This is a genomic window from Candidatus Megaera polyxenophila, from assembly GCF_029982035.1.
In the GTDB taxonomy this organism is placed as follows: domain Bacteria; phylum Pseudomonadota; class Alphaproteobacteria; order Rickettsiales; family Rickettsiaceae; genus Megaera; species Megaera polyxenophila.
Window position 1 is genome coordinate 1 of sequence record NZ_CP104166.1, and the last position, 230,686, is coordinate 230,686.

The following is a 230,686-nucleotide window of genomic DNA, read 5'->3' on the forward strand; positions in this document are numbered from 1 at the left end:
TAGTCCAAATAGGATGGATATATTTTAGCTACAAGCATCAGCGAGAAAGAATTTCTAGTACGTCGTAGGAAACTAATGACACGTCACCAAATACCGGTGTGGCTATATCGATTTTTCTTTGGAATAATAATACCTATGCATGACTACTAGGACAAGCCAGTTGGCAGCCATCGCTGGAACTATGTTATCTATAACTGTAATGTCAAGATAACTCCACAAAAGCACTACTGCTAGCCCTGCCCCCATTCCGTATAATACAGCTTTCTCGTAAGGTGTGCGGTAACTAAATATAGCCATGATAAAAGGCACTGTAACTATTGGCATGTAAAAACCAATAGTAAATATAATAAGTTTAAAGACTGTTGTATCTTTTAAGGATAATAACAGAGCAATAGTGCCAATAATAAGGGAAGTTATACGAGCTGCTAATAATTCATTTTTTACTTTAATATTAAGACTTCTTAAAAAATCATGACTAAATAAAATAGATGAAGAATTTATATAACTATCCGCAGTAGACATTGTCATAGCTATAACCCCTACTAACATCAACCCTTTATAGACTGGTATTAATTGGTCAAATATTAGAACTTTTATTATATCATCAGCAGATATATTAGGGGTTTTGGCTTCTATTACTAACACCAACCAAATTACAATTAAAAAAATAACAAAACATACTTGAGCACTTATAACAAAAGATCTTTTTGCTTGATCTACGTTCTTAGCCATGGATATTCTTTGAAAGACGGCACTATTAAAACCTGGAATTAAACAAATAAAGAATAAGGATAAGTTATTCCAGAAGCTTACTTTACTGGTATCAAAAATATTACCAAGATTATATTTTAGCTGGTTACTTAGAGCATTAACAACACTATTATAACTATCTGGTAAATTATTAAAGAAGTAATAAGTCATTATAGGGATAATAGACCCAAACGTTAAGAATTGAATCATATCTGTAAAAGTTACCGACTTAATACCACCCATAGTTGAATATAATATCACAACTGCTCCTATTAAAAAAATTCCCTGGAATTTAGATATGTTCAATAAATATTCAAATACCAGTCCAGCAACTTTGAATTGTATAGCTATAATGCCGCAAACACCTATAATTCCAGATATTGCAGTAATTAATCTTACTTTATTACCATAGAGTTCCCCCATCGCCTCAGCTATGGAAAGTTTACCTAAAAACTGACCCATACGGGGAATAAAAAAATACCCTATAACAAGAAAACAACTAATATAATCTGCTAATGATATAAAAATAAAAGAAAGGCCGTTAGTGTAAGTTTCTGTAATGACAGAAGAAAAAAAACCTCCCCCTATCCATGTAGAAACAATAGTAGCTACTATCGCTCCTGTACTAAAATTTCTATCTCCTATGGCATATTGGGTTATTGAGGTGATACCTTTACTTGATTTTAAGCCAAGGATTATATTAAGAATTAAAAAGGCAAAAAATATTATATGATCTACATTCCACACCATAAAATAGAAAAGAAATTATGTTATTTTATAGTATAGGAAATTCAAAATTTGCAACCAGAAAAATCATCAATCAGCTTTTTAAAAATTCGTTTAATAAATATGTAGTTACCAGCCACAATATTAGAAATTATCAACACTTTTACAAAAATCTCTGCCAGAATCTATCTAAAAATAGGTTCAGTTTTACAAATTATGTGGCCAAGACGTGAAAGAAGTGTTCGCCATAATGATGTTATCTAGGCGTTGATAATAATTCATTGGTTCTTATTAATAACAATGGCGGAGATAAACCGTAATAAACTTGCCGCAGATTCATACATTTATTGCAATTATAGCAAAACAGAGGATCTATTTTAAAATTCAACCAAATCATTAATCTCCAACTAATGAGCTTAGTTTTCTTATGAACGATTTGATTAATTGCCTTATATACGATAGGTAATTGTACGCCCCTAGTTCTATTAGATAAAAAACCGTAATACCTAATCATTCGAAAATAACGATCTGGTATATGCATAATCAGACTAGCTATGAACTGCATCACGGGCATAGTTATGCGATCAATTGTATTATTATAGTGATCAAGAAATTTAAACGTTACCTGCTTTCCGTCGTAATTTTCTATTCTTGTCTCGGAAATAGGGGGCGTTTTATATACCGCCCTAAATATTCTATGTTGCGTTTATGATCATCCGATGGTTTTTGTAAATAAACATACCAACTGATTTCGTATAAACTACTCATCCAGTTATTAAAATTCTCAGCATTTTGATATGCGGACGGCAACTTCAAATTACTTGAGATATATTGAAAGCGAAATAACTCAAGGACTCTATGTCTCCACATTTTTTTAATAGGTTCGGCAGGAAAAAATAATTTTTGCCACTTGCCTTTGCTATTTATACCGCCGCAAGTAACCGATAAATGGATATGAACATTGCGTTTTAAATCTCTACCGAAAGTGTGTAAGGCAGTAAATATACCAACCACAAGATTTTTCTTTGTAGCTATCTCCTTAATAATTCCTGCTGCAATACCGGAAATCAATCCAAACAGATCACGATTGAGCCAAAATATCGGCCATAAAGAGTCCGGCATTGTAAATGTAATGTGCTGCCATCGTGTTTTTGGTAGAACATTGCTAGCCTTACTCACCCATTGATCCGTTTGTTTCTTACCACAACGAGAACAAAACCTACCTTTACAGCTGAATGCTACCGATTTATTGCGGTTACAATCACGGCAGCTATAACGTTTAAATCCTAAATATTTCGTTCCACACGATATAACTTTAGTGACGTTGAAAATAATGCCGTATCTTAGCTTGCCGTATTTTTTAGCGAAATCGAGACCAATTACCACGGTCTAGAAAAATATGTTTTATAGATATTCCTTTACCGACTATTTCCATAAATTACTTATAGTTAATGTTTTCTTACCAAGGAATCTTTCTTCCTTTGCGTTCTAAATCAAATTCTTTACAATCAGGGCAATAGTAAACAGAATTATACTTATGATTGGGAGATATTTTTCGCAACATTATCCAGAAAGCCTTGGCTATTTCCTTATCTCCTTCGGAAAAAATCTTTTTGATCCTGCTGTAAGGAATTGCTTGCTCTTTAGAAATGGCCTTAAGAGTTTTTACCGCTAATTCATTGACCAAATGCTGCTCAGAGTGCAAGTTACTCATAACTCAATTATATATTATCTTATGTATGTCTAACATTCAGTCTTTATAACTCAAGTTAAAACAAATCAAATACCAGTATTATAATCCTCCATAAATATTTATCGGTCAAGGGTATCTTCTTTTAAGCTGCCACCGATAGGTGGCTTATCTTGTTACTCTACCTATGGTAGCGATTTTTGTAGGTTCTGCAACCTATATTTGTTATAAGGTTGCAATTTTTGGGAATGAATTATTTAGCTATAAAGCCAAGGTTTCATCAAGCCAATCAAAAACCCTTTGGTTATATAATGAGTGTGCGAGCATTTCGCAATGACCACCACTACCCTCCTCTTCAGAAAAATGAACTAGTTTTTTATTACTAACATTAAGGGCTTTATAAAGCGCAAGTGCTCCACTTGCTATAGGATCTCCTTCTGGCAAAGTGATTAAAGTAGGACAGCGAATATTTTGTACTATATGAGAAAGTTTAAAATTTGACATCGATTTAAAGAAATCTTCTAAACAATTTACATTAAGTGTCCAGAATCCTCTTCGTACTATCCGCCAATGAAGCATTTCATCTATATTTAGTAGACTAGAAATTTTATTAATCATTGCCGTATTTAAGGAATCCGCAGCATCCCATTGTCCTGGATCTGCTATTAAAGCAGCTATTCTGTGTTCATACGCAGCTGCTCGGGGAGCAAGGAATCCTCCAAAACTCCATCCAGCAAGAATTATTTTTTTCTGATCTATTTCTTTTCTAGTTAAAGCATAATCTATTACGGGTGTTACTACATTTTCCCAATCAGGCCTCAAATAGCTATTACCTCGAATAAGATTACGACCTTGGCCAGGACCATCGAATAACAAGCAATTGTACCCTCTTTTTAAAGCTGCGTCCGCATGTGCAAAATACATTTCTTGTATATTCGAATCATAACCATTCGTGTAAACAATTGTAGGACGAGCATTGCCCGAATCATCAACCTTAAGAAAATACGCAGGAAGAGTTGCTGATTCAAAAGGAATTTCGATTATTTCTATGGGGGTTTTAAAAAGCAACGCTGCTTTTTGGAATACTTGAACTTCTTTATTAAAAGCGCTAATCAATCTACTATCAACAGGATATCCAAATAATGGGAAATAAGCTGTATGATAATAATTTGAAGCCCGAAGATACGCCTCGTGCGCACTAATTCTATGGCCATTTTTGAGGCTTTTATCTCCTATCTTCTCAGCTCTGCTTGCGGTAGCTATCCATTCCTGATACCACTCATCAACATTACCATCAGCTATTTTTTTTATTGTAACTAAACATTCTCCAAAATCCGCTCCTCCGGTTGCTATATAGCACATAGCCCTTTGAGTAAAAGCTTGATAAAGTGCATTGTTACTGAGTTTTAACTCTAGCATAAATTTACTCGGTAACCTTAAACCACATACAATATAATGCCGGTAAGAATACTAAGGTAAGTACCGTTGCTACTGCAAGACCCCCCATTATTGCATAAGCCATTGGACCCCAAAATACTGTAGGAGCAATCGGGATCATTCCAAGAATTGCTGCCGCAGCAGTTAAAATTACTGGTCGAAAACGGTGAGTTGTAGCAGTTATCACAGCATCCCACCGAGACAGGCCATGAGCAATTTCAGTTTCTATTTGATCTATAACGATCACAGAGTTACGGGCAATCATCCCAACAAGAGCGATTATTCCTAAAATAGCCACAAACCCTAGAGGTTTATCAGCTATTAATAATATGGCAACTATCCCTATTAAGCCTAGAGGTACTACACTTAATACTAAAATAACACGTTGAATACTTTGTAATTGAATCATTAAAATGGTTATAACAATTGCTAGCATTAAAGGAACTACAGCTGCAACTGATGCCTGAGATTTAGCGCTTTCTTCAGTTGTTCCCCCTGTTTTAATTTGGTATCCGGCTGGTAATTTGCTGTTAAGCTCTAAAATTTTTGGACGGAGTTTTTCTACTACTGTCGCAGGTAAAGTATCCCCAGAAGTATCAGCTTGGACAGTAATAGTAGGTATACGATCCCTTCTCCAAATCAAAGGATATTCTTGTTCATATTCCATGGTAGCGACTTGCATTAACGGTACTTTATTACCGCTTGGAGTAGAAATCTGTAATGTGCTTAAACTATCTAAAGAAACTCTTTGTTCTGTTTCCGCCCGAATCAATACATCTATAAGTAAATACTATCACGTATCTGGGTAATTTTCATTCCTGAGACTACCGCATTTAATGCTCCCGCTAAATCTTCCGAGCTTAACCCAAGAAGTCTTGCTTCATCCTGATTAACTTTAATTCTTAATACTCGAGACGGCTCAATCCAGTCAAAATTAATATCCTGAACTTGTGATTCTGTTCCTAGTATTTCGGCAACTTGATAAGCTATTTTTCTTACTTGTTCTAGATCATGACCGCTTACCCTATATTGCAAAGGCCATCCTACTGGAGGTCCCATTTCAAGTGGCATGATTCTGCTATTTATATTTGAAAAATTTTCTTTAAATTCTTTTTGCAAGTAACTGCGTACCCGTTCTCGTGCCTCGATATTTTTTGTTACAATTACAGTTTGAGAATAAGACGGATTTGGTTGCGCTCCGTCTAGTGGCAAATAAAAACGAACCGCACCACGCCCTACATAAGAACTCCACCGCACAATGTCGGAGTTATTTTCTAATAATTTTTCTAGATTTGCCACGGCATTAGAAGTAGCAAAAATAGAAGAATTTTGTGGGAGTTGCATGTTTACTAGCAATTCTGGCCGATCAGAAGACGGGAAGAACTGATGAGAAACAAATTTCATACCTATAATTGATGAAATGAATAATGCTATTGTTATGAAAATAGTTTTCCTAGGAGAGCGCATAGCAGCTAACAAAACAACACGAAAAGGCTTTAGTAATCTACTTTCTTTTTGTTGATGATGCTCTAGTTTATCAGGAAGAATTATTAAGCCGATTAAGGGTGTAAATACTACTGCTACAAACCATGAGGCAATCAGGGCAATAGCAATTACTGCAAATAAAGAAAATACATATTCGCCAGCCGAGCTTTTAGCAAAACCGACTGGAATAAAAGCTACTACAGTAACCAAAGTGCCTGTAAGCATAGGAAAAGCAGTAGAGGTATAGGCAAAGGTAGCAGCACGTACCTTATCTAACCCTTCTTCAAGTTTTGTTACCATCATTTCAACAGTAATCATTGCATCGTCTACTAGTAACCCAAGCGCAATTATTAAGGCTCCTAGAGAAATTCTTTGAAGATCAATATGGCAAAATTCCATTACTATAAAGACTATAGTTAGTACCAATGGAATGGAACACGCAACTACTGCACCTGCACGTAAGCCAAGGCTTAAGAAACTTACGAAAAGAACAATTATGAATGCTTCTTCTAATGATTTTGTAAATTCCGCAATATTTTCTTCTACTACCATAGGCTGATTAGCAACCAAATGATATTCTATACCGATTGGTAAATCAGCACTAATTTTTTCCATTGCTGTCTTTACATTTTTTCCTAACGCTAGAATATCCCCGCCCGGGGTCATAGAAACGGCAAGACCTATAGCTTGTTTTCCATTAAATTTAAAGAAAGATTGAGGAGGGTCAATATAATCTCTTTTAATAGTAGCAATATCACTGAGCGGAAATAATTTACCGTTTATATTAATATTTATATTGCGTAAATCATCCTCTGATTGGAAACTTCCTGATACTCTTATTAATACGGTTTCATTTTCGGTCCGTACTGTACCAGCCGGTCTTACGGCATTTGTTGACTGTAACATCTTAATAAATTCTTGTGGCCTGATGCCAAGTCCGGCAAGCCTTCTGATGGAAAATTCGATGTAAATTTTTTCTTCTTGATTCCCTATAATATCTATTTTGGATATGTCAGGTATTTGCAATAGCTTAGACCTTACCTCCTCAATATAATCCATTAGTTCCCGCTCAGAAAAACCGTCTCGGGTAAAAGCATAAATAATCCCATAGGTATCACCAAATTCGTCATTAAAAAACGGTCCGACCACTCCTTGGGGTAAAGTAAGTGAAATGTCACCGATTTTTTTTCGAACCTGATACCAACTGTTTGGTACTTCCGAAGGAGGAGTAGAACCTTTTAAATTAATAAAAATAGTAGAAGAACCTGGAGTAGTAAAGCTACGGATATAATCGATGTTAGGTGTTTCCTGTAATTTTTTTTCTATCCGCTCGGTAACTTGATTCATAGTTTCATCAATAGTTGCACCGGGCCATTTTGTTTGAACCAACATGGTTTTTATTGCAAAAATAGGATCTTCATTCCGGCCAAGACGAGTATACGATAAGCTACCAACTATTATTAAAATACCCATTAGATACCATACGAGCTCACGATGGTTAATTGCCCATAGTGAGAGATTAAAGCGCTCTTTCATTACTTAAATCCTCTATTTCTCTAATATTTTAACCTGTTGTCCAGGATATAATGAATGCACCCCTGCAGTTACCACAAGTTCATCATTTTCTAGACCTTCAGCAATAATTACTGAATTTTGATTATAACCAATTATCTTGACGTCTCTTAAACTTACGGTATTATCACCAGGATTTACAACCCATACAGCCGGGCTGGAGTTAGATTTGTTTAGGGACATTACCGGCAATTCAATAGCTGACCCCTTATTTAAAGTAACACTACCGGTAACGGTTGAACCAAGTTTTAATGCTTCAGGCGGGTTTTTTAAACCTACCTTCACAGTAAATGTACGGCTTACCGAATCTGCTTGAGGAGATACTTCTCGAACGATGCCAGTTGTTTTTATACTTGGATCGTGGCTTAAAGATACCTCCACTGTTAGTTGATCATTAGAAGGTTTGCTTTGAAACAATTGTTCCGGTACATTAAATACTGCATCCTTTCCTTCGTTAGTTGCTATGCGCATAACAGCTTGACCAGCTCTTACTATTTCTCCTGCTTCTGCTTTAACGGCTGTGACTATACCGGCAGTATCTACCTTTAAATTAGTATATTCAACACGATTCTGAGCCTGACTTAAATTAGCCTCAGCACCTTCTACTTTAGCTTGGGCAGATTGTAATTGAGAAAGAGCATCTTCATATTTTGCATTGGTCACCACTCCTTTGCTGAGTAAGATTTTTTGCCTGCCTTCATTGCTGGTGGCCTGGTCTAAAGCTGCCTGCGCTGCATTAAGATTTGATTTGGCTGCAATAAGGTTATCTTTTACATCTTGTGGATCAAGACGAGCAACGATTTGGCCAGTAGTTACAAGATCCCCTACTGAAACCAGACGTTCTATTAATTTACCATCTATCCTAAAACTTAAGTCAATTTCATTTTTTGCGAGAATCTCTCCAGTTAAAGATAAGGACTGGCCGGCAATTTTATGCGCAACTTTAACCACTTGCACAGGACGTATTAGCTTTTCTTCTTCTTTTTTAGAAGTACCCCCTACAGATTTAATTACAATAACTACAATTACAAAAATAAGGGCAATACTTAAGGTATACTTATTGATTAGGCGCAAGCCAGGTTGAATTATTGGCATCTAAGTAATAAATTTTAATGATATAATAAACAAAGATAACACTGCGCAGTTGAATTTCATTTTATTTTTTTCATTAATTGCGATAATCAGCGATCATGTAAGAGGAAGCTGTAGCAGAATTATTACATTTGATATTAGGTAAAAGAATTTATGATCAAGTCTTTTATGTGCAGTTGTAGCATTTGTTTATTTTGCCAGTTATTTTCTTTTAGAATGCCAATTACTGATAAATTATAAGGTTTTCTTGATAAAATTACCTCTGCCAGCACCGTGTTAACAGAATTAAAAGCAATAGCACTTATTGATGTTAAAGAGGAAGAATCTCTGGTTGGAGCGAGCAAAACTTTAATGTGATTACCTCCTACAATATCAGCCTTTAGCACAAACAGATTGCTAAATTTAAAAACAGGTGATGGGTTACCATTGCCAAATGGCTCTAACTTATTGATTTCCTCAATTAAACTATTATTTATAGAGTTAGCAGTTAATTCTAAATCATAAAATTCTTCCAGGTGAGAAGTAGAATTTTTTAATATAGTTTTAAACCTGTCTTCTAAAAATTCCTGTAATATAGATAATTTATTTTCCTCAATACTAAAACCGGCAGCCATAGCATGTCCACCGCCCGCTATTAGCATCCCTTTTAGTTTTGCTTCCATTAAAGCTGAACCAAAATCGCATCCCTTAACAGACCTACATGAAGCCTTTCCTATTGAATCATTAACTGCCACCACGGCTACTGGCCTATTATATGTTTCTTTTAATCTACCGGCTACAATACCTATAACTCCCGGATGCCAACCATGGCCACTTACAAAAATCACTGTATTATTAGCCTGTAATTTTGCCAATTTATGAGCTTCTTCTAAAATCGTTAATTCTATTATTTTCCGGTTATTATTATGTATAGTTAGCTCTTCTGATATCTCCCTAGCCTTCTGAGGATTATTCGTGGAAAGAAGAGTTGCCCCTAAAGAGGAATTACCTACCCTACCTCCTGCATTAATCCTTGGGCCTAGTACAAACCCAAGGTGGTAACAATTAATCGCTTCATCTAATGCTGCGGTATCACATAAAGCAGCATACCCTATGTTTACTCTACTTCTTGCTATCTTTAAACCTTGTTTAACAAAAGCTCTATTTAATCCGGTCAGTGTCATAACGTCGCAAACCGTACCGAGGGCAACAATATCTAGTTGTTTGATTAAATCCGGATGTTTAATAGAATTATCCTCAAAAAATCCTTCCTTCCTAAGCGCCGAGCAAAATGCCACTGTAAATAAAAACGAAACCCCTACAGCTGCGAGGTTCTTATAATTACTTACCTCATCAATTCGGTTAGGGTTGATTACTGCTACCGCTTTAGGTAATTTATCTAAACTAATATGATGATCAATGACTATAACATCAAGACCTATCTCAGAAGCATAAAGCAAAGCTTCAAAAGCTACTGAACCACAATCAACGGTAATAAGTAACCTGTTACCGTTATCTTTGAGCTTTTGTATTGCAGACGAAGTGGGGCCATACCCTTCTTCTATCCTATCGGGTACATAAATTTCCACTTCTACCCCCAGTTCCCGAAAAACGTTTTTCAGTAAGGCGGAAGAAGTAGCCCCATCAACATCATAATCTGCAAATATACAAATTTTTTCGTTCTTCTTTATTGCTTGTATCACCCTTTCTACGCCCTTTTGCATATCGAGCAAATGAAAAGGATTCGGCAATAGTTTTTTTATTTTAGGGTCAAGAAAATCAAAAGCTTCTTCTGCTGAAGATACTCTGCTTGAGACTAGTTTTGCAAGAAAATCTCCGATTTGAAGCTCTCTGGAAATTCTGGTAACTAGATCTTCCTGAATCTTTACTGGTTGCCAGAATTTTCCCAAAACGGATTTTTGCATAAATTTAACAAATAGGTTATTCTGTAATGAGCAAGGTTAAATTTTGATGCGATATTTCAGCCGTAATAACTGCCATTATCCTACCAAGGATTATTATTACTGTCGAGAGAAATAAGTTATTGGTATAAAGAAAAACAAATTAACAACTAGCTAAGTACGGAACAAAATCTATTCCATCTATATTTAATTTAGCAAGAGCATTAGGCCATTTAGTAGTAGGATCATTACCAAAAATGAGATCATAATCCGGTTCTGATATTAGCCATAGGTTATTTTGAATTTCAAATTCTAGTTGACCTACTCCCCAACCGGTATAACCAATTGCAAACATGCTATGTTTAGGACCACTGCCGCTTGTTATGTCTTTCAGGATTTCAATATTTGAACTAACAGCTAATTCTGAATTTTCTAATTTAAATAAAAGGTTTTTGTTGTATTCTGCAGAGTGCAAAAAGAAACCTCTTTCAAGTTCGAGCGGCCCGCCAATATGAATCTTTAAATTTAATAGGTTCAGGTCGAGTTTAAATTCAGCTTTTTTAAATAAATTATTTACCGGAGGATTTTTAACTAGACGATTTACAAGAAAACCAACAGCTCCTTGATCCCCATGGTGTACCACATAAACAATGGATTGGTGAAATATATTATCCTCCATAGTATATGGGCTTGCTATGAGAATTTTGCCAGTTAAATTAGAAAAATCTTGGCTGATCATATAAATATTTGCAGATTATTACTTAATAAACATATAGTAATTATCCTAAGATATTTCAATAGTAATTTGAATGATTTGTAAACGATTAATATTAATATTAGCATGCTTTTTCTGCCAGATAAGCTGGGGGGCAGAGCAAGACAAAGAAACGAATTTTATCATAAATAAGGATTCTAACAAACTAACATTAGAGCTTGAAATACCTAAAAAACATATTATTTACTCAATTCACCCCGGGCCTACAGGATTGCCTACTAAAGTTGAACTCAAACGATCCTCTAATTTAAATAATTATAAGCTAATTTGGCCAGATCCTTTACTGGCAACCTCAGCAGCCGGAGAAAAAACATATTTTTATGAAAATCATCTTAAAGTACCGCTGTTAGTTGAAGCCCGTAATCCTAGAGAGGACATAGAGCTAGAATTTGATATAGAATATGTATTATGCAGTAACCAATGCGAGCTTAAGCAAGAACATCTTTCTACTGTAATCAGTCCAGAAGATTTAAAGGATAATTCTCAACTTGCGAGCATTTTTAATGTTTTTTGGATTATGTCAATTGCAGTTCTTGGCGGTTTCATTTTAAATTTTATGCCTTGTGTGTTACCGGTATTATCCCTAAAGGTTATAAATTTTATAAGGCATCCCAATTTAAATAGGAAAAAAGCTTCATTATTTACCATATTCGGTATATTAAGCAGTTTTTGGGGACTAGCTTTTATAGCAATCATTTTTAAAAGCACCGGTAAATATTTTAGCCTCGGATTAAACTTTCAAGAGCCCACTTTTGTCATTGCTTTAACTATAATTATAACCTTTTTTATTAGTGTATCATTAGATCGGGTAGTATTTAAATTTCCTGAACCTGTCAATAATTTTTTGTTAAGCATTAAACTTCAAGGCCAATATATTGAACATTATTTTAGTGGAGTAATTGCAACTATTTTATCTACACCTTGTACCGCCCCTTTTCTTGGCACTGCTTTGTTTTTTAGTTTTCAGCAAAGTAATTTATTTATATTTTTTACATTTACTTTTATAGGTTTAGGTTTTTCTACGCCCTATATATTGATGCTTATCTTCCCTAAAGCTTTAAAATTTCTTCCCACATCTGGTAAATGGATGAATAATTTAAAATTAATATTAGCTACTTCGTTAATAGGAACGATAATTTGGTTACTTTATATCCTAGAAGCGCAAATAAATTTAAGGGCGGTAGTAATTTTATTTCTGTTGCTACTGTTAATTAAGTTTACCTTGGAAAATAATATATATTTTTTGAAATATCCTCTAATAAAGTTAATTATCCTCTTTATATTAGTGATTTTCAGTTTTTTATTGCCTAAATATAGTTATCTTGAGGATAAAAATTATCAAGAAAAAGTTAATAGTTTATGGCAAAAATTTGAACCTGAAAAAATTGATTCTTTAGTTAAAAGTGGAAAAATAGTTTTTGTTGATATTACGGCTGATTGGTGTATCACCTGTAAATACAATAAATATCTCGTGTTTTCTAGGGACAAAACCATTAAAACACTTTCTGATACTCAAATAATAGCAATGCGTGGGGATTTTACTAATTATGATCTTCAAATACATGATTTTTTATCAAAAAGAAAAATACCTGGTATACCTTATAATGTAATATTTAGCCAAAAATTTCCGGATGGTTTGGAACTTCCGGTTCTTCTTTCCATTAAGGAAATTGAAGATGGCGTAAAACAAGCGAGGTAAGTTTTCTAAACTAAATTGCCTCAAACAAAAAAAATCTATCTTTTAAAAAATTTTTCTTTATACTTCGGGCAAACAGGTTTTTGAAATATATTTAGTCCAGACTTATGAGTAAAATGACCTTTCAAAATCAACAGATTCTTGACGAAAAAAGAAGTCAAGCTCGTTTTGGCGGTGGAGCTGAGCGTATTCTGCAACAACATCAAAAAGGCAAATTAACGGCAAGAGAACGGATAGAAGTATTATTAGATCCTGATAGTTTTCAAGAAACAGGAATGTTTGTTGAACACCGTTGCGATAATTTTGGGATGAAAGATAAAAAATTTGCTGGTGATGGGGTTGTTACTGGCCATGGTACTATCAACGGACGCCTAATATTTGTATATAGCCAGGATTTTACTGTTTTTGGCGGTTCACTTGGTGAATACCATGCTAAAAAAATATGTAATTTAATTGATGCAGCATTAGAAGTCGGCGCTCCGGTCATCGGTATTAATGATTCCGGCGGAGCTAGAATACAGGAAGGAGTTGATTCACTTGGTGGATATGGTGAGTTATTTCATCGAAATACTCTTGCTTCCGGTGTTATTCCACAAATTACCCTTGTAATGGGACCGTGTGCAGGCGGGGCTGTTTATTCCCCTGCCCTAACTGATTTTGTGTTTATGGTAAGGGGATCTTCTTACATGTTTGTAACAGGTCCTGATGTTATAAAAACTGTAACAGGAGAAGAAGTAACGCAGGAAAAATTGGGTGGAGCTAGAATGCACACAACCCAATCCGGCGTTGCTGATCTTGGATTTAAAAACGATGTTGAACTTCTTTTGGAAACAAGGAGATTTATAAATTTCCTACCACTGTCAAATCGGTCTGCTCTCCCTTTAAGACCTACTAGTGACCCTGCAGATAGGGTAGATATGTCGCTCAATACATTAGTGCCTGATAATGCTAATAAGTCTTATGACATGAAAGAGCTTATCCAAAGAATAGTGGATGAAGGCGATTTTTTTGAATTACAACCCGATTATGCTAAAAATATTATAATTGGTTTTGGGTATATGGAAGGTAGCCCTGTAGGGTTTGTCGCAAACCAGCCTCTTCATCTGGCGGGGTGTTTAGATATAAATGCCTCTAGAAAAGCTGCTCGTTTTGTTAGGTTCTGTGATGCTTTTAGCATACCGATAGTGACATTAGTAGATGTTCCTGGTTTCCTTCCAGGAGTCGAGCAAGAAACAAGTGGTATAATCAAACACGGAGCAAAACTGCTTTATGCATACGCAGAGGCTACTGTCCCTAAAATTACCGTTATTACTCGAAAAGCTTATGGGGGGGCCTATATTGTTATGAATTCAAAACACCTACGTGGTGATAATAATTATGCCTGGATTAACTCAGAAATTGCAGTTATGGGAGCTGAAGGTGCAGCAGAGGTTATTTTTAGGCAAGAATGCAAAGATCCTGATAGAAAGAAGGAAATAATAGCCAACTATAAAGAAACTATTACATCGCCTTTTGTCGCTGCTTCAAGAGGTTATCTTGATGATATTATCAAGCCTCAAAATACTAGATGGAGGATATGCAAATCTTTAAAATATTTACGCACTAAGTCGGTAAACAAGCCATGGAAGAAACACGATAATTTACCATTGTAAATATTTGTTAAGAATTTTAAACAGCCTTTAAATATAGATAAAGACTTGAAAATTAGTTTATGACCGAAAAACCATTATTTGAAAAAGTCCTTGTTGCCAATCGCGGTGAAATTGCCCTCAGGATCATGAAAACTCTCCAGAAAATGGGAATAAAATCTGTAGCAGTTTACTCGGAAGCAGACACCAATGCTCAACATGTACAATATGCAGATGAAGCTTATTACATAGGTAATTCACCGGCAACAGAAAGTTACTTATCAATAAAAAACATTATTACGGCAATTAGAGAAAGTGGTGCTGATGCTGTTCACCCGGGATATGGGTTTCTAGCTGAAAATGCAAATTTTGCCAATGTTTTAAAAAGAGAAGGTGTTACTTTAATAGGGCCAAGTGCCAAAGTAATCAAGATTATGGGCGATAAAATTGAGGCTAAAAAAATTGCCGTCGCTTCTGGTGTTAGTACAGTCCCAGGTTATATGGGTACTATTAATGACGTAGAACAAGCTATAAAAATTGCTGAGCAAATAGGATTTCCCGTAATAATAAAAGCAGCTGCAGGCGGCGGCGGTCGTGGTATGCGGGTAGTAAAAAACTCCCAAGAAATGGCAAAGGCTTACCAGTCTGCGAAGTTTGAAGCCCAAAATAGCTTTAGCGATGCTAGGGTTTTTATTGAAAAATTAATTGTTGCTCCTCGCCATATTGAAATACAGCTTTTAGCGGATCAATATGGAAATGCCGTTTGCCTTGGAGAAAGGGAATGTTCAATTCAGCGTTATCACCAAAAAGTCATAGAAGAAGCTCCTAGTTCTTTTGTTGACGAAGTAACAAGACAGAAAATGTATGCTGAAGTGATCGCTTTGGCTAAGAAAGTGGGCTACTATTCAGCTGGTACGGTTGAATTTATGATGGATAAAGAGAAGAACTATTATTTTCTTGAAATGAATACCCGTCTGCAGGTAGAGCATCCGGTTACTGAACTAATTACTGGCTACGATATAGTAGAACAAATGATTAGAATAGCAGCAGGGGAAAAGCTTTCTTTTGAGCAAAAAGATGTAAAAATGACCGGTTGGGCTATTGAGTCAAGAATTTGCGCCGAAGACCCATCACGTGGGTTTTTACCCTCTAGTGGTAGGATATTAGACTATAAGCTTCCACCTAAAAACCCCAATATTAGAATTGATAGCGGTATTGGTTCAGGAGGTAAAGTTAGTATGTTTTATGATGCAATGATAGCAAAATTATGCACTTATGGTGAAACACGGCAAGCAGCAATAGAGCTTATGAGCGAGTCACTAAGCTCATTTGTCATTCAGGGTATATCGCACAATATTAGTTTCTTAGAAGCGCTAATTAATCATCCCAAATTTATATCAGGAGATATTCATACCGGATTTATTGATGAAGAGTATCCAGGGGGTTTTTCAGGTGCGACTCTTACGCCAGGTATAAGTGAAGTATTTTTGGCAACAGCGATTTACATATCTCTAACAGAACAAAGGAGAGCTTCTTCTATTGGAGGTCAAATTACAGATCAAGCCCATAAAATAGGGACTAGATGGATTGTTTCTATTGATAAAGATCAATATCCTATAATGATCAAACAGGTAACAGACGGCTATAATATCAGATATGGAACAAGCAGGATTACTATTCGCAGTAATTGGACTTTAGGAACTCATCTTTTTACAGCAATTATTAATGGTCAAAAAGTTAATGTTAAAATAGTCGATATTCCCACCGGTTATAGACTTACCCATTCTGGTATTACAGTAAATACCTATGTTCGTTCTCCTAGGATGTCAGAACTGGAAGCTCTTATGCCGGTGCGGGATGAGACTGAAGATTCGGTAGAGCTATCAGCACCACTTGCCGGTCAGATAATAGCTATAAACGTTAAAGCTGGAGACGAAGTAGCAATAGGTCAAGATTTAATAGTTCTTACTGCTATGAAAATGGAAAACATAATTACTGCTGAGCGCAAAGGTAAAATTGCTAAGGTATTGGTACAAGAATTGGAAAATGTTATAAGTGGCCAGGTGTTGTTAGAGTTTGAGTAAAAAATAACTTTAAAATATATATAGCCATTTAGGAATCTTATCACCTAAAAACTTCCATAGATTTTTAGAACTGTTCTTGCTTTTAAAATTTCAGATTATCCTAAACTTAAGACGGTACACCATTCGTTAGATTATTACAAAAACGAGTGGTGAGGTGATACAGCAATAGTATAATTTATTTTCTATTCCCGTTTTTATCTAGTTTTAGCTACCCGCCTCTTCGGAATGGGAAACACTTTCTCCCATAAAAGATGATTCTGAAGCAGAACTTAAGCTACCAGTAGACAAAGTACTAGAGATTAAAGAACTGAAACTTTCGCTAGAAGAGGAACTCGATCTATCAGAATAGAAAAAACTCTTTGACATAAAAAAACTATTTTTATTGTTAATAAATACATAGCAAAATATAATAAATTGCCAGCAAACTTTATTAAAATAAATTAGCTGTAAAATTAATGAGCTTTACCTCAACTTTTAAAAAGTTATTTCTAAAAAACTTGATAGTGCTTGAAAAAAAATAGTAGCTAAGCTATATAACTCTTAGGGTTGATTATCCTCATTTCAATTTAGAAAATTTCTTATGAATAAGCTTATATATCATTTTGGTCCTGGAAATAATGAGGGAGACGCCAGCATGAAAGATAAGCTTGGCGGCAAAGGAGCTAACCTTGCCGAAATGTCGAATCTTGGTCTTCCGATTCCTCCAGGCTTTACGATTGCAACTGACATGTGTTCTTATTACTACTCTCATGGAAATAAACTAACGGCTGATTTTGAAGCAGAACTTCTGCAAGCAATTCATAAGTTAGAAAAAGAGACGGGAAAAGTTTTTGGTTCTAAAGAAAACCCTTTATTAGTTTCTGTCCGTTCTGGAGCTAAAATTTCCATGCCAGGTATGATGGATACAATTTTAAATTTGGGAATGAACGATGAAGTAGCAGAAAGCCTTGCGAAGATAACCTCTAACCCTCGATTTGCTTACGATAGCTATCGAAGATTTATTCAAATGTACGGATCTGTGGTACTGGAAATCCCTGCTTATATTTTTGAAGATACCTATGATAATCATAAAATTAATCATAATATCCACAATGATTCTGAAGTAACTACGGAAATACTGAAAGCGGTAATTCAAGATTATAAAAAGAACATTCATAGGTTAACCGGAAAAGAATTCGAGAGCAATTTAACCGAGCAACTTATAAAGGCCATTGAAGCTGTTTTAAAATCATGGATGAGCCCAAGAGCCATACATTACAGAAAAATCAATAATATTAACGAGCAGGAAATTTTAGGTACAGCAGTTAATATCCAATCAATGGTTTTTGGTAATAAAGGAAATAACTCTGCTACGGGAGTAGTATTCACTAGATCCCCTGCTGATGGTGAGAGAAAAATATTCGGTGAATTTTTGATAAATGCCCAAGGGGAAGATGTTGTAGCTGGCACTCGAACCCCCCAGCCAATATTGGCGAAAGAGGAAAAAGATGGTACTTCCATGCAGGAATTAATGCAAAAAGCTTACGAAGAATTACTATCAATTTGTGCTAAACTTGAAAGCCATTATGGTGACATGCAAGATATTGAATTTACTATAGAAGAAGGAAAACTTTATATTTTGCAAACCAGAAAAGGTAAAAGATCTGCAGCCGCAGCTGTTAAAATTGCTGTTGATATGGTAAATGAAGGAATTTTAACAAAAGAAGCCGCCCTCCTTCGCATAGAACCAGAATCACTAAACCAGCTCCTCCATACTGGTATTGACTATTCTGCTAAACCGGAAATTATTGCTCAAGGCCTAGCAGCTTCTCCAGGCGCAGCAACAGGTATAGCAGTTTTTTCCCCTTATGATGCTGAAGAACTGGCCCATCATCACAAAGTGATTCTAGTCAGGAACGATACAAGTCCGGAAGATATCAAAGGTATGCACGTAGCAAAAGGCATTATTACCGCTCGGGGCGGGATGACCTCGCATGCAGCGGTAGTAGCACGGGGAATGGGAAGACCATGTGTTTGTGGGGTAAAAGGTCTTACTGTCAACGAAAAAGATAAATATTTCATTACTAGTAGTGGACAGAAAGTTCACCAAGGTGAAGTCATAACCTTAGACGGTTCTACCGGTAAAATTATGGTCGGTACTGTTAACCTTATTGAACCACAGTTCTCTCCTGAGTTTGAGACTATTTTAAAATGGGCAGATTCAATAAAAAACCTACAGGTAAGAGCTAACGCAGAAACAGTTATTGATGCAAGCATGGCTATTAAATTTGGTGCAGTAGGAATCGGCCTTTGTAGAACCGAACATATGTTTTTTGATGCAGAAAAAATTCCTTTGGTTAGGGAGATGATAATTGCTCAGGATTATGAGCATAGAATGAAAGCAATTGCTAAATTAAAACCTTTGCAAACAGCTGATTTTAAAGAATTATTTTCAATTTTAGGTAATATGCCTCTCAATATCAGGTTGCTTGACCCGCCATTACATGAATTCTTACCGACCATAGATCAAGATAAGGAAAATTTGGCAAGAATCTTGGAGGTATCTAAGTCAGTTATTGATCACCGTTTACACGTATTGCATGAAATTAATCCGATGCTTGGGCATAGAGGTTGTAGACTTGGTATCACCTACCCTGAGATATACAGCATGCAAGTAGAAGCTATATTAGAGGCAATGTGGCAAGTCTACTCTGAGCAAGGATTAAGATCTAATCTTGAATTGATGATTCCTTTGATAAGTAACTTTAAAGAATTAGAGATTATTAAAAAACTAATCAGCAAAACCATCAATGAGATAGAAAAAAAATACTCTCATAAATTTAGTATAAAAATTGGAACAATGATTGAGCTACCAAGAGCTGCTCTTACCGCCGATAAAATTTCACCATTAGTTGATTATTTCAGTTTCGGCACAAATGACCTAACCCAAACTACTCTTGGTATTTCACGGGATGATACAGGCTCATTTTTGGGTGATTATATAGAGCAGAAAATTTTTAATCATGATCCCTTTATCACCATAGATGAAGAAGGGGTAGGATTTTTGGTCCACACTGCAATTGAAAAAGGTAAAAAAACAAATAATACTTTAAGCTTCGGTGTTTGTGGTGAGCATGCCGGTGATCCACAATCAATTGATTTTTTCCATAAAGCCGGGGTTGATTATATATCCTGTTCTCCTTTTAGAGTGCCGATTGCAAGAGTTGCTGCTGCTAGAAGTAAAATCATTAATCAGTAACCTTCTTTATGGAAAAGTAGGAGCTTGGTTTTTAATGAGTAAATTTTTTAATTTATATAAAATATCTAAAGCTTCTTTTGGTGATAATTCATTAGGATCTATTTGACCGCAGAAATCATATATTTCCTTATATTTATTGATTTCTTTATTTTCTAGCTCGAATAGGTTTAAATTTTGTGATTCTCCTCTACAAGCTTCTTTGTTAGATTTTTTTGCTTCTTTTTCAAACCTCAAAAGCAATTGATTAGCTCGCCTGATTACCGAAATTGGAAGTCCGGCCATTTGTGCAACATGCACACCATAAGAACGATCCGCAAAACCTTTGATAATTTTATGAAGAAATAGTATTTTTCCATCATTATCGCTGATGGAAATAGTATAATTAACAAGAGCAGGAAATATATCGCTTAAACTTGTTAATTCGTGATAATGGGTAGCAAATAGACACCGTGCTTTAATTTTATCATGAATATATTCAAGTACTGACCATGCTATAGCCACGCCGTCATAAGTGGAGGTACCCCTCCCTACTTCATCTAAAATTACCAGAGACTTATTTGTACTTTGCGATAATATCGCCGAGGTTTCAAGCATTTCCACCATAAAGGTAGATTGCCCCTTTGTTAAATCATCCCCTGCTCCGACTCTGCTAAATATTTTATCTACTACTCCTATTGTAGCACTAACCGCAGGTACAAAACTTCCTATATGCGCTAAGATTGCTATAATAGCATTTTGACGCAAAAAGGTACTCTTTCCAGCCATATTCGGCCCGGTAACTAACCAAATTCTCTCATTTTCATTTAAGTTGCAGTCATTTTTAGTAAATGATTCGTTATTAGATTTTAAAAACCTTTCGACCACAGGATGCCTACCGCCTCGGACTTCAAAATTGGTTTCAGTAGTCAAAATAGGGAGGCAATATTCAAATTCCTCTGCTATATAAGCAAAATTTAAAAATACGTCTAACCTATTTAGGGCCGTTGCTAATAAAATCAATTGTGAGGTATTGGCAATAACTGCTTTACATATATCGCTATAAATTTCTTTCTCGAGCCCAACTAACATTGCTTTTGCATTAAGCATTTTGCTTTCAAGTTCTTGTAATTCTTCAGTAGTATAACGAATAGAATTAGCTGTTGTCTGCCTATGAATAAATTTTTTATCCGTAATTTTACCGCTATGTCTTGCTGTAATATCGATAAATAACCCTACAACATTATTATTTGAAATCTTTAGGCTATCTATGCCGGTTTCTTGTCTATATTTATCTCTTAACTTATCAATATGTACCCTACCATTACTAATTAAATCCTGTAACTCCTTGATTTTGGCGTGAAAAGTTGGTTTTATTATATCCCCTTCGCTGATAATATTTGGAGCATCATCCCTTATGGACTCACTAATTAAATCGGCAGTTTCTGAATTTCCTAGCAATGGAGCAACTAGTTTTTCTATATTTTCCGGTAAATTAAAACCATTATTTACTACAAAACTGGCCCTTATTTCTTCAGCTATTAAAATTGTATCCCTTATGCTAAGTAAATCTTTTGGCGAGCTTCTTTGCATCTGAATCCGAGTAAGGGAACGTTCTACATCAGAAGTTTTAGGCAATATTTTTCTGATATTATGAGTTAATTGGATATTTTTAAAAAAAAATTCAGTTACGGCTAGCCTTGCGTTAATTTTTTTTATTTCAAGCAGAGGAGAACTTAAATATTCATATAATAACCTCGCTCCCCCTTTAGTAAGAGTATGATTAATAGTATGGAACAGGCTACCTTTAATACCGCCGCTTAAGGAAGAAGTAATTTCTAGGTTACGACGTGTTCCAGAATCAATAATCATGAATTTTTTAGAATTCAATATTTTGGGGAAAGGTAATTTTGGTAAATTACTTTTTTGAGTTAAAGATATATACTCAAGAACACTACCTATTGCACTTATCTGGTTATTATTAAGCTCACCAATTGCTTCAGCTGAAGCAATATTGTAATAACCCTCTATGATTTTTCTACATTTTTTCTCAGCAAAAAAACTATCTACTTGGAAAGAAATACGAATATTCAAAGCTGTTTCGATGTTTGAGCTTAAAATTTCTGACCGGGATTTATCACTAAGTAGAACCTCGCTAGGTTTTATTCTGGTAATTTCATTGATTATTTGATCAGGCGGAATATCTACGACAAAAATTTTAGAAGTCGATAGGTCAAGATAGCAAATAGCACTATTATTTTTTTCTATTACAATGCTTGCCAGGTAATTCGGCTTATTACTGTCTAATAGCGATTCCTCAATTAACGTACCAGGAGTTATGATCCTGCTAACCTCACGTCTAACAACAGCTTTATATCCTCCACGTTTTCGTGCTTCTTCAGGAGTTTCCATTTGTTCGCAAATAGCTACTTTAAAGCCTTCCTCAAGCAGCTTGTTCAGGTAATTCTCAAGAGCATGAAAAGGCACACCGCACATTGGTATTTCATCGTCGCCAGTTTTACCTCTTCTAGTAAGAGCGAGCCCAAGAATCTTAGCAGCTACTGTAGCATCTTCGTAGAATAATTCATAAAAATCACCCATACGAAATAACAACATACATTCAAGATTGGCAAATCTTATGTCCAGGTATTGTTGCATAACCTGCGTAGCAGCAGCGTAATTATATTTTTTCTGGAATTCTGTAATATCCATAGTATAAACTTTGCAATTTGCTAAAACTGATAAATTTGGCTTTAATTTGGCGCTACAATAGCAATAAAATCAAATTTTATCATTAATAAAATGCTAAAGTAAATGACCTAATAATTATTTACTTTAGAGAGTCTTGAACATTTTTGGACATTCGAAAATAAATTGTATTATATTTCCTTTCCTGACCGGTGTACCTTTTTTCCCTTATTGACATACTGCCTAGCCCTCGAATTTCAATGCGATTCTTTTTACTTAATTCATCTTTTATATATTCAAGAACAGAACCAACGGCTATATAAGCATCTTCTTCTGACAAATAAGTAAGTTTGTTTCTAATCTTTTCTATTAAAGTTTTTTTTGTAGCCATAATTTTCCAAGAGTTGAAATTTATAGAATCGATTTAATACCTAAGATTTTTCCAGAAAACAATCCTCTAATTGCATTATCTAGATCATCAAAAAACATATCTATAAATTTATCCCGAGGGTTTAATTTTATTTCAGAAATTTTTAAGTCTTTTGCTATTCCCCTTTGCTCCTCGAGCCATTTTACTGCTGAATCCTCATTTCCTATTTCATCGATCAATTTATACTTCAAAGCTAACTTAGCAGAATAAATTCTACCATCTGCAATTTTTTTTACGAAATCAAGGTCTAAATTACGTCTTTTAGCTACTAGTTCAGTAAAATAATCATATACATCAAATATGTTGTCCATAACTGCCTTCTCCGCTTCTGGTGTTAATTTTTCCGTAAAACTAGGATTTCCTTTTAAGTCACTAGACTTAAAATTATTGAACTTTATCCCTATTCTTTCCGCCAATTCTGTAATTTCTGCCATTTCCATTAAAACACCTATCGATCCGGTAATCGTCCCGTTATGCGCTATTATATAATCAGCTCCGAGTGCTATCAAATAGCCACCGGATGCCGCTACCGAATCCATGACGACTACTACCGGCTTATTTTTAGCAATCTTCCTAAAAGCATCGTATAACATTTCTGATCCAACGACACTACCCCCAGGCGAGTTAATATGAATTATTACTGCTTTTACATGCTTATCTTCAGCAAGTTTTTCAAGTTTTCTTACTCTTGCTAAATTATCGTATATAATTTCTTCCAGCAAAATACTGGCAATATAATCGCTTTTTATACCGCTAGAGCTTAAAGATACGTCTTTACTGCCAAATATTCTATTTCCAGATATAAATGCAATAGCCAAGAAAAGGATCAGGGATAATATTTTCCATCTGGCAATTTGTGCCTTATTTCTTTTTCTCTCAATTAAATAATCAGGACTAATATTCATTTACCTTAAACCTTTTTTATCTCTTAAAACCCTACCCTGCTCTCTTTCCCAGTCTTTGTCTTTGATTGCTTGTCGTTTATCATGCTGCTTTTTGCCCTTAGATAATCCAAGCTCTATTTTTACAAGATTTTTTTTATTAAAATACATAGAAAGAGCAATTAAAGTGTAGCCTTTTAATTTTATTTTACCAATAATTTTTTGTAGTTCCTTTTTTTTGAGCAGTAATTTTCTTGTTCTCTTAGTTGAATGATTAAAGCGTCCTGCTTGTTCATATTCAGCGATATGACAATTATACAAAAATAACTCATTTTTATTCATAGCAGCATGGGTATCTGCGATAGTAACTTTACCGTTTCTAATTGATTTTACCTCACTACCAGTTAAAATGATGCCTGCTTCAAACCTTTCTTCAATAAAATATTCAAAACTAGCTTTTTTATTCTGAGCAATAATTTTCTTATAATCAGACATCAAATTTTTCCAAATTCTATTAAGATTTTCTTGATCGATTCTTTAGTTTTTAACCTGGCTGTAGTTAAAGGTAATTTTATCTCTTCAGAGCACAAACCTAATAATTGTGCTGCATATTTAATACCAATTGGATTACTTTCTGCAAACATAGCTTCATAGATTAGGAATAATGTTTGCTGCAATTTCAAAGCTTCCAAATAATTGCCACCTTTTAAATAATTTTGTAATTGCTGACACTCATTTGGCAATATATTAGAAATAACCGATATACATCCCTTACCTCCATGGGAACTATAAGCTATACAATTTTCATCGTTACCGCTCATCATAGTAAAATAAGAAGGTAATTTCCTAGATAACCTCAGAGGTCGCATAATATCTGCACCAGCATCTTTAATAGCAACTATCCGCTTACATTCTGCCAGCTTTAAAATGGTATTATCTGCTAAATCAATTCCTGTTCTACCAAAGTGAATATATAATATAAGGGGTAAATCAGTATTATCATGCAATAGCTGAAAATGATTTACAATTCCTTCTTGTTCTGGCCTTATATAATGAGGAACAGTACACATTATACCATTAATACCTGATTGATTTAGGATTTTAGCTTTATTTACAGCATATTCAGTTGAAACAGATGAAAGACCGGCAATTATATTTATCTTCTTGTCTGCTACTTGAGTAGAAAGTTTAATCAGATTATAATAATCTTCATCTTGTAAACTAGTGCCTTCTCCGGTACTACCTCCAATAACTATTCCTTTCACTCCCGCTGATATCTGAAATTCAATTAATTTTGCAAGGGCAGTTTTATCGATTTTTCCATTTTTAAATGGTGTTATCAAAGCAGTAATTAAGCCTTCATATATATTTTTTTCCATATTTATCTACTTACCCACTAATTTTGCAAATTCAGATTGTAACATATTGATTTTTTGTTCCGGATCAGGAAAATAATGCACTATTTTTCCTAAGTCAATAGAACCAACTCCTCCTATTTCTCTGGCAGTACCGGTTATAAATGAATACTCGTATTTGCCAAGATGTTCAAGTGGTATTCTTGATTCAATTACCTCAAACTCCAAGCTCTTTACCATTTCTATAACCGCTTGTCTTGTAATACCATTTAAGAACCTATCTGCTATTGGTGTTACAAGCTTATTACCTTTGCCAAAAAAAATATTTGCTACATTGCATTCGGCAACGTACCCTTCTTCATCCAGTACTAAAGAGTCGTCATACCCATTATTTGAGGCTGTAATCTGGGATACCACAGGCATACCATAATGAGTCGAAGATTTTGCTTGTGGCGGGAAAGCTTTTTGGCTTGGTTTGCACCAGCTACTAAGGTTTAATTTTAAGTTATTTAAAAACTCAGATCGAGAAGGGAGCAATGCTATTAGTATATTTACTGTAAGCTCAGAATTATAAATTCCCATAGATTCAGCTCCCCGCCAGATTAACGGTCTGATGTAAGCATCTTTTAAAGAATTTTTTTCTAGTAATTCATAAGTAACAGCATTTATTTCTTGGGTGCTATATTTAAGGGGTGTAAGTCCCATATACTCGGCTGACTTTAATAATCTGTTAGTATGCTCTTCTAGTTTAAATATTTTTCCGTTATAAGCCCGTTCTCCCTCCCACACAGCTCCGGCATAATGGAGACTGTGGGTAAGTACATGGACATAAGCTTCATTTAAGTGAAAAAATTTACCATTAACCCAGACAAAATCAGACGCAAACTCGGGTAATTTATTATTTAACATAAAATTCACTGTAAATCCTATAATTTTAAGTTATTATTGTGATAACTTTTATATTTTTCCATAGTTATAAAAACATGAGAGATGATAAATCGCATATCTTAGTAGTGGACGATGATACCAGAATCATAAAACTTTTGAAGAAATTTTTACAACAAAATAATTTCTTAGTATCTACTGCAATTTCTTCAACAGAAGCATTTGAATTACTTGAAAACTTTGTTTTTGATTTAATAATACTGGATGTTATGATGCCGGAAATAACCGGTCTAGAATTTGCAGAAAAAATAAAAGAAAGCAAAAAAGCTCTTCCAATAATTATGCTTACTGCACTTTCTGAACCAGAAGATAGAGTTAAGGGATTAGAAGCTGGAGCTAAAGATTATTTAACAAAACCATTTGAACCCAAAGAATTGCTTCTTAGAATTAACAACTTAATAACTTCTCATAATCTTTACAAAAAAGAACAGCAAATTGCTAGAATCGGAAATTGTTTATACGATTTATCAACAAAAAATTTAACTAGCAATGATCAGGCTATTGCTTTGAGCTCCACTGAACAAAAACTTCTTGATCTGCTAATAGCATCTAGAAATGAAGTAATAAGCAGAGACGACCTTTCTGTTAAAATGGGTGGTTTGAATCCAAGATCCATAGATGTACAAATTGTACGCCTTAGAAATAAACTAGAACCAGATCCTAAAATCCCTAAATATCTAAAAACAATCCGAAATTTAGGTTATGCGCTATACATCTAAATTTAACCTATTTTATCTTATTAAAAAGAAGCTTATCCCAAAAAGTCTATTATCAAGATTTATTCTTATTATAATAATTCCAAGCTTAATCGGGCAATCCATTGCCTTGCATTTATTTTACGAGAGACATTGGTATAATGTATCTTATCATACCAGTTCATTATTAGCTTCTGAAATAGAATCCCTCCTACAACAAGAAACTGTTTATCAAAATAAGAATCAAATCAAAAATTATCTGAACCTTTCCTACATTTTAGAGCCTAATAAAAAAATAAACACAACCACGCAAAATAATTCTGAAGAATTAGAAATTTTTCAAAAAAATTTAAGCAAAAAAATTAACTACAAACACGAGGTGTTTTTAGATGAAAATGGTAAAATAAAAGTTTTAATAGAAATTCCCAAAAATCTATTAATTATTACTATACCCGCTAAAACTTTACTTAATCCTACCACCTATATCTTTGCGCTTTGGATAATATTTTTAACTATAATACTTCTTGCTGTTTCACTCATCTTTTCTAAAAATCAAATCAAATCAATTTTAGAATTGACTAACGCAGCTGAAAAATATGGTCGAGGTGAGAAGATGCCAGAGTATAAACCATCAGGAGCAAGAGAAATAAGAAAAGCAGGAATTGCTTTCTTAAAAATGAAAGATAGGATAGAACGCCAAACTGCTAAAAGAACTCAAATGTTAGCCATGATTTCACATGATTTAAAAACCCCTTTGACTCGTATGAAATTACAGGTGGAATTAATGGATGATTCAGAAGAAAAAGAAGAATTAAATCACGATATTAATAGTATGCAATATATGATTTCTTCTTATCTGGATTTTGCAAGAGGAGAAGGTGGAGAAAGTTTTAGCAAAGTTGAGCTAAATAAATGGGTATCGGATTATATAAAATTATCCTGGAATAAAAGCAATATCGAGTTAGAACAGAAAAAAAATAATATATTTGCCCAAATTAAAATCTATTCTTTTACCCGAGCTTTAAACAATATAATTAGTAATGCAACAAAATACTCAACAAAAATAAAAATTTCTGTATATTCACAAAATGATAACGCATTTATAACTGTAGAAGATAATGGCAAAGGAATTGATAATATAGAAAAAAATCACGTATTTAAGCCTTTTTATCGAGGAAATAAAGCCAGAACCTTTGAAGATTCAACAAATGTGGGACTAGGACTTGCTATTACAAAAGAAATAATAACTGGGCATTATGGGTCAATAAGTTTAGCAGAAAGTAAAACTTTAAAGGGACTGCTGGTAAAAATCAAAATTCCTAAATTAGCTGATTAATTACAACCAGATTAAAATAAAAAATGACTGATAATTTAACCGATAATACTTTTAATATAAATCATAATATTAAACATCTTGCAATCATCATGGATGGTAATGCCAGGTGGGCTACTTCTTGCAATTTATCGAAAGCTGAAGGACATAAAAAAGGGGCAGAAGTTGCAAAAGAACTGATCCTGCAGATTTTAGAACTTAATATTCCTTACGTTACTTTATATACTTTCTCCTCAGAAAATTGGCAAAGACCTAAGGATGAAATATCTTTATTAATGAAGTTACTGAACTATTATGTTGAAAATGAAATCAAAACTCTTCATAAGCACCAAATTAGGCTTAAAATAGTTGGTAATTTAGATAAAATAAATAGCGATCTAAAAAATAAAATACTTCATGCTGCCGAACTCACTAAGAATAATGATAAGATGACGGTTTGTTTGGCTTTTAGCTACGGGAGTAGAGAGGAAATAGTCCACGCTTGCCAAAATATCGTTAATTCTGGTATAAAACAAATATCCGAAGAAATTTTTAGTCAATTCTTGTATGACAAAGAAATGCCCGATGTTGATCTATATATAAGAACAGGTGGTTTTTTTAGAATGAGCAATTTTCTGTTATGGCAAGCTGCTTATGCTGAACTATACTTTATTGATAAATTCTGGCCAGATTTCTCTATTGATGATTTAAAAGTAGCAATTGAAGATTATTCAAGGAGAAAAAGAAATTTTGGAGGAAGATAAATGAAAAAGGATTTATTGCAAAATTCTTCAAATTTACAACTTAGAATTATTTCCGCCCTTTTTATAGGTTTAGTTTTTATAACAGCAATCTTTTTTATTAGACCTTTATTTTTTATATTAATTCTTATAATTGCAGCAATAATGCTTGTAGAATGGTATGAAATGACTTACTCAAATAGAAGTTATTTGTATTCCGGGCTTGTAATAATTCCGATGCCTATAGCTTCCTTACTTTATATCTCTAATATTGATTATAACGGGTGGTTATTAGCGACTTTTTTTACAATCATTTGGTCCGTAGATTCCTTTGCTATGTTTGTAGGAAAGTGGCTACAAGGGCCAAAACTCGCTCCTGTTTTAAGTCCTAAAAAAACTATATCAGGGCTCTTAGGGGGTGTAACCGCAGCTATGTTGCTTCCATTATTGTTAAGGTTAATGCCAGCTTATAAGATTCCTTCTTACGGACAAATTTCTGATTTTATACTAATTGGTCAATTTGGAATTCTAGCTGTCGGTGCTCAAGTAAGTGATTTATTTATCTCCTATTTCAAAAGAAAATTTAAAATTAAAGATAGCGGTAATATAATACCAGGTCACGGCGGAATGCTTGACAGATTTGACAGCATAATACTTACCGCACCTATTGTAGCCTTTTATTTACATAGCCAAATAGAGTAATTTGAGATATAATACTCATGAAATAAATTAGTTTAATGATAAAGAAAAGTCAGTTAAAAACTATACAACTTACAAGAAAGGCAGTTTTTAATATAATAATATTAGTTTTGTTATTATATTTTACCTTTCATTCCATTTATGGTAACAGAGGGGTAGTAGCATACTTTAAACTTCAAGCAGAATTGGAAAGTACGCATACTAAGCTAGATATGTTAAGGGCTGAAAGATTAGAAATAGAAAATAGAGCTAAATTACTAAGGCCAGAATCATTAGATATAGATATGCTTGATGAAAAAGTACGAAATATTCTAGGCGTTATTGCTCCGAATGAGCAGGTATTTAAAAAAGAATTAATAGATAGAAAGAGAAGCGAATAAGTTTTAATTTAGGAGGTTATTATAAGAGTCATAGTTTTTCATAACGATTTACCGTCTAATTTTCAGCTACCAGGTGATATTGCAATAGATACAGAAACTATGGGCCTAGATTTAAATCGGGATCGTTTATGTGTCCTTCAACTTAGTAACGGTGATGGAGATGCTTACTTAGTTCAATTCTCTAGAGATAATTATGATGCTCCAAATCTAAAAAATTTATTACTAGATAAAAATCGAGAAAAAATTTTTCATTTTGCTCGGTTTGATTTAGCTATAATAAAAAAATACCTCGGTATTGAATTATCAAATATTTTTTGCACTAAAATTGCTTCTATATTAGTTAGAACTTATACAGAATATCATGGCTTAAAAGATTTATGCAGAGAACTACTTGGAATTAATATTTCAAAACAACAGCAATCTTCTTATTGGGGAACTGAGCAGCTTAGTGAAGAACAGAAAGAGTATGCTTCCAAAGATGTTATATATTTACATTCGCTCAAGGAAATATTAACCAAAATGCTTATTGCCGAGAATAGAAAGGATATTGCTTATAAATTATTTGAATTCCTGCCTACCAGAGTAGATTTAGATTTAATGGGCTGGAACGAAATTGATATATTTTCACATAGTACAACAAAATGAATTTTTATAAAACAGCTCAGAGAGTAATCCAGGAAGAAGCTATTGCCTTAAGCATTCTTGAATCACAAATTCCTCGTGATTTTTCAAAAGTGGTAGAATCAATTTTAAGGTTAAAAGGAAGGTTAATTATACTTGGTATAGGCAAAAGCGGCTATATTGCTAGGAAAATAGCCTCTTCACTTGCATCAACAGGTACTCCGGCATTTTATATTCACCCTGCAGAAGCTAGCCATGGTGACCTTGGTATGATAACACAATCTGATATGGTATTTATGCTTTCTAATTCTGGAGAAAGTAGGGAATTATTTGATACAATTAATTATTGTAAAAGATTTGCTATTAAGATTATCGCAGCTACAATGAATCCAGATTCAACCCTTGCAAAAAATAGTGATTTTCTACTTACCATTCCAACAATCAAAGAAGCATCACTATTATCAGCACCTACAACTTCTGCTCTTATGATGCTCGCCTTAGGCGATGCTATTATGGTTTCTCTTCATGAAGCAAAAGGTTTTTCTAAAGATGATTTCCTTACTTTTCACCCGGGTGGGAAAATTGGGGCTACTTTAATTAAAATCAAGGATTTAATGCTTACTGGTACTTCCATTCCTTTGGTTGAACCAGATAATTCCTTTTTTGACGTAACAGGGGTAATGGCAGAAAAAAAGCTAGGATGTGCTATAGTAATAGATACTACCCAGAAATTAATTGGAATTATTACAGACGGTGATTTAAGAAGAAATATAGATAAAGACCTTAAAACATTAAAAGCTAAAAATCTTATGACTAGTTTGCCAATATCTGTGGAATCAAATATTCTAGCTAGCGAAGCCTTGGCCATAATGAATAGCAACTCAATTACCATTTTACCGATTACTAGTAATAATAAGGTGGTAGGTATTATTCATATTCACGATATTCTAAAGGCTGGGGTTGTTTAAATATGAAGAATATTAATTCCGCTCTTAGAAAAACTAAAGTTCTAAAATACCTATTTTTACTATCAGGGATTTTTGTGTTATTTTTAGTATTTTGGGTTTCCCACGAGAAAGAAAAAAGAGTTGTTGCAGAAGAAATTGAAGTTAATAAAAATAGGCATATCCCTAAAGAATTTGACTTTAATATTAACAATTCCATTCTTGAAGGATTAAATAAAAATAACTTACCTTATACAATTATAGCTAAAGTCATCACAAAACAAAACGATAACATTTATAATTTAAGCACTATTGATGCAATCCATAAGCTATCAGAAGATAATTTACATATCGTTGCAGACAATGGTTTACTTGACGAAACCACCAACCTTCTTGTGTTATCGGAAAACGTTAAGATTGTGTTTAATAATTTTGAGCTAACCGGTAACAAAGTAAATTTCAATTTAAACTCAAATCTCGCATCTAGTGAAGATCCTGTCGAAGTTACTTACCAAAATTCAACAGTTACAGCTTTAAATTTTTATAGCGATGATTCAAATAATATAATAAATTTTGAAGGTGAGGTGGTGTCCACATTTAATGCCAATGATTTTTAATTTTAGTACCCTTACCATAATCAGAACATGGTATAAAATCCTGTTTTTGATAATCTTCGTTATTAATCCGTATTCTTATACGCTGGCAAATCAAGGTTCTGAGAAAATAATTCATTCGGATATAATCATAACTTCAGACTTTTTGAAGGTAGATAATAATAACCTTACTGCTAATTTTAAAGGTTCGGTAACTGTAATATTTGATGACCTAATACTTAAAACTGATTACTTAAAAATATACTACGCCAATAATGATAATAAAAAATCAATTACCAAAATTGAAATACCAGGTAATTTAAAAGCCATAAAAAAACTTAACAACGAAGTAGTAACTGCAAATAGCGGTGAATATATTGTAGCCTTACAAAAATTAACTCTTAAAGGTAATGTAAACCTGCAAAAAGATAAATATATACTAGTTAGCGATAAAATGGTATATTTCACCAAGTTTCAATCGATAACTAAGCAAAATAATGAAAAATAAATTAGTAGCTCAGAATATTTCGAAATCATATAATAAAAAACCAGTTTTACAAGATGTTTCTATTGATTTAAAACAAGGAGAAGCTGTAGGCTTACTAGGCCCTAACGGTGCGGGCAAAACCACCTTATTTAGCATAATAATAGGTATAACAAAGACAGATAATGGAAGACTTGGCTTAGGAGACCATGATATTACTAATTTACCTATATATCTGAGGGCTAGGCTGGGTATCAGTTATTTACCACAAGAATCTTCGATTTTCAGAGGATTGACTGTTAAAAACAATATCAAAGCAATCCTAGAGGTTAAAAATTTTACCAAAGAAGAAATAGAAGAAAAAGCTTCCAAACTGCTCGATGAATTTTCTATAAGTCACTTACAAAATAAAATAGCAACCACTTTGTCAGGGGGAGAACGCAGACGTCTTGAGATAGCACGAAGCCTTGCTTCAAACCCTGATTTTATATTACTAGATGAACCTCTTGCTGGAATAGATCCAATTGCTGTTAACGACATAAAAAACCTAGTATCCCACCTAAAAGAGCGTAATATTGGCATTCTGATTACCGATCATAACGTTCGGGAAACGCTGGATATAGTTGACCGTGCATATATCATATATGATGGTAAAATTCTGATGCATGGAATACCAAGCGAAATTATTGATAATACAAAAGTACGGGAGGTATATCTGGGAGAAACATTTATTAAAAGCTAAAGTTGTAGTGATTAATTCATACTATCAAGTCTTTCCGTCAAAATTCTAAATTTTTGATGTAGTTTTAATAATTTTAAAAGTCAATCATCGCATTTTTATTTTTTTGGGGTATTTTTTTACCAAAAATATAAAATTTAGGTGCTATGATGGCAAAAATTCACAATTTACTCATGATTCTCTCTTGAGCAATGCTAATTGCTTAAATTATTAAGATTTTCGGAAAATTATTATGCGGTGGATTCTTTGAGAATATTAGTGATTCTACGCAAATTCAAGCCAACGGCAGAGATAAGCGGATTAACGATATCTCCAATTATTCCCTTAAGGTAGTTTCTACCCATACGACCAAAATTCTTTAGATGACCTATTATCGGTTCAATTGCACTTCTCCGCTTTTGCATCTTTTTGTCATCGGTTGATAAAGCTTTCTTGGTCTTGGCGGTAAAAACCTTGCCTTTTTCTTTGAAGTTATGGCCGGTGTAACCAAGATCTACAAAAATTTTGCTAGTCTCCGGACTTAGCTTGCGCAGCTCCGATACCGTTTGATCTAAAGTATGTCCGTCGTAGGGGTTACCGTGAAAAGATTTAACCCCAAGAATAAAGTTGCCTCGGCCGCTTACTGCAATCCCGACTTTGTTACCAAATTCGTAAGGTTTATTCATTTTACCCTTGCCGATACACTCTACCTCCGGAGCATGAAAGCTATAGACTATCTTATGCTCTTTTTTATAAATATCCTTGTCCTTTTTCTTAAGCACAGACTGGGCATGAATATTTTTAACTCTCGTAAAAATGGCGCTATCCTCAGCAGATAGTTCTAATTTTGATTTTTCTATACCTCTCCAGCATATACGGATCAACCTACCTAAGCGGACTTTTAAGCTTATCATTATTTTTCTACGTTGCCTTGCTTTACTATCTTCCTTGTACTTCCAAAGCTTGATCGTCTTATATTTAAAACTCTTGGCGTATGTCTCGTTAAGCGAAATACCAAGTCGTTTACAGAGATCTACTACTTTTGCTCTTGCGGTCTCCATTAAATGTACGTCATGTGGATGTTTGATATTCTTAATCTGTACAGTCGTATCTATAATCGCCGATTCCAAGTCTTTTTTTTTGAGTGCTCCGACCTTCAGTCCTATACGCAAAAGCTCTTTTAGAATCTCTTTATATCCTTCCTCTCCCAGAGCATTGCGGAATCTACGTATAGTCGCCTCCGATACGTCAATATCTTGTTGCATATACTCATAGCCGCAAAAATATTGCCAATATATATTTTCCTTTAATTCTTCCTCCGTAAACGAATCAGAACCGTTATACATAGCTTGCAGCATTGATAGTCCTAGCATTACTCTATGATCCTTCTTATTTCTACCGAATTGCTTGATTTCAACCTTAGCTAATGCCAGCGCTTCAAGTTCAGACCAATTTACCAAATCTCTCAGTTTATATAATTTGTTTTTGCGATTTAGTTGTATAGATAATTTTTCACCAAATAATCTTTCTTGTTTTTGAGAAAAACTAATATTTTCTATAGGCATATACTTTAAAATCCATAAGCTTTATGCGCTAATTATAACATTTTCTTATGGATTTCGTAAGCCATTTATAACATGAAACCCCTTCTAATTCAGGGGTAGAGAGTTTTGACGGAGAGACTATCAACAAAGGAAGGGCATTTTATTAACTATTCAAATAAATATGCTGTGTAAATTATACCACTGAGTGTTCTATAAGAACTTGTCTATCTTTTAACGCAATACCATGTATAACATATCTATTTAAAAAATATGAAGTAAGAGCAAATGCTTGATGTTTTTCTTGTAAGGTAGGTTCTGCATTATTTAACAAAAACTGAGGTAAAGCAAGTAACCTGTCCGCATATTCTTGCCCTGATCCCTTACAAACTGCTTGCCCTGATTTTGGCGACACATAGTGTAAATCATGCTTTTTACCCGTTACTACACAGCTATCAAGGACTACCCTATAACCTGTTTCTGCTAATAAATCAATTTCTAATTTGATATAATCTGAAAATGAAAATTCTTTTTTCTCCTTTAAATTTTCAAGGTAACATAAGAATTTAGCAAAGAATTTATTATGTGATTCTCTTTCACAAAAAGCTTTTTTTATTAGACTAACTATTGAATTGAATGCGTATAATTTCATTTTATTTTGAATTATAAAGCTGCTATAAGACCTGATTAATTCACATTTTGCAGATCCTAAATGTTCATGAAGTCGCGCATTCCAGAAAAAGTCTACTAAGTTAGATTCCAGGAGGACATTAACGCTTTTTTTTCCACCGCGTTTTATTACGCCTGAATATAGCCCATGCTTTTCAGTAAACAAAGTCACTACATAACTATCTTCCTTAAAAGAGTTTTTTGCAATAATTATACCCTGATCACGAAAATTCATGTATTATATACATTGTTTAAATGTGCCAAAAGTGTATTAAATTATATTGATTAATACAATAAGATTTTTATCTTTTTATTTTGTAAAATATTTTTTTATTGATAGTTTTAACCTTTATGCCAAAAATCATAAAATTCAAAGGGATAAACCCTAAAATTGACAAAAGTTCGTTTATTGCTCATGGGGCAATAATTGCAGGAGATGTCACTATTTCCGAAAATTCAGGAGTATGGTTTAATTGTGTACTAAGAGGCGATGTTAATCCTATTACAGTAGGTTCTTGCACTAATATCCAAGACGGAACCATAATCCATACTTCAAGATTTGATGGCCCTACTTCAATTGGAAATAACGTTACGATTGGGCATCTTGCTCTCATTCATGCCTGCACAATTAAAAATAATGCTTTTATTGGTATGCAATCAACCATTATGGATAAAGCGATGATTGAAGAATATGCTTTTATAGCCGCAGGTAGCTTAGTGACCCCTGGGAAAATAGTTAAATCACGGGAGTTATGGGCTGGTAGCCCTGCAAAATTTATTAGAAAAATTACGGAAGAGGAAGTTAGATTTATGCAGGATAATATTGAAAATTACATAGACCTTGCTAAAGAATATAAATGATAAAAATTATAGCTTTTCTTTTTATAAATATGTGGGCTATGAATTATGCTATAGGTACAAGCGGTTATGAATATAGCCTTATCGAAAAACCTAACCAGAAAATCCATCTAGTTAAAATTGATTTAAAACAGTATAGTATTTCCCTAGTTAGCGCTCATAATTCTGTATTTGGAAGAGAAAAAGTAGGAGATATAGCAGAACGTGAAAATGCAGAAATTGCCATAAATGCCGGTTTTTTTCAAATTGGCGGGAATGAAGATGGACGCCCTACTGGAACTCTTATAATTAATGGCCAAATATTTGGTCTGCGCACGACAAAGCATGCAGTATTTACAATAAAAAATAACGAACCAGCAGTGCAGGTGTGGTATCCCAAGGTAGAAATCAAGATAGGTAATTCCCAGATTGTCCCTACTGCTTATAACAAATTTGCTAATAATTCTTCGATAATTTTATATTCCGATAAGTGGGGAACTTCTACCCTCACTGCTTTTAAAAATAGAAATGAAATCATTATTTCAAAACAAAAAAAAATAACTGGTATAGCACCTCATGGAAATAATTTAATTCCTCCAGGTGGTTATGTATTATCATTACCTAAAACCTACGACACTTCACTTCTAAAAATTGGTGTTTCTGCTGAATGTAAAGAGGAAAATAACTATCACTTATTTGATAAATCAACTTCAGCAATTATGGGAATTCCATTTTTAATTATGGATGGAATAATTAACGAAAAACTGTCTGATTCAGAAAAACATGCACGAACAGCTATTGGTATTACTGAGAATGGAAAAATAATAATTGCAGTGGTAGAGTGTATGTATACAAAAACTCCAGGTTCTTTAACATTAAAGGAAATCCAGGATATTTTATTAAAGAAAAAGCTTTCCTTTAACGAATTAAAAGCAGCCGAGGTAAAAAAAATACTTCTGGAAGAGTTATCAGATAGTAATAACTCAGAAGGAATTACTTTAAAAGAATTAGCTAATTTTATGTCAGAGCAAGGGTGCATATCAGCAATTAACCTTGACGGAGGCGGATCCTCCAGCTTATACATACATGGTAAATATGTTAACAATCAAATAGGTGATAAAGACGAAGCAAACGGATTAGAAGTAGTTAGGCCTGTATCTGATGCAATTATTTTTAAAAAAAAGCAATAAAATGTGCTATCCTATTTTAGGAAACCTTTTGTAGAAATTAAAGCAACCTATTACTATAATAAACCTGGAACATTTTAAATAATTAGTGAAATATGGATATATCTGCGGTAGAAATTTGGTTAATAGTTGGAATAATTTTTATCATAATTGAATTTAGCAAAATTCCAGGAATCGGATTTTTATTTCTAGGTTTAGGAGCTTTAACTACTTCTGCTTTAATTTCCTCTTACTTAGAAATAACTGATTACCAAATAGCGACATTTGGGCTTGTCTCCTTTACCTGGTTCTTAGTACTTTGGTGGCCGTTAAAGAAATTTGTTTACGGTAAAAGGAAAGGGAATAATATTAATCAAGGTTATTTCGATTTAGTAGGAAACCAGGTAACAGTTCTTAATCGAAATATAGAACCTGGAAAAATAGGTCAGGTATCATGGTCCGGTACTATTATGAATGCTAAACTTGTAGATTCAGAAAAAGAACACGTAAATCCAGACGATGTATTGTACGTTTTAGAAGTTAAGGGAAACGTTTTAATATGTTCTCGTAAAAAACCTTAAAAAGTTCTTACCTAGTAAAAACTAATTCGGTTTCGGTTGAAAGAGCAGCGTTGAATTCATAACCACCTCCGTTAAACTGCTTAATATCATAGATGCTTTCAATACGCTGTTTTATTATATATGATGTCATAAGACCGCGTGCTTTTTTAGCAAAAATAGGTATAACTTTATACTCGCTATTTTTCCTTTCTTTAAAAACAGGAGTAATTAAACGACGGTTAAATAGTTTTTGATTTATCACCTTAAAATATTCTGCTGACGCTAAATTCACCAGTAAATCGCTCTCTCCGCTTTTTAGCAGTTCATTTAATTTAACTATAATCTTGTCTCCCCAATACTCGTATAAATTCTTGTAATTCTGACTGAGCAGTTTTGTTCCCATTTCAAGTCTATAAGGTTGGATAAGATCTAGTGGTCTTAGCAAACCATAAAGCCCGGAAATAATTCTTAAATGTAATTGAGCGTACTTGATGTCTTCTTGAGTAAAAGCTTCTACATCTAACCCTTCATATACATCGCCTTTAAAAGCATATATCGCTTGGCAGCTATTCTCTAAAGTAAACGGAATACTGAAATCATGGTAGCGTTGGTGATTTAAAACAGCTAGTTTTTCACTTAAATCCATTAATCCTACTATTTCAGAAGTAGTTAGCTTACGTAAAACTTTAATAAGCTCTGTTGATTCTTTAAGAAAATCAGGAATGGTATGCTCACCTTTATAATTTCCAGAAAAATCTAATGTTTTAGAAGGAGAAATTAATATTATCATTTGATAGCTAGTTCATTTAAAAATTATAACACCTTTAATCCAATTTATTACCAAACCTATTGTGCAGTCCATCCACCGTCAATTGATAAAGCTGAACCTGTAATAGAAGAAGCGCTATCAGAAGATAGAAAATATACAAAATCAGCTATTTCTTCAATCTCTACAAATTTTTTTGTTGCTTGTACTCCTAGTATAACATTCTTAATTACATCCTCTTCCGACATGGATCTAGCTTTTGCTGTATCAGCGATCTGATTTACTACAAGCGGAGTTTTCACATAACCTGGGCAAATAGAATTAACAGTTATACCATCTTGAGCTACTTCTAAGGCTACAGATTTTGTCAGCCCAATTAGTCCATGTTTAGCAGCCACATAGGCTGATTTAAAGGGCGATGCTACCAAAGCATGGGCTGAGGCAATGTTAATTACCCTACCCCATTTTTGTTGTTTCATTATAGGGATAACATTCTTTATTGTATAAAAAGCAGCAATTAAATCTATACGAATTATCATTTCCCATTTTTCCGGTGGAAAATTTTCAACCGGTGACACAAATTGAATCCCCGCATTATTAACTAGCACATCTACTCTTTGATATTTTTGGATTATATTTTTAAACATTCTGTCAATTTCTGCAGGTTTTGAAAGATCGGCACTATCAAATAGCACCTCTGCTGCACCAAGAAGTTTTAGCTCGCTAGAAAGCTTTTTTACTTCAGAATCAGAAGCAAGCCCATTAATAACTAATGTAGCACCATTTTTAGCAAATTTCGAAGCTATTCCAAAACCAATACCGCTTGTGGATCCAGTTACTACAACTATTTTATCTTTCATATTTTAAAACCTGATTTATATTTGATAAATAAACATTCCTGAGATATCATTCATCGATGATATAAGCATCTCAAAAAAGTTAATATGAAATCATGCAAAATTGAAAAAACAAAATCTTTATCTGTGGTTTGTATGGGCCAAGAAGTACCCTATGATCACCCTAGAATCTATCTTGCGGTAAACCCCGAAACTAAAGAAGTCACCTGCCCTTACTGCAGTAAAAAGTTTATTCTTGAATAAAGGATTTCTACAAATGGCCTCTACATGGCACGAGAAGTATCTGGACTTAAAGATTTCATCACTCCTTTTGCAATATCCAACAAATTTGCATGGCCTGCTCCAAGAGCTTTTTTGGCAAAATTTTTCACTTGTGGATCTTGCACCTGCGTAGCAATTTTCTCTATATTACCTTGAATGCGGTCTTTAATCCCTTTTTTAAGCACGTCCGCAACCACAGCTGTTATAACCTCGATATCTTTAGGGTCGGATATATGTGCTTTTACAGTTTTAGTAACCTGGTTTAAGCATTCTAACATTAAGTTTGCACCATTTTGTTGAATTTTTATTTTATCAAAAATACTAATACTTGGGTCTAAATTTTGTTTTAGAACATCTTTTGCTACAGCTGCCTGTTGTTCTATATGCGCTTTTATTTTTGAAGTAAGGGCTTCAGGGACTCCTGTTTCTTGGAGAGCAGATACTGCTGAATTCTTGATAAACTCCAAAGTTGCATCAATTTCTTTTTCATTTTGAGGAAAAACTTTATCAGCATACCCACTTACTTCTTGCATAAAGCTCTTTATACCAGCCGTGGCAGTAACTCCTTCAAGTACACTACTCAAGATATTGGAGCTAAAACCAAATTTACCAAGTGCTGTAGCAGAAATTCCTGTTTCAATCGCTAATTTTGATATTTTACCAATCACTTCTAAACTGCTGTCTTTATTTAGTTTTTCTGTTGTATCTACAAGGTTATCTATTGTTTTTTGTAGATTTTCATCTTTAAAAAAAGAGGCGACAGTTTCTAGTAACCCTGTACTGTTTAAAACAAACCCCAAAGCAGGAGAATAAGCAGTAACAACTAATAATAAAGCAGGAACAGCAAAACTAATTATTTCATAGTATAGGAAATTCAAAATTTGCAACCAGAAAAATCATCAATCAGCTTTTTAAAAATTCGTTTAATAAATATGTAGTTACCAGCCACAATATTAGAAATTATCAACACTTTTACAAAAATCTCTGCCAGAATCTATCTAAAAATAGGTTCAGTTTTACAAATTATGTGGCCAAGACGTGAAAGAAGTGTTCGCCATAATGATGTTATCTAGGCGTTGATAATAATTCATTGGTTCTTATTAATAACAATGGCGGAGATAAACCGTAATAAACTTGCCGCAGATTCATACATTTATTGCAATTATAGCAAAACAGAGGATCTATTTTAAAATTCAACCAAATCATTAATCTCCAACTAATGAGCTTAGTTTTCTTATGAACGATTTGATTAATTGCCTTATATACGATAGGTAATTGTACGCCCCTAGTTCTATTAGATAAAAAACCGTAATACCTAATCATTCGAAAATAACGATCTGGTATATGCATAATCAGACTAGCTATGAACTGCATCACGGGCATAGTTATGCGATCAATTGTATTATTATAGTGATCAAGAAATTTAAACGTTACCTGCTTTCCGTCGTAATTTTCTATTCTTGTCTCGGAAATAGGGGGCGTTTTATATACCGCCCTAAATATTCTATGTTGCGTTTATGATCATCCGATGGTTTTTGTAAATAAACATACCAACTGATTTCGTATAAACTACTCATCCAGTTATTAAAATTCTCAGCATTTTGATATGCGGACGGCAACTTCAAATTACTTGAGATATATTGAAAGCGAAATAACTCAAGGACTCTATGTCTCCACATTTTTTTAATAGGTTCGGCAGGAAAAAATAATTTTTGCCACTTGCCTTTGCTATTTATACCGCCGCAAGTAACCGATAAATGGATATGAACATTGCGTTTTAAATCTCTACCGAAAGTGTGTAAGGCAGTAAATATACCAACCACAAGATTTTTCTTTGTAGCTATCTCCTTAATAATTCCTGCTGCAATACCGGAAATCAATCCAAACAGATCACGATTGAGCCAAAATATCGGCCATAAAGAGTCCGGCATTGTAAATGTAATGTGCTGCCATCGTGTTTTTGGTAGAACATTGCTAGCCTTACTCACCCATTGATCCGTTTGTTTCTTACCACAACGAGAACAAAACCTACCTTTACAGCTGAATGCTACCGATTTATTGCGGTTACAATCACGGCAGCTATAACGTTTAAATCCTAAATATTTCGTTCCACACGATATAACTTTAGTGACGTTGAAAATAATGCCGTATCTTAGCTTGCCGTATTTTTTAGCGAAATCGAGACCAATTACCACGGTCTAGAAAAATATGTTTTATAGATATTCCTTTACCGACTATTTCCATAAATTACTTATAGTTAATGTTTTCTTACCAAGGAATCTTTCTTCCTTTGCGTTCTAAATCAAATTCTTTACAATCAGGGCAATAGTAAACAGAATTATACTTATGATTGGGAGATATTTTTCGCAACATTATCCAGAAAGCCTTGGCTATTTCCTTATCTCCTTCGGAAAAAATCTTTTTGATCCTGCTGTAAGGAATTGCTTGCTCTTTAGAAATGGCCTTAAGAGTTTTTACCGCTAATTCATTGACCAAATGCTGCTCAGAGTGCAAGTTACTCATAACTCAATTATATATTATCTTATGTATGTCTAACATTCAGTCTTTATAACTCAAGTTAAAACAAATCAAATACCAGTATTATAATCCTCCATAAATATTTATCGGTCAAGGGTATCTTCTTTTAAGCTGCCACCGATAGGTGGCTTATCTTGTCGCATTTTATCGGCAATATTTCATCGAGCTTTGTTTTAAAATTTTGGATACTAGTTAGAACTTTAACTAAAGTTTCTAATAGTATAATACTAAATGCTTTGCTTTCTTCTGTTTCAGAAAGCTGAGACTGTAAATTTGAAGCTATTCCTTCTAGTGGCTCTAAAATCGTTTGCTTAAACAGCGTTTTTGCATGCTCTTGTTCTTCCAAGGTTAAATCTGATTGGCTTAGCCCTTCTTCTAGGATTCTGGTTTCATGTTGCAAAACACCTCTAAGAGAAGTAGTAAATTGGCTTATTTGTTCCTGAGCTTCGCTTTCTAACACCTTTAACTTCTCTTGCAAATCTAAGGGCAAAAGAGAAAAGTTAAACTTACCTTGGACCACATTATATTTCATTTTTAACCACCAATAATTCAAAAATATTTTAGCATACCTATAAAATTTAGCCCGAAAACTACTTTAAGGCTCAAGTTATTATTGATAAAAATATAATTTTTGATAATCTAAGTGCCAGCATTAACACAGTATGTTCAAACTTTATGTCTAAACTATATCATTGAATATACTAATATGACTACTTACCTTACAATCAACTTTAATTATCGGTAATATTGAATCCATGTACAGATTAGTTTTATTTACATTTATTACATTAAATTTTTCTAATAGTTTAGCTCTTGAGCTAAATGAAGCTCTCAAAAGCGGCTATAATAACGATGAAAAGCTAAAAATTATTAGATCGGATTTCTTGAATGAAATAGAACAGTTCCCTCGTGCTCTTGCTGGTTTTATGCCAAAAATTTCTGCCGGATTTGATGCAACAGATTCAAAAGTCACAAGAAAAAGTAACATTGCTGCTGGTTTAGATAATACCTCTACAGATAATTCACGATATTCAAAAACCCTCACCCTGGATCAATCAATATTTAACGGCGGGTCTAGCGTTGCAGAATTAAAGGCTGCACAATCGGCTTTTAGGGCTTCTAAAGGTGATTATTACGCTAAGGAGCAAAATATATTTTTGGAAGAAATTACTAATTATCTAAACTGTGTTGAAGCCACGGAAAAATATAACATTTCAAAAATAAGTGTTAAATCTAACAGAACTCAGCTGGAAGCTGTAAAAGAAAAATTTAAACTTGGTGAATCAACTGAAACTGAAGTTGCAAGTGCTGAATCTGGGCTTGCAACTGCTCAGGCTAATCAATCTATTGCATATGCAAATTTTGAAGCAGCTAAAGCAGAATTTTTAAGAGTTTTTGCTTTAGAAGCAACGGGGATTAAAATGCCGGAATTAGCAGCTAATTTACCAAATAGCTTAGAGGAATTAGTTGAAATAGCAATCGCTGCCAATCCAAACATAATATCATCCCAACATTCTACTAAAGCTTCCAAAGCCGGAGAATATGCTGCTAAGGGAGCTTTGTTACCCCAGGTGTCATTCCGAATACAAAGCGGAGATACAAGATACAGTCCTGAAGATCAACTTAGACAAAATTTTAACTCTAATAGCGTTACTTCTACCTTATCAGTAAATGTCCCTATTCTCTCTAAAGGAGGGGTAGAATATTCTGATATTAGAAGAGCAAAATATAAAACCAGAAAAGCTGTTCTGCAACTAGATACTCAAATAAAACAGATTAAATCACAATGTAAAGCGAGTTGGGAAAAATTTAACGCAGCGAAGACCAGGATTGCCGCTACATCTCAAGGAGTTAAATCTGGTGAAATAGCGTACGAAGGAATGCTTCAAGAAGAAATGCTGGGGTCTAAAACCATAATTGATGTTATTATGTCGGAAGAAAAGTTAAGTAAGGCCAGAGAAGCTAGAGTTGAAGCACAAAGGGAGTTAATATTAGCTAGTTATAATATAAAATCCTTAATGGGGGAATTGACTGCTGAAAAAATGAAATTGCCTGTTGAATATTTTAACCCGGATCAAGAGTTCAAAAAACTAAAATTAAGAATTGTAGGATTTTAAGAACCATGAATTCTAGAGAGAAAAAAAGTGAGATAAAGGAAGAAAAACTTGAAGATATAATACGCTCTATCAGGGGTATAATTGATGATCCTAATAATTTTGCACCTAAGGGTTTAAATGACAATGAACATCTTAATTTAGGTGAATCAATATTAGAATTAACAACCGAATTTAAAGAAGGCGAACAAGATAAAGCATATACAGAGGAATTACTTTCTAAAGAAACCTCTGACAAATTTTCAACAGCAATAAAGGATTTTTCTCAAAAAATTAATGATCCAATATTGAAAGAACGGAACACAGAAGCTGATTTAATTATTACTAATTTAATAAAGCCTATGTTAAAAGAATGGTTAGATAATAATTTGCCAAAGTTAGTAGAAAAAGTAATAGCTGAGGAATTAAAAAAATTGATACCAAAAAAATAGCTGTATAAATAAAACACTCTTAGCTAGCTATTGTTGTATTGAATGGTTTTTTATTGGGAATAAGAAATGAAAAAGAAAATTTTAACTCTTCTCTATGTTTTGATCCTACATTCTAATGCTTATTCGGCATCAGAACACCAGTTACCACCTCCACTTCCATCATCAGAAGAGGTTATAAATTCCGAAAACAAGGGAAATTCTTTTTGGAATAAAACTTTAAATTTTTTTGGTTTAGGAAATAAAAAACAGGAAAATAAAAAGGTTTCAGCCCAAGAAAAACAAGCTGAAAAAACTGCTAATGATTTAGGTTATAAAAACAATAATACTGCCGGTATTAATTCAGAATCGCCAGCAAAAACTCTTACAGCAATTACTAAAGAGCTCCCTAACTCTCCTTCTGCTCCTAATTCCGATAATGTGCTAATTAATAATAAAAATCAATCTACAGATAAAAGTTCGCTACAAAAAGTCCCTGATATCTCTGATCTCAAACTTCCTGATGGGATTAAACTGGACGAAGAATTACCAACTAAGCCTGAGGTAGCAACCAGCAATAATAGCGCTCCTAATATCCCACCTCTTACTGGAGAAGGAATTAAGAAAGAAACTAAAACTGATACCTCTGACCTCCAACTTCCTGATGGGATTAAACCGGATGACGAGTTACCGACTAAGCCTGAAGGAGCAGCTAGCAATAACAGTACCCCTAATAGCCCACCTCTTACTGGAGAAGGAATTAAGAAAGAAACTAAAACTGATACCTCTGACCTCCAACTTCCTGATGGGATTAAACCGGATGACGAGTTACCGACTAAGCCTGAGGTAGCAACTAGCAATAATAGCGCTCCTAATATCCCACCTCTTACTGGAGAAGGAATTAAGAAAGAAACTAAAACTGATATCTCTGATCTCAAACTTCCTGATGGGATTAAACTGGACGAAGAATTACCAACTAAGCCTGAGGTAGCAACCAGCAATAATAGCGCTCCTAATATCCCACCTCTTAGCGGAGAAGGAATTAAGAAAGAAACTAAAACTGATACCTCTGACCTCCAACTTCCTGATGGGATTAAACCGGATGACGAGTTACCGACTAAGCCTGAGGCGATAGCTAACAAAACATCTCCCCTTAACGCTTCGGAAGCATCTGATACAACATCTAAAAATACACCAGTACAAAATATAACTTTAAGTGTACCCACAACTGATGACAAATCTGCAAATAATAATAAAGCTTTAACAGTAAACACCCCTCCTATTCCTGATACTCCAGCAAAAAATGCTAATAGTAAAAATAATCCCCCTTTACCTGCTACAGGAAACTTGTTAGAACCAAAAACTGACAAGCTACCAGAAAATGTAAAGTTAACGCAGGATTCAGTAGCTCAATCTAGCCAAAACTCTGAAGCTTTAAATGTTAAAACCTATCGTCAACATCTACAGGATCGGTTAAACAAAACTCAGAAACTTCCAGAAATTTCAAAAGAAGATCTAAATCCTGTTCCTGCAACAGAAGAGGCTAATCCAGATCAAACAAAGTTTGTTAATGACGAAGCTCAAGTACTTATATTACCGAATGATGAGGTTGTGCTAGGAGAAGTAACTAGAGAAAGCCAATTAGATTTAATGGACTTAAATTCTTATCTTAAAATCTTTTGGAGTAATTATAATAGTATAAAAAATGAACCGGCACGTCAGGCAATAAATAATTTCATTGAAAATTATGATGCTAATTTTAATAAACCAGGTGCATCTGTTAAAAGCGAAAATATGGATGCTCTAACACAAGCTTTTAAAGCAATAGATAAGAATAATATTTATGATTTAATTAATTTATTGGATGGTTATCCTATAATTCAACTTGTTGACTGCGACGGTAATACCTTACTCCACAAAGCAGTTTATAAAAATAACTACTCTGCAGTAAAATTTTTAATCATGAAAGGAATCGATCTATCAATTAAAAATAACCAAGGGGTAACAGCCCTTGAAATAGCAGTTTTACAAAATAGGCCTGAGATAGAAACCCTTTTAAGATCTGCTGGAGCTAAATAAATTAGCTGCTATGTTTCAAAAAACCATTACTTTTATAAAAACTCATCAAACTTGCTAAATTTTTATTTACCCCTTAATTGAATATTAAATAAACTTAAAAAACTTAAGCTACTTAATTTATGGTGATAATATGAAAAGGAAGGATTCTGAATTAGATACTTTTGGGGAAGGGACGAAATGGAATTTTTGGAAGCAGAAAGGTAAAGCGGGGGTACACTCAGCTGGTGAATATGGAGGATTTTACACTAGATCAGAAAATGGGACGGTAGTAGAAAGAGCTTTAATCAAATGTGAAGATACTGATATAAGTGAACTGGCGCTCCTAAAATTCTAGTCAAGCCTTAGTAACAACGCTACGGGCTTGTTTCATTATTTTAAAATCATCACCAGCATGGTAGGAAGACCTCGTAAGAGGCGAAGCTGATACCATTAAAAATCCTTTTGTTCGTGCTAATCTTTCAAAATACTTAAATTCTTCCGGCGTGACATATCTAGCAATTTCGGCATGTTTTTTTGTTGGCTGTAAATATTGACCGATAGTTATAAAATCTACGTCTGCTGCACGCAAGTCATCCATAACTTGGGTTATTTCTGCATTACTTTCCCCAAGGCCAACCATGATGCCAGATTTTGTAAATACTTCTGGATCTAGCTTTTTTACCTTATATAGTAAGTTTAAAGAATGAAAATATCTAGCCCCTGGTCTAATCCTTTTATATAAAGAAGGAACAGTCTCAATATTATGATTAAATACATCAGGCTTAGCCTCCACTACTATCTCTATAGCATCTTCTTTTTTTAAGAAATCAGGTGTTAAAATCTCAATAGTAGTATTTGGCGATGATTTTCGTAGCTGTTTTATACAATTAGCAAAATGAGTAGCCCCACCATCAGGGAGATCATCTCTATCAACAGAAGTGATTACCACATGCTCAAGCCCTAGCTTTCCTACAGCTTCGGCTAATCTTTCTGGTTCATGGGGGTCAAGTAAATCAGGACGGCCAGTAGCTACATTACAAAATGCGCAAGCTCTCGTGCAAACAGATCCTAATATCATAACGGTGGCATGTTTTTTTTGCCAGCATTCCCCAATATTAGGACAAGCAGCTTCCTGACACACCGTGTTTAATTTAAGTTCACTAATTAAGGATTTAGTATTTTCATATTCCTTTGAATTTGGAGCTTTAACTTTAATCCAATCTGGCCTTTTTAATTCCATGTTTTGTGTGGGTTTTTGTTAAATATAAATCATCTGACCGATCGCAGCAAGCCTCTCGAGACCAACCATATCCGTTGCCGTTATAAATGTTTGTAGTTTACTATTTATTATATATTGAGCAAGACAATCTTTTCGTTTATCGTCAAGATGGACAAACAGCTCATCCAGTAGTAAGATAGGGGTTGTTTTTGCTATTGCTTTATTTGCTTCAATCTGGCCTAGTAATATTGAGATTAATAAAGCTTTTTGTTCACCAGTAGAACAAAATTTTGCAAGTTGGCATTTCTCTTTATGTTTTACAATAAGTTCCTGTTTATTTATTCCTAAATTTGTTCTTTTGGTAATTCTATCTTTTTGTCGATTTTTGTAGAGATATGTTGAATATGTTTCTAGAAACTCTTCATCTTCTATTTCTTTACCGAATAAATGGTTAACTTCAAGCTGAGCTTTAGGGAAAGGTGCGTCAACTATATCTATATATCCCTGCACAAAGTTTATCACATTTGAACGTAACTTAATGATTTTCAATGTTATATCAGCGGTTTTTGTTTCTAGAATTTTTAACCATGAATCATTAAGATTCGAATTATTTTGCATAAGAAGTTTTAAGCGTTCACGAGCTAGATGCTCATATTTATTTATATTACTAGCATGTTCCTGGTAAAAATTATAAACTATTCTGTCAAGAAACCTCCTCCGCTCAGAAGGCGAACTCAAAAATATTCCATCCATCTGAGGGGTAAGCCAAATAATATTGGCAAGGGTAGTAAGTTCCGTATTACGGATCTTTGATCCGTTATATTCTATTGTCCTTAAATTGTTGCTAAGTGCATAAGCAGATGCCACTAATGCTTTACCAATCTTACTTTTTAAATATATGCGAGTAGACCAATTCCCACTGTAATTATAAGCCATCTCGTCATATTTTGCTCCTTTTAATCCCCTTCCTGGAGAAAGTAATGAAATTGATTCCAGAATATTCGTTTTACCGCTACCATTTTCCCCAAGGATAACAACTATATTGTTATTAAAAGCTAGCTTTAATTCCTTGAAATTACGATAATTATGGAGGTTTAACCCTTCTAAGTAAACTGTCATTATTGATGAAACTGTTTAAGAAATTCTTTTGCCTCTTCTAAAATATCAGCCGAATTTTTTAGGTTTTTAATAAAAACCAATTTATTATCAGGTTTAATTTTAGCATGTCTGGGGAATTTTTGGACAAAAGGCATTACTATATCTGCGACATCAAAGTTTTTATTAAATTTAACTACAAAACCGCCAGATCCACAATCCAGACTTTCTATTTTAAGAGAATAGCATATATTTTTTATTTCAACTATCTTAAGTAAATTATTAAATTCCTCAGGTAAGAGGCCGAATCTGTCTATCATTTCATCTCTAAATGCCTCAATTTCAGAAAGATTTTTAAGATTAGCCGTTCTCCTATATATAGCAAGACGGAGAGAACTGTCTCCAATATAATTAGTTGGAATATAAACAGCTATTCCCAGATTAATAGAAGGAGTAAAATCTAACTGCTTTTCACTAGAATTCTTATTTCTAAGCTCTGATATAGCTTCATTAAGCATTTCTTGATATAATTCTGAACCGACTTCCTTAATATGCCCTGACTGCTCATCACCTACCAAATTACCAAAACCACGTAAATCCATATCATGGCTAGCAATAGTAAAGCCTGCACCAAGAGAATCTATATTCTGTAAAATCTCCAGCCTCTGCCAAGAATGTTTTGTCGTAATTTTATCATTCATTAATGTAAGGTAAGCATACCCCCTTACCTTACCACGACCAACCCTTCCCCTTAATTGATAAAGCTGGCTAAGCCCCAGCATGTCTGCTTTATGAATTATTATGGTATTAGCAGCTGGTATATCAATTCCAGATTCTATTATCGTAGTTGAAAGTAATATATCAAATTTATCATCACAAAATTCATTCATGATATTATCGATATCCTTAGGTAACATCTGCCCATGAGCTATTTTAAACTTAAGCTCAGGGACGTATTCCATAAGTTTCTTGGTAACCCAGTCAATATCCTTTATTCTTGGTACAACATAAAAGCTTTTTCCCCCTCTAAAACGTTCACGCATTAGAGCATCCCTAATTACTATTCCATCAAATGGCATAACGGCCGTTCTTACTGGTAGCCGGTCTATTGGCGGGGTGGCAATAAGACTTAAATCTTTAAGGCCTGACATAGACATTTGCAACGTTCTTGGAATCGGTGTTGCAGAAAGTGATAAAACATGTACACCCGATTTTAAAGATTTAAGACGTTCTTTTTGAGTTACCCCAAAATGCTGTTCCTCATCAATAATTAAAAGCTTTAAGTTCTTGAATTTTATATCTTTTGATAAAAGAGCATGAGTGCCGATTATAATATTAATTTTACCGGCCTCTATATCCTTTTTTATTGCTTTGGCTTGCGTACTACTAATTAATCGGGATAATTGGCTAATACGAATATCAAAACCGCTAAAACGTTCAATAAAGCTCATATGGTGCTGGCGGCATAAAATAGTAGTAGGCGATATTATTGCTACTTGTGGATTATCATCCTGATAGTCAAAAGCCGTCATAAAAGCAGCCCTCATAGCTACTTCGGTTTTTCCAAAGCCAACATCTCCACAAATCAATCTATCCATTAACTTGCCACTTTTTAAGTCTACTTCAATATCATTAATGGCAGAAAGTTGGTCTTCTGTTTCGCTGTAAATAAAACGATTACAAAAGTTTAAATATAATTCAGAATCAAAGTTAACTGGGATTGTTCGGTGTAATTCCCTTTCGGCGGTAGTCTTAATCAGGCTAGCGGCTATATCTTTTATTCGATTTTTAAGGCGAGCTTTCCGTTTTTGCCAATTTACTCCGCCAAGCTTATCAAGTTCTGCTTCTTCATTACCATATTTTGTTATTAAATCGATATTTTCAACAGGTAAATACAGAACATCGTTATTAAAATAAATAATTTTCAGACAATCGTGAGGAATCTCACTAACTAATATAGTTTCTACTTTTTCAAATCTCCCGATTCCATGTTCTTTATGGACTACAAGTTCCCCTTCGCCTATATTATCAAGTTCAATTAGTATGTTCTTGAGTTTCCTGCGACTTGGTTTATGACTTTGAGAAGTAAACTTTTCTCCCAAAATGTCTTGCTCTGAAATAAATAAGTAACTTTTGTTAAAAAATCCGTGAGAGAGAGGAGTAATCGCTATATTTATCAGGTGCTTTTTTGCGTCCTGAAGAAATGATATTTCACAAGTAGTATACCCCTGACCTTCAACAATAATTTTAATCCTTTGCTGCACACTTTTCGAACTACAGCATATTATGATGATCCTGTTTTTATAATCGTTGATTAAAGTCGGTAAAATTGATGATTCAACACTATGACGACTAAGAGGTTGTGGCCACTCAATACCTCTTAATGTCTTAGGAATATCCATACCATTTAGCAACTTACTAGCACCAACGTCTACTTCACCTTCCTTTTCTGGGCTATTCTCAATAAAGAAGTTATTGCCTTGGTTTAAAAATTCTTTAATAAAAACACTGGAAAAAATAAGCTGATCGGTAGAAAGAGCAAAATAAAATGATTCAGGATTAGCTTTATTAGAAAGAACTCTTCCCTGATAAAAATCATCATAGGATTTTTCTAGTTCAAGAATCGATTGTATAGATAAATTATCATAGATTACTACATGATCACCTAGATAATCCCTGAAATTAGCCATTTCATCATAAAACAATGGTAACAAATGTTCATAACCTTGAAACTTCTTCCCTGACATTATCAATTCATACATATTATGCCTAACATGATTTACACCGAAATTCTTGAGGAAATTATTTCTAAAAACTTCTATATTATTAAGGTTTAAAATTGCTTCACTCGCAGAAGATAGCTCTAGCTTATCAACTGATTTTGTCGAAATTTGGCTATTTACGTCAAATTCTTTAATTGATTCTACAATCTCCCAACCAAAATTAATTCTGTAACCTTTATTATTAGAATGGATTATATCAATTATCTCACCCTTAACGGCGAATTCTCCGCTTTCCACAGCGATTGGCATCCGGATAAATCCATTATTAACTAAAAAAAATGCCAGTTCTTCTATAAGTAATTTATCTCCTTTAGTAATAGTAACTGCCGAGTTTTTAAAGACTGCCGGCAGAGGTACTTTAATAATTAAGTTTTGAGCATTAGTAACGATAATTTTTGGTGATTTGTTTAAACTTAAAATAGTTAAGACATTTGCTCGTGCTGCAATGATTTCTTGATTTGGAGAGATACGATCATACGGCAATGTATCTAGGGAAGGGAAATACACGACATTGTTATTACCATCTTTATCTGCTAGGAATTTAAGATGTTTATAAGCTTTTATCGTTGCTTCTTCATCAGAAAATGTTAGTAAAATATTTTTATGAATGTTGTTAAAATACTCATAGGCAAAAAAACATTTAGCAACAAAGGGAATGTAGATTTTTTGCATCTCTCTAGGGAGTAAAATTTAATAACTTGGTAATAACTGAATTAGATTTTTCTATTGGTAGAGGTTTTTTCTTGATGTACCAGTCATAAATATCAACATCTGGAAACTCCAGTAATTCTGAAAAAAGATCTAACTCCTCATCGGTCATTTTATCTAGATTTTTCCTTGCAAATCTACCAATTATAAGGTCTGTTTCTTTACATCCCCTATTACAACTTCGATAAAGTAATTTTTTGATTATTTGTTTTCTTTTTAGGAAAGCCATCGATAATATCTTGCAAAAAAATTTATTGGTAATATTATTTACTTACTATGAAAAAAACATCAAGTCTATTTTATAGATATACATAATTTATTGATATCAAGTTAAGTTTTTACTCTAATTTTGGGTTTAGATATCCCAGTTAGTTAACCATTTCTTGACCCTTATTTGACTATATGAAGCAATTAGAGCAACTCGAAATAATATCAAAACCTAATAACCAGCATAATGAAAACCCACATAATTTATGGGATGAAGTTAGCCGTGATCTCATAAGCCATTATGGGCATGCTCTTTACAAAAACTGGTTTAGTAAAATTGCTTTCTACGAAAGGACAAAAAACAATAAATTATTGCTAGCAGCACCAAGTAATTTTGTCAGGGACTGGATAAAATCCAATTACTTTGAAACTATAATAAAGTTAGTTGCTCATTATGACCCTGAGGTAAAATCGGTCGATATTATTACCAAAGAACTTAATAACTTTTATGCTATAGGATCTCAGGAGCTACAAGAACCCATAAAAAATGAGGTTAAAAATCCTATAAATTTAGAAACAGAAGATGATGCTCTAGCCTTTTTAGATCAAAGATTTACCTTTGAAAATTTTGTTATTGGACCGCCAAATGAACTGGCCTATGCCGCAGCACTAGCAGTAGCTGAATCAAAAACAGCAGTTGCAAAATCTAATCCGTTGTTTTTATATGGAGGTGTAGGGCTTGGTAAAACCCATTTAATGCATGCTATTGCTTGGCATTCTAAAAAAGTAAATCCAAAAAGAAAAGTTTTATACTTGTCTGCTGAAAAATTTATGTATCGCTTTATAAAAGCTCTTCGTAATAAAGACGTAATGGCTTTTAAAGAAGAATTTAGATCAGTTGACGTGCTGATGATTGATGATATTCAATTCATTTGCGGGAAAGATAGTACGCAAGAGGAATTTTTTCATACCTTTAATGCTATTATTGATAATAATAAACAAATGGTTATTTCGTGTGATAGGTCACCGTCCGATCTTGATAACATAGAAGATAGAATAAAGTCCCGATTAGGGTGGGGACTAGTTGCCGATGTCCACAGTACTACCTATGAGCTGCGCGTCGGAATATTAGAATCCAAATTAGAGCAAATGAATATCAACATTTCTCAAAATGTTATCAATTTTTTAGCTGCAAAAATCACTTCTAACGTCCGAGAACTAGAAGGAGCTCTAAATAAAGTAATAGCCCATTCTACTCTAATAGGCAGAGAAGTGACTCTGGAAAGCACGCAGGATATTCTACGAGACTTGCTCCGCTCGAATGAACGAATAATTACCATCGAAGATATACAAAAAAGGGTAGCTAATCATTACAATATCAAAATTTCTGAAATGTCATCTGTTAGAAGAGCGAGAACCGTAGTAAGACCAAGGCAAATAGCGATGTATTTATCTAAAATCCTTACTCCAAAAAGTTTAGCAGATATTGGCTCTAAGTTCGGTAAAAAAGATCATACTACTGTGATCCATGCAGTAAAAAAAGTAGAACAGTTAATGGCTGAAGACGCTGATGTTCGGGAAGAAGTAAATTTGCTAACTCGGATGCTACAAAATTAATATTTAACTTTTAATTAAAAATCAAATTTCAATTATGTCTAAAAACGTAAATAACAATAGCTTAGAAATAATAGTTCAGACAAAAGAGCTTGCTTATGTCCTTAGTTTTGCAGCGTCAGTAGTTGAAAAAAGAAATGTTGTTTCAGAATTAAGTAATGTAAAATTAGTTGCTAGAGATGGAATTTTAGAAATCGGAGCAACAGACCTAGATCTATATTTAAATCAAACTATAGGCGCCGAAGTAAAAAAAGAGGGTCAATCAACCGTTTCAACACAAATTTTATCTGAAATAGTAAGAAAAATCCCAGATAAAGAAATAATCTTAAAACAAGATGCAGGTTCTGAACATCTGCATGTCATAGGTAATTCTTGTAAGTTCGATTTACTTACCTTACCTGCCAGTAATTTTCCCCAAATGGAAGATCTCGAAGCAGAAGTATCATTAAAAGTTAACTGTGAAGAATTCGCCCGTATTGTCGAATATACCAGTTTTGCAATGTCAAATGAAGAAACACGCTATAATTTAAACGGCATATATTTGCACGTCAAAAATGGAGAGTTTTTAAGTGCTGCTACTGATGCTCATAGGTTTTCAATAGCTAGTAGTAAGATAGAGGCAAATATTAACGATTTCGGGGTCATAATCCCTAAAAAAACTGTTGTTGAGCTGTTAAAAATTGTAAAAGATACCAAAAATATCCATTCTGATATATCTGTAACTCTAGGAGCAAACAAGGTTAAATTTGCTTGTAATAATTTGCTGCTGATGTCCAAATTAATTGATGGAAACTTTCCTGAATACGAAAGTTTTATTCCCACTTCCAATGAAAGTAAGTTAATAATTAACACCAAGCTTCTGGCCAGTGCAATAGATAGGGTAGCAACTGTTACAGTTGATAAATTCAGAGCAATCAAAATTTTGCTCAATGATACTTGCCTAGCGATTACAGCCACAGGAGAAGCAAAAGGGGCTGCTAATGAAAGTATAAATTTTTCTGACCACAAAGAATCGTATTGTAGTTTTTCCGGTAACAACCTTACTATTGGATTTAATCCTAGGTATATTATGGACGTTTTGGGAACACTAAAAGAAGAACAAGTGCATATATATCTTAATGACGCTTCCTCCCCTGCCCTTATTAAAACGTTAGAAAATCCCAGAGATAGCTTTGTCGTAATGCCTGTAAAAGTATAAAAATGCCGTCATTTAATGATACAAGGTTATTGCCTTATGAGGCAAAACTGGTAAGAGACATCATATTAGATATAGAAAAATATCCTGAATTTCTACCGTGGTGTTCGGATGCAGAATTATTATCAAACACTGAAAAGGAACTTATAGCCCAGTTAACAATTAGCTATAAGTTTTTCAGAGAAACCTATAAATCCCTTATCGTAACAACAGAAACCCCTGAGGGTTTTATAATAAATGTTGAAGCAATATCTGGCCCCTTTAAGAAACTAACTAATTTTTGGAACATCAGAAAAATAAATAATCAGTGTGAAGTAAAGTTTTCTATTGATTTCGAATTCAAATCGGTGATACTAGACGCTGTTATAGGAACATTTTTTTCTATGGCTACTAATAAAATGATCAAAGCTTTTGAAACTAGGGCTTACCACATTTCAAGAAATGGTGTGCTGTAATAGCAAATACTTAGTAAGAAAATATAGTAAAGTATATTTTTTTCTACGAGAGCCAGAAAGGTAGTGTTAGAATCGAAGATGTTTGATTGATTAACAAAATTATAATTAACAAGGAGAAGTTCATATGAACAAAGGAGATTTCATATCATTTATCGCTGACAAACATGACTGTACAAAAGCAGAAGCAGAAAGGGTAATAGATATGTTTACCAGTTCTGTTATCGGCGCACTTGGAAAAGGCGAAGAAATAACTCTAGTTGGTTTCGGTAGCTTTAGTGTAAGCAAGGTAGCAGCAAGATCAGGTCGTAATCCAAGAACCGGTGCGGCAATTCAGATAGCTGAGTATAATCAACCAAAATTTAAAGTTGGTCAAAAACTGAAGGACGCCTGTAATAAGAGAAAATAGTAACTACTGATCAACGATGGCCGTTATAGAGTGCGATGTCTGTAATATCATTGCACTTAACTCTAGTGGACTGGGTATTGGTATTTCAAATAACACTGCAGATACTTCTAAAGTAATTGAAATACCTTATACTGCTCCAGATGAAGTAATAAAATTTGAAAAACATCTTCACAAAAATCACTTATCTTTTACGATTTCTAAAATATTAACCCCTTCGAAATATAGGGTATCTCCACCATGTAAATACTTTACTGTTTGCGGGGGGTGCAGTTTGCAGCATCTTGAGATCAGTTACTATAAGCAATTCAAGTTAGACGTACTACACCAAACTTTTGCAAAATACGGTATAAGTTGCAAAATATCTCCGCTAAGATCTATCGGGGCTTCTAAACGCCGAAGAGCTATTTTAGAGGCTATAAAAAAACAGGATCAATTATTCTTAGGTTTTAAGAAGTTCCATTCACATCAAATAGTAAATATTGAGAGCTGTTTGTTACTCCTGCCAGAATTATCAGATTTAATAGGTAAGCTAAAGGTTATCCTCAAAGAGTTGTTGGTAGATAAAGAAAAATGTAAAATATTTATTACAAAAGCAGATAACGGTATAGATTTAATTATTGAAATAAAGAACCATAATTACCTTTCTTTAACAAAAGCACAAATCCTTAAAGATTTTGCAATAAATAATAATATCATTAGATTTACAATAATTAATGACGATAAATGGAATCAAATATATTTCGCTGAAAAACCATATATACTATTTGAACATACAGCAGTAACTATCGATAATCATAGCTTTCTCCAAGTTAGTAAAGAATCAGATGTTATCTTAGCAGAACTTATAAATCATATTTTTTGTAAATTAGAAAACGCTGGTAATAAAGAATTGCAAATTGCTGATCTTTTTTGTGGAAGAGGCACTCTAACGATTCCGGCAAGCAAATTTGGCAATGTAGATGGATTTGAAACAGAAATAGCTGCCGTTAAAGCCTTAACAGCAGCAATTAATAATTCAAAATTAAAAGCCCTAATATATCAACGTGATTTATTTAAGAAACCGTTAGAGTGGGATGAGTTAAACAAATATGACGCAGTAATTATTAATCCGCCAAGAGCAGGTGCAAAAGCGCAATCCAAACTGCTTGCTACTTGTACGGTTAAAACTATTATATATTTATCGTGTAACCCGGAAAGTTTTGCTCAGGATGCAAAAATCATTATGCGTAACAAACGATATAAACTTGAAGAGGTAACCCCTATTGATCAATTTCAATGGAGCTACCATATCGAATTATTGGGGATATTTAAGTTGGCTATATAAAATTTAAGAATAACTTAGCACTTACTAAATCCAAAAAGTTGAAGGATTAGGATAAGGCAAATCTTGAAATAAAAAGCGTAGTGCAAACATACTTCTTATTACTAGCCACACAAACACGGCAATATACAGAACAAATCCCATAAAAATCAAATTTTTTATTAGCGACAGTACAAACCACACCATGTAAATATAAAAGTTTTTTAATGCAAATAAATAATGGCTTTGCCACAACTTATTATGACTTGACTTGTTGGCATAAGCAAAGACTCCACCTACAAAAGGAGTCATCGGATTCATCAACCCAATTAAATATAATATATATATTAAAGTTATGTTCTTTTTCCCGGGTTGCAAATATGTGTTAATTTTATTACGCATTAACTAAGTTCTCCCCTTTTATTATCTCCATGGCTATTTGCTAAATTTTTTAATACTGCAGCAAGTATACTACCACTTTTGATATATCCTATCTCATTCTCGGTATAAACCTGCATTATAACATCAAACGACTCATTTTCGCCATTACTGCGCTTTATCAAGCATTTTAAAGGCTGATAAGGATTCATATCTCTACTTATGCCCAAAATACTAATTTCCTCATTACCTTTGAGATTCAAATCTGACCACTTTTGTCCGTCCTTGAAAGAGAGGGGTAAAACACCCATACCAACTAGATTTGATCGGTGAATTCTTTCAAAACTTTCGGCTATAACAGCTTTTACTCCCAGTAAACTTGTACCTTTTGCTGCCCAATCCCTTGAGGAGCCAGTACCATATTCTTTACCGGCAAAAATTACTAATGGTATAGATTTCTTTTTATATTCCATAGCTGCATCATAAATACTCATTTGCTGACCATTTACATGATTAATAGTTATGCCCCCTTCTATCCCAAGGCATAGATAATTCTTAATGCGACCATTAGCAAAAGTTCCTCTCATCATTATTTCGTGATTACCTCTTCTTGCTCCATAAGAATTGAATTCAGCTTGAGTAATTCCCTTATCCATCAAAAATTTTGCTGCAGGACTATTTTTGCTTATTGAACCGGCTGGAGAAATATGGTCTGTAGTAATTGAATCACCAAACAAAGCAAGTATTCTAGCATTGTTGATGTCATTTAATACCTGGGTCGGTTTATTAATATTTTCAAAATATGGAGGATTATTAATATATGTACTGTTACTATTCCAGTTGTAAGTATCAGTTTCTTTAACTTCTATATTCTGCCAATTTTTATCACCCATAAATACGTTTTTGTATTTTTCTTTAAACATGCTCGTTGTAATACAGGAATCAATATACGATTTAACCTCCATATTAGTTGGCCAAATATCTTGTAAATATACTGCTTTACCATTTTTATCATTCCCGATCGAATCCTTATCAAGGTCAATATTTAATGTTCCGGCAATAGCATAAGCTACAACTAACGGCGGTGAAGCCAGATAATTGGCTCGAACAAGAGGATGGATTCTACCTTCAAAATTTCTATTTCCCGATAAAACTGATGCAACAGCAAGATGGTTATCGGTTATCAATTTTTCTATTTCGGGTTTTAGTGGACCTGAATTACCTATACAAGTAGTACAACCATAACCAACAAGGTTAAATCCCATAAAATCCAAGTATTTATCCAATCCACCTTTTTTCAGATATTCAGTAACTACTTGAGAGCCAGGAGCAAGGGAAGTCTTAACCCACGGCTTAGGTTTTAAACCTAACTTATAAGCTTTTTCTGCAACTATACCGGCAGCTACCATAACAGAAGGATTAGACGTATTGGTGCAGCTAGTAATAGCAGCAATTACGACATCGCCATTCCCTAATTTATAACCTGCGGAACTAACATTAAATTTATTATCGATAGATGCTTCATTACCAGCAAGTGATGGCAATGCTTCTTTAAAATTGTTCTTTACGTGCCCTAAAGCAACCCTATCTTGAGGTCTTTTAGGACCGGCAAGAGAAGGCTCAAGCGTTGATAAATCAAGTTCAAGAACATCAGTGTATGTTACACCGTTAGAGTTTCTCCAGAAAAGCTGATTCTGAGCATATTGCTCGACTACTTTAACTCGATGAGAATCCCGACCGGTTAGCTCTAAATACCGAATTGTTTCCTTGTCTATTGGAAAAAATCCACAAGTTGCTCCATACTCGGGTGCCATGTTAGATATGGTAGCTCTATCGGCTAAAGACAAATTATCAAGACCAGAACCAAAAAATTCTACAAACTTACCCACCACACCTTTTTTCCTTAACATTTGCGTAACTGTTAACACTAAATCCGTAGCTGTAATGTTACCTTGCAGAGAGCCAGTTAGCTTAAACCCTATTACTTCTGGTAATATCATAGGTAGTGGCTGGCCAAGCATTGCTGCTTCAGCTTCAATCCCCCCTACCCCCCACCCAAGTACCGATAATGCGTTAACCATAGTAGTATGGCTATCTGTTCCAACTAACGTATCAGGATATACTAATTCTCCTTCCGTATCATTTTTTATCCAAACAGTTTGGGCTAAATATTCCAGGTTTACCTGATGGCAAATACCAGTACCAGGCGGAACAACTCTAAAATTACTAAAGCTTTTTTGCCCCCACTTTAAAAACTCATATCTTTCCAAGTTTCTTTCTACTTCTTTGCCAACATTTTCGGCAAAAGAAGTAGGTGAACCATAAGAATCCACCTGAACAGAATGGTCAATAACCAGGTCTACCGGAATCAAAGGGTTGATTTTGTAAGGGTTAGCTCCAAGAATCTTTATTGCATCACGCATAGAAGCAAGGTCTACTATTGCCGGAACTCCGGTAAAATCCTGCATTAATACTCTTGCAGGGTAAAAATTTATCTCTTCTGATGGAGTCTTAAGATTTAACCATTTTTTAAAGGCAGAAAGACGCTCTTGATTTCCGCCATTCCTTAAAACATTCTCAAACAAAACCCTTAAAGAAAAAGGCAATTGTTCAAGATCTAAACCAATATCTTTTGATGCTTCTTTTACGTCAAAAATCCAATAATTTTTACCGTCAAATTTTACAGATTTTTTATATTGCCGATTTTGTTCATTAGACATAAAATAACCTCACCCAATTTTTTATACTGATTTAGAATTATGAGTAGCACCTGCACAATATCCATGGTAATAAAACTGTATATTAAGTACAACTAATATTATTAACGTTTACGGTTTATAAGAAAATTTATTATCGGTAGTGTATAAAAATGCTCTCTCTAAGTTCTGTCTGCATAAATACTAATGAATCTGAACTTATAAAAAACCTTTCTATAACCTTTCTGCCTAGTGCAATAGCTTATTTTAGAGGGAAAAACGGATGCGGCAAAACATCCTTGTTACGTGCCATCGCCGGAATAAAAGGGGTATCTTCAGGACAAATTACTTTTGGTAAAAATAATACACCAATAGAGGAGCTACCAAAACCATACTGCATTTATATTGGTCATAAAACTGGTGTAAAACCAGAATTAACTGTAATTGAAAACATAGAGTTCTGGGCTAAAACATACAATTCACCTGAATTAGTGGCTGCCGCTATTTTTTATTTTCAACTTGAAGAGTATATACATACCAAATGCTACGCCCTTTCAGCTGGTCAGCAACAGAAAGTTGCCTTGGCTAAATTGCTTGCTTGTTCTTCCCAGGTTTGGTTACTTGACGAAGTTGAAAACAATCTTGATTCAATTAGCAGACAGCTTTTAACTAACCTGCTTATTTCAAAAGCCAATAACGGTGGCATAATAATAGCTAGCTCGCATACCGAAACTTTGATTGATTCCGCCTTAATTATAGATTTGGCTTCTACTTCCTAGCCATATTTATTTTATTAAATTGGTGAAGAATTATTTGAAATTGTCTAAGAGCCTATGTTAGGATGCAATCCTGCGGGTGATAAAAATCACCCCCAATCTTAAATTTTAATTTTTTAATGATCCACTTTATAAAGCACGAATTCTTTCTCCAAAACAAAACATGCAACTTAACCAAATATTTTTTTATCTTTTTTGTCTTTTGCAATGGTAGCATAACTATAGTAAGCTCACATGATAAAATTGCTAATTTGGGTATTATTTTTGCTGTGATTTCTATACCACTTTCATTAATTGGTATTGCCGCAAATTTTTTAAAATCAGAAGTTGAAGATGGTTCATTAGAGATGTTGCTTACATCATTTAAGCCTATTCAAATAATTTTAGCTAAATACCTTGGTTTATTTATCTGTGGAAGCATAGCTTTTATGTTAAACATCCCAATTTCATATCTCCTGTTTAATATAGATGTATTCCAGTTAAACTTGGTAATTATTACCGGATTATCATTAATGGCCACAAGCTGCGGGGTAATAATTTTAATATCATCTATCCAGTGTTATTTCCGTTCAAATACCCATTTGCTTTCAACTTTACTCCTTCCGCTAATTATACCAAGTATTATACTTTCAGGTATTATTATACAAAGCGAAAACAATAGCTATTCCCTTTTCTTAATAATGACCGGAGTAAACTGTATTATTATCCCGATATCTATTTATCTATCAAGCTACCTAATTGAAAATATTTACAACATATAAACACAAATATTTGGTAATAGAAGAAAATATCATTTCTTCTACTAATAATTCAGTTTACACTGGAGACAAGATTTTAAGCAATTAACGCAATAATTAACTTAATTAGGATTTAAGTTATGTTCGACTCGTTTATAGGAAAATTTAAAGTGCTTTTTAAAAGCCCGTTTACAGTTTTTGTTTATGGTATTTTAAGTAAATGGTTTATTACTATTTTTATTACTGGAATTGTTGTTGCATACTGGGTTTTCAAAGGTCTTAGCGATGCAGGAATATTAAAAAAAGCTGAAGACATAGTATTTGATGCACTCATCCAAACAAAATCAGTAGCCCAATATTGCATCCCTAAAATAGCTCATTTTGGCGATTTTTGGGCTTGCTTACAGGATCCCCCGGCATATGTACCAAGTGATGAAGAGGCGAAACTAGAGCAAGGGATGAAAAAAATTATAGATCCGATAAATTATAACAAACCGAACCCTTATGATAATGAGGACTAAACAAAATTTTATTTAATTTATTGATATAATAAATTCATGTTTATATAATGCCAAGAAGTTTAATAGTGATTGAAAATAGACCACTTATGTCAGACGATAATTTTTCAGAAAATTCAAATAAAACCACAAGAAGAGATTTTGTAACCCTTACTGCAAGTAGCCTAGCAGCAGTGGGAGTTGCTTGTAGTGCATGGCCGCTTGTTGATTCCCTGAATCCATCTGCAGATGTATTAGCTCTTTCTTCAATTGAGGTCGATATTTCGTCAATCGAACCAGGTCACACTATGACTGTCAAGTGGCGGGGCAAACCTGTGTTTATTAGAAATAGGACTGAAGAAGAAATAAAAGAAGCTAGAGAAACTCCTATGTCAGCACTTGTGGACCCTCAGGAAGATAGTGCAAGGGTTAAAGCAGGTCATGATAAGTGGCTTATAACAATTGGCATCTGTACACATCTTGGATGCGTACCACTTGCAAATAAAGGTGATTACCTTGGTTGGTTTTGCCCGTGCCATGGGTCTCATTATGATACTTCAGGAAGAATAAGAAAGGGACCAGCACCATTAAACCTTGTAATTCCTCCCTATGAGTTTATTTCAGATACTAAAGTTAGGATCGGATAGTTATGAAGGACAATGAAGTTCAAGATGCAGCTAAAACTGATGGGGTTATTGCCTGGATAAATTACAGATTGCCAATTTTCTCATTTTTATCCCATTTTGCTGTTTATAAAACTCCCAAGAACCTAAATTATATGTGGAATTTAGGTTCGATTGCCGGTATTGCTCTTGTTATCCAAATAATAACTGGCTTAGTCTTGTCTATGCACTACACTCCCCATGTAGACTACGCATTTGATAGTGTAGAAAAAATCATGCGTAATGTTAATTACGGGTGGTTGATTAGATACATGCACGCTGTTGGGGCATCAATGTTCTTTGTTGCAGTTTATTTGCATATATTCCGCGGCTTATATTACGGCTCCTATAAAACCCCAAGGGAATTGCTATGGCAAATAGGCTTAGTTATTTTCCTTACTATGATGGCTACAGCTTTCATGGGATATGTTTTACCCTGGGGGCAAATGAGCTATTGGGGAGCAACGGTGATCACTAACCTGTTCTCTGCTATACCGCTTATCGGTGAAAGCATTGTTACATGGCTATGGGGTGGTTTTTCAGTTGCTAACCCGACTTTAAACCGGTTTTACTCACTACATTTCTTATTACCTTTTATTATTGTTGCTCTTGTTATTCTTCATCTTTGGTCACTACATACCCATGGGTCTAATAACCCTAAAGGAGTGAAGCTAAAAGAAAAAGATATGATTCCTTTTCACCCTTATTATACAGTAAAGGATTTTGTGGGTTTTGGAATTTACCTGTTGATATTTGCCTATTTTATATTCTACAAACCAAATTTACTGGGCCATCCGGATAATTACATACCCGCTAATCCTTTAGTTACTCCTGCTCATATTGTCCCTGAATGGTATTTCCTGCCATTTTATGCAATACTTAGAGCTGTACCATCAAAACTCGGAGGCGTAGTATTAATGTTTGGTAGCATTCTGATTTTATTCTTTCTGCCGTGGATAGATAAATCACCAGTAAGGAGCGCTAACTATAGACCGCTTTATAAATGGGCATTTTGGATATTTGTAATTAATTGTTTAGTACTTGGTTATGTGGGAGGCAAACCTGCCGAAGAGCCGTACCTAACAGTTAGCAGAATTGCAGCCAGTTATTATTTTTTTCATTTTCTTGTTTTAGTACCTTTAATTGCTAGAATTGAAAAACCTTTGCCATTACCAAAGGAATCAGCAGAATAATAATGTTATTTAGGTAAAGATAAAAAAGTAACAGATTATGTATAATAGAGTTATTATTGCTTTGTTAATATCCTTTAGCAGCTTTGGTGCACTTGCTGACACTACTGCAAAACAGCCCTTGCAATTAGTTTGGCCATTTGAAGGAATATTTGGAACATTTGATAGGCAAGCCGCTCAGCGTGGCGCTCAAGTTTATTTTGAAGTCTGCTCAGCCTGCCATAGCAATCATAATCTATACTATAGAAACTTAAAAGATATAGGTTTTTCAGAAGCTGAAATCAAGCAACTTGCTCAAAAATACACAGTTAAAGATGGTCCAAATGCAGAAGGTGAAATGTTTGATAGACCTGCTCTACCGTCAGATAGATTTGTTTCCCCCTATCCAAATGAAGAAGCAGCAAGAGCTGCTAACAATGGGGCATATCCGGTAGATTTATCCCTTATAATAAAAGCAAGGCATGATGGTCCAAATTATGTATTTTCGCTATTGTCAGGTTACCAAGAAGCACCCGCTGACATTAAATTGATGCCAGGTCTATATTATAACCCGTATTTTGAGGGTGGGCAAATAGCTATGCCACCACCGCTAACTCAAGGTCAGGTAACTTTTTCTGATGACACCCCAGCAACTGTAGAACAAATGGCAAAAGACGTGGTTGTGTTTCTACAATGGGCAGCAGAACCGGAGATGGAGCATAGAAAATCCATGGGTCTAAAGGTTATGATTTTCCTTTTAGTTTTTACTGTATTTTTCTATATGGCAAAAAAGAAAATCTGGAAAAATTTATCAAAATAAGCTGCTAAACCAGATATAAAAATTTAAGTATCCGTACCACAGAACTAAATATTAACAAACTGCAACTTTGCCTGTTAATGGCATTTAGCATTAGCAATGGTGGGTATTTATATTAGATGAGCAACAAATTACAATGTCCTGGCAGGCTAAAATTTAATTGGTTATAATTGATATAAGGTTTTTTAATTAGTTTCTTAGCCTAAAGGTACTGTAATATCCTGTAAGAAGATTAAAGCCATAACCGGCATATATATAAGTACAAAAACCAAAGAAAGCAAAACCGCAGTGGCAACTTTTTCTGGATATATTTTATAAAGCGAAGCAAGAACAATTGTGTTAGTAGCAAGAGGAGCAACACAAAGTAATTGCAACGCATTATAGTATTCATTGTTATACCATCCCAAAAAAAATCTATCACAGATAATAAAAATATTGAATACAACCGGATAAAATAAAAACTTACTGGCAAAAGCCGCTGCCGTAAATTTTAAATCTAGTTCAAATTTTTTGACTTGAGAAAGCGCAAGACCAATCATAACCATACCAAGAATTGAGTAAGCTCCTTTCATATTAGACACAAATTCCTGGAAAAAACTTGGCAATTGAAACCCCAAAAGGCTAAGAGAGCACCCTAAAAAGAAGGCATTAAGTAAGGGTAACTTAGCAATCTTTAACATACTTTCTTTAAAAGTACTTACACTTCGTGCACAAAAATAACAACCAATAGAAGCATCATAAATTGCAATCCCAATTAGTCCAAGGACATATATACTAAGGGTATTATCATTAAATATACTAGTAGCTACAGGTAAAACTACATATCCACTATTACCTGTCCCTGCAGAAAAAGCTAAAATATTTCTATGACTATCCTGCCATATTTTTCCATATAACCAATAACTGAAAAAACCCAAAAAACTGCATATGACAAAAGTAACACCAGTAATTCCTAGAGAGCTAAAGGTAAGTTTTGTACTGGCAGGAATTGCAAAAAAAACTATTGGCGCTACAAAATAAAATAATAACGAAGCTATACTATCTTTTTCGACGTTCGAAAACCTACCTGACAAATATCCTATAACTACACTTAGCAGAGATGAAAGGACTTTAAAAAATACTAGACTAAATATTGCCATTTTGAAATTATGCGAGCTTTAATAAACTCAAAAAGGAATAATTATAACATTAACCAAATATTATATCTAGTTTAAATTACAACTATTCCCCTTGGGCTAAAGAGTAACCTGGCTTACCGTCAAAATTATATAAATTTTCTACTTTGATAAAATCAATTTTGGCACTCGCTAATTTACTCAATAAATTAGTAATATCTTGATGGGTTATCTCTCCTGAATCTGGCATAAACCTGCAGCACCAATGATCGGAGTTCATAAAGAAACTATCATCACGTGGCCAAAGCTTTAACCCTTTAGAAGAAATAGTTCTAAGTACCATCGGGCCTGCATCTATGGGGTTGATCTTGGCAGCTACATCATGAGCTGAATTTACATTCATATCAATAAAAACATCAAGACCTACCAGAGATTTTTTCTCCTTCATATTAATCTCATAAACAACGCTTTTAGTTTCTTTTTCGGTAGATGAGTTGTAAGCAGCAACCATCAATTTCGCAGGTTTCTGCCCTAGCCTCTTTACCACTTCCTCAGCAAATTCCTTAGTTCCAACTTTTTTAGCAGATGTTTCTGTGTTATAAATATCAGCTGTATGGACTCCATCCTCAAGGGTTCTTTTCCATGCATTTTCGATTAAAGCTGCTACCTCTCCCTGTCCGATATGGACTAGCATCATAATTGCTCCGTTAAGTAAACCGGACGGATTGGCAATATTTTTTCCTGCTATATCAGGAGCTGACCCATGGATTGCTTCAAATAAAGCAAAATCCTTACCGATATTTGCCGATCCTGCAAGACCGACGGACCCTGAAATTTCAGCTGTAACGTCAGAAATAATATCACCAAAAAGGTTAGAAGTTACTATTACGTCAAAAATTTCTGGTTTAGTAGCAAGCCTCGCCGTTCCTATATCAACTATATAATGCTCATTGGCAATAGATGGGTATTCCTTAGCTATTTCATTAAAAACCTGATGAAAAATACCATCAGAGAATTTCATAATGTTATCTTTGCTAAAACAAGTAACTTTCTTACGATTATTTTTTACAGCATATTCAAAAGCATACCGGACTATTTTTTCACAACCGGTTCTGCTAATTAATTTTACTGATTCCCTAACATTATGAGTATGCCTATATTCAATACCGGCATATAGATCTTCTTCATTTTCTCGTATTATGACCAGGTCAAGCTTGGGATGCAAAGTACTAACAAACGGGTAATAAGATATTGAAGGTCTAACATTAGCATACAGCCCTAGGGTTTTTCTCATAGTTACATTAAGACTCTTATACCCTCCCCCTTGCGGAGTGGTAATTGGAGCTTTAAGTAAAATTTTTGTCCGCTCTATGGATTCCCATGTATCGGGCGCAATCCCCGATGTATAGTTTTTGTTATATAATTTCTCACCTACTTCAACGACTTCGACACGAATTTTTGCCTCGGCTTTCATTAAGATATGCAATACAGCCTGCATGATTTCAGGGCCTATTCCATCGCCATATGCAACTGTAATTGGCGTAATTTCTGACATTATATACCTCTCCTACTGTTAACCATTTTCTGCAATTTTAGCATAAATGGAAGTAACGTAGCTATAATATCATTAAATGCAAACAGCAGTTTTTATATGGCTGATGCTTTTAGAACTTTTTTGTAATCCCTATTTAGTAATACCACGCCATAAACCCACACTAAGCAGACAATAACGAATATAGCAGCTAAAAACCCTGCTATATCTTCGTGGTGGGCAGCTGGAAAAATAGAAAAAGTGACAAATTGTACTGATGCTCCGATCGATTTGCCAAGCTTTGCTCCAAGGATGTCCACTGCTGCTTTACCTTTAGTTTTCATTTCTTTATCGAGTGGTATATAAACCATCTCCTTAGTAGCATCAAAAAGAGAATATTTGATACCTTTACCAAGCACATTTTGTAATCCACCAATAAATACGATAATGACTAAAGGCGATAAATGTAATAAAGTCGCAAATATTTGATTTAAATGCTCTTCTAATAGCACAAATCCAAAAAACATTCCGCCTGCAATTAGCGTTACCAAAGGCGTAAGCACTGCTCTCCAAAACCAACCAAAAAGCCTAACTATGGTATTACCGATAAAAGCAAAAACTAATGTACATACTCCGGTCCAAAATAGCACATTGCCTTGATAAACCATAAAATCTTTGGTTTCCGGATATAAAGCTTTTGTTCTCGACATCCATAACCCCTCAATTAAGTTTATCGAAGTGCTGTAAGATACCATTAATATGCAAATAATAGCCAAATATTTCGAGGTAAAAACCATTTTAGCACTGTGCCGAAGCCCTAATTTTAATATATCCGTTCTTTGATTTTTAAAAATTATACCCTTGATAGTTTCAATATTTTTTATCTCAATGTAGCGATGCAATAACAAACAGATTACTCCGGATATCAATAGGAGTATCGTTATTGATTTTAAAATCACTTCTGAGGAATTGGTAATGCCTGTAAATAACGGCAATAAGAAATGCTGACCTTTAGAAAAATAAATTATAATACTACCGGAAATTAACAAATTTGTCTGCCCAAACAAACCAAAAAATACATAATACCTGGTGGCTTCCTCAGTTTTAGTTATTTTATTAGCAAGCTGCCAAAAAAATAGCCAAAAAATTATTAGCGGCCACAGCTCACCCATTATATAAAATAAAACATAACTCCATTTTCCCCACATAACGATAAACCATTTAAAATGCGGAAAAAGCCCAATATAAGTCTTGATTCGTTCGGGATCAGGGTGAAAAAACTCAGTATTAGGAAAAATAATGTAAGCAAAACAGGCAAAAAAAACAAGAAATCCTGTAACTACTATACGAAAAACCTGCTCAGTAGTCATCACATTACACATACGTACATATAATATTACGAACAATATACCCATAGGTGCTTCACCCCAGAGTTTTATAAAGCTAAGAATTTCTGTACCAATCATGGTAACAATAAAACTATCTTTTATACTGCGTACTAAATTTTGATTTAGCAGTATAAAAAACATCAGCAGAGCCATTGGCAAAAACTTATGCAGCTCAGTTGACCGAATCGGCCATATTACGTACCTTACCCTACTATGCCTAATCTTTGACCACAAAATAGCTATTTGTGACATTAAAACTCCACTAAAATTCATCTACCACTACATTTGGAAGCTGAAGCTAAACCATCTGCTTAGAACTGTCAACGGATCAATAATAATAAATATTTCAAAATATTTAGAAAAATAATTTGCAAAAGAAAAAACTTCTTGCTATAGGTAAAATTTATACAACTTTAAGTTAGATTTAATATTATAACTTTAATTATAGATTAAGTCATTAAGGCTGTATTTCGTTAAATTAACAATTTTAATATGAGGAGTTGTTTATGGCTAAAGGAAAAGAAGAAGGTAAAGAAAAGGAAAAAGTGAAAGAAAAGAATATTGCTGAGTCTCTAAATTCTTCTGAGTTAAATTTATTGGAAAAAATTTATGGGAATTTGTTAGTAAAAGCAGGAGAATCTTTACCCGATAAAGAAGTTATAAAATTAGGTGATAAATACCTAACTTCAGAGAGTATGTTGGAGCTATTTTCTAAAAAGCCCGAAGAAGCTTATAAAGCACTGAGCGCCGCTAAGGAATTCAATGATGGTATGTTTATTAAATTAATAGTTTATGAAGAAATATGTTCTAAAGGAAAATTTACTTTTAAGCATCCCGAGTATCTACTGAAATTAGTACAAGAAGGTAGTTTTAATCTACAAGACCCAATGCTCCTTGCATATGCGGTACGTCTTAGTAATGAAAAGCTCGCCCTATCTGTTACCAAAGAACTTGTTAAAAAAGGAGCTGTAATAGCTGATAATATTTTGTTTCATTCTTACAATAACCCTGATATTACCAAGTTCTTACTAATAGAAAAACCATCAATAATTACCTGCCAAAATAATTTAATGGGAACTGATGCAGTAATCAAAAAAGTACAAACAAAAATTTTACAATCAACATCAAAAACAGAACAGCATAAATTCAAAACAACTTTAGAATTATTAAAAGCTGCTAAAACCGGAGGTGAAGATTTAAATATAAAACTGGATATAATTTGCCCTCCTATTTTTGATAACGAATATAGTAAAAATTTTTTTGAAAAATATTCTGAGCTTTATAAAGCATTTGGTAAGTATGGTTTCTCTCTCCTTAATAATAAACAGATTGCACAAACATACCAGGTTATAGAAGAGATCATTAAAGCTGGAGGTAACCTTAAGGGCGTAAGTAAAGAATTTGAAAATTATGTTTGTGGTACTTCATCACCCGAAATTGTTAAATTGTTATTTAAAGAACCAATCCCTCAGGATGTATCCAGTACCACTTCTACTACCACTACGAGCGTTAGCACAACTTCTAGCCTTGAAAAACCTTCTTCTAGCTCAGGCTCTAGTAGTACTTCGGAGTCTTATACTACTACCGCTTATGATAGCACTCATGATAAAGCCAGGATAACTATTGATGAAATTAGCTATAATACCAAAATTACCGAAAATAAAGTCGAATTAAGAGATGCTACTAGCGATGAACTTGTCTGTACCGTTCAAATCGAAAATGGCCGGGTAAAATTAATTTACAGTTCACATGAAATTTATACAATTGAAGAAGATGGATGGTTATTTCACAATATATGTGGAAGATTCTCAGGCTTTTTTGATAAGGGGTCACTACATAAAAGAGAGATTATCCATGTTTGTGAAAACCTACTTAAACAACAAGCAGGAGGAGCTACAGGGAACTCAGATTCCACTACTTTAAGTAGTTCAAGCTCGAGTAGTACTTCAGAACCTAAAACTGCAATTACTTCGGTATCTGCTACTACCTTACCTTTAGGAGGTGACTATATTGATGGAGAGAACATGAGTACTACCGTAACTACTTCAAGCCTCATTACTCTGTCATCAAGTACTACTATAGAAAGTATCAGTGATGTATCTCTAGCGGGGGGAGACAGTAGTTCTACTGATGCAGCTTAAACAAGCGCACTAAAAACATATAACAATGTTTACCAGAGTTTAGGGTACACCAATATTGCTGGACTAAAAGTACCTTAAACTCTGGCGCAGCATATAATCAAGTAATTTAATTTAGGCCTAATATTATGTCAAAAGAAAAAGAAGAAGGAGAGTATTTTATATCACTTTACGAAACCTTATACAAATTTAATATCAATCCGATAGAAGCTGCAGGATTCAAAGGGGGAAAATACGGGCAGGCCATTATTGATGCTGTAGGTTCAGGACAAACCTTAGCTGGCTTAACCAAAGATCAGCAAATTTATATGATAGAAGTAATGAAAAATATATTGTACCCTAAAAGCAGAGAGCAAGAGGAAGAAGGTGGTTCAATTCCAAATTTAAAATTTTTAAAAAATCTACCCAAGAGTTTTACAGATTCACTAAATGAATCTGCCCATTCCGTATTAGAATACTACATCCAAGGCCAAGATTCCAGCAGCAATTCTAGTACCACTTCGACTACTACTACTAGCGTTAGCACAACTTCTAGCCTTGAAAAACCTTCTTCTAGCTCAGGCTCTAGTAGTACTTCAGAACTTCAAACTACTACTGCAGTATCCACTGCTGTTTTACCTTTAGGCGGTGACTATATTGATGGAGAGAGCATGAACCCTACCGTAACTACTTCACGTACTGTTACAACCATAGCTACTTTGCACTCCAGTACTATATTATTTTCTCCATTAGATCCAATAGTCGCTGCTACACAAGATACCAGTACAGAGCTAACCGGGCAAAACCCAACAGCTGCTACAGAGTAATCGAAATGACCAAAAGAAAATTATCTGAAGAAGCAAATAATTTAAAACTACCAGATTTGAATACATTTAACATATCTTTGGAAATCTCTGAATCTTCCGATTACATACTTTTTGTGCGCAATCAACAGGATGATGAAAAAAGCAAAACATTAGAAAAACTTTGGCAAGAAGGAAAAAGAGCAACAGATAAGCTCCTTGAATTGTTAAAATCCCCAATTATAGATGATGTAGCCGTTACTGCCCAGCCAATTGGTGAAAGCAGTGAAACTCACATAGCAGATGACGACCAAACACAGTAATTAAAAAAACTAATAGTAGAAAATTATGACTAAAACAAAAGAAGATAGTTGGAAAATTATTTTGAAAAAACGCTTTGAGGATGACATTTATAAAAAATTTCGTAAGTCCTGCATAGATGATTTTCTAGAAAAAGAATATAATCATTGGAAAAAAGATTTTAGCTTAAGTAAACAAACATTTATTAAATGCTACACTTCTCAATCAGGTGAATGGCTATATGCCCCGGATTTGCCTAATTATATGAGTAAAAATTTTGTTTGTGATAAAAATTTTGATCCATTAGCAGATGGCAGCACTATATTTCCAGGTACTGGAAAACCCTTCCAAATTTTTAGAGCTCAGAAGCCTACAAATGAATGGGAAAAGCTTTTTCCTAATTTTATTGTTAAGGATTCTGATACTCGTTCTATAATCAGTGATTATGATGTTATTAAAAGCACTATGTCAAAAATTGTTGGATCTCTGATTCCCGGGATACTTAAAAATATAAAAAACTTCATTGAAAAAGGGGTTACTATGAAAGGTGTATCCCCAGACTTACAGAAACAAACTGTAAATTTAATAATTTATTCAGCAGATCATGAAAAAAATAAGGAAGCTGCTGATTTGTTAAAGCTGTTTCTTGGTAATCAAACGTTTAAAGAGGCCCTAGAACCATCATGCCTTACAAAGTTAATTGCTAGAGAATCAGCTATTACAGGACTCGATTTATCATCTGCTGAGATAGTAATTATCGGTGAACATTCATCAGAAACAAACGATAGCGTATGATTTTTACTATTACCGGGCTATCCCTTTAAGATAGCCTAGGGAGTATAGATAAAGCGTTATCAATAATCCTGTTAGCATCATAATAATAAGAGCTATACCAATAACAAAGAAATTACCGTAATATAACTTGCTAACTATACTAAGGGAAACAGAAGTAAATATCAATCTAACAGAATGGATTACTACCGACGCTTTACCCATATGATTTGTTATGGCAGTTAAGGCATTAGCGTATAAAAAATTAATCAAAAATGCCGTCCCGACTGTTAAAATAGCCATAGCCGCAGTAATGATTTTCGGCTCATCTATTCCCGTTAATACAATTATAAACTGGCATATTATACTAATAAAGCACATCACTATGCTAAACAAGAAACAATTTTTACAGCCAAATTTATCAACTATTAACCCATTCATCAAACTTATGATCCCAAATATTATGGCTAATATATTTTTATACCACATATATTCAATAAGAGGCACTCCTAAATCATTAACATAATAAATAGGCGACATGCTAATAAATACCCAATAAGGGGCTATAATAAAGCATAAAGCCCCTGTAAATATCATTAATTTACGGGACTTAATTAAGGTAAAATATTCTTTAAATGGTAAGAAAACCGTGATTTTACCATTTACTTTGTTACTAGCCTCTACAACCTTGTAACTCAAAACCCAGGCAATAAGGGCCATAACAAAAACTGCTAAAAAATTAAAGCGCCAACTAGTATACATACCTAGATAACTACCAATAGTTGGTGCCATAGTCATAATTAAGGTAATAGAACCATTAATTAATCCTAGCCTTGTTAGCTGATCTCGGAATTTACTAGTCTCAATTAGAATTACATAACTTAGTACCGTTGGACCGGCAATAGTAAGCCCTTGAACAAACCGGCCAAATAATACCAAACCATAATTACCGGCTAACGCACAGAGTAAAGTCGCAGCCGCAAATATAGCTAAACTGCTTATAATTATTATGCGGTAATTGAATTTATCACCCAAAAAGCCTGCTATTAATCCACCAAGACAATATCCTATAAAGTTTAAACTTAAAGATAGTTGCACTTCAAAGGGAGATAAGCCAAAATGTTTTTGTAATACAGGAATACAAGGAATAAAAAAATCTGCTTCTGACCTGGAAATAATACAGATAGTCAGGACAGTAATAAATAATAACATTTACCTATATTTTATTGATTTTAGGAGTTTTTCATCCTGTTTTTTGCAATAATTATTTAGCTCTCGTAATCGCTTCTTCAATTAAGTCTAAAGCTTTCTTAGCATTTTCCCAACCGACGATCCTCACCCATTTACCTTTTTCAAGTTTTTTATAATTTTCAAAGAAATGGTTTATCCTATCTTTAGTTATTTGCGGGACATCATCAATATCCTTGATACTTTCAAACGTTACATCTATTTTATTAATAGGTACAGCAAGAATTTTTTCATCTATACCGGATTCATCTTCCATAATTAAAACACCAACCGGCCTTACTCTAATAATAGCCCCCGGAATAATAGGATATTGGCTCATCACAAGCACGTCTGCCGGATCTCCATCTTGGGAAAGAGTATGAGGAATAAATCCGTAATTACAAGGATAAAACATAGGCGTTTGCATAAACCTATCGACCATGATTGCTCCAATCTCCTTATCAAATTCGTATTTCACAGGATTATCATTCATCGGTATTTCAATGATAACATTAAAGGCATTATCTTTGGTTTTTGCTGGGATTTTATCTATAAACATAATTATTCACGTAAGCAATTTACTATCTGGTTTTTTATTTAATAGATATCTATTAACCCACCAATTAAATACCCGACATAACTATTGCCAAGAAGGAAGGAATTTGTATAATGCAATAATGTCAAAAAGTGAAGATTTTAGGAAATTATCAATAAGCGCACAAGCGTCGATGAGAAAGATTGCTCTAAAACTAGTAAAAAGAGGAGAGAGTCAATCGTCGGTAGGTGAATTAATAGGAGTGAGTCGCCAGACAGTAAATGAATGGGTAAGGAGGGAAAAGAGAGGCGACAAGTACGCAATTAGTGGGAAGTTAAGAGGTAGAAAGATAGGAGAGAAAAGGCTTATAACCGAAGATCAAAGTAAAATAATACAAGGGTACGTAAATATCTCTAGACCAGAAGATCACAATATCAAATCAGCATTATGGTCAAGAAAATCAGTTAATGCACTCATCAAAAAACATTGTGGATTTTTTCTTCCCCTAAGTACAATAGGCGAATATTTAAGAAGATGGGGGTATACTGCACAAAAGCCAAAGAAGTTAGCATATGAGCAGCAACCCAAAAGGGTTCAATTTTGGTTAGATGAAGAATATCCGTCAATAGCCAAGCAAGCAGAATATGAAAAGGCAGAAATACATTGGTGCGACGAAGTAGGGATAAAACAAGAGTGTCAGGTATTACAAAGCTATTCTTTAAAAGGAAAAACCCCTGTTGTGATTCATAAATCGAAGAGATTTAGTATAAACATGATATCCACTGTTACAAATAACGGTAAGCTAAGGTTTATGCTGTACGAAGAGACACTAAAAACAAATGTATTTATAGAATTTTTACGGAGGTTGGTAAAATACTCCAAGAAAAAAATCTTCTTAATCCTAGATAATCTCAAGGTTCATCATAGCAAAAAAGTACAAATATGGACTCGGAAACATAAAAAGAAAATTTCTTTATTTTTTCTGCCTCCGTATACTCCGCAACATAATCCGGATGAATATTTAAACAACGATTTAAAAAGAAATGTAAATAGGAAACATATACCTCTTACAAAATCTGAACTCCAAGGGAATTTAAAATCTTACCTAAGGACTCTGCAAAATAACCCAGAACATATCAAAAGATTATTTCAGGCGAAATATAATGGTACCCAAAAACTGGACTGCTAAAAATGAAGAATGAGATATAATTTCACAACAAGGAAATGGAAATTATATGTCTAAAAAAGCGAAGCAATATAGTGCGACGGAAAAAACAAAAATTGTTATAGAAGCAATAAAAGCTGAAATGACAATAGCACAAATAAGCAGTAAGTACGGGGTTCATGCAACTCAAATACAAGCATGGAAAAAAAGAGGTATAGAAAATTTAGTTAGTGGTTTTCAAGTTAAGCCGGCAACAAAAGATCCAGACAATCAAGATTTGATAAAACAATTATATGAACAAATAGGACAGTTAAGCGTTGAGCGTGACTGGCTGAAAAAAAAATCTACATTGTTTGGACTTGGAAACTAGGAAAAGTATGATTGATAATAATTGTATAAATCTAAGCATTGTTAGGCAATGCGATCTACTTTTAATTAATAAATCTACTTATTATTACAAGGCAAAAGGAATAACTACAAGAGACTTAGAAATAATGAAAGTAATTGATGAAATCTATACAGAGCATCCGTATTTCGGGGCCAGAAGAATGTCCAAGCATCTTGTACCGTTTGGAATTGTTATTGGTCGCAAAGCGGTAAGTCGTTATTACGGAATAATGTCAATAGAAGCCATTTATCCTAAAATGAATTTAAGCAAGCGCAACCAAGCTCATAAGGTATATCCTTATCTTTTAAAAGGCGTTGAAATTACTAAGACAAATCAGGTATGGAGCACCGATATAACTTATATTAGAATGGCACAAGGATTTGTATATCTATTAACCCACCAATTAAATACCCGACATAACTATTGCCAAGAAGGAAGGAATTTGTATAATGCAATAATGTCAAAAAGTGAAGATTTTAGGAAATTATCAATAAGCGCACAAGCGTCGATGAGAAAGATTGCTCTAAAACTAGTAAAAAGAGGAGAGAGTCAATCGTCGGTAGGTGAATTAATAGGAGTGAGTCGCCAGACAGTAAATGAATGGGTAAGGAGGGAAAAGAGAGGCGACAAGTACGCAATTAGTGGGAAGTTAAGAGGTAGAAAGATAGGAGAGAAAAGGCTTATAACCGAAGATCAAAGTAAAATAATACAAGGGTACGTAAATATCTCTAGACCAGAAGATCACAATATCAAATCAGCATTATGGTCAAGAAAATCAGTTAATGCACTCATCAAAAAACATTGTGGATTTTTTCTTCCCTAAGTACAATAGGCGAATATTTAAGAAGATGGGGGTATACTGCACAAAAGCCAAAGAAGTTAGCATATGAGCAGCAACCCAAAAGGGTTCAATTTTGGTTAGATGAAGAATATCCGTCAATAGCCAAGCAAGCAGAATATGAAAGGCAGAAATACATTGGTGCGACGAAGTAGGGATAAAACAAGAGTGTCAGGTATTACAAAGCTATTCTTTAAAAGGAAAAACCCCTGTTGTGATTCATAAATCGAAGAGATTTAGTATAAACATGATATCCACTGTTACAAATAACGGTAAGCTAAGGTTTATGCTGTACGAAGAGACACTAAAAACAAATGTATTTATAGAATTTTTACGGAGGTTGGTAAAATACTCCAAGAAAAAAATCTTCTTAATCCTAGATAATCTCAAGGTTCATCATAGCAAAAAAGTACAAATATGGACTCGGAAACATAAAAAGAAAATTTCTTTATTTTTTCTGCCTCCGTATACTCCGCAACATAATCCGGATGAATATTTAAACAACGATTTAAAAAGAAATGTAAATAGGAAACATATACCTCTTACAAAATCTGAACTCCAAGGGAATTTAAAATCTTACCTAAGGACTCTGCAAAATAACCCAGAACATATCAAAAGATTATTTCAGGCGAAAGAAGTAAAATATGCCGCCTAAGTCGGGTATTTAGTTGGTGGGTTAATACATTAAAAGAAACCGTAGATTTTGCCGATGCTAAACGTAGAATGGAAATAACTTTACAAAAAGATTTAACAAACGAAATATTAAAGAACAATTATCTTTACCAACAAAAGGGCAACAAGATAAGCCACCTATCGGTGGCAGCTTAAAAGAAGATACTCTTGACCGATAAATATTTATGGAGGATTATAATACTGGTATTTGATTTGTTTTAACTTGAGTTATAAAGACTGAATGTTAGACATACATAAGATAATATATAATTGAGTTATGAGTAACTTGCACTCTGAGCAGCATTTGGTCAATGAATTAGCGGTAAAAACTCTTAAGGCCATTTCTAAAGAGCAAGCAATTCCTTACAGCAGGATCAAAAGATTTTTTCCGAAGGAGATAAGGAAATAGCCAAGGCTTTCTGGATAATGTTGCGAAAAATATCTCCCAATCATAAGTTAATTCTGTTTACTATTGCCCTGATTGTAAAGAATTTGATTTAGAACGCAAAGGAAGAAAGATTCCTTGGTAAGAAAACATTAACTATAAGTAATTTATGGAAATAGTCGGTAAAGGAATATCTATAAAACATATTTTTCTAGACCGTGGTAATTGGTCTCGATTTCGCTAAAAAATACGGCAAGCTAAGATACGGCATTATTTTCAACGTCACTAAAGTTATATCGTGTGGAACGAAATATTTAGGATTTAAACGTTATAGCTGCCGTGATTGTAACCGCAATAAATCGGTAGCATTCAGCTGTAAAGGTAGGTTTTGTTCTCGTTGTGGTAAGAAACAAACGGATCAATGGGTGAGTAAGGCTAGCAATGTTCTACCAAAAACACGATGGCAGCACATTACATTTACAATGCCGGACTCTTTATGGCCGATATTTTGGCTCAATCGTGATCTGTTTGGATTGATTTCCGGTATTGCAGCAGGAATTATTAAGGAGATAGCTACAAAGAAAAATCTTGTGGTTGGTATATTTACTGCCTTACACACTTTCGGTAGAGATTTAAAACGCAATGTTCATATCCATTTATCGGTTACTTGCGGCGGTATAAATAGCAAAGGCAAGTGGCAAAAATTATTTTTTCCTGCCGAACCTATTAAAAAAATGTGGAGACATAGAGTCCTTGAGTTATTTCGCTTTCAATATATCTCAAGTAATTTGAAGTTGCCGTCCGCATATCAAAATGCTGAGAATTTTAATAACTGGATGAGTAGTTTATACGAAATCAGTTGGTATGTTTATTTACAAAAACCATCGGATGATCATAAACGCAACATAGAATATTTAGGGCGGTATATAAAACGCCCCCTATTTCCGAGACAAGAATAGAAAATTACGACGGAAAGCAGGTAACGTTTAAATTTCTTGATCACTATAATAATACAATTGATCGCATAACTATGCCCGTGATGCAGTTCATAGCTAGTCTGATTATGCATATACCAGATCGTTATTTTCGAATGATTAGGTATTACGGTTTTTTATCTAATAGAACTAGGGGCGTACAATTACCTATCGTATATAAGGCAATTAATCAAATCGTTCATAAGAAAACTAAGCTCATTAGTTGGAGATTAATGATTTGGTTGAATTTTAAAATAGATCCTCTGTTTTGCTATAATTGCAATAAATGTATGAATCTGCGGCAAGTTTATTACGGTTTATCTCCGCCATTGTTATTAATAAGAATCAATGAATTATTATCAACGCCTAGATAACATCATTATGGCGAACACTTCTTTCACGTCTTAGCCACATAATTTACCTCAGTTCGGGATAAGCGCGTAGTTTAGAGATAAATCAAAACTATAATTTATTGAAGGTTTATTTTTTTTAAAGCAATATGATATAAACGTGGATAGTATATGCACAAAGGCATTGATTGGTGATCTATGTCTCGTGTGTTCAAGGTTCATTTTATTTTTTAAATAATCAAATACAGTTTCAATTATATTTCGTTTGCGTAGTAAGATTTTTTCGTTTAAATCCATTAATTTATTTGGCATATTCTTTTTAATTCCATGCACCATTTTCAATCCTCTTTCATATAAATTAATGAATAGATTTTGCTTAATATAACCTTTGTCGGCGTATATAAAACCAGTTAAATCCGTTGTTAGATCAAGCACAGGAACTCTATCATCTACGTTTCCCTTAGTCATTTTTAGCGCGATAAATTCACCTTTTTCGTTGATCACTAAATGTAATTTAAACCCATAAAAAAAGCCCATAGATGATTTGCCTTGCTTGGCAAGCCCAGCAAATGTTTTATTCCTATAGCGTCTTTTATTGTGGCAGATTTTGATTGCGGTAGTATCCATAAAATATGTGCCAGTTTCTTCGCCAAATAACATATGCAAAAGTATATTAAACGGTAAAAATAATCTAGACATTAGTTCTACAAAACGGTTATAACTTAAGGCATTCGGAAAATCGTTTTGGATATACTCTATACAAGTTTTGTAAAAATATTTAAAGTTCTTTGCATGAGACGTATGATACATTACCATGATCGTCATAATCTCGCTCAAGCTCATACTACATAAGCGATTTCGCTGTTTATTGCCAGGTAATAATTGCTTTTTTTCGTAACCAGAGTAAATTTGGCAAAAATCATCTATAAAGCTGTACAATTCCGTGATATCTTTTTTCATGCCTGTGGTTGCCATTTTTTGTTAAAAAAGAGCTTTATCACAGGCATCACCATCTTGCAACCCTTGTATCTACTATATATTTATGCAATCCTTATCCCGAACTGGGGTAATTTGTAAAACTGAACCTATTTTTAGATAGATTCTGGCAGAGATTTTTATAAAAGTGTTGATAATTTCTAATATTGTGGCTTGTAACTACATTTTATTAAACGAATTTTCAAAGTTTTGATTAACAATTTTTCTGGTTACAAATTTTGAAATTCCTATACTATAAAATAATCCCGTATAAACTATTAATATTTAAGATATACTCAAAAACACTTCCGGCTATTTTTAATTGTACTGCTATTAATCCACTAACAAATATAAACCCTGATATACTAGTGACAATTCTAACTTTTTGCCCGTATATATCATTCATTGCCTCAGCAATGGAAAGTTTCCCCAAAAATTCGCTCATACGGGGAATAAAAAAATAACCTACTATAAAGAAACACACCACTTCAAATAAAACAGGAATAAAATAATATAACCCTGTTTTATAGGTTTCTATCAGTATGTTAGCAAAAAATGAGCCAGAAACCCACGTAGCAACGAGAGTTGAAACTAATACAGCAGTAGAAAAGTTTCTATCACCTATGGCATACTGGGTTATTGAGGTAATGCCTTTACTTGATTTTAGACCAAGAATTACATTAAGAATTAAAAATGAAAAAAATATTATATGATCGATAGTCCAAGCCATAAAACAAACAGAATTTGATAATTTCTTTTTTTACTTAACCCATTAAGAGTATTGCTTTATCTTATAATATTCTCAATCGGCATAAATTTATGCTACCTACAGTAGCATTTCTTTATCAGCTTTACAACCTATTTTCTTAAGCCAGTTTGAAATAGACCTAAAATACCCCAGTTCGGGATAAGGATTGCATAAATATATAGTAGATACAAGGGTTGCAAGATGGTGATGCCTGTGATAAAGCTCTTTTTTAACAAAAAATGGCAACCACAGGCATGAAAAAAGATATCACGGAATTGTACAGCTTTATAGATGATTTTTGCCAAATTTACTCTGGTTACGAAAAAAAGCAATTATTACCTGGCAATAAACAGCGAAATCGCTTATGTAGTATGAGCTTGAGCGAGATTATGACGATCATGGTAATGTATCATACGTCTCATGCAAAGAACTTTAAATATTTTTACAAAACTTGTATAGAGTATATCCACAAAAACGATTTTCCGAATGCCTTAAGTTATAACCGTTTTGTAGAACTAATGTCTAGATTATTTTTACCGTTTAATATACTTTTGCATATGTTATTTGGCGAAGAAACTGGCACATATTTTATGGATACTACCGCAATCAAAATCTGCCACAATAAAAGACGCTATAGGAATAAAACATTTGCTGGGCTTGCCAAGCAAGGCAAATCATCTATGGGCTTTTTTTATGGGTTTAAATTACATTTAGTGATCAACGAAAAAGGTGAATTTATCGCGCTAAAAATGACTAAGGGAAACGTAGATGATAGAGTTCCTGTGCTTGATCTAACAACGGATTTAACTGGTTTTATATACGCCGACAAAGGTTATATTAAGCAAAATCTATTCATTAATTTATATGAAAGAGGATTGAAAATGGTGCATGGAATTAAAAAGAATATGCCAAATAAATTAATGGATTTAAACGAAAAAATCTTACTACGCAAACGAAATATAATTGAAACTGTATTTGATTATTTAAAAAATAAAATGAACCTTGAACACACGAGACATAGATCACCAATCAATGCCTTTGTGCATATACTATCCACGTTTATATCATATTGCTTTAAAAAAAATAAACCTTCAATAAATTATAGTTTTGATTTATCTCTAAACTACGCGCTTATCCCGAACTGAGGTAAAATACTATCTTCTAATTTAATATATTTATTGGTATCTCCGTATATGTTATTGATTACTATAACAAAACTGTGTAATTCTCCTTTAGTATTATAAAAATATCCTAAGAGACTTACCACACCTGTTAAACGACCGGTTTTTGCATATAGCTTAAGATCTTTTGAATATCTATTTTTTAAAGTACCTTCCTCCCCCGGAGTAGCAAGCATTGATAAAATTTCAGGAAAATTTGGTTTTTTAGCTATCACCTGCAGTATTTCATCTATTTGAGAAACAGTTAAAACATTAACTCTTGAAATACCAGAGCCATCTTCAATCAAAGAATCAGTTATATCTACTCCAGTATGTTTTTGCACCAGCTTTTTAAGTAACCTCCCGGCATCACGCCACTCCATTTGCCTATCACCTATTTCATTTATCATTTCTTTACTTGTACTACTTGCTTCAGCTAATAGATAGTCAGTAACAAAATTATCCGATTTTTTCATAGCTTGACTTGCAATTGCAAAAAAATGGTTCTTCTTCATTGCTATTACTTCAGAAGTTTTAACAGGTATAGATGGCAATATCTTGCCCTTTAAATTGATACCATGTTTTTGTAAAAGAAGTTTTAATACCAACCTTACATTATTCAAATTATCATTAGTAACAGCTCCTATTGTTAATAACTTAGTTGACTTATTTAATGTCCCAGAAATTATATATTTATTAGTATCAATACTGGTATATATTAAATCTATATTACTATCGGAAGTAGTAACTAACTTATTTTCTATTTTATAAGGTACAAGCTGAGTATCTGATACCTCGACTTTTTGGCCAATTTCCGTAGGTAAAACATTAACCTTTGCGCAATTTTTGTTAATATGCAATCTAGTAATCGGGCCAGTATTACAATAAACTGTATCACTTACGGTTTTCGTACGTATTAATGGAGGAAGTAGAAATTCTTTATTAATAATATAAAAATTACCTTTTATAGAGCTTATATTTTTACTTTTTAAAGACAAAACTAATACATCCAAATCATCAGTGGTAAACTCTGGATCATGAATATCTAAATAATAATCATTACCAATCTTTGAAATTGCACTATCAAATTTGTAATCACCGCCCAATTCTTCAAGAAGTGTGGTTAGAGTAATAAATTTTAAACCACTGGCAAAAGTAAAATAACGATTAACATTTTTCTCATGAATAATATTATTCTTATCAAGATTCCTTATTCTAAAACCGATATTTATATTCGAATCAGTTTCATTAATTAAATTTTCTACCTTTTCAGCAATATTGTCGGCAAAAACGGGAAATAAAAATGATAATATTATTATTAATAATGCTGTTTTTGAATTGATCATGAAATTAAGTTATAAAATGTATGAAAACGCTTGCTGGATCTAAATATAATATTTAGTATATACCATTAATAAGTCTCATTTTAAAGATTACATGAAGTTTGGATATACAATTATTTACGTTAAAGACATTAAACAAACAGTAGATTTCTACCAAAGAGCTTTTGGTTTATCTTTGAAATTTTATGCAGAAAGTGGTAAATATGCTGAACTATCTACGGGAGAAACAATTCTATCCTTTGTAGCGGAAGATTTTATCCAGGAACATGACGTGGAATTTGTCACCAATCGAGCAGACAATGTTTCGCCAGGTTTTCAAATTAGCTTTATTACCGAAAATGTTGCGGAAGCTTATGAAAAAGCCATCAAAGAAGGGGCTTCTAAAATTTCACCACCTAAACAAGTACCATGGGGACAAATAGTTTCTCAGGTCAAAGATAATAATGGCATTGTAGTGGAGATAGGCAGTCCTATAGGGGGTTATTAGCACCATATACGTCCTTACACCGAGCTTCTTTCGGTATTACTATCATACCTCTTTAGTGTTAAGTCCATGTTACCTTCAGGAAAAACATTTTAAAATAATTTTTCTCATTATTGTACACACTCTAATTTTAATATTTCTTTGCCTCTATAATTTCGGCCGCCTTAATGGCTATTTCTTTTCCACAAATTTTATCGCCGGTTTCTGTGTGGAATTCTAAGCAATTCCCCTCAAAATCCCCATACATATATCGTGCTTTAATTATTGATTCATCAATATATTCCGCATGGGCAGCAATCGGAGTTTTACAGCTCGCATCAAAGTACACAAGAAATTCTCTTTCCGCCTGACTCAAATACCAGCTAGGCAAGTGATTAATTTCTTTGCAAATATCAGCCATTTTCTGATCATCAGACCTTTTTTCAATAGCAATAGTTCCTTGTCCAGCAGATGGAATCATCGTATCAACAGTCAAAGGAAAACAATGTTTTTCATCAAATATCCCTAACCTCTTAAGCCCTCCACACGCAAGTATTATTGCATCCGGAGCATTATCACTGGAAAGCTTATCAAGCCTAGTCTGGATGTTACCTCTACACGGGATAATCTTAAGGTCAGGGCGGATTTTTTGGAGAATTACTTTCCTCCTCACAGAAGAAGTACCAATTATAGCTCCGTTAGGTAATTCATTTAATGATTTATATTTGTATGAAACCAGGCAATCTCTGGGATCTTCTCTCTCTAAAACTGCAGCTATCTCTAGCCCTACAGGTAATATTCCTGGAACATCTTTAAGCGAATGAATTGCTAAATCCACCTCTCCTGTAAGTAATTTTTCTTCTAATTCCTTTAAAAATAAAGCCTTCCCCCCGATATCGTATAAATTTTTATCAGTTATTCTATCGCCTGTAGTTATTACTGGCACTATTTCGCAGTTTATATGAGGAAAAAAATTTTTTAATTTTTTGATAACTAAATCTGTTTGAATCACAGCTAATCTACTTCTTCTTGTTGCGATTCTTATTAACATCTAAATTAATCCAAACGGGCTTTTGACTGTCAAATTACGATTCCTTATTTCTGCATCACCACCAATAATTATCGGATAATTACTCTCTAGATGCCCTATTCCTTGCGTTGTAAAAGCTGGGATGGTTAAATGTTCACTACAAAAATTTTTTATTGAAGGGATAATCTTATCATCAGAGTTAGCAAAATCGCCAAAAATCAAAGCTTTTGCACCGGAAAAAAGCCCTGCATTTTTCATTTGTAATAAATAACGATGAACATGATAGCCTTTTTCATTGACGTCTTCTAGAAAAACTATTTTATCATTTGTATCGATAGTAAGTGTAGAGCCTATCAAATGACAAATAACCGCAAGATTCCCGCCGGTAATTTTAGAAGTAATAACGGCATTATTTGCTTGCTCATTTAAAGGATCAAGGACAAATTTTATCTCATGAGAGGATAATACCGAAATAATAGAATTAAGCATGTTAGCTTGTTTATCGATAAGAGCAGTTAAAACAGACCCGTGAATTGCTGGCATTTTAAATTTTTGCCAAAATAACAATAGCAAAACTGTTATATCACTAAATCCAATGATAATTTTAGGTCGGATTTCATCCGCTTTTAAAGCTAAAACATCAAAAACTATTTCTGACGCACCATATCCTCCACGAAAAGCCCAAATAATCTTGACCTTAGGATCAAATAGCGCACTTCTAAACTCATGAATGCGCTGTTTTTTAGAAGAGGAAAAATAATCTAGGCTTGCATTTCTCGATAAAATATTCTTATCATATTTACATTTAAACCCGTGAGATTCAAGTAAATTGACCCCTACCATCAGTTTTTCTTTGCCATTTGGGCAACCTGAAGAAGGAGCAATAATTGCTACTTCATCCTCTTTTCTATTAAATATTATCTCTTTCATTTAAAATGGAAGTTAAAACGAATCTACCCAGGAAATATTACCGTCTTTGCGATAATAAACTACATTAATCCTATCAGTTTTAACGTTTCTAAACATTAAAGCTGGTAAATCCTCGAGATCCATTTTCATCACCGCTTGGCCTACTGATAATTTTAAAATGTTTGTTGCCTTTTCAGCGACAATGACTGGATTATCAAAATCTATTTCTTTTGTTTCATCATCCTCATCATCAATTTTAGTGGGTGAAATTACGTATTTAGTACTATCGGGACTAATTTCCGAGACTTTCATCTTACTTGAATGATCCTTTAATTTGGATTTATATTTTCTAAGCTGCTTTTCAACTTTACTGAGCGCTGCATCAAAAGCAAAATAAACATCATCGGAGGAAGCACTACTTTTAATAACCACATGCCTCCCTGTTCCGTCATTTACAACAATATCGCAGAAAAACTCATGGTTTTGCTTGTTAAAATGCACGGTTGCACTAGGCGCATGATCAAAATATTTATTTATCGAGCTGGTCACTCTCTCTTTTACATACTCCTGCAGAGATGAGCCGATAGATAGATGTTGACCAGAAACTGAAACTTGCATACTAACTCCTCCTTTATGAATTATTTTTAGTTTAGTTAGAATAGTAACTTCTTTATTATTTAACTCCCACGTAGATGTCAAGCACCGTTTTACTTGGATCTAAAGCACGCTTATCATAAACCTCAAAATCAGCCAGATATGCTCTTTTACCTCCTAATTCTCCAGATTTCATTTTCCAGATATTTTGCCACATATCAATACATACCTCTGGCATAATTCCAGGCTTGCTTGTGAACTTTGCATAATTTTGAGCCGGTATAATAATAGAAGAGAATCCTTCCATTGAATCGCCCCCAACCTTTACTTCTTCACCGATGAAATAAGTATAATCACCGGTAAAATCACTTTCATAATCCGTATAAACACAATAAGTTGTGCCTGGATTTTTTCTATTAGGAATTTCTTCTCCTACTGCTTGCCGAAAATATTTTTGTATAGTAGGAGCAATTTTAGCACTTGATATATTCATTTCTGCTGTATTGTTAGTGCGGCACAAAATACCGAGTAGCTTTATTTCCGGTAACTCGGTGACAGTTTTTTGCATATTTTGTTTTTATAATTTACGATTGTTATAAAATAAAATGTAGCAGTAATCTAATGTAAATTCAATACAGGAATTCAGGCAAAAACTCTTAATTACCCGGCCATTTTCTTTATTAATTGTTTTTTATTATAGGTTGATACCGTTTTAGGTAGTTTTTTATTAAATTCTAGCTTTTTATGGTTTAACTTTATTGCTTCCTTAGTTATTTTCACTACAAAACTAGGTTCTATTCCTGCAATATAGCATATTTTCTGAAAATAATCGCTATTGCTAAATATCCATTTTTTTGCATCGGTTTCTAGTGTTTTAGCTCTAGGAGCATCAGAAATGTTAGTGGCATCTATTATGGCCTGCGTAATTATAGCTTTATATAAAATTATTTCCGGGGATGAATTATACTCTTTTAAACGCTCAAAAGGGGCTTGGAATTTCATTACATGATACATATTAATTTACTCAATTTATTTCAATTTAAATATATTTAGGCTACTTAATTAATCTCATTCGCAAACAGATGAAATTAAATTATTAACAGAGATACTAACGTCGTTAATAATTTATTATTAATATAACAACTTTTTTGCTCTAACTAAGCTTTCTTTTAGTTTAAAAACAAAAAATAGTTTTTTTTATGAAATAGCCTCCTCCTGAGATAGCCTTTGTCCTGTCAAACAAAACATGAAGTCTTCTATTACCTCAGGACCGCAGTTAGCATACTTTTGAGTTTCTAATGTTAATTGCTTGGTATCTAATCGATATTCTCTGAATATCTGTGCTAAGGCAGATGGTATCTGCTGGTTTTCTGGATCAATATAGTAAAGCATAGTACCGCTTTCCTGCTTTGTAAACATTAACCCGGCAGCATGCTTGTTAAATAAGTTCAAAGGAGCAAGTATCACCGGTGCATTTATTGCACTTAATTCTACTAATAACTTATCCATATTATTATTACTACTATCTATAAATGAATAATTATTACTTACTACCTTGACATCGGCTATTCCGGCATCCTTTATCCGCAATTTTAATATGGAATTAATAGCATCTAGTGTATATTTACCAAAATAGTGGTGTATTCCGTTGATATTCTCATGTCCGTTTATATCATTACCGGCTAGAGCAGGTTCATCAGTAACACTCTTTAGTATTCCCTTGGGCATAATATTTCCAAGCTTTTCTGCAAAAACTTTAACATCATTGGTAATCTGCATAGTAGGTGATTCAAATAATCCGCTCTTACTTACTTTCCCACTAATACTTTCAGATACGTACTGAGCCACTTTGCGCAGGATTTTTAAACTCTTTGTCGTACTTCCAAATCCAAATGAAAGTATATCCAATAAATGATCAGATTCTTCCTGCTGCGATAAAACAACCTTCGTAATATCAAAAATACCAGTATCTATTAAATCATTTGAAGTAGGAACTGACTTCTTGGTAAAACTGAATTTTAAGGCACTGCTAGCAAATAAACCGGCAACTTGGCCTATTGCCGATCTAGTTGTTGGACTATTTACACTAACAATAGGTAATTCATCTAATCTGTAAAAAGAATCTTCACCTAAATTCCTTATTTGAGCTAGTTCCTCATCATGGATTTTGAATCCCGAGCTATTAACTCCTTTTGTTAATTCACTTAAATTACCCTTGCTGCTTATGCATATATCTGCATTCCTGGTATTATTGATAAATTCAATTAAACCATTTACATGGTGCAATTGTAATTGTAATACGGCATATTGTGATTCCATATGCTTTAACATACAATTCTTGCCGTTGTTATTTAAGTCTTTTTTAAGTAACAATATTTGATGGAAATCTTCTGAATCAATTATGCTTTCCAAGAATTTTATTCTTTGATTTAATACTCTTTGGGTATCCTCAAGATATTCTTTGGCCTTTTCTTTATATCCATTATCATAATCTTTGCTATCTATGATACCATTCGCCAATTGCTCTAGTCTGTTTCTTTGCCAGCTGCTAATCATGATTTCAAAATGTTTCATGCTTGCAAGTAATCCAGGGTCATCATTTATGCACTCCTGATTTAAAACACCTTTTGCTCTGTCATATAGTTTGTATCCTATTTCTTCTATTGATAAAATAGAATCAATATATCTAGTTGCAAAATATGGGTTAAAAAACTGATGCTCATAATCTTTAACACTAGCTGCTGCCTCCCTTAACCTATCAAATACTTGCCTAATCTTAACAGGATCTCGCTCATCAAATGCCAAGGCCCACTGTAGCCTTAAATCTTCTAGGACAAGATAAGCCACCTATCGGTGGCAGCTTAAAAGAAGATACTCTTGACCGATAAATATTTATGGAGGATTATAATACTGGTATTTGATTTGTTTTAACTTGAGTTATAAAGACTGAATGTTAGACATACATAAGATAATATATAATTGAGTTATGAGTAACTTGCACTCTGAGCAGCATTTGGTCAATGAATTAGCGGTAAAAACTCTTAAGGCCATTTCTAAAGAGCAAGCAATTCCTTACAGCAGGATCAAAAGATTTTTTCCGAAGGAGATAAGGAAATAGCCAAGGCTTTCTGGATAATGTTGCGAAAAATATCTCCCAATCATAAGTATAATTCTGTTTACTATTGCCCTGATTGTAAAGAATTTGATTTAGAACGCAAAGGAAGAAAGATTCCTTGGTAAGAAAACATTAACTATAAGTAATTTATGGAAATAGTCGGTAAAGGAATATCTATAAAACATATTTTTCTAGACCGTGGTAATTGGTCTCGATTTCGCTAAAAAATACGGCAAGCTAAGATACGGCATTATTTTCAACGTCACTAAAGTTATATCGTGTGGAACGAAATATTTAGGATTTAAACGTTATAGCTGCCGTGATTGTAACCGCAATAAATCGGTAGCATTCAGCTGTAAAGGTAGGTTTTGTTCTCGTTGTGGTAAGAAACAAACGGATCAATGGGTGAGTAAGGCTAGCAATGTTCTACCAAAAACACGATGGCAGCACATTACATTTACAATGCCGGACTCTTTATGGCCGATATTTTGGCTCAATCGTGATCTGTTTGGATTGATTTCCGGTATTGCAGCAGGAATTATTAAGGAGATAGCTACAAAGAAAAATCTTGTGGTTGGTATATTTACTGCCTTACACACTTTCGGTAGAGATTTAAAACGCAATGTTCATATCCATTTATCGGTTACTTGCGGCGGTATAAATAGCAAAGGCAAGTGGCAAAAATTATTTTTTCCTGCCGAACCTATTAAAAAAATGTGGAGACATAGAGTCCTTGAGTTATTTCGCTTTCAATATATCTCAAGTAATTTGAAGTTGCCGTCCGCATATCAAAATGCTGAGAATTTTAATAACTGGATGAGTAGTTTATACGAAATCAGTTGGTATGTTTATTTACAAAAACCATCGGATGATCATAAACGCAACATAGAATATTTAGGGCGGTATATAAAACGCCCCCTATTTCCGAGACAAGAATAGAAAATTACGACGGAAAGCAGGTAACGTTTAAATTTCTTGATCACTATAATAATACAATTGATCGCATAACTATGCCCGTGATGCAGTTCATAGCTAGTCTGATTATGCATATACCAGATCGTTATTTTCGAATGATTAGGTATTACGGTTTTTTATCTAATAGAACTAGGGGCGTACAATTACCTATCGTATATAAGGCAATTAATCAAATCGTTCATAAGAAAACTAAGCTCATTAGTTGGAGATTAATGATTTGGTTGAATTTTAAAATAGATCCTCTGTTTTGCTATAATTGCAATAAATGTATGAATCTGCGGCAAGTTTATTACGGTTTATCTCCGCCATTGTTATTAATAAGAATCAATGAATTATTATCAACGCCTAGATAACATCATTATGGCGAACACTTCTTTCACGTCTTAGCCACATAATTTGTAAAACTGAACCTATTTTTAGATAGATTCTGGCAGAGATTTTTATAAAAGTGTTGATAATTTCTAATATTGTGGCTTGTAACTACATTTTATTAAACGAATTTTCAAAGTTTTGATTAACAATTTTTCTGGTTACAAATTTTGAAATTCCTATACTATAAAATATTAGTAAACCCTGGGTTAATTAAAAGCAAAATCAGTAGACAAATTAAAATTAAAAAAGAATAACGCAAATCTCAAAAGACATAACTTAAGACTAATTATACCAGTTACAAACTAGATTAAACAACAATAGCGGTAACTAATATGGTATGATCAATATTTAAATGATTAATTAATAGTATAGGAATTTCAAAATTTGTAACCAGAAAAATTGTTAATCAAAACTTTGAAAATTCGTTTAATAAAATGTAGTTACAAGCCACAATATTAGAAATTATCAACACTTTTATAAAAATCTCTGCCAGAATCTATCTAAAAATAGGTTCAGTTTTACAAATTATGTGGCTAAGACGTGAAAGAAGTGTTCGCCATAATGATGTTATCTAGGCGTTGATAATAATTCATTGATTCTTATTAATAACAATGGCGGAGATAAACCGTAATAAACTTGCCGCAGATTCATACATTTATTGCAATTATAGCAAAACAGAGGATCTATTTTAAAATTCAACCAAATCATTAATCTCCAACTAATGAGCTTAGTTTTCTTATGAACGATTTGATTAATTGCCTTATATACGATAGGTAATTGTACGCCCCTAGTTCTATTAGATAAAAAACCGTAATACCTAATCATTCGAAAATAACGATCTGGTATATGCATAATCAGACTAGCTATGAACTGCATCACGGGCATAGTTATGCGATCAATTGTATTATTATAGTGATCAAGAAATTTAAACGTTACCTGCTTTCCGTCGTAATTTTCTATTCTTGTCTCGGAAATAGGGGGCGTTTTATATACCGCCCTAAATATTCTATGTTGCGTTTATGATCATCCGATGGTTTTTGTAAATAAACATACCAACTGATTTCGTATAAACTACTCATCCAGTTATTAAAATTCTCAGCATTTTGATATGCGGACGGCAACTTCAAATTACTTGAGATATATTGAAAGCGAAATAACTCAAGGACTCTATGTCTCCACATTTTTTTAATAGGTTCGGCAGGAAAAAATAATTTTTGCCACTTGCCTTTGCTATTTATACCGCCGCAAGTAACCGATAAATGGATATGAACATTGCGTTTTAAATCTCTACCGAAAGTGTGTAAGGCAGTAAATATACCAACCACAAGATTTTTCTTTGTAGCTATCTCCTTAATAATTCCTGCTGCAATACCGGAAATCAATCCAAACAGATCACGATTGAGCCAAAATATCGGCCATAAAGAGTCCGGCATTGTAAATGTAATGTGCTGCCATCGTGTTTTTGGTAGAACATTGCTAGCCTTACTCACCCATTGATCCGTTTGTTTCTTACCACAACGAGAACAAAACCTACCTTTACAGCTGAATGCTACCGATTTATTGCGGTTACAATCACGGCAGCTATAACGTTTAAATCCTAAATATTTCGTTCCACACGATATAACTTTAGTGACGTTGAAAATAATGCCGTATCTTAGCTTGCCGTATTTTTTAGCGAAATCGAGACCAATTACCACGGTCTAGAAAAATATGTTTTATAGATATTCCTTTACCGACTATTTCCATAAATTACTTATAGTTAATGTTTTCTTACCAAGGAATCTTTCTTCCTTTGCGTTCTAAATCAAATTCTTTACAATCAGGGCAATAGTAAACAGAATTATACTTATGATTGGGAGATATTTTTCGCAACATTATCCAGAAAGCCTTGGCTATTTCCTTATCTCCTTCGGAAAAAATCTTTTGATCCTGCTGTAAGGAATTGCTTGCTCTTTAGAAATGGCCTTAAGAGTTTTTACCGCTAATTCATTGACCAAATGCTGCTCAGAGTGCAAGTTACTCATAACTCAATTATATATTATCTTATGTATGTCTAACATTCAGTCTTTATAACTCAAGTTAAAACAAATCAAATACCAGTATTATAATCCTCCATAAATATTTATCGGTCAAGAGTATCTTCTTTTAAGCTGCCACCGATAGGTGGCTTATCTTGTTCTTTAAGAGGCCTGTTATGCATTTTTTTTCACCCGACTCAAGTGATTTATACAGTTTTATTGAAGCCGCAAAAATGAATTTCTCCCCTATTCGCTCGTCGTTAATATCGATCCAAAACTTATTTGAGGATTCTTGCAACCCTGCTTATCATAACTATTTCAGTTTGGTAACGAGAGCAAGTCTGGAAATGGCAGAGAGAATAACCCGAGATTACAAAAAACCACAATTTGGTATTACTGACTGTGAGATTGATGGTAAAACTCAACCCATCAAAAAAAATATTGTACTAAAAGGTTCATTTTGCCATTTACTACATTTTGAAAAAACAAACTATAACAAGCAGCAGCCAAAACTGCTTATTGTAGCACCTATGTCCGGTCATCATTCCACTTTACTTCGTGAAACTGTTCAGGATACACTACCGTATTTTGATGTATACATTACCGACTGGATTGATGCCAAGCAAATACCTATAACAGACGGCAGTTTCGATCTGGATGATTTTATAGATTATATAATAAATTATATTAAGTTTTTGGGGTATAACATCCATGTTATGGCTGTTTGCCAGCCAACTGTTCCTGTTTTGGCAGCAACAGCCATGATGTCCGAAGATAATCCGTCCAGAGTCCCTAAATCCATGATTTTAATTGGAGGGCCAATAGATGCAAGAAAAAACCCTACTCAACCAAATAGTTTTGCAACAGACAAAAGCCTGGTTTGGTTTGATAGGGTATTAGTTACTAACGTACCAGAAAACTATCCAGGGTATAGAAGAAGAGTTTATCCAGGGTTCTTCCAACTTGCCAGCTTTATTAGCATGAATCTTGAAAGGCACACAAATTCTCACATAGAGCTATTTAATGATTTAGTAAACCAGAATACTGAAAAAGCTGAAAAGAATAAAAAATTCTATAATGAATATTTATCAGTTATGGATTTACCGGCTGAGTTTTACCTGCAGACTATTAAGGAAGTATTTCATGATTTTTCTCTAGCAAAAGGAAAGCTCGTTTCACGCGGAAGAAAGGTAAATTTAGATTTTATAACCAACTCCGCTCTTATGGGTATAGAAGGAGAAAACGACGACATAGCGGCAGTAGGTCAAACAAAAGCAGCTCTTAGCCTCTGTAAAAATATCCCAGACAGTAAAAAATCCTATCATTTGCAAAAAGGGGTTGGGCATTATGGGTCATTTAGTGGCAGCAAGTTTAAAGCTGGTATAGTTCCAAAAATAAAAGAATTTGTTTACGCCAACGACTAAAAAGTATATGCTGTGCATTAGTTTTAATAAGATTTAAGATAGGTATTATTACATAAAATGAATGCATCATCTACAGCCGAAAACCTAGACCATGTTGTCTCAACCGCAAATAATGCAGATTTGTCTATAATTAACTTGATTCTTTCTGCAGACCTAGTCGGTAAGTTAGTAATAATTATATTAGTACTTGCTTCAATTTGGTCGTGGGGAATTATTGTGAATAAACTTAAAAGTTTTTCCGGTATAAGATCAAAAATGTCCGATTTTGAAAATTTATTTTGGTCAGGGCAAGTGCTAGATGATCTTTATGAACAAGTAAAAAAATCTATGGATAATCCATTATCCTGCGTATTTGTAAACGCTTTAAATGAGTGCAAAAAACATAAATCTATAAGCTCAGTTAAATCAGATTCTTTAAAAATCGGTTATAAAGAAAGAGTCATCCAGGCAATGTACTTAGCCAAAAACAGGGAAATGGAACGTCTAGAAAGCAAGCTAAATTTTCTTGCGACAGTCGGCTCTGCAGCTCCTTTTATTGGATTATTCGGTACTGTATGGGGTATAATGCATAGTTTCCAGTCAATTGCTGCCTCAAAAAATACTACCTTAGCAGTAGTAGCCCCAGGTATAGCAGAAGCACTCCTAGCTACTGCTATCGGCCTTTTTGCTGCTATTCCCGCCGTTATATTTTATAATTTTCTAGCCTCCTCAGTAGATAATATCCATAACAGGGTAGATGATTTCATAGGCGAATTAACAGCACTACTTACCAGAGCAATTGATGAAGAAAAAATGTAATTATGGCAATAAATATTTCTAAAAACAATAGCAGACGGGGAAGAGGCAGGTTAATGAGTGAAATAAACGTTACCCCCATGGTAGACGTTATGCTTGTTCTTCTAATTATTTTTATGGTTACTTCCCCTATGCTCGTAGCAGGGGTAGAAGTAGATTTACCTGAGACTAAATCGAGTCCGATATCCGGTCAGGACACACCTTTGGTTATAACCGTTAACAAAGAAGGAGATATATTTATTACGGAAACAAAAACCCCATTTTCGGAACTTGTGACCAAACTTAAAAATATTACTAAAGAAAAAAAAGACACAAGAATCTTTGTTAAGGGAGATAGAAACGTTTCTTACGGTAAGATTGTTGAAACGATGGCTGAAATACATAATGCAGGCTTTACCAAAGTTGCATTAATCTCGGATATAAAACACAAGTAAATGAAGAATCAAGAGCAAAAAGCTTTTCAAAAGGATCTGATCATTTCTCTGGTATTACACTTAATTTTTATTGGAGTATTTATTTACGGCCTACCTTCAATATTTAAGAAAGTACCGGACCAACAGAACGTTATAACTTTTGAAATGTTGACGGTATCGGATATCACTAACGTAAGAGACCAAGGCGTTAAAACACCTGAACCGAAAGAAATTAAAAAATCTCAGAAAATTGAGAAATCTGCTGCCTCACCAAAAGAAAATTTAGAGCAAAAAGAAGAAACTCCAAAACAGGAAGAGCCAAAACCGGTAGAAAAGAAGCCGGAAACTCCAAAAGAAGAGAAAACCACACCTTTAAAAGAAGCTGAAATCGTGCCGGAGAAAAAAAAGGAAGAAGAAGCCCCGAAAAAAGAAGAGCCAAAACCGGTAGAAAAGAAGCCGGAAACTCCAAAAGAAGAAGATAAAAAGAAGCCAGCACCGATAATAAAAAAAGAGGTTAAGCAACCGCAAGCCAAAAAAGAAGAAACTGCTAAAAAAGCGCCTAAAAAACAAGAAGACGTAATTGATTCATTACTAGCAAACCTTGAAAAAGAATCGGAGGGTACTGAACGAAGGTCTCCGAATAGAACTCCTCCAAGCCCACCAAATGAAGGTAAGTTTGCAAAAGGTAATAACGCTGATGAAGAATCACCTTTGTCAATTACAGAAGAAATGCTTATAAAACAGCAAATTATCAAGCATTGGGATAAACCTGCCGGAATTGAGGGTATAGAAGTAATATTTCATGTAAGGTTAGATATAGAAGGCAACGTAACCATAATCCAAGTAAGTGGATTAACAGGAGACAAACAGCTACAAGTTCTTGTTGAAGAAACTGGTCGAAGAGCAGTAAAAAAAGCTAGCCCGATAAAGAATTTGCGTCCCGAGCGTTATAATGTTTGGAAAGAATTTAAGTTACGTTTTAACCCAAGTAGCATGATGTGATAAAGATGTTATGAGTACTTATATTTACTTATCTGGCTATAATATAAGGCCTTTGCATAAAGGTTTACTTAAGCAAAATCTTATAGTAAGTTATACAGCAAAATTTTATTATCTTTAGGAGATAAAATATGATCAAAACTTTTCGGAATTTAATTTGTTTGGCTATATTTTTCGCCATCCCTAATATTTTTGCTATAACAACCATAGACATAACAGAGGGCAATATTGACCCTATACCAATTGCCATAAATGAATTTTCTGGTCATAATCACGCTGATGTAAAAAGCGCCGAGAATATAGTAAAAGTTATTAAAAACGATCTACATAATTGCGGGGTATTTCGCCCTATTTCTAATGCCGCATTTATAGAAAATAAAATAGGTGTAAGTCATAAACCTTTATTTGCCGCCTGGCAGCAAATAAATGCGAACTTACTAGTTAACGGTGAGGTTCAAAGGCTTGACTCCGGTAAGATAAAGGTAAAATTTATTCTCTGGGATACCATACTTGAAACTCAATTAGTATCTGAAACGTTAGAGCTTTCTGAAGCAATTTGGCGCAGAGGTGCTCATAAAATTGCTGATAAAATATATAAAAAAATAACTGGCTATGATGGTTATTTTGATACCAGAATTGTTTATGTATCGGAAAAAGGTGCTTATACTAAAAGAATAAAAAGAATAGCGATAATGGATCAGGATGGCGAGAATCATCGATATCTTACTGATGGTTCAACTCTTGTTTTAACACCTCGATTCTCTCCGGACGGCAGGAAAATATTATATTTATCGTACAAAAATAGAATTCCTCAGGTCTTTATGCTTGACTTAGCAAGTGGTAAAAGTTCTTTGCTTGGTAATTTTCCAGGAATGTCATTTGCTCCCCATTTTGCACCTGATGGGAGAACTGCTCTGATTTCAATTGCTCAAAATGGTAGAACTCATATATATGAAATTGATTTAGCTACTAAAAAGAAGACTCAGCTAACCCAAGGTGCTAGTATTTTTACTTCTCCTAACTATTCTCCTGACGGGAAAGAAATATTATTCCAGTCTGATAAAGACGGATCGCGGCAATTATATATTATGGATAGGAACGGTTCAAATATCAGAAGGATCAGTAGCAGCGGATCTTATGCAGAACCGACATGGTCTATTAATGATTATATAGCTTTTACCAAGGTAAGTAGAGATTTTGGCTTTACTATAGGAGTCATGAAGTATAGCCCAACATCTACCTATAGTAATGAGCGTTTGATTGCCAGCGGTTATCTCGTAGAAAGCCCAAGCTGGGCGCCAAACGGCCGGGTAATATTATTTACAAAAGGAAGTAAACCAAGCGCTCATAAAACAAGTGGTTTAAGTAGGTTACATACAATTGATTTTACCGGTTATAATGAAAGGGTGTTACCAACACCTTATGACGCTTCTGATCCTGATTGGTCAAAACCAAGATCATAGGAGCTGCTTTTAACTGGCAATTATTTGGCTATATTTTAGAGTGGGGGATATGCTATTACTATAAAACGTAGAAAGGTATATTTATAAATAATGCTAATTAAATACACTTTCTCTAGAATATGATGGTTTTAGCGCAATCCATACTATCTGTTTCGTAAATTACCTTCACTAACAATAATTTGCTTAAACTTTGCAATAAATTAATTATAATAGATTAATTTATTGCCCATTTTCGCCCGTATGAAAAATTTTCTATTTTTAACCCTACTGTTATTAGTATTTCAGCAAAGCACGTTAGCTAGCTCACATCCACAGCATAAGATTAATATTATACCGGAAAAAATAGCTGTAGCTGAATTCTACGAAAAATATACGGCAATCGGACAAGCTAGACTTACAAACAGTAAGGATTACTTTGCAAAAGTAAAGGGAAAAGTGGATTTCATATCTAGTATTCAAGGTAATAAAATAGCAAAAGGCGATGTAGTAATAATTATAGATAAAGAAATTGCAGAAAAATTAAAATCACAAGCTGAAGCAAATTTATACCTTGCAGAATCAACTCATAACCGCAACTTATCACTTTTGAAAAAAAGCATTATCAATGTAGAGGAAATCAACAAGTCAAAAGCATCGCTGGAGCAAGCTAGAAGTGAATACGCAAAAGCTCTAAAAACCTATGATGACATGGTAATTAAAACCATGGAAGATGGTTATATAGGAGTAATCAGAACAAATATAGCAGATGAAGTAAAGGAAGGTGATTATTTGTTTAGCCTCACAACAAAAAGTAATTTTTATGTATTTGTGGAACTTCCAGAGATATTACGCGGCAAAATATTAACTTCGGACGCAGTTAGTGCTCATGGAGAAAATGATGAAGCTATATCTGGAAAAATTCTAGCTATATCAGATTATTTATCTAATAACGGCACTGTTACTGCCAAATTTGAATTTCCTTATAACGATAATTTGCTGCACGGAGCGTTTGTAGAAACTGACATAATTTTCAATAAGCACCAAGCTCTTGCATTGCCTGAAAAAGCTGTCTTAAAAAACAATCAGGGAGATTTTGTTTATGTAATTACTTCAGAAAACAAAGTTAAACAAGTATTTGTAACTTTAGGAGTAAGGACAAACAACATGATAGAATTATTATCAGATGAATTAAAAGAAGGAGATATGATAGTTCTTGATGGCTTAACCAAAGTATATGATGGTGCAGAAGTAGTAGTTAATAGCAATATTGAACATTCTGGCACTTAAATACCTAATTTGTTGTATAAAAAATAATGACCCTCCCCGCCCTCTGTATAAAAAGACCTGTTTTTACCATCGTACTTAGTCTTATAGTTATGACTTTGGGAGGGGTATTCTACACTAAACTACAAATAAGGGGTACGCCGAACATTGCTCCTCCCATAATTTCAATAAACGCTCAGTACTCTGGAGCTGATGCGCTTTATATGGAAAAACAAATTACTACAAGAATGGAAAAGGAACTTAAAACTCTAAAAAATCTAGATTTTATGTCTTCCGAAAGTAAAGTTGGACAAAGCAATATAACTCTTTCGTTTAAATTAGATACTGATATTGAAATTGCTCTAAATGACGTAAGATCTAAAATTTCTGATCTAAACTATATTTTTCCCGATGATATGAAACAGCCATCGGTAGCTAAGCTTGATTCAGATAGCTGGCCGAGCATTTGGATAAGTATTAATAGCGATAGGCACGATAATCTTGAACTCACAAAAATCGCTGATGATCAGATTAAATCAGAACTTGAGAAATTACCTACCGTGGGTAATTCAATTATCTTTGGCGGCCGATATTACACTATGCGGATAGAACCTTATAATACCAAGTTATTCGCCCATAAAATATCACCTTTTGAAATAGAACAGGCTATTACAAACCAAAACAAAGATTACCCAGCCGGTACTATTAAATCGGAGGTAAGAAATTTCACACTACGATTAAACGCATCACTAAATAATCCAAAGGAATTTGAAAATATAATTATAAAGAAATATGCGGATGGAACGATAATCAAACTGGGAGATATAGCAAGAATCGGCTTAGAGCCCCTAGAAGATGATGTAATTTTAAGATATAACGGCAAAAGGTCAATGGCCGTAGGGTTAATTAAACAATCAACAGCTAATATCATAGAATTATCAGATAGTGTTAGAAAAGAGCTTATTAAAATACAAGCTAATTTGCCAGCTGGAGTACAAGCAGAAATAGCCCATGATGCGGCAATTCCTGTTAAAGAATCAATCAGAGAAGTATTTTTTACAATATTTGAAGCAATTGCCTTGGTCGGTTTTGTAACTTATATTTTTCTAGCTTCCGCCAAAATAACTCTTATTCCACTTGTTACTATTCCTATTTCTTTAGTTGGAACTTTTACGGCAATGTATTTTCTAGGGTTTTCCATTAATACCTTTACATTACTTGCTATGATTTTAGCAATAGGCCTTGTAGTTGATGATGCCATTGTAATGCTCGAGAATATTTTCCGGCATAGTCATGAACTTGGTAAACCCCCAATACAAGCGGCATATGATGCTTCCAGTGAGATTGGTTTTGCCGTCATTGCTATGACTATTACCCTTGCTTCAGTTTTTTTACCAATAGGTTTTATTGAAGGGTTTCTTGGTAAATTATTTATAGAATTTGCATGGACACTAGCATTTTGTGTGTTATTTTCGGGTTTTGTAGCCCTTACCCTAACACCGATGATGACCAGCAGAATGATTGCAAGGTCCGAAGTCCCTAAACCAAAAATATTACAAACGTTTGATCTTTATTTAAATAAGGCTCAAAATTTTTATATAGACTATCTAATATTAGCAATACAAAATAAAAAGAAATTTTTTGCCATTTGCCTTGCCTCCACCGTAGTTTTAATAATCAGCTTCAAATATGTTGGCAAAACTTTTGTACCTGAAGAAGATCAAGCTTTCTTACAAGTTATATTTTTAGGACCAGAAGGATCAAGCGTTGCCGAATCGGAAAAAGCTGTTCTCCAAGCCGAAGAAATAATGAAAAAAGACAAGGATATATTTGGTTTTTTTGACGTTATCGGTTGGGGAGGCGGTGAAAATGCCATGGCTTTTGTCCCTTTGCAAGAATGGAGCAAAAGAAAAAGGTCACACCTTGATATCAAGGAAGATTTAAATAAAAAATTCTCTGAAATAGCCGGAATGTCAATATTTGCTATTAGCCCTAGATCACTCGGTACTGGAGGATCAGATAAAATGATTGAATTTAACTTACAAAGTTCTCTTGAGTATGAAGAATTTGACGTGTTATCAAATCAATTTATCGATAAAATGAAAAAAAATCCTTTATTCCAAAATGTAGAGAGAGATTTTAAATCTTCTACTCCGACACTAGATATTACAGTTAATCGTGAAAAAGCTTATAGATACGGAACAAGTCTTGAAACGATTGGTAAAACCGTCCAATACTTAATAGCCGGTAGAACCGTCGGAGATTTTAGAATGGGTAATGATATATATGATGTAATTCTTAAATACTCTGATTCTGAAAGAAGTAGCCCCGAAGATTTAAATAGAATTCTCATTAAAACCGATAATAATAATACTCTCCCTCTCCAGTCCGTAGCAGATATAGTAGAAAAAATCACCGTTAAGGAGTATAAACATTATAATACGGCAAAATCTATTACTATTACCTCCGACTTATCACCTAATAAAACTTTAGCCGATGCCGTCAAGGCTATAGAATCGATCGCAGCAGAATTGCTAAATAAAAATAATACTAAGCTAGAATACCTTGGTGAAATAAAGCAAATGAACGAATCTTCTGGTGGCATTCTCGTAACGTTCCTTTTTGCTTTAGTCTTCATATTTTTAGTTCTATCTGCACAATTTGAAAGCTTTGCTGATTCACTATTAATTTTAATGGCTGTCCCATTTTCAATGACTGGCGGTGTTCTTGCCTTACTATTATTTAATAACACTATTAACATGTATAGTAATATTGGCTTAGTTACTCTTATTGGTTTAGTTACTAAAAACGCCATAATGCTTGTTGAATTTACCAATCAATTGCGCCATCAAGGGATGAAAATTACTGAGGCCGTAGTACACTCAGCAAAGCTTCGTCTTCGCCCAATATTAATGACGAGTATAGCAACTATTTTTGGAGCTTTACCTTTAGTTTTAGCAAATGGTGCAGGAGCAGAATCACGCAACTCTATCGGGCTTGTGGTTGTCGGAGGAATGTTAATCGGCACTTTATTTACAATATTTGTAATACCTGTATTATATCAAACCTTTAAAAAAGAAAAATCTTTAGTAGATTAAATCAAGTTATGAAAATATTAGGTATCGATCCGGCTCTTTCTTCTCTTGGATGGGGCATAATAAAGCTAAACCATCCCAAAATTAACTATATAGCAAGTGGTTTGGTAAAAACTCATCCTACCGAATTAATGTATAAAAGGCTTTCTTACATTGCAAACGCAGTACAGAACATTATTGAACTTCATGATCCAGATTTAATAGCTATGGAAGAAACATTTATCAATATGAATGCAAGCTCCTCGTTAAAACTCGGTTACGTCAGAGGTGCTCTTATGTCTTTAATAGGAAGGTTCAATAAGCCTTATTTTGAGTATAAACCTAATTTAATAAAGAAAACAGTAGTTGGAGTCGGTCATGCCGAAAAGGATCAAGTAACACATATGATCAAGCTCATAATATCAGGCACTCCCGATCTTAAAAATTCTGATGAAACAGATGCCCTAGCAGTAGCTTATACGTGCTCCGTTTTTGCTAGGTAAATTTAAAGCACCCTTTATTTACCCCCCTTGTATCTGACTTTTAGGTTTTATTAAACTTAAAAAATGCAAAGAGAAAGGTATGCAAAATCCTATAAATAGCCATTTTAACTGCGATAAAAACAACGAATCTATGTGTAAAACAAGAAAGATTTGATTAACTAATAGAAATGTAGAAACACAAAAAATTGTTGCTATTACTTTAATATTATTTCTAATTGAAGTCTTTTTATTTCTAAAACAGTATTCGGAAGATATAACACCTACTAGGGCATAATAGGCTAGCCATGAATATTCTTTAATTTCATATAATAAACCAATATATGCCATTAATAATGTACTAAAAAGCAATATGATCACGGATAAAGAGCTTTCTTTAAAAGTTTTTAAACACCAATTATAGGTAAAAATCAACAATATCCCAACAAATACTGCTCCAAAAATATCAAAATAATTGTGGTAACCTAAATGTACTAAACCCCAGCCAATACCAATTAATAAAATGGCTATTAATACCTTAATGATAAGCTTATTTATTGATTTTAATAACCACCCATATAAAACTATAGAAGATTGCATGTGCCCGCTTGGAAAAGCAAACCCCTCTTTACCTAAGCTAGGAGCTAACGGTATCTGAAAAGTAATTTTTAGAGCTAAATTAAGTAACATACTTGTTAACAATAAACAAATTCCATGAAAAAACACTTTTCTATCAATCCATATATAACCTATGATAATTAAAGGAATAATTATGGTATCATGGCTAAACGTTAGAAAGAAGCGAGAGATATTATCCAACATTATAATTTCCTTATAAATTCTTATATTCAGAAAAAACTGCTTAAATTAAAACTATTTCAGCAAAATAACTCAATCAAGCAAAAATTTTTCCTAAGCTATCTTAATTTATTATGTTGTTCAAGCAGTACTTTTAAGCTTATAACACGGTAACATTATTACTGAAGGATTTAACATACGTTAATTTCTACAAATATTTGTTGATTATAAAAAAGAAAAATATTACACATTAGCAAAATTTAAGTTATTACCAACAAATATGGCAAAAATTCATTACAATCAAGGTCACTTAGAAGTTATTAAAATATATGAAAAATTACTTCAGGAAAATATTGCCTCCTCAAAACAACTAGCCTCCTCACAGTGTAAGTGTTTTAGGAGAAGAATTAGTTGAAGAAGCAGCTTTCTAAAGCTGCTTCAAACTTTCAAACATTAGAAATGTACTTTATATATTGACACCTTTTATTACTCAAGCTGTATTTTTGAGCTTAAAGCTTAGGCGATGATGTACAGAAGAACCATATTTCTCTATGGCAGATATATGCTCTTTTGTCCCGTAACCAGAATTTTTTGCCCAGAAATAATATGGAAAATCCTGGTGCAGTAATTCCATTATTCTATCTCTAGTAACCTTAGCTATTATTGAAGCTGCAGCTATAGAGATAGACCTATCATCGCCTTTTACATAGCTTACAAAACGTTTATCACTAAATTTCATATTACCGTCTACAATTACTGCCGAAGGTTGCTTTATTAACCCTTCTACCGCAAGGACACAAGCTTTCTTCGTTGCTTCTAGGATGTTTATTTCATCAATTTCTTTTGGCCCTACCAGACCAATTGACCAGGCATAATTTTGAGTAATTTTTACGTATAATTCTTCTCTTTTATTTTTAGATAATTTTTTGGAATCCTTGATACCTTCAATTAAATTCTTTTGATCAATAATAACTGCAGCAGCTACTACAGGGCCAGCTAGTGGACCTCTGCCCGCTTCGTCTACGCCAGCTACTACCCCTGGGTAATTTGATTCAATAGATAAATCCACTTTCTTACTCCCTCATTAAATTTACGCACGCAACCATATTAATTGTTGCTACCTCGCTTCTAAGCACCCTATTACCAAGGCTTACAGAAATAACCTTAGGATTAGATATAAGTTTTTCCTTTTCACTTGGAGAAAAACCACCTTCAGGCCCTACAAGAATAGCAATATTTTCTTCAAAATTTTTTATGGAGCTAATTTTTACTCCACCGCTCTCCTCCTCATTTGCAAAAATAATCTGATCTACCCCATTAATATTACAAAACTCTTTAAGATTAACGGGTAAACGCAATACAGGTATTAGAAAACCCTCGCTCTGCTCTACCGACTCTATTATACATTTAGTAAACCTTTGTTGGTTTATATTCTTGAATTGCGTCCTTTCTGAAATCACCGGAATAATTTCTGTAACCCCCTGCTGTACAGCTGCTTTAAGTGCTTCTGTAAATCTATCTGGTTTAATAATGCACATAGCCAAAACGAGAGGTTTCTGATACTCGACTTCTCGTAATTTTTGCCCTATAACTACTTGTAAATCACGCTTATTAATTGCTATAATTTCAGCTTTAAATTCTCCATCAATGCTATTAAACAACCTAAATTCCTCAGAAATTTTCATCCGTAAAACGGCATTGCAATAATGAAAAATATCATCTCTTAAGGTTATGATTTGATTTTTAGCAATTCTAGAAGTAGTATAAATTCTGCTTAAGCTAGAAAATTTCATATTTAAATAATTTAAAATGTTAAAAGAGCGATCTCCAAAACAGTTATCGGATAATACTCTAACCAATAAAAACAAGGCAAGTAAAAAGGACAATAAACTTTTTTCAGAAGGAAGTAAAGATGAGGAATTTGGTGGTCCTAAAGGACCAGAACCAACTAGATACGGTGACTGGGAAGTTAACGGAAGGGTTTCGGACTTTTAAATACCATGCAACCTTTAAATTCACCTCAAAAAGAAGCTGTTGAAACTACCGAAGGTCCTCTACTCGTACTAGCTGGAGCTGGAACCGGTAAAACCAAGGTTTTAACTAGTAGAATAGCTTATATAATTAGCAATAATCTCGCCTATCCAAGCCAAATACTAGCTGTTACTTTTTCAAATAAAGCAGCGAAAGAAATGCAAAACCGAATTAATGACATTACTGCTTCTGATGGTTTAAATATAGGTACATTTCACTCTATCTCTACGAGAATATTGAGATCTCATATTCATCTACTTGATAACGGTATGAATCGAAATTTTAATATTATTGACCAGGATGAGCAAATAAAATTAGTCAAAAACATTGCGCTTGAAAATAATATTGATATTAAGAAATATCCTCCTAAATTACTGCATGTTATTATCTCTAAATGGAAAGATCAAGGGGTTATACCTGAAAAGGTTAGCAGCTCTGATACTACCACCCATGAATCACAACTTGCCTATCTTATCTATCAAAAATATCAAAAAATCCTACAGGAATCCAATGTTGCCGACTTTGGTGATCTGTTATTATATTGCAATCAATTACTTATCAATAATCCTGAAGTACTTAAATATTACCAAAATAAATTTAAATATATTTTAATTGACGAATACCAGGACACTAATGCTGTTCAATACGTGTGGGCGAGAATGCTTGCAAGTGATCATAAAAATATTTGCTGCGTTGGGGACGATGATCAATCCATATATAGTTGGCGAGGGGCTGAGGTAAAAAACATCCTCCGTTTTGAAAAAGATTTTCCAAATGCAAAAGTCATTAAACTAGAACAAAATTATCGCTCCTCTTCTCATATTCTGGAAGCAGCATCTAGTATCATAAGAAATAACAAGAACAGACATCACAAGAATCTTTGGACTGAAACACAATCACAGGAAAAAATAAAAGTAATTTCCTGCTGGAATGAAAAAGAAGAAGCCAGATTCGTAGCGAACCAAATAGGAAAATATATTAATTCTAAACAATATAGTGCCGGTCAGATTGCCATTCTTGTCAGAGCTGGGTTTCAAACCAGAGCTTTTGAAGAAGTGTTTATCAGTAACGCCATGCCTTACCAGATAATTGGCGGATTAAGATTTTATGAAAGAATGGAGATTAGGGATTTACTTGCTTATATCCGTCTTGCGATCAATAAAAATGACAATCTAGCTTTTGAAAGAGTAATTAATGTTCCAAAAAGATCAATCGGCAATGCTACCCTAAAAAAGATTAAGGATAAAGCCACCGATTACTCTGTTTCAGCATTTAGCGCTTTAGAAAAAATGATTAAAAATGATGAGGTTAAAGGAAAAACCAAAGAAAATCTTCAGCTTTTTGTTACACTAATTAATCAAGCATCTTTAAGATATGAAAGTGAATCCGCATTTGACGTAACAAAATTTATCCTTGAAAAATCCGGTTATTTAGCGGCTCTAAAAGAAGAAAAAACTGAAGAATCAAGAAACAGAATCGAAAATATCAATGAAATGCTAAAAGCCATAGACGAAGCCGGGAATATTAACGAATTCGTTGAACATGCAAGTTTAGTCATGGATAATGAGATACTTGAATCTGATTATGGCGGCACGGTAAAAATTATGACCTTCCACGCCTCAAAAGGCCTTGAATTTGATGTAGTATTTCTACCAGGATGGGAAGAAGGAATATTTCCCCACCAAAAATCTATGTTAGAACAAGGAGATAAAGGATTAGAAGAAGAAAGACGCATTGCTTACGTAGGGGTTACCAGGGCTAAAAAGGAGTTATTTATTACCTATGCCGAAAGCAGAAGAATATTTGCTGAAATATTAAACTCAATACCTTCCCGCTTCTTAGCCGAAATTCCAGCTGAAATATGCCATAAAATTTCCAGTTCAAACCAACTAAATTATTTAGGCTCAAAACATAGTTTTTATTTTGAAAATAATAATACCGCTGCTACTTCTCCACCCACTTCTAGTAAACTTATCCCTGAAAGCCAATCGAATGAGAAACGTCCCGGGAACAAGATCAACCACGAAAAATTCGGCGATGGAATAATTATTCGAAAAAACGGCGATAGCCTAGATATAGTTTTTGAAAAATGCGGGTTAAAAACTATAAAGGAAAGTTATATTAAATTAATTTAAAACATAATGTATAAATTAATAATTTGACAATTTTTCTTTAAACCTCTTGAAATATATTTTTTTATTATAAAATATATATTGTAAATACAAATATTATAAGGAGGAAATCATGGCATATTTACCAAAACTAAGATCCAAATCAGAATCTATAAGAACAAGGGATAGTGTATTTGATGACTTGTTTAATGAACTTTATTCTTTACCAACCTCTTTTTTATCTAAAAGTGGAGTGGACTTATCTCCTAGAATTGATATATCTGAAACAGATGCTGCGTATAAGATAGAAGCGGAACTGCCGGGAATAAACCAAAAAGAAATAGATGTAAAAATAGATAACAACATTCTTACTATAAAAGGAAAAAAAGAAGATATAAAAGAAGAAAAAGAGAAGAACTACCATTTAAGAGAAAGGTATTATGGAGCATTCCAAAGATCAATTTCTCTCCCTAATAACATTGAACCAGAAAAAATTAAAGCGAGTTTCGAAAACGGAGTTCTAAATATATCAGTACCGAAAAATGATAAAAGAACCCCTAAAAAAATAGAAATAAGTTAAATAAACTAAATAAGAATAATTGAGGTTAGTATATGAATGTAACTGATCAAAAATCACTTGATTGTAAATGGAGCAATTACAAGGTTATATTAGCTGTATTAGGGTTTAGTACCTGCCTATTTTTGGCAGGTACTATATATTTCTTAGTAAAATGTTATAACCAGAATCAAATCATTTCGGAACAATTATTAGAGTACAAGAATCAGTTTAATTATAATAACCCCCAGCAGCCATTGCTTATGGATGATAATTTTGAGCGTAGAATGAAAAAATTGTTTGATGAAATGAATTTAATTCCCAGACAATCATTATTCAACCTTATTGATCGTAATTTTTTTAATTCCCACATTCGCGGGGTAAATTTATTAAATGATAATTATTTAAATCACTCTACAATTGAGGTATTAGATAAAGAATATCTAATTACGCTGACAATACCAGGATTTACAAAAGAACAAATAAAATTAGAATTAAATGGCAATATCCTGACAATTTCTGCGGAAAATAAAGAACAATCAGATAAAAATAATACTAAAAAAAATATAAGTAGTAAATTCAAACAGGTAATTAGCTTAAATAATGATATTGAACGGGATTCCATCAAGTCATCATTAAAAGACGGAATATTAACCATCAGTATTCCACGTACCCAGCAAGAAGGAGAACCTCAAACCATAAACATTGAGTAACATAACTTAAAACCCAATATTTATTGGGCTTACTGGCGGATTGCCTAGGAAATAATAAATAATTTTGAATAAACATCAAATAACTATGGCTTAAATCAAAATAACTCTTATTTATTTCCGCAAAGCTTTTTATATTCCTTATTCAGTTCTACTACGGTCCACACCCAAACTATACAGATAATTAGAAATATAACCATTAAGAAAGTAGAAATTGAATGATAAGTAGCAGTGGGAATTATAATAAAAATCATTGACTGCACAAACGCACTTGCCGATTTACCAAGTTTCGTACCGATCATATCTGCCGCTGCCTTACCCTTGGTTTTTAATTCATCCTCAAGTGGTACGTATGCCATTTCTTTTGTACTATCAAAAAAAGTGTATTTACTTGACTTGCTGAAAACATTTTGAATTGCTCCGATCAAGACTGCAAGCATTAAAGGATCAGTCATAACGAAAAAGGTAACTAACAAGCTCCCTACAGCATCAAAATTAGATATCATAAAGAAGAGGCTTCCGGTAATTAAAACCATAAGCGGGGTAATAATAGCCGCAGAAAACCAACCAAGCCTTCTAACAAGATTTGACCCCACAATAACAAAGAAAATAGTTAATAATCCTGTATAACTAAGATAACTGCCAACAAAAACAGCAAAGTCCGTAGGATTAGTGTAGAGTTTATTTGCTTCTGCTTTCCAAGGGCCTTCAACTAAATTTATAGCCAGTCCGTAACAAAATAATAAAACCGTTATAAGCCTTATGTATCTTGATTCAACAATCATTTTGAAACTGTCTTTTAGAGAAAGGTGATTTTTTTTAACCTTAAATTTTAGATTATTTATAGTTTCCTCATCAAGGATTTTAGCATTAATTAACCAAAATGCTACCAGTGCTAAGAGTCCCAATACCAGCACAACCGATATTACTATTTGTATAGAAACAACGCTTTTGTCAGCATTAGCAGCAAAATTACCGATAATATAATTACTTATATTTGATAAATTCATTAAAAAAGTACCGGCTATATAAAGCCCTGTTTGCCCTAGTAATCCAAATAAAGGATAAAATCTTTTTGATTCTTCAACCGTAGTAATTTTATTTACAAATTGCCAAAATAGTAAAGCAAATACGGCATTTGGCCATAATTCCGCAATGATATAAAATAAAGAAAAGCTCCAATTAGAAAGTAGTAATATGAACCATTTCAAATTCGGGTACAAAGAGCCAAGATACTTAGCATAGGCCGGATCCAGATGGAAATATTGGTAATTTGGAAATAAAACAAAAGCAAATAAACAGAAAAAACTTAAAAAAACAGACATAATAAGGTAAAAAATCGTCTCACCTTTCATTATACTAACTAACTTTACATAAATTATTGTTACAAGAAAAGCAGCAGGCAAAACTCCCCAAAATTTTAAAAAAGCAATTGTTTCAGCACCAATCATGGTATTAACAACACTATCTTTCATTGCCCTGATTAAATTCTGGATCAAAAGAATAGAAAACATAAGTAAGGTTATAAGCAAAAACTTGGGTAGTTCATGTCTCTGAACCGGCCATAAATAATCAATTATTTTGCTAAATTTTGAGGAAGATAAGTCGTTATTAAAGAAATTGCTGTTAGAGGTATCATTCTGAGGTTCTGACGCCATAATCTATATCTACCTGATAAATTGTTACTGGTCAGAGCCGCATAGTATATACTTTAAACTCTTCTGTCAACAGATATTTAAAACAAATTGCTTCTGCAATACAAAAACTTTTATTTACTATATCTTCAAAATTATTAACTGAAGTAAAAAACTGGTTTTAATATTTTAATTTTACCTTTTTATTCTTGCAAAACAAGATGTAGCTACATAATCTTTCTTCGGCCCATTAACCCTGAATTTTTGTATAAATTGGTTAGAACTAATAATTTCATAAGTTGTAGAATAAAAATCCTGAACACATTTGTAATTGCCGCTAACTATACTAGGTAAACTCGAATCAAATAATAAATTGAACATAAAACGTCTACTATTACGTTCATAGCTATATAACCCTAAATTTCCCATATTATCCAAAATATAATCATATTTTTTTTTTGCTTTGGATACAAAACCGTTAGACCATTTCACTTCTAAGGATTCCTGGTAATTTAAAATATGTGTATTTTTCTTACTGATATATACTACCCCCTTAGCCACAGCATTAGATAAAGAAGCCGATTTATCAAGAACCTCTCTTTCAATAACCCACTCCCCTGGTAGATAGCAAAAAAATAATAGATTAGTCATAATTATTGGTTTGTTCTTTAAGAAACTCTGCTTTATAATTTAGCACTGTTAAGCACGAAAATATCTAAATAAAAAAATTATTCATCACAAAAAGCTAAAGAATATGACATTTATCGAAGAATTTAAAAAGAGAGGCTATTTTTATCAATGTACTGACCTTACAACTTTAGAGCAGAAGACGACTCGAGGAAAAATAGCAGCTTATATAGGATTTGATTGCACCGCTGAATCTTTGCACGTAGGCAATCTAATGCAGATTATGATATTGCGTCTTTTGCAGAAATATGGTCATAAGCCGATTGTGTTAGTGGGAGGCGGAACCACAAAAATCGGTGATCCAACTGGTAAAGAAGAACTCAGAAAATATCTTAGTGATGAAGACATCTCTCGAAATATGGCTGGAATTAAGAAATCTTTATCTAAATTCATTAAGTTTGGCGACGGTCCAAGTGATGCCGTTATGGTAAATAACGCTGATTGGCTTGATAACCTTGGTTATATTGAATTTTTACGTAAATACGGGAGGAATTTTTCAATAAATCGAATGCTAACAATGGACTCAGTTAAAACTAGACTTGAGAGAGAACAATCTTTAACTTTTTTGGAATTCAATTATATGCTTTTACAAGCCTATGATTTTTATTACCTTAATAAAACATACAATTGCTCGTTACAGCTCGGCGGTAGCGACCAATGGGGTAATATTGTTACCGGTGTAGAGCTTATCCGGAAAATGAGCAAAAACGAATCATTTGGGCTTACTACTCCCCTACTTACTACTTCCTCAGGGGCAAAAATGGGTAAATCAGTAAGCGGTGCTGTATGGATAAATGAAGAGCATCTATCTCCTTATGACTATTATCAATACTGGCGTAATACAGAAGATGCAGATGTGGGTAAATTTGCTAAATTATACTGCGAATTTTCACAATCGGAAGAAAAAGAGTTTGAAACTTTAATTAGTGAAAATATCAACGAAGCAAAGAAAAAATTAGCTTACAGGGTTACAGAGCTTTGCCATGGTAAAGAAAAAGCCCAAGAAGCCTTTGATACTGCCATTAAAGTTTTTGAGCAGAAAACAGTAAGCCATAATTTACCTTCTATTTTACTAGATAAAAAGATTTTATCGCAAGGAATAATGTGTATTGATCTATTATGCCACACAGGTCTTACTGCTTCTAAAGGAGAAGGAAGAAGGTTAATTAGGGGTATGGGTATTAAAATTAACGATAACCTGGTTGTAGATGAGAATTTGATAATAAACTCAAACCATCTAAAAGACAAAGCAATCAAAATCTCTTCTGGTAAAAAGAAACATGTGTTAATTAAAATAGAAGAATAATATTTTCTCTTAGAAAGTCTCTCCGTCAAAACTCTCTACCCCTGAATTAGAAGGGGTTTCATGTTATAAATGGCTTACGAAATCCATAAGAAAATGTTATAATTAGCGCATAAAGCTTATGGATTTTAAAGTATATGCCTATAGAAAATATTAGTTTTTCTCAAAAACAAGAAAGATTATTTGGTGAAAAATTATCTATACAACTAAATCGCAAAAACAAATTATATAAACTGAGAGATTTGGTAAATTGGTCTGAACTTGAAGCGCTGGCATTAGCTAAGGTTGAAATCAAGCAATTCGGTAGAAATAAGAAGGATCATAGAGTAATGCTAGGACTATCAATGCTGCAAGCTATGTATAACGGTTCTGATTCGTTTACGGAGGAAGAATTAAAGGAAAATATATATTGGCAATATTTTTGCGGCTATGAGTATATGCAACAAGATATTGACGTATCGGAGGCGACTATACGTAGATTCCGCAATGCTCTGGGAGAGGAAGGATATAAAGAGATTCTAAAAGAGCTTTTGCGTATAGGACTGAAGGTCGGAGCACTCAAAAAAAAAGACTTGGAATCGGCGATTATAGATACGACTGTACAGATTAAGAATATCAAACATCCACATGACGTACATTTAATGGAGACCGCAAGAGCAAAAGTAGTAGATCTCTGTAAACGACTTGGTATTTCGCTTAACGAGACATACGCCAAGAGTTTTAAATATAAGACGATCAAGCTTTGGAAGTACAAGGAAGATAGTAAAGCAAGGCAACGTAGAAAAATAATGATAAGCTTAAAAGTCCGCTTAGGTAGGTTGATCCGTATATGCTGGAGAGGTATAGAAAAATCAAAATTAGAACTATCTGCTGAGGATAGCGCCATTTTTACGAGAGTTAAAAATATTCATGCCCAGTCTGTGCTTAAGAAAAAGGACAAGGATATTTATAAAAAAGAGCATAAGATAGTCTATAGCTTTCATGCTCCGGAGGTAGAGTGTATCGGCAAGGGTAAAATGAATAAACCTTACGAATTTGGTAACAAAGTCGGGATTGCAGTAAGCGGCCGAGGCAACTTTATTCTTGGGGTTAAATCTTTTCACGGTAACCCCTACGACGGACATACTTTAGATCAAACGGTATCGGAGCTGCGCAAGCTAAGTCCGGAGACTAGCAAAATTTTTGTAGATCTTGGTTACACCGGCCATAACTTCAAAGAAAAAGGCAAGGTTTTTACCGCCAAGACCAAGAAAGCTTTATCAACCGATGACAAAAAGATGCAAAAGCGGAGAAGTGCAATTGAACCGATAATAGGTCATCTAAAGAATTTTGGTCGTATGGGTAGAAACTACCTTAAGGGAATAATTGGAGATATCGTTAATCCGCTTATCTCTGCCGTTGGCTTGAATTTGCGTAGAATCACTAATATTCTCAAAGAATCCACCGCATAATAATTTTCCGAAAATCTTAATAATTTAAGCAATTAGCATTGCTCAAGAGAGAATCATGAGTAAATTGTGAATTTTTGCCATCATAGCACCTAAATTTTATATTTTTGGTAAAAAAATACCCCAAAAAAATAAAAATGCGATGATTGACTTTTAAAATTATTAAAACTACATCAAAAATTTAGAATTTTGACGGAAAGACTAGAAACAAGCGAATTTTACAGCGGCTAAAGCTAGCTTAAATTAGAAATTAACTCATGAGGAGCGCAAAATGTGAAGAAGGTTCACTTTACGAATCAACTTTATATCCATATTTCAGGTTCACAAGTTTAACATGACAGTTAACGCTGCATTTCCTATTAGGCAGTGGTCTCTTGGAAATAAAACCTTCTTTATCGGCAAGACCAAAAGTTTTTAACATTTTTTGCGTTTCAGAATGCAGATACTGTACCTTTACTTGAGCTGTTCCTCGATGTTTAAAACCAAGTAATTTAGCAGCCTTTTCTGATACATCGATTTCCCTATCACGTGCAAAAGGCCCTCTATCGTTGACAAGTACTATAACAGATTTGCCGTTCTCTAGATTCTTGACTTTAACCAGAGAGGGCATATGAAGGGTTTTATGCGCAGCTGTTAATAATTCCTTATTATACGTATCCCCATTAGCGGTTTTTTTACCATGAGAACCGTCCTTATGACCGTACCATGAAGCTTTACCAACTTTAGCATACTTATTGTACTTTTTAGGTTTATAGGACTTACCTTTAATACTATATTTATTCCCGACTTTAAAATGTCCTTTATATTTTGTATTGTGTCTATCTTCCTTAGACAAAGTTTGGAAAGACTTCGGATTGCTTTGACAGGATGATAATATCACTGCAATAAGACATAACATTACTAGCGAGCTAGCGTTATAAATATATTTAAGTAACCTTTTACTAAACATACTCCCAAACATTACCAACTATCTACCGATTCCTGCTCGTTTTTAAAATCAGAAGATTCCCCTTCATCAATCAGTAATGTCTCTTCTTCTTCGTGTTTTTCCCCTGAAGATTTGGTTTTAGGGGTATAATCCCCTACCTTAACATGACTTACAACTTTTTGAACTCCATTAGTATTAGAAGCAATGGTTGCTACTTTCTGCAGCTCTTCTTCTGACCTTGCCATACCAAACAAATAAACCACATCGTTTACTGTAATGACAGTATAATTAACAAATTTTATACTTCTATCCAGAAAAGTTTTTGATTTAATCTGACTTGTAATCATAGTATCCCTAGTATATTGGACAATATCAAATTTACCGCTATTTTTATCTACCTTAAGCTCATTTACTACTTCTGTTACCCCTTCTTGATCCCATGCAATTTGAACAGCATTAATCATATCTTCTTCTTTATCAACTAACCCTGTATATAAAACCCTACCTTGAACTACTTCTACTTTAATTTTAGTATATAATTCCCTAAAATTATTTTTTATAAACGAAGCTTTTATTGCAGATGCTATACGAAAATCCTTAAGAGCCTCATCTGCAGGCCTATCTTTGGCCAGTTCTGTTACCGAAGCTGTGGCACCGGTAAAAATAACAGGTAAACAACCACTTACCAGGAAAGATAATAATACAACGGTAATAAAAGGAACTTTTTGCATAAAAATAATTATTAAATCAATGACTACAAGAGCATTATACAAAAGAAATATTTTCAATCAATAGATTTAGTATAAGCTTCCAAAGCTCTAAAATTAACTTTAAGCCATAAAAACAAGAAATATCACACGCTAATGCAGATAAACCCACTAATTAAAAATCTAAGAAGAAGCACTAACCTCTTTAGTCCAGGTTAGATCCTTACCTTCTATTATCTCCATTGAAGAACCTGGAAAATTACCGTCGTGGCCTAAATACCTTCCTTTAAGGATATTTGCTAAAAATACCTCAGCGTGGGCATAAAATGACATCCTGTTTTCAGGTCTGGCAAGCCCATGTCCTTCATCTTTATAAAGTAAATACACTACTGGTATTCCATGCTTTTTCATAGCTGATACTATTTGATCTGACTCAAGCTTTTTAACACGGGGATCATGAGCTCCTTGTACAATTAACAAAGGTTTTTTGATATTTTTTACATAATTAAGAGGTGAACGCTCAAATAGAAATTTTTTTCCGCCTTCATTATCAGGGGAAGCTCCTATAATTTTCTTTAAATGCGCAAAAACTGGCTTCCAGTAAGGAGGAATCGAATTCATTAAAGTCTCTAGATTAGATGGGCCAACGATATCTATTCCTGCAGCGTATAGATCAGGTGTCATACTCATACCCACAAGGGTGGCATAACCACCGTAGCTACCTCCCATAATCACTATTTTACTCCTATCAGCAATGTTATTGTCTATTGCCCATTTTACCGCATCTTCTAGATCATCTTGCATTTTTCTAGCCCATTGCCCATCACCGGCATTGATAAAGCTTTTGCCAAAGCCGGTAGAGCCACGATAATTAACACTAAGTACTGCATAACCTCTATTAGCAAGCCATTGGTGAGTAGCATTATAACCTTTATTGTCTCTGCTATTTGGTCCACCGTGGACATACAGGATCAGCGGAATTGGATTTTCTAACCGTGCACCCTTATCTAACCACCGAGGTAATGTTAAATAGCTAACCAATTCTAAACCATCCCGAGAAGTAATTTGCACCGGATGCATTTTAGCAAAAGAATATTCTTCTTGTTTTGAATTAGAAACAAATAAAAATCTAGCTTCTCCAGTAGCCCGATCATATAAATAATATTTATATGGACCATCATCTTGCATATAAACAACTATCCATTTACTGTCATTTTCTACTCTCGAGGTAATTTCAATTGTGCCATCATTAAGCTCCGATAATTTTTTTATATCCTCCTTTATTTGCGGATCAAGAATTATCCATTCTTTTTGCAAATAATCAATCGATACAGCTTGAATCTTTTTAGTAATAGGTTCTACTAAACAAGAGTCTATATCGGCTCTTGCATCTTCATAAAGAAGATCTCTTTTTAGAGTTGATAAATCTATTTCAAAAAGAGCTGATTTATCCCTTTGGCTACTATCAACCGCATAGAGAATTTTACCATCGGCAGTTATATGCAAAAGTGAAGTAGTGAGCATATCCTCTGCTTTTATTTTTTGGAATAACTGGGAACTGGCAAGGTTACCATTCTTAAAACTGTAAATTTCCCCTTCACCAGTTGGCAGCATCTTATAAGCAAAGAGAATTTTAAAATTATCGTCAATTATAAAGCTGAGATACTTTTCTTTATTTTCAAAAATAATTTCTGCTTTTCCTGATTTAACATTAATTTTATAAATATCGAAATATTCAGGAACTCTTTTGTTCATCTGAACTAAAATCTCATCTGGAAAGCTTTTACTCTTTTTGATCACCGAAGCTCTAACCCCTTCTTTTGGAGTAAGAAGGATATTTTCTTTAGTATTTATATCAATCGAATAAAGCCTAAAATTTTCGTCTCCTTTATTATCTATAGAATAAATAATGTTATTGCTATTTTTAGCCCAAGAATAACTTCTAATGCCTCTTTCCTTATCAGACGTAACCGCCTTTCCTGCTAAAAGATTATCAACTGGCGCAACGAAAACGTTTAGCACCCCCTTTAATGGCGCAAGGTAACTAATATATTTCCCATCTTCGCTCATCCGTACTGCAATTTTATCCGGATTACCAAACAATACTTCCCGTGGTATTAAACGATCTTCTTTCATAATTCCTTCCCTATTATTACCTTTAGCCACAGCTAATTCATAATGGATATTTATAATAATTAGTATAAATATTATAGTTAATTTTAACATGAGCCTGTGTTTCTAATATTGTACTTTAGTTAATTAGCGATAATACTTACTTGGTGGAATTTCTTGAACTCCTAAATTTTAACTTTTTGGTAAACCAATAAGCGAGAACTTTTGGATTATATAAACACTTTTGCTAAAAGCTGCTATAACCGCAAAGTTTCAACTATAGGCCGCTTCGCAAAAAGCTGATCAAAATCCCTGAACTTTCAAATTCACTTTTAAATAGTTTTTGATATTTAATAGCCAAACTCCTCTTTAGCGGTTTTTAATTACTTTTGGCAAGGTAAAGCAGATTGTAGTGCCCATTCTTTTACTTTCGGCCTTGATCTTCCCGCCGTGTACTTCAATAACCTTTTTGCACACCGCAAGGCCTACTCCTCTTCCACCGGCAAAACTTTCTGTCCTTGAACTAACCGTAAACTCCTCAAATACTTCATCTAATTCATCAGGGGGGATGCCTATCCCCTCATCACTAATGCTGAAAATTATCGTTTCATTATCATTATCCCGTTTGATGCTAATTGCAATAGTTCCGCTTTTGGCGTAATTGATACTATTGATAATTAAATTATCTATTGCCTGGCTTAGGTAGTATTTATCAATATTTAAGATGATCCCCTCTTCAATATCCAGCTGCCAGTTCCTTCTGCTGGTCTCTGGCCCTTCTTGCCAGTGAATAGTACTTTCTTCCTCATTCTCGTATAGCTTGCGGCAAAGTGTAACCCTATCCTCTACTAGCTGACTAAAGTCCGTTTCTACCAGTTTTAAGTCATAACTTGGTTTATTCAGTTTTGAGAGGCTTGATATATTCGAATCAAATACCTCAAGACGAAGCGAGCTATCTAGTATCGTTTTAGCTGCTACTTTTCGCTGCTCATCATTTAACTTATCATAATCCTGCACCAGTACCTGAGCCATGCTCGATATCCCCGTCATCGGAGCGTGATATTCATGCGTTATATTGCGAATAAAACGTCCTTTTAATGCTTCTGCTTCCCTGGTCTGCTCCTTGTACATGTTTATCCGGCCACTTAGATGCTCGTTCTTTTCTTCAGTTAGCTCCTGATGCTCTTGTTTGGGTTTCAGGAAAAGAATTAAGGTACTAATAAGTAATAACAGTAAACAAGATAAGCCACCTATCGGTGGCAGCTTAAAAGAAGATACCCTTGACCGATAAATATTTATGGAGGATTATAATACTGGTATTTGATTTGTTTTAACTTGAGTTATAAAGACTGAATGTTAGACATACATAAGATAATATATAATTGAGTTATGAGTAACTTGCACTCTGAGCAGCATTTGGTCAATGAATTAGCGGTAAAAACTCTTAAGGCCATTTCTAAAGAGCAAGCAATTCCTTACAGCAGGATCAAAAAGATTTTTTCCGAAGGAGATAAGGAAATAGCCAAGGCTTTCTGGATAATGTTGCGAAAAATATCTCCCAATCATAAGTATAATTCTGTTTACTATTGCCCTGATTGTAAAGAATTTGATTTAGAACGCAAAGGAAGAAAGATTCCTTGGTAAGAAAACATTAACTATAAGTAATTTATGGAAATAGTCGGTAAAGGAATATCTATAAAACATATTTTTCTAGACCGTGGTAATTGGTCTCGATTTCGCTAAAAAATACGGCAAGCTAAGATACGGCATTATTTTCAACGTCACTAAAGTTATATCGTGTGGAACGAAATATTTAGGATTTAAACGTTATAGCTGCCGTGATTGTAACCGCAATAAATCGGTAGCATTCAGCTGTAAAGGTAGGTTTTGTTCTCGTTGTGGTAAGAAACAAACGGATCAATGGGTGAGTAAGGCTAGCAATGTTCTACCAAAAACACGATGGCAGCACATTACATTTACAATGCCGGACTCTTTATGGCCGATATTTTGGCTCAATCGTGATCTGTTTGGATTGATTTCCGGTATTGCAGCAGGAATTATTAAGGAGATAGCTACAAAGAAAAATCTTGTGGTTGGTATATTTACTGCCTTACACACTTTCGGTAGAGATTTAAAACGCAATGTTCATATCCATTTATCGGTTACTTGCGGCGGTATAAATAGCAAAGGCAAGTGGCAAAAATTATTTTTTCCTGCCGAACCTATTAAAAAAATGTGGAGACATAGAGTCCTTGAGTTATTTCGCTTTCAATATATCTCAAGTAATTTGAAGTTGCCGTCCGCATATCAAAATGCTGAGAATTTTAATAACTGGATGAGTAGTTTATACGAAATCAGTTGGTATGTTTATTTACAAAAACCATCGGATGATCATAAACGCAACATAGAATATTTAGGGCGGTATATAAAACGCCCCCTATTTCCGAGACAAGAATAGAAAATTACGACGGAAAGCAGGTAACGTTTAAATTTCTTGATCACTATAATAATACAATTGATCGCATAACTATGCCCGTGATGCAGTTCATAGCTAGTCTGATTATGCATATACCAGATCGTTATTTTCGAATGATTAGGTATTACGGTTTTTTATCTAATAGAACTAGGGGCGTACAATTACCTATCGTATATAAGGCAATTAATCAAATCGTTCATAAGAAAACTAAGCTCATTAGTTGGAGATTAATGATTTGGTTGAATTTTAAAATAGATCCTCTGTTTTGCTATAATTGCAATAAATGTATGAATCTGCGGCAAGTTTATTACGGTTTATCTCCGCCATTGTTATTAATAAGAACCAATGAATTATTATCAACGCCTAGATAACATCATTATGGCGAACACTTCTTTCACGTCTTGGCCACATAATTTGTAAAACTGAACCTATTTTTAGATAGATTCTGGCAGAGATTTTTGTAAAAGTGTTGATAATTTCTAATATTGTGGCTGGTAACTACATATTTATTAAACGAATTTTTAAAAAGCTGATTGATGATTTTTCTGGTTGCAAATTTTGAATTTCCTATACTATAAAATATCTTGAATTGCGATGAGGCGAACTCAACATTATCTAAATTACCCGGGTAATAATTATTATAAAACACAGTAACCAAGACAATCCCGGACACGAAATTAAATAACGACCATTGCCATTTACCTAAAGAGGAAATGATAACAACATTCATCATAAACACCATTAGCTGTACTTCGGAAAATCCACCAACTAACACCGTTAAAAAGGTAAAGCAGATTAATACCCAGAACATAATCAGATTCCAGAATATCCCTACGAATTTACTTTCTTTCCAGTTCCAAAGCCATAACGGATAACTAATTAAAATTGCTGAACTGCTAACAGCTATCGGATAAAGCACATCAAGTATATCCAGATGCTGAAGTCTATATTCTTCAGGTAATAAATTCGTGGCGGCAAATACAGAAAGCATCACATAAAAGCCGAGTATGGAAATTAACCCATCACCTTGAGGATAATTATTCTTATAAACCTCTATCAGGTTAAAGGACTTAATATCCGACCATAACTGCTGTAATCTCCTATTTCTCTCTTTACGAGCTTTAATTAACCCGCTCTCATCCTTAATCCCCACCCAGCCTCCAGGTTGTCTAAGCAAATAATGACTTCCCATAAGCACTACCAAATTTGATAACATTGCAAAAGGGATGGAATTTGCAATTTTAATTTTCAGGACATAATCCCATACTAAAACTGTTGAAAGCCCAGCTACCATCCCTAGTATGACTGATTTCCCACTACTTCTAAATCCAAAAATTGCCATAATAAACGGAACAGTCACTATTGGCATATATAGAGAAGAGGTCATAATCATAAGTGTCAAAAAATTTCCTTGTCGTAGCGATAACAATAATGAAACGAGACCAATTACAATTGATATAATACGAGCAGATAATAGCTCATTTCGATTAAATTCTATTTTTAATGGTTTTAAAAAATCATGTACTACAAGAACTGCAGTAGAGTTTATGAATGAATCAACTGTAGACATAATCATTGCCATAATACCTATAATGGCCATTCCTTTTAAACCTAAATAAGCTTGGCTAAAAATAATTTCTTTTACTACTTCATCAGGATTAAGAAACGGATTAATAGACAAAGTTAATATAGTAATCCAATCAAGTATAAGTAACAGTAGAAAACAAATAACAGCAGAGATAACAAAAGATTTTCTTACTTGTATGATATCCTTTGCCATAGCAATCCTTTTGAAAAATTGCAGGATTAAACGCTGGAGTAATAAAATATTAACCCACCAATTAAATACCCGACATAACTATTGCCAAGAAGGAAGGAATTTGTATAATGCAATAATGTCAAAAAGTGAAGATTTTAGGAAATTATCAATAAGCGCACAAGCGTCGATGAGAAAGATTGCTCTAAAACTAGTAAAAAGAGGAGAGAGTCAATCGTCGGTAGGTGAATTAATAGGAGTGAGTCGCCAGACAGTAAATGAATGGGTAAGGAGGGAAAAGAGAGGCGACAAGTACGCAATTAGTGGGAAGTTAAGAGGTAGAAAGATAGGAGAGAAAAGGCTTATAACCGAAGATCAAAGTAAAATAATACAAGGGTACGTAAATATCTCTAGACCAGAAGATCACAATATCAAATCAGCATTATGGTCAAGAAAATCAGTTAATGCACTCATCAAAAAACATTGTGGATTTTTTCTTCCCCTAAGTACAATAGGCGAATATTTAAGAAGATGGGGGTATACTGCACAAAAGCCAAAGAAGTTAGCATATGAGCAGCAACCCAAAAGGGTTCAATTTTGGTTAGATGAAGAATATCCGTCAATAGCCAAGCAAGCAGAATATGAAAAGGCAGAAATACATTGGTGCGACGAAGTAGGGATAAAACAAGAGTGTCAGGTATTACAAAGCTATTCTTTAAAAGGAAAAACCCCTGTTGTGATTCATAAATCGAAGAGATTTAGTATAAACATGATATCCACTGTTACAAATAACGGTAAGCTAAGGTTTATGCTGTACGAAGAGACACTAAAAACAAATGTATTTATAGAATTTTTACGGAGGTTGGTAAAATACTCCAAGAAAAAAATCTTCTTAATCCTAGATAATCTCAAGGTTCATCATAGCAAAAAAGTACAAATATGGACTCGGAAACATAAAAAGAAAATTTCTTTATTTTTTCTGCCTCCGTATACTCCGCAACATAATCCGGATGAATATTTAAACAACGATTTAAAAAGAAATGTAAATAGGAAACATATACCTCTTACAAAATCTGAACTCCAAGGGAATTTAAAATCTTACCTAAGGACTCTGCAAAATAACCCAGAACATATCAAAAGATTATTTCAGGCGAAAGAAGTAAAATATGCCGCCTAAGTCGGGTATTTAATTGGTGGGTTAATATAAAAAGACAAATAACTTATCCAAAGATAATGCGTTAGAAAAATTAAAAACTTCTTTGTAATCAAATACTGGATGAGTAGTTAAAGTATTAATAATAATATTAGTATTATCAATACTGTTCAAAAGAGCATAAGCTATAACCGGTATAACAACTATAAAAGTCAAAAACTGTATTATATCTGTAAAAGTGACCGACTTTATCCCACCTAAAGATGAATATAAAGTTATTATAAATGCAGCAATAATAGTACCATAACCGCTTGAAATATCAAGTACATAGCTAAATAATAGACCAGCGAGTTTTAGCTGTATTGCTATTTTTCCTGTTATGCCTATAAAGCCAGCAATTGCTGTAATTATTCTTACCTTTTGACCAAACAAATCACCCATAGCTTCTGCTATTGATAATTTGCCTAAAAACTCACCCATACGCACAGCAAATATCATACCAATAAGTAACAAACAGATAGGATCTCCTATATCGGACCACATAGAATAAAGACCTTTAGAGTAACCTTCAGAAATAATATTATAGAAAAAACTTCCACTAACCCAAGTAGCTACCAATGTAGCTACAATAGTGGCGGTACTAAAATCTCTATTACCTACGGCATATTCTTTAATATTCCTAATACCATGGCTAGAAGCAAGCCCTAGAATTATAGTAGCTATTAAAAACCCAATAAAAATTCCTGAATCTATGTCAAATTCCATGTTTGAAGTGTATTTTTAAATTACGTAACCCATAGTTGATTAATATATAAGCTTTTTAGGCAAAAATAAACAGGAATTTTTGCTCTAACATTTATTTGCCTTCCTTATTATATTTAGTTAATTAGCGATAATACTTCTTGGTGAATCTTCTCTATTTCTTTGTTCCTACAATTGATTGTCTTGATCCGGTCTATATACATACTTGCAATAAGTTTGAACCTTTCGTAAACTGCTTGGTGAAAATTCATATTTTTATCTTCAAACTTATTTACGTCTCCCGTTTGGAAGCTTCTTTTTATGCCGATTTGCGGTTCTAGATCCATAAAAAATGTAACATCAGGCATAACAACTCTGTGATCATCACTTGCTCTCATTAATTTGTTATGAAGGTCAAAGATATCTTCTATTGTAAGATTGTCTCCTGCTTGATAACAGGCAGTAGAATCAACAAATCTATCACAAATAACTGTATATCCATCCCGCAAAGCGGGTACGATTAACTTGTTAATATGCTCATATCTAGCAGCCATAACCAGCATTAACTCAGAAACATGATACAAATGCTGATGAATCAGAAGTGTGCGAATTTCTTCAGCCTCCTTAGTGCCGCCTACCTCACGTGTATGGATAACCTTAATACCTTTTAAAACTAAATACTCATAAAGTTTCCTACTCTGGGTAGACTTACCACTTCCCTCTCCCCCTTCAAAAGTAATAAATTTAGGGTTGTTCCAATTTTTCATCACTACTATTCATCTCATTTAACCTTGAAACAGCCCTTTGAAATTCAGCTAATCTCTTACCGGAGGTATATATTAAAGACGGCTCAGCTTCAAGTAAAGCAAATAATAACACCTTATAGAAATAAGCATTATCAATAAAATTAATAACTCGGATAATAATATTTGTTTCGTCTTCAGCAACTCGCCTTACACCTTCGAGTACTATTATTCCAAATCTCTGACAAAGTTTTACATAATCTGCATAACCAAAATCCTGCATAAATAGTTCATCAAAGTTAGTAAATAAAATGTTTTGATGAGTATTAGCAAAAATCACTTCCCGGCCAAACACTGCAAATTTACCTGGATAAAGCTCTTCACTGGAACATAAGCTATTCTTAATTCTATTAAAGGCAGTATTATTTTCTTCATTAATAGGAAAAAGTATTTTATTCCTGGTACTTGCTACTTTCTCTAAACGATAATCTTTTTCATTATCTAGATTCAAAACCATAAAATTTTTCTTTATGTTTTCAATAAAAGGTAAAAATAATTCTCGCTGCAGACCATCTTTATATAAATCATCGGGAGCTGCATTAGTAGTTAGAAAAATAAAAACCCCGTTTTGAGATAAAAACGAAAATAACCTCATTATAAGCATTGCATCCGTAATATCCTTTATCTCAAATTCATCAATACACAAAACTATGGCCCCACTTGCAATTTCATGGGCAAGGTTTTGAACTGTTTTATCATCTCCGTTAGCTGACTGTAAACTATGGACTTTGTAGTGTAGCTCCTGCATAAAATTTTGAAAATGAATAAACTTTTTTCCAGCTAAAATCGTTGCAAAAAACATTTGCATAAGCATCGTTTTTCCGCACCCTACACCACCATAAAGATAAACGCCTTTAGGGCTTTTTGAATTTTTGAATTTGGCTAGAATATTTTCTACAAAAGATCTTTTATTTATGGACTCAGCTAATCTCTTCAAGCCCTCATATAAGAGATGTTGCCTTTTATCTAGAATTATATTCGGAAAACTGAAGCTAAAATCCATTTTAGCTTTTAGGTTCATAGTTAAGAAGCTTTGGTTCTCTTATTTCCGCAACTTTATCATACAGACCTAAATATGCAGCTATTGCGAGGAACAAAGCATTATTTTCTGACGGTTTAACAAGACCAGCCAAAGTCCCATAAATGGCATTTACGGAACTTCTTGAGCATTTGATATACATCTGGGCAATTTCAAAACACGGATTGCTGATAAAAGCTGATTTCAGTATTTTAAGTAACGAAGCAGAATTATTGATATTTACGTTTAATTCAGTATACAAATTTAATGCATCTAAATAGCCCGGTTTAAGCTCTAAAGACGATTCTAAAAATTTTACTGCTTCATTATCATTACCCGCAGAAACAGCATCTCTAGACGCTAAGTAGTAATAACCTGATATTTCTTCTGAGTAATGCTCCAATAACTTCATGTCGGCTCTTTGTAATTTAGAAATAACAAATATCATTTTGTTCCAAGCCGCAGTTTTTGCGTAAATCCTAATTAGCATAATCATAAGGGAAGGCTGGGTATCATTTTCATTGAATGCCTTATTGGCATATTCTTCTGATTCTGCATATCGTCCATTATCAAAAAAGATTTGTGCCAGCCTTTTTGCAGCATATATACTATAATTCTTTTTACCTACTAAATTACGAAGCCTTTGAATTTGCACGTCCAAACTGCTTGACGATTCTGCGAGAACAAGATTTGAAAACTCCATGCAGTTTTCGCCCAAATCTGGTAAAAGCTTATTTGCTACCTCTAATGATTTCTCCTTATTACCCATGATAAGTTCTGAGATTATTTTTAATAAACACTCGTTTATTTTTTTTAGCTTTCTCTTATGCCAGCTACGGCTTATGATAAAAGGTAAATCAAATATCGAAAAGATAGTTTTTAGCCCTATCATTAATAACAACTGAGCAATTAAAAAGACGGCAATTAAAGTAAAGGTGGTTGTTTGAATCTGATAATCTAAAACTGATATATTAACAGCTGAGTCAAATTCACTAATGGTATTAAAACCAAAATAAAGAAGGAAGAAAATCGTACATAAAATCAGAAATCTAATCATGTTTTTACTTAAATAATTTTATATCCCAAAGAATAACTTCTTGATTGTTGATATAACGCATACGAAAAATACGCCTATTATAAGCGGCAATTCTTAGTTACTATTCCAAAAATTCCTGCTGCAAATCAATAGAGAACGCATACTCAATAAACGAACCAATTTTATTTTCAATTTTTGCTTTTAATTGTTTCCTTTCCTTATAAAAATCAGTTTCTTTTTTAATTTTTAAAAATTTACTAAAAATATCTGTATCAAATAAGAAAACCTGCTCATAAGACGGAACATTCTGAGCTAACATACTATCATAACGTTTGCACAACACCATTAGTTCTTCAAATTCTTTTGGAAGTTCAATCTGCATTATAATATCCAAATTCTCGGAATACGATTGATCTTTATAAAATTTTTGCAGGAACTCATTAACATTGGCAAGATAAATTCGGTAATCATTCAAGTCATTAATCAGGTTAGCATTAGCAATTTCTTGGCTGTTATCAGTAGCAGTATCTGCTGTATTATCATACGGATTTAAATCCTCCGTATCGTTTAGCGCATCTGGTTCTCCCTCATCCAAATCTGGTGCAAATCGAGGTAATTCTTCGCTATTCTCAAGACAACAACCATTAATATCTTTTGCCGTTTCATCATGCCTGGCTTCTTGCTGTTGGTTTTTGTGGGAAGGGAATAGATTCAAACGATCAAGTGTACTAAGCCATAATTCTTTATAAGCAATAACAAAATACAGAACTAATCCGAAAGCCACAAGGAAAGCTAAACCAGCTATTCTAAAATTAGTTTTTTGCAGAGCGGGTTTAGGTTTTATATTTACTGCTGAATGATCATCATTTTCAAACTTTTTCTTTTTGTTGTTTTCTGTTGAGGTCATAATTCTCTAATTTTTCCAGGATTTGATCTGCATAATCGCAAGTCACAATTTGTCTAAAATAATCCATTAGCAGCTTCTCTACTTTCGAACTTATAGCAATAATTACTGAATTTTCTATATATTTCAATAAATCATTTACTAATATTAATTTTATCAGGGTTTTTGCGCAATTTTCTGAATATAGGGGAATATAATCCACACCACTTTTTAGGATTTGAATCTCCCGCTCCGATAAATTATCTTTATATCTCACTTTGTAAACATTTATCATTTTAATTCCATGCGGCATCCTGGTGCTAATCATATTACTGGAAAGATAAATAGCATGGTTATAGATATTGTGAGGTAATTTGTCTGTAAGTTCGGTTGCCGAGTAAGCAACATATTGAACATTATAACCTTTTTGCCTAGCTATTTCTGCACTGGTCGCTCCTACTACCCATACATTTTTTGTACCTTCATCAACAGGCAGAAGGTGTGCAGCTCTTTTACTTGTAACAATTATATCTGTAAAATCTTCGAGGACCGTTATGTTAAAAGGTAGGTTGACATGTTCAATTAAACTTAAATCTAAACAGGTATACCCCTTGGGAACAAGAATATGCCTTAAATAATTATTATCTTCTTCAGATCTTGTAAGTAATATTTTTTTTGCCATAATGCTCTTAGTAATACCATTCTACTAATGCTTAATGCTATCACGTAGGCTTCTCTTGTCAACAGTACAAGCAATAGCCAAGTAGTTATTTCTTTGTACTATAAGGATTATCAGTTTTAGAAAAATACATTCTTATCGGCACACCAGGCATGGAAAAATTCTCTCGCAAGGAATTGAGCAAATATTTAGTATAAGCTTCGGTAATACTATCAGGATCATTCGAAAAGAATTTAAAAGTCGGGGGACGTGTTTTAATCTGTGTAACATATTTAAGCCTAACTCTTCTTCCCAATTTTTTCTGAAGAGGTAATTGATGAGTTTCAGTAGCAAACGCAAGCCAATCATTAAGTTTACTTGTTGTTATTTTTTTATTCCATAAATCATACATTTCTACAGCTCTATCTAATACTTCATTCGTTTTATGCTGATTTATCGCAGAAATGAAAACCACTGGAATGCCTTTTACCTGAGGAAGAAATTTTTCTAGCTTATAGGTAAATTCTTCTTCATAATTTCGCCTTAATGTTATTAGATCCCATTTATTGACTGCAATTACTAGGCTTCTACCCTCTTCAATTACGTAGTTAGCAATAGATAAGTCTTGTTGTTCTAAAGCAATTGTAGCATCTAGCATTAAAATAACAGTATTGGCAAATTTGATACTACCTATAGTATCACCCGTAGATAATTTTTCTAAGCTCTTAGTAACATTTGCTTTTTTCCTAAGACCCGCTGTATCTATAAGCTTTAAATTATGATTTTTATACTTCCACTCTATTTCTATCGATTCTCTAGTAATACCCGCTTCTGGGCCAGTAATTAGCCTTTCTTCTCCCAAAATGGCATTAATAAATGTTGATTTTCCGGCATTTGGTCTACCTACTATAACTATCTGGACTGAATCAGAAGTTTGTGGATTAGAAATTTTTACAACATCTTCTGTGTCTATTTTAGCTGCAATTGCCTCATATAAATCAGCAAGACCCTGACCATGTTCGGCAGAAATAGGTACTGGCACACCAAAACCTAAGCTATAAAATTCTTTATCATGAGTAAATTTTTTTTCTGATTTATTAGCTATAACTATATAATTTTTACTATATTTTCTAATAAAATTAGCAAAAAATTTATCAGCAGGTGTTACTCCAGATATGTTATCAACAATTAGACAAACTAGATCCGCATCGATTATGGCTTGCATAGTTTGTTGCATCATTCGATATTCTAACTGCCCTTCTTCTGATTCTTCAAGACCAGGGGTATCAACTACCCTAAATAACATCGGCCCAATCTTGGCATCTGCATATTTTCTGTCTCTTGTTACCCCTGGAAGATCATGAACTATTGCTTTTTTCCTAATACTAAGCCTATTAAATAAAGTAGACTTCCCAACATTTGGCCTTCCAACCAACGCAACTAATTTTTTATCCATAATTATTTTAAATGCTAAAGGACCATTTTTATCGTTTTAAAAACGATTTTATATTACTTAATTATTGCTTCGTGCCTTATGGTTATGCACTCTATTTCTTTGATCAAAATTTTTATGAAAAACTTTATTTTTATATCTTTTATCAGACTGAAAAAAAGATATACCACCAATCGTAGCGAAAGCAGACAAGAAAAAGACAGAAGCGATCATATAATGCCCACCGAATGCTAAAATGAGAACTGTCATGGCAATAATCCCTATTAAAGCAACTCCGCATATCTTCCCAAATTTAACTGCTCTATCGTATTTTTCAACATTAAGTAGTTCAATAGAATGGCGATAATTCTGTTCTTTCTGCGCCATTTCAATAATTTTTTTTATAGTCCCAGGACTAATTTCTTCATATGCAGCCATGACATCTAATGGCGGCATAATATGTTTATACTGGCTACTGCTACTTACAGCTAAATTAGACGTCTTGCTAAATAATGCCTTACTATAGCCCTTGTTCAGACCGTTAGCATCAAAAAATTTTTTAGTTTCTTTCATGGTTATTTCTTAAGCTTTTATAAGCAATATCAATATAATCTTCAACTTTGAAAACATAAGTAACAATATCTCGAGGTTTCGATAACACCGATTTAGTATATACAAATCTAAAAACACTAAAAAAGCCAGAAAAAAAACACCTTATCGTTTGTTTATCGCACATTATTCTTAAAAAAACTATGTTCAGTTATTGTTGGTTCTCCCCTGAAATTTACTGCATTATTGAACTTATTGCAACAAGTTCTAAAGTTTTTATCACAACTTGGCCCTAAGCTCACTTCTTTATGTTTTAATAAATCCTCATAAACTTCTTCCTCTAATGTAATTTGGTTATTATAATGAGCAATTATCCTGAAATTAATATTTTCCCCTGTTTTAGTAATAAATAGAGCACTCCCCAAGTTATAATATCCGTTGTTTAGTTCCATACCTGAGACGCTAATAATGCGGGATTTGATAGATTGAATTCCGTATGACTTCCTATACCTGCTAATATCGATGCCACATTTACTATCACCCAAATTTGCTCGACATGTTTTGCTATAAAGCAGAAGTAATGACTGATTGTATTTAACTGTTTCCGGTTCACATTTTAAAGTAAAATCTAAATCATTTTTTACAAATTCTGTAATGAAATAAGTTATTAATGGAAATAGAACTTTATCATAATAATAGGAGATTTTTATTTTACATCCTACCAAATTCATTTTTCTGGTAATACCATTTATTTCAAAAATTCCTGTTAAATTAATTACGTTTTCAGCAGAATCGTTAAATTCCCCTTTGGTTAAGATGATTGATGAAAATGGTAAAAATTTTTTGTTATTGGCTACAATTTCTTGGCCTGAAGAATTTAATTTTAGAACTGCTCCTGAGAATAAATATATTTCGTATAAATAGGTAAAACTAACCTCATATCTAGAATTTACCAATTTGTCATGCCTCGTGGAAAAGTTATGATTATTTCCTCTCATTCAAATACCTCTATTAGTGAAAGGTTTAATATTTCTATAGTTCCATCTGATTTTGGTTGATAATCAAAACTATCTTCGGAGAACCTAACAACTAAGTAGAACTCAAAACTAGCATATAAAGTTCTATCTTTTACCAATGCATCAGGAAGGAGCACTATTCCGTTGTTTTCATTAAGTTGGTATTCCTGAATCTCATCTTCTCCTGCATATAATTTTAAGCTATCTCTTTTAATTTTAGTAATTTTTCTGATATATGGGTATTTCTCATCCTGATAAATTTTACAAAGTTGAAAATCCTTCTTAATCCCATCACTTACACCAAGTGATTGCTTTTGAACGGTAAAATCAGCAATATCCCTTAATAGAAAAGCAAATCGGCTACCTCTTCTTGCTTTAAAAAAATTGTTAAACAGCCAAAATTCATTTTTGGATAAAAAGCAATCTTTCAAAAAATATTGCCCTCTATGGTACTCCTGATCAAGGTTTCTAATTTCTCTACCGGAAGCACAAATAACTTTTGAAGTAAAAAATAACGACCTACCTACTAAAAATACCTCGCAGCATGATGGAAATAAAACTTCATGAAAACTCATTCCATTAATTCTCTTTTTATCATCGTTTTATAGAACATAGTTAGCTTATTATGGACAAGGTCGCGGGCTTCGCTAAAGACAAGCTGATTTAGTTTTATCCCCGCAACTATGTAACTTGGAATTTTAAGTTTATCTGGCAGTAGAAGCTGCTCAACTAGTTTACTGATATTAATCAAGCTCTTTTTATTCTGGTCTCTTACAAAAATACAAATTTCAAATTCTAATAAATATATAAATTGTGAGGTCCTTGAATAATTTTCAAGCTTTACGAGATTAATCGAAATAAAAGGATAATTACCATCCTCTATGACCGATATATATACTTGATTTACATGTTCCCTAATCAAGGTTTCCAGAGTATGAAGGATCTTTAGCTGGAATATATGAATAAAATCTAATGACATTTGTCCTCCTTATAAAATTTCAAGACCTATGATATTTAGAAACCTGTTTTTTTCGCCAATATTAATTATACGTTTAATCGAGTATAATTTACGACGAAAAGAGATTCGTAAAGCTTTGGATAAACCATCCATATATCTGATTTTAAATAAATAATACTCTTCAGTAATTAAATTACCGAAATTCATTCCCTCAAGTGACATATATTTACATTCACTAAGGGGTATAATTTCCGCGAAACAATTGTATTTTTCCTGCCAGACCGGATCAGCAGAAGGGGAGTCCGCAACATTTTCTAGAAAATTAATATTATGAGCTAATTTAGCTATGAATGTTTTTTTATTCTTGGTCATATAAAGCTAAATATTTAAATTTTAAGAGACCGGTACGGCATGTATATATTTTTTATTTCGGACAAAATATTTGCTGAATTCTCGCCAAAATCATACATCATACCTATATGCGTTAGAACTCCTTGCAAGATAGGCTGGGGAATTTTATCCCCGAGACCTGCTTCATAACTTATTTCAAGTTTCTGAGATAGATATTTCTGATTAAATAATATTTTCTGCTTGTTGTCCTCAAGGTAGCCAAAATTTTCGGTAATATCTTTTTTATCTTCCCCATTAAGAAGAAAAACCTTTGTTATTGAGGCAACCGGTATATGTTTTAGCCTTAGATAACTAGGGGCTTTATCTATTAAACACGTAACTTTTTTTATACAAAAACTTAGTGCTAAAAACTGCTCAGCAGTAATTACTGCTGAGCTAATAAGGTTAGCAATTAATTTATCGTCGTTTTTATGAGGAACTCGTAAATAATTTTTTACTTCTTCAAGAGGCCATACTTCTCTTTCTTCAACTGATAAAATTTTATAAGTGACGTTATTTTGCATAAAAAATGTTTTAACTGGAAAATTTGGCAAATTTTAAAGCAGACGGTACAATTACGTCACCCCCTACCCTTTTTACGGCATAAAATTTTATAAATGGCTTATCGGTATAAGGGTCTCGCATTATCCCAACACCTGCTCTATCTACTATTTTATAAGCTACTTTAAAATCACCGATAGCTATTGCTAGCTTATTTTCTCCAACATTTGGCATATGGGAAATACAAAAAACAGGAATACCAAAAATAGTTTGTTTTAAAGGTTCTGATAAAGATTGCTGCCAAATAAATCTGCCGGTTTCATCTTTTAAGCCTTGGATCGAGGCAAGTGTTGACCTATTCATCAAAAAACTGGCATTAGCTATATGCTCTTCATCAAGAGCATTAATTAATTTAAGCAATATGTCAGGCGTTACCGCATTACCTGTATCTATTCTTGTAATGTCTTCATTAGTTAGTATCCCAAATGGCTTCTTATTTCCATCTCCGGTAATAAATGCCTCATTCTCAGCTTTGATAAAACTATCTGCTAACCTCTCTGCCAACCATGAATTAATGTCTATAGCTGAATCGTCAATTAATTTCTGAGTAGCCTTTGGCTGAGCATATAACTCGTGGACAGCAATTGTTTTTTTCTTAAGTTTTGGAGTCTCAGTAACTTCTCTTGCTTCAGCCTCTCCTATCCAACCGGAAATAAACTTACCATCTTCAATTATAAAATCTAAAGCACTAGTAGAAATTGTTTCAATCGAAGCTAGTTGCCGCATAACTGATTTTGCATTCACCGTACTAACTATTTTGTTATTTAAATTATTAACTATTACCACTCCGGCTTCACCTGTCGTAGTACTTAAAGATTTAGTAACAAATTCTGAAACTATACCTTTTCTTAAATAGTCACCGAAAGCTTTTTCTTCTTCCGGTCTACAGGAAGAAATATTAAAAGGATTAAATATAGCATTCTGCAAATTATTAAATTTATTTTCAAGGTCCTTATACTTGCTTATTGATTGTAATTCATTATTTAAAACAGTTTGCACATTATCGGCAATTGCTTCTATTTGTTTATGTTTAAGTTCCATATTCTCCTCTATTCCAAATTAACTAGCTTTTCTAATAATTTCTCAATTCTCTCTAGGGAACGATTAATTGGATGTTCAGTTAGTTTTTTAACATTTATTATTCCAGCATTTCTATTTGCCGGAAAGGTTACGACGCTTATCTCCATAAGATCTACTTTCTTGAGCAACCTAACTCCCTGATTATCATATTCAAAATCCTTAGCACAAAAACCAATGCTCAAACCATCTATTGCTTTTTGCCTTACAAGTTCGGTAGTCTCTTTACCAAGTAAAATTCTGTTATTTATTTCAGCTTGAATTTTAAGCCCATAATCATCCTCATATAATGACTTTATTATGCCAATTGGTTTTAGAGTATCATGTTGCCAAAGTAATTTAATATTTTCCGGCTTTGTATCTTCGAAAGCTCCTTTTTGAACTATATCGTTCTGACTATCAACGATATTAAATACACTTGCATACCCAGAAATTATGGTATTTTCTAATCCAACAGCCTTTATTAAAAAATTTTCAGAGATGTTTCCTCTTTCCAATCAAAACCTCCTAGAGTTGATTAATTAACCTATAGTTATATTTATAGCTCTTTAGTCGACAGCCACTAAGCATAAAATTAAAAAAATAATATAAAAATTATAGAGTTCTTGTTCTTGAAAAAAAAATAATGTAGTTTTTACGGATATTCATAATTATTGGTGTGAAGATAAATATGGTATATATTGGTTTTATACTTATAGTTATAGGCTTGGGATTTATTGCTTCCGGTATTGTAGGTTTAATAAGATTCCGTGATTTTTATACTAAGATTCATGCAAGCGGTGTAACTGAGTGCTGCGGCATACCATTTTGCCTTGTAGGGCTTAGCTTTCTGCAATCAGATTTCAGCTCAGCTTTTAAGCTAATAATAATAGCCCTAATAATTTTGCTGTTAAACCCCGTGTCTACCCACGCACTAGCGAGGGCTTCTGTCCTCTATAAAATAGATAAAGATGGGAGAATAGAGTGACTGCATTTTTTTCTATTCCTTCAATACTAGAGCCGGAATTAAATCTTATACTTCTTATCATCAGTTCTTTCGTATTAATAGGAATTTGCTTTAGATTAATAGTATCTAAAAATTTAATTGAATCTATCCTATTAATGTCAGCTTTTAGCTTGATAATTGCAATATGTTATCTATTTATGGATGCACCCGACGTAGCGATGACAGAAACCGCTCTTGGCGCTTGTCTATCTACGTGTGTTTTGCTTAATCTGGTAAAAATAATTGGTGATGAGAATTATAAGTTAGTAAGTAAAACTAGAATATTTCTTGCGCTAACCTTGTGTGTAATTTTTATTGTTTTATTAATTATTGCAAGTTTCGACTTGCCTTTATACGGACAACAAAACACCGAAGTACAGTCACATTTGACAAAATACTATATAGAAAATACAAAAAATGATATTGGCATACCATCAATTGTTGCAGCAATACTTGCTAGTTACAGAGGTTATGATACTTTAGGCGAAACTAGCGTTATTCTAATTGCCGGCATTGCTGTCGTTTTGATACTTGCACGCAGGAGGGAATAATGCTGAAATATTTTTCCGTTTTAAAAACAGTAGTCTCATTTATAATCCCTTATCTGATTCTATACGCTATTTACATCCAGTTAAACGGGGAAGTTTCTCCGGGAGGGGGATTCCAAGCGGGAGTAATTTTTGCTTCAGGAATAATTGCTTTTGACCTTCTCAACGGCAGTAAAAAAACTCATGAATTTTTTTCAGAAAAAGCTCTCATTATTTGCGGGATATTTGGAGTGCTAATTTATGCATCTACAGGGCTTGTTTCATTTTTGTTTGATGATAATTACTTAAATTATAATTCAATTGCTAAAACTCCTTGGGTAAATCACCCTCTTACCGGTCAACATATAGGTATATTTTTTATTGAAATTGGAGTCGGTTTAACCGTTTCATCAATTATGTGTTTAATTTATTTAGTTTTAAAGGAGGATTAGTTCTCTACCATGCAAAATATTATTTACTTTTTTGCAGCACTAGTACTTGTTACTGGTCTTTTTATAATGCTAACTAGCGATAATTACTTACGTAAAATCATCGGCCTTGGAATATTTCAAAGTTCAGTTCTCCTTTTTTACATAGCTCTTGGTAAAGTAAGCGGGGCTATTCTTCCAATTGATATTTGCTCGAATTTGGTTAATTGCCCGTACAATTTCTCCAGTCCCCTACCGCATGTACTGATGCTAACTGCTATTGTAGTTGGATTTTCTACCATGTCCGTAGGACTTGCTTTAATATACAAAATATATAAAGAGTACGGCACTATCTCGGAAAGTGCAATAACTCAGCAAGAGGATAATTAATGACTTTAATTAATCATATCCCGGCATTACAAGTGTTAATTCCTTTTTTTTCAGCGTTGTTTTGTGCTTTAACTTTCCATAAATTCACTTCCTGGCTTATTGCTACTATTGCTATTATAACAAATCTAGTAATTACGCTTTACGGAATATCTACATCAGGCAATTTCCAATCCTATTCTTTCGGTAATTGGCAAGCACCGATTGGTATAGAGTATAGTTTAGATTATCTAAATCAGCCGATAATAATATACATAAACGGTGTCTTATTATTTTTCTTACTCTTTGGCAAACAACTTATTAATAAAACAATTACTAAATATATTGATAATAAAAAACACCATATGTTCTACAGCTTGCTCCTATTTGCTCATGCGGGATATCTTGGAGTACTTAGCACTAATGATTTATTTAATTTTTATGTATTTATTGAAATTTCCTCTCTAGCAACTTACGTTTTAGTTTCAAAAGGAAAAGAAGCAAAAGCTTTAATCGGAGCATTTGATTATCTTATACTAGGTACAATTGGCGCAACATTAATACTAATATCTATTGGCTTCTTTTTTGCTATCACCGGTAGCCTCAATATTGCTGATATCTCTAATATTCTACAAGTGAATTACGGATCAAGCGTGGCAGGATCAACAAAATTACATCTGTTAATAATTGCCATAGTGTTTTTCTTAACCGGAGCAATCTTGAAGATGGCATTTTTCCCATTACATTTTTGGATGATCAGATCTTACTCTGCTACTGCACCATTTATTCTCACTTATATCGCGGCTATCTCTAGTCTACTTGGAATATATATGATAATGCGCTTCTTGTATTTTACTATCGAAGTTAATCTAATCTATATACCATTTTCCTTAATGCTGCGGGCTATGGCAATTACGACCCTTATTATCTGCTCTTATTTAGCCTTAAAATCAAAAAATATTAAAAAAATTATTATTTATTCTACAGCCCTGCAAATCGGTTATGCTTTTCTTCTTTTATCAATTTGGCCAGCAAAAGCCTTGTTATTTCAGTTGCTGATTATTGATAGTGTTAATAAAATTGGTTTATTTACCCTACTTGCCCATATTGAAAATAAAACAAACAATTTAGATATATACTCAATAAAACACATAAAAGATTCACATTGGTTCAAAATCCTAGCAGCTTTAATCCTTCTTTTTAGTGCTTCTTTACCGCTAACTAGTATGTTTATAATAAAAATTAAGATATTTGAGCTTTTAATTCAGCAAAGCTTGTTGTTAGAATTTATTATCGTAGTAATTGCTTCAGTTTTCGGAATATTATACCATCTTAAACTTGCAAAAGCTCTTTTCTTTGCCAAAGAAGAAAACGGGGTAATCCAAATAGATACAAATCTACTAGGATTATTTGCTATTGTAACCATACATGTTTTCACATTATTATATATGCACGAAATAGCAGAAATGATTGGTTACCATACTTCCATGACCATAGGTTAGGTTAAGAATAAAAAGAGAGTAAATAATGACCAGCCCAATGCCTTTAAATTTTTTAATTATTTCTACTATGCTTCTTGGTATGATTAACCTGGTTGCACCTTTTTTTACAAAAGAAGACAGCAAAATCAGAAGCTTTTTTCTGCTTAGCATCAGCATATTTTTTCTATTTAACGTGATAATAATTGACGATTTATTTATAAACGGCACTGTAATAAAATTCACTTTATTAGATATCGGTAAATACTCTATAGCGTTTAGCCTTGAACCACTTGGGCTCATTTTCCTAACTATGCTTGCGGCACTTTGGATTCCGGCTCTCCTATATACAATAAAATTTTTAACCATTAATCACATTACAAATTCCAGTAAATATTTATTTTTTGTTAATTGTTGTATTTTACTAGGTTGCATAGTTGCTTTATCTGCAAACTTAATTACCATGTTTATAGCTTACGAATTACTAACGTTATGTACAATTCCGTTAATAGTTCATCACTTTGATAAAAAAACGCTTGCCGGTTTAAATAAATATCTAAAAATCCTATTGCTAAGTGGTATAATATTATTTCTACCAGCAATAATAGTTATTTATTCGAAAATAGGTACTGGCACATTTATTGGAGGCGGGTTCATAAAAGATTATTTTTCAGACTCAGCTGCTGTTTTTCTATTACTCTTTTTTATATTTGGCATAAGTAAAGCAGCGCTTTATCCATTACACGGTTGGTTACCTGCTGCTATGGTTGCATCCTACCCTGTCAGCGCCCTACTCCATGCTGTGGTTGTAGTTAAAACCGGTTTGTTTTGTATATATAAAGTTCTTTTTTATGTGTTTGGACTCGACTACCTACAATATTTATTCAGCGATTATAACTGGCTGGTAATTCTACCGGCTATAACCATATTATACAGTTCACTCCAGGCATTAAAATGCAATGAAATTAAAATGATATTGGCATATTCTACTATTAACCAGTTAAGCATTGCTCTAATTAGCGCTTTCTTATTTACTCCCAAAGGCTTAGCGGCAGCACTTATCCATATGATTTCCCATTCATTTAGTAAAATTTGTCTATTTTATTCTGCTGGTAATTTTTATAGCTTACATAAAACTTATTATATAAATGATCTTACGGGAGTAAACAAAACCATGCCCAAAACTAGTGCAATTTTCCTTATAGCTACTCTCTCTTTGATAGGTATCCCACCATTTGCAGGATTTATCAGTAAATTTTATATTATGGTAGCAGCAGCTAATCAACAAAACTTATTGGTAATGATAGTTATTGCAGTTAGCAGCTTATTTTCAGCGTTTTATATGCTTAAGGTATTAGGTTTTATATACGAACCGGTAAAGATAAAAAATAATAATACAGAAAAAACCGTTCCTATTTTTATGTTTATTAGTCTGGTTTTATGTATAATTTTTGTTATTTGTTTCTTTTTTATTCAGCAAATCATCAATATTTTTCTAACTTTTATGTAAAATAGGAATATATAAAAATGTTTTTTCACCCAGCAACCATAATGATGTTTTTTATATTGCTATTACTAGTAATTAATAGGCATAGCACATTATTTAAATTTGTTGCACTTGTTAGTCCTATTATTAGCTCTATAGGGTTATTCTTGGGTCAAGGTAGATACTCTTTTGAGTTATATAATTTAAAATTAATTTGGGAATTCGACGATTTTAATAAATTAATTGGGGCGGCATTTTTGCTAGTATTATTAACTGCTAATTCTTACGCTCTTGGTCAAAAAAAATATAATGAATTAATAATAGGTTGTGCTTATGGCGCTGCTGTATTTATTAGCCTTTTGGCTCAAGATTTTATTTCAATGTTTGCCGGCCTTGAAATAATGATGGTTATGTCCTCGATGATTATATTCAGTGGGAATAAAACAGGTTTTATATCAATTAACTATGCAAAAAAATATTTTTTAACTCACCTAGTAACCAGTAATATGATCCTAATTGGCATTGCTCATATTATGTCTACAAGCAATTCTTCCGAAATTATTTTGGTTACTAATCTAATGGAAAATCCGGAATATTCGCATGCCATACTTTATGTAATGTTTACAGCTATGGTAATTAACATTGCAGCCTTTCCATTTTCCGGCTGGATGGTTAATTATTATAAAGCAGCTTCTGCTTCTGGATTTTTATATTTAATCAATTTTACTACCAAGCTGGGGTTAATGTTGTTAATCAAAGTATTTTATGGATTTGAACCCTTGAAATATATAGGGCTAACTATGATCCTATATTCCGGATTTAAAGCAATTTTTGAAGACAATATATTTGCTCTACTATGTTATTTATCAATAGTTGCCATGGGAATGATGGCAATTGGCATTAGCTCTGGGAACAAATCAGCTCTTATTGGGGTAACGTGTTATTTATTTATCCATATTATTTACAAATGCCTACTTAGCGTTGTTTGTGCTACCCTTCGGGATAGGAAAGGAATTACCCTTTGCTTAGAACTGGGGAAATTTAAAAATACTATCCTATTAATATCGGCAAGCATTGGAATCTCATTAATGACCAATATTCCTTTTAGTTTAAGTTTTTACAATAAAGCAGGATTATCTCACCTATTTTCTGGGAATTTCTTTTATATAGCAATATTACTCTCCGGTGTGTTTACTATAATTTCTTTTCCGTGGAAAGAAGTTATAAATCATAAGAAAGTCATTCCTTTAGAGATGAATATTTACAATAAATTTAGCCTTATTTTTATAAGCTTAGCTTGCTTTGTTACAGGATTTTTATGGGTATTTACGCCAGTTAGTAATATTTTTTATCCGCTATATGAAATAAATAACTATTCTTATGAAGTGCTGAAACAACTAGCTATTTATGGCGTTTCTATAATTATCGTTATAAGCTTAAATATAACACGAAAAGAGAGCACCAGCCTCAATATTCTTGAAATAATTGGTTATGGTTTTGCTTATTTATATCATTACTGGAAAAAAGATAATCCACCTGAATCACCAAAAGAAAATTGGCGTTTAGATGTTTTAGAAGAGCAATTAATAAAGAAACTGTCTATTTTGCATAACCAGCAAACTGCAATTTTTATGGTAATATCTTTATTAATTGTTATGCTAGCTACCTTGCTTATTAGTTTATATTAGCTATAAGATGAAAGATTTAAATACCAACCAAAATTACTACCTAACTCTGTGGTTAAGAGTAATGTGCGGTGCAATTATTTGTATGATTTTTATTGGCGGGCTAACTCGTTTAACTAATTCCGGCTTGTCTATTACAGAATGGAAACCCGTAACGGGAATCCTTCCTCCTTTAACTGAAGCATCATGGATAAGCGAGTTCGATAAATACAAGCAGACTCCCGAATATATCAAGGTAAATAGCAGCATGAATTTAGCAGAATTTAAATCCATTTTCTGGCTTGAATTTATTCACCGAATTGCCGGACGCATTACCGGTATATTATACATCATCCCTTTGATGTATTTTTTATTTAATAAAACCATTAGCAGCGCAAAAATTTATATATATCTTATAGGGTTAATTCTGCTGATTAGCCAAGGGATTGCTGGGTGGTATATGGTAAAAAGCGGTCTTATATCTGCTCCTTGTGTAAGCCACTTTAGGTTAGCAATCCATTTGTTACTGGCAATTGCCTTATATGCTCTATTATTCTGGCAATTAATGGAACAGTCTTTTTTTAAAATATCTATCGGCGCAAAAACCATTTTAATACCAATTAACAACTGGTTAAATATTTGTTTAATATTATTATTTATTCAAATAACTTTTGGCGCTTTTGTTGCAGGACTTGATGCCGGTCTTGTTTATAATCAATTTCCGCTCATGGGAGACTCAATTATACCAAATGAAATTACTTTCGGAACATTTGGTTCAAATAGCTTTTATGATCCAGTATTTGTGCAGTTTATCCATAGGATACTAGCTTATATTGTTACACTAGCTATTTTAATTACTTGTTTTATTGGTTTTAAAATACAAAACTTACTGTTATCTAAAGTACTAATTTATTTAATTATAGCTCTTATATTTCAAGTCATGCTGGGTATTTTTACTCTAATTTATTTAGTACCGATTACACTTGCGTTACTTCATCAAATAGGCGCTGTAATACTCCTTTCTACCCTGTTATGGGCTAAATATCTAGCTGTAAATTAAAATGATAGAATTGCGAGTTGAAAACATTATAGAAACAAGGTTAGATAGATTTCTAAGGCAAAAATTTACCTATTTAACTCAAGGAGTTGTGGAAAAAAATTTACGAAAAGGGCAAATCAAAGTAAATGGTAAAAAAGTAAAAGCACATACTAGAATTAACAAAGGTGATGTAGTAAATATTGCTAATTATCTTATAAATGAAAATCTTATAATTCCTCAAAAAACTTTTTTTTCTCCTGCAGCCATCTCGCTAGCTGATAAAATTCTTAATGAATATCTTATCTTTTCGTGCGATCAATTTATTGCCATTAACAAACCACATGGTATTGCAGCACAAGGCGGAAGCAAAATAACTATTAGTATCGACCATGCTTTGCAATATTTGAATAAAACTGAAAAAAGTCAGTATAAATTAGTTCACAGGTTAGATAAATATACGAGCGGGGTTTTTATTATAGCTAAAAATCTAAATAGTGCCATTTTACTTGGGGAAGCTTTTAGAGAAAAACAAATCCAAAAAACTTACATAGCCATATTAACAGGCGATGTATCTTTTATTCCGAAAGAAGGAAATATTGAAAGTTATATTGGTAAAGAAAAATCCGGAGTTCAGGAAATAGTGAAAGAAACTGAAGATGGAAAATTTGCAAAAACCATATATCAACTATTAGCAAACAACAACGATAGTGCTATAATGAAATATACCCCCCTAACCGGCCGAATGCACCAATTAAGGTATCATAGCAAACAATTAGGATTTCCAATTCTAGGTGATATAAAATATGGCGGACTGCCTTTTAAGAGGATGATGTTACATGCGCTAGAAATTACGATTCCGGCAAGAATCTTTGGTAAGGAGCAAGTAATCGTAGCCCCTATGGATAAAATTTTTGGGTCTTGTTTTTACAGCATTGATCCTTCATTAAAACTAAAAGAGTCATAAGATTATTCTTCGTCAAGTTGAAAAATAAAATATCCATCTCCAAGTGCTTTTATCCCTTGTTTTTCCTGCATAAGCCCTGGATCTAATTCTGACGATTTTTGATTAATTTCTAAATCAGTACGTTGTAAAGAAATACCTAAATCTGAATTTTTATCACTACCAGTTATTAGGAGAGAAGTATCATCAGGAAATGATTCCGATACCATTGATCCAATCGATTTTGACGAAAAAGGAATAGGGATAGGCTCAGATATAGCATGTAGTGAAATAGACGGACTTTCTTTTGTGGATTCTGAAGTTGTAACCGATACCAGGGATACTGAAGTAGTATTTTTTTCAGCCGAACCAGATAGTGGGGCTAAAGGTAGAAAAACATCTTCAGATTTGAATCGCTCTGGAGCAGAAACCTCTTCTTCCAATGGCAAGCTTTGTAAAGAGGACATAGACGTAAAGCTATTAGACACCGGCGAAGGAGATAAACTATAAATTGCATCGATTTCTATTTCTTTCTTAACTGATTTAGAGTAGATAACCGGTTTACCGACAACTAACTCAACGCTATTTTCTTCATCAGATAATATATTTTGCCCTATTCCAACAAAGCTTTTTTTACTGCCTCGCAATGGAATATCTAGAGGCTTGCTCAATTTTGACATGGTCTTTCCCTTTTTACCGCTGCCATTATACAGATTTATATTATACGTGCTACTAATTTTATTAGAAAGAGCGTGAAAAAACTAATAAGTCTCTCCGTCAAAACTCTCTACCCCTGAATTAGAAGGGGTTTCATGTTATAAATGGCTTACGAAATCCATAAGAAAATGTTATAATTAGCGCATAAAGCTTATGGATTTTAAAGTATATGCCTATAGAAAATATTAGTTTTTCTCAAAAACAAGAAAGATTATTTGGTGAAAAATTATCTATACAACTAAATCGCAAAAACAAATTATATAAACTGAGAGATTTGGTAAATTGGTCTGAACTTGAAGCGCTGGCATTAGCTAAGGTTGAAATCAAGCAATTCGGTAGAAATAAGAAGGATCATAGAGTAATGCTAGGACTATCAATGCTGCAAGCTATGTATAACGGTTCTGATTCGTTTACGGAGGAAGAATTAAAGGAAAATATATATTGGCAATATTTTTGCGGCTATGAGTATATGCAACAAGATATTGACGTATCGGAGGCGACTATACGTAGATTCCGCAATGCTCTGGGAGAGGAAGGATATAAAGAGATTCTAAAAGAGCTTTTGCGTATAGGACTGAAGGTCGGAGCACTCAAAAAAAAAGACTTGGAATCGGCGATTATAGATACGACTGTACAGATTAAGAATATCAAACATCCACATGACGTACATTTAATGGAGACCGCAAGAGCAAAAGTAGTAGATCTCTGTAAACGACTTGGTATTTCGCTTAACGAGACATACGCCAAGAGTTTTAAATATAAGACGATCAAGCTTTGGAAGTACAAGGAAGATAGTAAAGCAAGGCAACGTAGAAAAATAATGATAAGCTTAAAAGTCCGCTTAGGTAGGTTGATCCGTATATGCTGGAGAGGTATAGAAAAATCAAAATTAGAACTATCTGCTGAGGATAGCGCCATTTTTACGAGAGTTAAAAATATTCATGCCCAGTCTGTGCTTAAGAAAAAGGACAAGGATATTTATAAAAAAGAGCATAAGATAGTCTATAGCTTTCATGCTCCGGAGGTAGAGTGTATCGGCAAGGGTAAAATGAATAAACCTTACGAATTTGGTAACAAAGTCGGGATTGCAGTAAGCGGCCGAGGCAACTTTATTCTTGGGGTTAAATCTTTTCACGGTAACCCCTACGACGGACATACTTTAGATCAAACGGTATCGGAGCTGCGCAAGCTAAGTCCGGAGACTAGCAAAATTTTTGTAGATCTTGGTTACACCGGCCATAACTTCAAAGAAAAAGGCAAGGTTTTTACCGCCAAGACCAAGAAAGCTTTATCAACCGATGACAAAAAGATGCAAAAGCGGAGAAGTGCAATTGAACCGATAATAGGTCATCTAAAGAATTTTGGTCGTATGGGTAGAAACTACCTTAAGGGAATAATTGGAGATATCGTTAATCCGCTTATCTCTGCCGTTGGCTTGAATTTGCGTAGAATCACTAATATTCTCAAAGAATCCACCGCATAATAATTTTCCGAAAATCTTAATAATTTAAGCAATTAGCATTGCTCAAGAGAGAATCATGAGTAAATTGTGAATTTTTGCCATCATAGCACCTAAATTTTATATTTTTGGTAAAAAAATACCCCAAAAAAATAAAAATGCGATGATTGACTTTTAAAATTATTAAAACTACATCAAAAATTTAGAATTTTGACGGAAAGACTAATAACTCTAGGATTCTGCCGGATATAAACTTCCGCGCATATAGATTCAATTAAAATATTAAGAAAGAACCACTTTAGCCGTTGAATAAAGTCCACCATCAGAGAACTTTCGATAAGGTGGGCTTAGTAATTACACCACCACGATGATGCAAGTGACCAATCCCTTGAAAATGCTTATGTCCTGGGGGTTTTTTATCTATTCTGACGCACTACGCAGCCCTTAAGTTACTTTTATCATCTTTCTAATTTTTCTGCAACTACTTTCAGTTCATTAAATATCGAAGATAATAGTATTTTGAAGTCTTCATTAACCTCTTTTGCTATACCTTCAGCTTCTACGCTTGCTTGCTTTTGCTTATTATCCAAAAGATTAAGTGCAACCATAACAAGCAGGAGTTCAAAAGAAGCAGAAGGGTTAGCTTGTCTTACTTTATTTATTTCAACGTCCAGTTTTATAGCAAGAGAATGAAGTTCCGCATGGCTTTCTTCCGGACAGTATAATTCAAAGTCTCTATTGCTTAGAGTTATTGTTACTATCGACATAATGATTTCTTATTTGTTCTAGTTCTTTAATATACTCTTTAATTTGATTAAGAATTACTGCACTGCTATTTTTTAACTCCTGATTCTGTATTTTTAAATCTTCAATTTGCTTATCTTTCAAATTTAGTTCGAAGATAAGTTTATCCACACTGCGATTAATCTGTTTTATAAGGTATATCAGAGCTTTGTTGTCTACTTCCATCGTTTACATCATCTGATTGAGTTGTTATAAGTAAGTCTTCAGGTTGTACCTTTAAAAAATCATATAATGCTATCACCAAAGCCAGTAAAATAACAGAACAAATAATTATATATTTTGTATATTTTTTAGTAACAACAGGTATCTCAGAACTGTTTAATACTTGCGTTGTCTCTAACTCATCACCCCGCTCATTCTGGGGATTAATTCCAAGAAACTCATAATACATTTTTTTGTATCCTTCAGTATAAACTTTCCCAGGGATTATATCGTAATTCCCTTCTTCAAGAGCAAGTAAATATTGTTTGCGAATATTTAGTTTTTCTGCAACATAATCAATGCTATATCCCGCTGCTTCTCTTGCTTCTTTCAATTTAGAACTCATAGTTACCCACTAAGTTGCCTTAAGAATAATTCGAATTTTTTATTAGCTAATATAAGCATATTTAAGTTAACGGTTTCCTGGAATTTAAGTTCTGTTACAAAATTGGTAAAAATATCAGCACTTTGATTATTGTTATTAATCCAACTTAATAAATCAACTCTATTTTGTTGTTTTTTTATTATTTCCGTAACAAAACGCCTCTGTTTATCATAAAAATCATCTTTTAGGGATTGGATAGATAGTCTATTCCAATAAGAATCGTCTATCTGCGCATCGCATGATTTTCTAAGCCAATCAATATTCAATAACTCTCCACTTTCAAAGTATAAGTTTGCAACATCTTCGTCTTTAGAATTAGTAACTTTAGCAACATAAATAATATCAAAAGCTGATACTAACGATTCTAAAGAAGCTACAGCTTTTGCTAGACTTTCTTGAACTCCTGCTTGTTTATAAATATTGATTTTATTATAAAATTTTGTTTTAGTTTCTCCAACTAGAAGTTTTCCCATTAAGCTAGTTATCCGGTGTATTTGCTCTTTATAATCTTCTATAGTCTCTAAAATATTGATCGGAGATTTGGTATTTTTTATAAACCAGCTAATACCCCGGCGCATTATTTTGGCAAGGTCAGTAAACATATCCACTTTTATTTCTGTAGTAATTGTCTTATCCAGGTTCTCTACTTTTTTCCATAAACCGTCTAAATCAAACAACTCGCAAATGACACTGTGGGCTCTTGCAATATCACATAAAACTCCACCTGTTTCTTTTTCGATATCAGTAATTAATGATCCCCCCAGTTGATTAACTAATTTATTAGCTATAACAGTAATTATAATTTCTTTTTTTAAAGGATGATTTAGAATTTCGTTGCTAAACTTATCTCTCATTAAATGAGGAAAATAATTAAACAAATATTTCTGAAAGTATTTATCTTCTGCAATATTCGAGCACATCAGCTGCTTTTCCACTAACATTTTGCTATACGACAATAACACTGCAAGTTCTGGGCGTGTTATTTTTTCTCTTGCAATTGCTCTGCGTGAAAGTTCTGACAAAGCAGGCAAGAATTCAACTTCTCTGTTTAGTAAACCTTCTTGTTCTAGGTTACGTATTAACTGCCCAAAATTTTCAATATTTAAAACTGGTGTTCTTTGCGCAATAGTAATTGCTTGATTCTGATCATAATTATCAGTTAATACTAATTCCTCGACTTGCCCGGTCATTTGCTGTAACAAATAGTTACGTTCTTCTACAGGAAAGCTACCAGAAGAAGTAGACATATTCAAAGCAATTTTAATATTTACTTCGTGGTCAGAACAATCAACCCCGGCAGAATTATCAATAAAATCAGTATTTATATGTCCGCCACAAAGAGCATACTCAATTCTACCGAGCTGGGAAACTCCAAGATTTCCCCCCTCACAGATTACTTTAGTGCGTATATCTCTCGCATCACAGCGTAAATTATCATTGGATTTATCACCAATATCTGCATTATTTTCTGATAATGCTTTAATATAAGTGCCTATCCCACCATTCCATAATAAATCCACCTCAGCTTTTAGAATCGCCTTAATTAAATCATTAGGAGTAACAGAATTACTTTCTAAACCAAGAAGGCTTTGTATTTCCTTAGATATATCAATGATTTTTGCCGATCTCTCGAAAACCCCTCCACCTTTAGAAATTAATTCAGGATTATAATCCGACCATTTACTACCTGGCATATTAAACAACCGTTGCCTTTCTTTATAACTTGTCTTGAAGTCTGGATTTGGATCTATAAAAATATGCATATGATTAAATGCCGCTACCAATTTTATATATTTGGAGAGCAACATACCGTTACCGAATACATCTCCTGACATATCTCCAATACCAATTACTGTAAATGGCTCGGACTGAATATCCCTGCCCATATCATAAAAATGAGAGCGAGCTGAAATCCACGCTCCTTTAGCTGTAATACCCATCTTTTTATGATCATATCCCACTGATCCACCGGATGCAAAAGCATCCCCAAGCCAGAAATTATACTCCAGTGAAACGTGATTTGCATAATCAGAAAAAGATGCGGTTCCTTTATCAGCCGCTACTACTAAATATGGGTCGTCATGATCGTAAATTACGGTTTTTGCCGGCCGGACTATTTCACCATTAACCAAGTTATCAGTAAGGTCTAAAAGACCTCTCAAGAAATTTTGATAACATTCAACAACTTTTACCATATATTCCGCACGAGAAAAGTGTCCTTGCTCAAATTTAACAAAGAAACACCCTTTAGAGCCAACCGGTACTATAACAGCATTCTTAGCCATCTGAGCCTTCATCAAGCCCAGTACTTCTAATCTATAATCTTCTCCCCTATCTGACCACCTAATTCCCCCCCGTGCAACCTTCCCACCCCTAAGGTGGATACCTTCAAATTCATTAGAATAAATAAAAATTTCAGCATAAGGTCTTGGCAGCGGTAGGTCTGGCACTTTATGCGAATCAAATTTAAAAGAAATATAAGGTTTTACCGCATCATCTCTGGTTTGATAAAAATTAGTTCTAGTAATCGCCTTAATGATTTGATACATATTACGCAGGACTTTATCCTCCGTACTATTTGAAACTACATCAAGGTAATTTTCTAAGTCCTTACCAATAGATTTTGCAAGTTTTTTTGAATATAATTCAGGATCAAATAATGCACTAAAAAGCTTCACGAGCAATTCTGTAAATTTATAATGTTTTATTAAAGTTAGCTGAGCATATGCCTTTCCATAAGAAATACCGGTTTGATGTAAATATGTTGTTAAGGCCTTCAATAAATAAATTTTTTGCCAATCCATACCGGAAATAACAAGTAGCTTACTTAAAGAGTTGCTTGAGAATATACCCTCGTTTATTTTCTCAAGAGCTACTTCGATATTTTTCTTTAACACGCTAAATGGAATTTCTATTTCCATATGGCTTGCTAAAATAAATTCATAAATCCAACTCTGTTTAATTTGAGCTGTCTCTTTAATTATAAAACTTTGCTCGTCAATGGCTATAAAACCTAAATTCTCAATAGCAGGCAAAGTATCAGAAAGAGTTAAAAATACCGACGGGCTGTAAATTTTCAAAATAAACTCCGAAGGTGATTTTTGTAAGAGGTTAAAAACGGTTTTGTTTAAATCTGAAGCTTTTTTCAGGTTGTTAATATCCTCAATTGTAGCACTTGCATTAAATTTATGCTTATACTCAGGAGGAAAAGCAAATTCTAGCTGCTTATGTTTAAGCCCCCCTTCGTACTCTCCATATTTTTCGCATAATTTATCTAATAAAGAGTCGGACCAATTGGTAGTGATTTTTATCAAATCTTCCTCTAATTCCTGAGGGATAAAGTTGAGCTTCCTTTTATCTTTTACAGGAATAGTAGCAAAAAGGTGAGAAAAATCCTGAGCTAATACTGTTATATTATCAGTAATAATTTCACTATCAAACTTTTCAGACAGATAGTTGCTAATTGTATTATACACATCTGGCGTGAGACGATTCCTTGGCATAAAAATGATAATATTAATAAAGGAACCGGCCCAATCTTGCTGAATAAACAATTTTAATTTTTTGCTACGCATGCTTGAAAGCATATGAAGGCACATACAATACAAATCGGTTTCATCAATTTGGATTAAAGTATCACGAGGTAAAGATTCGATAATATTTTTTAGCTTTTTAGAATTGTAACTGTTTAAAGGAAATCCTGATTCATCAAGCACATAATTCATCTTTCCCCGCAAAATAGGTACACTTTTTATGGATTGGTAATAAACTGCCATTCCGTAAAGTCCAAAAATTATGCTACCTGATTTATATTGCCCATTTTCATCTAGATGCTTAATTAGAATATAATCTACAAGGGCATTACGATGCACCGGCGATACTTTATTAAGTTTGCCAAGCATGGCAAGTTTATTAGAGTAATAATCCCTTTTAGAAAACTCTATTATAACCTTTAATTCCTCCTTATTATCTTGCCAAATATCTTTTACTCCATCTTCATGGGTTATTTGCATGGAGGAAGTATCAAATTCAACCATGCCAAGGAAAGTAAAATTATCTTTCTGTAACCAATTTAGGAAATCAAGAGCCTCTTCAGTAGGTAATCCTCTTTCCTCATAGACATCTTTATGGCGTACTATCTCAGTAGTTACAGCAATTAACTTATTTAGCAAGCTTTGCCAAGAGTTATAGGTATAATCGACTAAATCGATAATTTCATTTATTTCTTTTTTTAAGATTTGTATGGTTTCTTCGTTAAAATTTCCAAGAGCTTTAATAAACACTAATGATTCTCTTGAAGCTTCTTCGCCTGTCGAAACAATATCAATTAAGTTGCCGTTTTTATCTCTTTTAGAAAAAACCACAGGATGAAACGTAAAAATAGTTTGCAGCCCCAGTCTTGATATTAAACAATTCAACGAATCAATAATAAACGGCCGATTTTCAATAATTATTAATATTGTAATGGAATTGTTGTTTTGAAATTTAACTTTTGAAATTTCAATTTTTCTTTCTTCATTTTTTCTTTGTTTAAAAAATTCAAAAGCTTCATCAGTAAAATCACCAAATAATGATATTTTATCTTTTAATCTGTAATCAACAGGAATATAAGTTAAAAATTTCTGAGCAAATTTTCTATATAACTCACCTTTTTTCTTTGCTTTTACTAAATTAAGTATATCAGGAGTAAAATCTTCAATTGTGCAATTAAGTTTGCTCAAAGATAGATAATTATTGTTCTCATTGTCATCCATAGTCTACCTAATACCCTTTAAATAACTTTAAAATATGCAAGTTAACGGTATAATATAAGAAATGTAAATCTCTATCAACAATTAAGGACGGTTAATGAATACAATTTTTGCTCAATGTTCAGGAATGGGAAAAGCTGGGGTAACCGTTTATAGGATATCGGGTTCAAGTAGTGTAGCAGCACTGGAACGGCTAATTGGTGGTCAAATAACCGCATTACAGCCACGAAAAATGTATTTACGCAAAATTTTTCATCCACAAACTGGAATCCAGATAGATAAAGCCATGGTCGTTTATTTTAATGCAAATTCCAGTTTTACAGGGGAGGAATCAGCTGAAATACACGTCCACGGCAGTATAGCAGTAATAAAATTACTTAATCAGGCATTAGGTGTGATAGAGGATTTAAGGCTTGCAGAAGCCGGAGAATTTGCCAAAAGAGCTTTTTTAAACGGTAAATTTGATTTAACGGCTGCGGAAGGTCTTGCAGATCTTATCGATGCAGAAACAGAATTACAGCATAAACAGGCCATAAGACAACTCGGCGGAGGATTAGAAGCAATATACACGAATTGGCGCAAGCAACTCCTTAAAATCATGTCTTTAATTGAAGCTTATATTGATTTTCCTGATGAAGAGATTCCTGCTCAAGTGCTGGCCAGTACCAAAGATAATATTAGTAATTTATGCCGTGAAATATCTAATCATTTAAAGGATAATAACAGAGGGGAACGCCTTCGGAACGGTTTAAAACTTACGATAGTAGGAAAACCTAATGTCGGTAAGTCAAGTTTGATGAATTTGCTGCTTAAAAGAGAAATAGCTATTGTTTCAAATATTGCCGGTACTACGAGGGACGTTATTGAAGGTCATCTTGATATAGGAGGATACCCGGTTATCCTTCAAGATACGGCTGGAATTAGAGATAACAGCGTAGATGAAATCGAACAAATCGGCATAAAAAAATCTAGGGAAACCCTCAAGCATTCTGACATCAAAATTATCATGTATGATGTACAAGAATTCAATGAAAAAGACATAACACCTTTTGTAGATTTCATCGATGATAATACGATAGTTGTTTTCAATAAAATAGATGAGGTATCAGCCCACGATTATAATCATTTGAGCATGTTTACGCCACACATACCTAAGCATATACTCTACATCTCAGCCAAAACTGGAAAAAATATAGACAAATTAATGGATCATATCTGCCAGATTGCGGAACAAATAGCTAGCCCCTCAGAAAATCCCCAAATTACTAGAGAACGCCACAGAACTCAGCTCTCTTATGCTTTAGAAGCTTTAAGCAATTTAAATCTTGAAAGTGACTTGGTTTTAGCAGCAGAAGATATTAGAATGACTATAAGATACCTTAGTAATATCACGGGCGTTATAACAGTGGATGAGATCTTAGGCGAAATCTTTAGCAATTTTTGCATTGGCAAATAAAAGTAAGGTACTTTTTAGGTAGTGTCTGATTCCATTATTTGGTTGAATAGCTTATTATAACGTCTATCTGAAGTTGTCCTTGACTTTTCCCTATAGTTTCCATAAGTTACCTACAAAAATTCCTACTAGGCAGCAGATGAACTTTTAAAATACAATTAAAATACACAAAAAAATAATAACCTTAAATTTAATCCTATTTATGATTACCAAAATTTGCAGCCTAACCTTTAGCGGCGTAGATATAACAGATGTAGATGTCCAGGTGCAGATATCGTCGGGAGTACCAAATTTTGTCATCGTTGGCTTAGCCGATAAAACTATTGCTGAATCAAAAGAAAGAGTAAGAGCTGCTCTATCATCTATTGGACTTGCCCTTCCAGCAAAAAGAATAGTAGTTAATTTGGCCCCAGCAGATCTTGTTAAAGAAGGAAGCCATTTTGATTTAGCAATTGCTGCAGCAATATTATCAGCAATGAAAGTACTACCTAGTGAGGAAATGATAGATTATCTAGTTTTTGGTGAATTATCTTTAGACGGCTCAATTCTACCTGTAAACGGAGCCCTGCCTGCTGCTATCGGAGCAAGTAGCAAAAATAAAGGCATCATCTGTTCAAAATATAATGGATCTGAAGTTGCTTGGTCAGGTAATGAGAGAATAATAGCTGCCGATAACTTGCTTAGCTTAATTAATCATTTTAGCGGGATACAAGTCTTAGCAAGGCCGGAAGCAGCCGTTAGTAACAAATCAGCTACTTATCCGGATTTAAAAGATATAAAAGGCCAAAAAATAGCTAAAAGAGCACTCGAAATAGCAGCCGCAGGCGGTCATAATATGTTAATGTACGGACCCACCAGGGACTGGTAAATCCATGCTTGCATCCCGATTACCTGGTATTTTGCCAAAACTCGCTCCTCAGGAAATTTTAGAAGTCAGTATGATCGCAAGCATTGCCGGTAACCTTAAAGAGGGATGCTTAACTAACGAAAGACCATTTAGAGCGCCCCATCATAATTGTTCTATACCAGCAATGGTAGGCGGTGGAATGGGCAGAAAGGTAAAACCCGGGGAGATATCTTTAGCTCACAACGGAGTGCTGTTTTTAGACGAATTACCGGAATTTCCAGCAGGAGTAATAGAATCATTAAGGCAACCTATTGAAACAGGAGAGGTTTTAATTTCTCGATCAGGAACACAAGTAAAATATCCAGCTAGGTTTCAGTTAATTGCCGCCATGAACCCTTGCAAGTGTGGTTATTTAGGGAATCCAAGCAAGGAGTGTAATAAAGCCCCCTTGTGCGGAAGCAATTATCAAAGTAAAATTTCAGGACCTATTCTGGACCGATTTGATTTACATATTGAAGTAGGTAGTGACGAGTTTTACGATTTTGATTATACTATAAAAGCTAATTCAGAAAGTTCTGAAACTGTAGCAGCGAGAATATTTGCCGCAAGAGAATTCCAGGCAAAACGCTACGAAGGTTATGGTATTGCGCTTAATAATAATCTAGACGGCCAGTTACTTACGGATTATGCTATGCCTGTCGATGAAGGACGGAATTTGTTAAATGAGGCAGCCCAAAAACTCAAACTTTCGATGCGGGGATATAACAGGGTTTTAAGAGTGGCTCGGACAATTGCCGATTTAGACGGTTCGGATTACGTAAAAAAAATTCACGTGGCTGAAAGCATTAGTTACCGGAAACTGAATTTTACCAGCCCAGAGACAACTTCATTAGATAGATAATTTTAGCATTATGTCAATTAAAAAGAACTTAGCTTACGCTTACCAGATTTTAGCAAAATTGGGTATGGATGATCATACCTATACTCATCTCTCAGCAAGACCTCACGGTGCAAATTATTATTATATCAATCCTTTTGGTTTAAGGTTCGAAGAGGTTACAGAAAATAACCTTTTAAAGGTGAGTTTTGATGGTGAAATTATCGAGGGAGAAGAATTTCAATACAATAAAACCGGTTATGTTATTCACGGAAATATTTACAAAGAAAGAGCTGATCTTGAAGCCATATTTCATTTACATACAGTGGCCTCTGTTGCGGTATCTTGCATGAAAAACGGTTTAATGCCACTTAGTCAATGGGCGTTGCACTTTTACGATCAGATTAATTATCATGAGTACAATTCTCTTGCCTTAGATAACAACTCTCATGGGGTTAATCTAGTTGATGATTTAGCAGATAAAAAAATCATGCTCCTTAGAAATCACGGAATGATCACTTGCGGCACTACTATTCATGAGGCAATGTTTTATTGTTATCATCTGGAACTTGCCTGCAAAACCCAAATAGCTGCTCTATCATCTGGTGTAGAATTAATAATTCCGGATAAAAAAATTTGCCAGCAAGCTAATTATGATCTGCTGAATTTCGAAAAGGATTTAGGCTTCAGAGACTGGCAAGCATGGATAAGATGGATCAGAAAGGGCTAATTCATCGCAACAATAGCATTCTTCACTTTTTTATTATTTTATTCCTATCGTTTTAATGGTATCATTTGCATTTGTATAAATTTAAGCTTCTATCCCACCCAAATGAGTATTAAAATCCTCTCTCCGAGTACTATTAACAAAATTTCTGCCGGTGAAGTTATAGAAAGACCAGCTTCGGTAGTAAAGGAACTAGTAGAGAATGCAATAGATGCAGGAGCTACAAAAATTGACATTATTTTAGAGGAAGCTGGGAAAAACCTAATCATTGTAAAAGATAATGGTTTTGGTATGTCGCAGGAAGATCTGGAACTTGCTATTCAAAGGCATGCCACATCAAAATTAGATGAAGAAGATTTGCTAAACATTAATAGTTTTGGTTTTAGAGGAGAAGCATTACCATCAATTGGTGCAATCAGCAAATTTAAAATTACTTCCAAAAAAAAATATACAGATACTGCCTATAGCTTAAGCATAAATGGCGGCATCCAAGAAAAAACCGAGCAGGCTGCTCTTGACGAAGGAACAGTTATTGAAGTTAGAGATTTATTTTTTGCGACTCCAGCCAGACTGAAATTTTTAAGAACAGATAAAACAGAATTGATGGCTACCATAGCATTGGTTAAAAAAATTGCCCTTAGCCATCCTCATATTGGCTTTACTCTTACTCACGAAGGAAAAGATTTGGTTAAAGTACGCAAAAAAGAAGGGAATTTCGAAGAGATATTAAATTCACGAATTGCGGAAATAATGGGCATGGAATTCTTAACAAATTCTGCTTTGGTAGATTTTAAGCGCAATGATATATCACTTTACGGTTATACAAGTATCCCGACCTATAATAAAGCGGCTGCTGAAGAACAATTCTTATTCATTAATAACAGGCCGGTAAAGGATAAGATATTAAATGTGGCTTTAAAAGTCGCTTATCAGGATTTTTTAGCAAGAGACCGCCATGCAGTTTCTACTTTATTTTTAAAATTAGACCCTCATTTAGTTGACGTTAACGTCCATCCTGCTAAAACTGAGGTACGTTTTCACGATCCAAATTTTATTAGGTCAATCGTTATCAGTGCCATTAAAGAAGCCTTAAACTCTGAAGGTCAGAGAGTTTCTAGTACTTTGTCCGAATCAGCGATAAATTACATGAAGCTTCCAAATAATTCACCCTATTTGGCAGAAAACAATCATCCTAATAATAATTTTCAAATACCAACCCAAAAAACTTTCTCCAGAAATAATAGTTGGTTACCACAAAACAAAAACGTAAAAACTAATTTCCGTATTGATTATGCACTAAGCAAACAACAAAACTCTGATTATAGTTTTCAAACAACCTTAGATTCTATACAATTGCCGACTGCTAAAACTGAAGATCAAACCGATCAGGAATTAGCAAATACTTTTATTAGTGACACACAATACTATCTAGGTGCTGCCAAGGCCCAACTTCATAACACTTATATAATTTCTCAAACTGAAGATAGTATAATTATTACTGATCAACACGCCGCCCATGAGCGTCTTGGTTATGAAAAAATCAAAGAGCAAATAAAGCAAAAAGGCATAATTAAACAAAGACTGCTAATACCCGAAATAATTGAATTATCATCAAGAGAAAAAGCTGAAATCATAGATGATAATAAAGCTTCTTTATCCGATCTTGGTTTATCAGTAGAAAAATTTGGAGAAAAATCAATAATTGTCTCTGAAATGCCGAGCATTCTTGGTGATATTAATATTGTTAAGCTAATCAACGATCTAGCTGACCATTTGCTTGCACTCGGTGAAAATATTGCACTCACTGAGTTAATAGAACATGTTACAGAAACTTATGCCTGTCATTATTCCATTCGGGCTGGTAGAGTTCTTTCTACCCTAGAAATGAATGAATTATTAAGACAAATGGAATCTACACCTTTTTCCGCTCAATGTAACCACGGCAGACCAACATATGTTGAGCTGAAACTTAAAGATATAGAAAAATTATTCGGCAGGAAATAAACATTGGTAGAATGGATCACCCTACCCGGTCTTGTTGATTATCAAGAGGGGATAAAAATAATGGAAGATCAACTAGATAGAGTTATAAACTCTATGCAGCCCGATACTATCTTTTTGCTAGAGCATAAGGAAGTATACACTGCCGGAACAAGTCATAATGTAGAGGAATTGCTAAAACCTGATTTATTTCCAGTTATTTATACCGGCCGAGGAGGAAAATTTACTTATCATGGCCCGGGGCAAAGAATCATTTATCCTATAATAAATTTGAATAATACAGATAAGGTTAAAGATTTAAAACTATATATTACACAACTCGAAAAATGGATAATATTAACTCTTGCAGAACTTGCCGTCCATGCTTTTACAATTCAAGGTAAAGTAGGCATCTGGGTTAAAAACAGCAAAAATATAGAATCTAAAATCGGTGCTATAGGAATCAGAGTAAGGAAATGGGTTACTTATCATGGTATAGCAGTCAACATCAGCCCAAATCTTGATAATTATTCTGGGATAATCCCTTGTGGGATAAATGATTTTCCTATAACCTCACTAGAAGATATGGGTATCAACATTTCCATGACAGAATTTGATATAATATTAAAGAAGAAATTTATAGAAATATTTTAATGAGATCAGCAGCTATAACTTTTAGCGTAATATTACTATCTTGGATATTAGGATTTTTTAGTTTTATCTACGTGATAGGAAATTATGAATTGGATACCAGTACACGGGCGGAAGCAATTGTAATTTTTGGCGATAATAAACAGAAACTTTATACGGCTGCGGCACTGTTAAAGCTTGGTTACGCACCACTTATTTTACTTACAAATGATGAAAATCCTACCTCCTATAAAAATTATTTGAAGGAACAAGGAGTACCAGAATATCAGGTGATTTTAGATCCCGAAATTCTGCGCGGTAATAAGCATTATCCCACCAATACCTACTTACTGCTTAAAAAGTACGGAATTCCTTCAATTAGATTAGTTACCTTAGCCGAAGAAATGCCGCGTGCAATATATGAGACTACTCGATACTTACCTCGAGGAGCAATAGTACCACATATCGTACTCGTAAAAAACAAAAGTTACCGATCTATATTTGTAGAATACAATAAATATTTACTGACAATATTACTCTCAATTTTTGGGTTACAGGATGAGTTTAGTATATCATATTCTTGACAAAATTCCTGGAATTTACCAAGAGGAGATGCAAATTGAATATGAACATTTAGCAAAAGATTTACTTTCTTCCGGTAGAATGCGGATTGATACGGATTATTACTGTAATTTTTCAAGATTCTCGGATCCTACTTCCGGCATAACTTTGATGATGACCAAAGAAGAATTAACTGACCCTAAATTAATTGAATTAACCAGAAAGACTATTAAGAATTTATATTTACAAAAAAACAAAAACCTGACAAACGACCAAATTACGAAAATAATAACGGAACTGCTTAATCAGACAAAAAAATTACTACCAGTAGATTTTAACATCCAAATGCAACTTGCTAGGATTCTTGTGCAATCTGCTCATCCAATAGTAATTAAATGGCTACTACTTGATCGCACTCAAATATTTATAACCTACTCCCACAATATTGGTGACGTTATGGATATTTCAAGCTGGAAAACGTCGGGAACAAATAGCGGCATGCAAAGTACTGACGGCAGTAATGTATGTATTTATGTTTCTTGCGGAGGAGACCCTTTTGCACCTAACAATACTTCTAATCCATTTTATGGCGACGGCTGGGCTGCAGCTGCAAGAATGCAAATTATTGCAGGTCAGGAACTGGGCCATTATGCTGACATAATTCGCAATACTCAGGGGCAACAAATAGGTAGACACTCTGCTAACTTTTCTTGTACCAGGGCTAAGCCGCATGTCAAGGAAGGTAGAAGGAACGATATCAACCACTTTCATCTGAGAGATGAAAGTTTGATCTTTGCGACTAGAAGTCGCTTATCAAGCTAAAGCTCATTCTAGCCTAATATTTGAAGTAAAGTCGGTCTCATGAGCGTCAGTGTGTTTGTTGATATATTCGTTAATCATATCATCTGTAACATTACCGCTAGTTGAACTGAAGTATCCTCTGCCCCATAAATGTCTACCCCAGTATTTCTTTTTTAGTATCGGAAATTCTTCCTGTATTCTTTTAGATGATCTTCCCTTAGCTTTCTGAACAAATTCACTAATTTTAATATGCGGAGGAATATTTGCAAATATATGGACATGGTCGCTTGATACAACGCCATTTTCTATCTTTATACTCATTTCCTCAGCTACCTGTAACACTAGTTCCCGAACACGTTTTTTTATGTCGTAAGTAAGTACCTTATAGCGATATTTCGTTATCCATACTATATGATAACGATGATAAAAAACTGAATGTGATCTTTTGTTATAGTAAGTCATAGACTTATGATGCTACCGCATCATGGCGCATTAGACAAGCTAAAGCTTTTCCATCTGGAAGATGGAGGTTTTCACCACCAAAGGGACTATAAAAAGATGTCACAATTTATATAAGAATCTCCTATCATGGGGAATGGATAAAATGTTATCTTTAGAAGAAAAGCTAAAATTTTACAACAAACAAAAAATTTCTGGCTTCAAGGTACTGTGGATTCGGCTATTAATTCAATACCATAAGTATAGATTTGTAAAACTTGCTATCAATAATAATTGTATATTTGTCAAAAAATTTTCAAATGAAAAATATATGGCAATAATGATAAAGACCATGATTCTCGATATGCAGTCAAACCTTTCACCGGCAGCTGATGTGTATAAACGGGCTGACTCAGAAGCAGAAGAAGCAATAGCGTGCGTGGAAGCACTAGCAAGAATCCCTCAACAAGTTATGAAGTGGGGATACTTAACTACAAGATCTACCATGCATGATTTATACAAAGTCTATTATAGTGAGGTTATACCGTCGTTAATTAAAAATTATGAGTTATATACTAATACCAAATATAAAAGAAACTATAATTTTTATAAACCAACAATTCTCCAATCCATTCTTGCAAAATTCAGCTCTAAAAAAGATCGCTTCAAATTTATACCTATAAGAGATGTTTAACATAAAAAATATGATTGACTCGCACAACAAATTAAATTAGTTTGTCAGAGTATTTATAGCAATTATTACGGCGGGTGTAGCTCAGCTGGTTAGAGCATCAGATTGTGGATCTGAGGGTCGCGGGTTCGAGCCCCGTCATTCGCCCCATTAAAGATTGCCAAAAGCCCTTTCAGCTTTTCCTCTATTTTACTTTTAAGACTATTATTTTGTCACTATACAGTTCTGTTTACTTGAAACAAGTTTTTTACAAACCAATTTTGCCTGGTTTAGAGAAGGATAATTACCTGCCATAACTAAATAAATTATTCTATTATTATTAGTTTTTACTTTTTTTATAACCAATTGGGCATTTTTTAAATATTTAATGTGCCGCATTTGTATTCTTTCCCACTCATTGTTTGCTTCTTTTTCTGACCAGGCTGAAGATAGTTGAATTTTATATCCGGAATCTGCAGAATTTTTATTAAGTTTATATAATTTATTATTCTCTCCTGAGAGCCTTGTAATTTTTAATTGAGGTATATTGGATTCAGCTTGCCCCATATTCTCCTCTGTACTGTTATCAACATTCCCACCATCCTCTATAATGCTAGTTGGCACACCATTAAGGACATTATCAACTTCCACAGAAGAAACATTTGCAGCGGATTTATCCTCTCCATCTAAGTCAATTTTAGCTAAAATATCGTCTATTGAATCATATTCCGCAACATCATTTGCACGTGATCGGAAACCAAGCTCTAGCGGTTCTTCCGGGTCAGAAGATAAATTAATCTCCGCTTCAGGAACATTAGCAGGTTTTAATTTCTCATAAATTAGGCTATTTGAATGTGGGATAATAATTCCTCCCGGGTCAATAGGCCTCCTTTTGAACTCTTCCTGTTCTTCACCAATTATTATATCCTTGCCATTAGTATATAAAATATGCCTGGTATATAAATAATATGATAGTAATAAGGCACCTATAATAACTAAGGCAATAACTATGGATCTGGAATATCTCATAACCTATTATGTTAAATACCAACTACTAATTTTATACATACTATAACCAAAATCAGAATTTAGGCAACAAAGCTCTTGATAATCTAATCCCTACTTCAGTTAGACTGAAAACAACCTCCCTTTTTCAGATAAACCTATAGTTATTGACTAATAAAATTTTTAATTTATAGTGCAGTCAGGTTATGGCAATAAACACCTTTGATGCGTGGCTTACCGCTATAGCAGATAAGTTATAAAAATTTAAAATACGGAGGCAAAAAATGGCAAAAGAGAAAATAGAAATACTAAAAAAAGAATTAGAGGAGCTAAGCCAACAACGCAACAAAGTTGAAGCAGAAGACAGAGAGCGCGAAGAACAAGAACAGCCTATGCAGGAAAAGTGGATGCAGGAAAAGCTTAGCTTGGAAAAACAGCAACAAGAAAAGCTGGAAGCGAGTAGAAAATTAAATACAGAGCTAGAAGAGCTTAGAAAAGCATACTTTAAAGAACAAGGAGAAAACCTTAAAAAAGCCCAGGAACACGTGGAAAAATTATCAGATAATCTCAAGCTCTATGAAAACTTATATAAAGAATCACAGGAAAGGTTATCAGCAATTAAAAGAGACTTAAGCGATCCTATGGAAAGCTTCCTTCAAAAGCCAGAGATGGAATTTGATCCTAATAATCCTTTGAATCCGATGACTCCCTCACAAGTTGCTACTAGGACATTATTAGAGTTAGCATCTTTTCATGAATACAAGGAAAATCTAAAAAAACGTGCCGAAGAAACCTCAAAAAATGTTGAGTGGTATAAAGAGAAGCTTGATACTAGTAAGGCAGAATTGGAAAGCGCAGAAAAGGAATTATTAAAAATAGAATCAGAATTAATATCAAGATTAGAATCAGCAAAAACTGCTTTCTCTAAAGGTCCTGAATACTTGAAACTAGAAGATCAACTTAAGAAACTTGATACACAAAAAGGAGAACTCGAGACACGAAAACAAGAACCCGAGACACAAAAACAAGAACTGGATATACAACAACGAGAACTTTATAGTAAAATGTATGAAAGAGTTCTTACTACCAGAGAAAAACTCAACGAACTGGAAAGAAAGCGTGTCGAGAAAGAGTACAAGCTAGAGATTGAGAATTTTAAGCTGGAATTAGGAAAAAAATTAAAATCCCAAAAAATTTTATCGGGAGAACTTAGCTTAGCGACAACCGAAGAAGAAAGAGAAGCAGTAGAAAAAGTACAAAAAAATATTGAGAAAAGAATAGAATATCTTCAGGGGCAAATAAATCACTGTGAGAAAATGATAAAATTCAATTCCGGCTTCTCCCAAGAGCCGTCTAGCAACTCATCTTCTTCATCAGATTCCTCTAGTAGCCTATCTTTGTCTTATTCATCCAGCAGCTCTAGTTCTTCTGACAGTACTACTTCAGAAACAAGTCCATCTTCTTCATCTGCATCTCCTATGGACCTAATTTCATTGGCATCACCTGTCAGCTCCAGTTATACCGGTAGTAATCTTTCAGAAGAAGTTCCTACCGCAGGGGACTCAGCTCAAGAAGGAAGTGATTCATAGATTCTACACGAAAAAAACTATAGAAGTATTGGTTAAAAATAAAATCATATATTTTTAGCCTCTATCATCATCAATCCAGGAATTCAGTTAAAATTTGTTTTCCTGGATTTTTTTATTCTGCATTTGCTGCTTAATTCAAAAACTATCATTTATCTCTGCTGAATTTGTGCTGCTAAATTACATACTCTACACACCTGTAATATGCCTTTAGCATAATAATAAGTTCATACCAGAGATAAATTAGAAAATGTTAAGCTTTAGTCCGGTATTATCAAAATAAAGTAGAGACTTGGGCATTTGATAGATTCTGTTATACCATGACTTGTTTGTATAGCTTATATTAAGCTGGTCAAAATTTGCTTATAATTTCCTCCAGCAGAAAAAAATGTTTAGATTACAATTAATTGGTACTTAGTAATTTGATTATTAGCCTCTTCCCTCTAGTTAGAGGGTTTATTCCATTATTTCCGGTATCAAGTACTAATTAAAATAGAATATATATGGTGGAGATGAAGGGAATCGAACCCCCGACATTCTGCTTGCAAAGCAGACGCTCTACCAACTGAGCTACATCCCCTAATTTCGGAATTTGATATTGTTGCTTCTTAAATCAGATAACTTATATACTGCCCCTGCCTTATAGTCAATAAATTTTTATATAAGTTAACTTCTTATTTTAATATATTCCAGTAACAATTAAAACCATTACCTATTTTTCTTTAAACCCCTTAAACATCGCATCAATAACAGGATCGAGTAAGTATTTTAATAAAGTTCTAGTACCGGTTACAATTTGCACTTCAGCTTGCATACCAGGATGTAATTCTATCTTCCTCGTACGGGCTACTTCGTTAAATTCATCCATATTTAGCTCAATACGTGCCAAATAATACCCCCCTGCATACCGATTATCCATTTGATGCCTCTGATCAATAACTATATCAGGAGAAAGGGATACAACTGTACCAGTAAATAAAGGCGTAGTTCTGGATTTAAAAGCACTAAAACGTATTTTAGACTTAAGCCCTACCCTAATTGAATCAATATTTTTAGGTTCTATTTTTGCTTCAATAATTAAATGATCGCCACTTGGAGAAATATCCATAATAGTTTGTCCGCCAGGAATCACACTACCAACAGTATGATAATTGATATTATTGACCACACCATCTACTGGGGATTTTAGCACAGCACGTTCTAGCATATCACTAAGAGCATAAAATCTCTCTTTCTTATCTGATACATTAATCTGTACATCCTTTAATTCACTCAAAGTGTGAGCTACAAATTTGCTATCTAAATTAAGGAACTCAATTTCGGTTCTTGTAATTTCTTGTTCTGATCTGGCAATTTCACTATCAGCCATAGCAATTTCACTGAGCGCAGAAGCTTCTTTTGCTTCCAACTCAAGTAAAGCCGCCTTCTGGGCGAAGCCTTTATCACTCAATTTTTTTGTTGCTCCTACCCGGTCTTTTATAAACTCCAGTGTTTTTATCAAGGAAACTTTTTTTGCTTCTAAGCCTTCAATTTGTTTTTGGGATTGTTTAATTTTTTGCTTTAAAGAATCTTGTTCAGCTCTCTTAAGATCTTTCTGAGAATTGAATAAATTATTTTGCGTTTCAATAATTTTTGCTACTTCTGGAATTGCTTTATCTTTGGTTAAAAATTCAGGATATTCTATAATATCTTGGTCATTAATCTCTGCAAGTAATCTAGTTTCAAATCCTAAGAAACTTCGGTATTGATGTAATACAATTTCATATTCAGATTTGATTTTAGTTGAATCAAACTCTAGCAGCGGATCTCCTTCTTTTACATGATCTCCTACCTTCACATAAATAGCTTTTATTATCCCCCCTTCTTGATGATTTAAGCTTTTACGTTGAGTATTACTAATAACTGTTCCAGAAGCAACAGCAGCACTATCAAGAGGAGCGATTGCAGACCATATTAAGCCAAAAACTACAAAAATAATTGTTACGTAAGTTCCAAACATAATAGGTGACTTAGCACTCTCAATCACATCATTTGAATTAGCAGTCTGGCGATTAATAATAAAATTAGTAAATTGATCAATAAACCTTACGCCAGATTGCATAGATTGAAGAATCCCTACAAAAACATTTTTTAGAGATAATTTTCGCTTTTTTTCAGATGGCGCTAATGCTCCTGCTCCCATTGCACCCGGAGGCAACATGCCATTTTTAGCCATTAATTGCTGAAGCTGTTTAAGCTTCTCCGGGTCTATTTTATTATTATCTGACATAACCTAAAATATATTTATTACTGTTCATTAATATGAATCATACCATTTTGAAGCATTTTTATCCGCCCTTGAACTTCTTCTTTTGAGCCAAAACTTGCTACAGCTCCATCTTGTAAAACCATTATCTTATCTACTTCTGACAATACAGACGGCCGGTGTGAAATAACAATGACGCCTATTCCTTTCTTTTTTGCTTCTCTGAGTGCCGTTGAAAGAGCAAGTTCTCCAGCCTCATCCAAATTAGCATTAGGTTCATCGAGGACCACAAGCTTCGGATTACCATAAAAAGCCCTGGCTAACCCTATCCTTTGCCGCTGGCCTCCAGATAGATTTGAACCGGCATTACCTATATCTGTATCATACCCGTCCGGAAAGCGTAGTATTATTTCATGAGCACCACACATTTTTGCCGTCTCAATTACTTTCTCCGGTGATACTTCTTCTGCCATCCTTGCTATATTTTCTTTGATCGTACCGCTAAAAAGCTCAATCCCTTGGGGCAAATAACCGACATGTTCGCCAAAATTTTGCCTATTCCAAGTGTATACATCCCCTCCGTCAAGTCTTACTGAACCCGTAGAAGCTTTCCAAACACCTACAATTATTTTTGCAAGAGTAGACTTGCCGGCAGCACTAGCACCAATAATAGCTAATATCTCACCAGGTTGCAGAGAAAAAGACACTCCTTTTAAAATATACCTTGGTACTAAAGACTGAGGAGTTCCAGGCTTAGTCGGTATAACATAAAAAATATTTTCTACTGTCAAATGACCTTCCACCTGTGGTATCGGCATGGCCTGGTCTCTTTCTTGATAGTTATTAAAAGATTCGTTAATTGTTTTATAAGACTTGATAGCACTACTAATGGTTTTCCACATAACAATAGAGTTATCAAAAGGGGCTAAAGCTTTACCTACTATAATAGAACTGGCAATCATACCACCGGTAGTCATATCTTGACCACCCGTTTTCACCACAACATAAGCACCAGTACCAGTAACAGCCATCGTCATAATATTTCGAATAAATCTAGAAAAATTAGAGATTATACCGTTTCTATAACTAGCTACAGATTGCTTGGCAAGGGATGCTTCATTAAATTTTGCCCAATTCTTGGTAACATTTTTAATCATACCCATTGCCTCTACCGCTTCAGCATTTCTATTTGCAACATCGGCCTGGGTCATACCTTTAATTGAAAATTCAGTAGCTTCGCCAAGGGTTTTATTGGTAGCTACCGCATTAAAAAATGCAAAGGCAACAATAATTACTGCTCCTGCAATTGTAATCCATCCAATATATGGGTGTATTAAGAAAATTATTACAATATATACTATACTCCAAGGGGCATCAAAAACAGTATTAATCCCTGTACTGGTTAGAAAAGTCTTTAATGTCTGAAAGTCCCGGAGCAGTTGGCTGGAAGCCGGATTAACTTTAGTAGCTGATGCAGAAATTGAGTGGCTAAAAATAATTGGAGATAACGTATTATCAAGCCATTCTCCAACTTTTATTAAAGTAAAAGACCGAGCTATCTGTAAGAGGCCATGCACAAAATATATCGATCCAATAATCAAAGAGAGCAATAATAAAGTATCTAAATTACCGCTTCCTATAACTCTGTCTAGTACTTGTAAAGAATATAAAGGAGTCACTAACATTAACAAGTTGATTATAAAAGCAAACACAAACGTAATTTTAAAAGCTGCCTCACATTTATCTAAAGCAATTTTCAGTGGATTATCCTTTTTCTTGGCCTCTTTCTGATTCATAATATTAATGACCATATTTTTAGATGGGTATTATACATAATTTATTAAATATTAGCTAGTTTTTATTAATACTTTTCCCTTATAATACTTAATAAATTTTACAAATTCCTTTTGTTTTAATCTTGTCAAAATTTCTGTATTTTCTGAAAGGCAAAGAACAACAAAGGCAAAATTCATATAAGGAATAAAATTGCTTCCGGTGGAGAATTTCACATGCAATTTACAATCTTCATTAAAAAGTATTCTTTTTGATAAGGATTTAGAGCTTAAATTGCTCATTTGTAATAGGTTGTTATATTCTAATATTAATGGATAATTAGCGAGAAAATTATCCAGAAACATTTGCCCATCGTTATTATTGCATACCAAAATCAACTTAAGGTTTTGTTCTTTGTCTTTATTAAAAAGCACCCTGTAGCCATAGTCCGCGGCTATATTATTTATAACAAATCTTGTAAGGATAAAATTATCAGCCAAATCTATAATATTCTGCCCCTTAAATCCTATTATACATTCACCTTTTTTATTTCCAGGCATATGGATAGTGGTTTTAATATCAATTTTTTCTAGGGTTTCAAGAATATCACTACGTAAGTTGCTATAGCAATCAAATGGATCTACCTTCCACACATCACTTTCTTCTTCCGAAGGTTCTACCCAGAATTTTATTTCAGCTTCAAATGTTGCTACCATATTAGGAAGAAAATCATAGATAAGTTTGCTAGCATGCTTTCTAATATTTAAGCCATCTGCTAGATTAACGCACAAAAAACTGGTAGTAGGCAAAGACCGAAATGGATCACAAAATCCCTTAGAATCAATCGGTAGTAAACATATATTTTTACTTAGGTCAAACCCATGATTATGGGGATCAGTTAAGATATTTTTAGCAGCACTATCAATCTGATTTAAATTACCTTGTGAATCTAGATACTTGAGCGAAACAAATAAAGATTCATTTTTTTTGACAAAAGTTAAATTTTCGTTTGTTAAATACATTTACAATCCCTTGTATTTTAATTTTATTACTTTTACACAACCTTAAATTAATTCTTCAGCTATTTGGACTGCATTTAGCGCAGCACCTTTACGTAAATTATCAGTAGTTATCCACATATTAATAGTGTTGTTGCAAGAATTGTCGTCTCTTATTCTGGAGATATATACTTCATCTTCTTCTACAACGTCAACAGGTGTTGCATATTTTATTTCATTATTACAACTATAAGTGATAATTCCGTCTAACTCCGAAAGAATCTCCTCTGCCTCTTTTGCGTTTATTTTATTTTCAAATTCTACATTAACTGACATGGAATGGGAAACAAAAACAGGAACTCGCACACATGTGACACTGACCTTAATATCCCTGCCGATAATTTTTTTTAGCTCCTGCTCTATTTTATACTCTTCGTCAGTAATTCCATTTTCATGAAAATCGCCGATATGGGGAAATAAATTAAATGCAATTTGTGTCGGAAAGACTTTTGGTGGTATATTCTCAAAAATAAATTTGGCTTTGGTTTGGAGATATAGCTCATCCATAGCTTCTTTCCCAGCTCCAGAAACTGATTGGTAAGTGGAAACTACTACTCGTTTTATTTTTGCCGCATTATCTAGGGGTTTTAAAGCTACTGCAAGAGGTATGGAACAACAATTAGGATTGGCTATAATACCCCCAGCTTTAAAATTTTTTAAGACAGAACTATTTGCCTCAGGTACAACTAGCGGCACATCATCCTCCAGCCTAAAGAGAGAGGATTTGTCAATGACCGTACATCCTTTACTTGCGGCTGTTTTCGCATATTGCTTTGATACTTTTGAACCTGCACAGAAAAAAGCAAAATCAATATCAGAAAAATCAAGATCCGTTATTTGGCATACCTTAATAGTGCTATCACCAAAACTTACCGATTTCCCCACCGAATCGGCAGAAGCTGCTGCAAAAATTTTGTTTACGGGAAAGTTTCTTTGATTAAGCGAATTAAGTAATTCTCGTCCGACATTACCTGTTGCACCTATTACAGCTACATTATATTTTTTCATTTTTTATTATATTTATTTTAAATTAGTTTACTAAAGCTCGCTCCAGCAATGATATGAGTATGGAAATGAAAAATAGTTTGTCCTGAAGATGAGCCATTATTGCTAACAATACGATATTCTTCTGCTCCTTGAGACTTAGCTATATCTGATATTTTTCTGAAATAATGGGTTAATTCTTCTGGCCTAGCTTTTTGACTAAACTCATCAAAATTTCTATATCCACCTTTTGGGATAACTAGGATATGGATAGGAGCAACAGGATTTATATCATTTATAGCGATAATATATCCATCTTCATAAACCTTAGAAGATGGTATTTCACCTCTGATTATTTTAGCAAAAATATTATTCGTATCGTACATATGATATTTATTATATTTTTATTCAAAATTAGATATTAGTTCGTGTCATATACTTTAGCTCAGCTTCTTCTTCAGAATTAGCAAGTATTATATCATCTAGCTGCATGCCACGTTTCCTTGCATAAAATTCTCTAATTTCTGTGGCAAAAAACCCAAAGATGAAAAACTGAACAATATATTTTAAATTCCCTATTAGTGAAACAACTTCTGTTTCACTAAAGGAAATTACGATAAAATTAGCTACCATAACTAAAATGATAACTAACCACATTCTATGGTATATTGCCCAAAACAGGTTAAAAACACTAGCAACAGGTGAAAATCCTTGTTTAATTATTACCGGATCGGAATTTTTACCTACGTCGCCAGCATATATGGAATATAAATTCATTCGTTACACTTGCAAAATTCACCCTTGATAATTATCTACTAAATTGATAGTTTGTACAAGGTTTATAAAGAAAAATTTTTATGTCAGATAATTTAAATAATAATACGGGGCTAAGAGGGACTACCATACTTTGCCTAAAAAAAGGTAACGAGATCGTAATAGCTGCTGACGGTCAGGTTTCTCTTGGTAACATGGTGATGAAATCCACCGCCCGAAAACTTCGTACTCTGTGTAATAACAAAATAGTGGCAGGTTTTGCTGGTTCTACCGCTGATGCTTTTACGCTTTTTGAACGTTTAGAAACAAAATTGGAAAAACATTCCAACCAGCTTGTTAGAAGCGCTGTTGAACTTGCTAAAGACTGGCGTACGGACAAATACCTCCGGCGTCTTGAAGCAATGTTAATAGTTGCGGATAAAAATAATATTCTTATAGTTTCAGGTAACGGAGATGTAATAGAACCAGAAAACAATATTGCAGCTATCGGCTCTGGTGGATTCTTTGCTCTATCTGCCGCTAGAGCTTTGATGTCTATAGACACTCCCTTATCTGCCGAAGAAATTGCTTTAAAATCAATGCATATAGCAGCAGATATATGCATAATGTCTAATCATAATATAATCATTGAGAAAGTAATATGAGTTCAAAAAAAAATATGGGCCTGACTCCAGCAGAAATAGTTGCCGAACTAGATAGGTTTATCGTAGGTCAGCACGCTGCTAAAAAAGCTGTAGCTGTTGCACTTAGAAATAGATACAGAAGAATCCATGTAGATGAACCAATGCGAAGCGAAATATCGCCTAAAAATATTCTAATGATCGGCTCTACTGGAGTAGGTAAAACCGAAATAGCCAGAAGGCTTGCACGCTTAGCTGATTCACCTTTTATCAAAGTAGAGGCAACAAAATTTACCGAAGTAGGTTATGTGGGGCGTGATGTTGAATCGATAATTAGGGATTTAGCTGAAATTGCTGTTAGCTCATATAAAGCTAAAGCCAAAGCCGAAGTTGAAAAAAACGCCCAGCTGCAGGCAGTAGAAAGAATTCTTGACGCAGTAGTTGGTAAAACCGCTTCTCCTGAAACTAGAGAGAAATTTCGAGCAAAAATTTTATCGGGAGAACTTAATAACTCTGAAATAGAAATTGGCGTAAACTACACCCCCTCGCCTATGGGGGGAGGAAGTTTTGAAATCCCAGGTATGCCAGGAGCTGCCATGGGGGTTCTAAATATTAGCGATATGATCGGTAAAGCTTTTGGCGGTGAAAAAACTAAATTAAAAAAACTAACCGTTCAAGAAGCCTTACAAGTCATTACTTCTGAAGAATCAGAAAAAATGGTAGATCAGGAAAAAATAGTATCAGCTGCATTAAAAGCAGTTGAAAACGACGGAATAGTTTTCCTTGATGAAATAGATAAAATAACTTCACGATCAGAAGGAAAAGGCGGAGAAGTTAGCAGAGAAGGCGTACAACGAGATTTGCTTCCTCTAATCGAAGGAACAAATGTGGTAACCAAATATGGTACTATTAAAACAGACCATATTCTATTTATAGCCTCAGGAGCTTTTCATTTGTCAAAACCTTCCGACCTTTTACCAGAGTTACAAGGTAGGCTTCCTATTAGAGTAGAAATGACTTCTTTAACTAAAGAAGATTTAATTAAAATATTAGTTGAACCGGAAGCTAGCCTTATAAAGCAATATACAGCTTTAATTGCTACTGAAAAAGTGAATCTTACCTTTTCTAAAGAGGCAATTGAAGAGATAGCACATCATGCTTCGAACTTTAACATTGAAATTGAAGATATAGGTGCTAGAAGACTTCATACTATATTAGAGCATCTACTTGAAGATATTAGTTTTAGAGCAAGTGATATGAAAGAAAAGAAGATTCTAATTGATAGAGAATTTGTTAATAAAGGACTAGAAGGGTTGATTAAAAATAGAGATTTGGCAAAATTTATATTATAGTATTTTATAGTTTACACTCGTTAAACTATATGATTTTTGCATATAAAGTCCACTTTTCCTAAAAGCGTGCTTACTATAAAGCTAAGGCTTGATTCAAATTATTGAAGTGATTTTTATTACAACATACGTCCCAAAGGATTGAAAAATTAAAAGCATTCACTAAAAGAAATTTGTTTAAGCTAAAAATAACAATAATAATTTAATAAGTTATGCAAAGAAATCAGTTTTTAGACTATCCAGAAATAGCTTCACTAACCCCACCACCCGAGAAGCTTGTAATCCTACTTCATGGGCTTGGCTCTGACGGTAATGATTTGATTAACTTAGTTCCCTATATTCAAAAAGCAATGCCTGCTTGTCATTTTATTTCACCCCACGGAATAGAAGCATATGATATGGCATCTTTTGGACGTCAATGGTTCAGCCTACAAGATAGATCAGCTTCGGTAGTATTAAAGCTAGCCGAAAAAAATGCTCCATTAATTAATGAACTTATAAAACATAAGCAAAAAGAGCTTAATATTACTAATAAAAATACTATCCTAATTGGATTTTCACAAGGAGCCATGATAGCAATGTATCTTACTTTAACTCAAATGGAGTCTTATGGAGCAACTATTGCTTTTTCAGGTAGGTTATTGCCCCCGGTTAATTTAATTAACCGCTTAACTCCTCTCTGCTTAATTCATGGCAAGGAGGATGATGTAGTACATTATGAAGAAACCAATAATGCGGCAAAATATTTTACCGAAAATGAAATTAAACATGAGAAACTGATCATTGATAACCTAACCCACTCTATTGATGATAAAGGACTGAAATTTGCCCTGCAATTTTTAAAAAATTATAAAATGATATAATTTATTAGATGTTAAAAAGTTTTTTTGATCTTACAATTATTAGAATATATTTAATATTTCAATTCGTTACTCGAGCTTGCCTAGGTTTATTTGGAATAACACAAAACCAAATCGCTATAACCGAGCTTCCTGGTATATTTTTAGTAGGAATTATTAACGATTTTATAGCTATTGCCTATTTTCTTCCTTTAATGCTAGTTATTAGCAGCTGTTTTCATAGGGTTTTACGGAACAAAATTACAATATACAAAATTTGTTCCCTCGGAACTTATTTTTTAATTAACTCCATCCTTATATTCACCTTAATCGCTCAAATTATTTTCTGGGAAGAATTTGGCACTAATTTCAATTTCATCGCAGTAGATTACTTAATTTATACTCATGAAATCATCGGTACTGTATTTGAATCCCTACCTATATATAAGATTTTGGTTGCTTTTACTATAAGTTCCACATTACTGACCTATTTTTTAAGAAATTATATTTTTAACCAAATAGCACAGATAAATACAAGATTTTATTTAGCATATGCGCTAAGTTTATTTGCTTTAAGCTTAGGTTTTTCAAAATTTTATGATTCGGAAAAATTTACTCTAAGTACCAATAGATACGCTATAGAAATAGGAAAAAACGGTGGTTATGAGTTTTTTACGGCGTTTTTTAACAATAGTTTAAATTACGATCGATTCTACCAGAAACTTCCCAATGATACGGCAATAGATATAGTTAGAGCTAATATTATCCAGCCGACCCAGGAATTTTTAAATAACAAAAATATAGAAAGATACGTAAATAAAAATAATAACCTAGAAACTAAAAAATACAACGTTGTACTAATTATGGTAGAAAGCTTGAGTGCTAAATTTATGGGAAAATTTGGCAACACTGAGTCGATAACTCCTAATCTGGATAAATTAGCTGATGATAGTATCTTCTTTACTAATTTTTATGCTACAGGCACGAGAACTGTAAGGGGGCTTGAAGCTGTCAGTTTATCTGTACCCCCGACCCCTGGCTCTTCTATTATTCGCAGGCCTAATAACGCAAACCTTTTTAATGCAAGCACAATTTTTAAAAAGGCCGAATATGATATTAGCTTTATTTTTGGAGGATATAGCTATTTTGACAATTTGAATAAATTCTTCTCTTCTAACAGCTATAAAGTTATTGATCGCAGTAATTTTTCTTCCGAAGAAATAAGTTTCTCAAACGTTTGGGGAGTAGCAGATGAAGACCTCCTATTTAAAGCGTTAGGAGAATTAGATAAAAATTATAAAGCTGGCAAGCCGTTTTTTTCTCTAATTATGACAACTTCTAATCATCGTCCATATACTTTTCCGGATGGAAGAATAGACTTACCTTCTGGAGGGGGAAGAAATGCAGCAGTAAAATATACCGATTATGCTATAGGTAAATTTTTTGAAGAAGCAAGAAAAAAAGAGTGGTTTAAAGATACCATTTTTGTCATTACTGCTGACCATTGCGCAGCAAGCGCTGGAAAAGTCAACTTGCCTGTTGCACAATATCATATACCATTGATGATTTATAACCCACACATCTTAAAACCTAAACAAGTAGATAACTTAGCAAGTCAGATTGATATAATCCCTACAATTTTGGGAATTCTTAATCTCCCGCACACTACTAAATTATGGGGAACAGATATATTAAATTTTCCAGCAAATAGAGCTTTTATCAGTACCTATCAATTACTAGGTTACATGAAAGACGAACATTTGATAATATTAGCACCAAATAGCAAGCCTAAAGCTTATCAACTATCGGGAATCAACCAACGTGAAATTGATGATACCAGGGGAAATTTAACGCACGAAGCAATAAGTCTCTTCCAAACTGCTTCCAGTTTTTATGAAAACGGTGAATTAACAGAAAAATAGTTTTGATTCTTTCTGTAGCAAATTAAGCTCATTCTTTGTATATTTAAAATTTAATTAATCCTAAAATAGGCCGCTATGAATCATATTAATAAAATACTAGAAGAAACCGATGTTGAAATCTTTGAAGCAATAAAATCAGAAGCGAACAGGCAAGAAGATTATATAGAATTAATAGCTTCTGAAAATTTTGCAAGTAAAGCGGTTCTGGCAGCTCAAGGATCAATTATGACTAATAAATATGCTGAAGGATACTGCGGCAAAAGGTATTATTGCGGATGCCACGAAGTTGATAAGGCTGAAAACTTAGCTATTGAAAGGGCTAAAAAGCTATTTAACTGTTCTTATGCTAATGTTCAACCACATTCAGGCTCACAAGCTAATCAGGCCGTTTACCTGGCCCTATTAGAACCAGGTGATACTATACTTGGAATGTCTTTAGATAGCGGTGGACACCTGACGCACGGAGCAACACCCAATATTTCTGGGAAGTGGTTTAAACCGGTTTTATACCATGTTAATCCAAAAACATATCTTATTGATTATGATGAATTAGAAAGGTTAGCTCTCGAACATAAACCCAAGTTAATCATTGCTGGGTTTTCCTGTTATACGCACACACTTGATTTTAAAAGGTTTAGGGAAATTGCCGATAAGGTCGGTGCTTACCTTATGGCTGATATTGCTCATATTGCTGGCCTAGTTGTAACCGGAGAACATCCAAGTCCATTTCCTTATGCCCACGTGGTAACTTCTACTACTCATAAAACCCTACGAGGACCAAGAGGCGGCCTTATCCTCTCGAATGATCCAGAAATTGCTAAAAAAGTTGACAAAGCAATTTTTCCTGGCCTGCAAGGAGGACCATTAATGCACGTAATTGCGGCCAAAGCTGTTGCTTTTAAAGAAGCATTAACTGATGAATTTAGGGAATATATCAAACAAGTGGTAAGGAATGCCAAAATACTTGGAGTCTCACTTGGAAAAAGAGGTTACGATATTTTAACCGGTGGTACTACCAACCACATGGTAATAGTTGATTTAAGAAAACATAAACTTACTGGCAAGCTAGCTGCCGATTCTCTAGATCGAGCAGGTATTACCTCAAATAAAAATAGTGTTCCTTTTGACACCACTTCCCCTTTTATCACTTCGGGTATTAGACTGGGTAGCCCTGCTTGTACAACAAGAGGCTTTAAAGAAAAGGAATTTGAAATAACAGGCAATTTAATTGCCGATATATTAGATTCACTTAAAATATCAGAGAATAATTCGGATACAGAAAAAATGGTATTCAGAAAAGTAAAAGAGTTAACAGTAAAGTTCCCAATATATCATAGTAAATAAAAAAAATTTTATGAATAACAAGATTTCAAGGGGGTTACCAGCAACATTAATAATTACTTATTTAATAATTTCTTGCCTAAGTTTTAATTGCTCTTATGCCCATGAATTTGAGCATCCGGCAAGCTGGCATAACCCTAAAATTACCAAAATTCTTAAAACTGCAAAAGTTACCGATATTAAACCTATGAAAGAAGTTTTAATAGAACAAGGTAAAAAAGCTGAATTTGACGGTCAGGTATTTCTCATTACTTTAGAAAATGGAGTACAAGCTGTGTTTAAAAGCTTACCTCTTGACGATCAAGGAGATGCTAAGGCTGAAGTTGCAGCGTATCAAGCTTCTGTTTACCTAGGGTTTCCTTATATTCCTCCTACTGTTTTAAGGAAAATAAATGGTATGACAGGCTCGCTACAGCTTTTTGTTAACACCCCTATTGACCTATTAAAAAATGGGGAATATAAGAAATATTCAAAAAAATTTAGCAAGGAAGACGAAAATAATTTAAAAATATTTTATTTTGTTTTTGGCCAATGGGACTCAGGCCCGCATAATTTACTAGCTTATCCTGATGCGTCTAAAATATACCCGATAGCCATTGATAATTCCGGTATACGAAATCACCAGCACGTTCGTTATGGAGAACTGCCCTTTGTAAGAGTATTTTATAGCGATAAACTAAATACAAATGATTGGGATAAACCCTTCCCTTTTGAAGATGCTAAAATTATTGATGACCCCTCCTACGATAACCTAAAAAAATCATTTAATAATAAGCTACCTGAATCCTTTTATAAAAGCTTTAAATCCTACAACCAACCATTAAAATACGTTATCTACCAAAATAGTTTATGGAGGCAATATCATGCTTTTGATAAAAGTTTTAGTAAATCGTATGTAGAAAAATGCCCTAAAAGGGCTTTATTAGCTTTAGAAAAACTTGACTTAAATAGCCTTAAGGAAATTTTTTCTTCAGCCAAAGGTGCTGATTTTCTAACAGATTCCTACTTGCAAAAAATTTTGGAACGTCGTAATCAGCTGTTATCGTCTAAATGTCCAACTACGTAATTTATAACTATGAAATGCCCATTTTGTGAAAAGGCGGAAACTGGCGTAAAAGACTCCCGAACTACAAACGAAGGATCAATAGTAAGGCGCAGAAGATATTGCGGTAAATGCGGAGGCCGCTTTACTACTTTTGAACGTATCCAGACAAGAGAACTAGTAGTCGTAAAAAGGTCCGGAGCAAAAAGGCCTTTTGACCGTACTAAAATTGAAAAATCGATAGCTACAGCTTTAAGAAAAAGAAGTTTTTCTCAAAAACAAATCGGAGAAATAAATGATAGAATAATATTAGAACTAGAAAGTGATAATACTCGGGAAATAACTACTCGGAAAATAGGGAAATTAATAATGAAAGAACTAGTAAAAATTGATCCGGTTGCTTATATAAGATTTGCATCTGTATATAAAGATTTTACTAATATCGAAGATTTTACGAGATTTATTAGTAAATTACAGAAAGACTAACTGCTAATAATAAAGAAAGTAGCCTGCGGATTATTTCAGTAACTTTAAAGCTTATTTCTCCATATATTTATAATATACAGTTTCCTAATATTTGCTTTATAAAAGGTATAGTAATCTTTCTTTTACTTGCCAGAGAATTTTGGTTAATCTCACCTATAATTGACAAAATTTTTGGAACTTCACGAGGAAGAACTTTGACAAGATAATTTATAACATCGTCACTAATAACAATTGAAAAATTGGAAAATTGCTTAAAAATCAAGATTCTCATCAATTCGTCATCAATCATGGAAATATCAACTTTATTTACTGAATTTATTCTAGAAGATAAATCAGCTAGGTTAAGCTTCGGCATTTGCGTTAAAGTAATTAATAAATACTTATTATTTTCATGCAATATATTGAAATAGTGCAATATATCTCGTTCCCGCCAGGTAGAGTCAAAACCATCAATTATAAAAGCTTGATGATGTTCTAAAATAGAGTTTGTTAGTTCATGATTTTTCTTTAAGGATAAGGCATGAGTTTTTTTTGCCCATAAATTGGCTAAAAAACTTTTTCCTGAAGATTTAGGGCCTTTTATGATCAAAACTTTTGAATATGGAAAAACCCCAAAATTGTTAGGCCACTCTCTTATATATTGAAAAGCAAGCCTATTTGAACTAGATTCAATAAAATCGCTAAAATTATTAGATAATTGGTTATTCAAAGAAAACGTTATTTGTTCCATAATAAATTTTACCTTAATTATTATAAATCTTACTAGATTTATAATAATCAATCATATGAAATAGCAATATTTTTATTATACCGGCAATTGGAATAGCAAATATTATACCTATAAAACCAAAAACGCTACCAACTGCAAATACGGCAAATATTATCCAAACTGGGTGTAGTCCTATTTTATCCCCTATTATCTTAGGAGTGAGGATATACCCTTCAATAATGTGAGCAATAACGAATAAAATTAATACATACAATATTTCCACCGAAGCTCCGTAGGAAAAATAACAACTTACTAACATTAAAAATAGCGATATAAAAGCTCCAATAAAAGGGATTATAACTAAAAATCCTGATATTATCCCAAGTAAAAGAGCAAGATCTATACCGATTAAATTTAACCCTACAATATAATAGAGACTCAGTAACAAGCATATGTTAAGCTGACCTCTGATATAGGCAGATAGTAGATTATTAATATCCAAGAAAATTCTTCCAACCTTACCTTTCTCTTTAAGAGGTAAGATTGATTCTACACCTTTGACCATTTGAGGCCAATCTCTAAGAAAATAATATAAAATAACGGGTACCAATACAATTATAGTAAAAAAATTGATAGTCGCTAAGGTATATCCCCAAATATTATTTGCAGCGGCTACTACTACCGAAAATGCCGAATTAATAAAATTTTGCAATGAGTCTGAAACTTTAGCTGCAATAGCAGGGTCAAATTTCTCAACCCAAGCTAAAAAATAATCTAATCCGGCGTTAAAATTGTTCTTATAGCTAGGGATTTTGGCTATAAAGGCAGCAATCTGATTATAAATAATTGGTAATAACACTATAAATATTATAATAAAGCTACTAATAAATATGCTAAAAATTCCTGTCGAAATTAATCCTCTTGGAATATTAAACCTCTTAGAATTATTATCTATTAAAGGTTGTAGTAAATATGCAAAAATAAAGGCAATAATAAATGGAGCTAAAGTCCCTGAAACTGCGTAGATAATAGCTGAAAAGGCTAAAAATGTTAAGCTCCAAAAAACTAACTTATTCATAAATTGTTACCTTGAATTAAAGTATGTAAGTAGACACCGCATAAACCATAATTACTAGTTTTAAACTTATGAATGTTACTCACATGTTAATGTAACTTATTGCCATTTGGTACTTCTAAATCTGCAGAAGCAAGACAAATTGCTCCATTACTATCGGAAAAGCCAACCAGCAAGAAGTTAGAGACAAATCCTGCTATATTCTTCTCTCCTAAATTTACGCAGCCTACAATTTTCTTACCTAATAAAGTCTGTGGGGTATAGTGCACAGTTATTTGAGCAGATGTTTGTAAAACACCAATTTCACTACCAAAGTCTGCCCATATCTTATATGCCGGTTTTGTAGCACGCAAAAATTTTTCTGCTTTTACTATTGTTCCACAGCGTAAATCAACACGCTCAAACTCTTCATATGTTATTGTCATTTTTCTGCAAGTTTAATTACTCTTGCTACTTCTTAGCAACAGCAACCGATGCAGGTCTAATCAGCCTATCTTTTATTTTGTACCCCACTTGCATTGTACTAACTATTGTACCTTCTTCATATTGATCTGTTACTACCTGAGATATCGCATGATGGTTATTGTAATCAAACCCCTCCCCTTCCTTAGGTTCTATAGACTCTATACCATGTTTTTTAAAAATGGATATTAGCTCGTCTTTTATCATCCTAACACCATCAATAATTATTCTAGTATCATTATTTATATTTTCTGGAACGTGAGATAAAGCCCTAGAAAAATTATCAATTACCGGTAAAAGATCTTTAGCAAATCCAACAATCGAATAATCCCTGGCTTCTTCAACTTTTTTATTCATCCGATTTCTTATGTTCTCTGATTCTGCTACGGCACGAAGAAGCTTATCCTGCATTAACTTAATTTCCTCAGTTAAATTATTTATTAACTCAGTATCTTTTTCCTCAGTAAGAAGCTGCTGTCCTTCATGTTCATCTTCCAAAAGCTTCTGCTCCTCTCTACTCTCATTATATTTTTCAATGCCAGATACTTCCTTATCTAACTCTTGCCCATCTTTATCTTTACTATTATTTTGATCTTCGCTTTCTTTCATATTCTTAAAATCGATATTTTAGTTGCCTGATTACATTCTTTAAAATATAGTGCAAAGGGATGCTTTTTCAAGGTATAAATAAACTTAAAGTATTATTAGTTTTCATGTTGCGCCCTTCTAAAAGAAAAAACAACCAAATGCGAGATGTTTTTATTGAGAAAAACATCTTAAATAATGCAGATGGTTCTTGTTTTATAAAATGCGGTAATACCCAAGTTATTTGTTCTGCTTCCTTAGAAAACTCAGTACCTAAATTCCTAAAAGGTAAAAATAGCGGTTGGATTACTGCAGAATATGGAATGCTGCCAAGATCTACCGATCAAAGAATGCAGAGGGAAGCAATAAGAGGGAGTCAAAGCTCACGAACTCAGGAAATTCAAAGGTTAATTGGCCGGTCTCTTAGGTCAGCTGCTAACTTAAAATCTTTAGGCGAAAAACAGATAATAATTGATTGTGATGTCATAAACGCTGACGGCGGCACAAGAACAGCAGCTATTACAGGCAGCTATGTCGCTTTGCATTTGGCAATTAGATCTTTAATGGACAAAAGAATAATAAGAACTAACCCCTTACAGCACCAAATAGCTGCAATCTCATGCGGTATATATCAAGGGGAAGTCATCCTTGATCTAGATTACGCAGAAGATAGCACCGCGGAAGTAGATGCAAATTTTGTTTTTAGCTCTAGCGGTAACCTGATTGAGATACAGGCTACAGGAGAAAAAACGGATTTTAATCAGCAACAATTGTTAGAAATGCTTAATCTAGCACAAGAAGGAGCTTCAAAATTGTTTAAACTGCAAAATCAGGTTTTACTTGAGCTGTAATAGTGACAATAAGCTTCTGTACACTCCAATCAACCCCGGCATATTAACGTAATGACCCAGCTTTTTTGGTTTGCATTTATCAAAGGTTATAGCACTACTGCCGGACTAATAATAGCTATAGGAGCACAAAACGCTTTTATCTTAAGACAAGGGCTGATAAAATCGCACGTTTTAATATTAGCACTTTTGGCATCCATCATAGATATTTCTATGATATACCTGGGCGTTAAAGGCCTGGGACTTGTGATTGCTTCCCATAATTACCTAATGCTTACGGCAAAATACGGTGGCATATTATTTCTGTTTTTTTACGGATGTAAATGTTTCTACTCTGCTTTATTTAAAACCAGCTCGATATTAACCCACCAATTAAATACCCGACTTAGGCGGCATATTTTACTTCTTTCGCCTGAAATAATCTTTTGATATGTTCTGGGTTATTTTGCAGAGTCCTTAGGTAAGATTTTAAATTCCCTTGGAGTTCAGATTTTGTAAGAGGTATATGTTTCCTATTTACATTTCTTTTTAAATCGTTGTTTAAATATTCATCCGGATTATGTTGCGGAGTATACGGAGGCAGAAAAAATAAAGAAATTTTCTTTTTATGTTTCCGAGTCCATATTTGTACTTTTTTGCTATGATGAACCTTGAGATTATCTAGGATTAAGAAGATTTTTTTCTTGGAGTATTTTACCAACCTCCGTAAAAATTCTATAAATACATTTGTTTTTAGTGTCTCTTCGTACAGCATAAACCTTAGCTTACCGTTATTTGTAACAGTGGATATCATGTTTATACTAAATCTCTTCGATTTATGAATCACAACAGGGGTTTTTCCTTTTAAAGAATAGCTTTGTAATACCTGACACTCTTGTTTTATCCCTACTTCGTCGCACCAATGTATTTCTGCCTTTTCATATTCTGCTTGCTTGGCTATTGACGGATATTCTTCATCTAACCAAAATTGAACCCTTTTGGGTTGCTGCTCATATGCTAACTTCTTTGGCTTTTGTGCAGTATACCCCCATCTTCTTAAATATTCGCCTATTGTACTTAGGGGAAGAAAAAATCCACAATGTTTTTTGATGAGTGCATTAACTGATTTTCTTGACCATAATGCTGATTTGATATTGTGATCTTCTGGTCTAGAGATATTTACGTACCCTTGTATTATTTTACTTTGATCTTCGGTTATAAGCCTTTTCTCTCCTATCTTTCTACCTCTTAACTTCCCACTAATTGCGTACTTGTCGCCTCTCTTTTCCCTCCTTACCCATTCATTTACTGTCTGGCGACTCACTCCTATTAATTCACCTACCGACGATTGACTCTCTCCTCTTTTTACTAGTTTTAGAGCAATCTTTCTCATCGACGCTTGTGCGCTTATTGATAATTTCCTAAAATCTTCACTTTTTGACATTATTGCATTATACAAATTCCTTCCTTCTTGGCAATAGTTATGTCGGGTATTTAATTGGTGGGTTAATAGATGATGCACATATAACCGGCAAAAAATCTCTTTCATCTGCAATCATAACTCTACTTGCAATGAGCTTCTTAAACCCTCATATGTACTTAGATACAATATTGCTTATAGGAACTGTAGGTGCACAGCTACCAGAAAACCAAAGGCTATACTATATTGCCGGCGCAGGTACAGCTTCAGTTATCTGGTTTTTTTGCTTAGCATATGGAGCACGCCTGTTAACACCTATTTTCCAAAAACCGATAGCATGGAAAATATTAGATGCTATTATTGGAGTAATTATGTGGAGTATAGCACTTTCTCTTTTTTATATGTAATTGCAGACAAATAAAGATAGCGCTATCTAAAAAAACCTGGTTTCATGAGAAGCGCTATTTAGTTTAGTAATTACTGAGATTACAGTTTTTTCTACATACTATTCAGAAGTCAACTCCTCTTGATCTCCTGATAAATTCATAGGATTATTCTGCCGATGTTCTACAACATAAGATAATTCTGTTTCTTCCGAGTTAGCAGTATGATGATTCTCTTTCTTCTTATGCGTCGTATACAATTTTTGTTCTTTGTATTCTTCTGTACATAATACTCCATGCCCATGGTGAATATGGTTTTGGTTATTATCCTCTTCTGGGTCATGCCTATTTTGTTTGACCAATTTATATATTGCTGTTCCAATACTCAAAAATATAGAAAATGAAGTTACGGCAAGCGAAGAAATTGCTAATGGATCCATAAAAACCTCCTAATTTAATCGTTTAATATAAAAATAATCCAATCTGTTTGTATTATCTTTATATTGTAAGCTTACCACACAAAAATTAATAAGTAATTAAAATATTAACTTTTGTGTAATAAATTTTTAACGATTATATCATTCCTATTTCAACAAATCCTGTCTGTATTACAAGAAAACAAGTATGAATAAACGTATGATGTAAGGAGATTATTTAGGAGTGTTTTGTTTAATTTTTTAAAAATTTTTGATAGTTAATTGGTACTTCCTTCAAATCGTTATTTAATTTAGATATTACTTCTGGTGTAATATTTAACTCACTTTTGACATACAGTACCTGAGAAGTTGGTAACACTATATCAAGACTATATTTCTTAGCTAAATCGCCAATTATAGAGATAGTTTTCTGATGAACTACCTCTATTGCCTGGGAATGAGCATGCTCTAATGCAATTTTTTTTTGTTGAATATTTTTTTGAATTTTACTAACGCTCTTATTAAATTTTAATACTAATGAATCAAATTTTTCTTGGCTTACCGTTTTTTGTACTTCAAGCAATTCCTGCTGGCGTTTTTTATATTCCTTTTCCTGCTCGTTTATTTCATTCTCTATAGTTTTACTAAGTTCATTAATAGATTTCCTAATAGCACCAATAGCTAAAGAATTTTCTAAAATAGATTCAACGTCAACAACTGCAATTTTAGCAGCAGCTTCATCATAGGCGTTTGCTACTCTAAAAAAAATAATTAGAACAGTAAAAATATAAATTTTTAAAAACTTCATACAGTTACAAAATAATTCCTACTTAATATATCGCATAATCATGTGCAGGCAAATAAACTTCTACAAAAAAGTTAAAGTTATTACTACTGTTTTTTACCTTAACCTCTGCTTTTTGCAAAACATCAATAACTCTTACTACATCATTTAACGAAAGTTTTTTTACATTAGCTTTAAAATCACTAACATATTTAAAAAATACCGGAGGGGAAAGAGATTTTATAGCCAAATCAATGTTGACTCCATCTTCTATTTTGGAACATACAACAAATAAATTTATATAATACCTTATTAAAGCTCGGATCATTAGAACTTCATTAATATTTTGATTACGAAGTTTTTCTACTTCAGCTAAAAACAGCTCCGGCTCTTTTTTACTAAAAAATATGCACATTTCATCTCCATTAGCAGATAAATCCGGACTGAGGACTGCTTGCACATCTTCATAAGTGATTTTATCTTTATTATGAGTATAATTTATCAATTTTTCTAATTCATTTTTAATGACTTGATAATCGCCCTTCAAAGATACTTTAATATAAAATAACGCTTCTTCTGAAATTGTTTTTTGATGCTTTAACGCCATTGAATTAGCAAGTTTTACTACCATGTTCTCATCATCGTAATAACAGCCGATTGCAGCCATATGGGCAGAATCTTCAAAAAGTTTTCTAATCCCAGAAGAAGGTAAAGATTCATCACCTATAAAACAAATAAAATTAGTAAAATTTCCTGTTGTTAGAAATCGCATTAATTCTTTGTTTACCGCTGAACCATTATAATCAATTTTTATTAATTCTTTTTGTTTAAAAAAATTGCTGGTATTAGCTAAAAGATTAAGATTCGCCTCTGTAGCTTCTTTACCATTTAAATTCACACTAAAGAAATCAAATTTTTTAACCAATTGTTCAATAATAGCAGAAATAAAACCTCTGTTATGACCATATAAAAGTAAGGATTTAATAGTGCCACCAGCAATTTTTTCAATTAACTGAGATAATTGATTACTATAAAATTTCATTTTATATATTAATAGCCCTTTTATCCACTGCCAGTGCTGCTTCTCTTATTGCTTCGTTAAGGGTTGGATGGGCATGAGAAGTACGGGCAATATCTTCAGCAGCCCCCCCAAATTCCATATAGGCTACAATTTCTGCAATGAGAGTCCCAGCATCAGGACCAATAATATGAGCTCCCAGGATTTTATCATTTTTGCTATCTGAAAGGATTTTCACCATCCCTTCAGTATTACCAGTGCTCCGGGCCCTGCTATTTGCCAGAAAAGGAAATTTTCCTACTTTATAGTCTATGCCGGCCTTTTTTAAGTCTTCTTCTGTTGCTCCAACACTTGCAACTTCAGGCCAAGTATATACAACCGCCGGAATTAGATTATAATTCACATGTCCTGCCTGGCCATTCATAATTTCTACTGCAGCAATGGCCTCTTCTTCTGCTTTATGCGCAAGCATTGGCCCTCTTATAACATCCCCAACTGCGTAAATATTAGAGTAATTTGTTTGGAAATGATCATTTACATTAATCATGCCGCGCTGATCAACTTCAATTCCCATTTCCGCCAATCCCATACCCTCAGTATTCGGTTTCCTACCAACAGAGACCAAAGCAACGTCACAACTAATCTTACTTTCTTTACTGTCATTAACTCCGCTAGTAACCAGTTCGATCCGATCTTTAACCTGCTCAGCTTTTAACACTTTGGTACTAAGCATAAATTTAAATCCTTGGCCCTCAAGGATTTTGTAAAAAGATTTACCGATTTCCACATCAAGAGCTGGAACAATTCTCTCCGCATATTCTATAACAGTAATTTTACTTCCAAGCCTTCTCCATACAGACCCGAGCTCCAGACCTATATATCCCCCACCAATAATTACCATTTCATTTGGTACTTTTGAAAGGGATAAAGCACCTGTTGAAGAAACTATATTTTTTTCGTTAATATTTATCCCTGGAACATTAATTATCTGAGAGCCAGTAGCAATTAGGATATTTTTAGCCTTTATTTTCGTGTTATTTGTGCCCTCAGTAATTTCAACAGTATTTGGATCAATAATTTTTGCTATCCCCTTGATTTTACTAATTTTATTTTTAACAAAAAGGCTTTCTATCCCTTTACACAAATCACCTACTACTTTATCTTTTTTAGCAAGCATTCTGGCCAGATCAAGTTTTATATCAGCATTAATACCAATATCAGCAAAATGAGTTCTTGCCTCCTCGTATTTTTCAGAAAAATTTAATAAGGCTTTAGAGGGAATACACCCAACATTTAAGCAAGTTCCTCCTAAAGTGCTATGCTTTTCAATACAAACAACTTTATTCCCAAGCTGGGCTGCTCTTATTGCCCCCGTGTAACCCGCCGGTCCTGCCCCAATAACTGCTAAATCAAACTCTTCCATAGAAATAGATCCTCTAAATAATATAGTAAAATTTCAGTTTCAATCGGTAAATGATAGCATAATAAAAGTCTAAAACACAAGGAAGCTTTAACATTATCCCGAAAAATTTTCTGCTTTTAACTTTATTGAGCCTTTTGCCGGACTAGATACTAAGCTAATTAGATTTATTTTATCTAGAAAATTACGCTCATAGTTTTTTATATAGTTATACATTGGTTTTGTAATAGAGTAGTTTATCCTATTATTAATTGCATTTGTTTCTCCGAAGCTCTTTAAGGCCCTCATGAATAAAATTGGATTTTTATATTCTAGTTCTATCGTTTCGCAATCAATTATATTTTCAGCAAAACCTGCTTGTTGCATAAGAGGTGTCATATCTTCAAATTTAATAAAAGGAGAAATATGAGGAAAGTGAGGAATGTTATGGTCCTCTTCTGCTAGAAATAAAAGTTTTCTTAGATGATTCAGGCTACCTGAACCGGCAAAATTACCAACAAAAAGACCATCATTTTTTAGAACCTCTTTCACTTTAAATAAAAATTTTTGCACGTCATTTAACCAATGAAATCCAAATGGAAATAGTACGAGGTCCAGTGATTTTTTTTCTATTAAAACAAGCTGGTCTAGTTCAGTATAATTTAAGTTATAGGGATTATTAATAGGAAACATATGATAATCGCCAAAACCCAGGACTAATCCTTTTTTATAAGTTTTATCTATCGGTTCTAATCGCTGTATTAAATCAGAATAGAGAAATTGGTAAAAATCTGAATTTTTAATATTATCAATAGAGTTAATTTTACGGCTCTTTACCAAATCTTGATTAAATATCATCATCGTTGGTATACTTTACTCTCAAACCAATCTTCATGTTGAATTCTATCTGCATTAATACGTTTTGAAGAATTTTTATTTCTACTTACTAGATAGCGATCATTTTTTTAGTAAATAAATCCTGGGAAGAACTTTTACGATAAGAATTAAGGTACTTCTTATTGTAAGAAACGCTATATGCAACTTTGCGTAAGTTGGCATTATATTCATACATAGACTGATTAATTTTATTAACATTATAACGGTATTTAGCAGCAAGATGCTCAGTTGCAGAATGATACCTACCTATAGCCTTTTCCATTGAACCTAATTTCTTCCTATTTTCGCTTAAGAAATAAGCTCCATATGCAATATTGCTTCTGGGAGAAAAAGCCTGATTTAAAGACGAAAAAGCTTCCGGATGGTGCTTTAAATTAATTTGCATACATCCTACATCTATATTATTATTCCCCATCATAAACTGCATTCTTACATATCTTATTGCCTCATTCTGGGTTCTAAAATGGTAGCTCTTACCTTCTTTGTTATTCATCACCGTCCAAGGCCAAACCAGCGAAATATTATGGCGAGGGTGTTTTTTTGCGGTTTCATGCAGAGAAATAGCATGCAAACTATTACCCGGCAAACCATACTTTTTTTCGAAATAAGAAAACACACTTGAACATTTCCTTGATTCCTTAAGTTCATAATCTATACTTGCGTAAGTAGAATTAGCAAAGGGAAAAGCTATTGAAAAGATTATCGTCAAGAAAATAGTTCGCATTTTACCCGTTAAAGATTAATCATACTAAATATCTTAATTTGATAAAGCTTACCAGGCAAGTAAAATGGATAAATATAAAGAAATTTTCCTTCCTTTAAGCAATAAAAGCTTCAATTTTTATGTAAAAGTAAAAGCTAGCGGTAAGCAGGATAGCATTGATGGAGTAATTTACATAGACGGCATATGGTATCTAAAATTAACTGTAAAAGAAGTTCCAGAAAATGGAAAAGCTAATAAAGCAATCATAGATTTTTTATCACGTAAATGGTCGATACCAAAAAAAGCAATTACTCTCGTTAAAGGTATCTCAAGTAATTATAAAATTCTAAATATCAAGAACGAAAACTGGAATCCATACAATGCAGATTTAATATAGATCCCAGCTCCTATAAGATAATCGTTGTGCTAATAATATAGCTTTTGCTTAAGACTCAGTATGAGCTTCTGTAATCGATATTTCCCCTAACCAACTCCTTGTGGTCATGATGATCTACCCTGTGATGATTATCATCGTGATTTACCAGAAGGTTAGGAAGCTTGGAATAGTTATATTTATCGTATATTAATTTGCTAAAAGATATAGAACTTAACATACACATAATACCGTTAGTTACCATCATAAATAGCTCAAACATAACTCCCCCTCTATAAAATTAAAACACCTTAGAAGCTTAAAAACCGTAAATTAATTTATAGTATTTGTTATGGTACTCTTGAAGGTGAGTTGGTCCTACAAATACTATATAATAATTCTAGCTAATATTAATTAAAAAAGTATTAAGAAATTAATGTTAATTTAATTTCTTTCTCACTTAACAGAAATGAGCAAAAGAAAAAGCAGGATGCTTTAATAGCTGGATTTCTCATAAAGCAAGATAACTTGAATCTATAAGTAATAAATTTAAGTATAGAATCTAAGAATTTTATCATATATAAATAAAAATAATCCTAGTTTTACTCAAAAGGCAGAAATACCCTAAGGTTATGTTATTACTTAAACCGGTTTACTTTTATAATTTAGGTTATTTAGCAACTTATTTGATTATTAGATATAAAGTTTATATCGGTGAATATCGGAGAAAAATTACGCAAGAGTTTAGCATAATTGATATAAAAGCCCATCATTACGTTCTCGTATATGAAAAACAGATAATTGGCATAACTAGAATAATGTATGAAAACGGTATAGCAGATTTAGCTAGAGTAACCGTTATTAAGAAATACAGGAATCGTGGTTACGGGAAAGAACTGGTAAAACAGGTTATTAATGAAGTAAAAAATAGCCAAAAAGCAAAAATAATAAGACTCCACATAAGTGATAAAGCTTTGTTGGATTTTTATAAACAGTTTGGTTTTAAAGAAAACGGAGAAGTCTATTTTCATAATGTTGCAACCATCAGTATGATAAAAGTTCTTTAATAGTAAGTATGAATATCAACCTCCATATAGCACCATGATCTACCATGAGAAGTAAACCAAAAAAATCCACTCCTCTATTACCTCTCTTTAAAAAGATAGACTAAAAAATCGAGCAAATAGTTTTTACGAAAAATAGTTAATTATTCAAAAGAACTATACTAAGCTATTTGCTAGTTAAAGAATACATTAGCTTGCTAATTAGATCTTCTATATTAATCGAAGACTGTGTAAATTTAAACTTACCGTTCTCTTGTAAATTATCATCAGCAGATCCAGGGTTAATTCTTATATATTTACCACCAAGTAATCCACTAGTAGATACTATAGCTCTTGAATCAGAAGGAATATCTATCCCTTTTTTGATCTTTAGCCGTGCAACAGCAAAATAAGTACCATTTTCAAGAGTTACATTATCAATATAACCTATTTTAATTCCAGAAAGTTTAACGTCGTTACCTTCTGCAACACCCTCAATATTTTGAAAATAAGCATTTAAAAAATAACCCTCACCATCTTCCCCAGAATCACTGATTTTGTAAAAAAACATAAAGGAAAATATGGCTACACAAATAACAATAAAACCTACAACAGTTTCAATTACTCTCTCTTTCATAAAAATCTCGAATTATTTACGGTTTCCACTTAATATAAACAGGCGATTTATCCCCTGTTTTTGACGGTTCATAAGCATATTTTGTACCTGTCAAATTAGGCTCAAAATCTCTTTCCCACTCAAACTTCTTTTTGTTACCGAGCGGAACTTCATCAGTCATATAATGAAGCCAAGCATGCCACATAGGAGGCACTTTAGAAGATAAATCAAGACCGTTATATATAACTAATCTTTTATTCCTCCCTAGGTGGTTCTTAAAACAACTAACATAATATTCATTACCAAAATCATCTTTCCCTATTTTTTTAGCCCATATCTTCGCTAAAAACTTATCTATGAACGACATTTATCTTCTCCCACCTTGCCATTTCCCTACCCTTAACTGCTAACCTATCAGCTATTATGTTACCATAATTATCTGAATGACCTTTTACCCAATGCCATATAATAACATGAAGAGCAATCTCCTCTTCCAATTTTTGCCATAGCTGAGCATTCTTAACGGGTTTATTGTCACTTTTAAGCCAATTATTCCTACGCCAATTGTGAATCCATTTTGTAATTCCCAGCTGAAGATATTTGCTATCAGTATACAGATTGACAGTACAAGGTTTTTTAAGTATTTTCAATGCTTCTATAGCAGCTACTATTTCCATCTGATTATTAGTAGTTTCATGGCTATAACCAAAAATCTCTTTAGTTATTTTTTTTGAGCCATCCTCTCCATCTCCATACTCTAGATATGCTCCCCATCCTCCTGGTCCAGGGTTACCGGAGCAAGCCCCGTCTGTGTATATATTAAGTACCGGTTTTGGCGGCATTTAATATACACTCCCTTCTTCACTTTTTTTTCTAAATTTATCAAAAGCTACAACTGTCGCTTCTTTATTATTTATTTTAGCTTTTTTATTATCAGTAAGTTTAAATTTTGAAGGTAAAATATCTGCTTTATTTACATAAGAATTGCTTTTACCGAGTTTAGCCTCATTAGACACCGCAAACTGAAATCCAAAATTGGCTGCTGGATCTAAAAAACTCGTTATAGTATTAAATGGCACTTCAACTGTTTCAGTTATTCCACTAAAGGTAATATTGACTGTAAATTTTTCATCTAAAACTGTTAGATTTTTAAATTGGTGCTGTAAAATAATAGTAATTTCTTTGGGATATTTTTGCTTAACTGGTTTCGATAACACAACCCCTTGAGCATTAGTACGAAAAGATATATAAATGCTTCGATCATCAGAAATTCCATTACTTTGTATGTCCTCAAGTATTTTTTTTAAAATATCAAGTACTGATTTATCTATCAAATGTCGATAATCAAATGTCATAACATACATATAAATTAAATTAGGGCTTTTCTGTTGCCAGGCAAGCCCCCAGCCCCGTGGCTTAGTTACTACGATTAAGCAGCAACAGCCGCAAGACGATTGTTATTATCGTTTGCATTTACTTTTTTTGACCCTAAATCACAAGGATTCGGTGGTATCATACCGGGTAAAAATTATTCCTTTATTAAGCACGTCGATCCTATTTCACCCCCATAAAGCTTGGTGGAGGCGTCGGGTACCGCCCCCGAGTCCGCAACTTCTATTCCAAATAACGTTTATTACCATAGCCCATACAGAGCATACATATTATAAGACCAAAATACTTAGGATGTAAAGCCCTTGCTTTAAAAAATTAATAGTCCTTTTATAAATATAAGCTTCTCTAAGACTTCCAGATATTTATTAACAAAGGCCCAGACAATTAAGTTATTTCTCTTTTTATCTTTAGCTTCAAGACATAAGTTATTTAAACTTAAGAGGTGGAGGTTATTTTTAATTGAAATAATCGGAATCAATTTGTTTCTTTTGTTCCACCATTTTAGCGTTCATCAATAGTCTACAGGAGCATCAGCAATCTTCTTGCACCTACCAACCTTATTACAGAAAGAAATATTAGATTTAATTACTTCCTTTCCTCTTTTACTTCAGGTAAATCCTTTTGTTCGGCAGTTCGCTTTAGCAAAGCTTCGGCTTCTTCATCCTCTAACCATTTTTCTTGATCAAAAAGCATTTGTTGTTGTAAACGAATTACATTTGGATCAGGAATATCAACAAATTTCCTTGCCCCTAAATAAAGAATACTATAAAAATTGATTCTAAATCTATAAAAATTGCTTTCTATAGCTTGAAGCTCTGCCTGGGAGTTACCAAACACTACAATTTTTTTGGGTGAAATATTAGCAACTTTTATAAAATTCAATAAAACATTAGCCTTGGCAGAAGCCCCAGTAAAAATTATGCCATGATAAAAAATTGAAGTATGATCTTCTTTTTTCTCGATTTCTATAATGTCTTTATCATTGATTTTTTCAGTAAAACTTATACCGAGTTCTTTGAGCTCCGAAAGCCTTTTTGGTTCAATATTTTTTATTTGAATTGGCATAGTACACAAAGCGTAAACCGGTACTTTTCTTTTTTTTAAATTTTCAATAAAATTTTTCCAGCCTTCCTCCACCAGCATCAATTTACGCATTTGATACCATTTGACAATTAAATTCAAATATTGAGGATTTGTTTTAGATAAGCTAAATAGTTCATAAATAAAAAGACGATAAGGATTATCACCGTAGTAAAACATTTTTGATTTTGGCATTACCAAAACGTCGTCAAGCTCTATAAATACTATAGTATTTTCGTCAATTAGTTTATCAAGATTTTTAATAGTTATTGAATCCACGGAATAGGTTGGAATAATCTCTCCTTTAGCTGTACCACAAAATGTGAAAACTACCACAATAAACAACAGCTTAAGCTTATTCTTCATAAGGGTTCTCCGATTTTACGTCCACTTGCTTTCTCTTAGTCTGGTTCAGTTTCTTTACAAACTCCTGCCAAAATTGCAAATACTCCTCAGGAAAAATTTCTTTAGTTTCTAGAGGCGGGAGTTTATAAAGAATACCAAAAAATTCATTATCGTTTTTTAGTATTTTCAACTGCTTTTCCAAAGCTTGCAGAAAAACTTCATTGGAAGAAACCGCTACTACTATATCAGGTAACTTTTCTAATTTTGTTGCCAGAAACGTGCTTAAAACCTGAATTGCCGAATTATTTTCACTACTACTATTATAGCTTAACAAACCTTGGTAAAAAGTAGGGTAAGTACCGGCAACTTTTTTCAGCTCTTTATTAAAAATAAAATGTGTATTAGCAAAAACTCCTTCGGTTAGGTCTATTTTTTTGTTTTTTAGATAATTATAAGTCCATACATCAATAGCATCTATATTATTAATTCCTCCGGTAACATTAGAAGTAGTAATAATCAAAAGCGCTTTATTCTTTTGAATATAATCTACTAAATCAGGTAATTCTTTATCTCCGAGTTCGGTTGGATACTGAGTTAGTATCAATGGATTTATATAAAGCCCCTTGGAATTATCAATTTTACTAAAAGCTTTTTTTAGTAGCGGATTAAAATTTTGATCCTGTGGTTGCATAGCAGGATGTGTAGATCTTAAAATAAAACCTTCAATAGGGAATATGAATAAAATTTTTTGTGGGTTTCTTTTTTCAAATATTTCTCCTACCATATCCTTTATTTCCTTGATACTTTCAGGATTATATATTTCTGCATAAGATGAAAAAGAAGCAAAAACATAAATCAGCATTAAAAACAAAGATATGTTTTTCATAAAAATCACAAGGGCTAAATATTGTTAAAACCCAAGCTTAGCACAATTAATCAAAATTTTAATAAGAATTGCATCTTGGAGCTGAAAAGTTAGTTATTATAGCGTTTGTTGAATCACTATTTCAGCATAAAATTAATATTTATCTATAGAGGATTACCATAAATTTAATAATTTCCACCACATTCCGCCTATTCCTCCCCAAATTAGCAGATATATTATGCTTGTTACTAGCCCTATATACCACCAGTCTTTGGTTCTCATGTAACCGGCACCAAAAAATATTGGCGTACTACTTAGCCCAAAATGGGTTAGCCCAGCAGATAAAGTAGATAGGAAACTCAAAATTAACGTTGCCATTAACCCCGGTACTCCTGCATTAATAAATAAAACTAAAAATGTCGGTAACAACACACTAATATGAGCAGTAGTACTTGCAAAAAGATAATGAATGTAAAAGTAAATTAATGATAATATAATTAATGAATTTATCGGCGAACTACTCATAAAAAGAAATTGCAATTTACCTCCAATCCATGTCATTAGGCCAAATTTAGAGAGAAAATCCGACAACATAACTAATGTTCCAAACCAGATAAAAGTGTGCCACGCTCCCTTATCGGCTAAATTATCTTCAAAATTAATTACTTTAGTAACCAGTAAAATAGATAAACCCATTAGCGCTACAGTAGTCGGAGACAAACCAAATTTAGAGCCATTAATCCATAATGCTATTAAAATTACAAACACCGCCATCATAATAATTTCCTGTAGGGAAATTTTACCCATAGCATCTAATTTTTCTCTAGCGATTTGCGGAGCAGAATTCGAATACCTAATTGCAGGGGGATAAAGATAATAGACAACTAACGGCATTACTGCTAAAGAGATAATACCAGGGACAATTGCTGCTAACGCCCAATCCGTCCAAGATATTGTAATACCAGCGCTCGCTGCAAATTTTATTGCTAGCGGATTAGCTGCCATTGCCGTAACAAATAAGGCACTGGTAATAACCGTAGACTGCGCACAAACACTCATAATAAAACCACCATTTCTAGAAGAAATACCAGGGTGTTCTTCATCGGAAAAAGATTTACAAATTGATTTTGCAATAGGAAAAATTATACCACCTCCTCTTGCGGAAGCACTAGGAATAAGAGGCGATAGAACAAAATCGGCAATAACCAGGGCATAAGAAATACCAAGGGTACTATGACCTATTTTAGATAGGACATAATAGGCAATTCTAGAGCCTAATCCAGTTTTAATAAAACCATGAGAAATGAAAAAGGCAAAAACAATCAGCCAAACTATACTATCCCCAAATCCAGACAAACATTCTGCCAATGATAATGTATTTGTAAGAACACAAGCTAAAACACTAAGTAAGGCAATAACTCCCATAGGTAAAGGATTTAAGATAATACCAACTATAGTAGCAGTAAAAATAATCAGTAAGTGCCAGCCGTTTTCAGGTAAAGCTTCGGAAACCGGCAAGTACCACATTATTGAGGAAAGACCAAAAATAATGAAGAGGATAAGAGTTTGTTTATGCTTTTTTGCTTTATTTAACATATCATTATGAATAAATTAATTTGGCCATTTTAATAAATCAGCAATCTATACCACAAACTGAATAAATCAGCTAATATTTTTAATGAGCCTCATCTATTTAGAACAATTCCGATGTTGTATTATTTTCGTTATTAGGAAAATCAGGAGTATTCAGGCGATGATTGTTATATCAGGGTTTTAACCCCATAGAGCGATAAAGTTCAGGATTCTCTTCCCAGGATTTTCTAACTTTAACAAAAAGAAATAAATGAATTTTTACACCCAACAATTCTTCAATATTAATCCTTGCTTTAGTGCCAATTTCTTTGATTTTTTCCCCTTTCTGTCCAATGATCATATTTTTATAACTTTCCTTGGAAACTATTATAGTTTGGTTTATTTTCACTGAGCCGTCCGATTTATTTTGCCAGCTTTCGTTCTCAACAGTTAAATTATAAGGTAATTCCTGGTGAAGCTTCAGAAATAATTGCTCTCTAGTAATTTCCGATGCCAAAAAACGCATAGATAAATTGGTTATATCATCCTTTTCATATAACCAATTTGCTTTTTGCGCATTATTTTTTAGAAATTCAATAAAACCATCTATACCGTGACCAGTTAAAGCAGATATATTAAATTTGTGGGAATCTGGACAGTTTTTAATCAAATAATTTAAGTTATCTAGGTAGTATTTGGGGTGGAGGTCAATTTTGTTTAATAAAAAAACTACTTTTTTACCCAGTTCTTTAATCCTTAAGATAATAGTGTCCATCATTTCATCGATTTTTGCTCCGCTATCTAAAATAAGGACAATTATATCAGCGCTGTTTAAAGTAGACCAGGCACATTTGACCATGGCTTTTTCAAGCCTCTTTTTAGCCTTAAAAATACCAGGAGTATCAAATAGTATCAGTTGCGTGTCTCCAATAGTGACAACCCCGGTAATGATAGACCTGGTTGTCTGGACTTTTGGAGTAACAATTGAAATTCTTTGACCGATTATCTTATTTAAAAGAGTAGATTTTCCGGCATTTGGTTTACCAATAATGCACACTGAAAGTAATTTTTGCTCTTCTGGTTTTAACATATTTTATAAAGTTTATTTTTTGCTGCTAAAAATTTTAAGTATAGCTTTTACTGATTTGCTTATTTTTACAATAATAGAAAAGCTAGTTTTCACTATTTAATACTTTATTTAACAGTTTTTTTGCGGCTTCTTTTTCAGCGCTTTTTATAGAAGTTCCATTACCGATTTCTTTATAAGCTCCCGCTGATACTCGAACCGTAAACTGAGGCATATGGGCAAGTCCAGACTTACTTATTGTCTCATAATACGGCATTCCATATTTTTGACTTTGAGACCATTCCTGCAAAGATGTTTTAGGATCAACCTTATTTAAATCAAAATCATATAAAAATTCCGACCATAATTTTGTAACGATGGCTTTTATATTTTCCATACCACCATCAAGGTAAACAGCAGCGATCACGGCTTCCATGGTATTTTCAATATTATTTGGATTTACTCTCCCCCCAGATTCTTCCTCACCTTTAGTCATAATTATAAAATTTGCTAAATTAATTTTTTCTGCAACACAGCAAATTGTCTCCTTACTTACTAAATACGATTTTATTTTAGCAATGCCTCCCTCATCAGATTTATTGTAAATATTAAATACCATTTCAGTAATAAGAAAACCTAAGATAGCATCACCAAGTATTTCAAAGCGCTCATAATTTTTACGCCAATCGGATTCATGCTGTTTGAGGGATGGATGGCTTAAAGCTTCACAAATAAGCTCAGGATTTTTGAATCGGTAATTTATTAACTGCTCCAGTTTTGTAATATCCTCTTTGTAAAATCTGTCCATTATTTGCTATTTATACCATTAAGTTACCGGTATGGGTAGGATAACTTTTTTTCTTAAAGTATTTCTATTTATCTATATCGTACAGGCTTTTAAATAACCGATCAAACCTAACTGAAGATAACCACGTCCAGAACCTGGCTAATTGATCTAAAATCCCCAGCTTCTCATCCCAAAAAATTTCTTTTGTCGATAAAAAGACAAATTGGGCTTTAGCTATTAAATTTTCAAATGACACAAAACCTAGCTGATATCTACTATCTCCCGATTGATCACGATTATCCCCCATAAAGAAAAAATGATCTTTTGGAACTATATAAGGCCCAAAATCACTATGTCCGGTTTCAGCTATTCCGTCCAATTCTTTTAGTTTATAAGTATAAAAACTTAAACCATTAGGAAAAGTTTCTTTATATTTTACGTATTCCTGATTTGTTTCATCAAAATACTCCCCTACTTTTACTCTTTCTACAGGAATATCATTTATATAAGTTACGTCTTTTTTTATCTCTATTTTTTCTCCAGGAAGGCCAATTAAGCGTTTTATATAACGGGTAGTCATATCATGAGGCGGGCGCATTATTATAATATCACCTCTCTCTGGAACGGAAGCAAGAACCCTTCCCTTAAATAAATCCGGACTAAAAGGAATGGAATATCGGCTAAAACCATAACTATATTTGGTTGAAAAAATATAGTCATTCCTTAGAATAGTGGCCTGCATAGAAGGAGTAGGCACAAAAAACAACTCTATAACAAATGTTCTAATTGATAGAGCAAATAAAATAACTAATAATAATGACGTTATTTCAGATTTTATATTTTTTTTTACCTCAGTTTCGGCCACAATTTATCTCAATTTAGTTAATAACGATGGCTATAATAACGATTCGCTACAATTAAATCCAGATAATTATGTATATAAATACTAAATTTTCCTCTCCTAATTACCCGCTTAGGACAAGCAAAATAGAATATATAATTTTACACTATACTGAAATACCACTTCAAGACGCCTTAGCAAGACTTACAGATATTAAATCTGAGGTAAGTGTTCATTATCTAATTAAAGAAGATGGGAAGGTTTTGCAGCTAGTTGATGATTACAAAATAGCATGGCATGCGGGAAAAAGCAGTTGGAAAAATTTTACCCAGTTAAATCATCATTCCCTGGGAATAGAAATAGATAATTCCGGAACAGCAGAATTTTCTGCTATTCAAATGCAATCATGTATAGAGCTATGCAGTTATTTAGTTAATAAACATAATATTAACCCTGCTAACGTAATTGGGCACTCAGATATAGCTCCAGACCGAAAAATTGACCCTGGCATATTTTTTGATTGGCAGTTGCTAGCAAACCAAGGTCTTGGCTGTTGGCATAATTTAGAATACTCCCAGGATTTGGCAAATACGATTTTATATAAATTTGGGCAGCAAGGAAAAGAAATTGCAAACTTCCAACAAGATTTGAGAGCACTAGGTTACAAGCTAAATATATCAGGTAAAATTGACAGCCAGACTAGTAACGTGATCAGAGCTTTTCAAGCTCATTTTTGCCCAAAACTGATTTGGGACAAAGGCGGATTAGATTTTTATCAAAATTTATCGGCACTTTACCATTGGGATAGTTTTTCAGAACAGGCCTTACAAAAGCTATTATCTTAAAAAAGTGGTATTACTAAATAACGGTGGGCAATAAGCGTTTGCTGAAACATGAAATAAAATTTATCTTCATCTTCGCAACCTAAATATGCTCCCATGCACCAATTATGGCTAAACCCAAAACTGTAATCCCAAATGGGAATAGCACTACCAGTCGTATAAATTAAGCTTAGAAGTTTATAGGAAAAACTATTTTTGTATTACCTTAGCATTAACAATTTTTCCTTTAACCTCCGCCAGGTCAAAAAGATGTATTTCGCCGTCCTCTTCAAAAATAAGGTCACCAATAATAAGGCTTCTACCTTTTAATTCTAAAACTTGTACTGACGATTGATTGGATACAAAATCCAAAAACCCCTTGCCATTATTTACTTTTTTAAAAAGAATATTACCATTAACTACAGTGTTGGTAAAAGTAGTACGCATGGTCGCAATTTTGATATCATTTAACTTCCCATTGGTTATTTTGACACCACCATTAAATACCGCTTCCCCTATAATCTCAATATTTTTCCCTGTAAATGAACCATTACTTTCAACATTTCTAGCTTGAAGCCCATCAACATCAAAAGATCCATTAGATTTTACGGTTTTGCATTCTAAGTTTTTACCATGAATGCTTCCATTAACAATAAGCAAATCTTTGATAACAAGTCCGTTAAATGTAAGATGCCCATTAACTTTTAAAGAGTCATATTCTCCTTTGGTTAAATGAGAACTACCATTGATCGCTGATACTTCTTTCGCAATAGCTGGCGCATTAAGTCCTACCAAGGTCATAAATATTGTAAATAATATTTTTTTCATTTCTTGAACTCCTAAATTTTAACTTTTTGGTAAACCAATAAGCGAGAACTTTTGGATTATATAAACACTTTTGCTAAAAGCTGCTATAACCGCAAAGTTTCAACTATAGGCCGCTTCGCAAAAAGCTGATCAAAATCCCTGAACTTTCAAATTCACTTTTAAATAGTTTTTGATATTTAATAGCCAAACTCCTCTTTAGCGGTTTTTAATTACTTTTGGCAAGGTAAAGCAGATTGTAGTGCCCATTCTTTTACTTTCGGCCTTGATCTTCCCGCCGTGTACTTCAATAACCTTTTTGCACACCGCAAGGCCTACTCCTCTTCCACCGGCAAAACTTTCTGTCCTTGAACTAACCGTAAACTCCTCAAATACTTCATCTAATTCATCAGGGGGGATGCCTATCCCCTCATCACTAATGCTGAAAATTATCGTTTCATTATCATTATCCCGTTTGATGCTAATTGCAATAGTTCCGCTTTTGGCGTAATTGATACTATTGATAATTAAATTATCTATTGCCTGGCTTAGGTAGTATTTATCAATATTTAAGATGATCCCCTCTTCAATATCCAGCTGCCAGTTCCTTCTGCTGGTCTCTGGCCCTTCTTGCCAGTGAATAGTACTTTCTTCCTCATTCTCGTATAGCTTGCGGCAAAGTGTAACCCTATCCTCTACTAGCTGACTAAAGTCCGTTTCTACCAGTTTTAAGTCATAACTTGGTTTATTCAGTTTTGAGAGGCTTGATATATTCGAATCAAATACCTCAAGACGAAGCGAGCTATCTAGTATCGTTTTAGCTGCTACTTTTCGCTGCTCATCATTTAACTTATCATAATCCTGCACCAGTACCTGAGCCATGCTCGATATCCCCGTCATCGGAGCGTGATATTCATGCGTTATATTGCGAATAAAACGTCCTTTTAATGCTTCTGCTTCCCTGGTCTGCTCCTTGTACATGTTTATCCGGCCACTTAGATGCTCGTTCTTTTCTTCAGTTAGCTCCTGATGCTCTTGTTTGGGTTTGAAAAACATTAATAATACCGCTCCGGCAAGTATTACCACATATATGGATACAAACTCAGGTGAACCGACTGTAAAATCAATCTCATTTATTCCAGCATAATATTTATATAGCTCTAAACCAAAGTAAAACCCTACTATGCTCATCCCTATCCCAAGCCGCCAACCGGTTAGAATCGTCGCTATTAATATATTCAGTACAAACAGGGCAAATTGTAACTGGCCAAATTTATTGACCATCACAAAGAAAACGGCAAATACAATCAACATATAGAAAATTACTATGTGCCACGCTACCTGCACTATAATCTCATGCTTTATCCTCGGCGGCCAAATCGGATACATCGCTATTACCACCCCTGTAACCATCATGATCTGATAAACAACTACAATCACCTTGCTTTGATCGCCTACAAGCTCTAACCTGGTCGAATACATGGTGCTAAAACCATATATTATAAAATATATCCCAAGCCACATGTAATTAAGCTCATCTTTTGGGGCTCTCTCCTTGCAAAACTCAATAAAGCTAAAATCCTGAATATTTCTTATTAAAGCTGATATCATCCGGTTATTTTCCTTCTTGCTCTTTTCCAAATAGCTATAATCCTTAATCCCGACCCAGCCACCTGCCTGCTTAAATATATAATGAAAGCCAAAAAGAACTAGCATATTGACGAGCATTCCTATCAATATAGTATCAGCTTTCACTTCAAAAATATTACCAACTAACACAACAAAAAAACCTGCCACCATTGCTGCCGACACTGACTTTTTTGTGCTACGGAAACCAAAAATGGCTAGTAATAAGGGCACAGTTACAATTGGTAAATAAAAACTTGCTGAAGTCATTACTATACTAAGCAAATCAGTTTTTATAATTGCCAGATAGGTAGCAAAAATACCTAATACTAAAGAGAATAATTTAGATAAAACTAGTTCATTTATTTTTATGTTAAAAGTTTTTCCAATATCATTGGCAAATAGTACTGCTGCGGCATTAATACGTGAATCCGCAGTAGACATGGCCATAGCCGCTATCCCTATTATCATTAAGCCTTTTAAGCCTACAAAAGTATAGTTATCTACTAAATAATTAACTACTTGATTATGTTGCAGTCCTGGTTCTAGAAGTGTAAGCAAAAATGGAATCCAGCATATGGAAAGAGTTACCAAACCAAACAAAATTGCCGCAATAAACCAGGCCTTTCTTGCTTGGTAAATATCACGTCCCATAGAAATCCTTTGAAAAGAGGTAGGATCTGTAGAAGGCATAATAAAATAAAGAATTAATGGTATCATGTCCCATAATTTGGGGTTACCAATATCCAATACTTTTTTATAATCAAAATTAGAATTTTCTATTATTTCACTAAACGCAATATTGTTATTGTAAATATGATTCCATAGAACCACTCCTATCAATGGAACAACAAAACCAAAAGTAATAAATTGTATTACATCAGTATAAGTTACAGCTCTAATACCACCAAAAGAAGAATATACCACAACAATTGCTGCTGCTAAAAGGATTGCATAAGTAGAATCCATTCCTAAGAAATAATTAAATATATTGCCAAATACCTTAAACTGTACGGCAATTCCTCCTACCATTTTAAGGATACCACAAATCGCTGTTATCAATCGTATTTCTTTACCATAGATATCACCCATTGCTTCTGCTACCGAAACATTCCCCAAAAACTCTCCCATTCTAGGTATCAGGAAGTAAACTGTAATAAACATTTGAATAATTATAAAAACAGTAGGAATAAGATAATAAAAACCATCAGAATAGGTTTTTGTAAGAATTATAAAAAATCCACTGCCCGTAACACAAGTTGCAACTATAGTAGAAACTAAAGCCCCAGTAGAAAAATTTCTGCCGCCTAAGGAATAGTCACTAATCGTTTTTACTTCCCGGCCGTAAGCAAGCCCCACAACAAGGTTGGTAACCAAAAACGCTATAAAAATAATTATATCAATATCGAGACTCATATTTTAACCAAGAATCAACCTTTTCAAACATACTAAAAGTTATATTACATTCCTGTCATAGTCAACCTAGTATATACTCAGTTATTATAAAATAAGCAAAAGCTTTAATGCATTCTAATACAATTTAAAATGTTTACATTAACTCAATTAACGCTTCTTCAAGTGTAAATATTTGATCCCTTAATTTAGTAGCTTCCTCAAACTCCAAATTACTTGCACAGGTTCGCATTTGTTTACGGAGACCTTCAATGTAGGATTTTAGTTTTTTAGGGTCATTGATAATATTCTGTAGTTCATTAGAGACTTTATCAGTTTTTACCACACTACTTGCTCTTTCTAGTTCAAGTAAGGCATGAATCTTGGTCTTAATGGTTGTTGGAATGATGTTATGTTTTTTATTATACTCTTGCTGTATAGTCCTTCTTCGTGATGTTTCCTCTAAAGCTTTTTGCATGGAATTTGTGATTTTATCAGCGTATAGCAAAACCCTCCCTTCGCTATTTCTAGCCGCCCTACCAATTGTTTGAATAAGCGCTGTTTCTGAGCGCAAGAAACCCTCCTTATCCGCATCAAGAATGGCAACGAGTCCGCATTCAGGAATATCTAGACCTTCCCTGAGTAGATTAACGCCGACAATTATATCAATATCACCATTTCTTAAATCCCTGATTATCTCGACTCTTTCTAAGGTATGAATAGCTGAATGCAAATAGCTAACTTTATAACCTAGTTCCTGTAGATAAGAGGTCAAATCTTCTGCCATTTTCTTGGTAAGTGTTGTTACCAGAATTCTAAATCCTCTAGTAACTGTATTTTTTATTTCATCTATTAAATCTTCTACCTGATTAACTGCCGGTTTTACTATACATTCCGGATCAATTAGGCCTGTCGGCCTTATAATTAACTCAACAATTACCCCACGGGTTTCTTCAAGTTCAAAAGCCGATGGAGTAGCCGAGACCAAAATAGTTTGAGGTCTTAGTTCCATCCATTCTTCAAATTTTAGCGGTCTGTTATCAAGCGCAGAAGGTAGCCTAAATCCATATTCAACGAGGGAGCTTTTGCGAGCCCGATCACCATTATACATCGCTCTAATTTGGGGAATAGTTACATGACTTTCATCCACAAACAATAGACCATCCTTTGGTAAATATTCAAATAGGGTCGGGGGCGGCATACCTGCTGCCTTACCGGTTAAAAATCTCGAATAATTTTCGATGCCTTTACAAGTCCCAGTGCTTTGCAGCATTTCAATATCATAATCCGTTCTCTGTTTTAACCTTTGATATTCAAGATGTTTATCTAAAGATTTCAAATAAGCTAACCTCTCCTCTAATTCAATTTCTATATTGGCAATAGCAGTCTTAATTACCGAAGCCGGTGTAACAAAGTGAGAATTAGCATAAATAATAGCTTTCTCTAATTTTCTAAATTTTTCTCCTGTTAGCGGATCGAATTCATTGATATATTCAAGCTCATCCCCGAAAAAAGATAACCTCCAAGCTCTGGTAGCATAATGGGAAGGAAATATATCGATTGATTCCCCTCGAATTCGAAATGTACCTCTCTCAAAAGCAATATCATTTCTTTCATATTGCAGATCCACAAGTTTTAGCAGCAGCTCACTGCGCTTATATTTTTTACCAGCTTCGAGTTCTTGCGTCATCTGGGAATAAAGTTCCGGTGAACCAAGACCATAGATACAAGAAACAGACGAAACGACTATTACGTCTCTGCGTTCAAGCAAGGACCTGGTTGCAGAATGCCGGAGCAGATCAATCTGCTCATTGATTGATGAATCTTTTTCAATATAGGTATCGGTTCTAGGAATATATGCTTCCGGTTGATAATAATCATAATATGAAACAAAATATTCAACGGCATTTTCTGGAAACATACTTTTCAGTTCCGAATAAATCTGAGCTGCTAATGTCTTGTTATGTGCCATAATTAACGACGGTCTATTTGACGCAGCAATTACATTTGCCATGGTAAAAGTTTTACCAGAACCGGTAATACCAAGAAGCATTTGTGATTTCTCTCCCGCTTCAAGCCCTGCAAGTAGCTCCTTTATCGCTTTTGGTTGATCACCGCCAGGTTTATATTCTGAATGTAATTTGAAAAGGCTCATTGACTTTGGTATACTACTTGAAATATTTTAACTATAACTATAAATCATTACCAAAAAATAACGAGTTTTTTTATGCAGAAAATTGTCATTTATACGACCACAACTTGTCCGTACTGCGTTCGTGCTAAAGCATTACTTGACCGTAAAGGTGCAACTTACCAGGAAATAAACGCCGAAGATCCAAACATTAGAGAAGAAATGATTCAGAAAGCAGGCGGAAGAAAAACTGTCCCTCAAATATTCATCGGTGATTTTCACGTCGGAGGATGTGATGATTTGTATGAGCTTGAAAAACAGGGAAAATTAGATCAAAGACTTGCTTAATAGTACCCCTACCATAGAAAAACACAATAATGCAAACTTCGATAAAAAATAACTTTATTAATAGATGGTGGAAAGTAATTGACCAGCAGACCATAATTGCCATGGTTATTCTCCTTGCTTTTAGCCTGATGTTAGTAACTACCGCAAGTCCAGCAGTTGCTAATAGAATTGGACTTACCGATAATTATTTCTCTTCAAGGCACGTAGTGTTTTTAACCCTTGCGGTGATAATAATTTTAACTTTTTCATTACTGGATAAAAAATGGATTAGGCGACTTGCCATATTTGGATTTTTAGGAAGCTTACTTATGCTTGTTTTGGTTAAGTTCTATGGTTTTGAAGTTAAAGGTGCGACGCGGTGGATAAATATAGGCGGATTTTCCTATCAACCATCAGAGTTTATGAAACCTTTTTTTGCTGTTGTCACCGGCTGGATATTATCTCTACACTATTACGAGGAGTTTCCCAGTTTTAAAGTATGTTTTATGCTGTTTATAAGTGTTGCGGCATTATTAATTATCCAGCCGGATTTTGGTATGCTCGTGATGGTATCAGCTGTTTTTGGCATTCAATTATTTGTTGCTGGCTTACCAATCATTTGGTTATTTATTGCTATTTTTGCCTCGGTTTTCGGAAGCATTGGCGCTTACTTATTACTGCCCCATGTAGCCTCTCGAATTAACCGATTTCTTGACCCGGTTAATAGTGAAAATTACCAGATAACAAGATCATTAGAAGCTTTTGAATCAGGCGGTTTATATGGAAAAGGGCCAGGAGAAGGTTCAGTAAAGCAATTTTTACCAGATTCACATACCGATTTTATTTTTGCCGTAGCCGGCGAAGAGTTCGGAGCAATTATCTGCCTTATGATTATCATTACATTTGCTTATATTGTAATTAGAATTCTGATTAATCTACTGCATGAAGATGATAAATTCATCCAAATTGCTGCTATCGGCATTATCTCCCAGTTCGGCTTACAGGCTGTTATTAATATGGGTGTTAGTTTGAATTTATTGCCGACAAAAGGCATGACCCTACCTTTTATAAGCTATGGAGGCTCATCTACTTTAGCTATTAGTATAGGAATGGGAATGCTACTTGGCCTTACTAAACGAAAAGCTTCTTTGGTTAAATACAGACTCCAAAATGTTGAAATTTAAACACGATAATATTAACTATGCCCCCAAAAAAGAGAAAAATAATATTACTAACCGCCGGCGGTACTGGCGGGCACTTTTTTCCAGCGATTGCCCTTGCAGAAGAACTAGCTAAAAACTTAGAACTAGAAGTTCACATTTCTACTGATAATAGATGTAAAAAATATTTAACTAATTATATCAACATAAAGTCTCACATAGTTGATTTGTACATAAACCTTAGAGGAATAATCAATAAATTAAAAATCCCTTTTTCAATTTATTTATCTTTAATTAAAGCATTTATATTAATTAAAAAACTTAAACCAAAGCTTATTATAGGGTTTGGAGGCTACCCTAGTTTCCCATTAATGTTTATAGGACAATTACTTTCCATCCCGACTATTGTTTACGAACAAAATTCTTTTTTTGGTAAAAGTAATAAATTTTTTGCAAAAAAAGCAATACTTATAGCTTTAGCCTATAAAAGCACTCAAAATTTACCGACAAACTATTCAGACAAAATCTTAATAACAGGTGATTTCGTCCGAGATAAGATCAAAAACCTTCCAGAAAAAAGCAGTTTTAGCAATAAGCCTTTTAATTTACTGGTATTTGGCGGAAGTCAAGGGGCAAAAATTTTCTCAAGCCTAGTACCAGAAGCAATAAAGATTCTTCTAACTAAGTATCCGGAAACTGAGATAAGAATTGTTCAGCAAGTTCTGGAAAATGACAAGGAAAGAGTTAAAAAAGCTTATGATAATTTAAAAATCCAAAGTACCATCTCTGATTTCTTTCATGATATTTATAAACAGTACGAAAATAGCCATTTAGTTATTGCAAGGGCTGGCGCAACAACCATAGCAGAATTAACTCAAATAGGATTACCGGCAATATTTATACCGCTTCCTTCTTCTGCGGACGATCATCAATATTATAATGCTAAATCTCTGCAAGATTCTAATTGTTCGTGGTACTATCGGCAAGAAGAGGTAACAGCTGAAGTTTTGGCAAATAAACTCCATAGTTTAATTGACACCCCTTCCATAATTAAGGAAGCTTCACTTAACCTATTAAAGCGCAAAACAGATGGCACTAAGCATTTAGCCAACACAGTCCTAAAAATAATTACTTAGTTTTATAGTTGAACTGCAATAACATGGTTGCAACTATCTGCTATATATGACATTAATTGATCTTGTATATATTTGATTGTTAAATGATAATCGGAAAAATTCATGTTAAATAAAGTAGTTATTTTTGTCCTTTCCATTTTTCTTCTGTCATCCTGCGCTACTGGTCCGGAAGGGTATTTTAAAAAATCAGCTAATAATAAGCTTTTTGATACTAAAGGTGCTAAAGGCGGTAAAAGAGCGCCTTTATATAATAAAAAATATATTACTAAAGCCAAACAAAATGTAGCAAATAATGACTACGCTGACGAGGATGACGAATATGATGATTTACTTGAAAACGAAAATATTTCTCAAGCAAATAAAGATATGTATCGCTCAATTCTTGAACAGGAACTTGAAAGTAAATATATAGGTAAAAAGCCTAAAGAAAAACAAAATAAAACCTATCCTGTTTTAGTCAGAAATAGCCCAAGAGCTGACGATCGCTACTTGGAGGATAACTCAGCATTAAGAGCAGAACTTGATCAAATAAAAACAATGCTTAATGAAACTAAAAACGAAATGGCTAATTATAGATGTCCAACAGCTCAGGAACTAGAAAAAGCTCAGACAAGTTCACGGTCTTCGGGCAAAAATACAGATAATCGAAGCGAGAACAGTGAAACTGGTAGCAAACAGAAATCTAAATCTATTTCTCCTGCTAAAATTCCTGATCCAAGTAATGAGGCAGACACAACCGAATCTGTTAAATCAATCTAGTATTTTCTTGCCAGGAATTGGCTTGCCTTCTGTAGATTCTCTAAACAAGGGAAAAACAGAAGAGTAACAGTATGAATTCATGGGAGTATATAAACAATTCAGTGGTGGTTGGCACTAATAATGATGGACCAAGGTCTATAGTTAATAGGTCAACAACGAATAACACCCTCATCTAAATATTAATAAATCGGCTAAATACTAAGGTTTGTGCTATAATTTCTGCCTTGTGCCCTATATATTTTTACCCTCATACCTTTTTTACCATTAAATCGCTTCCATGCCCAATAAAGCATCCTTCGGTAACCTCATACTGACCTGCTTTATTAAAGCCGGCTTTATTATATACACGGATAGCTCTAGGATTATTTTCATCGGGATCAATAAAAAAAGTATCCGCTTTATTATCAACTTCATCTTTATAAAAAGTGACAAATGCAGACAAAGTTGGAGCACCGAGCCCACATCCTAAATATTTTTTATTTCCTATACCAAAATCGAGTGATATGGTATGCCCTACCTGCGACATATTTGCCAGATGGACTTCTGAAAGATCTGTTTGGTTTCTTTCTAAAATATCTGATAAAATGAAAGCGTACGGCTTGCCATCAATATAACCAACCCAATACTTCGTTGTGCCAGCAAAATATTTTTGCGGCATTTTATGGATAAAATTTAAGATATCGTCTTTATGATTCTGACTATTATCCCAAAATTCTTGAATATGCTTCTCCTGAAGCCAGCTAAAAATAATGTCGATATGCTGTAAAGCAGCTTTTTCAAAATGAATATTCATAATTCTTTCTAAAATATAACTAAGACCTTCTCAACGTGTTGCACTAGTCGGTCCTGACTTCTATTACTTACCGTTTGGCTTTTGAATTAGTAAGTTATTACTATTGTTAGTCAGATTATTTTCAAAATCATATAATTCCAGCATAAAATATTCATTCTCTGGCAATTTTGTTTGTGGAAAAATTGTGCTAAACTCATTAAGAAATGATTTAAATAACCTACCTTTAGCTATTACTGTTCTAATGCCAACCGGAATCTTATTATGAAGGGCATAAGAGAAAATAACCGGATAAGCTAGGTTACCGACTTTCATGTTTATCTTATTACCGGAAGATTTTGAATCATAAATTACTTCACTATTGCTAAGTTTAGTAATTCTAGCATTATAAACCGAATTGCCTCCACACAATAGAGGTAACTTATAAGCTATTTCATCATCAAAAACTTTAACATCTTCATCTACAAAATTTTGTGGCATTATTTCTTTAAGAGTTACATTAAGTTTAAAACTATCTACTTTATCAGTTTGTGCCCCTACCCTATCTGTATACTTACTTGAAATTACGGCATGCCTTGTTTGCCCAACTTTCATGCCAACAATAACGGCATCCACGCCAGGAGCTATTTGGTCACTACCAAGAGGATAAGTAACTGTTTTTTCGCTAATAAGCATATTATTAGCAGCTAGAATCTTATACGCCACAGTTACCACATGTCCGCATGTTGCTGGGCCTTCCCCGCCTTCGCCAAAAGTTTTTATATCAAACATGGCCTCGACTAAATTGTCGTTGTTAATCTTAAATCCTTGTCCTGAACCGGCCATCGGTTTATTTATAGGTTGCAGAATATTTTCAAAAAACATTCTTCCTTCATCTGTTTTTAAAACATTAACAAGCACATTCGAAATAGTCTTTTCAACAAAATTACCGGTCATATCGGTAGGAACTTGGGTGCTAGAGCTAGAATTATCAGGTTTATTCTTATCATTCATTTCAACAGGGGGGACTTTAATACCGTCGATATTATGTTTAAATATCATGTAAATAATAGCAATTGAAATGATTAAAGTTAATATTTTTTGCATCGTTATATTTCCTGTATTTTTAACTAATTACCCAGATAGTAAATTAAGAGCTTAGAAATTACAAATAACACTCTTCTTAACAACAAAAAACTTTTTCCATTCTGTGGTAATATGTGAGGCTTTTTGACCCAGTTCTAAGAAACTGCTAATTCTAATTTAATATTAAACTATTCACATAAATAAGAATTTATTATGCTCATAGCAAGCACCACAATATCTGGGATAATTTATTTTATAATGGTTTCTATGAAATTTAATATATTTTTTGCTTTCATATTCATAAACATAATTTGTCTTAACAAGAGCTTGGCAGATTCTTCACATTCTGATTTCTATTTAAATAAAATGAATTTTTGCAAAATCACCCCAAAAGCAGAGAATAACTACGAACCAGAAAATTTTGAATTAACTAATAATTTATTACGTGAAACCGGCCAAGAGTCTTTGTACTGCGGGGAAAAAATTATTATAACCGGAGTAGTGGTAGATCAAAACTGTGTTCCAGTCGGTGATGCTAAAGTATATATTTGGCAAATTAACTGCAAAGGAAAATATCCTTACCAGCCCTTTAAAAAAGATCTCAATAAAAAACTTATAGATACTGATAAAACCCTCACTTTTACTGGTAACGGAGTTGCCACAACAAATAATAAAGGGGAATTTCACTTTATTACGGTATACCCTCCGGCGGTTCATGGAATTGAATCCCATATTAATGTTAGGGTTGAGCACAGAAAGCTTGGAAACTTACAAACGCGCCTGTTTTTAAAAGGACACAAGCTTGCTACTCCTGAATATTACCCAGAACTGTCTAATATTTATGAAGTTGCCTCCAAGAAAAATATTAGTATCTACAATTATCAGATAGTAATAGCTGGTGAAAGTGAAGATAATTATTAGTTTTACTAACTAATTAAGATCGGAAAGCTTTATGTATTAGGAAAATATGAGATCTTCAAGTCCAATTATACTATTGTCTTCTATGCTCCTTTTTGCCGCAAACTAAAGACGATAGCCAACCCTTTTTATGCGGCATAACAAGAAGTGTCCTTTGTAGATCTCCCCCTAGGATATTTTTAAGTATTAGAGGAAGTATTGGCACTTTTCGTAATAATTATTTTACAGAATGCGTTTGTACCAGAATCAATTGTCACCTACTTTTAGAGCAGCAATAAAGGCGGATTGCGGAATTTCAACATTCCCTATATTTCTCATTCGTTTTTTCCCAGCTTTCTGCTTTTCAAGCAATTTTCTTTTACGGGTAATATCACCGCCATAACATTTTGCTAAAACATCTTTCCTCATAGCTTTAACATTTTCCCTGGCTATTATTTTCCCACCTATTGCAGCTTGAATGGCAATTTGAAATAACTGCCTTGGAATTAAATCTTTTAACCTTGCACATAATTCCCGACCTCTTGATTCGGCTCTGGATTTGTGAACAATTATCGATAGCGCATCTACTGGATCACTGTTAACCATAATAGTAAGTTTAACCAAATTACTTTCTTGATACCCATCTATTTCCCAGTCAAAGCTTGCATAACCCTTGCTACAACCTTTTAAACGATCGTAAAAATCAAAAACAATCTCATTGAGCGGTAATCTATATATAACCATTATTCTTCCGGCGATGTATTTCATGTCAACTTGCTCTCCCCTTTTATCCGTACAGAGGGTAAGTACCGAACCTAAATATTCTTCAGGAACCATAATAGTTGCACGAATCCATGGCTCTAACATGGTTTCTATTGTCTGCGGATCAGGGAAATCAGCCGGATTATGAACTTCCACCTGTTTTCCGCCTCTTAAATTCACTTTATATACGACACTTGGTGCTGTTGTAATCAGATCCAGATCAAATTCACGCTCTAACCTTTCCTGGACGATTTCAAGATGCAGAAGTCCAAGGAAACCACATCTAAATCCAAAACCAAGAGCAGTCGAACTTTCCGTTTCAAATTCAAGGCTGGCATCATTAAGCCTAAGCTTACCTAGGGAATCTTTTAAACGCTCAAAATCTGATGCATCCGCTGGAAACAAGCTGCAAAACACTACCGGTAAATTAGGTTTGAATCCAGGTAGCATTTTTACTTCAATTTTACTATCTTCGGTAATTGTATCACCGACTTTACATTCTGTTACCTGCTTGATTGAAGCAGTAAAAAAACCTAATTGGCCACTCTCCAGAACATCACACATTACTTTCTTAGGAGTAAAATAACCGACATTATCAACAATATAAGTGTTTTTTGTCGATAACATTTTGATTTTCATATTCTTCTTTAACTGGCCTTGGAAAATCCTAACCAGAATTACCACGCCTAGATACTGATCATACCAGCTGTCTACTAACAGAGCTTTGAGAATATTAGGATTTTCATCTTGGACAAAATCATTCTTTGGAGCTGGAAGTCTTGTAACAATCGCTTCTAAGACATCTTCTATACCGATACCGCTTTTAGCCGACACTAGTAGTGCATCAGAAGCATCTATTCCTATAACATTTTCTATCTGTTCTTTGATCATCTCGGGTTCTGCTGCCGGCAAATCAATTTTATTTAAAACCGGAACAATTTCATGGTTATTATCAATTGCCTGGTAAACATTAGCCAAGGTCTGAGCCTCAACACCCTGGCTTGCGTCAACTACCAAGAGCGACCCTTCACATGCAGCAAGCGACCTACTAACCTCATAAGAAAAGTCGACATGACCTGGTGTATCCATGAGGTTGAGCTGGTATGTATTACCGTCTTTAGCTTTATACTTCAGCCTAACTGTTTGGGCCTTAATAGTAATGCCACGTTCCCTTTCAATATCCATTGAATCAAGCACTTGCTGGCTCATCTCCCTTTTTTCCAGTCCTCCGCAATATTCAATGAGTCTATCAGCTAAAGTAGATTTTCCGTGGTCAATATGGGCTATAATTGCAAAATTCCGGATAAATTTTTGTTCAGTCATTTTGTTCTAAAAATCTTGATAAGCTATAATTTATACTCATTAACTTAAAAATGAGCCATTAACGGCCACATTATAACACTTATTTTGCTTAATCCTAGAAAAATTAATAAGAAGCTAGAGCACTGCTTTATATTTACTGAAATTAAATTGAAAAAGCACCTTAAGAAGAGCAGAACATTAGTAAACCAAGTATCTTAATATTACCTTGACCATTTGTTGTTAAATCGTTTATAATTCCACGAATCCACGTTTACAGAATTATTCAGGTAAAAAGGTTATCTGACATACCTGCGGTAAAGGGGAACAAAATATAAAAAAGAAATAAAGATGCGGGCAGAAATAGAAAATCTTAAAACCAGAATTGAGCAATCTTTAATATTGCTCCGGAGGTCTCTTTGACATTGATGAGGCAAGAAAAAGGCTAACTGCTCTCGAAGAACAAGCAAATAAGCCAGATCTTTGGAATGACCAAAAAAAGGCGACTTTATTGCTAAAAGAAAAAAGAGTTTTGGAAAATACCCTAAACTCTTTTGATAAAATTAATAATGGTCTTACTGATAACATTGAACTTGCTAATATAGCCGAAGAGGAAAATGATGAAGCTGTATTAGACCAAGTAGAAAAAGAGCTAACAGAACTTGCTAGTATAGCTACAAAATTTGAAACTGAATGTCTGTTTTCTGGCGAAGCTGATATTAATAACTGCTTTCTTGAGATCAATGCCGGAGCAGGTGGAACAGAAAGTCATGACTGGGCATCGATGATGATGCGTATGTACTTACGCTTTGCCGAACGTCTTGGATTTAAGACAGAAATAATTAATATTATTGCCGGAGAGGAAGCTGGGGTTAAATCTTGCTGTATAAAAATAAAAGGAGAAATGGCTTTTGGATGGTTTAGAACCGAATCAGGGGTACATAGGCTTGTCCGTATTTCTCCTTTTAATGCTGCCGGTAAAAGAATGACGAGCTTTGCTTCCTGTTGGGTGTATCCGGAAATTGATGATAATATAGATATTACTATTGAGGAAAAAGATTTAAGAATAGACACATACCGAGCATCGGGCGCGGGCGGGCAGCATGTTAACACTACCGATTCCGCAGTCCGAATAACCCATATCCCAACAAATATCGTAGTGCAATGTCAGAACGATAGATCACAGCACAGAAACAAAGCTGAAGCTATGTCCATGCTTAAGGCAAGATTATATGATTTAGAAATAAAAAAACAGAACGAAGAAATAGATAAGGAAAACGCTGCAAAAACCGATATTAGCTGGGGTCACCAAATCAGATCATACGTATTACAACCCTATCAAATGGTTAAAGACCTTCGAACAGAATACGAAACGTCCGACTCAAATGGTGTTTTAGATGGTAATTTAGGAAAATTTGTCTCCGCTGCCTTAGCACAAAAAGCAGCAAAGTATTAACTCATACTTTAAATAGGTAAAAGTTATTATGCGTTTAACCGAAGCTCAAGTGAAAGCTATCCGAGAGAGTTTTTCTTTATATTTTATGAAAGGAGACAAGATAAGCCACCTATCGGTGGCAGCTTAAAAGAAGATACTCTTGACCGATAAATATTTATGGAGGATTATAATACTGGTATTTGATTTGTTTTAACTTGAGTTATAAAGACTGAATGTTAGACATACATAAGATAATATATAATTGAGTTATGAGTAACTTGCACTCTGAGCAGCATTTGGTCAATGAATTAGCGGTAAAAACTCTTAAGGCCATTTCTAAAGAGCAAGCAATTCCTTACAGCAGGATCAAAAAGATTTTTTCCGAAGGAGATAAGGAAATAGCCAAGGCTTTCTGGATAATGTTGCGAAAAATATCTCCCAATCATAAGTATAATTCTGTTTACTATTGCCCTGATTGTAAAGAATTTGATTTAGAACGCAAAGGAAGAAAGATTCCTTGGTAAGAAAACATTAACTATAAGTAATTTATGGAAATAGTCGGTAAAGGAATATCTATAAAACATATTTTTCTAGACCGTGGTAATTGGTCTCGATTTCGCTAAAAAATACGGCAAGCTAAGATACGGCATTATTTTCAACGTCACTAAAGTTATATCGTGTGGAACGAAATATTTAGGATTTAAACGTTATAGCTGCCGTGATTGTAACCGCAATAAATCGGTAGCATTCAGCTGTAAAGGTAGGTTTTGTTCTCGTTGTGGTAAGAAACAAACGGATCAATGGGTGAGTAAGGCTAGCAATGTTCTACCAAAAACACGATGGCAGCACATTACATTTACAATGCCGGACTCTTTATGGCCGATATTTTGGCTCAATCGTGATCTGTTTGGATTGATTTCCGGTATTGCAGCAGGAATTATTAAGGAGATAGCTACAAAGAAAAATCTTGTGGTTGGTATATTTACTGCCTTACACACTTTCGGTAGAGATTTAAAACGCAATGTTCATATCCATTTATCGGTTACTTGCGGCGGTATAAATAGCAAAGGCAAGTGGCAAAAATTATTTTTTCCTGCCGAACCTATTAAAAAAATGTGGAGACATAGAGTCCTTGAGTTATTTCGCTTTCAATATATCTCAAGTAATTTGAAGTTGCCGTCCGCATATCAAAATGCTGAGAATTTTAATAACTGGATGAGTAGTTTATACGAAATCAGTTGGTATGTTTATTTACAAAAACCATCGGATGATCATAAACGCAACATAGAATATTTAGGGCGGTATATAAAACGCCCCCTATTTCCGAGACAAGAATAGAAAATTACGACGGAAAGCAGGTAACGTTTAAATTTCTTGATCACTATAATAATACAATTGATCGCATAACTATGCCCGTGATGCAGTTCATAGCTAGTCTGATTATGCATATACCAGATCGTTATTTTCGAATGATTAGGTATTACGGTTTTTTATCTAATAGAACTAGGGGCGTACAATTACCTATCGTATATAAGGCAATTAATCAAATCGTTCATAAGAAAACTAAGCTCATTAGTTGGAGATTAATGATTTGGTTGAATTTTAAAATAGATCCTCTGTTTTGCTATAATTGCAATAAATGTATGAATCTGCGGCAAGTTTATTACGGTTTATCTCCGCCATTGTTATTAATAAGAATCAATGAATTATTATCAACGCCTAGATAACATCATTATGGCGAACACTTCTTTCACGTCTTAGCCACATAATTTGTAAAACTGAACCTATTTTTAGATAGATTCTGGCAGAGATTTTTATAAAAGTGTTGATAATTTCTAATATTGTGGCTTGTAACTACATTTTATTAAACGAATTTTCAAAGTTTTGATTAACAATTTTTCTGGTTACAAATTTTGAAATTCCTATACTATAAAATATGGTTATTTGGTTCCAGGGTTGACGATTCTAAAAAAGGCGGCGATATAGACCTCTACGTAGAAACAAATTATGACGATTTATTTATTGTCACAAAAAAGGAAATAGAGTTTGTAACTAATCTAAAAAAGATTATTGGAGATCAAAAAATTGATATTGTTGTTAATGTTTTATCACAAAACCAGCAATTATCAATATATGCCGAAGCCAAAAACACAGGGGTACAACTTTTATGAAACAACGTTCCTTTTTAGCTTATTATGCAAATATACCAGATATCCAATCTACCAGACTAAAAGAGGCATTAACACACGTAAATAAATTAATACCACTTTCTGCTGCTGTTTTAGCTAATTTACCGACAGATAAATTGGCTTTTTTTTGATATGATGACAACACGTTTTGGTAAATTACAAGATATTATTGGCTCTAAAATTTTTCCTCTCATCCTTAATCTTCTTGAAGAAGACGCTGTTGCATTTATTGATAAACTAAATAAACTAGAAAAATTAGGCTATATAGAAGATGCAAACTGGTGGAGAGAATTGCGTGAAATAAGAAATAAAATAGCTCATTATTATCTTGATGATCACGATTTAATTTGCTCCCACATCTCTGTAGCTACTATTAAAGCAGCTGGATTAATAGAGTTTTGGCAAAAATTAAAAACCAAAATAGTAAGGTTATAAACAATTTTATACCAAATCATCCCAGGCTTTGTTTTTTTCTGTAAAACAAATAGGTTCTGGTAAAATTATAGAAGAAATTGCTTACTCTAAAAATAACTTATGGCTTTATCAAAACAAACAGGTAAAAAAATTGGCATTTTTGGTCTGGGGCTTACTGGTACTTCAGTATATAGAAGCCTAATGACCATTGTTAAAGAACTTATATGTTATGATGACTCCAAAGTAAATATCGAAAAATTTATCAAAGAGTTTAGCAGCTCTCATGTACTGTCAATAAATAATGAAAAATGGAAAACACTTAATAAAATTGTTATAAGCCCAGGCATCCCACGTTCTCACCAGATTTTTCAAATAGCATCAGAAAATAAAATTCCTGTTACTTCTGATATTGAACTTTTTATAGAAGAGAATCCCAATTCCGAATTTATTTTTATTACTGGCACTAACGGCAAAAGTACTGTTACCGCACTTACCGGACATATCCTACACAAGGCAGGGTTAGATTATCACGTTGGCGGCAATATTGGTAAAGCTGTAATGTCACTACCTTATCATAGAAAAGGTTATGTTTTTGAGCTATCTTCATTCCAGATTGAGCTTTTAACCAGAATAGATGCTAAAATATCTGTAATTACCAATATAACGCCAGACCATCTAGACCGCTATAAAAACGTAGAAGATTATGCGCGCGTAAAGGAAAAAATTTTCACCCCTAATTCCTTGAAAATTATTGGGGTAAATAGCCTTATCACACGAAACATTTATCGCAAATTCAAAAAAGTTTATAATCCAAAAATAATTCCTATATCTAATAGCAAGCAAATTGAAGGAGGAATATTTTGCGATAATAATTATTTATATGATAATATAGAAAGTAATAAAGTTAGCCTCCCACTTCCCTCTTTGCCACATTTACAAGGGTTTCACAATAAGGAAAATATTGCTATTGCTTACGCAATATGCAAGTCACTTTCAGTTCCCACCTCTGTTATTATCAAAGCTTTAGAGAGCTTTAAAGGACTTGAGCATAGAATGCAATACATTGGTAGTTATAAAAATATAAATTTTTATAATGATAGTAAAGCAACTAATATTTCTTCCGCCCTAGCCTCTCTGTCTGCTTTTAATAATATTATTTGGTTTGCAGGGGGAAAATTTAAAGAAGAGAGTTTCGATGAATTAAAACCAGTCCTAAAAAATATTAAAAAAGCTTATTTTTTTGGTGAAAGCAAAAATTTATTTGCTGAATTTTTATATCTGGTTTCCTCCCAAAAACCTGGATATGAACTATGCGAAAACCTAGAAGAAGCATTCAATAAAGCTATGGAATATTCTATAAAAACATCAGAGAAACTAAACTTCTTACTAGCACCCGCCTGCGCATCTTACGATCAGTTTAAAAATTTCGAAGAACGAGGCACATTATTTGTAAAATTAGTGCAAGATGTTAAAAATAAGCTTTAAACTTAACCTTAACCTTTCTCTGGTCAAGATTATTAATATTACTAAAACTAGCGATTTTAGTAGGTGTAAACTACCATACAATTTTCCTTAGAAGAAAGAAGTAAGGTATAAAACTATCTGCTTAAAAAAGCCGACTTTCTCGATTGACTCTTTGGCAACAAGAGCTACTTCGTGCTTTTCATTATCAATAGTGATAATCATTTTCCCTACCACATCACCTGCCCTTAAAGGAGCAGGAAGAGAAGATGGAATATCCTTTTTTATGTCCACATTATTTTTCTGTTCGGAACGTACGGAAAGCCCGAAAACATCATCTGCTACTTCTAATTGGACTTTATCTTTCACTCCAAGCCATACAGGAACTTCGTCTATGATATCACCTTTAGAGTAAAATTTCTTATTAACAAAATTTTGTTTTACCCAGTAAACTACCTTGGCAGATTCCTCCGCCCTTTCTTTCATCGAACTAAGCCCATTAATGACCATTATATAACGCCTATCCTTGTCGATAAAAGAGGCAACTATCCCATATCCTCCCTCATCCGTATAACCAGTCTTAATACCATCACACCCCAGATCTTTATATAGCAAAGGATTACGATTTCCCTGAGTAATAGGATTACCTTTTTGATCTTTACCAAAAGTAAAATTTTTCTCACTATATATAGGGTAAAATTCAGGATGCGATTTTATTAACCACGCACCAAGAAGAGCTAAATCGTAAGCGGTGCTATAATGATTTTCTGCAGGCCAGCCATTAGAATTAGCAAAATGAGTATTTTTCATACCTATTTCTTGTGCTGTAGAATTCATCACATCTACAAAATCTTCCTCACTTCCATGTAACCCTTCAGCTGCTACCACGCAAGCATCATTACCAGATTGGATTATAATCCCGCGCAAAATGTCCTCAAGCTTTACTTGCTCACCAAGTGGCATAAATGATTTTGATCCACCAATCCTCCAGGCTTTCTCACTTACTAAAAACGTAGAATCTAAAGATACTTCTCCTTTTTTAAGCTTTTCCTCAATGATATAAGAAGTCATTATTTTCGTCATGGAAGAAGGAGCCATTTGCTCATGTGCATTTTTCTCCAGCAAAATCTTGCCATCAGAATAATCCATAACTATTGCCTGCCTTGCTTTAAGTGCCATAGCTGTAGAACCAGGATAACGAATAATGTCTATATCTTCTACTAGTTTTTCTTCTTTTATATCCTGTGGCTTTTTAACGTTCTGGTTTTTCTGGGCTGCAAAAACAGAATGAGATGATAGAATAAAGGTAAAACCTAAGCATAACAGGTAAATGCTTCTTAAAATGACTCTCATGAAAATTATTACTTCCTTCTTATAATGACTTTGCGGGATAGTATAGCAACTAGTATTTAAGATATCAATATCAACTGTGGTGTAATTATCCACAGGCTCAGAAAATTTGTAATTTAATAATAAAAGATAAAAGCTAATACACAATACAAAGCTAGCTTAAAACTTATAATATTTCTAGCTCGTACTTACCCTTAGCTGTTCTTATTATTTAAAGGCAAGGTAAAGGCAAAAGTTGTGCCCTTATCAGGATTTTGCTTAGCCCATATCTGACCATTATGCGCTTTGATAACTTTTTTGCATAAAGCAAGCCCTATACCTCTCCCACCCGCAGGAGTTTTAGTCTTTGAACTAACTACAAAAGCACCAAAAACATCGGATAGTTCTTCTTTAGGTATTCCCATCCCCTCATCTTTTACGCTGAATTCCACCTCTTCTCCTTGGTTTTTATAAAGCTTAATAGTTATTTGCCCTGAAGGACAATATTGGATAGCGTTAATTATAATGTTATCAATAGTGCGGGCGATATAATTTTCATCACACACAACATTTAACTTCTCTTCTATCTCTAAATCGAAATTTAAGTTATCTCTATTTTTTTCGTCTACATACAATTTTTGACAGATTTCTAATCTTTTAAGGACTAACTCACTTAGATTTACCTCAAGCTTATTTAATTTATAGTACAAACTTTCAAGTTTTGACAAATCAATTAAGTTATTTACTAAACTAGTTAGTCTTTCAGAACTTTTGGCAATATCGCTTGTTGCATTACGCCTTTGTTCTTCATTAAATTTATCGTAGTTATCCCATAAAACCTGCCCGAGACTAGTAATACCAGTAATCGGTGTACGTGTTTCATGCTCCAAGTTTCGTAAAAACTCATTTTTAAGTTCTTGTAATTTAATTAATTCCTTCTTTTGGTCATCAGCTTTATGTTCTAAATAATCGGATTTTTCTTCAATTAAATTATATTGCTCTTGTTTTGGTTTAAAAAATACCAAAAGTATACTACTTAGAAATAATAAGAGGTACACTACCTGGAACTCCAAAGAAACAAATTTGCTGGGTTCAATACTAACAAGATCATATAACCGCGTGATAAAAGCAGTTAACCATATTCCGCAGGCTATAAGAACCAACGCCCACTGCCATCTTACCAGAATTGATATCATGATTAAATTGATCATAAAGATCATAACCTGTAACTGCGCAAATTTGCTAATTATAACTAGCATAAATGCGGCACAAACTAACACATAAAACAACATTAAGTTCCACAAAATCGCTATACAGCTCCTTTTTTGTAAAGGAATCGGCCAGATAGGGTAGCTAATCAATATAGTAGAAGAAAATAAAACGCTAGTTATAATTATATTCAATAGAGAATGATATAGAATTTGGGCTTCATGAGGAATTGTGTGCATAGTAACATATGTAGAAATTATGCAGAATAACCCTAGATACATATATGTGGCTTCGCTAGTTGGCGTATTAGCCTTAAAAACTTTTAGTAAACTAAATGTTTTAACTTCAGAAATGAATTCACGGATTTTTCTTGCTCTTCTATGCCGCAGCAACTCCACTACACTTCTATCTTTAATACCAACCCAGCCCCCTTTTTGCTTCAATAAATAATGACTAGAAAGCAGTACAGCTAAATTAGATATCATTGCAGGAACTAAGGAATCCAAATTAAAAAACGGCTTAAAAAAAATATAATCCCACAATACTACAGTTAAAAAACCTGCAAACATACCGAGCAGTACAGATTTTCCAGTGCTTCTGAAGCCTAAGAGAGCCATAATAAATGGTACTGTTACTACTGGCATGTAAAAACTGCTAGTGCCTATTAACATTTGCATTAGACTACCTTCACGGAATGCCAGAACTATGGAAAATATTCCTATTAAAGCGGAAAATAACCGTGATTCTATTAATTTATTACCTAATATTTTTACATTTAGTGGTCCGAGTATATCATGTACTACCAAAACCGAAGTAGAATTAATGTAAGAGTCCGCTGTAGACATGACCATCGCCATTACACTCACTAATATCAATATCTTTAATTCTGGATAAGCATTGTTAAACACTAAGTATTTTACTATATCATTACTAGCAAGATTCGGCTGCTTTACATATATTAAAATACTTATCCAGCATATACTGACAGTAATAAATGTACAGGTAATTGCTGCTATGACAAAGGATCTCCGAACCTGGAATACATCTTTTGCCATAGCAATCCGTTGAAAAATAGGAGGCCCAAATCCCGGTATTGCTACATAGAAAAAAAGAACTAAATAATAGAATGCTTTAGGCTGAGAAAAATCAAATACTTCCCCTAAATCAAACAACTTATTAGTCGTCAAAACAGCTTGTATACTTTCTAAACTGTTTAAAGAACTCAGTATAAAAAAACCAACAATAGGTATTATCGTACCAAAAGTAAAAAATTGTATGACATCAGTTAAAGTAACCGATTTAATACCTCCTAAAGAAGAATATAATGTTATTATAAAACCAGCGATGATTAAACCATATTTACTTGATATCCCTAAATATTCAAAAACTGTACCAGCAACCTTAAACTGAACCGCAACCATTCCTGATGCTGCGATTATTCCTGATATCGCAGTAACTACCCTAACATTTGTACCAAACAAACTGCCCATTGCTTCTGCTATAGATAAAGTACCTAAAAATTCACCTAAACGAGGAGCAAAAAATATACCTATAGATAACAGTGCTAATAAGCTTCCTATAACCCCAGCCCACATCATGTACATGCCGTTATTATAATTCTCGACAATATCTCCGAAAAAAAACTCCCCTGTAACCCAAGTTGCTACTAGAGTGGCAACTATTGTAGCTGTGCTAAAATTTCTGTCTCCCACAGCATACTCTTTTATTGTTGTTACACCTTTACTAAAATATAACCCCATTACTAAATTAATGACTAAAAAAGTACTAAAAATAATGATTTCTAAATTTTGATTCATGTGATTTATGCTATCTATAATAATTGACCTTATGATAACCAAGACACAGGTATACAGGACACTTGTATTAGTTTTTGTATCATTTAGCTAAAAATTGCTTCAATTAAATTATTAATTGAAAAAAATAGATTTGCAAAGAATAAATCTATACTGTTAGATAAAATTTTACAAAAATTTAAACCGCATATTTATATAACGTTCTTGAATCATAGAAGGTATAGTCGTTTTCAGACTAACTTAGAAATGCTAACAAGAAGAATTAATTTCTTAAGTGAAATTAATTCTAATTATTACTTTATAAATAAATAAGTTTATTGAACGGAAGAAAGAGGACTAACTATCATAATTACTTGCTTACCTTCCATTTTTGGCTCAGAATCGATTTTTGCGACCGATTCGAGATTAGCAATTATTTTTTCAAATAACTCTTCTCCTTTTTCTCGGTGCATTATTTCACGACCCTTAAACCATAAGGAAATTTTTACTTTATCTCCCTCTTCTAGAAACTCACGAATTTTCCTAAGTTTAATATCTAGATCTCCTTGTCCGATATTAACTTTAAATTTCATTTCCTTCAGAGCAGTTTTTTTCTGCTTTTTCTTAGCTTCTTGTAATTTTTTCTTTGCATTATATTTATAGCGACTAAAATCAAGAATTTTGCAAACCGGTGGCTCAGCATTAGGGGAAATTTCAACTAAATCCAGACTAGCATCTTTTGCTTGCCTAAGAGCCTCATCAAGCGAAACAACGCCTATCATTTCTCCATCTTTACCAACCAGCCTTACTTCTTGGGCTGTAATTTCCTTGTTAACGTTTGGAAATTTGCTTTTTTTAAAGGTCGTTATAAAAATTCTCCATTTTAAAATTACTTACAAATTAATGCTTAAATTAATAAGCAAAAATGTTAACCTAAATATTTTTTGTTCTCGGTAGCAATCATCCCAATTACTTCATCTACCAAAAAAGTTTTTTGTTCTTCAGATGAACCGAGTTTTCTAATAGTCATAGTCCCATCTAGTTGCTCTTTCTTTCCAACTACGGCAATTAACGGAACTTTCTGATTAGAAAAATTTCGTATCTTATAATTAACTTTTTCCCTTGAAATGTCAAGCTCAGATCTAATTCCAGCATCAATAAATCTTTTATTTAACCCAATAATGTGGTTATCAAGCTCATTAGTAATTCCAATAATTGCTATCTGGACTGGGGCAAGCCATAAAGGAAACCGGCCAGCATACTGCTCAATTAAAATTCCCATAAACCTTTCAAATGTCCCAATAATTGCTCTATGCAGCATTACTGGCCTTTTCTTTTCTCCGCTAGGGGCAATATATTCAGCATCAAGCCTTTCTGGCAGTACAAAATCTACCTGCAGAGTACCACATTGCCATTCCCTCCCAACCGCATCAGTTAAAACGAACTCTAGTTTAGGACCGTAGAATGCACCTTCACCAGGATTCATTTCATATTCAAATCCAGCTTCTTTTATAGCTATCTTTAAAGATGATTCTGCTTTATCCCATATGTCATCACTACCAGCCCTTACTTCAGGGCGATCAGAAAACTTGACCTTAATTTCCTTAAATCCAAAATCGTTATAAATTTCCCTTAATAAGTTGCAGAAAAGTACGGTTTCACTATTAATCTGTTCTTCCGTGCAGAAGATATGAGCATCATCCTGAACGAAATTACGCACTCTAAGCAAACCATGTAATCCCCCGGTAGACTCATTTCTATGGCAACAACCGAATTCGGCCATACGTAATGGCAAGTCGCGATAGCTTTTGATGCCTTGTTTGAAAATTTGTATATGGCCAGGACAACTCATTGGTTTAAGAGCATGAATTTTATCATCCCCTTCAACGATAAACATACTCTCTCTGAATTTTTCCCAGTGCCCTGAAGCTTCCCATAGTTTTTTATCAAGTACCATAGGAGTTTTTACCTCAGCATAATGGTGTTTTTCCAGCTTCCTTCTAATATACGCTTCAATCGTACGATAAATACTATACCCTTTAGGATGCCAGAAAACCATTCCTTGAGCCTCTTCCTGTAAGTGGAACAAGCCTAGTTCCTTACCGATTTTTCGATGATCCCTTCTTTCTGCTTCCTCAAGCATATGAAGATAGTTATCAAGCTGTTCTTTAGTTGCCCAGGCAGTACCATAAATACGTTGCAGCATTTCGTTTTTACTATCGCCTCGCCAGTAAGCTCCTGCTACTTTCATTAGCTTGAAATGTTTGATTTTACCGGTAGAAGGACAGTGAGGGCCTTTACAAAGGTCAACAAAATTACCCTGACGGTAAAGAGTAATCTTTTCTCCTTCCGGAATCGATGAGATAATCTCTGCTTTATAATGCTCTCCCATCTTTTTGAACATTTCGATTGCTTCGTTTCTATCTATTTCCTGGCGAATAAATTTATTATCCTCCTTTACTATTTCCTGCATCCTAGCTTCAATTTTTGCTAAATCATCAGTAGTAAAAGGCGTAGATTTAGCAAAATCATAATAGAAACCATCTTTAATGGCAGGACCAATAGTAACCTGTAAATCGGGAAATAAATCCTTAGCAGCTTCAGCAATTATGTGAGCCGCATCATGTCTAATAATTTCAAGTACTTCAGGATCTTTTGACGTTAAAATCCTAATAGAGCTATCATTTTCAATCGGAAAAGACATATCTGCTAAAGAACCATTAATCTCAACTACCATGGCATCTTTAGCAAGAGATTTCGATATGCTTGAAGCTATTTCAGCACCTGTTACCCCTTTGTTAAATTGTTTTGTGAATCCGTCTGGAAAAGTAATATTTATCATAATATGTTTATACGTTTTAACTTGATATATTTAGCGGTTTTTGTACTATCTTGTCAAATAGATAATCCAAAAATGGCAAATGGTTAATTTACCTAGCTGGCCTCCTGTAGCCATCTGGCAAAAAGAAAAAAGAGAAGATTTAAAACTTGCAAAAACTTTGCTGGATGCCTTAGGGTCACCTCATAAAAAATTACCCCCTACTATACATGTAGCAGGTACAAACGGCAAAGGGTCTACCGTTGCTATATTAAAAAGCATATTTGAAGCAGCCGGTTATAAGGTTCATTCCTATACTTCCCCTCATTTACTTGAGTTTAATGAGCGAATTAATTTAGCTGGAAAAAATATTTCTGACTATCATTTGTTTGAATTATTAGAACTGGTTAAAATTAAAGCTGAAGAATTAAATCGTGAACCTGGCTTTTTTGAAGGAACTACGATCGCCGCTTTTTTAGCTTTTGCTTCTACGCCAGCTGATCTACTGATCCTAGAAACAGGGATGGGGGGCAGGCTTGATTGTACAAATGTAATTGAAAATCCCATTTTAACTATCATTACGCCAATTTCCTTTGATCACATGGAGCATCTTGGGAATTCTTTGACAAAAATAGCAAGCGAAAAAGCCGGAATTATAAAAAAAGGCGTTCCCTGTGTTATCGGCCCGCAAACTGATGAAGTATATAAAATTTTATTTGATAAATGTAATGGATTAAACAGTTCAGCATTTGCATATGAATACGATTATATAATAGAAGAAAAGGATGATGATTTAATTTACCATTCTAAAAAATATTCATTAGTTATTCCCCGTCCATTATTTCTTCTTGGCAAACATCAATATTTAAACGTTAGTAGCGCAATTGCAGGTATCACGTTGATAAATGACAGATTGATGATTTCAGGTAAAAATATTGCCACGGGTATCGCCGAGGCTAAATGGCCAGGCAGGATAGAAAAAATTGATGCTGAAAAATACTCACATTTAGCAAGTAGAAACGTTCAGATATATCTCGATGGAGCACATAATGAAGCAGGAGCTAAGGTTTTAGCGTCGTGGATAAAAGAACAGTTTAATGAACCGGTGTATTTAATAATCGGTATGACCAGAAACAGGGAAGTAGAAAAATTTTGCCAACACTTCCATGACCTTGTTATAGAGGGGAGAGCTGTAAAAATTTTATCCGAACCGTCTAGTTATGTTCCTAATACCATTGTCCAAAAATCTCAAAAATATAACATCAATTTATGTTCTAGCGATTCCCTAAGCTCAGCTGTAAAAGAATTAGCGCGACTAAGCGCCCAGAAAGAATCTACTATCGTTATTACGGGATCTTTATTCTTGCTTAGTGATTTTTATAAGCTGCTTTAAAATATTTGTTGCTAAAAACCCACTTTATTTATTAACTTATAAATTAATTTATTTGATAGTTTTTAAAACTGCTATTTTAAGCTTGCGAGCAAAAAATCTCGCATATAGACTCAAATACGTATTTTAGTCCATTAACTTAAGAGGTGTGTATGAATCTTTCTGCTTTTCAAATTGAGCTTAACCGAGACCTGGTATGGCGTTTGTTTATGGTTTTATTTGCAATTAGCATCATTGTTGTATCCTGTGATGCTGCTTTTGCAAGTAATAACGACGTCGTTGGAGACACTTTATGCCGTTTAGTGTCTAACCTTTCAGGAGGTATAGCAAGAGGTATTGCAACAATAGCAATTTTTGCTGTTGGTGTTGGTCTTTTCCTAGGTAAGCTAAACTGGGGTATTGCAGCTGCTACTGCTGCCGGGGTCGGTATAATATTTAGTGCTCCTAAACTTGTAGCTTTCTTAAGTGGTAGTGATGCTAATTCTAATTGTCCAACTAGCACTTAAATTTTATATTATCGGAAGGGCAGATTACTTTGTTGAATCTGCCCATTAAGACCTTTCTTAGCTTTCACCTTAAGGAATTCTGTTAGACTAATTAATTTAATCAGCTATAAGAGTTTTGGAAGTTTGCCAAAATCAAGTTACAAATTAACAAAAAAAGTTATATGAAGATTTGCCGATTTCTACTTATTTTTTTTGCAAGTTTATATAACGTAAATTTTACTATCGCATCTGAAAATAAGGAAATAAGCAAGGAAGAGGAAATAAATTACCAACAACACTGCTCGAAGGATCTTGCATACCTTAGAAAAAATATAGAGGAAAACTCCGCTCCATTTAAAGATCAAGATGATTCTGCCTTTAGAAAATGGTTTGATAAAGGATACTTACATACCCAGGAGCTGGTAGATGGAGTTAAAGATCCTGATGATTGTTATTATGCGCTAAAATTTTATATCAATGGATTTGGTAACCCTTATATGAGTATAAGAAGTTACATACAGTCTCCCCCTGAAAAATACCCAGGATTCTTGACAGCGAAGTATGGCAATGATCATGTAGTTATATATAAGGATTCCTTAATTTCTTCTTTGAATAAAATTAATGTTGGCAATAAAATTACACATATAAATGACATAAAAATAGAGGATTATTTTGAAAAATATATTATGCCGTTTTATGCCAATGACGATTCTGAATTCTCCCAAAGAGTAGCTAGTATTTTTAGTTTTATAATTAATGGAAATCGCTACGTTCCAATTCCTCTAACTGCAACTTTTATTAATGATAAAGCTGAGCAAAAAATATCACTCAAATATACAGAATTGTCAGAAGAAGCTTTGAACGTTAGTAAAAATATCAGACAGCCAGAGCCTGATCAGCACTTTAAAATTGAAATGGTTTCAAATGGTGTGTGGATCACTATCCCTAGTTTTTATTTAAGTAGGGAAGAAACAATTTCTTACACAGGTATGCTTTCGAAATTAAAAGAACTTGCCAAAGAAGACTGGATATTGTTTGATTTAAGGAATAATAGAGGGGGGGGATCCGTTTGGGCAAGGCCTATTATTCGCAATTTATGGGGAGATGATTATATTAAACATTTAGGTAAAAATCATGAATATAATAGCACTTGGGTAAAAAAAATTAGAGTCAGTAAGCAAAACTTTTTTGATTTCAAAAAAACGGCAAATGCTGCTGAAATAAAGAAATTTGCCGCTGCTTTAGAACATGGAGATGACTTTTTTGAAAAAAAATGGTCAATTTATAACGAAGATCTTAATTTGTACTCGAATCAGGATAGCTCCCCCTTTAAAGCTAGAATATTCGTTTTTACCGACCATTTCTGTCGTAGTACCTGTTGGTCATTTGTTAATCAAATTCTGCAGATTCCTGGAGTAACACATATAGGCGTTCCAACAGTTATTCAAAATAACAGTTCTTATGCTAAGAGTGTAAGGTCACCTAGTGATAATTTTGACTTTTTCTACCCTACTGAAATTAGAATATACCCAAATAAAAATGCAGGCCAGGCTCTAATTCCTTCAAAAATATTCAATGGAAATATCAGAAATGAATCAGAGGTCGTAGATTGGG

217 protein-coding genes, 2 tRNA genes, 1 other RNA gene and 9 pseudogenes (1 of these 229 cut by a window edge) are annotated in these 230,686 nt (G+C 33.7%); 112 read left to right on the forward strand and 117 right to left on the reverse strand.

The window, feature by feature from the left end:
• Nucleotides 1-102: 102 nt before the first annotated feature.
• From N3Z16_RS00005 to N3Z16_RS00045, 9 genes and pseudogenes are all read right to left on the reverse strand, one after another.
• The gene (locus tag N3Z16_RS00005; protein WP_282486238.1) at nt 103-1,500 is read right to left on the reverse strand and encodes a sodium:solute symporter family protein; all 1,398 of its coding nucleotides are present in this window, start codon (nt 1,498-1,500) and stop codon (nt 103-105) included.
• A 232-nt stretch (nt 1,501-1,732) separates the two neighbouring features.
• Nucleotides 1,733-2,862 (reverse strand): annotated as a pseudogene (locus N3Z16_RS00010) (IS91 family transposase).
• A 73-nt stretch (nt 2,863-2,935) separates the two neighbouring features.
• Complete coding sequence (locus tag N3Z16_RS00015; protein ID WP_282485543.1) at nt 2,936-3,190, reverse strand: hypothetical protein; 255 nt, start codon at nt 3,188-3,190, stop codon at nt 2,936-2,938.
• A 237-nt stretch (nt 3,191-3,427) separates the two neighbouring features.
• Complete coding sequence (locus tag N3Z16_RS00020) at nt 3,428-4,585, reverse strand: alpha/beta hydrolase family protein (RefSeq protein WP_282486240.1); 1,158 nt, start codon at nt 4,583-4,585, stop codon at nt 3,428-3,430.
• Between the two features lie 4 nt (nt 4,586-4,589).
• Nucleotides 4,590-5,375 carry an efflux RND transporter permease subunit gene (locus N3Z16_RS00025; RefSeq protein WP_282486241.1) on the reverse strand — a complete coding sequence of 262 codons (786 nt, stop codon included), beginning with the start codon at nt 5,373-5,375 and terminating at the stop codon, nt 4,590-4,592.
• A gap of 5 nt (nt 5,376-5,380) precedes the next feature.
• Nucleotides 5,381-7,624, reverse strand: coding sequence for an efflux RND transporter permease subunit (locus tag N3Z16_RS00030; protein ID WP_282486242.1), 2,244 nt, complete (start codon nt 7,622-7,624; stop codon nt 5,381-5,383).
• A gap of 12 nt (nt 7,625-7,636) precedes the next feature.
• Nucleotides 7,637-8,734: an efflux RND transporter periplasmic adaptor subunit gene (locus tag N3Z16_RS00035; protein ID WP_282486243.1), complete on the reverse strand. Its 1,098-nt coding sequence runs from the start codon at nt 8,732-8,734 to the stop codon at nt 7,637-7,639.
• Between the two features lie 155 nt (nt 8,735-8,889).
• A complete protein-coding gene (gene recJ, locus N3Z16_RS00040; RefSeq protein ID WP_223939124.1) occupies nt 8,890-10,656 on the reverse strand; it encodes a single-stranded-DNA-specific exonuclease RecJ in 1,767 nt (588 codons plus the stop codon).
• 139 nt (nt 10,657-10,795) lie between these two features.
• The gene (locus N3Z16_RS00045; RefSeq protein WP_282486245.1) at nt 10,796-11,311 is read right to left on the reverse strand and encodes a YqgE/AlgH family protein; all 516 of its coding nucleotides are present in this window, start codon (nt 11,309-11,311) and stop codon (nt 10,796-10,798) included.
• Nucleotides 11,312-11,441: 130 nt separating this feature from the next.
• Here N3Z16_RS00045 and N3Z16_RS00050 point away from each other — a divergent pair, with 130 nt between their 5' ends.
• The 3 genes from N3Z16_RS00050 (at nt 11,442) to N3Z16_RS00060 (ending at nt 16,815) form a co-directional block, all read left to right on the forward strand.
• A complete protein-coding gene (locus N3Z16_RS00050; protein WP_282486246.1) occupies nt 11,442-13,106 on the forward strand; it encodes a protein-disulfide reductase DsbD family protein in 1,665 nt (554 codons plus the stop codon).
• Between the two features lie 113 nt (nt 13,107-13,219).
• Entirely contained in the window at nt 13,220-14,755 is a 1,536-nt protein-coding gene (locus tag N3Z16_RS00055; RefSeq protein ID WP_410519618.1) for an acyl-CoA carboxylase subunit beta, read from the forward strand.
• 59 nt (nt 14,756-14,814) lie between these two features.
• Complete coding sequence (locus N3Z16_RS00060) at nt 14,815-16,815, forward strand: acetyl-CoA carboxylase biotin carboxylase subunit (protein WP_282486249.1); 2,001 nt, start codon at nt 14,815-14,817, stop codon at nt 16,813-16,815.
• Nucleotides 16,816-17,019: 204 nt separating this feature from the next.
• Here the strand turns inward: N3Z16_RS00060 and N3Z16_RS00065 are convergent, their stop codons facing one another.
• Complete coding sequence (locus tag N3Z16_RS00065) at nt 17,020-17,181, reverse strand: hypothetical protein (protein WP_223939129.1); 162 nt, start codon at nt 17,179-17,181, stop codon at nt 17,020-17,022.
• A 214-nt stretch (nt 17,182-17,395) separates the two neighbouring features.
• Here N3Z16_RS00065 and ppdK point away from each other — a divergent pair, with 214 nt between their 5' ends.
• Complete coding sequence (gene ppdK / locus N3Z16_RS00070; protein ID WP_282486251.1) at nt 17,396-20,053, forward strand: pyruvate, phosphate dikinase; 2,658 nt, start codon at nt 17,396-17,398, stop codon at nt 20,051-20,053.
• 6 nt (nt 20,054-20,059) lie between these two features.
• Here ppdK and mutS read toward each other — a convergent pair whose 3' ends face one another.
• The 6 genes from mutS to N3Z16_RS00100 all read right to left on the reverse strand — a co-directional run bounded on the left by mutS (nt 20,060) and on the right by N3Z16_RS00100 (nt 26,292).
• Nucleotides 20,060-22,741, reverse strand: coding sequence for a DNA mismatch repair protein MutS (gene mutS, locus N3Z16_RS00075; protein WP_282486252.1), 2,682 nt, complete (start codon nt 22,739-22,741; stop codon nt 20,060-20,062).
• A 118-nt stretch (nt 22,742-22,859) separates the two neighbouring features.
• Complete coding sequence (locus N3Z16_RS00080; RefSeq protein ID WP_223939132.1) at nt 22,860-23,108, reverse strand: HU family DNA-binding protein; 249 nt, start codon at nt 23,106-23,108, stop codon at nt 22,860-22,862.
• Between the two features lie 20 nt (nt 23,109-23,128).
• Nucleotides 23,129-24,052, reverse strand: coding sequence for a signal peptide peptidase SppA (sppA, locus tag N3Z16_RS00085; RefSeq protein ID WP_282486254.1), 924 nt, complete (start codon nt 24,050-24,052; stop codon nt 23,129-23,131).
• Nucleotides 24,053-24,523, reverse strand: coding sequence for an SsrA-binding protein SmpB (smpB, locus tag N3Z16_RS00090; RefSeq protein ID WP_282486255.1), 471 nt, complete (start codon nt 24,521-24,523; stop codon nt 24,053-24,055).
• On the reverse strand, nt 24,523-25,407 hold the full coding sequence (dapA, locus tag N3Z16_RS00095) for a 4-hydroxy-tetrahydrodipicolinate synthase (RefSeq protein ID WP_282486256.1): 885 nt from the start codon (nt 25,405-25,407) through the stop codon (nt 24,523-24,525). Before dapA ends, smpB begins: the two co-directional genes overlap by 1 nt.
• A gap of 6 nt (nt 25,408-25,413) precedes the next feature.
• Nucleotides 25,414-26,292 (reverse strand): aminotransferase class IV, encoded by an 879-nt coding sequence (locus N3Z16_RS00100; RefSeq protein WP_282486258.1) that lies wholly within the window; start codon nt 26,290-26,292, stop codon nt 25,414-25,416.
• 74 nt (nt 26,293-26,366) lie between these two features.
• Here N3Z16_RS00100 and N3Z16_RS00105 point away from each other — a divergent pair, with 74 nt between their 5' ends.
• From N3Z16_RS00105 to lptB, 10 genes are read left to right on the forward strand one after another with little or no spacing between them, the layout of a single operon-like run.
• On the forward strand, nt 26,367-27,047 hold the full coding sequence (locus N3Z16_RS00105) for a response regulator transcription factor (protein WP_282486259.1): 681 nt from the start codon (nt 26,367-26,369) through the stop codon (nt 27,045-27,047).
• Complete coding sequence (locus tag N3Z16_RS00110; protein ID WP_282486260.1) at nt 27,031-28,359, forward strand: ATP-binding protein; 1,329 nt, start codon at nt 27,031-27,033, stop codon at nt 28,357-28,359. The genes N3Z16_RS00105 and N3Z16_RS00110 overlap by 17 nt, the downstream gene beginning before the upstream one ends.
• A 23-nt stretch (nt 28,360-28,382) precedes the next feature.
• Complete coding sequence (gene uppS / locus N3Z16_RS00115) at nt 28,383-29,099, forward strand: polyprenyl diphosphate synthase (RefSeq protein ID WP_282486261.1); 717 nt, start codon at nt 28,383-28,385, stop codon at nt 29,097-29,099.
• Entirely contained in the window at nt 29,100-29,777 is a 678-nt protein-coding gene (locus tag N3Z16_RS00120) for a phosphatidate cytidylyltransferase (RefSeq protein WP_282486262.1), read from the forward strand.
• Nucleotides 29,778-29,812: 35 nt separating this feature from the next.
• A complete protein-coding gene (locus tag N3Z16_RS00125) occupies nt 29,813-30,154 on the forward strand; it encodes an FtsB family cell division protein (protein ID WP_282486263.1) in 342 nt (113 codons plus the stop codon).
• 21 nt (nt 30,155-30,175) lie between these two features.
• Nucleotides 30,176-30,799, forward strand: coding sequence for a ribonuclease D (locus N3Z16_RS00130; RefSeq protein WP_282486989.1), 624 nt, complete (start codon nt 30,176-30,178; stop codon nt 30,797-30,799).
• Entirely contained in the window at nt 30,796-31,743 is a 948-nt protein-coding gene (locus N3Z16_RS00135) for a KpsF/GutQ family sugar-phosphate isomerase (protein WP_282486264.1), read from the forward strand. The genes N3Z16_RS00130 and N3Z16_RS00135 overlap by 4 nt, the downstream gene beginning before the upstream one ends.
• A 2-nt stretch (nt 31,744-31,745) precedes the next feature.
• Complete coding sequence (gene lptC, locus N3Z16_RS00140; protein ID WP_282486265.1) at nt 31,746-32,336, forward strand: LPS export ABC transporter periplasmic protein LptC; 591 nt, start codon at nt 31,746-31,748, stop codon at nt 32,334-32,336.
• On the forward strand, nt 32,326-32,820 hold the full coding sequence (locus N3Z16_RS00145; RefSeq protein ID WP_282486266.1) for an LptA/OstA family protein: 495 nt from the start codon (nt 32,326-32,328) through the stop codon (nt 32,818-32,820). The genes lptC and N3Z16_RS00145 overlap by 11 nt, the downstream gene beginning before the upstream one ends.
• Nucleotides 32,810-33,538, forward strand: coding sequence for an LPS export ABC transporter ATP-binding protein (gene lptB / locus N3Z16_RS00150; RefSeq protein ID WP_282486267.1), 729 nt, complete (start codon nt 32,810-32,812; stop codon nt 33,536-33,538). The genes N3Z16_RS00145 and lptB overlap by 11 nt, the downstream gene beginning before the upstream one ends.
• Nucleotides 33,539-33,765: 227 nt before the next feature.
• Here lptB and N3Z16_RS00155 read toward each other — a convergent pair whose 3' ends face one another.
• Together N3Z16_RS00155 and recO are read right to left on the reverse strand one after the other, a co-directional pair.
• The gene (locus N3Z16_RS00155) at nt 33,766-35,079 is read right to left on the reverse strand and encodes an IS5 family transposase (protein ID WP_282485558.1); all 1,314 of its coding nucleotides are present in this window, start codon (nt 35,077-35,079) and stop codon (nt 33,766-33,768) included.
• A gap of 172 nt (nt 35,080-35,251) precedes the next feature.
• Entirely contained in the window at nt 35,252-35,959 is a 708-nt protein-coding gene (recO, locus tag N3Z16_RS00160; RefSeq protein ID WP_223939146.1) for a DNA repair protein RecO, read from the reverse strand.
• A gap of 116 nt (nt 35,960-36,075) precedes the next feature.
• Between recO and N3Z16_RS00165 the strand changes: the two genes are divergently transcribed.
• The 3 genes from N3Z16_RS00165 to N3Z16_RS00175 all read left to right on the forward strand — a co-directional run bounded on the left by N3Z16_RS00165 (nt 36,076) and on the right by N3Z16_RS00175 (nt 38,308).
• On the forward strand, nt 36,076-36,585 hold the full coding sequence (locus N3Z16_RS00165) for a gamma carbonic anhydrase family protein (protein ID WP_282486268.1): 510 nt from the start codon (nt 36,076-36,078) through the stop codon (nt 36,583-36,585).
• Complete coding sequence (locus N3Z16_RS00170; RefSeq protein WP_282486269.1) at nt 36,582-37,751, forward strand: phosphodiester glycosidase family protein; 1,170 nt, start codon at nt 36,582-36,584, stop codon at nt 37,749-37,751. The genes N3Z16_RS00165 and N3Z16_RS00170 overlap by 4 nt, the downstream gene beginning before the upstream one ends.
• A 92-nt stretch (nt 37,752-37,843) precedes the next feature.
• Nucleotides 37,844-38,308 (forward strand): NfeD family protein, encoded by a 465-nt coding sequence (locus tag N3Z16_RS00175; protein WP_282486270.1) that lies wholly within the window; start codon nt 37,844-37,846, stop codon nt 38,306-38,308.
• 7 nt (nt 38,309-38,315) lie between these two features.
• Here the strand turns inward: N3Z16_RS00175 and yaaA are convergent, their stop codons facing one another.
• Nucleotides 38,316-39,077, reverse strand: a complete 762-nt coding sequence (gene yaaA, locus N3Z16_RS00180; protein WP_282486271.1) for a peroxide stress protein YaaA — start codon at nt 39,075-39,077, stop codon at nt 38,316-38,318.
• A 56-nt stretch (nt 39,078-39,133) separates the two neighbouring features.
• Nucleotides 39,134-39,913 (reverse strand): 3-hydroxybutyrate dehydrogenase, encoded by a 780-nt coding sequence (locus tag N3Z16_RS00185; protein WP_282486273.1) that lies wholly within the window; start codon nt 39,911-39,913, stop codon nt 39,134-39,136.
• Between the two features lie 132 nt (nt 39,914-40,045).
• On the opposite strand from N3Z16_RS00185, the gene N3Z16_RS00190 reads away from it, so the two are divergent.
• Complete coding sequence (locus N3Z16_RS00190; RefSeq protein ID WP_410519647.1) at nt 40,046-40,153, forward strand: zinc-finger domain-containing protein; 108 nt, start codon at nt 40,046-40,048, stop codon at nt 40,151-40,153.
• Nucleotides 40,154-40,173: 20 nt separating this feature from the next.
• Here N3Z16_RS00190 and N3Z16_RS00195 read toward each other — a convergent pair whose 3' ends face one another.
• The 4 genes and pseudogenes from N3Z16_RS00195 to N3Z16_RS00210 form a co-directional block, all read right to left on the reverse strand.
• Nucleotides 40,174-41,049, reverse strand: coding sequence for a hypothetical protein (locus tag N3Z16_RS00195; protein ID WP_282486275.1), 876 nt, complete (start codon nt 41,047-41,049; stop codon nt 40,174-40,176).
• Between the two features lie 187 nt (nt 41,050-41,236).
• Nucleotides 41,237-42,366 (reverse strand): annotated as a pseudogene (locus N3Z16_RS00200) (IS91 family transposase).
• A gap of 73 nt (nt 42,367-42,439) precedes the next feature.
• Nucleotides 42,440-42,694 (reverse strand): hypothetical protein, encoded by a 255-nt coding sequence (locus tag N3Z16_RS00205; RefSeq protein WP_282485543.1) that lies wholly within the window; start codon nt 42,692-42,694, stop codon nt 42,440-42,442.
• A gap of 121 nt (nt 42,695-42,815) precedes the next feature.
• Complete coding sequence (locus tag N3Z16_RS00210; RefSeq protein ID WP_282486276.1) at nt 42,816-43,169, reverse strand: hypothetical protein; 354 nt, start codon at nt 43,167-43,169, stop codon at nt 42,816-42,818.
• 295 nt (nt 43,170-43,464) lie between these two features.
• On the opposite strand from N3Z16_RS00210, the gene N3Z16_RS00215 reads away from it, so the two are divergent.
• The 4 genes from N3Z16_RS00215 to N3Z16_RS00230 all read left to right on the forward strand — a co-directional run bounded on the left by N3Z16_RS00215 (nt 43,465) and on the right by N3Z16_RS00230 (nt 47,643).
• Nucleotides 43,465-44,826: a TolC family outer membrane protein gene (locus tag N3Z16_RS00215; protein ID WP_282486277.1), complete on the forward strand. Its 1,362-nt coding sequence runs from the start codon at nt 43,465-43,467 to the stop codon at nt 44,824-44,826.
• 5 nt (nt 44,827-44,831) lie between these two features.
• Nucleotides 44,832-45,254, forward strand: coding sequence for a PopZ family protein (locus N3Z16_RS00220; RefSeq protein WP_282486278.1), 423 nt, complete (start codon nt 44,832-44,834; stop codon nt 45,252-45,254).
• Between the two features lie 66 nt (nt 45,255-45,320).
• Nucleotides 45,321-47,309 (forward strand): ankyrin repeat domain-containing protein, encoded by a 1,989-nt coding sequence (locus N3Z16_RS00225; protein ID WP_282486279.1) that lies wholly within the window; start codon nt 45,321-45,323, stop codon nt 47,307-47,309.
• Between the two features lie 130 nt (nt 47,310-47,439).
• On the forward strand, nt 47,440-47,643 hold the full coding sequence (locus tag N3Z16_RS00230; protein ID WP_282486280.1) for a hypothetical protein: 204 nt from the start codon (nt 47,440-47,442) through the stop codon (nt 47,641-47,643).
• On the opposite strand, the gene lipA is transcribed toward N3Z16_RS00230, so the two are convergent.
• The 4 genes from lipA to N3Z16_RS00250 are packed head-to-tail and all read right to left on the reverse strand — an operon-like array spanning nt 47,644 to nt 53,322.
• On the reverse strand, nt 47,644-48,528 hold the full coding sequence (gene lipA, locus N3Z16_RS00235; RefSeq protein WP_282486282.1) for a lipoyl synthase: 885 nt from the start codon (nt 48,526-48,528) through the stop codon (nt 47,644-47,646).
• Nucleotides 48,529-48,546: 18 nt separating this feature from the next.
• Nucleotides 48,547-49,626: a DNA replication/repair protein RecF gene (gene recF / locus N3Z16_RS00240; RefSeq protein WP_282486283.1), complete on the reverse strand. Its 1,080-nt coding sequence runs from the start codon at nt 49,624-49,626 to the stop codon at nt 48,547-48,549.
• Entirely contained in the window at nt 49,626-53,057 is a 3,432-nt protein-coding gene (gene mfd, locus N3Z16_RS00245; RefSeq protein ID WP_282486284.1) for a transcription-repair coupling factor, read from the reverse strand. The genes recF and mfd overlap by 1 nt, the downstream gene beginning before the upstream one ends.
• A gap of 4 nt (nt 53,058-53,061) precedes the next feature.
• Nucleotides 53,062-53,322, reverse strand: coding sequence for an FAD assembly factor SdhE (locus tag N3Z16_RS00250; RefSeq protein ID WP_223938388.1), 261 nt, complete (start codon nt 53,320-53,322; stop codon nt 53,062-53,064).
• A 173-nt stretch (nt 53,323-53,495) separates the two neighbouring features.
• Here N3Z16_RS00250 and dnaA point away from each other — a divergent pair, with 173 nt between their 5' ends.
• From dnaA to N3Z16_RS00275, 5 genes are all read left to right on the forward strand, one after another.
• Nucleotides 53,496-54,917 carry a chromosomal replication initiator protein DnaA gene (gene dnaA / locus N3Z16_RS00255; protein WP_282486285.1) on the forward strand — a complete coding sequence of 474 codons (1,422 nt, stop codon included), beginning with the start codon at nt 53,496-53,498 and terminating at the stop codon, nt 54,915-54,917.
• A gap of 34 nt (nt 54,918-54,951) precedes the next feature.
• On the forward strand, nt 54,952-56,112 hold the full coding sequence (dnaN, locus tag N3Z16_RS00260) for a DNA polymerase III subunit beta (RefSeq protein WP_282486286.1): 1,161 nt from the start codon (nt 54,952-54,954) through the stop codon (nt 56,110-56,112).
• A 2-nt stretch (nt 56,113-56,114) separates the two neighbouring features.
• A complete protein-coding gene (locus N3Z16_RS00265; protein ID WP_282486287.1) occupies nt 56,115-56,564 on the forward strand; it encodes a type II toxin-antitoxin system RatA family toxin in 450 nt (149 codons plus the stop codon).
• Nucleotides 56,565-56,688: 124 nt separating this feature from the next.
• Complete coding sequence (locus N3Z16_RS00270) at nt 56,689-56,970, forward strand: HU family DNA-binding protein (protein ID WP_223938392.1); 282 nt, start codon at nt 56,689-56,691, stop codon at nt 56,968-56,970.
• 16 nt (nt 56,971-56,986) lie between these two features.
• Nucleotides 56,987-58,294 carry a class I SAM-dependent RNA methyltransferase gene (locus N3Z16_RS00275; protein WP_282486288.1) on the forward strand — a complete coding sequence of 436 codons (1,308 nt, stop codon included), beginning with the start codon at nt 56,987-56,989 and terminating at the stop codon, nt 58,292-58,294.
• A 24-nt stretch (nt 58,295-58,318) separates the two neighbouring features.
• Here N3Z16_RS00275 and N3Z16_RS00280 read toward each other — a convergent pair whose 3' ends face one another.
• Both N3Z16_RS00280 and acnA read right to left on the reverse strand, forming a co-directional pair.
• Nucleotides 58,319-58,672 (reverse strand): hypothetical protein, encoded by a 354-nt coding sequence (locus N3Z16_RS00280; RefSeq protein ID WP_223938394.1) that lies wholly within the window; start codon nt 58,670-58,672, stop codon nt 58,319-58,321.
• Complete coding sequence (gene acnA, locus N3Z16_RS00285) at nt 58,672-61,368, reverse strand: aconitate hydratase AcnA (RefSeq protein WP_282486289.1); 2,697 nt, start codon at nt 61,366-61,368, stop codon at nt 58,672-58,674. The genes N3Z16_RS00280 and acnA overlap by 1 nt, the downstream gene beginning before the upstream one ends.
• 149 nt (nt 61,369-61,517) lie before the next feature.
• On the opposite strand from acnA, the gene ccmA reads away from it, so the two are divergent.
• The 6 genes from ccmA (at nt 61,518) to N3Z16_RS00315 (ending at nt 66,005) form a co-directional block, all read left to right on the forward strand.
• Nucleotides 61,518-62,123 (forward strand): heme ABC exporter ATP-binding protein CcmA, encoded by a 606-nt coding sequence (gene ccmA / locus N3Z16_RS00290; RefSeq protein ID WP_410519474.1) that lies wholly within the window; start codon nt 61,518-61,520, stop codon nt 62,121-62,123.
• 266 nt (nt 62,124-62,389) lie between these two features.
• Nucleotides 62,390-62,881, forward strand: a complete 492-nt coding sequence (locus N3Z16_RS00295; protein ID WP_223938396.1) for a heme exporter protein CcmB — start codon at nt 62,390-62,392, stop codon at nt 62,879-62,881.
• Between the two features lie 116 nt (nt 62,882-62,997).
• Nucleotides 62,998-63,378 carry a DUF2670 domain-containing protein gene (locus N3Z16_RS00300; protein ID WP_223938397.1) on the forward strand — a complete coding sequence of 127 codons (381 nt, stop codon included), beginning with the start codon at nt 62,998-63,000 and terminating at the stop codon, nt 63,376-63,378.
• An 86-nt stretch (nt 63,379-63,464) separates the two neighbouring features.
• Nucleotides 63,465-64,001, forward strand: a complete 537-nt coding sequence (gene petA, locus N3Z16_RS00305; RefSeq protein ID WP_223938435.1) for a ubiquinol-cytochrome c reductase iron-sulfur subunit — start codon at nt 63,465-63,467, stop codon at nt 63,999-64,001.
• A 2-nt stretch (nt 64,002-64,003) separates the two neighbouring features.
• The gene (locus N3Z16_RS00310) at nt 64,004-65,209 is read left to right on the forward strand and encodes a cytochrome b (RefSeq protein ID WP_223938398.1); all 1,206 of its coding nucleotides are present in this window, start codon (nt 64,004-64,006) and stop codon (nt 65,207-65,209) included.
• Between the two features lie 37 nt (nt 65,210-65,246).
• A complete protein-coding gene (locus tag N3Z16_RS00315; RefSeq protein ID WP_223938399.1) occupies nt 65,247-66,005 on the forward strand; it encodes a cytochrome c1 in 759 nt (252 codons plus the stop codon).
• Nucleotides 66,006-66,199: 194 nt separating this feature from the next.
• Here the strand turns inward: N3Z16_RS00315 and N3Z16_RS00320 are convergent, their stop codons facing one another.
• From N3Z16_RS00320 to N3Z16_RS00330, 3 genes are all read right to left on the reverse strand, one after another.
• Nucleotides 66,200-67,141 (reverse strand): AEC family transporter, encoded by a 942-nt coding sequence (locus N3Z16_RS00320; RefSeq protein ID WP_223938400.1) that lies wholly within the window; start codon nt 67,139-67,141, stop codon nt 66,200-66,202.
• Between the two features lie 82 nt (nt 67,142-67,223).
• A complete protein-coding gene (locus N3Z16_RS00325) occupies nt 67,224-68,672 on the reverse strand; it encodes an NADP-dependent isocitrate dehydrogenase (protein WP_282486291.1) in 1,449 nt (482 codons plus the stop codon).
• Nucleotides 68,673-68,764: 92 nt separating this feature from the next.
• Nucleotides 68,765-70,288 carry an NTP/NDP exchange transporter gene (locus tag N3Z16_RS00330; protein WP_282486292.1) on the reverse strand — a complete coding sequence of 508 codons (1,524 nt, stop codon included), beginning with the start codon at nt 70,286-70,288 and terminating at the stop codon, nt 68,765-68,767.
• A 254-nt stretch (nt 70,289-70,542) separates the two neighbouring features.
• Between N3Z16_RS00330 and N3Z16_RS00335 the strand changes: the two genes are divergently transcribed.
• The 4 genes from N3Z16_RS00335 (at nt 70,543) to N3Z16_RS00350 (ending at nt 74,051) form a co-directional block, all read left to right on the forward strand.
• Nucleotides 70,543-72,177, forward strand: a complete 1,635-nt coding sequence (locus N3Z16_RS00335; protein WP_282486293.1) for a hypothetical protein — start codon at nt 70,543-70,545, stop codon at nt 72,175-72,177.
• Nucleotides 72,178-72,302: 125 nt separating this feature from the next.
• Nucleotides 72,303-72,980, forward strand: a complete 678-nt coding sequence (locus tag N3Z16_RS00340) for a hypothetical protein (RefSeq protein WP_282486294.1) — start codon at nt 72,303-72,305, stop codon at nt 72,978-72,980.
• A gap of 5 nt (nt 72,981-72,985) precedes the next feature.
• A complete protein-coding gene (locus N3Z16_RS00345) occupies nt 72,986-73,279 on the forward strand; it encodes a hypothetical protein (protein WP_282486296.1) in 294 nt (97 codons plus the stop codon).
• A 25-nt stretch (nt 73,280-73,304) separates the two neighbouring features.
• Complete coding sequence (locus N3Z16_RS00350) at nt 73,305-74,051, forward strand: hypothetical protein (RefSeq protein WP_282486297.1); 747 nt, start codon at nt 73,305-73,307, stop codon at nt 74,049-74,051.
• A 9-nt stretch (nt 74,052-74,060) separates the two neighbouring features.
• Here N3Z16_RS00350 and N3Z16_RS00355 read toward each other — a convergent pair whose 3' ends face one another.
• Together N3Z16_RS00355 and ppa are read right to left on the reverse strand one after the other, a co-directional pair.
• Entirely contained in the window at nt 74,061-75,239 is a 1,179-nt protein-coding gene (locus tag N3Z16_RS00355; protein ID WP_282486298.1) for an MFS transporter, read from the reverse strand.
• A 52-nt stretch (nt 75,240-75,291) separates the two neighbouring features.
• Nucleotides 75,292-75,813 carry an inorganic diphosphatase gene (gene ppa, locus N3Z16_RS00360; RefSeq protein ID WP_223938407.1) on the reverse strand — a complete coding sequence of 174 codons (522 nt, stop codon included), beginning with the start codon at nt 75,811-75,813 and terminating at the stop codon, nt 75,292-75,294.
• Here ppa and N3Z16_RS00365 point away from each other — a divergent pair.
• The 7 genes and pseudogenes from N3Z16_RS00365 to N3Z16_RS00395 all read left to right on the forward strand — a co-directional run bounded on the left by N3Z16_RS00365 (nt 75,758) and on the right by N3Z16_RS00395 (nt 80,585).
• A complete protein-coding gene (locus tag N3Z16_RS00365; protein WP_282486299.1) occupies nt 75,758-76,978 on the forward strand; it encodes an IS630 family transposase in 1,221 nt (406 codons plus the stop codon). The genes ppa and N3Z16_RS00365 overlap by 56 nt on opposite strands.
• 46 nt (nt 76,979-77,024) lie before the next feature.
• A complete protein-coding gene (locus N3Z16_RS00370; protein ID WP_282485684.1) occupies nt 77,025-77,324 on the forward strand; it encodes a transposase in 300 nt (99 codons plus the stop codon).
• 7 nt (nt 77,325-77,331) lie between these two features.
• Nucleotides 77,332-78,165, forward strand: a complete 834-nt coding sequence (locus N3Z16_RS00375; RefSeq protein WP_282486300.1) for an IS3 family transposase — start codon at nt 77,332-77,334, stop codon at nt 78,163-78,165.
• On the forward strand, nt 78,144-78,335 hold the full coding sequence (locus tag N3Z16_RS00380) for a winged helix-turn-helix domain-containing protein (RefSeq protein WP_282486301.1): 192 nt from the start codon (nt 78,144-78,146) through the stop codon (nt 78,333-78,335). Before N3Z16_RS00375 ends, N3Z16_RS00380 begins: the two co-directional genes overlap by 22 nt.
• A gap of 2 nt (nt 78,336-78,337) precedes the next feature.
• A complete protein-coding gene (locus tag N3Z16_RS00385; protein WP_282486990.1) occupies nt 78,338-78,835 on the forward strand; it encodes an IS630 family transposase in 498 nt (165 codons plus the stop codon).
• Nucleotides 78,836-79,129: 294 nt separating this feature from the next.
• Complete coding sequence (locus tag N3Z16_RS00390; RefSeq protein WP_282486222.1) at nt 79,130-79,261, forward strand: hypothetical protein; 132 nt, start codon at nt 79,130-79,132, stop codon at nt 79,259-79,261.
• A 194-nt stretch (nt 79,262-79,455) separates the two neighbouring features.
• A pseudogene (locus tag N3Z16_RS00395) lies at nt 79,456-80,585 on the forward strand (IS91 family transposase).
• A 48-nt stretch (nt 80,586-80,633) separates the two neighbouring features.
• On the opposite strand, the gene N3Z16_RS00400 reads toward N3Z16_RS00395, so the two are convergent.
• Nucleotides 80,634-81,521 carry an IS982 family transposase gene (locus tag N3Z16_RS00400; protein ID WP_341850347.1) on the reverse strand — a complete coding sequence of 296 codons (888 nt, stop codon included), beginning with the start codon at nt 81,519-81,521 and terminating at the stop codon, nt 80,634-80,636.
• A gap of 268 nt (nt 81,522-81,789) precedes the next feature.
• A complete protein-coding gene (locus N3Z16_RS00405) occupies nt 81,790-82,266 on the reverse strand; it encodes a sodium:solute symporter family transporter (protein ID WP_282486303.1) in 477 nt (158 codons plus the stop codon).
• Nucleotides 82,267-82,538: 272 nt separating this feature from the next.
• On the opposite strand from N3Z16_RS00405, the gene N3Z16_RS00410 reads away from it, so the two are divergent.
• Nucleotides 82,539-83,429 carry an IS982 family transposase gene (locus N3Z16_RS00410; protein ID WP_341850339.1) on the forward strand — a complete coding sequence of 297 codons (891 nt, stop codon included), beginning with the start codon at nt 82,539-82,541 and terminating at the stop codon, nt 83,427-83,429.
• Here N3Z16_RS00410 and dacB read toward each other — a convergent pair.
• On the reverse strand, nt 83,408-84,790 hold the full coding sequence (dacB, locus tag N3Z16_RS00415) for a D-alanyl-D-alanine carboxypeptidase/D-alanyl-D-alanine endopeptidase (protein ID WP_282486304.1): 1,383 nt from the start codon (nt 84,788-84,790) through the stop codon (nt 83,408-83,410). The genes N3Z16_RS00410 and dacB overlap by 22 nt on opposite strands.
• A gap of 91 nt (nt 84,791-84,881) precedes the next feature.
• Here dacB and N3Z16_RS00420 point away from each other — a divergent pair, with 91 nt between their 5' ends.
• Nucleotides 84,882-85,274 (forward strand): VOC family protein, encoded by a 393-nt coding sequence (locus N3Z16_RS00420; protein WP_282486305.1) that lies wholly within the window; start codon nt 84,882-84,884, stop codon nt 85,272-85,274.
• Nucleotides 85,275-85,401: 127 nt separating this feature from the next.
• Here N3Z16_RS00420 and hemC read toward each other — a convergent pair whose 3' ends face one another.
• The 6 genes from hemC to N3Z16_RS00450 all read right to left on the reverse strand — a co-directional run bounded on the left by hemC (nt 85,402) and on the right by N3Z16_RS00450 (nt 90,588).
• A complete protein-coding gene (gene hemC, locus N3Z16_RS00425) occupies nt 85,402-86,301 on the reverse strand; it encodes a hydroxymethylbilane synthase (RefSeq protein WP_223938963.1) in 900 nt (299 codons plus the stop codon).
• Complete coding sequence (locus N3Z16_RS00430; RefSeq protein WP_282486306.1) at nt 86,302-87,210, reverse strand: S66 peptidase family protein; 909 nt, start codon at nt 87,208-87,210, stop codon at nt 86,302-86,304.
• 12 nt (nt 87,211-87,222) lie between these two features.
• Nucleotides 87,223-87,807, reverse strand: coding sequence for a ribosome hibernation-promoting factor, HPF/YfiA family (hpf, locus tag N3Z16_RS00435; RefSeq protein ID WP_282486307.1), 585 nt, complete (start codon nt 87,805-87,807; stop codon nt 87,223-87,225).
• 55 nt (nt 87,808-87,862) lie between these two features.
• On the reverse strand, nt 87,863-88,351 hold the full coding sequence (locus N3Z16_RS00440; protein ID WP_282486308.1) for a GyrI-like domain-containing protein: 489 nt from the start codon (nt 88,349-88,351) through the stop codon (nt 87,863-87,865).
• A gap of 92 nt (nt 88,352-88,443) precedes the next feature.
• A complete protein-coding gene (locus N3Z16_RS00445) occupies nt 88,444-88,785 on the reverse strand; it encodes a hypothetical protein (RefSeq protein WP_223938967.1) in 342 nt (113 codons plus the stop codon).
• 195 nt (nt 88,786-88,980) lie between these two features.
• Nucleotides 88,981-90,588 (reverse strand): hypothetical protein, encoded by a 1,608-nt coding sequence (locus N3Z16_RS00450; RefSeq protein ID WP_282486309.1) that lies wholly within the window; start codon nt 90,586-90,588, stop codon nt 88,981-88,983.
• Nucleotides 90,589-90,769: 181 nt separating this feature from the next.
• On the opposite strand from N3Z16_RS00450, the gene N3Z16_RS00455 reads away from it, so the two are divergent.
• Together N3Z16_RS00455 and N3Z16_RS00460 are read left to right on the forward strand one after the other, a co-directional pair.
• Entirely contained in the window at nt 90,770-90,901 is a 132-nt protein-coding gene (locus N3Z16_RS00455) for a hypothetical protein (protein ID WP_282486222.1), read from the forward strand.
• 195 nt (nt 90,902-91,096) lie between these two features.
• Nucleotides 91,097-92,226, forward strand: a pseudogene (locus N3Z16_RS00460) (IS91 family transposase).
• Nucleotides 92,227-92,812: 586 nt separating this feature from the next.
• Here the strand turns inward: N3Z16_RS00460 and N3Z16_RS00465 are convergent.
• Both N3Z16_RS00465 and N3Z16_RS00470 read right to left on the reverse strand, forming a co-directional pair.
• Nucleotides 92,813-93,942, reverse strand: a pseudogene (locus tag N3Z16_RS00465) (IS91 family transposase).
• Nucleotides 93,943-94,137: 195 nt separating this feature from the next.
• Nucleotides 94,138-94,269 carry a hypothetical protein gene (locus N3Z16_RS00470; RefSeq protein WP_282486222.1) on the reverse strand — a complete coding sequence of 44 codons (132 nt, stop codon included), beginning with the start codon at nt 94,267-94,269 and terminating at the stop codon, nt 94,138-94,140.
• A gap of 170 nt (nt 94,270-94,439) precedes the next feature.
• Between N3Z16_RS00470 and N3Z16_RS00475 the strand changes: the two genes are divergently transcribed.
• From N3Z16_RS00475 to ruvC, 8 genes are all read left to right on the forward strand, one after another.
• Entirely contained in the window at nt 94,440-95,687 is a 1,248-nt protein-coding gene (locus N3Z16_RS00475; protein ID WP_282486316.1) for a polyhydroxyalkanoate depolymerase, read from the forward strand.
• A 57-nt stretch (nt 95,688-95,744) separates the two neighbouring features.
• Nucleotides 95,745-96,485: a protein TolQ gene (gene tolQ / locus N3Z16_RS00480; protein ID WP_282486317.1), complete on the forward strand. Its 741-nt coding sequence runs from the start codon at nt 95,745-95,747 to the stop codon at nt 96,483-96,485.
• A gap of 2 nt (nt 96,486-96,487) precedes the next feature.
• Nucleotides 96,488-96,916, forward strand: a complete 429-nt coding sequence (gene tolR / locus N3Z16_RS00485) for a protein TolR (RefSeq protein ID WP_282486319.1) — start codon at nt 96,488-96,490, stop codon at nt 96,914-96,916.
• Entirely contained in the window at nt 96,917-97,897 is a 981-nt protein-coding gene (locus N3Z16_RS00490) for a cell envelope integrity protein TolA (RefSeq protein WP_282486320.1), read from the forward strand.
• A gap of 128 nt (nt 97,898-98,025) precedes the next feature.
• Nucleotides 98,026-99,357 (forward strand): Tol-Pal system beta propeller repeat protein TolB, encoded by a 1,332-nt coding sequence (gene tolB / locus N3Z16_RS00495; RefSeq protein WP_282486322.1) that lies wholly within the window; start codon nt 98,026-98,028, stop codon nt 99,355-99,357.
• Between the two features lie 240 nt (nt 99,358-99,597).
• Nucleotides 99,598-100,623: an efflux RND transporter periplasmic adaptor subunit gene (locus N3Z16_RS00500; RefSeq protein ID WP_282486323.1), complete on the forward strand. Its 1,026-nt coding sequence runs from the start codon at nt 99,598-99,600 to the stop codon at nt 100,621-100,623.
• 26 nt (nt 100,624-100,649) lie between these two features.
• Entirely contained in the window at nt 100,650-103,697 is a 3,048-nt protein-coding gene (locus N3Z16_RS00505; protein ID WP_282486324.1) for an efflux RND transporter permease subunit, read from the forward strand.
• Nucleotides 103,698-103,705: 8 nt separating this feature from the next.
• The gene (ruvC, locus tag N3Z16_RS00510) at nt 103,706-104,176 is read left to right on the forward strand and encodes a crossover junction endodeoxyribonuclease RuvC (protein ID WP_282486325.1); all 471 of its coding nucleotides are present in this window, start codon (nt 103,706-103,708) and stop codon (nt 104,174-104,176) included.
• A gap of 18 nt (nt 104,177-104,194) precedes the next feature.
• On the opposite strand, the gene N3Z16_RS00515 is transcribed toward ruvC, so the two are convergent.
• From N3Z16_RS00515 to N3Z16_RS00525, 3 genes are all read right to left on the reverse strand, one after another.
• Complete coding sequence (locus N3Z16_RS00515) at nt 104,195-104,974, reverse strand: phosphatase PAP2 family protein (protein WP_223938976.1); 780 nt, start codon at nt 104,972-104,974, stop codon at nt 104,195-104,197.
• Nucleotides 104,975-105,440: 466 nt separating this feature from the next.
• Complete coding sequence (locus tag N3Z16_RS00520; RefSeq protein WP_223938979.1) at nt 105,441-106,019, reverse strand: ribonuclease HII; 579 nt, start codon at nt 106,017-106,019, stop codon at nt 105,441-105,443.
• 4 nt (nt 106,020-106,023) lie between these two features.
• The gene (locus N3Z16_RS00525) at nt 106,024-106,743 is read right to left on the reverse strand and encodes an RsmE family RNA methyltransferase (protein ID WP_282486326.1); all 720 of its coding nucleotides are present in this window, start codon (nt 106,741-106,743) and stop codon (nt 106,024-106,026) included.
• A 16-nt stretch (nt 106,744-106,759) separates the two neighbouring features.
• Between N3Z16_RS00525 and N3Z16_RS00530 the strand changes: the two genes are divergently transcribed.
• The 4 genes from N3Z16_RS00530 (at nt 106,760) to N3Z16_RS00545 (ending at nt 110,361) form a co-directional block, all read left to right on the forward strand.
• The gene (locus tag N3Z16_RS00530; RefSeq protein ID WP_223938981.1) at nt 106,760-106,945 is read left to right on the forward strand and encodes a DUF1674 domain-containing protein; all 186 of its coding nucleotides are present in this window, start codon (nt 106,760-106,762) and stop codon (nt 106,943-106,945) included.
• Nucleotides 106,946-106,950: 5 nt separating this feature from the next.
• Entirely contained in the window at nt 106,951-109,116 is a 2,166-nt protein-coding gene (locus N3Z16_RS00535) for an ATP-dependent helicase (protein ID WP_282486327.1), read from the forward strand.
• Nucleotides 109,117-109,225: 109 nt separating this feature from the next.
• Nucleotides 109,226-109,672 carry an Hsp20/alpha crystallin family protein gene (locus N3Z16_RS00540; RefSeq protein ID WP_223938983.1) on the forward strand — a complete coding sequence of 149 codons (447 nt, stop codon included), beginning with the start codon at nt 109,226-109,228 and terminating at the stop codon, nt 109,670-109,672.
• A gap of 32 nt (nt 109,673-109,704) precedes the next feature.
• The gene (locus tag N3Z16_RS00545; RefSeq protein ID WP_282486328.1) at nt 109,705-110,361 is read left to right on the forward strand and encodes an Hsp20/alpha crystallin family protein; all 657 of its coding nucleotides are present in this window, start codon (nt 109,705-109,707) and stop codon (nt 110,359-110,361) included.
• A gap of 107 nt (nt 110,362-110,468) precedes the next feature.
• Here the strand turns inward: N3Z16_RS00545 and N3Z16_RS00550 are convergent, their stop codons facing one another.
• A complete protein-coding gene (locus tag N3Z16_RS00550; RefSeq protein WP_282486329.1) occupies nt 110,469-112,016 on the reverse strand; it encodes an Npt1/Npt2 family nucleotide transporter in 1,548 nt (515 codons plus the stop codon).
• A 171-nt stretch (nt 112,017-112,187) separates the two neighbouring features.
• The gene (locus tag N3Z16_RS00555) at nt 112,188-112,643 is read right to left on the reverse strand and encodes a DUF6314 family protein (protein ID WP_282486330.1); all 456 of its coding nucleotides are present in this window, start codon (nt 112,641-112,643) and stop codon (nt 112,188-112,190) included.
• 103 nt (nt 112,644-112,746) lie between these two features.
• Between N3Z16_RS00555 and tyrS the strand changes: the two genes are divergently transcribed.
• Both tyrS and N3Z16_RS00565 read left to right on the forward strand, forming a co-directional pair.
• Nucleotides 112,747-113,985, forward strand: coding sequence for a tyrosine--tRNA ligase (gene tyrS, locus N3Z16_RS00560; RefSeq protein WP_282486331.1), 1,239 nt, complete (start codon nt 112,747-112,749; stop codon nt 113,983-113,985).
• A gap of 134 nt (nt 113,986-114,119) precedes the next feature.
• Nucleotides 114,120-115,433, forward strand: a complete 1,314-nt coding sequence (locus N3Z16_RS00565; RefSeq protein WP_282485558.1) for an IS5 family transposase — start codon at nt 114,120-114,122, stop codon at nt 115,431-115,433.
• A 286-nt stretch (nt 115,434-115,719) separates the two neighbouring features.
• Here the strand turns inward: N3Z16_RS00565 and N3Z16_RS00570 are convergent, their stop codons facing one another.
• The 4 genes from N3Z16_RS00570 to N3Z16_RS00585 form a co-directional block, all read right to left on the reverse strand.
• On the reverse strand, nt 115,720-116,265 hold the full coding sequence (locus tag N3Z16_RS00570; RefSeq protein WP_282486332.1) for a septal ring lytic transglycosylase RlpA family protein: 546 nt from the start codon (nt 116,263-116,265) through the stop codon (nt 115,720-115,722).
• A 125-nt stretch (nt 116,266-116,390) separates the two neighbouring features.
• Nucleotides 116,391-117,089, reverse strand: a complete 699-nt coding sequence (locus tag N3Z16_RS00575) for a BON domain-containing protein (RefSeq protein WP_282486992.1) — start codon at nt 117,087-117,089, stop codon at nt 116,391-116,393.
• A 159-nt stretch (nt 117,090-117,248) separates the two neighbouring features.
• Nucleotides 117,249-119,201: a S9 family peptidase gene (locus N3Z16_RS00580; protein WP_282486333.1), complete on the reverse strand. Its 1,953-nt coding sequence runs from the start codon at nt 119,199-119,201 to the stop codon at nt 117,249-117,251.
• Between the two features lie 345 nt (nt 119,202-119,546).
• Nucleotides 119,547-120,308, reverse strand: coding sequence for a sensor histidine kinase (locus N3Z16_RS00585; protein ID WP_282486334.1), 762 nt, complete (start codon nt 120,306-120,308; stop codon nt 119,547-119,549).
• A 258-nt stretch (nt 120,309-120,566) separates the two neighbouring features.
• On the opposite strand from N3Z16_RS00585, the gene N3Z16_RS00590 reads away from it, so the two are divergent.
• Both N3Z16_RS00590 and N3Z16_RS00595 read left to right on the forward strand, forming a co-directional pair.
• Nucleotides 120,567-120,821, forward strand: coding sequence for a hypothetical protein (locus N3Z16_RS00590; RefSeq protein ID WP_282485543.1), 255 nt, complete (start codon nt 120,567-120,569; stop codon nt 120,819-120,821).
• 73 nt (nt 120,822-120,894) lie between these two features.
• Nucleotides 120,895-122,024 (forward strand): annotated as a pseudogene (locus tag N3Z16_RS00595) (IS91 family transposase).
• Nucleotides 122,025-122,047: 23 nt separating this feature from the next.
• Here the strand turns inward: N3Z16_RS00595 and N3Z16_RS00600 are convergent.
• Nucleotides 122,048-123,433 (reverse strand): sodium:solute symporter family transporter, encoded by a 1,386-nt coding sequence (locus N3Z16_RS00600; RefSeq protein ID WP_282486335.1) that lies wholly within the window; start codon nt 123,431-123,433, stop codon nt 122,048-122,050.
• A gap of 10 nt (nt 123,434-123,443) precedes the next feature.
• On the opposite strand from N3Z16_RS00600, the gene N3Z16_RS00605 reads away from it, so the two are divergent.
• Nucleotides 123,444-124,586, forward strand: coding sequence for an IS630 family transposase (locus N3Z16_RS00605; RefSeq protein WP_282486336.1), 1,143 nt, complete (start codon nt 123,444-123,446; stop codon nt 124,584-124,586).
• Nucleotides 124,587-124,607: 21 nt separating this feature from the next.
• On the opposite strand, the gene N3Z16_RS00610 is transcribed toward N3Z16_RS00605, so the two are convergent.
• From N3Z16_RS00610 to N3Z16_RS00680, 15 genes are all read right to left on the reverse strand, one after another.
• Complete coding sequence (locus N3Z16_RS00610) at nt 124,608-125,327, reverse strand: sodium:solute symporter family protein (RefSeq protein ID WP_282486337.1); 720 nt, start codon at nt 125,325-125,327, stop codon at nt 124,608-124,610.
• Nucleotides 125,328-125,440: 113 nt separating this feature from the next.
• Nucleotides 125,441-126,070, reverse strand: coding sequence for a dTMP kinase (gene tmk, locus N3Z16_RS00615; protein ID WP_282486338.1), 630 nt, complete (start codon nt 126,068-126,070; stop codon nt 125,441-125,443).
• Nucleotides 126,048-127,127: a cell division protein ZapE gene (gene zapE / locus N3Z16_RS00620; RefSeq protein WP_282486339.1), complete on the reverse strand. Its 1,080-nt coding sequence runs from the start codon at nt 127,125-127,127 to the stop codon at nt 126,048-126,050. Before zapE ends, tmk begins: the two co-directional genes overlap by 23 nt.
• On the reverse strand, nt 127,111-128,181 hold the full coding sequence (locus N3Z16_RS00625) for a tetratricopeptide repeat protein (protein WP_282486340.1): 1,071 nt from the start codon (nt 128,179-128,181) through the stop codon (nt 127,111-127,113). The genes zapE and N3Z16_RS00625 overlap by 17 nt, the downstream gene beginning before the upstream one ends.
• Nucleotides 128,182-128,281: 100 nt before the next feature.
• A complete protein-coding gene (locus N3Z16_RS00630; RefSeq protein WP_282486341.1) occupies nt 128,282-129,067 on the reverse strand; it encodes a hypothetical protein in 786 nt (261 codons plus the stop codon).
• Complete coding sequence (locus tag N3Z16_RS00635) at nt 129,030-129,725, reverse strand: uroporphyrinogen-III synthase (RefSeq protein ID WP_223938862.1); 696 nt, start codon at nt 129,723-129,725, stop codon at nt 129,030-129,032. Before N3Z16_RS00635 ends, N3Z16_RS00630 begins: the two co-directional genes overlap by 38 nt.
• A gap of 85 nt (nt 129,726-129,810) precedes the next feature.
• Nucleotides 129,811-131,157: a ribosome biogenesis GTPase Der gene (der, locus tag N3Z16_RS00640; RefSeq protein ID WP_223938863.1), complete on the reverse strand. Its 1,347-nt coding sequence runs from the start codon at nt 131,155-131,157 to the stop codon at nt 129,811-129,813.
• A gap of 57 nt (nt 131,158-131,214) precedes the next feature.
• Complete coding sequence (locus N3Z16_RS00645; RefSeq protein WP_282486343.1) at nt 131,215-131,706, reverse strand: DUF2335 domain-containing protein; 492 nt, start codon at nt 131,704-131,706, stop codon at nt 131,215-131,217.
• A 152-nt stretch (nt 131,707-131,858) separates the two neighbouring features.
• On the reverse strand, nt 131,859-132,680 hold the full coding sequence (locus N3Z16_RS00650; protein ID WP_282486344.1) for a phage BR0599 family protein: 822 nt from the start codon (nt 132,678-132,680) through the stop codon (nt 131,859-131,861).
• Nucleotides 132,677-133,273: a DUF2460 domain-containing protein gene (locus tag N3Z16_RS00655; RefSeq protein ID WP_282486345.1), complete on the reverse strand. Its 597-nt coding sequence runs from the start codon at nt 133,271-133,273 to the stop codon at nt 132,677-132,679. The genes N3Z16_RS00650 and N3Z16_RS00655 overlap by 4 nt, the downstream gene beginning before the upstream one ends.
• Complete coding sequence (locus tag N3Z16_RS00660) at nt 133,270-133,677, reverse strand: hypothetical protein (RefSeq protein WP_282486346.1); 408 nt, start codon at nt 133,675-133,677, stop codon at nt 133,270-133,272. Before N3Z16_RS00660 ends, N3Z16_RS00655 begins: the two co-directional genes overlap by 4 nt.
• 9 nt (nt 133,678-133,686) lie before the next feature.
• Entirely contained in the window at nt 133,687-134,028 is a 342-nt protein-coding gene (locus N3Z16_RS00665; RefSeq protein ID WP_282486347.1) for a phage head closure protein, read from the reverse strand.
• A gap of 14 nt (nt 134,029-134,042) precedes the next feature.
• Nucleotides 134,043-134,570: a head-tail connector protein gene (locus N3Z16_RS00670; RefSeq protein ID WP_282486348.1), complete on the reverse strand. Its 528-nt coding sequence runs from the start codon at nt 134,568-134,570 to the stop codon at nt 134,043-134,045.
• A gap of 10 nt (nt 134,571-134,580) precedes the next feature.
• The gene (locus N3Z16_RS00675; protein WP_282486350.1) at nt 134,581-135,648 is read right to left on the reverse strand and encodes a phage major capsid protein; all 1,068 of its coding nucleotides are present in this window, start codon (nt 135,646-135,648) and stop codon (nt 134,581-134,583) included.
• 8 nt (nt 135,649-135,656) lie between these two features.
• Nucleotides 135,657-136,181, reverse strand: coding sequence for an HK97 family phage prohead protease (locus tag N3Z16_RS00680; protein WP_282486352.1), 525 nt, complete (start codon nt 136,179-136,181; stop codon nt 135,657-135,659).
• A 167-nt stretch (nt 136,182-136,348) separates the two neighbouring features.
• Here N3Z16_RS00680 and mnhG point away from each other — a divergent pair, with 167 nt between their 5' ends.
• The 8 genes and pseudogenes from mnhG (at nt 136,349) to N3Z16_RS00725 (ending at nt 144,621) form a co-directional block, all read left to right on the forward strand.
• The gene (gene mnhG / locus N3Z16_RS00685; RefSeq protein WP_282486993.1) at nt 136,349-136,651 is read left to right on the forward strand and encodes a monovalent cation/H(+) antiporter subunit G; all 303 of its coding nucleotides are present in this window, start codon (nt 136,349-136,351) and stop codon (nt 136,649-136,651) included.
• Nucleotides 136,648-137,648: pseudogene (locus N3Z16_RS10875) on the forward strand (DUF4040 domain-containing protein). Before mnhG ends, N3Z16_RS10875 begins: the two are co-directional and overlap by 4 nt.
• 9 nt (nt 137,649-137,657) lie before the next feature.
• Complete coding sequence (locus tag N3Z16_RS00700) at nt 137,658-138,014, forward strand: Na+/H+ antiporter subunit C (RefSeq protein ID WP_282486353.1); 357 nt, start codon at nt 137,658-137,660, stop codon at nt 138,012-138,014.
• On the forward strand, nt 138,014-139,492 hold the full coding sequence (locus N3Z16_RS00705) for a proton-conducting transporter transmembrane domain-containing protein (protein WP_282486354.1): 1,479 nt from the start codon (nt 138,014-138,016) through the stop codon (nt 139,490-139,492). The genes N3Z16_RS00700 and N3Z16_RS00705 overlap by 1 nt, the downstream gene beginning before the upstream one ends.
• A gap of 22 nt (nt 139,493-139,514) precedes the next feature.
• Entirely contained in the window at nt 139,515-140,978 is a 1,464-nt protein-coding gene (locus N3Z16_RS00710) for a proton-conducting transporter transmembrane domain-containing protein (RefSeq protein WP_410519479.1), read from the forward strand.
• Nucleotides 140,979-141,019: 41 nt separating this feature from the next.
• On the forward strand, nt 141,020-142,642 hold the full coding sequence (locus tag N3Z16_RS00715) for a proton-conducting transporter transmembrane domain-containing protein (protein ID WP_282486356.1): 1,623 nt from the start codon (nt 141,020-141,022) through the stop codon (nt 142,640-142,642).
• A gap of 7 nt (nt 142,643-142,649) precedes the next feature.
• Nucleotides 142,650-143,678 (forward strand): COX15/CtaA family protein, encoded by a 1,029-nt coding sequence (locus N3Z16_RS00720; protein ID WP_282486357.1) that lies wholly within the window; start codon nt 142,650-142,652, stop codon nt 143,676-143,678.
• 1 nt (nt 143,679) lies between these two features.
• Nucleotides 143,680-144,621 (forward strand): RluA family pseudouridine synthase, encoded by a 942-nt coding sequence (locus N3Z16_RS00725; RefSeq protein ID WP_282486358.1) that lies wholly within the window; start codon nt 143,680-143,682, stop codon nt 144,619-144,621.
• Between the two features lie 2 nt (nt 144,622-144,623).
• Here N3Z16_RS00725 and N3Z16_RS00730 read toward each other — a convergent pair whose 3' ends face one another.
• Nucleotides 144,624-145,277 (reverse strand): hypothetical protein, encoded by a 654-nt coding sequence (locus N3Z16_RS00730; RefSeq protein WP_282486359.1) that lies wholly within the window; start codon nt 145,275-145,277, stop codon nt 144,624-144,626.
• A gap of 206 nt (nt 145,278-145,483) precedes the next feature.
• Between N3Z16_RS00730 and N3Z16_RS00735 the strand changes: the two genes are divergently transcribed.
• Nucleotides 145,484-146,797 carry an IS5 family transposase gene (locus tag N3Z16_RS00735; RefSeq protein WP_282485558.1) on the forward strand — a complete coding sequence of 438 codons (1,314 nt, stop codon included), beginning with the start codon at nt 145,484-145,486 and terminating at the stop codon, nt 146,795-146,797.
• A 434-nt stretch (nt 146,798-147,231) separates the two neighbouring features.
• Here N3Z16_RS00735 and N3Z16_RS00740 read toward each other — a convergent pair whose 3' ends face one another.
• The 3 genes from N3Z16_RS00740 to N3Z16_RS00750 all read right to left on the reverse strand — a co-directional run bounded on the left by N3Z16_RS00740 (nt 147,232) and on the right by N3Z16_RS00750 (nt 152,917).
• On the reverse strand, nt 147,232-147,540 hold the full coding sequence (locus N3Z16_RS00740; RefSeq protein ID WP_282486360.1) for a cell division protein ZapA: 309 nt from the start codon (nt 147,538-147,540) through the stop codon (nt 147,232-147,234).
• A gap of 155 nt (nt 147,541-147,695) precedes the next feature.
• Nucleotides 147,696-148,124: a helix-turn-helix domain-containing protein gene (locus N3Z16_RS00745; protein ID WP_282486361.1), complete on the reverse strand. Its 429-nt coding sequence runs from the start codon at nt 148,122-148,124 to the stop codon at nt 147,696-147,698.
• Between the two features lie 2 nt (nt 148,125-148,126).
• Nucleotides 148,127-152,917: an NAD-glutamate dehydrogenase gene (locus N3Z16_RS00750; protein ID WP_282486362.1), complete on the reverse strand. Its 4,791-nt coding sequence runs from the start codon at nt 152,915-152,917 to the stop codon at nt 148,127-148,129.
• Between the two features lie 94 nt (nt 152,918-153,011).
• On the opposite strand from N3Z16_RS00750, the gene mnmE reads away from it, so the two are divergent.
• From mnmE to N3Z16_RS00785, 7 genes and pseudogenes are all read left to right on the forward strand, one after another.
• Nucleotides 153,012-154,370: a tRNA uridine-5-carboxymethylaminomethyl(34) synthesis GTPase MnmE gene (gene mnmE / locus N3Z16_RS00755; protein ID WP_282486363.1), complete on the forward strand. Its 1,359-nt coding sequence runs from the start codon at nt 153,012-153,014 to the stop codon at nt 154,368-154,370.
• A 199-nt stretch (nt 154,371-154,569) separates the two neighbouring features.
• A pseudogene (locus N3Z16_RS00760) lies at nt 154,570-156,115 on the forward strand (YifB family Mg chelatase-like AAA ATPase).
• Between the two features lie 10 nt (nt 156,116-156,125).
• A complete protein-coding gene (locus N3Z16_RS00765) occupies nt 156,126-156,821 on the forward strand; it encodes a class II aldolase/adducin family protein (RefSeq protein WP_282486365.1) in 696 nt (231 codons plus the stop codon).
• Between the two features lie 102 nt (nt 156,822-156,923).
• Nucleotides 156,924-158,822, forward strand: coding sequence for a DNA mismatch repair endonuclease MutL (gene mutL / locus N3Z16_RS00770; RefSeq protein WP_282486367.1), 1,899 nt, complete (start codon nt 156,924-156,926; stop codon nt 158,820-158,822).
• Nucleotides 158,823-158,825: 3 nt separating this feature from the next.
• Nucleotides 158,826-159,452, forward strand: a complete 627-nt coding sequence (gene lipB, locus N3Z16_RS00775; RefSeq protein WP_282486368.1) for a lipoyl(octanoyl) transferase LipB — start codon at nt 158,826-158,828, stop codon at nt 159,450-159,452.
• Nucleotides 159,452-160,012, forward strand: coding sequence for a YdcF family protein (locus N3Z16_RS00780; RefSeq protein ID WP_282486369.1), 561 nt, complete (start codon nt 159,452-159,454; stop codon nt 160,010-160,012). The genes lipB and N3Z16_RS00780 overlap by 1 nt, the downstream gene beginning before the upstream one ends.
• Nucleotides 159,987-160,811 carry a DUF2748 family protein gene (locus N3Z16_RS00785; protein ID WP_282486370.1) on the forward strand — a complete coding sequence of 275 codons (825 nt, stop codon included), beginning with the start codon at nt 159,987-159,989 and terminating at the stop codon, nt 160,809-160,811. Before N3Z16_RS00780 ends, N3Z16_RS00785 begins: the two co-directional genes overlap by 26 nt.
• 3 nt (nt 160,812-160,814) lie before the next feature.
• Here N3Z16_RS00785 and tnpA read toward each other — a convergent pair whose 3' ends face one another.
• Nucleotides 160,815-161,252 (reverse strand): IS200/IS605 family transposase, encoded by a 438-nt coding sequence (gene tnpA, locus N3Z16_RS00790; RefSeq protein WP_282485546.1) that lies wholly within the window; start codon nt 161,250-161,252, stop codon nt 160,815-160,817.
• 133 nt (nt 161,253-161,385) lie between these two features.
• On the opposite strand from tnpA, the gene N3Z16_RS00795 reads away from it, so the two are divergent.
• Both N3Z16_RS00795 and N3Z16_RS00800 read left to right on the forward strand, forming a co-directional pair.
• Nucleotides 161,386-161,922, forward strand: coding sequence for a DUF2748 family protein (locus N3Z16_RS00795; protein WP_282486372.1), 537 nt, complete (start codon nt 161,386-161,388; stop codon nt 161,920-161,922).
• Nucleotides 161,923-161,992: 70 nt separating this feature from the next.
• Nucleotides 161,993-162,069: transfer RNA gene (locus N3Z16_RS00800), tRNA-His, on the forward strand.
• Nucleotides 162,070-162,123: 54 nt separating this feature from the next.
• Here the strand turns inward: N3Z16_RS00800 and N3Z16_RS00805 are convergent.
• Nucleotides 162,124-162,927: an SPOR domain-containing protein gene (locus N3Z16_RS00805; protein ID WP_282486374.1), complete on the reverse strand. Its 804-nt coding sequence runs from the start codon at nt 162,925-162,927 to the stop codon at nt 162,124-162,126.
• Nucleotides 162,928-163,187: 260 nt separating this feature from the next.
• On the opposite strand from N3Z16_RS00805, the gene N3Z16_RS00810 reads away from it, so the two are divergent.
• Nucleotides 163,188-164,492 carry a GumC domain-containing protein gene (locus N3Z16_RS00810; protein WP_282486375.1) on the forward strand — a complete coding sequence of 435 codons (1,305 nt, stop codon included), beginning with the start codon at nt 163,188-163,190 and terminating at the stop codon, nt 164,490-164,492.
• 501 nt (nt 164,493-164,993) lie between these two features.
• Here the strand turns inward: N3Z16_RS00810 and N3Z16_RS00815 are convergent.
• The 7 genes from N3Z16_RS00815 to N3Z16_RS00845 all read right to left on the reverse strand — a co-directional run bounded on the left by N3Z16_RS00815 (nt 164,994) and on the right by N3Z16_RS00845 (nt 171,326).
• Nucleotides 164,994-165,069 (reverse strand) — tRNA-Ala (locus N3Z16_RS00815).
• A 132-nt stretch (nt 165,070-165,201) separates the two neighbouring features.
• Nucleotides 165,202-166,758 carry an HlyD family type I secretion periplasmic adaptor subunit gene (locus N3Z16_RS00820; protein ID WP_282486376.1) on the reverse strand — a complete coding sequence of 519 codons (1,557 nt, stop codon included), beginning with the start codon at nt 166,756-166,758 and terminating at the stop codon, nt 165,202-165,204.
• A 17-nt stretch (nt 166,759-166,775) separates the two neighbouring features.
• Complete coding sequence (locus tag N3Z16_RS00825) at nt 166,776-168,530, reverse strand: type I secretion system permease/ATPase (protein ID WP_223938894.1); 1,755 nt, start codon at nt 168,528-168,530, stop codon at nt 166,776-166,778.
• Nucleotides 168,531-168,581: 51 nt separating this feature from the next.
• On the reverse strand, nt 168,582-169,529 hold the full coding sequence (locus tag N3Z16_RS00830) for a hypothetical protein (RefSeq protein WP_282486378.1): 948 nt from the start codon (nt 169,527-169,529) through the stop codon (nt 168,582-168,584).
• Between the two features lie 42 nt (nt 169,530-169,571).
• On the reverse strand, nt 169,572-170,573 hold the full coding sequence (asd, locus tag N3Z16_RS00835; protein ID WP_282486379.1) for an aspartate-semialdehyde dehydrogenase: 1,002 nt from the start codon (nt 170,571-170,573) through the stop codon (nt 169,572-169,574).
• A 17-nt stretch (nt 170,574-170,590) separates the two neighbouring features.
• Nucleotides 170,591-170,935: an HIT domain-containing protein gene (locus tag N3Z16_RS00840; protein ID WP_282486380.1), complete on the reverse strand. Its 345-nt coding sequence runs from the start codon at nt 170,933-170,935 to the stop codon at nt 170,591-170,593.
• 28 nt (nt 170,936-170,963) lie between these two features.
• On the reverse strand, nt 170,964-171,326 hold the full coding sequence (locus N3Z16_RS00845) for a DUF2628 domain-containing protein (RefSeq protein ID WP_282486381.1): 363 nt from the start codon (nt 171,324-171,326) through the stop codon (nt 170,964-170,966).
• A gap of 80 nt (nt 171,327-171,406) precedes the next feature.
• On the opposite strand from N3Z16_RS00845, the gene hslV reads away from it, so the two are divergent.
• The 7 genes from hslV (at nt 171,407) to nrdR (ending at nt 178,922) form a co-directional block, all read left to right on the forward strand.
• A complete protein-coding gene (gene hslV, locus N3Z16_RS00850; RefSeq protein ID WP_282486382.1) occupies nt 171,407-171,967 on the forward strand; it encodes an ATP-dependent protease subunit HslV in 561 nt (186 codons plus the stop codon).
• On the forward strand, nt 171,964-173,295 hold the full coding sequence (hslU, locus tag N3Z16_RS00855; RefSeq protein WP_282486383.1) for an ATP-dependent protease ATPase subunit HslU: 1,332 nt from the start codon (nt 171,964-171,966) through the stop codon (nt 173,293-173,295). Before hslV ends, hslU begins: the two co-directional genes overlap by 4 nt.
• Nucleotides 173,296-173,504: 209 nt before the next feature.
• The gene (locus tag N3Z16_RS00860) at nt 173,505-174,155 is read left to right on the forward strand and encodes a dienelactone hydrolase family protein (RefSeq protein ID WP_282486384.1); all 651 of its coding nucleotides are present in this window, start codon (nt 173,505-173,507) and stop codon (nt 174,153-174,155) included.
• 8 nt (nt 174,156-174,163) lie between these two features.
• Nucleotides 174,164-176,053 (forward strand): LTA synthase family protein, encoded by a 1,890-nt coding sequence (locus N3Z16_RS00865; RefSeq protein ID WP_282486385.1) that lies wholly within the window; start codon nt 174,164-174,166, stop codon nt 176,051-176,053.
• A 75-nt stretch (nt 176,054-176,128) separates the two neighbouring features.
• A complete protein-coding gene (glyA, locus tag N3Z16_RS00870; RefSeq protein ID WP_282486386.1) occupies nt 176,129-177,397 on the forward strand; it encodes a serine hydroxymethyltransferase in 1,269 nt (422 codons plus the stop codon).
• A gap of 10 nt (nt 177,398-177,407) precedes the next feature.
• Nucleotides 177,408-178,460: a hypothetical protein gene (locus N3Z16_RS00875; protein ID WP_223938904.1), complete on the forward strand. Its 1,053-nt coding sequence runs from the start codon at nt 177,408-177,410 to the stop codon at nt 178,458-178,460.
• Between the two features lie 9 nt (nt 178,461-178,469).
• A complete protein-coding gene (gene nrdR, locus N3Z16_RS00880) occupies nt 178,470-178,922 on the forward strand; it encodes a transcriptional regulator NrdR (RefSeq protein WP_223938905.1) in 453 nt (150 codons plus the stop codon).
• 67 nt (nt 178,923-178,989) lie between these two features.
• On the opposite strand, the gene N3Z16_RS00885 is transcribed toward nrdR, so the two are convergent.
• From N3Z16_RS00885 to grpE, 4 genes are all read right to left on the reverse strand, one after another.
• On the reverse strand, nt 178,990-179,652 hold the full coding sequence (locus N3Z16_RS00885; protein ID WP_223938906.1) for an HdaA/DnaA family protein: 663 nt from the start codon (nt 179,650-179,652) through the stop codon (nt 178,990-178,992).
• A 13-nt stretch (nt 179,653-179,665) separates the two neighbouring features.
• Nucleotides 179,666-180,709, reverse strand: a complete 1,044-nt coding sequence (locus N3Z16_RS00890) for an AI-2E family transporter (RefSeq protein WP_223938907.1) — start codon at nt 180,707-180,709, stop codon at nt 179,666-179,668.
• An 86-nt stretch (nt 180,710-180,795) separates the two neighbouring features.
• Entirely contained in the window at nt 180,796-181,131 is a 336-nt protein-coding gene (locus N3Z16_RS00895) for a tRNA-binding protein (protein WP_223938908.1), read from the reverse strand.
• Nucleotides 181,132-181,156: 25 nt separating this feature from the next.
• Nucleotides 181,157-181,777 carry a nucleotide exchange factor GrpE gene (gene grpE, locus N3Z16_RS00900; RefSeq protein ID WP_223938909.1) on the reverse strand — a complete coding sequence of 207 codons (621 nt, stop codon included), beginning with the start codon at nt 181,775-181,777 and terminating at the stop codon, nt 181,157-181,159.
• 107 nt (nt 181,778-181,884) lie between these two features.
• Between grpE and rph the strand changes: the two genes are divergently transcribed.
• Both rph and N3Z16_RS00910 read left to right on the forward strand, forming a co-directional pair.
• Nucleotides 181,885-182,604, forward strand: coding sequence for a ribonuclease PH (gene rph, locus N3Z16_RS00905; RefSeq protein ID WP_282486995.1), 720 nt, complete (start codon nt 181,885-181,887; stop codon nt 182,602-182,604).
• A gap of 51 nt (nt 182,605-182,655) precedes the next feature.
• A complete protein-coding gene (locus N3Z16_RS00910; RefSeq protein ID WP_282486388.1) occupies nt 182,656-183,030 on the forward strand; it encodes a LysE/ArgO family amino acid transporter in 375 nt (124 codons plus the stop codon).
• On the opposite strand, the gene N3Z16_RS00915 is transcribed toward N3Z16_RS00910, so the two are convergent.
• Nucleotides 182,987-184,129, reverse strand: a complete 1,143-nt coding sequence (locus N3Z16_RS00915; RefSeq protein WP_282486390.1) for an IS630 family transposase — start codon at nt 184,127-184,129, stop codon at nt 182,987-182,989. The genes N3Z16_RS00910 and N3Z16_RS00915 overlap by 44 nt on opposite strands.
• 23 nt (nt 184,130-184,152) lie before the next feature.
• Here N3Z16_RS00915 and N3Z16_RS00920 point away from each other — a divergent pair, with 23 nt between their 5' ends.
• A complete protein-coding gene (locus N3Z16_RS00920) occupies nt 184,153-184,407 on the forward strand; it encodes a LysE/ArgO family amino acid transporter (protein WP_282486391.1) in 255 nt (84 codons plus the stop codon).
• A 98-nt stretch (nt 184,408-184,505) separates the two neighbouring features.
• Here N3Z16_RS00920 and N3Z16_RS00925 read toward each other — a convergent pair whose 3' ends face one another.
• From N3Z16_RS00925 to N3Z16_RS00950, 6 genes are all read right to left on the reverse strand, one after another.
• Entirely contained in the window at nt 184,506-184,823 is a 318-nt protein-coding gene (locus tag N3Z16_RS00925; RefSeq protein WP_223938911.1) for a hypothetical protein, read from the reverse strand.
• Between the two features lie 229 nt (nt 184,824-185,052).
• Complete coding sequence (locus N3Z16_RS00930; protein ID WP_282486392.1) at nt 185,053-185,607, reverse strand: OmpH/Skp family outer membrane protein; 555 nt, start codon at nt 185,605-185,607, stop codon at nt 185,053-185,055.
• Between the two features lie 22 nt (nt 185,608-185,629).
• Nucleotides 185,630-186,625, reverse strand: coding sequence for a DNA polymerase III subunit delta (gene holA, locus N3Z16_RS00935; protein WP_282486393.1), 996 nt, complete (start codon nt 186,623-186,625; stop codon nt 185,630-185,632).
• Between the two features lies 1 nt (nt 186,626).
• Entirely contained in the window at nt 186,627-188,024 is a 1,398-nt protein-coding gene (lpdA, locus tag N3Z16_RS00940) for a dihydrolipoyl dehydrogenase (RefSeq protein WP_282486394.1), read from the reverse strand.
• 93 nt (nt 188,025-188,117) lie between these two features.
• Nucleotides 188,118-188,861, reverse strand: coding sequence for a methyltransferase domain-containing protein (locus N3Z16_RS00945; RefSeq protein ID WP_282486395.1), 744 nt, complete (start codon nt 188,859-188,861; stop codon nt 188,118-188,120).
• An 85-nt stretch (nt 188,862-188,946) separates the two neighbouring features.
• Complete coding sequence (locus N3Z16_RS00950; protein WP_282486396.1) at nt 188,947-189,621, reverse strand: transglycosylase SLT domain-containing protein; 675 nt, start codon at nt 189,619-189,621, stop codon at nt 188,947-188,949.
• A gap of 64 nt (nt 189,622-189,685) precedes the next feature.
• Here N3Z16_RS00950 and N3Z16_RS00955 point away from each other — a divergent pair, with 64 nt between their 5' ends.
• A complete protein-coding gene (locus tag N3Z16_RS00955; protein ID WP_223938917.1) occupies nt 189,686-189,997 on the forward strand; it encodes a DUF167 domain-containing protein in 312 nt (103 codons plus the stop codon).
• Nucleotides 189,998-190,052: 55 nt separating this feature from the next.
• On the opposite strand, the gene N3Z16_RS00960 is transcribed toward N3Z16_RS00955, so the two are convergent.
• Nucleotides 190,053-190,256 carry a hypothetical protein gene (locus N3Z16_RS00960; RefSeq protein WP_282486398.1) on the reverse strand — a complete coding sequence of 68 codons (204 nt, stop codon included), beginning with the start codon at nt 190,254-190,256 and terminating at the stop codon, nt 190,053-190,055.
• 349 nt (nt 190,257-190,605) lie between these two features.
• Between N3Z16_RS00960 and N3Z16_RS00965 the strand changes: the two genes are divergently transcribed.
• Nucleotides 190,606-191,040, forward strand: a complete 435-nt coding sequence (locus tag N3Z16_RS00965; protein ID WP_223938919.1) for a GNAT family N-acetyltransferase — start codon at nt 190,606-190,608, stop codon at nt 191,038-191,040.
• 163 nt (nt 191,041-191,203) lie between these two features.
• Here the strand turns inward: N3Z16_RS00965 and mlaD are convergent, their stop codons facing one another.
• The 11 genes from mlaD to lepB form a co-directional block, all read right to left on the reverse strand.
• Nucleotides 191,204-191,653 carry an outer membrane lipid asymmetry maintenance protein MlaD gene (gene mlaD, locus N3Z16_RS00970; protein ID WP_223938920.1) on the reverse strand — a complete coding sequence of 150 codons (450 nt, stop codon included), beginning with the start codon at nt 191,651-191,653 and terminating at the stop codon, nt 191,204-191,206.
• A 16-nt stretch (nt 191,654-191,669) separates the two neighbouring features.
• Entirely contained in the window at nt 191,670-191,999 is a 330-nt protein-coding gene (locus N3Z16_RS00975; RefSeq protein WP_282486400.1) for an NADH-ubiquinone oxidoreductase subunit NDUFA12 family protein, read from the reverse strand.
• Nucleotides 191,983-192,474, reverse strand: a complete 492-nt coding sequence (rnhA, locus tag N3Z16_RS00980) for a ribonuclease HI (protein ID WP_223938922.1) — start codon at nt 192,472-192,474, stop codon at nt 191,983-191,985. Before rnhA ends, N3Z16_RS00975 begins: the two co-directional genes overlap by 17 nt.
• Nucleotides 192,475-192,987, reverse strand: a complete 513-nt coding sequence (locus N3Z16_RS00985) for a ClpXP protease specificity-enhancing factor SspB (protein ID WP_223938923.1) — start codon at nt 192,985-192,987, stop codon at nt 192,475-192,477.
• Nucleotides 192,988-193,005: 18 nt separating this feature from the next.
• Nucleotides 193,006-193,325, reverse strand: a transfer-messenger RNA (tmRNA) gene (gene ssrA, locus N3Z16_RS00990).
• A 284-nt stretch (nt 193,326-193,609) separates the two neighbouring features.
• Nucleotides 193,610-194,470 (reverse strand): DUF2608 domain-containing protein, encoded by an 861-nt coding sequence (locus N3Z16_RS00995; protein WP_282486401.1) that lies wholly within the window; start codon nt 194,468-194,470, stop codon nt 193,610-193,612.
• Complete coding sequence (locus tag N3Z16_RS01000) at nt 194,460-195,335, reverse strand: hypothetical protein (protein WP_282486403.1); 876 nt, start codon at nt 195,333-195,335, stop codon at nt 194,460-194,462. Before N3Z16_RS01000 ends, N3Z16_RS00995 begins: the two co-directional genes overlap by 11 nt.
• 153 nt (nt 195,336-195,488) lie before the next feature.
• On the reverse strand, nt 195,489-196,910 hold the full coding sequence (locus N3Z16_RS01005; RefSeq protein WP_223938926.1) for a DASS family sodium-coupled anion symporter: 1,422 nt from the start codon (nt 196,908-196,910) through the stop codon (nt 195,489-195,491).
• Between the two features lie 169 nt (nt 196,911-197,079).
• Nucleotides 197,080-197,976, reverse strand: a complete 897-nt coding sequence (era, locus tag N3Z16_RS01010) for a GTPase Era (protein ID WP_282486404.1) — start codon at nt 197,974-197,976, stop codon at nt 197,080-197,082.
• An 82-nt stretch (nt 197,977-198,058) separates the two neighbouring features.
• A complete protein-coding gene (gene rnc / locus N3Z16_RS01015) occupies nt 198,059-198,760 on the reverse strand; it encodes a ribonuclease III (protein WP_223938928.1) in 702 nt (233 codons plus the stop codon).
• 64 nt (nt 198,761-198,824) lie between these two features.
• Nucleotides 198,825-199,607, reverse strand: coding sequence for a signal peptidase I (gene lepB, locus N3Z16_RS01020; protein WP_410519625.1), 783 nt, complete (start codon nt 199,605-199,607; stop codon nt 198,825-198,827).
• 65 nt (nt 199,608-199,672) lie between these two features.
• Between lepB and N3Z16_RS01025 the strand changes: the two genes are divergently transcribed.
• Nucleotides 199,673-200,425: an N-acetylmuramoyl-L-alanine amidase gene (locus N3Z16_RS01025; protein WP_282486406.1), complete on the forward strand. Its 753-nt coding sequence runs from the start codon at nt 199,673-199,675 to the stop codon at nt 200,423-200,425.
• A gap of 186 nt (nt 200,426-200,611) precedes the next feature.
• Here N3Z16_RS01025 and N3Z16_RS01030 read toward each other — a convergent pair whose 3' ends face one another.
• The 3 genes from N3Z16_RS01030 to uvrB all read right to left on the reverse strand — a co-directional run bounded on the left by N3Z16_RS01030 (nt 200,612) and on the right by uvrB (nt 206,378).
• Nucleotides 200,612-201,229 carry a hypothetical protein gene (locus N3Z16_RS01030; protein ID WP_282486407.1) on the reverse strand — a complete coding sequence of 206 codons (618 nt, stop codon included), beginning with the start codon at nt 201,227-201,229 and terminating at the stop codon, nt 200,612-200,614.
• 195 nt (nt 201,230-201,424) lie between these two features.
• Nucleotides 201,425-204,247 carry a sodium:solute symporter family transporter gene (locus N3Z16_RS01035; RefSeq protein WP_282486408.1) on the reverse strand — a complete coding sequence of 941 codons (2,823 nt, stop codon included), beginning with the start codon at nt 204,245-204,247 and terminating at the stop codon, nt 201,425-201,427.
• A gap of 133 nt (nt 204,248-204,380) precedes the next feature.
• Nucleotides 204,381-206,378 carry an excinuclease ABC subunit UvrB gene (uvrB, locus tag N3Z16_RS01040; RefSeq protein ID WP_282486409.1) on the reverse strand — a complete coding sequence of 666 codons (1,998 nt, stop codon included), beginning with the start codon at nt 206,376-206,378 and terminating at the stop codon, nt 204,381-204,383.
• A 57-nt stretch (nt 206,379-206,435) separates the two neighbouring features.
• Between uvrB and grxC the strand changes: the two genes are divergently transcribed.
• From grxC to N3Z16_RS01060, 4 genes are all read left to right on the forward strand, one after another.
• Nucleotides 206,436-206,702: a glutaredoxin 3 gene (gene grxC / locus N3Z16_RS01045; RefSeq protein ID WP_410519626.1), complete on the forward strand. Its 267-nt coding sequence runs from the start codon at nt 206,436-206,438 to the stop codon at nt 206,700-206,702.
• 29 nt (nt 206,703-206,731) lie between these two features.
• Nucleotides 206,732-207,865 carry a putative lipid II flippase FtsW gene (ftsW, locus tag N3Z16_RS01050; protein ID WP_282486411.1) on the forward strand — a complete coding sequence of 378 codons (1,134 nt, stop codon included), beginning with the start codon at nt 206,732-206,734 and terminating at the stop codon, nt 207,863-207,865.
• Between the two features lie 17 nt (nt 207,866-207,882).
• A complete protein-coding gene (gene murG / locus N3Z16_RS01055) occupies nt 207,883-208,977 on the forward strand; it encodes an undecaprenyldiphospho-muramoylpentapeptide beta-N-acetylglucosaminyltransferase (protein WP_223939182.1) in 1,095 nt (364 codons plus the stop codon).
• Nucleotides 208,978-209,079: 102 nt separating this feature from the next.
• Nucleotides 209,080-209,736, forward strand: coding sequence for a hypothetical protein (locus N3Z16_RS01060; RefSeq protein WP_282486413.1), 657 nt, complete (start codon nt 209,080-209,082; stop codon nt 209,734-209,736).
• A 247-nt stretch (nt 209,737-209,983) separates the two neighbouring features.
• Here N3Z16_RS01060 and N3Z16_RS01065 read toward each other — a convergent pair whose 3' ends face one another.
• Nucleotides 209,984-210,529, reverse strand: a complete 546-nt coding sequence (locus N3Z16_RS01065; RefSeq protein ID WP_282486414.1) for a GNAT family N-acetyltransferase — start codon at nt 210,527-210,529, stop codon at nt 209,984-209,986.
• Between the two features lie 63 nt (nt 210,530-210,592).
• The gene (locus N3Z16_RS01070; RefSeq protein ID WP_223939179.1) at nt 210,593-211,612 is read right to left on the reverse strand and encodes an FKBP-type peptidyl-prolyl cis-trans isomerase; all 1,020 of its coding nucleotides are present in this window, start codon (nt 211,610-211,612) and stop codon (nt 210,593-210,595) included.
• A 306-nt stretch (nt 211,613-211,918) separates the two neighbouring features.
• Between N3Z16_RS01070 and N3Z16_RS01075 the strand changes: the two genes are divergently transcribed.
• A complete protein-coding gene (locus tag N3Z16_RS01075) occupies nt 211,919-212,512 on the forward strand; it encodes a dioxygenase family protein (protein WP_282486415.1) in 594 nt (197 codons plus the stop codon).
• 243 nt (nt 212,513-212,755) lie between these two features.
• Here the strand turns inward: N3Z16_RS01075 and lepA are convergent, their stop codons facing one another.
• Nucleotides 212,756-214,573 carry a translation elongation factor 4 gene (gene lepA, locus N3Z16_RS01080; protein WP_223939178.1) on the reverse strand — a complete coding sequence of 606 codons (1,818 nt, stop codon included), beginning with the start codon at nt 214,571-214,573 and terminating at the stop codon, nt 212,756-212,758.
• Nucleotides 214,574-214,900: 327 nt separating this feature from the next.
• Here lepA and prfB point away from each other — a divergent pair.
• The 7 genes and pseudogenes from prfB to murD all read left to right on the forward strand — a co-directional run bounded on the left by prfB (nt 214,901) and on the right by murD (nt 220,072).
• A protein-coding gene (gene prfB, locus N3Z16_RS01085; protein ID WP_282486416.1) for a peptide chain release factor 2 occupies nt 214,901-216,005 on the forward strand; the annotation gives its coding sequence in 2 pieces (ribosomal slippage) (nt 214,901-214,969 and nt 214,971-216,005; 1,104 coding nt in all).
• A gap of 248 nt (nt 216,006-216,253) precedes the next feature.
• Nucleotides 216,254-216,508 (forward strand): hypothetical protein, encoded by a 255-nt coding sequence (locus N3Z16_RS01090; RefSeq protein WP_282485543.1) that lies wholly within the window; start codon nt 216,254-216,256, stop codon nt 216,506-216,508.
• Between the two features lie 73 nt (nt 216,509-216,581).
• Nucleotides 216,582-217,711: pseudogene (locus tag N3Z16_RS01095) on the forward strand (IS91 family transposase).
• A 186-nt stretch (nt 217,712-217,897) separates the two neighbouring features.
• The gene (locus N3Z16_RS01100; protein ID WP_282486417.1) at nt 217,898-218,155 is read left to right on the forward strand and encodes a hypothetical protein; all 258 of its coding nucleotides are present in this window, start codon (nt 217,898-217,900) and stop codon (nt 218,153-218,155) included.
• Complete coding sequence (locus N3Z16_RS01105; protein WP_282486418.1) at nt 218,152-218,304, forward strand: hypothetical protein; 153 nt, start codon at nt 218,152-218,154, stop codon at nt 218,302-218,304. The genes N3Z16_RS01100 and N3Z16_RS01105 overlap by 4 nt, the downstream gene beginning before the upstream one ends.
• 1 nt (nt 218,305) lies before the next feature.
• Nucleotides 218,306-218,608 (forward strand): hypothetical protein, encoded by a 303-nt coding sequence (locus tag N3Z16_RS01110; RefSeq protein ID WP_282486419.1) that lies wholly within the window; start codon nt 218,306-218,308, stop codon nt 218,606-218,608.
• A 99-nt stretch (nt 218,609-218,707) separates the two neighbouring features.
• Nucleotides 218,708-220,072, forward strand: a complete 1,365-nt coding sequence (gene murD, locus N3Z16_RS01115; protein WP_282486420.1) for a UDP-N-acetylmuramoyl-L-alanine--D-glutamate ligase — start codon at nt 218,708-218,710, stop codon at nt 220,070-220,072.
• A gap of 87 nt (nt 220,073-220,159) precedes the next feature.
• Here murD and N3Z16_RS01120 read toward each other — a convergent pair whose 3' ends face one another.
• The 4 genes from N3Z16_RS01120 to thrS form a co-directional block, all read right to left on the reverse strand.
• Nucleotides 220,160-221,494: a D-alanyl-D-alanine carboxypeptidase family protein gene (locus N3Z16_RS01120; RefSeq protein ID WP_282486421.1), complete on the reverse strand. Its 1,335-nt coding sequence runs from the start codon at nt 221,492-221,494 to the stop codon at nt 220,160-220,162.
• 98 nt (nt 221,495-221,592) lie between these two features.
• On the reverse strand, nt 221,593-224,403 hold the full coding sequence (locus N3Z16_RS01125; protein ID WP_282486422.1) for a sodium:solute symporter family transporter: 2,811 nt from the start codon (nt 224,401-224,403) through the stop codon (nt 221,593-221,595).
• 311 nt (nt 224,404-224,714) lie between these two features.
• On the reverse strand, nt 224,715-225,269 hold the full coding sequence (gene infC, locus N3Z16_RS01130) for a translation initiation factor IF-3 (protein WP_410519627.1): 555 nt from the start codon (nt 225,267-225,269) through the stop codon (nt 224,715-224,717).
• Between the two features lie 38 nt (nt 225,270-225,307).
• Complete coding sequence (gene thrS, locus N3Z16_RS01135; RefSeq protein ID WP_282486423.1) at nt 225,308-227,221, reverse strand: threonine--tRNA ligase; 1,914 nt, start codon at nt 227,219-227,221, stop codon at nt 225,308-225,310.
• A gap of 79 nt (nt 227,222-227,300) precedes the next feature.
• On the opposite strand from thrS, the gene N3Z16_RS01140 reads away from it, so the two are divergent.
• From N3Z16_RS01140 to N3Z16_RS01150, 3 genes are all read left to right on the forward strand, one after another.
• Nucleotides 227,301-228,590, forward strand: coding sequence for a bifunctional folylpolyglutamate synthase/dihydrofolate synthase (locus tag N3Z16_RS01140; protein WP_282486424.1), 1,290 nt, complete (start codon nt 227,301-227,303; stop codon nt 228,588-228,590).
• Between the two features lie 149 nt (nt 228,591-228,739).
• Entirely contained in the window at nt 228,740-229,093 is a 354-nt protein-coding gene (locus N3Z16_RS01145) for a TrbC/VirB2 family type IV secretion system protein (RefSeq protein WP_223939168.1), read from the forward strand.
• Nucleotides 229,094-229,254: 161 nt separating this feature from the next.
• Nucleotides 229,255-230,686 carry the 5' portion of a S41 family peptidase gene (locus N3Z16_RS01150; protein ID WP_282486425.1) on the forward strand. Its footprint extends 35 nt past the window's final position, so 1,432 of the gene's 1,467 nt are visible here — the first part of the coding sequence; it begins with the start codon at nt 229,255-229,257; its stop codon lies off the right edge, out of view.

What these genes read in the sequence shown, in the direction of transcription:
- N3Z16_RS00005 (WP_282486238.1), bottom strand. Translation starts at nt 1,500, where the DNA reads ATGGTGTGGAATGTAGATCATATAATATTTTTTGCCTTTTTAATTCTT.
- N3Z16_RS00015 (WP_282485543.1), bottom strand. Translation starts at nt 3,190, where the DNA reads ATGAGTAACTTGCACTCTGAGCAGCATTTGGTCAATGAATTAGCGGTA.
- N3Z16_RS00020 (WP_282486240.1), bottom strand. Translation starts at nt 4,585, where the DNA reads ATGCTAGAGTTAAAACTCAGTAACAATGCACTTTATCAAGCTTTTACT.
- N3Z16_RS00030 (WP_282486242.1), bottom strand. Translation starts at nt 7,624, where the DNA reads ATGAAAGAGCGCTTTAATCTCTCACTATGGGCAATTAACCATCGTGAG.
- recJ (WP_223939124.1), bottom strand. Translation starts at nt 10,656, where the DNA reads ATGCAAAAATCCGTTTTGGGAAAATTCTGGCAACCAGTAAAGATTCAG.
- N3Z16_RS00045 (WP_282486245.1), bottom strand. Translation starts at nt 11,311, where the DNA reads ATGGAGGATAATATATTTCACCAATCCATTGTTTATGTGGTACACCAT.
- N3Z16_RS00050 (WP_282486246.1), top strand. Translation starts at nt 11,442, where the DNA reads ATGATTTGTAAACGATTAATATTAATATTAGCATGCTTTTTCTGCCAG.
- N3Z16_RS00055 (WP_410519618.1), top strand. Translation starts at nt 13,220, where the DNA reads ATGACCTTTCAAAATCAACAGATTCTTGACGAAAAAAGAAGTCAAGCT.
- N3Z16_RS00060 (WP_282486249.1), top strand. Translation starts at nt 14,815, where the DNA reads ATGACCGAAAAACCATTATTTGAAAAAGTCCTTGTTGCCAATCGCGGT.
- N3Z16_RS00065 (WP_223939129.1), bottom strand. Translation starts at nt 17,181, where the DNA reads ATGTCAAAGAGTTTTTTCTATTCTGATAGATCGAGTTCCTCTTCTAGC.
- ppdK (WP_282486251.1), top strand. Translation starts at nt 17,396, where the DNA reads ATGAATAAGCTTATATATCATTTTGGTCCTGGAAATAATGAGGGAGAC.
- mutS (WP_282486252.1), bottom strand. Translation starts at nt 22,741, where the DNA reads ATGGATATTACAGAATTCCAGAAAAAATATAATTACGCTGCTGCTACG.
- N3Z16_RS00080 (WP_223939132.1), bottom strand. Translation starts at nt 23,108, where the DNA reads ATGGCTACAAAAAAAACTTTAATAGAAAAGATTAGAAACAAACTTACT.
- sppA (WP_282486254.1), bottom strand. Translation starts at nt 24,052, where the DNA reads ATGAATATTAGTCCTGATTATTTAATTGAGAGAAAAAGAAATAAGGCA.
- smpB (WP_282486255.1), bottom strand. Translation starts at nt 24,523, where the DNA reads ATGTCTGATTATAAGAAAATTATTGCTCAGAATAAAAAAGCTAGTTTT.
- dapA (WP_282486256.1), bottom strand. Translation starts at nt 25,407, where the DNA reads ATGGAAAAAAATATATATGAAGGCTTAATTACTGCTTTGATAACACCA.
- N3Z16_RS00100 (WP_282486258.1), bottom strand. Translation starts at nt 26,292, where the DNA reads ATGTTAAATAATAAATTACCCGAGTTTGCGTCTGATTTTGTCTGGGTT.
- N3Z16_RS00105 (WP_282486259.1), top strand. Translation starts at nt 26,367, where the DNA reads ATGAGAGATGATAAATCGCATATCTTAGTAGTGGACGATGATACCAGA.
- N3Z16_RS00110 (WP_282486260.1), top strand. Translation starts at nt 27,031, where the DNA reads ATGCGCTATACATCTAAATTTAACCTATTTTATCTTATTAAAAAGAAG.
- uppS (WP_282486261.1), top strand. Translation starts at nt 28,383, where the DNA reads ATGACTGATAATTTAACCGATAATACTTTTAATATAAATCATAATATT.
- N3Z16_RS00120 (WP_282486262.1), top strand. Translation starts at nt 29,100, where the DNA reads ATGAAAAAGGATTTATTGCAAAATTCTTCAAATTTACAACTTAGAATT.
- N3Z16_RS00125 (WP_282486263.1), top strand. Translation starts at nt 29,813, where the DNA reads ATGATAAAGAAAAGTCAGTTAAAAACTATACAACTTACAAGAAAGGCA.
- N3Z16_RS00135 (WP_282486264.1), top strand. Translation starts at nt 30,796, where the DNA reads ATGAATTTTTATAAAACAGCTCAGAGAGTAATCCAGGAAGAAGCTATT.
- lptC (WP_282486265.1), top strand. Translation starts at nt 31,746, where the DNA reads ATGAAGAATATTAATTCCGCTCTTAGAAAAACTAAAGTTCTAAAATAC.
- N3Z16_RS00145 (WP_282486266.1), top strand. Translation starts at nt 32,326, where the DNA reads ATGATTTTTAATTTTAGTACCCTTACCATAATCAGAACATGGTATAAA.
- lptB (WP_282486267.1), top strand. Translation starts at nt 32,810, where the DNA reads ATGAAAAATAAATTAGTAGCTCAGAATATTTCGAAATCATATAATAAA.
- N3Z16_RS00155 (WP_282485558.1), bottom strand. Translation starts at nt 35,079, where the DNA reads ATGCCTATAGAAAATATTAGTTTTTCTCAAAAACAAGAAAGATTATTT.
- recO (WP_223939146.1), bottom strand. Translation starts at nt 35,959, where the DNA reads ATGAATTTTCGTGATCAGGGTATAATTATTGCAAAAAACTCTTTTAAG.
- N3Z16_RS00165 (WP_282486268.1), top strand. Translation starts at nt 36,076, where the DNA reads ATGCCAAAAATCATAAAATTCAAAGGGATAAACCCTAAAATTGACAAA.
- N3Z16_RS00170 (WP_282486269.1), top strand. Translation starts at nt 36,582, where the DNA reads ATGATAAAAATTATAGCTTTTCTTTTTATAAATATGTGGGCTATGAAT.
- N3Z16_RS00175 (WP_282486270.1), top strand. Translation starts at nt 37,844, where the DNA reads ATGGATATATCTGCGGTAGAAATTTGGTTAATAGTTGGAATAATTTTT.
- yaaA (WP_282486271.1), bottom strand. Translation starts at nt 39,077, where the DNA reads ATGATAATATTAATTTCTCCTTCTAAAACATTAGATTTTTCTGGAAAT.
- N3Z16_RS00185 (WP_282486273.1), bottom strand. Translation starts at nt 39,913, where the DNA reads ATGAAAGATAAAATAGTTGTAGTAACTGGATCCACAAGCGGTATTGGT.
- N3Z16_RS00190 (WP_410519647.1), top strand. Translation starts at nt 40,046, where the DNA reads ATGGGCCAAGAAGTACCCTATGATCACCCTAGAATCTATCTTGCGGTA.
- N3Z16_RS00205 (WP_282485543.1), bottom strand. Translation starts at nt 42,694, where the DNA reads ATGAGTAACTTGCACTCTGAGCAGCATTTGGTCAATGAATTAGCGGTA.
- N3Z16_RS00215 (WP_282486277.1), top strand. Translation starts at nt 43,465, where the DNA reads ATGTACAGATTAGTTTTATTTACATTTATTACATTAAATTTTTCTAAT.
- N3Z16_RS00220 (WP_282486278.1), top strand. Translation starts at nt 44,832, where the DNA reads ATGAATTCTAGAGAGAAAAAAAGTGAGATAAAGGAAGAAAAACTTGAA.
- N3Z16_RS00225 (WP_282486279.1), top strand. Translation starts at nt 45,321, where the DNA reads ATGAAAAAGAAAATTTTAACTCTTCTCTATGTTTTGATCCTACATTCT.
- N3Z16_RS00230 (WP_282486280.1), top strand. Translation starts at nt 47,440, where the DNA reads ATGAAAAGGAAGGATTCTGAATTAGATACTTTTGGGGAAGGGACGAAA.
- lipA (WP_282486282.1), bottom strand. Translation starts at nt 48,528, where the DNA reads ATGGAATTAAAAAGGCCAGATTGGATTAAAGTTAAAGCTCCAAATTCA.
- recF (WP_282486283.1), bottom strand. Translation starts at nt 49,626, where the DNA reads ATGACAGTTTACTTAGAAGGGTTAAACCTCCATAATTATCGTAATTTC.
- mfd (WP_282486284.1), bottom strand. Translation starts at nt 53,057, where the DNA reads ATGCAAAAAATCTACATTCCCTTTGTTGCTAAATGTTTTTTTGCCTAT.
- N3Z16_RS00250 (WP_223938388.1), bottom strand. Translation starts at nt 53,322, where the DNA reads ATGGCTTTCCTAAAAAGAAAACAAATAATCAAAAAATTACTTTATCGA.
- dnaA (WP_282486285.1), top strand. Translation starts at nt 53,496, where the DNA reads ATGAAGCAATTAGAGCAACTCGAAATAATATCAAAACCTAATAACCAG.
- dnaN (WP_282486286.1), top strand. Translation starts at nt 54,952, where the DNA reads ATGTCTAAAAACGTAAATAACAATAGCTTAGAAATAATAGTTCAGACA.
- N3Z16_RS00265 (WP_282486287.1), top strand. Translation starts at nt 56,115, where the DNA reads ATGCCGTCATTTAATGATACAAGGTTATTGCCTTATGAGGCAAAACTG.
- N3Z16_RS00270 (WP_223938392.1), top strand. Translation starts at nt 56,689, where the DNA reads ATGAACAAAGGAGATTTCATATCATTTATCGCTGACAAACATGACTGT.
- N3Z16_RS00275 (WP_282486288.1), top strand. Translation starts at nt 56,987, where the DNA reads ATGGCCGTTATAGAGTGCGATGTCTGTAATATCATTGCACTTAACTCT.
- N3Z16_RS00280 (WP_223938394.1), bottom strand. Translation starts at nt 58,672, where the DNA reads ATGCGTAATAAAATTAACACATATTTGCAACCCGGGAAAAAGAACATA.
- acnA (WP_282486289.1), bottom strand. Translation starts at nt 61,368, where the DNA reads ATGTCTAATGAACAAAATCGGCAATATAAAAAATCTGTAAAATTTGAC.
- ccmA (WP_410519474.1), top strand. Translation starts at nt 61,518, where the DNA reads ATGCTCTCTCTAAGTTCTGTCTGCATAAATACTAATGAATCTGAACTT.
- N3Z16_RS00300 (WP_223938397.1), top strand. Translation starts at nt 62,998, where the DNA reads ATGTTCGACTCGTTTATAGGAAAATTTAAAGTGCTTTTTAAAAGCCCG.
- petA (WP_223938435.1), top strand. Translation starts at nt 63,465, where the DNA reads ATGTCAGACGATAATTTTTCAGAAAATTCAAATAAAACCACAAGAAGA.
- N3Z16_RS00310 (WP_223938398.1), top strand. Translation starts at nt 64,004, where the DNA reads ATGAAGGACAATGAAGTTCAAGATGCAGCTAAAACTGATGGGGTTATT.
- N3Z16_RS00315 (WP_223938399.1), top strand. Translation starts at nt 65,247, where the DNA reads ATGTATAATAGAGTTATTATTGCTTTGTTAATATCCTTTAGCAGCTTT.
- N3Z16_RS00320 (WP_223938400.1), bottom strand. Translation starts at nt 67,141, where the DNA reads ATGGCAATATTTAGTCTAGTATTTTTTAAAGTCCTTTCATCTCTGCTA.
- N3Z16_RS00325 (WP_282486291.1), bottom strand. Translation starts at nt 68,672, where the DNA reads ATGTCAGAAATTACGCCAATTACAGTTGCATATGGCGATGGAATAGGC.
- N3Z16_RS00330 (WP_282486292.1), bottom strand. Translation starts at nt 70,288, where the DNA reads ATGTCACAAATAGCTATTTTGTGGTCAAAGATTAGGCATAGTAGGGTA.
- N3Z16_RS00335 (WP_282486293.1), top strand. Translation starts at nt 70,543, where the DNA reads ATGGCTAAAGGAAAAGAAGAAGGTAAAGAAAAGGAAAAAGTGAAAGAA.
- N3Z16_RS00340 (WP_282486294.1), top strand. Translation starts at nt 72,303, where the DNA reads ATGTCAAAAGAAAAAGAAGAAGGAGAGTATTTTATATCACTTTACGAA.
- N3Z16_RS00345 (WP_282486296.1), top strand. Translation starts at nt 72,986, where the DNA reads ATGACCAAAAGAAAATTATCTGAAGAAGCAAATAATTTAAAACTACCA.
- N3Z16_RS00350 (WP_282486297.1), top strand. Translation starts at nt 73,305, where the DNA reads ATGACTAAAACAAAAGAAGATAGTTGGAAAATTATTTTGAAAAAACGC.
- N3Z16_RS00355 (WP_282486298.1), bottom strand. Translation starts at nt 75,239, where the DNA reads ATGTTATTATTTATTACTGTCCTGACTATCTGTATTATTTCCAGGTCA.
- N3Z16_RS00365 (WP_282486299.1), top strand. Translation starts at nt 75,758, where the DNA reads ATGATAACATTAAAGGCATTATCTTTGGTTTTTGCTGGGATTTTATCT.
- ppa (WP_223938407.1), bottom strand. Translation starts at nt 75,813, where the DNA reads ATGTTTATAGATAAAATCCCAGCAAAAACCAAAGATAATGCCTTTAAT.
- N3Z16_RS00370 (WP_282485684.1), top strand. Translation starts at nt 77,025, where the DNA reads ATGTCTAAAAAAGCGAAGCAATATAGTGCGACGGAAAAAACAAAAATT.
- N3Z16_RS00375 (WP_282486300.1), top strand. Translation starts at nt 77,332, where the DNA reads ATGATTGATAATAATTGTATAAATCTAAGCATTGTTAGGCAATGCGAT.
- N3Z16_RS00390 (WP_282486222.1), top strand. Translation starts at nt 79,130, where the DNA reads ATGAGTAACTTGCACTCTGAGCAGCATTTGGTCAATGAATTAGCGGTA.
- N3Z16_RS00400 (WP_341850347.1), bottom strand. Translation starts at nt 81,521, where the DNA reads ATGAAAAAAGATATCACGGAATTGTACAGCTTTATAGATGATTTTTGC.
- N3Z16_RS00405 (WP_282486303.1), bottom strand. Translation starts at nt 82,266, where the DNA reads ATGGCTTGGACTATCGATCATATAATATTTTTTTCATTTTTAATTCTT.
- N3Z16_RS00410 (WP_341850339.1), top strand. Translation starts at nt 82,539, where the DNA reads ATGAAAAAAGATATCACGGAATTGTACAGCTTTATAGATGATTTTTGC.
- dacB (WP_282486304.1), bottom strand. Translation starts at nt 84,790, where the DNA reads ATGATCAATTCAAAAACAGCATTATTAATAATAATATTATCATTTTTA.
- N3Z16_RS00420 (WP_282486305.1), top strand. Translation starts at nt 84,882, where the DNA reads ATGAAGTTTGGATATACAATTATTTACGTTAAAGACATTAAACAAACA.
- hemC (WP_223938963.1), bottom strand. Translation starts at nt 86,301, where the DNA reads ATGTTAATAAGAATCGCAACAAGAAGAAGTAGATTAGCTGTGATTCAA.
- N3Z16_RS00430 (WP_282486306.1), bottom strand. Translation starts at nt 87,210, where the DNA reads ATGAAAGAGATAATATTTAATAGAAAAGAGGATGAAGTAGCAATTATT.
- hpf (WP_282486307.1), bottom strand. Translation starts at nt 87,807, where the DNA reads ATGCAAGTTTCAGTTTCTGGTCAACATCTATCTATCGGCTCATCTCTG.
- N3Z16_RS00440 (WP_282486308.1), bottom strand. Translation starts at nt 88,351, where the DNA reads ATGCAAAAAACTGTCACCGAGTTACCGGAAATAAAGCTACTCGGTATT.
- N3Z16_RS00445 (WP_223938967.1), bottom strand. Translation starts at nt 88,785, where the DNA reads ATGAAATTCCAAGCCCCTTTTGAGCGTTTAAAAGAGTATAATTCATCC.
- N3Z16_RS00455 (WP_282486222.1), top strand. Translation starts at nt 90,770, where the DNA reads ATGAGTAACTTGCACTCTGAGCAGCATTTGGTCAATGAATTAGCGGTA.
- N3Z16_RS00470 (WP_282486222.1), bottom strand. Translation starts at nt 94,269, where the DNA reads ATGAGTAACTTGCACTCTGAGCAGCATTTGGTCAATGAATTAGCGGTA.
- N3Z16_RS00475 (WP_282486316.1), top strand. Translation starts at nt 94,440, where the DNA reads ATGCATTTTTTTTCACCCGACTCAAGTGATTTATACAGTTTTATTGAA.
- tolQ (WP_282486317.1), top strand. Translation starts at nt 95,745, where the DNA reads ATGAATGCATCATCTACAGCCGAAAACCTAGACCATGTTGTCTCAACC.
- tolR (WP_282486319.1), top strand. Translation starts at nt 96,488, where the DNA reads ATGGCAATAAATATTTCTAAAAACAATAGCAGACGGGGAAGAGGCAGG.
- N3Z16_RS00490 (WP_282486320.1), top strand. Translation starts at nt 96,917, where the DNA reads ATGAAGAATCAAGAGCAAAAAGCTTTTCAAAAGGATCTGATCATTTCT.
- tolB (WP_282486322.1), top strand. Translation starts at nt 98,026, where the DNA reads ATGATCAAAACTTTTCGGAATTTAATTTGTTTGGCTATATTTTTCGCC.
- N3Z16_RS00500 (WP_282486323.1), top strand. Translation starts at nt 99,598, where the DNA reads ATGAAAAATTTTCTATTTTTAACCCTACTGTTATTAGTATTTCAGCAA.
- N3Z16_RS00505 (WP_282486324.1), top strand. Translation starts at nt 100,650, where the DNA reads ATGACCCTCCCCGCCCTCTGTATAAAAAGACCTGTTTTTACCATCGTA.
- ruvC (WP_282486325.1), top strand. Translation starts at nt 103,706, where the DNA reads ATGAAAATATTAGGTATCGATCCGGCTCTTTCTTCTCTTGGATGGGGC.
- N3Z16_RS00515 (WP_223938976.1), bottom strand. Translation starts at nt 104,974, where the DNA reads ATGTTGGATAATATCTCTCGCTTCTTTCTAACGTTTAGCCATGATACC.
- N3Z16_RS00525 (WP_282486326.1), bottom strand. Translation starts at nt 106,743, where the DNA reads ATGAAATTTTCTAGCTTAAGCAGAATTTATACTACTTCTAGAATTGCT.
- N3Z16_RS00530 (WP_223938981.1), top strand. Translation starts at nt 106,760, where the DNA reads ATGTTAAAAGAGCGATCTCCAAAACAGTTATCGGATAATACTCTAACC.
- N3Z16_RS00535 (WP_282486327.1), top strand. Translation starts at nt 106,951, where the DNA reads ATGCAACCTTTAAATTCACCTCAAAAAGAAGCTGTTGAAACTACCGAA.
- N3Z16_RS00540 (WP_223938983.1), top strand. Translation starts at nt 109,226, where the DNA reads ATGGCATATTTACCAAAACTAAGATCCAAATCAGAATCTATAAGAACA.
- N3Z16_RS00545 (WP_282486328.1), top strand. Translation starts at nt 109,705, where the DNA reads ATGAATGTAACTGATCAAAAATCACTTGATTGTAAATGGAGCAATTAC.
- N3Z16_RS00550 (WP_282486329.1), bottom strand. Translation starts at nt 112,016, where the DNA reads ATGGCGTCAGAACCTCAGAATGATACCTCTAACAGCAATTTCTTTAAT.
- N3Z16_RS00555 (WP_282486330.1), bottom strand. Translation starts at nt 112,643, where the DNA reads ATGACTAATCTATTATTTTTTTGCTATCTACCAGGGGAGTGGGTTATT.
- tyrS (WP_282486331.1), top strand. Translation starts at nt 112,747, where the DNA reads ATGACATTTATCGAAGAATTTAAAAAGAGAGGCTATTTTTATCAATGT.
- N3Z16_RS00565 (WP_282485558.1), top strand. Translation starts at nt 114,120, where the DNA reads ATGCCTATAGAAAATATTAGTTTTTCTCAAAAACAAGAAAGATTATTT.
- N3Z16_RS00575 (WP_282486992.1), bottom strand. Translation starts at nt 117,089, where the DNA reads ATGCAAAAAGTTCCTTTTATTACCGTTGTATTATTATCTTTCCTGGTA.
- N3Z16_RS00580 (WP_282486333.1), bottom strand. Translation starts at nt 119,201, where the DNA reads ATGAAAGAAGATCGTTTAATACCACGGGAAGTATTGTTTGGTAATCCG.
- N3Z16_RS00585 (WP_282486334.1), bottom strand. Translation starts at nt 120,308, where the DNA reads ATGTACAAGGAGCAGACCAGGGAAGCAGAAGCATTAAAAGGACGTTTT.
- N3Z16_RS00590 (WP_282485543.1), top strand. Translation starts at nt 120,567, where the DNA reads ATGAGTAACTTGCACTCTGAGCAGCATTTGGTCAATGAATTAGCGGTA.
- N3Z16_RS00600 (WP_282486335.1), bottom strand. Translation starts at nt 123,433, where the DNA reads ATGGCAAAGGATATCATACAAGTAAGAAAATCTTTTGTTATCTCTGCT.
- N3Z16_RS00610 (WP_282486337.1), bottom strand. Translation starts at nt 125,327, where the DNA reads ATGGAATTTGACATAGATTCAGGAATTTTTATTGGGTTTTTAATAGCT.
- tmk (WP_282486338.1), bottom strand. Translation starts at nt 126,070, where the DNA reads ATGAAAAATTGGAACAACCCTAAATTTATTACTTTTGAAGGGGGAGAG.
- zapE (WP_282486339.1), bottom strand. Translation starts at nt 127,127, where the DNA reads ATGAACCTAAAAGCTAAAATGGATTTTAGCTTCAGTTTTCCGAATATA.
- N3Z16_RS00625 (WP_282486340.1), bottom strand. Translation starts at nt 128,181, where the DNA reads ATGATTAGATTTCTGATTTTATGTACGATTTTCTTCCTTCTTTATTTT.
- N3Z16_RS00630 (WP_282486341.1), bottom strand. Translation starts at nt 129,067, where the DNA reads ATGACCTCAACAGAAAACAACAAAAAGAAAAAGTTTGAAAATGATGAT.
- N3Z16_RS00635 (WP_223938862.1), bottom strand. Translation starts at nt 129,725, where the DNA reads ATGGCAAAAAAAATATTACTTACAAGATCTGAAGAAGATAATAATTAT.
- der (WP_223938863.1), bottom strand. Translation starts at nt 131,157, where the DNA reads ATGGATAAAAAATTAGTTGCGTTGGTTGGAAGGCCAAATGTTGGGAAG.
- N3Z16_RS00645 (WP_282486343.1), bottom strand. Translation starts at nt 131,706, where the DNA reads ATGAAAGAAACTAAAAAATTTTTTGATGCTAACGGTCTGAACAAGGGC.
- N3Z16_RS00650 (WP_282486344.1), bottom strand. Translation starts at nt 132,680, where the DNA reads ATGAGAGGAAATAATCATAACTTTTCCACGAGGCATGACAAATTGGTA.
- N3Z16_RS00655 (WP_282486345.1), bottom strand. Translation starts at nt 133,273, where the DNA reads ATGAGTTTTCATGAAGTTTTATTTCCATCATGCTGCGAGGTATTTTTA.
- N3Z16_RS00660 (WP_282486346.1), bottom strand. Translation starts at nt 133,677, where the DNA reads ATGTCATTAGATTTTATTCATATATTCCAGCTAAAGATCCTTCATACT.
- N3Z16_RS00665 (WP_282486347.1), bottom strand. Translation starts at nt 134,028, where the DNA reads ATGACCAAGAATAAAAAAACATTCATAGCTAAATTAGCTCATAATATT.
- N3Z16_RS00670 (WP_282486348.1), bottom strand. Translation starts at nt 134,570, where the DNA reads ATGCAAAATAACGTCACTTATAAAATTTTATCAGTTGAAGAAAGAGAA.
- N3Z16_RS00675 (WP_282486350.1), bottom strand. Translation starts at nt 135,648, where the DNA reads ATGGAACTTAAACATAAACAAATAGAAGCAATTGCCGATAATGTGCAA.
- N3Z16_RS00700 (WP_282486353.1), top strand. Translation starts at nt 137,658, where the DNA reads ATGCAAAATATTATTTACTTTTTTGCAGCACTAGTACTTGTTACTGGT.
- N3Z16_RS00705 (WP_282486354.1), top strand. Translation starts at nt 138,014, where the DNA reads ATGACTTTAATTAATCATATCCCGGCATTACAAGTGTTAATTCCTTTT.
- N3Z16_RS00715 (WP_282486356.1), top strand. Translation starts at nt 141,020, where the DNA reads ATGATGTTTTTTATATTGCTATTACTAGTAATTAATAGGCATAGCACA.
- N3Z16_RS00720 (WP_282486357.1), top strand. Translation starts at nt 142,650, where the DNA reads ATGAAAGATTTAAATACCAACCAAAATTACTACCTAACTCTGTGGTTA.
- N3Z16_RS00725 (WP_282486358.1), top strand. Translation starts at nt 143,680, where the DNA reads ATGATAGAATTGCGAGTTGAAAACATTATAGAAACAAGGTTAGATAGA.
- N3Z16_RS00730 (WP_282486359.1), bottom strand. Translation starts at nt 145,277, where the DNA reads ATGTCAAAATTGAGCAAGCCTCTAGATATTCCATTGCGAGGCAGTAAA.
- N3Z16_RS00735 (WP_282485558.1), top strand. Translation starts at nt 145,484, where the DNA reads ATGCCTATAGAAAATATTAGTTTTTCTCAAAAACAAGAAAGATTATTT.
- N3Z16_RS00740 (WP_282486360.1), bottom strand. Translation starts at nt 147,540, where the DNA reads ATGTCGATAGTAACAATAACTCTAAGCAATAGAGACTTTGAATTATAC.
- N3Z16_RS00745 (WP_282486361.1), bottom strand. Translation starts at nt 148,124, where the DNA reads ATGAGTTCTAAATTGAAAGAAGCAAGAGAAGCAGCGGGATATAGCATT.
- N3Z16_RS00750 (WP_282486362.1), bottom strand. Translation starts at nt 152,917, where the DNA reads ATGGATGACAATGAGAACAATAATTATCTATCTTTGAGCAAACTTAAT.
- mnmE (WP_282486363.1), top strand. Translation starts at nt 153,012, where the DNA reads ATGAATACAATTTTTGCTCAATGTTCAGGAATGGGAAAAGCTGGGGTA.
- N3Z16_RS00765 (WP_282486365.1), top strand. Translation starts at nt 156,126, where the DNA reads ATGTCAATTAAAAAGAACTTAGCTTACGCTTACCAGATTTTAGCAAAA.
- mutL (WP_282486367.1), top strand. Translation starts at nt 156,924, where the DNA reads ATGAGTATTAAAATCCTCTCTCCGAGTACTATTAACAAAATTTCTGCC.
- N3Z16_RS00780 (WP_282486369.1), top strand. Translation starts at nt 159,452, where the DNA reads ATGAGATCAGCAGCTATAACTTTTAGCGTAATATTACTATCTTGGATA.
- N3Z16_RS00785 (WP_282486370.1), top strand. Translation starts at nt 159,987, where the DNA reads ATGAGTTTAGTATATCATATTCTTGACAAAATTCCTGGAATTTACCAA.
- tnpA (WP_282485546.1), bottom strand. Translation starts at nt 161,252, where the DNA reads ATGACTTACTATAACAAAAGATCACATTCAGTTTTTTATCATCGTTAT.
- N3Z16_RS00795 (WP_282486372.1), top strand. Translation starts at nt 161,386, where the DNA reads ATGGATAAAATGTTATCTTTAGAAGAAAAGCTAAAATTTTACAACAAA.
- N3Z16_RS00805 (WP_282486374.1), bottom strand. Translation starts at nt 162,927, where the DNA reads ATGAGATATTCCAGATCCATAGTTATTGCCTTAGTTATTATAGGTGCC.
- N3Z16_RS00810 (WP_282486375.1), top strand. Translation starts at nt 163,188, where the DNA reads ATGGCAAAAGAGAAAATAGAAATACTAAAAAAAGAATTAGAGGAGCTA.
- N3Z16_RS00820 (WP_282486376.1), bottom strand. Translation starts at nt 166,758, where the DNA reads ATGTCAGATAATAATAAAATAGACCCGGAGAAGCTTAAACAGCTTCAG.
- N3Z16_RS00825 (WP_223938894.1), bottom strand. Translation starts at nt 168,530, where the DNA reads ATGAATCAGAAAGAGGCCAAGAAAAAGGATAATCCACTGAAAATTGCT.
- N3Z16_RS00830 (WP_282486378.1), bottom strand. Translation starts at nt 169,529, where the DNA reads ATGTATTTAACAAACGAAAATTTAACTTTTGTCAAAAAAAATGAATCT.
- asd (WP_282486379.1), bottom strand. Translation starts at nt 170,573, where the DNA reads ATGAAAAAATATAATGTAGCTGTAATAGGTGCAACAGGTAATGTCGGA.
- N3Z16_RS00840 (WP_282486380.1), bottom strand. Translation starts at nt 170,935, where the DNA reads ATGTACGATACGAATAATATTTTTGCTAAAATAATCAGAGGTGAAATA.
- N3Z16_RS00845 (WP_282486381.1), bottom strand. Translation starts at nt 171,326, where the DNA reads ATGAATTTATATTCCATATATGCTGGCGACGTAGGTAAAAATTCCGAT.
- hslV (WP_282486382.1), top strand. Translation starts at nt 171,407, where the DNA reads ATGTCAGATAATTTAAATAATAATACGGGGCTAAGAGGGACTACCATA.
- hslU (WP_282486383.1), top strand. Translation starts at nt 171,964, where the DNA reads ATGAGTTCAAAAAAAAATATGGGCCTGACTCCAGCAGAAATAGTTGCC.
- N3Z16_RS00860 (WP_282486384.1), top strand. Translation starts at nt 173,505, where the DNA reads ATGCAAAGAAATCAGTTTTTAGACTATCCAGAAATAGCTTCACTAACC.
- N3Z16_RS00865 (WP_282486385.1), top strand. Translation starts at nt 174,164, where the DNA reads ATGTTAAAAAGTTTTTTTGATCTTACAATTATTAGAATATATTTAATA.
- glyA (WP_282486386.1), top strand. Translation starts at nt 176,129, where the DNA reads ATGAATCATATTAATAAAATACTAGAAGAAACCGATGTTGAAATCTTT.
- N3Z16_RS00875 (WP_223938904.1), top strand. Translation starts at nt 177,408, where the DNA reads ATGAATAACAAGATTTCAAGGGGGTTACCAGCAACATTAATAATTACT.
- nrdR (WP_223938905.1), top strand. Translation starts at nt 178,470, where the DNA reads ATGAAATGCCCATTTTGTGAAAAGGCGGAAACTGGCGTAAAAGACTCC.
- N3Z16_RS00885 (WP_223938906.1), bottom strand. Translation starts at nt 179,652, where the DNA reads ATGGAACAAATAACGTTTTCTTTGAATAACCAATTATCTAATAATTTT.
- N3Z16_RS00890 (WP_223938907.1), bottom strand. Translation starts at nt 180,709, where the DNA reads ATGAATAAGTTAGTTTTTTGGAGCTTAACATTTTTAGCCTTTTCAGCT.
- N3Z16_RS00895 (WP_223938908.1), bottom strand. Translation starts at nt 181,131, where the DNA reads ATGACAATAACATATGAAGAGTTTGAGCGTGTTGATTTACGCTGTGGA.
- grpE (WP_223938909.1), bottom strand. Translation starts at nt 181,777, where the DNA reads ATGAAAGAAAGCGAAGATCAAAATAATAGTAAAGATAAAGATGGGCAA.
- N3Z16_RS00910 (WP_282486388.1), top strand. Translation starts at nt 182,656, where the DNA reads ATGACCCAGCTTTTTTGGTTTGCATTTATCAAAGGTTATAGCACTACT.
- N3Z16_RS00915 (WP_282486390.1), bottom strand. Translation starts at nt 184,129, where the DNA reads ATGAAAGAGATTTTTTGCCGGTTATATGTGCATCATCTATTAACCCAC.
- N3Z16_RS00920 (WP_282486391.1), top strand. Translation starts at nt 184,153, where the DNA reads ATGAGCTTCTTAAACCCTCATATGTACTTAGATACAATATTGCTTATA.
- N3Z16_RS00925 (WP_223938911.1), bottom strand. Translation starts at nt 184,823, where the DNA reads ATGGATCCATTAGCAATTTCTTCGCTTGCCGTAACTTCATTTTCTATA.
- N3Z16_RS00930 (WP_282486392.1), bottom strand. Translation starts at nt 185,607, where the DNA reads ATGAAGTTTTTAAAAATTTATATTTTTACTGTTCTAATTATTTTTTTT.
- holA (WP_282486393.1), bottom strand. Translation starts at nt 186,625, where the DNA reads ATGAAATTTTATAGTAATCAATTATCTCAGTTAATTGAAAAAATTGCT.
- lpdA (WP_282486394.1), bottom strand. Translation starts at nt 188,024, where the DNA reads ATGGAAGAGTTTGATTTAGCAGTTATTGGGGCAGGACCGGCGGGTTAC.
- N3Z16_RS00945 (WP_282486395.1), bottom strand. Translation starts at nt 188,861, where the DNA reads ATGATGATATTTAATCAAGATTTGGTAAAGAGCCGTAAAATTAACTCT.
- N3Z16_RS00950 (WP_282486396.1), bottom strand. Translation starts at nt 189,621, where the DNA reads ATGCGAACTATTTTCTTGACGATAATCTTTTCAATAGCTTTTCCCTTT.
- N3Z16_RS00955 (WP_223938917.1), top strand. Translation starts at nt 189,686, where the DNA reads ATGGATAAATATAAAGAAATTTTCCTTCCTTTAAGCAATAAAAGCTTC.
- N3Z16_RS00960 (WP_282486398.1), bottom strand. Translation starts at nt 190,256, where the DNA reads ATGTTTGAGCTATTTATGATGGTAACTAACGGTATTATGTGTATGTTA.
- N3Z16_RS00965 (WP_223938919.1), top strand. Translation starts at nt 190,606, where the DNA reads ATGTTATTACTTAAACCGGTTTACTTTTATAATTTAGGTTATTTAGCA.
- mlaD (WP_223938920.1), bottom strand. Translation starts at nt 191,653, where the DNA reads ATGAAAGAGAGAGTAATTGAAACTGTTGTAGGTTTTATTGTTATTTGT.
- N3Z16_RS00975 (WP_282486400.1), bottom strand. Translation starts at nt 191,999, where the DNA reads ATGTCGTTCATAGATAAGTTTTTAGCGAAGATATGGGCTAAAAAAATA.
- rnhA (WP_223938922.1), bottom strand. Translation starts at nt 192,474, where the DNA reads ATGCCGCCAAAACCGGTACTTAATATATACACAGACGGGGCTTGCTCC.
- N3Z16_RS00985 (WP_223938923.1), bottom strand. Translation starts at nt 192,987, where the DNA reads ATGACATTTGATTATCGACATTTGATAGATAAATCAGTACTTGATATT.
- N3Z16_RS00995 (WP_282486401.1), bottom strand. Translation starts at nt 194,470, where the DNA reads ATGAAGAATAAGCTTAAGCTGTTGTTTATTGTGGTAGTTTTCACATTT.
- N3Z16_RS01000 (WP_282486403.1), bottom strand. Translation starts at nt 195,335, where the DNA reads ATGAAAAACATATCTTTGTTTTTAATGCTGATTTATGTTTTTGCTTCT.
- N3Z16_RS01005 (WP_223938926.1), bottom strand. Translation starts at nt 196,910, where the DNA reads ATGTTAAATAAAGCAAAAAAGCATAAACAAACTCTTATCCTCTTCATT.
- era (WP_282486404.1), bottom strand. Translation starts at nt 197,976, where the DNA reads ATGTTAAAACCAGAAGAGCAAAAATTACTTTCAGTGTGCATTATTGGT.
- rnc (WP_223938928.1), bottom strand. Translation starts at nt 198,760, where the DNA reads ATGGACAGATTTTACAAAGAGGATATTACAAAACTGGAGCAGTTAATA.
- N3Z16_RS01025 (WP_282486406.1), top strand. Translation starts at nt 199,673, where the DNA reads ATGTATATAAATACTAAATTTTCCTCTCCTAATTACCCGCTTAGGACA.
- N3Z16_RS01030 (WP_282486407.1), bottom strand. Translation starts at nt 201,229, where the DNA reads ATGAAAAAAATATTATTTACAATATTTATGACCTTGGTAGGACTTAAT.
- N3Z16_RS01035 (WP_282486408.1), bottom strand. Translation starts at nt 204,247, where the DNA reads ATGAGTCTCGATATTGATATAATTATTTTTATAGCGTTTTTGGTTACC.
- uvrB (WP_282486409.1), bottom strand. Translation starts at nt 206,378, where the DNA reads ATGAGCCTTTTCAAATTACATTCAGAATATAAACCTGGCGGTGATCAA.
- ftsW (WP_282486411.1), top strand. Translation starts at nt 206,732, where the DNA reads ATGCAAACTTCGATAAAAAATAACTTTATTAATAGATGGTGGAAAGTA.
- murG (WP_223939182.1), top strand. Translation starts at nt 207,883, where the DNA reads ATGCCCCCAAAAAAGAGAAAAATAATATTACTAACCGCCGGCGGTACT.
- N3Z16_RS01060 (WP_282486413.1), top strand. Translation starts at nt 209,080, where the DNA reads ATGTTAAATAAAGTAGTTATTTTTGTCCTTTCCATTTTTCTTCTGTCA.
- N3Z16_RS01065 (WP_282486414.1), bottom strand. Translation starts at nt 210,529, where the DNA reads ATGAATATTCATTTTGAAAAAGCTGCTTTACAGCATATCGACATTATT.
- N3Z16_RS01070 (WP_223939179.1), bottom strand. Translation starts at nt 211,612, where the DNA reads ATGCAAAAAATATTAACTTTAATCATTTCAATTGCTATTATTTACATG.
- lepA (WP_223939178.1), bottom strand. Translation starts at nt 214,573, where the DNA reads ATGACTGAACAAAAATTTATCCGGAATTTTGCAATTATAGCCCATATT.
- N3Z16_RS01090 (WP_282485543.1), top strand. Translation starts at nt 216,254, where the DNA reads ATGAGTAACTTGCACTCTGAGCAGCATTTGGTCAATGAATTAGCGGTA.
- N3Z16_RS01105 (WP_282486418.1), top strand. Translation starts at nt 218,152, where the DNA reads ATGAAACAACGTTCCTTTTTAGCTTATTATGCAAATATACCAGATATC.
- N3Z16_RS01110 (WP_282486419.1), top strand. Translation starts at nt 218,306, where the DNA reads ATGATGACAACACGTTTTGGTAAATTACAAGATATTATTGGCTCTAAA.
- murD (WP_282486420.1), top strand. Translation starts at nt 218,708, where the DNA reads ATGGCTTTATCAAAACAAACAGGTAAAAAAATTGGCATTTTTGGTCTG.
- N3Z16_RS01125 (WP_282486422.1), bottom strand. Translation starts at nt 224,403, where the DNA reads ATGAATCAAAATTTAGAAATCATTATTTTTAGTACTTTTTTAGTCATT.
- thrS (WP_282486423.1), bottom strand. Translation starts at nt 227,221, where the DNA reads ATGATAAATATTACTTTTCCAGACGGATTCACAAAACAATTTAACAAA.
- N3Z16_RS01140 (WP_282486424.1), top strand. Translation starts at nt 227,301, where the DNA reads ATGGTTAATTTACCTAGCTGGCCTCCTGTAGCCATCTGGCAAAAAGAA.
- N3Z16_RS01145 (WP_223939168.1), top strand. Translation starts at nt 228,740, where the DNA reads ATGAATCTTTCTGCTTTTCAAATTGAGCTTAACCGAGACCTGGTATGG.